General features: G+C 62.9%; 204 protein-coding genes, 1 tRNA gene and 1 pseudogene (1 of these 206 cut by a window edge). 124 read left to right on the top strand and 82 right to left on the bottom strand.

Translation table 11 applies throughout. The features are described 5' to 3' along the window. Positions 1-4: 4 nt before the first annotated feature. Both AB0N72_RS02890 and AB0N72_RS02885 read right to left on the bottom strand, forming a co-directional pair. Complete coding sequence (locus tag AB0N72_RS02890) at positions 5-793, bottom strand: cytochrome c (RefSeq protein ID WP_144658878.1); 789 nt, start codon at positions 791-793, stop codon at positions 5-7. Between the two features lie 87 nt (positions 794-880). Further along, on the bottom strand, positions 881-1,519 hold the full coding sequence (locus AB0N72_RS02885) for a heme-copper oxidase subunit III (RefSeq protein ID WP_144658877.1): 639 nt from the start codon (positions 1,517-1,519) through the stop codon (positions 881-883). A 148-nt stretch (positions 1,520-1,667) separates the two neighbouring features. Between AB0N72_RS02885 and trpD the strand changes: the two genes are divergently transcribed. After that, positions 1,668-2,726: an anthranilate phosphoribosyltransferase gene (gene trpD, locus AB0N72_RS02880; protein WP_363931877.1), complete on the top strand. Its 1,059-nt coding sequence runs from the start codon at positions 1,668-1,670 to the stop codon at positions 2,724-2,726. Positions 2,727-2,757: 31 nt separating this feature from the next. Here the strand turns inward: trpD and AB0N72_RS02875 are convergent, their stop codons facing one another. Further along, on the bottom strand, positions 2,758-3,036 hold the full coding sequence (locus AB0N72_RS02875; protein WP_363931878.1) for an Lrp/AsnC ligand binding domain-containing protein: 279 nt from the start codon (positions 3,034-3,036) through the stop codon (positions 2,758-2,760). Positions 3,037-3,145: 109 nt separating this feature from the next. Next, positions 3,146-3,532: a DUF3054 domain-containing protein gene (locus AB0N72_RS02870; RefSeq protein ID WP_363931879.1), complete on the bottom strand. Its 387-nt coding sequence runs from the start codon at positions 3,530-3,532 to the stop codon at positions 3,146-3,148. Positions 3,533-3,710: 178 nt separating this feature from the next. Here AB0N72_RS02870 and AB0N72_RS02865 point away from each other — a divergent pair, with 178 nt between their 5' ends. After that, complete coding sequence (locus AB0N72_RS02865) at positions 3,711-4,166, top strand: VOC family protein (RefSeq protein ID WP_363931881.1); 456 nt, start codon at positions 3,711-3,713, stop codon at positions 4,164-4,166. 90 nt (positions 4,167-4,256) lie between these two features. Continuing rightward, positions 4,257-4,685: a VOC family protein gene (locus tag AB0N72_RS02860; protein WP_363931882.1), complete on the top strand. Its 429-nt coding sequence runs from the start codon at positions 4,257-4,259 to the stop codon at positions 4,683-4,685. Between the two features lie 64 nt (positions 4,686-4,749). Here the strand turns inward: AB0N72_RS02860 and AB0N72_RS02855 are convergent, their stop codons facing one another. Then, the gene (locus tag AB0N72_RS02855; protein ID WP_363931884.1) at positions 4,750-5,415 is read right to left on the bottom strand and encodes an alpha/beta family hydrolase; all 666 of its coding nucleotides are present in this window, start codon (positions 5,413-5,415) and stop codon (positions 4,750-4,752) included. Between the two features lie 109 nt (positions 5,416-5,524). Here AB0N72_RS02855 and ligD (AB0N72_RS02850) point away from each other — a divergent pair, with 109 nt between their 5' ends. After that, positions 5,525-6,550 (top strand): non-homologous end-joining DNA ligase, encoded by a 1,026-nt coding sequence (gene ligD, locus AB0N72_RS02850; protein ID WP_363931886.1) that lies wholly within the window; start codon positions 5,525-5,527, stop codon positions 6,548-6,550. Between the two features lie 23 nt (positions 6,551-6,573). Here the strand turns inward: ligD (AB0N72_RS02850) and AB0N72_RS02845 are convergent, their stop codons facing one another. The 5 genes from AB0N72_RS02845 to AB0N72_RS02825 form a co-directional block, all read right to left on the bottom strand. Further along, positions 6,574-7,194: an L-threonylcarbamoyladenylate synthase gene (locus AB0N72_RS02845; protein ID WP_363931887.1), complete on the bottom strand. Its 621-nt coding sequence runs from the start codon at positions 7,192-7,194 to the stop codon at positions 6,574-6,576. A gap of 20 nt (positions 7,195-7,214) precedes the next feature. Beyond that, positions 7,215-8,081: an ABC transporter permease gene (locus AB0N72_RS02840; protein ID WP_363931888.1), complete on the bottom strand. Its 867-nt coding sequence runs from the start codon at positions 8,079-8,081 to the stop codon at positions 7,215-7,217. Next, entirely contained in the window at positions 8,071-9,111 is a 1,041-nt protein-coding gene (locus AB0N72_RS02835) for an ABC transporter ATP-binding protein (protein ID WP_363931889.1), read from the bottom strand. The genes AB0N72_RS02840 and AB0N72_RS02835 overlap by 11 nt, the downstream gene beginning before the upstream one ends. Further along, positions 9,108-10,214 carry a DUF2092 domain-containing protein gene (locus tag AB0N72_RS02830; protein ID WP_363931890.1) on the bottom strand — a complete coding sequence of 369 codons (1,107 nt, stop codon included), beginning with the start codon at positions 10,212-10,214 and terminating at the stop codon, positions 9,108-9,110. Before AB0N72_RS02830 ends, AB0N72_RS02835 begins: the two co-directional genes overlap by 4 nt. A gap of 98 nt (positions 10,215-10,312) precedes the next feature. Beyond that, positions 10,313-11,260: a BadF/BadG/BcrA/BcrD ATPase family protein gene (locus AB0N72_RS02825; protein WP_363931891.1), complete on the bottom strand. Its 948-nt coding sequence runs from the start codon at positions 11,258-11,260 to the stop codon at positions 10,313-10,315. A gap of 78 nt (positions 11,261-11,338) precedes the next feature. Between AB0N72_RS02825 and AB0N72_RS02820 the strand changes: the two genes are divergently transcribed. Then, the gene (locus AB0N72_RS02820; protein WP_363932094.1) at positions 11,339-12,061 is read left to right on the top strand and encodes a GntR family transcriptional regulator; all 723 of its coding nucleotides are present in this window, start codon (positions 11,339-11,341) and stop codon (positions 12,059-12,061) included. Between the two features lie 34 nt (positions 12,062-12,095). Here AB0N72_RS02820 and AB0N72_RS02815 read toward each other — a convergent pair whose 3' ends face one another. The 3 genes from AB0N72_RS02815 to kynA are packed head-to-tail and all read right to left on the bottom strand — an operon-like array spanning position 12,096 to position 15,122. After that, complete coding sequence (locus tag AB0N72_RS02815; protein ID WP_363931892.1) at positions 12,096-12,974, bottom strand: PaaX family transcriptional regulator C-terminal domain-containing protein; 879 nt, start codon at positions 12,972-12,974, stop codon at positions 12,096-12,098. Positions 12,975-12,981: 7 nt separating this feature from the next. Continuing rightward, entirely contained in the window at positions 12,982-14,220 is a 1,239-nt protein-coding gene (locus AB0N72_RS02810) for an aminotransferase class V-fold PLP-dependent enzyme (RefSeq protein WP_363931893.1), read from the bottom strand. 32 nt (positions 14,221-14,252) lie between these two features. After that, positions 14,253-15,122: a tryptophan 2,3-dioxygenase gene (gene kynA, locus AB0N72_RS02805; protein WP_363931894.1), complete on the bottom strand. Its 870-nt coding sequence runs from the start codon at positions 15,120-15,122 to the stop codon at positions 14,253-14,255. A gap of 116 nt (positions 15,123-15,238) precedes the next feature. On the opposite strand from kynA, the gene AB0N72_RS02800 reads away from it, so the two are divergent. The 6 genes from AB0N72_RS02800 to AB0N72_RS02775 all read left to right on the top strand — a co-directional run bounded on the left by AB0N72_RS02800 (position 15,239) and on the right by AB0N72_RS02775 (position 19,881). Beyond that, complete coding sequence (locus AB0N72_RS02800) at positions 15,239-15,757, top strand: HAD domain-containing protein (RefSeq protein WP_363931896.1); 519 nt, start codon at positions 15,239-15,241, stop codon at positions 15,755-15,757. Between the two features lie 177 nt (positions 15,758-15,934). Then, the gene (locus AB0N72_RS02795) at positions 15,935-17,140 is read left to right on the top strand and encodes an inorganic phosphate transporter (RefSeq protein WP_363931898.1); all 1,206 of its coding nucleotides are present in this window, start codon (positions 15,935-15,937) and stop codon (positions 17,138-17,140) included. Next, the gene (locus AB0N72_RS02790) at positions 17,137-17,358 is read left to right on the top strand and encodes a hypothetical protein (protein ID WP_363931899.1); all 222 of its coding nucleotides are present in this window, start codon (positions 17,137-17,139) and stop codon (positions 17,356-17,358) included. Before AB0N72_RS02795 ends, AB0N72_RS02790 begins: the two co-directional genes overlap by 4 nt. Before the next feature lie 96 nt (positions 17,359-17,454). Continuing rightward, positions 17,455-18,435 (top strand): hypothetical protein, encoded by a 981-nt coding sequence (locus tag AB0N72_RS02785; RefSeq protein ID WP_363931901.1) that lies wholly within the window; start codon positions 17,455-17,457, stop codon positions 18,433-18,435. After that, the gene (locus AB0N72_RS02780; RefSeq protein ID WP_363931903.1) at positions 18,432-19,316 is read left to right on the top strand and encodes a hypothetical protein; all 885 of its coding nucleotides are present in this window, start codon (positions 18,432-18,434) and stop codon (positions 19,314-19,316) included. The genes AB0N72_RS02785 and AB0N72_RS02780 overlap by 4 nt, the downstream gene beginning before the upstream one ends. A gap of 13 nt (positions 19,317-19,329) precedes the next feature. Further along, positions 19,330-19,881, top strand: coding sequence for a dihydrofolate reductase family protein (locus AB0N72_RS02775; protein WP_363931904.1), 552 nt, complete (start codon positions 19,330-19,332; stop codon positions 19,879-19,881). A 25-nt stretch (positions 19,882-19,906) separates the two neighbouring features. On the opposite strand, the gene AB0N72_RS02770 is transcribed toward AB0N72_RS02775, so the two are convergent. Next, positions 19,907-20,371 (bottom strand): hotdog fold thioesterase, encoded by a 465-nt coding sequence (locus AB0N72_RS02770; RefSeq protein ID WP_363931905.1) that lies wholly within the window; start codon positions 20,369-20,371, stop codon positions 19,907-19,909. 160 nt (positions 20,372-20,531) lie between these two features. Here AB0N72_RS02770 and polA point away from each other — a divergent pair, with 160 nt between their 5' ends. The 4 genes from polA (at position 20,532) to rpsA (ending at position 27,237) form a co-directional block, all read left to right on the top strand. After that, entirely contained in the window at positions 20,532-23,174 is a 2,643-nt protein-coding gene (polA, locus tag AB0N72_RS02765; RefSeq protein ID WP_363932095.1) for a DNA polymerase I, read from the top strand. A gap of 83 nt (positions 23,175-23,257) precedes the next feature. After that, positions 23,258-24,574: a GNAT family N-acetyltransferase gene (locus AB0N72_RS02760; protein WP_363931906.1), complete on the top strand. Its 1,317-nt coding sequence runs from the start codon at positions 23,258-23,260 to the stop codon at positions 24,572-24,574. Between the two features lie 49 nt (positions 24,575-24,623). Then, positions 24,624-25,577, top strand: coding sequence for a polysaccharide deacetylase family protein (locus AB0N72_RS02755; RefSeq protein WP_363931907.1), 954 nt, complete (start codon positions 24,624-24,626; stop codon positions 25,575-25,577). A gap of 184 nt (positions 25,578-25,761) precedes the next feature. Further along, positions 25,762-27,237: a 30S ribosomal protein S1 gene (gene rpsA / locus AB0N72_RS02750; protein ID WP_011774756.1), complete on the top strand. Its 1,476-nt coding sequence runs from the start codon at positions 25,762-25,764 to the stop codon at positions 27,235-27,237. A 97-nt stretch (positions 27,238-27,334) separates the two neighbouring features. Here rpsA and AB0N72_RS02745 read toward each other — a convergent pair whose 3' ends face one another. Further along, positions 27,335-27,841: a GNAT family N-acetyltransferase gene (locus AB0N72_RS02745; protein WP_363931908.1), complete on the bottom strand. Its 507-nt coding sequence runs from the start codon at positions 27,839-27,841 to the stop codon at positions 27,335-27,337. Continuing rightward, entirely contained in the window at positions 27,831-28,517 is a 687-nt protein-coding gene (locus AB0N72_RS02740) for a YigZ family protein (protein ID WP_363931909.1), read from the bottom strand. The genes AB0N72_RS02745 and AB0N72_RS02740 overlap by 11 nt, the downstream gene beginning before the upstream one ends. A gap of 22 nt (positions 28,518-28,539) precedes the next feature. Here AB0N72_RS02740 and coaE point away from each other — a divergent pair, with 22 nt between their 5' ends. From coaE to AB0N72_RS02720, 4 genes are all read left to right on the top strand, one after another. Beyond that, the gene (gene coaE / locus AB0N72_RS02735) at positions 28,540-29,778 is read left to right on the top strand and encodes a dephospho-CoA kinase (protein ID WP_363931911.1); all 1,239 of its coding nucleotides are present in this window, start codon (positions 28,540-28,542) and stop codon (positions 29,776-29,778) included. A gap of 29 nt (positions 29,779-29,807) precedes the next feature. After that, on the top strand, positions 29,808-31,907 hold the full coding sequence (uvrB, locus tag AB0N72_RS02730; protein ID WP_363931912.1) for an excinuclease ABC subunit UvrB: 2,100 nt from the start codon (positions 29,808-29,810) through the stop codon (positions 31,905-31,907). A gap of 166 nt (positions 31,908-32,073) precedes the next feature. Further along, positions 32,074-33,102 (top strand): TerC family protein, encoded by a 1,029-nt coding sequence (locus tag AB0N72_RS02725; protein WP_363931914.1) that lies wholly within the window; start codon positions 32,074-32,076, stop codon positions 33,100-33,102. Positions 33,103-33,129: 27 nt separating this feature from the next. Further along, positions 33,130-34,458, top strand: a complete 1,329-nt coding sequence (locus AB0N72_RS02720; protein ID WP_363931916.1) for an MFS transporter — start codon at positions 33,130-33,132, stop codon at positions 34,456-34,458. A gap of 14 nt (positions 34,459-34,472) precedes the next feature. Here AB0N72_RS02720 and AB0N72_RS02715 read toward each other — a convergent pair whose 3' ends face one another. The 4 genes from AB0N72_RS02715 to AB0N72_RS02700 form a co-directional block, all read right to left on the bottom strand. Then, positions 34,473-35,783, bottom strand: a complete 1,311-nt coding sequence (locus AB0N72_RS02715; RefSeq protein ID WP_363932096.1) for an alpha/beta fold hydrolase — start codon at positions 35,781-35,783, stop codon at positions 34,473-34,475. 19 nt (positions 35,784-35,802) lie between these two features. Further along, a complete protein-coding gene (locus tag AB0N72_RS02710; RefSeq protein ID WP_363931918.1) occupies positions 35,803-36,315 on the bottom strand; it encodes a GNAT family N-acetyltransferase in 513 nt (170 codons plus the stop codon). A 106-nt stretch (positions 36,316-36,421) separates the two neighbouring features. Then, positions 36,422-37,720, bottom strand: coding sequence for a CoA transferase (locus AB0N72_RS02705; RefSeq protein ID WP_363931920.1), 1,299 nt, complete (start codon positions 37,718-37,720; stop codon positions 36,422-36,424). Positions 37,721-37,731: 11 nt separating this feature from the next. Beyond that, positions 37,732-40,266, bottom strand: coding sequence for a DUF3516 domain-containing protein (locus tag AB0N72_RS02700; RefSeq protein ID WP_363931922.1), 2,535 nt, complete (start codon positions 40,264-40,266; stop codon positions 37,732-37,734). A 69-nt stretch (positions 40,267-40,335) separates the two neighbouring features. Between AB0N72_RS02700 and AB0N72_RS02695 the strand changes: the two genes are divergently transcribed. The 15 genes from AB0N72_RS02695 (at position 40,336) to AB0N72_RS02625 (ending at position 56,246) form a co-directional block, all read left to right on the top strand. Further along, complete coding sequence (locus AB0N72_RS02695; protein WP_363931924.1) at positions 40,336-41,115, top strand: trans-aconitate 2-methyltransferase; 780 nt, start codon at positions 40,336-40,338, stop codon at positions 41,113-41,115. Positions 41,116-41,263: 148 nt separating this feature from the next. Continuing rightward, positions 41,264-41,644 (top strand): GntR family transcriptional regulator, encoded by a 381-nt coding sequence (locus tag AB0N72_RS02690; RefSeq protein WP_363931925.1) that lies wholly within the window; start codon positions 41,264-41,266, stop codon positions 41,642-41,644. Between the two features lie 65 nt (positions 41,645-41,709). Then, entirely contained in the window at positions 41,710-44,637 is a 2,928-nt protein-coding gene (gene uvrA / locus AB0N72_RS02685; RefSeq protein WP_363931926.1) for an excinuclease ABC subunit UvrA, read from the top strand. Between the two features lie 69 nt (positions 44,638-44,706). Beyond that, complete coding sequence (locus tag AB0N72_RS02680; protein ID WP_363931927.1) at positions 44,707-45,423, top strand: HAD hydrolase-like protein; 717 nt, start codon at positions 44,707-44,709, stop codon at positions 45,421-45,423. Continuing rightward, complete coding sequence (locus tag AB0N72_RS02675; RefSeq protein ID WP_363931928.1) at positions 45,410-46,078, top strand: lysophospholipid acyltransferase family protein; 669 nt, start codon at positions 45,410-45,412, stop codon at positions 46,076-46,078. The genes AB0N72_RS02680 and AB0N72_RS02675 overlap by 14 nt, the downstream gene beginning before the upstream one ends. A gap of 57 nt (positions 46,079-46,135) precedes the next feature. Next, entirely contained in the window at positions 46,136-48,148 is a 2,013-nt protein-coding gene (gene uvrC / locus AB0N72_RS02670; protein WP_363931929.1) for an excinuclease ABC subunit UvrC, read from the top strand. A gap of 116 nt (positions 48,149-48,264) precedes the next feature. After that, the gene (gene rapZ / locus AB0N72_RS02665; protein ID WP_363931930.1) at positions 48,265-49,188 is read left to right on the top strand and encodes an RNase adapter RapZ; all 924 of its coding nucleotides are present in this window, start codon (positions 48,265-48,267) and stop codon (positions 49,186-49,188) included. Then, complete coding sequence (gene yvcK / locus AB0N72_RS02660; RefSeq protein WP_363931931.1) at positions 49,188-50,204, top strand: uridine diphosphate-N-acetylglucosamine-binding protein YvcK; 1,017 nt, start codon at positions 49,188-49,190, stop codon at positions 50,202-50,204. Before rapZ ends, yvcK begins: the two co-directional genes overlap by 1 nt. Positions 50,205-50,213: 9 nt before the next feature. After that, on the top strand, positions 50,214-51,194 hold the full coding sequence (gene whiA / locus AB0N72_RS02655) for a DNA-binding protein WhiA (RefSeq protein ID WP_018777554.1): 981 nt from the start codon (positions 50,214-50,216) through the stop codon (positions 51,192-51,194). Positions 51,195-51,368: 174 nt separating this feature from the next. Further along, positions 51,369-51,992, top strand: coding sequence for a superoxide dismutase (locus AB0N72_RS02650; RefSeq protein ID WP_363931932.1), 624 nt, complete (start codon positions 51,369-51,371; stop codon positions 51,990-51,992). Between the two features lie 271 nt (positions 51,993-52,263). After that, positions 52,264-53,274: a type I glyceraldehyde-3-phosphate dehydrogenase gene (gene gap, locus AB0N72_RS02645; RefSeq protein ID WP_024821016.1), complete on the top strand. Its 1,011-nt coding sequence runs from the start codon at positions 52,264-52,266 to the stop codon at positions 53,272-53,274. A 9-nt stretch (positions 53,275-53,283) separates the two neighbouring features. Then, positions 53,284-54,510, top strand: a complete 1,227-nt coding sequence (locus AB0N72_RS02640) for a phosphoglycerate kinase (RefSeq protein ID WP_363931934.1) — start codon at positions 53,284-53,286, stop codon at positions 54,508-54,510. 76 nt (positions 54,511-54,586) lie between these two features. Continuing rightward, on the top strand, positions 54,587-55,402 hold the full coding sequence (gene tpiA / locus AB0N72_RS02635) for a triose-phosphate isomerase (protein WP_363931935.1): 816 nt from the start codon (positions 54,587-54,589) through the stop codon (positions 55,400-55,402). Between the two features lie 36 nt (positions 55,403-55,438). Continuing rightward, a complete protein-coding gene (gene secG, locus AB0N72_RS02630; protein WP_018777559.1) occupies positions 55,439-55,696 on the top strand; it encodes a preprotein translocase subunit SecG in 258 nt (85 codons plus the stop codon). Positions 55,697-56,060: 364 nt separating this feature from the next. Then, entirely contained in the window at positions 56,061-56,246 is a 186-nt protein-coding gene (locus AB0N72_RS02625) for an RNA polymerase-binding protein RbpA (RefSeq protein ID WP_363931937.1), read from the top strand. On the opposite strand, the gene pgl is transcribed toward AB0N72_RS02625, so the two are convergent. Genes pgl through tkt form a run of 6 tightly spaced genes read right to left on the bottom strand, consistent with a single transcriptional unit; the run spans position 56,199 to position 64,431 of the window. Next, a complete protein-coding gene (gene pgl, locus AB0N72_RS02620; protein WP_363931938.1) occupies positions 56,199-57,017 on the bottom strand; it encodes a 6-phosphogluconolactonase in 819 nt (272 codons plus the stop codon). The two genes, AB0N72_RS02625 and pgl, sit on opposite strands and share 48 nt — an antisense overlap. Next, positions 57,007-57,948 carry a glucose-6-phosphate dehydrogenase assembly protein OpcA gene (locus AB0N72_RS02615; RefSeq protein ID WP_281450066.1) on the bottom strand — a complete coding sequence of 314 codons (942 nt, stop codon included), beginning with the start codon at positions 57,946-57,948 and terminating at the stop codon, positions 57,007-57,009. The genes pgl and AB0N72_RS02615 overlap by 11 nt, the downstream gene beginning before the upstream one ends. Beyond that, positions 57,945-59,501, bottom strand: a complete 1,557-nt coding sequence (zwf, locus tag AB0N72_RS02610; RefSeq protein WP_363931939.1) for a glucose-6-phosphate dehydrogenase — start codon at positions 59,499-59,501, stop codon at positions 57,945-57,947. Before zwf ends, AB0N72_RS02615 begins: the two co-directional genes overlap by 4 nt. 15 nt (positions 59,502-59,516) lie before the next feature. After that, positions 59,517-61,148 (bottom strand): glucose-6-phosphate isomerase, encoded by a 1,632-nt coding sequence (locus tag AB0N72_RS02605; protein ID WP_363931940.1) that lies wholly within the window; start codon positions 61,146-61,148, stop codon positions 59,517-59,519. A 6-nt stretch (positions 61,149-61,154) separates the two neighbouring features. Further along, positions 61,155-62,273 carry a transaldolase gene (tal, locus tag AB0N72_RS02600; protein ID WP_363931941.1) on the bottom strand — a complete coding sequence of 373 codons (1,119 nt, stop codon included), beginning with the start codon at positions 62,271-62,273 and terminating at the stop codon, positions 61,155-61,157. Between the two features lie 31 nt (positions 62,274-62,304). Further along, positions 62,305-64,431: a transketolase gene (gene tkt, locus AB0N72_RS02595; RefSeq protein WP_363931942.1), complete on the bottom strand. Its 2,127-nt coding sequence runs from the start codon at positions 64,429-64,431 to the stop codon at positions 62,305-62,307. A 428-nt stretch (positions 64,432-64,859) separates the two neighbouring features. Between tkt and AB0N72_RS02590 the strand changes: the two genes are divergently transcribed. The 5 genes from AB0N72_RS02590 to AB0N72_RS02570 all read left to right on the top strand — a co-directional run bounded on the left by AB0N72_RS02590 (position 64,860) and on the right by AB0N72_RS02570 (position 70,616). Further along, a complete protein-coding gene (locus AB0N72_RS02590; RefSeq protein ID WP_363931943.1) occupies positions 64,860-65,822 on the top strand; it encodes a heme o synthase in 963 nt (320 codons plus the stop codon). Between the two features lie 373 nt (positions 65,823-66,195). After that, positions 66,196-66,576, top strand: a complete 381-nt coding sequence (locus AB0N72_RS02585) for a peptidase inhibitor family I36 protein (protein WP_363931944.1) — start codon at positions 66,196-66,198, stop codon at positions 66,574-66,576. A 2-nt stretch (positions 66,577-66,578) separates the two neighbouring features. Further along, positions 66,579-67,475: a hypothetical protein gene (locus tag AB0N72_RS02580; RefSeq protein WP_363931946.1), complete on the top strand. Its 897-nt coding sequence runs from the start codon at positions 66,579-66,581 to the stop codon at positions 67,473-67,475. Between the two features lie 34 nt (positions 67,476-67,509). After that, a complete protein-coding gene (locus tag AB0N72_RS02575) occupies positions 67,510-68,625 on the top strand; it encodes a hypothetical protein (protein ID WP_363931947.1) in 1,116 nt (371 codons plus the stop codon). Then, positions 68,622-70,616, top strand: coding sequence for an ATP-binding cassette domain-containing protein (locus AB0N72_RS02570; protein ID WP_363931948.1), 1,995 nt, complete (start codon positions 68,622-68,624; stop codon positions 70,614-70,616). Before AB0N72_RS02575 ends, AB0N72_RS02570 begins: the two co-directional genes overlap by 4 nt. Positions 70,617-70,650: 34 nt before the next feature. On the opposite strand, the gene AB0N72_RS02565 is transcribed toward AB0N72_RS02570, so the two are convergent. The 3 genes from AB0N72_RS02565 to AB0N72_RS02555 are packed head-to-tail and all read right to left on the bottom strand — an operon-like array spanning position 70,651 to position 73,374. Next, positions 70,651-71,613, bottom strand: a complete 963-nt coding sequence (locus AB0N72_RS02565) for a COX15/CtaA family protein (RefSeq protein ID WP_363931950.1) — start codon at positions 71,611-71,613, stop codon at positions 70,651-70,653. 34 nt (positions 71,614-71,647) lie between these two features. After that, positions 71,648-72,412 carry an ABC transporter permease gene (locus AB0N72_RS02560; protein WP_363931951.1) on the bottom strand — a complete coding sequence of 255 codons (765 nt, stop codon included), beginning with the start codon at positions 72,410-72,412 and terminating at the stop codon, positions 71,648-71,650. Beyond that, entirely contained in the window at positions 72,409-73,374 is a 966-nt protein-coding gene (locus AB0N72_RS02555) for an ABC transporter ATP-binding protein (RefSeq protein ID WP_363931953.1), read from the bottom strand. Before AB0N72_RS02555 ends, AB0N72_RS02560 begins: the two co-directional genes overlap by 4 nt. Positions 73,375-73,483: 109 nt before the next feature. On the opposite strand from AB0N72_RS02555, the gene AB0N72_RS02550 reads away from it, so the two are divergent. From AB0N72_RS02550 to AB0N72_RS02525, 6 genes are read left to right on the top strand one after another with little or no spacing between them, the layout of a single operon-like run. Beyond that, positions 73,484-74,305, top strand: coding sequence for a helix-turn-helix domain-containing protein (locus AB0N72_RS02550; protein ID WP_363931955.1), 822 nt, complete (start codon positions 73,484-73,486; stop codon positions 74,303-74,305). Next, positions 74,305-75,768 (top strand): Fe-S cluster assembly protein SufB, encoded by a 1,464-nt coding sequence (gene sufB / locus AB0N72_RS02545; protein WP_363931957.1) that lies wholly within the window; start codon positions 74,305-74,307, stop codon positions 75,766-75,768. Before AB0N72_RS02550 ends, sufB begins: the two co-directional genes overlap by 1 nt. A gap of 2 nt (positions 75,769-75,770) precedes the next feature. Next, positions 75,771-77,075 (top strand): Fe-S cluster assembly protein SufD, encoded by a 1,305-nt coding sequence (gene sufD / locus AB0N72_RS02540; RefSeq protein WP_363931959.1) that lies wholly within the window; start codon positions 75,771-75,773, stop codon positions 77,073-77,075. 37 nt (positions 77,076-77,112) lie between these two features. Beyond that, complete coding sequence (locus AB0N72_RS02535; RefSeq protein WP_363931960.1) at positions 77,113-77,469, top strand: non-heme iron oxygenase ferredoxin subunit; 357 nt, start codon at positions 77,113-77,115, stop codon at positions 77,467-77,469. A gap of 43 nt (positions 77,470-77,512) precedes the next feature. Continuing rightward, positions 77,513-78,298, top strand: a complete 786-nt coding sequence (sufC, locus tag AB0N72_RS02530; protein ID WP_363931961.1) for a Fe-S cluster assembly ATPase SufC — start codon at positions 77,513-77,515, stop codon at positions 78,296-78,298. A gap of 13 nt (positions 78,299-78,311) precedes the next feature. Beyond that, entirely contained in the window at positions 78,312-78,644 is a 333-nt protein-coding gene (locus AB0N72_RS02525) for a metal-sulfur cluster assembly factor (protein ID WP_018777579.1), read from the top strand. An 83-nt stretch (positions 78,645-78,727) separates the two neighbouring features. On the opposite strand, the gene AB0N72_RS02520 is transcribed toward AB0N72_RS02525, so the two are convergent. Continuing rightward, on the bottom strand, positions 78,728-79,630 hold the full coding sequence (locus AB0N72_RS02520; protein ID WP_363931962.1) for a neutral zinc metallopeptidase: 903 nt from the start codon (positions 79,628-79,630) through the stop codon (positions 78,728-78,730). Positions 79,631-79,691: 61 nt separating this feature from the next. On the opposite strand from AB0N72_RS02520, the gene AB0N72_RS02515 reads away from it, so the two are divergent. Together AB0N72_RS02515 and AB0N72_RS02510 are read left to right on the top strand one after the other, a co-directional pair. Beyond that, positions 79,692-81,083 (top strand): AMP-binding protein, encoded by a 1,392-nt coding sequence (locus AB0N72_RS02515; protein ID WP_363931964.1) that lies wholly within the window; start codon positions 79,692-79,694, stop codon positions 81,081-81,083. Then, positions 81,055-82,287, top strand: a complete 1,233-nt coding sequence (locus AB0N72_RS02510; RefSeq protein WP_363931965.1) for a thiolase family protein — start codon at positions 81,055-81,057, stop codon at positions 82,285-82,287. The genes AB0N72_RS02515 and AB0N72_RS02510 overlap by 29 nt, the downstream gene beginning before the upstream one ends. Before the next feature lie 12 nt (positions 82,288-82,299). On the opposite strand, the gene AB0N72_RS02505 is transcribed toward AB0N72_RS02510, so the two are convergent. Genes AB0N72_RS02505 through AB0N72_RS02495 form a run of 3 tightly spaced genes read right to left on the bottom strand, consistent with a single transcriptional unit; the run spans position 82,300 to position 84,337 of the window. Next, entirely contained in the window at positions 82,300-82,938 is a 639-nt protein-coding gene (locus tag AB0N72_RS02505) for an energy-coupling factor transporter transmembrane protein EcfT (protein WP_363931966.1), read from the bottom strand. Continuing rightward, entirely contained in the window at positions 82,935-83,672 is a 738-nt protein-coding gene (locus AB0N72_RS02500; RefSeq protein ID WP_363931968.1) for an ABC transporter ATP-binding protein, read from the bottom strand. Before AB0N72_RS02500 ends, AB0N72_RS02505 begins: the two co-directional genes overlap by 4 nt. 5 nt (positions 83,673-83,677) lie before the next feature. Beyond that, positions 83,678-84,337, bottom strand: a complete 660-nt coding sequence (locus tag AB0N72_RS02495; protein WP_363931969.1) for a biotin transporter BioY — start codon at positions 84,335-84,337, stop codon at positions 83,678-83,680. 274 nt (positions 84,338-84,611) lie between these two features. Between AB0N72_RS02495 and AB0N72_RS02490 the strand changes: the two genes are divergently transcribed. Continuing rightward, a complete protein-coding gene (locus tag AB0N72_RS02490; protein WP_363931970.1) occupies positions 84,612-86,210 on the top strand; it encodes an ABC-F family ATP-binding cassette domain-containing protein in 1,599 nt (532 codons plus the stop codon). Here AB0N72_RS02490 and AB0N72_RS02485 read toward each other — a convergent pair. From AB0N72_RS02485 to AB0N72_RS02470, 4 genes are read right to left on the bottom strand one after another with little or no spacing between them, the layout of a single operon-like run. Then, a complete protein-coding gene (locus AB0N72_RS02485; protein ID WP_363931972.1) occupies positions 86,207-86,692 on the bottom strand; it encodes a YbaK/EbsC family protein in 486 nt (161 codons plus the stop codon). The two genes, AB0N72_RS02490 and AB0N72_RS02485, sit on opposite strands and share 4 nt — an antisense overlap. Further along, positions 86,676-87,542 carry an SURF1 family protein gene (locus AB0N72_RS02480; protein WP_363931973.1) on the bottom strand — a complete coding sequence of 289 codons (867 nt, stop codon included), beginning with the start codon at positions 87,540-87,542 and terminating at the stop codon, positions 86,676-86,678. Before AB0N72_RS02480 ends, AB0N72_RS02485 begins: the two co-directional genes overlap by 17 nt. Next, positions 87,543-87,815 (bottom strand): hypothetical protein, encoded by a 273-nt coding sequence (locus AB0N72_RS02475; protein WP_363931975.1) that lies wholly within the window; start codon positions 87,813-87,815, stop codon positions 87,543-87,545. It lies immediately after the preceding gene. Continuing rightward, on the bottom strand, positions 87,812-88,327 hold the full coding sequence (locus tag AB0N72_RS02470) for a DUF3099 domain-containing protein (RefSeq protein WP_363931976.1): 516 nt from the start codon (positions 88,325-88,327) through the stop codon (positions 87,812-87,814). The genes AB0N72_RS02475 and AB0N72_RS02470 overlap by 4 nt, the downstream gene beginning before the upstream one ends. Positions 88,328-88,478: 151 nt before the next feature. Here AB0N72_RS02470 and AB0N72_RS02465 point away from each other — a divergent pair, with 151 nt between their 5' ends. From AB0N72_RS02465 to AB0N72_RS02455, 3 genes are all read left to right on the top strand, one after another. Then, positions 88,479-89,204 (top strand): beta-ketoacyl-ACP reductase, encoded by a 726-nt coding sequence (locus AB0N72_RS02465; protein ID WP_363931978.1) that lies wholly within the window; start codon positions 88,479-88,481, stop codon positions 89,202-89,204. Between the two features lie 116 nt (positions 89,205-89,320). Continuing rightward, positions 89,321-90,073 carry an SDR family oxidoreductase gene (locus tag AB0N72_RS02460; RefSeq protein ID WP_363931980.1) on the top strand — a complete coding sequence of 251 codons (753 nt, stop codon included), beginning with the start codon at positions 89,321-89,323 and terminating at the stop codon, positions 90,071-90,073. Positions 90,074-90,336: 263 nt separating this feature from the next. Continuing rightward, complete coding sequence (locus AB0N72_RS02455; protein ID WP_363931982.1) at positions 90,337-91,833, top strand: sugar ABC transporter ATP-binding protein; 1,497 nt, start codon at positions 90,337-90,339, stop codon at positions 91,831-91,833. Positions 91,834-91,915: 82 nt separating this feature from the next. Here the strand turns inward: AB0N72_RS02455 and AB0N72_RS02450 are convergent, their stop codons facing one another. Beyond that, entirely contained in the window at positions 91,916-92,455 is a 540-nt protein-coding gene (locus AB0N72_RS02450; protein ID WP_363931984.1) for a hypothetical protein, read from the bottom strand. Between the two features lie 560 nt (positions 92,456-93,015). Then, positions 93,016-93,909 (bottom strand): phosphoserine phosphatase SerB, encoded by an 894-nt coding sequence (gene serB, locus AB0N72_RS02445; RefSeq protein ID WP_363931985.1) that lies wholly within the window; start codon positions 93,907-93,909, stop codon positions 93,016-93,018. A gap of 110 nt (positions 93,910-94,019) precedes the next feature. Here serB and AB0N72_RS02440 point away from each other — a divergent pair, with 110 nt between their 5' ends. The 5 genes from AB0N72_RS02440 (at position 94,020) to AB0N72_RS02420 (ending at position 98,008) form a co-directional block, all read left to right on the top strand. Beyond that, positions 94,020-94,805 (top strand): ABC transporter ATP-binding protein, encoded by a 786-nt coding sequence (locus AB0N72_RS02440; protein WP_363931987.1) that lies wholly within the window; start codon positions 94,020-94,022, stop codon positions 94,803-94,805. A 17-nt stretch (positions 94,806-94,822) separates the two neighbouring features. Continuing rightward, the gene (locus tag AB0N72_RS02435) at positions 94,823-95,608 is read left to right on the top strand and encodes a sulfite exporter TauE/SafE family protein (protein WP_363931988.1); all 786 of its coding nucleotides are present in this window, start codon (positions 94,823-94,825) and stop codon (positions 95,606-95,608) included. Between the two features lie 7 nt (positions 95,609-95,615). Beyond that, positions 95,616-96,425 carry an RNA methyltransferase gene (locus AB0N72_RS02430; protein WP_363931989.1) on the top strand — a complete coding sequence of 270 codons (810 nt, stop codon included), beginning with the start codon at positions 95,616-95,618 and terminating at the stop codon, positions 96,423-96,425. A 141-nt stretch (positions 96,426-96,566) separates the two neighbouring features. Beyond that, positions 96,567-96,824, top strand: a complete 258-nt coding sequence (locus tag AB0N72_RS02425; protein ID WP_017200906.1) for a type B 50S ribosomal protein L31 — start codon at positions 96,567-96,569, stop codon at positions 96,822-96,824. 86 nt (positions 96,825-96,910) lie between these two features. Beyond that, on the top strand, positions 96,911-98,008 hold the full coding sequence (locus tag AB0N72_RS02420; protein WP_363931990.1) for a biotin/lipoate A/B protein ligase family protein: 1,098 nt from the start codon (positions 96,911-96,913) through the stop codon (positions 98,006-98,008). Here the strand turns inward: AB0N72_RS02420 and pepN are convergent. Then, positions 98,005-100,671, bottom strand: coding sequence for an aminopeptidase N (gene pepN, locus AB0N72_RS02415; RefSeq protein ID WP_363931991.1), 2,667 nt, complete (start codon positions 100,669-100,671; stop codon positions 98,005-98,007). The genes AB0N72_RS02420 and pepN overlap by 4 nt on opposite strands. 4 nt (positions 100,672-100,675) lie before the next feature. Then, positions 100,676-101,722, bottom strand: coding sequence for a putative sulfate exporter family transporter (locus tag AB0N72_RS02410; RefSeq protein WP_363931992.1), 1,047 nt, complete (start codon positions 101,720-101,722; stop codon positions 100,676-100,678). Between the two features lie 111 nt (positions 101,723-101,833). Between AB0N72_RS02410 and AB0N72_RS02405 the strand changes: the two genes are divergently transcribed. Genes AB0N72_RS02405 through AB0N72_RS02395 form a run of 3 tightly spaced genes read left to right on the top strand, consistent with a single transcriptional unit; the run spans position 101,834 to position 105,223 of the window. Then, positions 101,834-103,390 (top strand): circularly permuted type 2 ATP-grasp protein, encoded by a 1,557-nt coding sequence (locus AB0N72_RS02405; protein WP_363931993.1) that lies wholly within the window; start codon positions 101,834-101,836, stop codon positions 103,388-103,390. Positions 103,391-103,448: 58 nt separating this feature from the next. Then, positions 103,449-104,375 carry an alpha-E domain-containing protein gene (locus tag AB0N72_RS02400; RefSeq protein WP_018777606.1) on the top strand — a complete coding sequence of 309 codons (927 nt, stop codon included), beginning with the start codon at positions 103,449-103,451 and terminating at the stop codon, positions 104,373-104,375. Beyond that, positions 104,372-105,223 carry a transglutaminase family protein gene (locus AB0N72_RS02395; RefSeq protein ID WP_363931994.1) on the top strand — a complete coding sequence of 284 codons (852 nt, stop codon included), beginning with the start codon at positions 104,372-104,374 and terminating at the stop codon, positions 105,221-105,223. The genes AB0N72_RS02400 and AB0N72_RS02395 overlap by 4 nt, the downstream gene beginning before the upstream one ends. A 76-nt stretch (positions 105,224-105,299) precedes the next feature. On the opposite strand, the gene AB0N72_RS02390 is transcribed toward AB0N72_RS02395, so the two are convergent. Both AB0N72_RS02390 and glgC read right to left on the bottom strand, forming a co-directional pair. Further along, positions 105,300-106,751: an SDR family NAD(P)-dependent oxidoreductase gene (locus AB0N72_RS02390; RefSeq protein WP_363931995.1), complete on the bottom strand. Its 1,452-nt coding sequence runs from the start codon at positions 106,749-106,751 to the stop codon at positions 105,300-105,302. Between the two features lie 73 nt (positions 106,752-106,824). After that, positions 106,825-108,237: a glucose-1-phosphate adenylyltransferase gene (gene glgC, locus AB0N72_RS02385; RefSeq protein WP_363931997.1), complete on the bottom strand. Its 1,413-nt coding sequence runs from the start codon at positions 108,235-108,237 to the stop codon at positions 106,825-106,827. Between the two features lie 93 nt (positions 108,238-108,330). On the opposite strand from glgC, the gene glgA reads away from it, so the two are divergent. Next, a complete protein-coding gene (gene glgA / locus AB0N72_RS02380) occupies positions 108,331-109,527 on the top strand; it encodes a glycogen synthase (protein ID WP_363931999.1) in 1,197 nt (398 codons plus the stop codon). Positions 109,528-109,696: 169 nt separating this feature from the next. Here glgA and AB0N72_RS02375 read toward each other — a convergent pair whose 3' ends face one another. Together AB0N72_RS02375 and AB0N72_RS02370 are read right to left on the bottom strand one after the other, a co-directional pair. Further along, the gene (locus AB0N72_RS02375; protein WP_363932000.1) at positions 109,697-111,793 is read right to left on the bottom strand and encodes an acyl-CoA dehydrogenase; all 2,097 of its coding nucleotides are present in this window, start codon (positions 111,791-111,793) and stop codon (positions 109,697-109,699) included. A 50-nt stretch (positions 111,794-111,843) separates the two neighbouring features. Continuing rightward, a pseudogene (locus tag AB0N72_RS02370) lies at positions 111,844-112,605 on the bottom strand (TetR/AcrR family transcriptional regulator); the annotation flags it as partial. Between AB0N72_RS02370 and AB0N72_RS02365 the strand changes: the two are divergent. The 3 genes from AB0N72_RS02365 to AB0N72_RS02355 are packed head-to-tail and all read left to right on the top strand — an operon-like array spanning position 112,604 to position 116,230. Next, positions 112,604-113,956, top strand: coding sequence for an acetyl-CoA C-acetyltransferase (locus AB0N72_RS02365; protein ID WP_363932002.1), 1,353 nt, complete (start codon positions 112,604-112,606; stop codon positions 113,954-113,956). The pseudogene AB0N72_RS02370 and the gene AB0N72_RS02365 sit on opposite strands and share 2 nt — an antisense overlap. 10 nt (positions 113,957-113,966) lie before the next feature. Further along, positions 113,967-115,307, top strand: a complete 1,341-nt coding sequence (locus tag AB0N72_RS02360) for a 3-oxoacyl-ACP reductase (RefSeq protein WP_363932004.1) — start codon at positions 113,967-113,969, stop codon at positions 115,305-115,307. Beyond that, positions 115,304-116,230, top strand: a complete 927-nt coding sequence (locus AB0N72_RS02355; protein WP_363932005.1) for a MaoC/PaaZ C-terminal domain-containing protein — start codon at positions 115,304-115,306, stop codon at positions 116,228-116,230. Before AB0N72_RS02360 ends, AB0N72_RS02355 begins: the two co-directional genes overlap by 4 nt. 103 nt (positions 116,231-116,333) lie before the next feature. Here the strand turns inward: AB0N72_RS02355 and AB0N72_RS02350 are convergent. Continuing rightward, positions 116,334-116,416: transfer RNA gene (locus AB0N72_RS02350), tRNA-Leu, on the bottom strand. 262 nt (positions 116,417-116,678) lie between these two features. On the opposite strand from AB0N72_RS02350, the gene AB0N72_RS02345 reads away from it, so the two are divergent. Both AB0N72_RS02345 and AB0N72_RS02340 read left to right on the top strand, forming a co-directional pair. Further along, complete coding sequence (locus AB0N72_RS02345; protein WP_363932006.1) at positions 116,679-117,983, top strand: M20/M25/M40 family metallo-hydrolase; 1,305 nt, start codon at positions 116,679-116,681, stop codon at positions 117,981-117,983. 29 nt (positions 117,984-118,012) lie between these two features. Beyond that, positions 118,013-119,173, top strand: a complete 1,161-nt coding sequence (locus AB0N72_RS02340; RefSeq protein WP_363932007.1) for an acyl-CoA dehydrogenase family protein — start codon at positions 118,013-118,015, stop codon at positions 119,171-119,173. 18 nt (positions 119,174-119,191) lie between these two features. Here the strand turns inward: AB0N72_RS02340 and AB0N72_RS02335 are convergent, their stop codons facing one another. Further along, positions 119,192-119,425 (bottom strand): DUF5703 family protein, encoded by a 234-nt coding sequence (locus tag AB0N72_RS02335; RefSeq protein WP_011774832.1) that lies wholly within the window; start codon positions 119,423-119,425, stop codon positions 119,192-119,194. Positions 119,426-119,464: 39 nt separating this feature from the next. On the opposite strand from AB0N72_RS02335, the gene AB0N72_RS02330 reads away from it, so the two are divergent. The 13 genes from AB0N72_RS02330 (at position 119,465) to AB0N72_RS02270 (ending at position 133,439) form a co-directional block, all read left to right on the top strand. Next, the gene (locus tag AB0N72_RS02330; protein ID WP_363932008.1) at positions 119,465-119,713 is read left to right on the top strand and encodes a hypothetical protein; all 249 of its coding nucleotides are present in this window, start codon (positions 119,465-119,467) and stop codon (positions 119,711-119,713) included. Positions 119,714-119,983: 270 nt separating this feature from the next. Further along, positions 119,984-121,660 (top strand): sugar transferase, encoded by a 1,677-nt coding sequence (locus tag AB0N72_RS02325; protein ID WP_363932009.1) that lies wholly within the window; start codon positions 119,984-119,986, stop codon positions 121,658-121,660. A gap of 60 nt (positions 121,661-121,720) precedes the next feature. Continuing rightward, on the top strand, positions 121,721-122,830 hold the full coding sequence (locus tag AB0N72_RS02320; protein WP_363932010.1) for a Gfo/Idh/MocA family oxidoreductase: 1,110 nt from the start codon (positions 121,721-121,723) through the stop codon (positions 122,828-122,830). Further along, positions 122,827-123,846, top strand: a complete 1,020-nt coding sequence (locus tag AB0N72_RS02315; protein ID WP_363932011.1) for an NAD-dependent epimerase/dehydratase family protein — start codon at positions 122,827-122,829, stop codon at positions 123,844-123,846. The genes AB0N72_RS02320 and AB0N72_RS02315 overlap by 4 nt, the downstream gene beginning before the upstream one ends. Continuing rightward, complete coding sequence (locus AB0N72_RS02310; RefSeq protein ID WP_363932012.1) at positions 123,843-125,009, top strand: DegT/DnrJ/EryC1/StrS family aminotransferase; 1,167 nt, start codon at positions 123,843-123,845, stop codon at positions 125,007-125,009. Before AB0N72_RS02315 ends, AB0N72_RS02310 begins: the two co-directional genes overlap by 4 nt. Further along, positions 125,006-125,668, top strand: a complete 663-nt coding sequence (locus AB0N72_RS02305; RefSeq protein WP_363932013.1) for an acetyltransferase — start codon at positions 125,006-125,008, stop codon at positions 125,666-125,668. Before AB0N72_RS02310 ends, AB0N72_RS02305 begins: the two co-directional genes overlap by 4 nt. After that, entirely contained in the window at positions 125,665-127,131 is a 1,467-nt protein-coding gene (locus tag AB0N72_RS02300; RefSeq protein ID WP_363932014.1) for an oligosaccharide flippase family protein, read from the top strand. The genes AB0N72_RS02305 and AB0N72_RS02300 overlap by 4 nt, the downstream gene beginning before the upstream one ends. Continuing rightward, the gene (locus tag AB0N72_RS02295; protein WP_363932015.1) at positions 127,128-128,402 is read left to right on the top strand and encodes a glycosyltransferase family 4 protein; all 1,275 of its coding nucleotides are present in this window, start codon (positions 127,128-127,130) and stop codon (positions 128,400-128,402) included. Before AB0N72_RS02300 ends, AB0N72_RS02295 begins: the two co-directional genes overlap by 4 nt. Then, positions 128,402-129,562 carry a glycosyltransferase gene (locus tag AB0N72_RS02290; RefSeq protein WP_363932016.1) on the top strand — a complete coding sequence of 387 codons (1,161 nt, stop codon included), beginning with the start codon at positions 128,402-128,404 and terminating at the stop codon, positions 129,560-129,562. Before AB0N72_RS02295 ends, AB0N72_RS02290 begins: the two co-directional genes overlap by 1 nt. Then, positions 129,559-130,461, top strand: a complete 903-nt coding sequence (locus AB0N72_RS02285) for a glycosyltransferase (protein WP_363932017.1) — start codon at positions 129,559-129,561, stop codon at positions 130,459-130,461. Before AB0N72_RS02290 ends, AB0N72_RS02285 begins: the two co-directional genes overlap by 4 nt. Positions 130,462-130,514: 53 nt before the next feature. Then, entirely contained in the window at positions 130,515-131,372 is an 858-nt protein-coding gene (locus AB0N72_RS02280; RefSeq protein WP_363932018.1) for a hypothetical protein, read from the top strand. A gap of 62 nt (positions 131,373-131,434) precedes the next feature. Continuing rightward, positions 131,435-132,076, top strand: a complete 642-nt coding sequence (locus tag AB0N72_RS02275; RefSeq protein ID WP_363932019.1) for a hypothetical protein — start codon at positions 131,435-131,437, stop codon at positions 132,074-132,076. Beyond that, the gene (locus AB0N72_RS02270; RefSeq protein WP_363932020.1) at positions 132,063-133,439 is read left to right on the top strand and encodes an O-antigen ligase family protein; all 1,377 of its coding nucleotides are present in this window, start codon (positions 132,063-132,065) and stop codon (positions 133,437-133,439) included. Before AB0N72_RS02275 ends, AB0N72_RS02270 begins: the two co-directional genes overlap by 14 nt. Here AB0N72_RS02270 and AB0N72_RS02265 read toward each other — a convergent pair. The 5 genes from AB0N72_RS02265 to rfbB form a co-directional block, all read right to left on the bottom strand. Then, positions 133,436-134,272 carry a glycosyltransferase gene (locus AB0N72_RS02265; protein ID WP_363932021.1) on the bottom strand — a complete coding sequence of 279 codons (837 nt, stop codon included), beginning with the start codon at positions 134,270-134,272 and terminating at the stop codon, positions 133,436-133,438. The two genes, AB0N72_RS02270 and AB0N72_RS02265, sit on opposite strands and share 4 nt — an antisense overlap. Beyond that, complete coding sequence (locus AB0N72_RS02260) at positions 134,272-136,215, bottom strand: WecB/TagA/CpsF family glycosyltransferase (protein ID WP_363932022.1); 1,944 nt, start codon at positions 136,213-136,215, stop codon at positions 134,272-134,274. Before AB0N72_RS02260 ends, AB0N72_RS02265 begins: the two co-directional genes overlap by 1 nt. A 229-nt stretch (positions 136,216-136,444) precedes the next feature. Next, positions 136,445-137,773: a hypothetical protein gene (locus AB0N72_RS02255; RefSeq protein WP_363932023.1), complete on the bottom strand. Its 1,329-nt coding sequence runs from the start codon at positions 137,771-137,773 to the stop codon at positions 136,445-136,447. A gap of 102 nt (positions 137,774-137,875) precedes the next feature. Next, positions 137,876-139,294, bottom strand: coding sequence for a sugar nucleotide-binding protein (locus tag AB0N72_RS02250; RefSeq protein WP_363932024.1), 1,419 nt, complete (start codon positions 139,292-139,294; stop codon positions 137,876-137,878). Between the two features lie 3 nt (positions 139,295-139,297). Beyond that, positions 139,298-140,296 carry a dTDP-glucose 4,6-dehydratase gene (gene rfbB / locus AB0N72_RS02245; RefSeq protein WP_363932025.1) on the bottom strand — a complete coding sequence of 333 codons (999 nt, stop codon included), beginning with the start codon at positions 140,294-140,296 and terminating at the stop codon, positions 139,298-139,300. Positions 140,297-140,349: 53 nt separating this feature from the next. Between rfbB and rfbA the strand changes: the two genes are divergently transcribed. Further along, positions 140,350-141,216: a glucose-1-phosphate thymidylyltransferase RfbA gene (gene rfbA, locus AB0N72_RS02240; RefSeq protein WP_363932026.1), complete on the top strand. Its 867-nt coding sequence runs from the start codon at positions 140,350-140,352 to the stop codon at positions 141,214-141,216. A gap of 3 nt (positions 141,217-141,219) precedes the next feature. On the opposite strand, the gene AB0N72_RS02235 is transcribed toward rfbA, so the two are convergent. After that, a complete protein-coding gene (locus AB0N72_RS02235; RefSeq protein ID WP_363932027.1) occupies positions 141,220-142,152 on the bottom strand; it encodes an aldo/keto reductase in 933 nt (310 codons plus the stop codon). Positions 142,153-142,204: 52 nt separating this feature from the next. On the opposite strand from AB0N72_RS02235, the gene AB0N72_RS02230 reads away from it, so the two are divergent. Then, positions 142,205-143,038: an undecaprenyl-diphosphate phosphatase gene (locus AB0N72_RS02230; protein WP_363932028.1), complete on the top strand. Its 834-nt coding sequence runs from the start codon at positions 142,205-142,207 to the stop codon at positions 143,036-143,038. 15 nt (positions 143,039-143,053) lie between these two features. Continuing rightward, entirely contained in the window at positions 143,054-144,331 is a 1,278-nt protein-coding gene (gene mshC / locus AB0N72_RS02225; RefSeq protein ID WP_363932029.1) for a cysteine--1-D-myo-inosityl 2-amino-2-deoxy-alpha-D-glucopyranoside ligase, read from the top strand. Positions 144,332-144,416: 85 nt separating this feature from the next. On the opposite strand, the gene AB0N72_RS02220 is transcribed toward mshC, so the two are convergent. Beyond that, complete coding sequence (locus tag AB0N72_RS02220; RefSeq protein WP_363932030.1) at positions 144,417-145,322, bottom strand: PAC2 family protein; 906 nt, start codon at positions 145,320-145,322, stop codon at positions 144,417-144,419. Between the two features lie 30 nt (positions 145,323-145,352). Between AB0N72_RS02220 and AB0N72_RS02215 the strand changes: the two genes are divergently transcribed. The 18 genes from AB0N72_RS02215 to AB0N72_RS02130 all read left to right on the top strand — a co-directional run bounded on the left by AB0N72_RS02215 (position 145,353) and on the right by AB0N72_RS02130 (position 166,180). Beyond that, the gene (locus AB0N72_RS02215; RefSeq protein WP_363932031.1) at positions 145,353-146,165 is read left to right on the top strand and encodes an HAD family phosphatase; all 813 of its coding nucleotides are present in this window, start codon (positions 145,353-145,355) and stop codon (positions 146,163-146,165) included. Next, the gene (locus AB0N72_RS02210) at positions 146,166-147,329 is read left to right on the top strand and encodes a site-2 protease family protein (RefSeq protein WP_363932032.1); all 1,164 of its coding nucleotides are present in this window, start codon (positions 146,166-146,168) and stop codon (positions 147,327-147,329) included. It begins immediately after the preceding gene. A 114-nt stretch (positions 147,330-147,443) separates the two neighbouring features. After that, entirely contained in the window at positions 147,444-148,508 is a 1,065-nt protein-coding gene (locus tag AB0N72_RS02205) for a tRNA (adenine-N1)-methyltransferase (RefSeq protein WP_363932033.1), read from the top strand. Between the two features lie 96 nt (positions 148,509-148,604). Then, complete coding sequence (gene arc, locus AB0N72_RS02200) at positions 148,605-150,413, top strand: proteasome ATPase (RefSeq protein ID WP_363932034.1); 1,809 nt, start codon at positions 148,605-148,607, stop codon at positions 150,411-150,413. A gap of 50 nt (positions 150,414-150,463) precedes the next feature. Continuing rightward, a complete protein-coding gene (gene dop, locus AB0N72_RS02195) occupies positions 150,464-152,083 on the top strand; it encodes a depupylase/deamidase Dop (RefSeq protein ID WP_363932036.1) in 1,620 nt (539 codons plus the stop codon). 120 nt (positions 152,084-152,203) lie between these two features. Next, a complete protein-coding gene (locus AB0N72_RS02190; protein WP_018777646.1) occupies positions 152,204-152,407 on the top strand; it encodes a ubiquitin-like protein Pup in 204 nt (67 codons plus the stop codon). A 78-nt stretch (positions 152,408-152,485) separates the two neighbouring features. Then, positions 152,486-153,295 carry a proteasome subunit beta gene (prcB, locus tag AB0N72_RS02185; protein WP_363932037.1) on the top strand — a complete coding sequence of 270 codons (810 nt, stop codon included), beginning with the start codon at positions 152,486-152,488 and terminating at the stop codon, positions 153,293-153,295. 1 nt (position 153,296) lies between these two features. Then, complete coding sequence (prcA, locus tag AB0N72_RS02180) at positions 153,297-154,004, top strand: proteasome subunit alpha (RefSeq protein WP_363932038.1); 708 nt, start codon at positions 153,297-153,299, stop codon at positions 154,002-154,004. Between the two features lies 1 nt (position 154,005). Next, positions 154,006-155,370 carry a Pup--protein ligase gene (pafA, locus tag AB0N72_RS02175; RefSeq protein ID WP_363932039.1) on the top strand — a complete coding sequence of 455 codons (1,365 nt, stop codon included), beginning with the start codon at positions 154,006-154,008 and terminating at the stop codon, positions 155,368-155,370. Between the two features lie 146 nt (positions 155,371-155,516). Beyond that, complete coding sequence (locus tag AB0N72_RS02170; RefSeq protein WP_363932040.1) at positions 155,517-156,440, top strand: FKBP-type peptidyl-prolyl cis-trans isomerase; 924 nt, start codon at positions 155,517-155,519, stop codon at positions 156,438-156,440. A gap of 73 nt (positions 156,441-156,513) precedes the next feature. Beyond that, positions 156,514-156,909, top strand: coding sequence for an FKBP-type peptidyl-prolyl cis-trans isomerase (locus tag AB0N72_RS02165; RefSeq protein WP_363932042.1), 396 nt, complete (start codon positions 156,514-156,516; stop codon positions 156,907-156,909). Positions 156,910-157,005: 96 nt separating this feature from the next. Beyond that, positions 157,006-159,024, top strand: coding sequence for a WYL domain-containing protein (locus tag AB0N72_RS02160; protein ID WP_363932043.1), 2,019 nt, complete (start codon positions 157,006-157,008; stop codon positions 159,022-159,024). Positions 159,025-159,033: 9 nt separating this feature from the next. Further along, positions 159,034-159,384: a hypothetical protein gene (locus AB0N72_RS02155; RefSeq protein ID WP_363932044.1), complete on the top strand. Its 351-nt coding sequence runs from the start codon at positions 159,034-159,036 to the stop codon at positions 159,382-159,384. A 36-nt stretch (positions 159,385-159,420) separates the two neighbouring features. Further along, positions 159,421-159,705: a Sec-independent protein translocase subunit TatA gene (gene tatA, locus AB0N72_RS02150; protein ID WP_363932045.1), complete on the top strand. Its 285-nt coding sequence runs from the start codon at positions 159,421-159,423 to the stop codon at positions 159,703-159,705. Positions 159,706-159,711: 6 nt separating this feature from the next. Then, positions 159,712-160,548 carry a twin-arginine translocase subunit TatC gene (gene tatC, locus AB0N72_RS02145; RefSeq protein ID WP_363932047.1) on the top strand — a complete coding sequence of 279 codons (837 nt, stop codon included), beginning with the start codon at positions 159,712-159,714 and terminating at the stop codon, positions 160,546-160,548. Positions 160,549-160,572: 24 nt separating this feature from the next. Further along, the gene (locus tag AB0N72_RS02140) at positions 160,573-163,542 is read left to right on the top strand and encodes a DEAD/DEAH box helicase (protein WP_363932048.1); all 2,970 of its coding nucleotides are present in this window, start codon (positions 160,573-160,575) and stop codon (positions 163,540-163,542) included. Positions 163,543-163,623: 81 nt separating this feature from the next. Beyond that, positions 163,624-165,282, top strand: coding sequence for an amidohydrolase family protein (locus tag AB0N72_RS02135; protein WP_363932049.1), 1,659 nt, complete (start codon positions 163,624-163,626; stop codon positions 165,280-165,282). Positions 165,283-165,436: 154 nt separating this feature from the next. Beyond that, entirely contained in the window at positions 165,437-166,180 is a 744-nt protein-coding gene (locus tag AB0N72_RS02130; protein ID WP_363932050.1) for a polyprenol monophosphomannose synthase, read from the top strand. A 74-nt stretch (positions 166,181-166,254) separates the two neighbouring features. Here the strand turns inward: AB0N72_RS02130 and AB0N72_RS02125 are convergent, their stop codons facing one another. From AB0N72_RS02125 to AB0N72_RS02110, 4 genes are all read right to left on the bottom strand, one after another. Continuing rightward, positions 166,255-166,602, bottom strand: coding sequence for an RNA polymerase-binding protein RbpA (locus tag AB0N72_RS02125; RefSeq protein WP_011774875.1), 348 nt, complete (start codon positions 166,600-166,602; stop codon positions 166,255-166,257). Between the two features lie 260 nt (positions 166,603-166,862). After that, a complete protein-coding gene (locus AB0N72_RS02120) occupies positions 166,863-167,837 on the bottom strand; it encodes an SPFH domain-containing protein (RefSeq protein ID WP_363932052.1) in 975 nt (324 codons plus the stop codon). Between the two features lie 97 nt (positions 167,838-167,934). Next, positions 167,935-168,396 (bottom strand): NfeD family protein, encoded by a 462-nt coding sequence (locus tag AB0N72_RS02115; protein WP_363932054.1) that lies wholly within the window; start codon positions 168,394-168,396, stop codon positions 167,935-167,937. A gap of 79 nt (positions 168,397-168,475) precedes the next feature. Beyond that, positions 168,476-169,318, bottom strand: coding sequence for a methyltransferase domain-containing protein (locus tag AB0N72_RS02110; protein ID WP_363932055.1), 843 nt, complete (start codon positions 169,316-169,318; stop codon positions 168,476-168,478). A gap of 69 nt (positions 169,319-169,387) precedes the next feature. Here AB0N72_RS02110 and AB0N72_RS02105 point away from each other — a divergent pair, with 69 nt between their 5' ends. After that, the gene (locus AB0N72_RS02105; RefSeq protein ID WP_363932056.1) at positions 169,388-171,403 is read left to right on the top strand and encodes a S9 family peptidase; all 2,016 of its coding nucleotides are present in this window, start codon (positions 169,388-169,390) and stop codon (positions 171,401-171,403) included. Positions 171,404-171,428: 25 nt separating this feature from the next. On the opposite strand, the gene AB0N72_RS02100 is transcribed toward AB0N72_RS02105, so the two are convergent. Further along, positions 171,429-172,103: a peptide deformylase gene (locus AB0N72_RS02100; RefSeq protein ID WP_363932058.1), complete on the bottom strand. Its 675-nt coding sequence runs from the start codon at positions 172,101-172,103 to the stop codon at positions 171,429-171,431. Positions 172,104-172,154: 51 nt separating this feature from the next. On the opposite strand from AB0N72_RS02100, the gene AB0N72_RS02095 reads away from it, so the two are divergent. After that, positions 172,155-172,562 carry a nuclear transport factor 2 family protein gene (locus AB0N72_RS02095; protein WP_363932059.1) on the top strand — a complete coding sequence of 136 codons (408 nt, stop codon included), beginning with the start codon at positions 172,155-172,157 and terminating at the stop codon, positions 172,560-172,562. Here the strand turns inward: AB0N72_RS02095 and AB0N72_RS02090 are convergent, their stop codons facing one another. The 3 genes from AB0N72_RS02090 to AB0N72_RS02080 are packed head-to-tail and all read right to left on the bottom strand — an operon-like array spanning position 172,563 to position 175,544. Continuing rightward, complete coding sequence (locus AB0N72_RS02090; protein ID WP_363932061.1) at positions 172,563-173,693, bottom strand: NAD(P)/FAD-dependent oxidoreductase; 1,131 nt, start codon at positions 173,691-173,693, stop codon at positions 172,563-172,565. After that, a complete protein-coding gene (locus tag AB0N72_RS02085; RefSeq protein WP_363932062.1) occupies positions 173,686-174,411 on the bottom strand; it encodes a class I SAM-dependent methyltransferase in 726 nt (241 codons plus the stop codon). Before AB0N72_RS02085 ends, AB0N72_RS02090 begins: the two co-directional genes overlap by 8 nt. Further along, positions 174,408-175,544 carry a type III polyketide synthase gene (locus AB0N72_RS02080; protein WP_363932064.1) on the bottom strand — a complete coding sequence of 379 codons (1,137 nt, stop codon included), beginning with the start codon at positions 175,542-175,544 and terminating at the stop codon, positions 174,408-174,410. Before AB0N72_RS02080 ends, AB0N72_RS02085 begins: the two co-directional genes overlap by 4 nt. Before the next feature lie 130 nt (positions 175,545-175,674). Between AB0N72_RS02080 and AB0N72_RS02075 the strand changes: the two genes are divergently transcribed. The 3 genes from AB0N72_RS02075 (at position 175,675) to AB0N72_RS02065 (ending at position 180,552) form a co-directional block, all read left to right on the top strand. Continuing rightward, on the top strand, positions 175,675-178,068 hold the full coding sequence (locus AB0N72_RS02075) for an excinuclease ABC subunit UvrA (RefSeq protein WP_363932065.1): 2,394 nt from the start codon (positions 175,675-175,677) through the stop codon (positions 178,066-178,068). A gap of 76 nt (positions 178,069-178,144) precedes the next feature. Further along, positions 178,145-178,744 (top strand): TetR/AcrR family transcriptional regulator, encoded by a 600-nt coding sequence (locus AB0N72_RS02070; protein ID WP_363932066.1) that lies wholly within the window; start codon positions 178,145-178,147, stop codon positions 178,742-178,744. Further along, positions 178,741-180,552 (top strand): alpha/beta fold hydrolase, encoded by a 1,812-nt coding sequence (locus AB0N72_RS02065; protein ID WP_363932067.1) that lies wholly within the window; start codon positions 178,741-178,743, stop codon positions 180,550-180,552. Before AB0N72_RS02070 ends, AB0N72_RS02065 begins: the two co-directional genes overlap by 4 nt. A gap of 326 nt (positions 180,553-180,878) precedes the next feature. Here AB0N72_RS02065 and AB0N72_RS02060 read toward each other — a convergent pair whose 3' ends face one another. The 3 genes from AB0N72_RS02060 to AB0N72_RS02050 form a co-directional block, all read right to left on the bottom strand. Next, a complete protein-coding gene (locus AB0N72_RS02060; protein ID WP_363932069.1) occupies positions 180,879-181,265 on the bottom strand; it encodes a GNAT family N-acetyltransferase in 387 nt (128 codons plus the stop codon). 302 nt (positions 181,266-181,567) lie between these two features. Then, positions 181,568-182,158 carry an immunoglobulin domain-containing protein gene (locus AB0N72_RS02055; RefSeq protein WP_363932070.1) on the bottom strand — a complete coding sequence of 197 codons (591 nt, stop codon included), beginning with the start codon at positions 182,156-182,158 and terminating at the stop codon, positions 181,568-181,570. Between the two features lie 258 nt (positions 182,159-182,416). After that, positions 182,417-183,112, bottom strand: coding sequence for a sigma-70 family RNA polymerase sigma factor (locus tag AB0N72_RS02050; RefSeq protein WP_364081178.1), 696 nt, complete (start codon positions 183,110-183,112; stop codon positions 182,417-182,419). A 246-nt stretch (positions 183,113-183,358) separates the two neighbouring features. Between AB0N72_RS02050 and AB0N72_RS02045 the strand changes: the two genes are divergently transcribed. Continuing rightward, complete coding sequence (locus AB0N72_RS02045; protein ID WP_363932072.1) at positions 183,359-184,339, top strand: Lrp/AsnC family transcriptional regulator; 981 nt, start codon at positions 183,359-183,361, stop codon at positions 184,337-184,339. A gap of 11 nt (positions 184,340-184,350) precedes the next feature. On the opposite strand, the gene AB0N72_RS02040 is transcribed toward AB0N72_RS02045, so the two are convergent. The 3 genes from AB0N72_RS02040 to AB0N72_RS02030 form a co-directional block, all read right to left on the bottom strand. Continuing rightward, complete coding sequence (locus AB0N72_RS02040; RefSeq protein WP_363932074.1) at positions 184,351-186,453, bottom strand: elongation factor G-like protein EF-G2; 2,103 nt, start codon at positions 186,451-186,453, stop codon at positions 184,351-184,353. A gap of 189 nt (positions 186,454-186,642) precedes the next feature. Continuing rightward, positions 186,643-187,377, bottom strand: a complete 735-nt coding sequence (locus AB0N72_RS02035) for a M50 family metallopeptidase (RefSeq protein WP_363932075.1) — start codon at positions 187,375-187,377, stop codon at positions 186,643-186,645. Next, positions 187,374-187,991 carry a TetR/AcrR family transcriptional regulator C-terminal domain-containing protein gene (locus tag AB0N72_RS02030; RefSeq protein ID WP_363932077.1) on the bottom strand — a complete coding sequence of 206 codons (618 nt, stop codon included), beginning with the start codon at positions 187,989-187,991 and terminating at the stop codon, positions 187,374-187,376. Before AB0N72_RS02030 ends, AB0N72_RS02035 begins: the two co-directional genes overlap by 4 nt. A gap of 157 nt (positions 187,992-188,148) precedes the next feature. On the opposite strand from AB0N72_RS02030, the gene AB0N72_RS02025 reads away from it, so the two are divergent. Together AB0N72_RS02025 and AB0N72_RS02020 are read left to right on the top strand one after the other, a co-directional pair. Further along, on the top strand, positions 188,149-189,606 hold the full coding sequence (locus tag AB0N72_RS02025) for an APC family permease (protein ID WP_363932078.1): 1,458 nt from the start codon (positions 188,149-188,151) through the stop codon (positions 189,604-189,606). Further along, positions 189,596-191,230: an amidohydrolase gene (locus tag AB0N72_RS02020; protein WP_363932080.1), complete on the top strand. Its 1,635-nt coding sequence runs from the start codon at positions 189,596-189,598 to the stop codon at positions 191,228-191,230. The genes AB0N72_RS02025 and AB0N72_RS02020 overlap by 11 nt, the downstream gene beginning before the upstream one ends. Before the next feature lie 10 nt (positions 191,231-191,240). On the opposite strand, the gene hrpB is transcribed toward AB0N72_RS02020, so the two are convergent. Then, on the bottom strand, positions 191,241-193,847 hold the full coding sequence (gene hrpB, locus AB0N72_RS02015; protein ID WP_363932081.1) for an ATP-dependent helicase HrpB: 2,607 nt from the start codon (positions 193,845-193,847) through the stop codon (positions 191,241-191,243). Between the two features lie 86 nt (positions 193,848-193,933). Next, positions 193,934-194,977: an NAD(P)-dependent alcohol dehydrogenase gene (locus AB0N72_RS02010; protein WP_363932083.1), complete on the bottom strand. Its 1,044-nt coding sequence runs from the start codon at positions 194,975-194,977 to the stop codon at positions 193,934-193,936. Positions 194,978-195,371: 394 nt separating this feature from the next. Between AB0N72_RS02010 and AB0N72_RS02005 the strand changes: the two genes are divergently transcribed. Next, positions 195,372-197,246, top strand: coding sequence for a DUF222 domain-containing protein (locus AB0N72_RS02005; protein WP_364081161.1), 1,875 nt, complete (start codon positions 195,372-195,374; stop codon positions 197,244-197,246). 214 nt (positions 197,247-197,460) lie between these two features. Here the strand turns inward: AB0N72_RS02005 and AB0N72_RS02000 are convergent, their stop codons facing one another. Beyond that, positions 197,461-198,021 (bottom strand): hypothetical protein, encoded by a 561-nt coding sequence (locus AB0N72_RS02000; RefSeq protein WP_363931639.1) that lies wholly within the window; start codon positions 198,019-198,021, stop codon positions 197,461-197,463. Between the two features lie 154 nt (positions 198,022-198,175). Then, positions 198,176-199,111 carry a 5'-3' exonuclease gene (locus AB0N72_RS01995; protein WP_363931637.1) on the bottom strand — a complete coding sequence of 312 codons (936 nt, stop codon included), beginning with the start codon at positions 199,109-199,111 and terminating at the stop codon, positions 198,176-198,178. A gap of 182 nt (positions 199,112-199,293) precedes the next feature. Here AB0N72_RS01995 and AB0N72_RS01990 point away from each other — a divergent pair, with 182 nt between their 5' ends. The 8 genes from AB0N72_RS01990 to AB0N72_RS01955 all read left to right on the top strand — a co-directional run bounded on the left by AB0N72_RS01990 (position 199,294) and on the right by AB0N72_RS01955 (position 210,330). Next, a complete protein-coding gene (locus AB0N72_RS01990; RefSeq protein WP_363931635.1) occupies positions 199,294-201,225 on the top strand; it encodes an FAD-binding monooxygenase in 1,932 nt (643 codons plus the stop codon). Positions 201,226-201,325: 100 nt separating this feature from the next. Next, a complete protein-coding gene (locus AB0N72_RS01985) occupies positions 201,326-202,624 on the top strand; it encodes an SWIM zinc finger family protein (protein ID WP_363931634.1) in 1,299 nt (432 codons plus the stop codon). Continuing rightward, positions 202,621-204,054 (top strand): DUF5691 domain-containing protein, encoded by a 1,434-nt coding sequence (locus AB0N72_RS01980; protein WP_363931633.1) that lies wholly within the window; start codon positions 202,621-202,623, stop codon positions 204,052-204,054. The genes AB0N72_RS01985 and AB0N72_RS01980 overlap by 4 nt, the downstream gene beginning before the upstream one ends. Then, positions 204,051-205,157 (top strand): AAA family ATPase, encoded by a 1,107-nt coding sequence (locus AB0N72_RS01975; protein ID WP_363931631.1) that lies wholly within the window; start codon positions 204,051-204,053, stop codon positions 205,155-205,157. The genes AB0N72_RS01980 and AB0N72_RS01975 overlap by 4 nt, the downstream gene beginning before the upstream one ends. Before the next feature lie 3 nt (positions 205,158-205,160). Then, on the top strand, positions 205,161-207,491 hold the full coding sequence (locus AB0N72_RS01970; RefSeq protein ID WP_363931630.1) for a DUF5682 family protein: 2,331 nt from the start codon (positions 205,161-205,163) through the stop codon (positions 207,489-207,491). Then, on the top strand, positions 207,488-208,681 hold the full coding sequence (locus AB0N72_RS01965) for a VWA domain-containing protein (RefSeq protein ID WP_363931629.1): 1,194 nt from the start codon (positions 207,488-207,490) through the stop codon (positions 208,679-208,681). Before AB0N72_RS01970 ends, AB0N72_RS01965 begins: the two co-directional genes overlap by 4 nt. A 98-nt stretch (positions 208,682-208,779) precedes the next feature. Then, entirely contained in the window at positions 208,780-210,039 is a 1,260-nt protein-coding gene (locus tag AB0N72_RS01960) for an MFS transporter (RefSeq protein ID WP_363931664.1), read from the top strand. 15 nt (positions 210,040-210,054) lie between these two features. After that, positions 210,055-210,330 carry a hypothetical protein gene (locus tag AB0N72_RS01955; protein ID WP_363931627.1) on the top strand — a complete coding sequence of 92 codons (276 nt, stop codon included), beginning with the start codon at positions 210,055-210,057 and terminating at the stop codon, positions 210,328-210,330. On the opposite strand, the gene AB0N72_RS01950 is transcribed toward AB0N72_RS01955, so the two are convergent. After that, complete coding sequence (locus tag AB0N72_RS01950; protein ID WP_363931626.1) at positions 210,316-210,669, bottom strand: TraR/DksA C4-type zinc finger protein; 354 nt, start codon at positions 210,667-210,669, stop codon at positions 210,316-210,318. The two genes, AB0N72_RS01955 and AB0N72_RS01950, sit on opposite strands and share 15 nt — an antisense overlap. A gap of 6 nt (positions 210,670-210,675) precedes the next feature. Further along, the gene (locus tag AB0N72_RS01945; RefSeq protein WP_363931625.1) at positions 210,676-211,158 is read right to left on the bottom strand and encodes a pyridoxamine 5'-phosphate oxidase family protein; all 483 of its coding nucleotides are present in this window, start codon (positions 211,156-211,158) and stop codon (positions 210,676-210,678) included. Between the two features lie 228 nt (positions 211,159-211,386). On the opposite strand from AB0N72_RS01945, the gene AB0N72_RS01940 reads away from it, so the two are divergent. Then, positions 211,387-211,848, top strand: coding sequence for a hypothetical protein (locus AB0N72_RS01940; protein WP_363931624.1), 462 nt, complete (start codon positions 211,387-211,389; stop codon positions 211,846-211,848). A gap of 42 nt (positions 211,849-211,890) precedes the next feature. On the opposite strand, the gene AB0N72_RS01935 is transcribed toward AB0N72_RS01940, so the two are convergent. Next, positions 211,891-212,505: a dihydrofolate reductase family protein gene (locus AB0N72_RS01935; RefSeq protein ID WP_363931623.1), complete on the bottom strand. Its 615-nt coding sequence runs from the start codon at positions 212,503-212,505 to the stop codon at positions 211,891-211,893. A 68-nt stretch (positions 212,506-212,573) separates the two neighbouring features. Then, positions 212,574-212,981 (bottom strand): hypothetical protein, encoded by a 408-nt coding sequence (locus AB0N72_RS01930; protein ID WP_363931622.1) that lies wholly within the window; start codon positions 212,979-212,981, stop codon positions 212,574-212,576. A gap of 84 nt (positions 212,982-213,065) precedes the next feature. Between AB0N72_RS01930 and arfB the strand changes: the two genes are divergently transcribed. Then, entirely contained in the window at positions 213,066-213,485 is a 420-nt protein-coding gene (gene arfB / locus AB0N72_RS01925; protein WP_363931621.1) for an alternative ribosome rescue aminoacyl-tRNA hydrolase ArfB, read from the top strand. Between the two features lie 56 nt (positions 213,486-213,541). Here arfB and AB0N72_RS01920 read toward each other — a convergent pair whose 3' ends face one another. Next, on the bottom strand, positions 213,542-215,080 hold the full coding sequence (locus tag AB0N72_RS01920) for a hypothetical protein (RefSeq protein ID WP_363931620.1): 1,539 nt from the start codon (positions 215,078-215,080) through the stop codon (positions 213,542-213,544). 158 nt (positions 215,081-215,238) lie between these two features. Between AB0N72_RS01920 and AB0N72_RS01915 the strand changes: the two genes are divergently transcribed. Then, positions 215,239-217,854 carry an excinuclease ABC subunit UvrA gene (locus AB0N72_RS01915; protein WP_363931663.1) on the top strand — a complete coding sequence of 872 codons (2,616 nt, stop codon included), beginning with the start codon at positions 215,239-215,241 and terminating at the stop codon, positions 217,852-217,854. Position 217,855: 1 nt separating this feature from the next. Here the strand turns inward: AB0N72_RS01915 and AB0N72_RS01910 are convergent, their stop codons facing one another. Further along, the gene (locus AB0N72_RS01910; protein ID WP_363931619.1) at positions 217,856-219,604 is read right to left on the bottom strand and encodes a pyruvate dehydrogenase; all 1,749 of its coding nucleotides are present in this window, start codon (positions 219,602-219,604) and stop codon (positions 217,856-217,858) included. Between the two features lie 239 nt (positions 219,605-219,843). Between AB0N72_RS01910 and ligD (AB0N72_RS01905) the strand changes: the two genes are divergently transcribed. Continuing rightward, a complete protein-coding gene (gene ligD / locus AB0N72_RS01905) occupies positions 219,844-221,082 on the top strand; it encodes a non-homologous end-joining DNA ligase (protein WP_363931618.1) in 1,239 nt (412 codons plus the stop codon). 45 nt (positions 221,083-221,127) lie between these two features. Further along, positions 221,128-222,306, top strand: a complete 1,179-nt coding sequence (locus AB0N72_RS01900; RefSeq protein WP_363931617.1) for a cation:proton antiporter — start codon at positions 221,128-221,130, stop codon at positions 222,304-222,306. Here the strand turns inward: AB0N72_RS01900 and AB0N72_RS01895 are convergent. From AB0N72_RS01895 to AB0N72_RS01880, 4 genes are read right to left on the bottom strand one after another with little or no spacing between them, the layout of a single operon-like run. Next, positions 222,290-222,496, bottom strand: a complete 207-nt coding sequence (locus AB0N72_RS01895; RefSeq protein WP_363931616.1) for a DUF2945 domain-containing protein — start codon at positions 222,494-222,496, stop codon at positions 222,290-222,292. The genes AB0N72_RS01900 and AB0N72_RS01895 overlap by 17 nt on opposite strands. Positions 222,497-222,516: 20 nt before the next feature. Continuing rightward, positions 222,517-223,536, bottom strand: a complete 1,020-nt coding sequence (locus AB0N72_RS01890) for an NAD-dependent epimerase/dehydratase family protein (RefSeq protein ID WP_363931615.1) — start codon at positions 223,534-223,536, stop codon at positions 222,517-222,519. Further along, on the bottom strand, positions 223,533-226,181 hold the full coding sequence (locus tag AB0N72_RS01885; RefSeq protein ID WP_363931613.1) for an alpha/beta fold hydrolase: 2,649 nt from the start codon (positions 226,179-226,181) through the stop codon (positions 223,533-223,535). Before AB0N72_RS01885 ends, AB0N72_RS01890 begins: the two co-directional genes overlap by 4 nt. After that, positions 226,175-227,197 (bottom strand): 3-oxoacyl-ACP synthase III, encoded by a 1,023-nt coding sequence (locus AB0N72_RS01880; RefSeq protein WP_363931662.1) that lies wholly within the window; start codon positions 227,195-227,197, stop codon positions 226,175-226,177. Before AB0N72_RS01880 ends, AB0N72_RS01885 begins: the two co-directional genes overlap by 7 nt. 199 nt (positions 227,198-227,396) lie before the next feature. On the opposite strand from AB0N72_RS01880, the gene AB0N72_RS01875 reads away from it, so the two are divergent. The 3 genes from AB0N72_RS01875 to AB0N72_RS01865 form a co-directional block, all read left to right on the top strand. After that, the gene (locus AB0N72_RS01875; protein WP_363931612.1) at positions 227,397-228,209 is read left to right on the top strand and encodes a hydrolase; all 813 of its coding nucleotides are present in this window, start codon (positions 227,397-227,399) and stop codon (positions 228,207-228,209) included. A 202-nt stretch (positions 228,210-228,411) separates the two neighbouring features. After that, on the top strand, positions 228,412-229,434 hold the full coding sequence (locus tag AB0N72_RS01870) for a LacI family DNA-binding transcriptional regulator (RefSeq protein ID WP_363931611.1): 1,023 nt from the start codon (positions 228,412-228,414) through the stop codon (positions 229,432-229,434). A 114-nt stretch (positions 229,435-229,548) separates the two neighbouring features. Continuing rightward, a protein-coding gene (locus AB0N72_RS01865) for an ABC transporter substrate-binding protein (protein ID WP_363931610.1) crosses the window boundary here: on the top strand, positions 229,549-230,686 show its 5' portion. The gene runs 98 nt beyond the window's last position; 1,138 of the gene's 1,236 nt are visible here — the first part of the coding sequence; its start codon is at positions 229,549-229,551; its stop codon lies off the right edge, out of view.

The following is a 230,686-nucleotide window of genomic DNA, read 5'->3' as shown; positions in this document are numbered from 1 at the left end:
CCGATCAGGACGTACGTGACGTCAGCCAGATCGTGAATGCGATGATGACACCCAAACCGGCAACCCAGACGAACAGGCCTTCAGAGACCGGGCCGAGGGATCCAAGGTCCGCACCACCCGGTGAACCATTGGCTTCAATGGTCTTCAGGAAGGTGATGATGTCGCGCTTGTCTTCGGGAGTGACGTTCGAGTCATTGAAGACCGGCATGTTCTGGGGGCCGGTGGCCATTGCCTCGTAGATGTGCTGCGAGGTGACGTCAGCGAGAGCCGGAGCGAACTTACCCCGTGTCAGTGCACCGCCGGCTGCAGCTGCGTTGTGGCACATGGCGCAGTTGACGCGGAAGAGTTCTCCACCCTTGGCAGCGTCGCCCTTGCCGTCGAGGAGGTGCTCCTCGGGAATGGCCGGGCCTGCACCCAGGGATGCTACATAGGCCGAGAGCTGCTTGGTCTGCTCTTCATTGAACTGGACGGGCTTCTTCTGGGCCTGCGGGCCGTTCATCTGCATGGGCATACGACCGGTACCAACCTGGAAGTCAACCGCAGCAGCACCCACGCCGACCAGCGAGGGGCCGTCCTGGGTTCCGCTAGCCCCCATGCCATGGCAGGTTGCGCAGTTGGCGGCGAAAAGCTTGCCGCCCTGTTCTACGTCACTTGCGCTGTAGCTGGTGGTGTCGGCCTTGGCCTGGTTGACGGATGTGGCAACGGCGTACAGCCCACCAGTGAGGAGGAGGCCCATCAGCAGCAGCGCAATGGCTGCCAGTGGGTGACGTCGCTTCTGCGAGAGTGCCTTCACGTGGTGGTTCCTTTATTCGATCCTGCGTCGGCTCCGTGAGCCGCTTGTTGAAATTCTGCCTCTTGTAGAAAAAGAGTCAAGCCGGGCTTACTTGAGGACATAGATGACCAGGAAGAGGCCAATCCAAACAACGTCGACGAAGTGCCAGTAGTACGAGGTGACGATTGCCGACGTCGCTTCAAAGTGTCCGAACTTCTTGGCCGCGAAGGCGCGGCCGATGATGAAGAGGAAAGCGATCAGGCCGCCGATGACGTGAAGGCCGTGGAAGCCGGTAGTCATGTAGAACGCGGAGCCATAGGCGTTGGACGACAGTGATACGTGCTCGGAAACAAGCATGGCGTATTCGGTGGTCTGCCCGGCTACGAAGAAGGCACCCATGATGAACGTGAGGGTAAACCATTCGGTCATGCCCCAGCGGGTGAACTGGAAGAGCCCACCGGTGCGGCGGGGTTCGAGCCGCTCGGCGGCAAAGACACCCATCTGGCAAGTAAACGAACTTGCCACAAGGACGATCGTATTGACGAGCGCAAACGGGAAGTTGAGCTTGGCCGTCTCCTCGGCCCACATCAGTCCTGATGTGGAGCGCAGGGTGAAGTACATGGCAAAAAGGCCGGCGAAGAACATCAACTCACTGGACAGCCAAACAACGGTTCCAACAGAAACCAGGTTGGGGCGGTTCAGCGTCGGGTGCGCCGGGGTACTGGGGGCATGGGTCGCAGATGTCACAAGGACATTATGTCTGTAAAAGTCCAGAGTTCCCAATGCAAACCACCGATTCGGGAGACTTTTTCTACAAAGACGCGAAATCGCGCGGAAAAGTTCCCGGCGAGGTTCACATTGGTCATCGGCGTTGCTGGCTCGATAGCATCAGGGAGTGACTTCTCCGGCATCGGCACCTGCAGCCAGCAATACCTGGCCAGGGCTCATCTCAGCACTGATCAACGGCGACGACCTTGCAGTGGGCAACACAGAGTGGGCCATGAACACGATCATGTCCGGCGAAGCCACCCCGTCGCAGATCGCCGGTTTCCTCGTGGCATTGCGTGCCAAGGGCGAGACGGTGGAGGAGTTGGCCGGCCTGGTTGAGGCAATGGTCCACCATGCCAATCCGATTTCGATCTCTGGCGAAAAGCTGGACATCGTCGGTACCGGCGGGGATCGCCTCAATACCGTGAACATCTCCACGATGGCGGCTTTGGTCGCTGCGGGCGCCGGAGCCAAGGTGGTCAAGCATGGGAACAGGGCCGCTTCGTCAACCTCGGGATCGGCGGATGTGCTGGAGGCGCTGGGCGTCCGCCTGGATCTCTCCATCGAACAGGTGGCCCGGAACGCGGAAGAAGCCGGAATCACGTTCTGCTTCGCCCAGGTGTTCCACCCTTCGTTCAGGCACACCGCGGTCCCTCGGCGGGAGTTGGCCGTTCCCACGGCGTTCAATTTCCTGGGTCCCATGACCAACCCGGCACATGTGCAGGCCTCTGCTGTAGGTGTCGCCAACGCGCGGATGGCACCCCTGGTAGCGGGTGTCCTTGCCCGCCGCGGCAGCCGTGGCCTGGTCTTCCGGGGCGACGACGGCCTGGACGAGTTGACGCCGACGGGGCCCTCGACTGTGTGGGAGATCAGGGATGGTTCCGTGACGGAACAGGTTTTCACGCCTTCGGAGCTCGGTATAAAACCGTCCACGGTAGCGGACCTCCGTGGCGGGGACGCGCAGGTAAATGCGGGCGTCGTCCGTGAAGTGCTGGACGGCAAAGGTGGCCCGGTCAGGGACGCTGTGCTCCTCAATGCAGCCGCAGGCTTGGTGGCATTCGATCTCCACGCAGAAGGCAGCCTGTTGGAGCGCATGCGCTCGGCCCTGGGCAGGGCAGCTGAGTCAATTGATTCAGGGCAGGCGGCCGAAGTACTGGCCAAATGGATTTCCCTCAGCCAAAGCTGATTGGGGCGGCCTTAGCGCCCGCGCAGGAGCTCTATTCGAATCCGAGCGCGAAAGCAGCATCGAGGTCATGCTGGGAGTAGGCGCGGAAGGCAATGTGCGTGGTGGTGTGGACTACCGAGGGCACCTTTGACAGCCGATCGGCAATGACGTCTGCCAGATCCTCATGCTGGGACACCCGGGCCACTGCAATGAGATCCCACTCACCCGTTACGGAGTAGACCTCGCTGATGCCCTGGATGGCCGAAATCTGTTCTGCCGTCTCCGGTATCCGTGAGGCATCGGTCTTGATCAGGACGAAAGCGGTGATCACTGGGGACCTTTCCTAAAAAGCATCATTGCGGACTGAATCCAGCCTAGTGCATCGGCAATTGCCCGGCCGGTCATCAGCGCCGGTCAGCAACGCCGGTCATCAACGCCGATCAACGGTGTCGGCGCCTCTGCACGGTCCGGACCGAGAGTCCCACGATGAAGCGGTACCCCACCAGGAAAACTCCAAGGCTTATCAGAGCCACCAGCACGAACGGCAGGACCACGGTCTGGCCAGTCACAGCCCTGAGCAGCATGCCCACCGCGACCGCACTGATCCAAATTGCCACAGCGGATGGCCACACGCCATAGGGTGCGCGCCAGGCGCGGATTCCTGCCCAGCCGATCGCGGCGCCCACAAGGAAAGGCCAAGCGGTAATGAACGCCCCGGAGATAATGTCCCCGCGGGCGTGGGCATCCCGTCCAATAGCGGCAAATGCAAGTATGAGGACGAGATCCGCGCCAGCTGCGGGAATCCAGGACGTCGAGGGTGAAGACATACGTTTGACCCTATCCATGGCGCCCGATTTCCGCGAAATGGGTGGCCCAAGGCGGGTGGTGAGGGGGCCGTCGTCGTACCTTCCGGAAAGGCCGCCGCCGGCCATTGTGTGCGCGAACCCACGGTACTAGCCTCAGTCGGGGGACAAGCTGTTCCCGTCGTCCTCGGAGGAGTGGTTGATGCAGAAAATTTCTACCTGTTTGTGGTTTGACGGCCAAGCAGCCGATGCAGCGGAGTTCTACACCTCGATATTCGATAACTCTTCCTTGGGACGGAGCATGCCTGGGCCTGACGGCACAGCCCTTACGGTCGAGTTTGAAATTGAAGGCAGGCAGTTCATGGGTCTCAACGGGGGACCGATGTTCCGGTTCAATGAGGCTGTCTCCTTGGTGGTGAACTGTGAATCCCAGGAGGAAGTTGACCGATACTGGGAGGCGCTGCTCGTTGGGGGAGAGGAAAGCCAGTGCGGATGGCTCAAGGATAAGTTCGGGCTTTCGTGGCAGATCGTACCCACGGCCATGCCAGGGCTCTTGAATGGCCCGGACCGCGCGGGCTCGCAGCGCGCCATGGAGGCGATGTTGAAAATGCGGAAACTCGATCTCGCCGTCCTTCAAAAAGCCTACGACGGCGAGTGAAACTGTGGGGGACGCCCACCTTTGGGGACTGTTAGCATTGCCGCACGGTGACGCGTGTGCGCACCAATTAGTTGTGAGGAGAATCGACCAATGACATCCCGCCTCAATCCATATATCTCGTTCCGGGACAACGCCCGTGATGCCATCACTTTCTACGAATCGGTGTTCGGCGGCGAGCTGAACATCAGTACATTCGGGGACTACCAGGCCAGCCAGGATCCTGCCGAAGCTGACAAGGTCATGCATGCCATGCTCGTCTCACCAAGCGGGCTGACGCTTATGGCCGCAGACACTCCAAACGGCATGGAGTACAACCCAGGGAACAATATTTCGGTTTCGCTCAGCGGCGAAGCGTCCGACGAAGCTGAGCTTCGCGGCTACTGGGACAAACTTGCCGACGGCGGCACGGTCACCATGCCGCTCGAAAGCGCACCCTGGGGCGACGTCTTTGGGATGTGTGTTGATAAATTCGGTATCGCTTGGCTGGTCAACATCGCGGGGGATCAGCCGCAAAGCTGAGCCCCACCCGCAACCTGCCTGACCCATGTGCCCCGCTGGATGACTTCGGCGGGGCATCCTGGCTTCAGGCGCCGGCCTTCAGGAAAGCGGCCACCTCCGGAGCCAAGGATGCTCCTACCTCGGCCGCGGTGCGCTTCAGGCCCTTGACCGCGAACGAATGGTCACCGCCCTCACACCACTGGAGCTTCGCCGTCGGGCCGATCCTGTCCACCACCCGCTCCAGAATCCCAGGGGTGGCAAACGTATCCCGCGTGCCCTGGAGGAAGAGCATCGGAACGGTTACTCCGTAAAGGTGTTCATCGCGCAGCCTCTCGGGCTTGCCCGGGGCATGCAGCGGGTAGCCAAGATATACCAGCCCCTGCGCGGTCATGCCTTTCGCAACTGCCATGGACGCCATGCGGCCGCCAAAGGATTTGCCCGCAGCCCATAGCGGCGCAGTGTCCGGAAGCTCCGCTGCTGCCGCCATCACGGCCCGCCACGTGGCGATGGCTAGCGGAGGACGGTCCGGGAAACGACGCCCGGCTTCCCGGTAGGGAAAGTTGAAGCGCAGCGTGGCCACACCCTCCTCAGCCATGGCCGACGCGAATCCCTGCAGGAACGGGTGTTCCATTCCCGCCCCCGCTCCGTGGGCAACCACCAGGGTGGCAAAACTGTGCTTCGGCCGAAGGTAAAGGGCGGAAACTGTGGTGTCGGCGACGGCGACGGTCAGAGACGTTTCAACGGTGGGCATATATCCATCATTACCTACCCCGGCCCCGGGCAAGGAGGCCACCAGGAAACACCCACCGAATGTGGCCTCGTTGCTGACGCGCCACGCCTTTACGGGGTAGCTTGTGCCCATGGCGAGTGAAGCAACCACTGTTACCGTGCCCGGTCCCAACGGCCCACGTGAGGTCAGGATTTCCAGCCCCAGCCGGGTCATGTGGCCTGAGGCGGGGTTGACCAAGCTCGATCTCGCGAACTACCTCATCGATGTCGGCGAGGCATTCGTCGCTGCCAACGGCAACCGGCCCGTCAGCCTCCAGAGGTATTCGGGAAACATTGACGGGGAAATGTTCTTCTCAAAGAATCCGCCCAAAGGGGCCCCTGACTATGTTCGCGCCGTCACTGTGACCTACCCCAGTGCGCGCGCCCATCCACAGCTGGTCATTGATGAGCCCGCAGCGGCTGTGTGGGCCGCGCAGATGAACACGGTGGTGTTCCACCCCTGGGCCTCCCGCGCCGACGATCCCGACAATCCAGACCAATTAAGGATCGACCTGGACCCCCAGCCGGGAACGGACTTCGATGACGCCATACCTGCTGCGTTGGAACTTCGGGCCGTCCTGCAAGAGGCGGGGTTGTCGGCGTTCATCAAGACATCGGGCAATAGGGGATTGCACGTTTACGCCCCCATCCATCCCAACCATGAGTTCCTTGAGGTCCGCCATGCCGTGATCGCCGCCGGGCGCGAACTCGAGCGCCGCATGCCGGATAAGGTCACCACGGCCTGGTGGAAGGAGGAACGCGGAAAGAGGATCTTCGTGGACTTCAACCAGGCCAACCGGGACCGGACCATCGCCGGCGCTTACAGCCCGCGTGCTGTCCCCACGGCGCAGGTGTCCTGTCCCTTGGCGTGGGAGGAGTTGGAGAACGCGGACCCCGGGAAATATACGATCAGCACCGTCCCCGACCGTTTGAAGAAGACAGGCGACCCCTGGGCTTCCATGCATGATCATCCAGGTGACATCGATATCCTGCTCACGTGGTGGGCCCGGGATGTCGAGAACGGCCAGGGTGAGATGCCCTTCCCACCGGAGTTCCCCAAGATGCCCGGCGAGCCGATGCGGGTTCAGCCGAGCAGGGCCCGCAAACAGGAAGAGTAAGCCGAAAACTTCTGGCTGAGTGCCTACTCGAAGCGTGAAGGGTCGCCCGTCCCGCGCCGCACCACTTCGGCCACCCCGCTGGAGAAATCAATCACGGTGGTGGGTTCGGAGCCAGTGTCTCCGGCATCGATCACGCCGTCCACCTGGTTGTCCAGGCGCTCCTTGATCTCCCAACCCTGGGTCAGGGGTTCTTCCTCGTCCGGCAGCAGGAGGGTGCTGGAGAGCAGGGGCTCTCCCAGTTCTGCCAGAAGCGCCTGCACTACCTTGTGGTCCGGGATGCGGACACCTACGGTTTTCTTCTTGGGATGCAGGAGCCGCTTGGGAACCTCCTTGGTGGCCGGAAGGATGAAGGTATAGCTGCCGGGAGTGACAGCTTTGATGCTCCTGAAGATGTCGTTGTCCAGCATGACGAACTGCCCCATCTGGGCAAAGTCCTTGCATACGAGGGTGAAGTGGTGCTTATCGTCCAAGTGCCGGATGGTTCGGATGCGGTCCAGTGCTTCCCTGTTTCCGACCTGGGCGCCCAAGGCATAGCAGGAATCGGTGGGGTAGGCGATCAGCCCGCCATCGCGCAGCATATTGACCACTTGGCCGATGGCGCGTGGTTGGGGGTCTTCCGGGTGCACATCAAAGAATCTGGCCATGGGAAGAGCCTACGACAAAGCTACGACAAGACATCCTTGTTGGAGAATTTTGCATAGGCCACTGCGCCGCACACCGCTATGTACCCCATCTGGAGCAACGCGTTATCCCAGAACGACGTCCAGGCGATCGGTTGCCTGAGCAGGTCAACGAATCCCAGCCAATGATGGCTGAAGAGCCACGGGTGCAGCCACTCCAGTTGCGGAAGGTTGTCCAGCACCTGCGACACGACGGAGAGGACAACCGTGGCCGCCATGGCGCCCACCGGCACGTCGGTAAAGGTGGAAAGCATGAGCCCGATGGCGGCAAGCCCCAGCAGGGACACTGTGATGTAAGCCGCGATCAGGAGCGTCCTCAGGACCGATTCGCCCACACTGATGGTGTCACCCGACAACAGCGTCACAGGCCCCACGGGAAAGAGGACGACGCCGGCCAGGGCACCTGCCGCTGCCACGGCGATCGTGGCAGCGAAACAGAAGGCGACTGTTCCGGCGTATTTCACCAACAGCAGGCGAAGTCGTCCGGCGGGTGCCAGCAGCAGGTACCTCAACGTGCCAAGGTTCGCTTCCCCCGCGATGGTGTCTCCGCCAACCACTCCGATCGTGAGGGGCAGGAACAACGGCACACAGACCACCAGCGCAGTGACTGCGACGAAGAGGCCGTTCTGCGTGATCCTGTCCAGGAACAGTGGGCCACGACCGGGAGTTGCGGGCCGGGACGACAACTTCACAGCTACCGCGACCAGGATAGGCACGGCGGCCAAGGCCATCAGCATGGCCCACGTACGGAGCCTTCGAAAAAGGACCGACAGCTCCGAGGCAAGGAGTGCCCACCCTGCCGCTGGTCGGACAGGGACGGCCGGAGAAGCACGCGTTGTTTCAGCCGGCAACGTCGAACCCCTCTCCAGTCAAGGACACAAAGCGATCTTCAAGGCTCGCGTTCTCCACAGTGAAACCCCGCACACGGACGCCTTCGGCAACCAAGGCGGCGACGATTGTCTCCGGGGCCACGCCGTTAAGTCTTGCGCTTATCGGCTTCGCACCTGCCGGAGTCGTGGCTGCCGGAGTCCGGCTTTCCAGCGATACGGCCTCCCGCGGCTCCTCCCCGCCGTTCGTGTCGCCGGGGACAAGGCCCAGGCGCGACAAGACGCCGGCCGCCTTGCCGCCGTCGGGGGTTTGAATGAGCACATGTGACTCTCCGGCGGAACGCAGCTCGTCCAGCGGGCCCTGCGCCACCAGCCTGCCGGCGCTCATGATCCCTGCGTGCGTGCACATCTGCTCGACCTCGGCCAACAGGTGGCTTGAGACGAAGACCGTCGTGCCCCCGGCGGCAAGGGAACGAACCAGGCCCCGGACTTCGCGTGTGCCTTGGGGATCGAGCCCGTTGGTCGGTTCGTCCAGGACAAGAAGCTCACGCGGCCGCAGCAGCGCGTTGGCCAGGCCGAGGCGCTGCTTCATCCCCAGCGAGTAGGCACGGACCTTCTTTCCCGCTGCGTGGCCCAATCCCACGCGGTCCAGGGCGTCATGGACACGCTGCCGCCTGGTCGACGACGGTGCATGGCGGTCAGCCGAGTCCAGGCGCACCAGGTTGCCTGCGCCAGTGAGGAAGGGGTAGAAACCCGGGCCCTCCACCAGAGCGCCAACGTCAGGCAAAACAGAGGCCAGAAACTGCGGCATCTGCCTGCCCATGACAGTGATGTCCCCGCTGTTCGCCGTGGCAAGGCCCAGCAGCAGCCGGATGGTGGTGGTCTTGCCTGAACCGTTCGGCCCGAGGAAGCCAAAAACCGACCCGCGCGGTACTGCCAGATCGATTCCGTCAACAGCGGCCCTGTGGCCGAAGCGCTTCACGAGGGAACGCGTTTCGATGGCAAAGCCGTTCCCGGTGCCCGGCGGGGCTTCCTGGCGGGCGGGCTCCGTCACTGGGCGGGGGCTGTTGGCTGAAGGGGAACGGCCGCCTGAAGAGCGGCTGACTGGAGGCGGTCCACCGGCACCATGCCCGCATAGACGCGGCCGTCGTCGAGAATCAGAACGCTCAGCACGGAAGTCGTCAAAGCGTGGCCGCCGGGCACGGACTGAAGCACTTGCGAAAGTTGTGGGTTGGCCGTGAGTCCGGCAGGAGCGGTCCCCCGGGGCAGGGAGAGAACGGCGTCCCATCCTTCGCCCATGACCGATACGCCATGTTGTGGGTGGGTTGCCTGGGCAGAGGGGGCGGGTAGTTGCTTGGTCGGAGCCGGAGCTGCGGGAATCGCCTTTTCGGTGATCGTTGCCCCTGCTGGCGGAGCGAACTCAAACAGAGAGGCGTCCGGTGCCTTCAGTTCCAGCTGCGTATAGGCCAAAGAGTAGGCAGGTTCGGATTGTCCTTTGGCCCGAACTTGGACGCCCAGCGGCAGGCCGGTTTCGGAATCGACGTCGATGGCCACCGAGTCCACCAAGGTACCGGAGCTGCGGGGGTTCAGGATGAGGCGATAGGCGCTGCGGCCGGCCACCGTAGAGGAATCGGCCACAGAGACCTGGGTACTGGAATCAATGGCTGCGAGGAAGCACGTCGCCATGACCGCAGGAGTAGGAAGGTCCGGGCGCGGAGTGGGGGACGGCCGGGACTCGCTGGGACCCGTCGTCGATGACGCCGGGGCGCTCAGGTGCGTTGCGCTGTTGTCTGCTGAGTTGTAGAACCACGCATCGCGGCCGTTCAGAACGAGGTCCCGCTCAGCCATCCGGTCCAGGATCTGCAGGCGTGCTTTTGAGGGGCCCTGGACGTAGATCCGTGCGGTGTGCGTGCCTGTCAGGAACTCCAGGGCGGATACCGCGCCTGGGGCGAGGCCCGGGCCGGCAGCGGGTACTTCGGGAAGGCCGAGCTCTGCGTTTTGTTCCAGTGTGCCGGAGAGCTCCCGGACCTGGGTGCCTGCAATCATTGCCAGGATTTCGTCAGCAGTTTTCGGTGGCGGGGAACTGGTTGCGCCTGCTTGAACCGCACTGAACAACACCGCCAGGCCCATGGCAAGGCAGATCAGAAGCGCTGGCAACCACCGCTGCCTGGCCCTGCTCATTCTTACCGGCCGCCGCACATCAAAGGCATGAATTCAGACTACTCCCGTTACCTGTCTGGATCACCGGGTGTGCATCATTGCTGGATCAATTGCCGGGCGAGCTTGACAGCTCCGAAGACAGGGGCTTGGGGCAGGATCTGGACCAGTGAAGGATCCTCGAGGGACATCTTCCGGGCCACGGCCGCCGCCAGCTGGCCCTGGTTGACCAGCAACGCCCCAGCCATGACCAGGGGCAGGTCCAAACCGAGTTCGCCCAGCACCTGCCGGGCCAGGGACGCCAGGGAGTGTGCTGCCTCAGCCTGGATCCGCATCGCCGCCGGGTCTCCGTCGTTGGCCATGTCGAGGACGAGCGGGGCCAGCCCGGCCCAATGGTCGGGCTCCGGCTTGGCATAAAAGAAGTCCATGAGCTGCAGGGCGTCCACGCTGGCCGTGGCCGCCATCAGCGATCGGACCAGCGGTCCGGGTTCAAGGCCGGCATAGTACTCGCGCAGGGCCTCGCGAACGGCATCGCGAACCACCGAATATCCGCCGCCTTCGTCACCAAGGAGGTAGCCGTATCCGCCACTGCGGGCTTCCCTTCCTTCGCGGTTCCTGCCCCAGGCAACAGAACCGGTTCCCGCCACCAGGACCACGCCTGCTTCGAGGCCGGCGGCAGCGAGGATAATGCGGGTGTCGTGGACGACTTCGATTTTGGCACCTGGGAAATGTTCAGCGAGGAGGGCCGATAAAACGGCGCGGCTCGCGGGCGTATCCGCACCAGCAGCTCCGGCGCAAACCGCTTCGACGCCGCCACCCACACGTGCCGCGATCCTGCGAAGCACGGCATCGGCACCCTGGTGCCCCACGGAAGCCAGGTTGGCGCGTGCTTCGGTGATCTCCACGCGGGCATCGCTGTCCACCCCGGGCAGTTCGGCGTGGTCCGAGAGGACGGCATGGGTTTTGGAACCACCGATGTGGAGCCCAAGAACCACGGGGGCGCCAGTAGCGCCGTCTTTGAATCCGGACTGCTGTGTATCCTCCAACTGACATCCCTTCGTCTCGGATTACCTGATCAAGATTGGCATAGACCAATTGCCTTGTCTACAGGTACCTTGTCCCTTATGTCCTCTGACGCCACACCTGGTACGCCCAAGTATTACCTCGTCAAGAGAGAAATACTTGGGCTCCTTAAGGACCTTCAGCCGGGTACGCTCATTCCCACCGAGCGGACCCTCGCGCAGACTTATGCCACATCCCGTACCACCGTCCGCCTGGCCATCAGCGAGCTTGTCGCAGAGGGAAAGCTGGGCAGGATCCAAGGCCACGGCACATTCGTGGCGCCCCCCAAGGTGACGCACGTCCGGCAATTGACGTCATTTTCGGAGGACGCCCGGATGCAGGGGCTGACGCCGGGTTCCACACTGGTGGCTCTCGACGTCGTCAAGGCCGTGCAGGAAGTTGCTGACCGCCTCGGCCTGGCGACCGGCGATCCCGTAACCAGGCTGGAACGTATCCGGTTGATCGAAGGGGCGCCCCTGGCCCATGAGGTCGCCTGGCTTCCGGGGAAGCTTCCGAGGTTCAAGGCCGGCTTGGAGAGGACCGGCTCGCTGTATGTCGTGCTCAAGGATGTTTACGGGATAAGCGTCGCCGAGGTCGAAGACACAGTGGAAACGGCGCTGGCCGGCCCCGATGACGTTCGGGTGCTCGGGATTGAGATGGGCGCACCGCTGTTGGTGGTGCATCGCCTGGCGCGGAACGATGACGGCGTACCGGTTGAATGGACACACAGCACCTTCCGGGGGGACAGGTTTCGATTCGTGTCCCGGGTGAAGGCCGGAAACTGAGGCAAGCAACTCCCGCGATGACAAGAGGCGGCCCTCAGGAAGGCGCGGGGGCCCCAACGCGCTGTGCGTTGTCGGACATCCGCACGGTGCTGCGCACGAACTCAGCGCTGGGCTGTCCGTAGGCGGCAACAATCCTGCCGAACAACGCCGCGCCCTCCGCCCCGGGCCAGTCCGCAGGGAGAAACGTCGAGGGGAGCCCCGGGTCCAGGTACGGAATGATCCGCCACCGGTCTATGCACTGGACGTAGGCGGCGAATGCGGCGGCACTGGGTTCCACGTGAAGTCCGGCATCAGGGACTGCCGCGCCGTGCTCGCGGATGAAGTCCGTGTGGAGTTCGGCCACGGCCTCCAGGTCCCACCACCTGGAGGCGGCGTCCTGCAGGCTGCCGCCTACCAAAGGTGTGCCGGTCACGAAAACGGTGGCCATCTCACGCAATTCAAGGTCGGCCAGTATCTCCTCCACCTCCACGCGGAGGGTGTCCGGGCATATCCACAGTCCGGCCGCAACCGTCCCACAGCCGATCCAATGGAGCCTGCGCCGCAACTGATGGCGCTTCTCCCGCTCAGTCTCCGGGATGGAAAAGGAAATCAGGCACCACGGGTCCGAGGGGGACATGCTTCTTGGGTTGTATATCCGGCGGTCGCCGCGGGACAGCATGGTGGCAGCGCCCTCAGTGAGGGTGAACCCCGGAATTCCGTCGCGGTTCTCCTGCAGCAGGACATCCTTCTTCCGCAAGCGGCCCAAGGCAGTCCGCGTGACGGTTCCCGACGTGCCCAGGGCGTCCATGAGCAGGACGATGTCCTTGGTGGACATCCATCCGCCGGCATCCCGGAGGTACAGGCCGATGACGGTACGCAGCAACGAGGTTGTACTCCCCGGCCGGGAGTCCATGTCATCGAGGACGGCGCTCACTTCCGCCTCACAGCAGTTCGGCGAGGACGTCGCGGATGGCGGTAATTCCCAGTTCAACCTCGGCGTAGCTTGTGCTCAGCGGGGACAGGCCAATCCGCAGGCCATGCGGAGGCCGGAAATCCGGAATGACGCCCTTCTCCCAGAGCCTGGCCGTGACATCGGCGAAGAGCGGGTGGTCCACGGTGATATGCGAGCCACGCACCGCAGGGTCCCGTGGGCTCACGATCTCAGCACCGAGTGGCCCCAGCAGTTCTTCGGAGAGTGCAATGGCGTACTCCGTGAGCTTGATCGACTTTTCGCGGACAGCGTCCATCCCCACGGAGGCGATCAATTCCACCATGTCCTTCATGGGCTGCATTGCCAACACCGGCGGCGTGCCAGTGATGAACCGGCGGATGCCTTGCGCCGGACGGTACGAGTCCGTCATGCCAAAGGGGTTGTCCGCTCCCATCCAGCCCCAGATGGGCTGCTGCAGCCGCTCCTGTTGTGATGCATTGACGTACGCGAATGCGGGGGAGCCGGGGCCGCCGTTGAGGTACTTGTAGGTGCAGCCAACAGCCAGGTCCACCCCCCAGGCATCAAGTTCCATGGGCACGGAACCAACTGAGTGGCAGAGGTCCCAGAGCATCAGGGCTCCGGCTTGGTGAACCTTTGCGGTGATTCCCTTCGCGTCCGCCAGGAACCCTGAGCGGTAGGCAACGTGGCTGAGGACCACGACGGCGGTGCGCTCACCCAGCAGGCCCTCAAGATCGGCGGCCTGGACTCCGCTGGTGGGGTTGGCCGCAATCCACTTGATCGTGGCCCCGCGCTCCTTGGCGATTCCTTCGATGATGAAGCGGTCCGTGGGGAAATTGTCACGGTCGATAATGATTTCGTCCCGGCCGGGCTGTGCGTCCACGGCTGCACGGATCATCTTGTAGAGCATCACGGAGGTGGAGTCACCTACTGTGACCTGTCCCGGAGCGGCTCCGAGCGTCACTTCCCCGATGCGGTCGCCAACCACGGTGGGCTCGTCCATCCACTGCTCGTCCCACCCGCGGATGAGGCGGCTGCCCCAGGCGTCATGTACAAATGACGCGAGGTTCTCCGCCGTTGCCTTGAGCGGGCGCCCCAGCGAGTTGCCGTCCAGGTACGAGGCGAGCTGATCGGCGTCGGGCGTGTAGAAAGCGTCACGCTGGGCGGCGAGGGGATCGACGGCGTCCAGTTCTGCCGACGTCGGCCATTGGGTCTGCTGCTGGGTGGTCATGGTTTCTCCTGCGAAAAGTATGGGGATTGCTGCTAGTTGCCGATCTCGGTCCGGACGGCGTAGAGCTCGGGGAAGAACGTCAGGTCCAGGGCGCGTTTGAGGAAGTCGACTCCCGACGAGCCGCCCGTGCCTGTTTTGAAGCCAATCGTCCGCTGAACGGTCCTGAGGTGGCGGAAGCGCCAGGCCTGGAAGTTGTCCTCGATGTCCACCAGGTCTTCGCAGGCCTCGTAGAAGCCCCACGGAGTGTCGTCGGATTCGTAGATTTTCTGGAAGATGGGCACGAGGTCCTCGTGGAACGTCCAGGGTTCACTGGTGTCCCTTTCAAGGATGCTTGCGGGGATGTCGTAGCCTGCCCGTGCCAGCACGGCCAGGAAGGCGTCATACAGGGTGGGTTCTTCCAGGAGCGAGCTGAGGAGCGCGTGTGCCTCGGGTTCACTTTCGAAGACCCGCAGCATTCCACGGTTCTTGTTGCCCAGAAGGAACTCGACTGCGCGGTATTGGTAGGACTGGAAGCCTGATGAGCTTCCCAGGAACCCGCGGAACTGGGCGTATTCGCGCGGAGTCAGGGTGCCGAGGACGGACCATTGCTCGGTCATGGTGCGTTGGATGGCCTTGACGCGGGCGATGCATTTGAGGGCCTTGCCCAGGTTGTCGGCGTCGAAAAGCATGCGGGCCTCGAGCAGCTCGTGGAGCACCAGTTTCAGCCAGAGTTCACTGGTCTGGTGCTGAATGATGAAGAGCAATTCATCATGGTGCTCCGGCTTGCTCAAGGGGTGCTGGGCCGTGAGCAAACGGTCGAGGTCCAGGTATCCGCCATAGGACATGGCGTGCCGGAAATCGGTACGGACGGTGTTCTCGATGTCGCGGACGCTGTGTGCGGAATGGACTGTGGGCTTCTCCATGCAACGAGAATATCATTTCCATGACGCACGTCAAGAGATTGATTTGGGCCCTCGATCACCCGCGTAGGGAGCATTCCCATAGGCTGGCCTTAAGCTGCTGGCGAAGGGGGAGGATCGTGGGTTCCATGGAGGATGCAGTGATGCCGGTGTCCATCTATCTGGACGTCGACGGCGTGGTGAACCCCTTCAGCCCGATGGGAACCACGGACTGGGGTGGCGAATGGAGCATCGCCGACGCCGGCATCCTGGAGGTGGCCTTTGCGCCGGAGGTTGTGGCCGGACTCAACAGCCTCGCTGAACACCCTGCCGCCCGCTTCGTGTGGTTGACCACCTGGGAGCGCCTCGCGCCGGAATTCCTGTGCCCGGCCATCGGTTTGAACGGCCAGGACTGGCCGGTATTGTCCAGCCAGGGCTGGGATGAAGGGCCTGAATGGTGGAAGCTGGTGGCCCTGCAAAAAGACCTGGCCGCCACGGGTAGCCAACGTATTGTCTGGTTGGACGATCAGCTCAGCCAGGAGTCGGACGCCCGCTCCTGGGCGGAGTATCAGCAGGACCGTGTGCTTTGCATCTCACCCGATCCCCGCAAGGGGCTCAGTCGTGGCGAGCTCGCGGCCGTGCGCACATATCTGGGCTGATCCCGGACCCCATTCGTTTGGCCCCTCAGGGTATGGCACGTAGGATTCTTAAGGTTTCAAGCCCGCCAGAGTGAATCCCGCAAGCAGGGTCAGCTGAACACTTGCTGAACTATGCTGTGGATGGCAGGTATGGGGAAGTGAAACTGCTGAACGTCGACTCTGCAGATTGGGCAACAGGTGGATATCACCTTCATGGTCGCGCTTGTAATAGCGTTGGCCCTATTCTTTGACTTCACGAACGGGTTTCACGACACAGCCAATGCGATGGCCACGCCTATCGCTACGGGGGCGATCAAGCCCAAAACGGCCGTTGCCCTGGCCGCAGTGCTCAACCTGGTAGGCGCCTTCCTCTCCACCGAAGTGGCCAAGACCATTTCCGGCGGGCTGATCCGGGAAGGCTCGGACGGAATCCACATCACCCCGGACATCATCTTCGCCGGCCTGATGGGGGCTGTCCTCTGGAACATGGTCACCTGGCTCAAGGGCCTGCCGTCCAGTTCCTCCCACGCACTTTTTGGTGGCCTCATCGGCGCCGCTGTGGTGGGCATAGGCTTCCACTCCATCAACTTCGAGACCGTCCTGCAGAAGGTCATCCTTCCCGCGGTCTTTGCTCCGCTCATTGCCGGCGGGGTGGCGTATATCTGCACCAGGCTCGCCTACGCGCTCACCTCCAGGCATGATCCCGAAACGGGCGACAAGCTCACCCAGAAGCGCGGAGGGTTCCGCACGGGGCAAATTTTCACCTCCAGCCTGGTGGCCCTCGCGCACGGAACCAATGATGCGCAGAAGACCATGGGCATCATCACCTTGGTCCTCATCGCAGGCGGTACCCAGGCGCCCGGAAGCGGCCCGCAGTTCTGGGTCATCGCCGCATGTGCCCTCGCCATTGCCATTGGCACCTACGCCGGTGGCTGGCGCATTATCCGTACCATGGGTTCGGGCCTGACTGAGGTCAAACCCGCCCAAGGCTTCTCGGCAGAAACCAGTACCGCCTCCGCGATCCTCGCGTCCTCGCACCTGGGCTTCGCCCTGTCCACTACCCAGGTTGCTTCGGGCTCCGTGATCGGCTCGGGACTTGGCCGCAAGGGTACGTCCGTCCGCTGGGGAACAGCCGGAAAGATTGCCTTGGGATGGTTGTTTACGCTCCCGGCATCGGCGGTCGTCGGTGCGCTGACGGCGCTGCTGGTGGGGGTCGGCGTCGTGGGCGTCATCATCGCCGCCGTCGTCGGCATGGCCGCAATCATCTTCATGTTCGTTGTCTCACGCAAGTCGCATGTGGGTCACCACAACGCCGTCGAGGTTGAAGAAGCCGGCCACGCCGTGCGGTTCCGCAAGAAGAAGAAGTCCCGAAAGACCACCCCGAGCAAGGACGTGCAGCGATGAAATGGTTGGAATTGCTGCAGGTGGCCGGCGTTACCCTTCTCGCCGCCGTGACGCTGGTGGTCCTCTACTCCCTGGGCGTTCGGCTCACGGCGATCGCCGGTGACGCCCAACAGAAGTCTCCCGTCCTGGTGCGGTCCCTGGCCTATGTCTGCTTCGGTTTCTGCGGGGCTGCCGTGCTGTTCGGGATTTACCTGATCGTTCCGTACTTCGGAAAGTAGAAGCCTCTCTGGCAGCCACGTCCATTCGGGAGAATAATCAGCTGTGTAGCCATGCATGTGGCTGCGTGGTTGTGACCCGGCAGATATGGGGCTGTCATGAAGTGCCCATCCCGAAGCCGCCTCGTCGGACTGGCGTTGGTGCCGGTCCTGATGCTGGCCCTTTCAGCTTGCTTGCCGCCCTCCTCTGAAGGACTTTCCCCACAGCCTGGCTCCGGGTCACAAACGCCCGGCTCAGGACAGGCCCAACCCACCCGGGGCGGCACCGCGGTTCAGCCTGCAGGTCCCGCCGGCCCGGCAGCACCCCAGGAAAACGCGCCCGCTGTTCCGTGGCTTCCACTGGGACCGATAGGGCCCAACGATCCCACATCAGGTCAGCGTTACCTCCTGCTCCAGCAATTCCAGTGCGATTCGCTGGCCCGCAGCCTCGAAGGGGCTGCGGACGAGGCTGTTTGGCTGGCAGGGGCAGCTGTCTGCCGCGCTGTGCAAAGCGGAAGCAAAGAGGACTGGGAAAAGGCGTCCAACGCTGTTTCAGCGACCCCGCGGATTCCGCAGAACCAGTGCCTGGAGTTCAGGGTCGCGGCAATGGCGGCCTCGTTGGTGGCCCAGCACCGCAGCAACCCGGATGCGGCGATCACAGTGGTACCCGGCCAGGGTGAAGCATGCCCCCGCCAGTTGGTTGGTTTAACCGTGGTGGACGAACAGCTCAGGCCGGTGCCGGGAACGCCCCGCGCCTCGGGTCCAAGTTCAGGGGGCACCATTGTGCGTCTTGACGGCTATTACGTCCGCGTTGGTGATGTGCTCTTTGACGGCGTTCCGGCAGACGTCGAATTCGTGGGAGCGAGGGAAGACTACGGGACGCTCTACCTGCGGATGCCACCGGCGCAGGGACGGAAGTCGGTTCGGATCTCGGTGACTGACACCGTGGACATTGCCGGGGCGGTCACCTTTTTCTATGACGACGCCGGGGCCACTTCGGGCGCGGCAGGAACCGGAACACCAACCGATGGGAGTCCGCGCACCAGCAGCCAGCCGCCGTCGCCACCATCGGTGGAAGCATCTCCCACGGCCGCGTCGTGAGCGACACCCCGCAGGCCCCGGACCCAAGCAATACGCGGTGGCGGCGCGGCCTGGAGGTGCTCTCCGTGGTCGGTCCGCCGTTGACGGTGGTCACGGCCCTGCTGGTGTATTTCGGCTGGGCCCGCACCGACGCGCAAGCCAAAGCGATGGGGTTGGACGTCAGCCTGTTTGGCTACACGGTCCAGGATTTCATTTTGAGGAGCATCCAGTCACTGTTCCAGCCCCTGGCCTGGCTGGCAGTGATCGGCTTGCTGTGGCTCATGCTGGACAGGGCAGTGGCCCGCGTCCTGGAGATCCCGCGGCACCGGAAACGGGTCCAGCTGACCGCGACCGTGGTTCTCCTCCTGGGCTTCGCCTACGCGGCAGTGATGTGGATAGCAGTGACTGCGCGCCCCGGACAAGCCGTTCTGTACGCGCCCTTCCTTATCGCTGCCGGACTGGTTGTGGGCGCGTGGGGCCTCAGCGTGCGGCGCCGGGCAGCCGGGCCTTCGGTGCAGGCCCAGCGCGCCGCTCCGCGCGGCATCGAGGGGTGGCTGGTCTTTATCCTGGTCACGCTGCTCCTTTTTTGGGGAACGTCCGATTACGCGCAGGCCCTGGGACGGGGAGCGGCGATCGACTACCAGGAGCGGTCGCACCTGCTGCCCACCGCTGTCGTGTACAGCAAGGAGCGGCTTGCCCTCACCGTGCCCAACGTCCAGGAAGCGTCGGTGGGTTCGGAGGCTGCGCCGCTCTACCGTTACACCGGCCTGCGCTTGCTGGTGGTCAGCGGTGGACGGATCTTCCTGCTGAACGACGACTGGTCGCTCCAGCATGGCCGGGTTGTGGTCCTGCCTGACAATGGGAGCGTCCGCGTGGAGTATGGGAACCCTGCTTCCGACTGACTAGTCTGGGCCCATGTCGACCTTCCAGTACTACGTAGCTTCAACCATCGACGGCTTTATCGCCTCGCCGGACGACGACCTTGGCTGGCTCCTGCAGTTCGAAAACGTTGACGGCGTGAACCAGGGCATCGAGTCGTTCATGGCCGGCGTCGGTTCCATCGCGATGGGCGGTGACACCTACAGATGGCTCATGGAGCACGCACCCGGCGACTGGCCGTACCCCACCATTCCTTGTTGGGTCTTCACCCACCACGAGTACTCAGCACCTGCCAGCTCGGACGTCACCTTCGTTCGGGGCGACGTCACGGAGTTCGCCCCGGACCTGCTGAAGGACGCCGGCGAAAAGAACGTGTGGTTGTTGGGCGGAGGGGACCTCGTGGCGCAATTCGCCAACGCCGGACTGCTTGACGAAATCATCGTCACCATCGTGCCCGTGGTGTTGGGCGCGGGAAAGCCGCTCTTGCCGCTCAAGGGCCCGACGCCGCCACTCGAGTTGGTCTCCTCAAGGATCCTTGGCGGGGCCGCGGCCGAGTTGCACTACCGGCTTCCGCAACGCCCACGGTAGTCGCCGCTTCCGTCCCGCCGGAGGTTCAGTGCCGGTTGTCCCGAATCATGTTGGTGATGCGGGCTGTTGAAAGCCGGCGGCCCTTCTCGTCAGTGATGACAATCTCATGGGTGGCCAAAGTCCCACCAAGGTGGATTGCCGTACAGGTGCCTGTCACGGTGCCCGTCGCCACGGAGCGGTGATGGGTGGCGCCCACCTCGATGCCCACGGCGTGGCGTCCCCTTCCGGCGTGCAGTGAAGCCGCGAAAGAGCCGAGGGTTTCGGCCAGCACAACGTGGGCCCCGCCATGGAGGATGCCCGCCACCTGCGTGTTTCCCTCGACGGGCATGGTGGCCACCATGCGTTCGGCACTCATTTCGGTGAAGCGGATTCTCATTTTCACCACGAGGGTTCCCACTCCGTGCGCGGAAAGCCAATCGTGGAATTCTTCCGGCACCCCCGCCTCGTTGAGTTGGTCCACAAAGTTGTTCGGCGTGAAATTGTCCATCATGCCAACTAGGCTGGCACCTGTGAGTGAAACAACCAAACCGGACCAGGTTCCAACGGCCCAAGCTGCTGCCATTGCCACAGCACCCGCCCCCACTGCCACGACATCCAGCAGCATCGCGGGGGAGGGCCGGCCCAGGTTGCTGGTCCTGGACGGCCACTCCATGGCTTTCCGGGCGTTCTATGCCCTGCCCGCCGAAAATTTCTCCACGGCACGGGGCCAGTACACCAACGCCGTGCACGGTTTCACGTCCATGCTGATCAACCTGATCAAGGACCAGAAGCCAACCCACGTCGCCGTCGCCTTTGACGTCTCCGACGACACTACGTTCCGGAAGGCTGAATACAGCGAGTACAAGGGCGGCCGCAATGCCACCCCGGCGGAGTTCGCCGGCCAGATCGGCCTCATTGCCCGGGTGATGGAGGCGTGGGGAATCAAGACCATCGCCATGCCCGGCTACGAAGCTGACGACGTCCTGGCCACACTGGCTTCCCAGGCTGATGCCGCCGGTTTCGAAGTGCTGCTCGTCTCCGGCGACCGCGACGCCTTCCAGCTCATCAACGACAACGTCTTTGTGCTGTACCCCAAGCAGGGCGTGAGCAACATTCCCAAGATGGACGCAGCTGCCATTGAAGAAAAGTACTTCGTCAAGCCAGGCTTGTACTCCGACCTCGCCGCCCTGGTGGGGGAATCGGCGGACAACCTCCCCGGCGTTCCGGGCGTTGGCCCCAAGACCGCGGCCAAGTGGATCAACCTTTACGGTGGCTTGGAGGGAATCCTGGAGAACCTCGACTCCATTGGCGGCAAGGTGGGTGGAGCGCTCAAGGAGAACCTCGAAAACGTCAAGCGCAACCGCAGGCTTAACCAGCTGCTGACCGACTTGGACCTGCCCATCACTTTGGAGGATCTGCACGAACCACGTCCGGACCGGCAGGCGATTGAAGAGCTCTTTGAAGAGCTTGAATTCAGGACCCTCCGTACGCGTCTATTCGACCTCTACGGAGATGACACTGCGGGCGCTGCGCCAGAGACCATTGACGCTCCCGAGTTCGCAACCCTGACGGATGCTCCAGGACTGGAAGCGTTTTTCAAAGCAGGCTCCGGGGTCCGGTCCGCACTGGCGGTCCAGCTTGTTCCGGGCCGTATCGGCGACGACGCCAGCGCGCTGGCAGTCGTCCGCGCCAACGGGGCCGCCTTCATTGAGTTGACCGGCCTGGACGCCGCAGCCGAAGAAGTCCTGGCCCGCTGGCTGCGTGACCCCGAAGAAGCCAAGGTCCTTCACGAGTTCAAACCGGCGCTCAAAGCCCTGCACAACCGCGGCCTGGGCCTCGAAGGGGTAGTGGACGACACCTCGATCTCCGGCTACCTGATCCAACCGGACCGCCGCAGCTACGATCTCGCGGAACTGGCACAGGTTCACCTCAAGATCTCCCTGGCCGCAGCCGTCGCCCCGTCCGGCCAACTGGAACTGGATCTCTCCGGTGATACGGACCAAGCTGCCGCCGCAGCGCTGGTGCAGCATGCCGCCGTCGTACATGCGCTCAGCAAGCATTTCGAAAAGGAGCTCGCGGACCGCAAGGCCGATGCCCTCCTGACCACCCTGGAGCTTCCTGTGGCGCGGGTCCTGGCCCAGATGGAACTGACGGGCATCTATGTCTCAACGGACCGCATGGATGAGCAACTGGCTGACCTCACCAAGGTGATCGAGTCTGCCCAGGAGCAGGCGTTTGCCGCGATCGGCCATGAAGTGAACCTGGGTTCGCCCAAGCAACTGCAAACCGTCCTCTTTGAGGAACTGGGACTTCCCAAAACCAAGAAGATCAAGTCCGGCTACACCACTGACGCCGCGTCCCTCAAAGGCCTCCTGGAAAAGACGGGCCACGAATTCCTGGTGCAGCTCATGGCGCACCGTGAGTCCTCCAAACTGGCCCAGATGGTGGAAACGCTGAAGAAGTCGGTGGCCGAGGACGGGCGGATCCACACCACCTACGCGCAGAACATCGCGGCCACCGGCCGCATCTCCTCGAACAACCCCAACCTGCAGAACATCCCGGTCCGCAGCGAAGAGGGCCGCCGCGTTCGCGGCATCTTCGTGGTGAGCGAGGGCTACGAGTGCTTGCTTTCCGCCGACTATTCCCAGATTGAAATGCGCATCATGGCCCACCTCTCGGGCGATGAAGCGCTGATCCAGGCGTACCGCGACGGCGAAGACCTGCACCGTTTCGTGGGATCGCGGATCTTCAATGTTGCCCCCGCAGAAGTCACCAGCGCCATGCGATCCAAGGTCAAGGCGATGTCCTACGGTCTTGCCTATGGCCTCACCTCCTTTGGATTGTCCAAGCAGCTGGAGATCTCCGTGGATGAAGCCCGGACCTTGATGAAGGACTACTTTGACCGCTTCGGCGGAGTCCGGGACTACCTGAGGGGCGTGGTCGATCAGGCCAGGACTGATGGCTACACCGCCACCATCGAAGGCCGCCGCCGTTACCTCCCGGACCTGACCAGCACCAACCGGCAGGCACGCGAGGCAGCCGAGCGCATCGCCCTGAACTCGCCCATCCAGGGTTCAGCAGCGGACCTCATCAAGCGGGCCATGCTGGGTGTCTCGGCCGAGCTGGCCAGCCAAGGCCTGAAGTCCCGGATGCTGCTGCAGGTCCACGACGAACTTGTCCTTGAAGTTGCTCCCGGCGAACGCGAAGCCGTGGAAAAACTCGTCATAGAACAAATGGGTTCCGCGGCGGACCTCTCCGTTCCGCTCGACGTCCAGATCGGCGTCGGCTCGAGCTGGTACGAGGCCGGGCACTAGTCCAGGGAAGTTCGCAAGCCCACGCTGGGGGCGCGCCGCCGTGATGGTGGCGCGCCCCCAAGCCTCTGGCTAGGCTCGAAGGCGTGGCTGATCCCAAGGAACAAAACACCGAAAAATATTCCGTCCAAAGATTCCCCGTCGTGGCCGACCGCAACGACGCAGCGTACAGCCGCTGCACCAGCTGGGTGCAGGCTGTCTCCCACGGATTCCACCAGGATCGGCGGGACGAGGAATACCTCGCCAAAACCCTGGCGGCCTACCAGACTGACAAGCGTGAGCTGACCGGCGTTTACATCACAGGCGAGGCGCCCGGGCATTCCCTTCCCGCCGATGTCCCTGTGGCAACGTACGCCACCATGCGCAAATCCCTGAACATCGGCTTCGGCCGGCAGCTGGAGTCGAACCTGATCACCGCCGTGACTGTCCGCGGAACGCACCGGCGCAACGGCATCCTGCGGGGAATGATTACCGCGGACCTGGAAGGCGCCAAGGACGACGGCCTCGCAATGGCGGCGCTCACTGCCTCCGAAGGTTCCATCTACGGACGCTTCGGTTTCGGCGTCGCCACTTTTGAACGTAGCATCACCGTGGATACGGGTCCTCGCTTCCGCCTTGGAGGCGAGCCCTGGGGCACCGTTGAGGTCGCCGACCCGTCCGTCCTCCTGGGCGTGGCGCCGGAGGTTTTCGCACGTGTTCAGTGGCTCACCCCAGGGTCTGTTGACCGGCAGGAGTATTACCGGCTCCTGGCCTCAGGTTCCATCGGTCACGACGGAAAACCTGACATGTCCGTCCGTTCGGCGCTGCACTACGACACGTCCGGAACATTGGATGGCTACGTTTCCTACCGTTTCAAGGGCTGGGACCATAAGCCGTACACCATGGAAATCGTGGACCTTGTTGCAGCAAGCAACGTGGCCTACCTCGACTTATGGCGCTTCCTTGGCAGCATCGACCTCATTGACCAGGTGACCTGGGCCGAGGCTCCTGTGGACGATCCTTTGGCGTGGGCGCTGGAAGACCCACGATGCATCGAGGCTTCGGAAGTCCAGGACATGCTGTGGCTCAGGATTCTGGATACAAAGGCCGCGTTGGAGGCCAGGAGCTATCCCGCGCCCGGCCGGTTGGTTCTTGAAGTAAGGGACCGTTTAGGGCTGGCGGAGGGCACCTGGGTTCTGGAGTCCGACGGCGGTGCTGCCGCCGCCGTCGTCGATAGTGACGCCGGATTGGCGCCCGACCTGAGCCTTGACGCCGCTGATCTCGCGTCCATTTACCTCGGTGCCGTCTCGCCCGTGACGCTCGCCGCAGCCGGCCGTATCCACGAGAACACTCCCGGCGCCGCTTTCGAGGCCCAGCAGATGTTCGCGGTGGAACGTTCCGCCCACTGTCTGACACACTTCTAGTCGATACCGTTCACACAATCACATAGTCACAACGTCAGTAAGGACATCCATGGGGGATTCCAAGCGGCGGTCTTTGACCGGCCGTCGATCAGTGCTGCTTGGAATGGCAGGTTTAGCGGCTGCTGTCCTGGCCGGATGTTCGGACGGGACCGGCTCCCGGCCAGCCGCTCCTGAACCGGGCATGGCCACCGGACAGCCGAGGACCTCCGGTCCGGCCACGCCACCTCCGTCCATCGCCACCAAGTCAAGCGAGCAGGCGGCCGCCGCCCGTGCGCAGCCGGGCTCCAAGCCCCCCATCGTGCCGGACAAACGGAGCATCCTTGCTGAGTTCGCGGGCAAGTTGCCCAAGGAATGGGGGCTGCACGTCACAGGCGTTGTCAACGACGCCCCCTCCAAACAGGCGGCGCTGACCTTCGATGCCTGCGGCGGACCAGGCGGTTCAGAATATGACCGTGAACTGCTGCAAACGCTTCGCCGGCTAAAGGTCCCCGCAACGCTGTTCGTCAACAGCCGGTGGATCCATGCCAATCCCGGGCTCTCGGCAGAACTTGCAGCGGATCCCCTGTTCGAACTCGCCAACCACGGCACCTCACACCTTCCTTTGTCGGTCAGCGGCAAATCCGCCTACGGAATCACCGGAACGGCGAACGCAGCCGCTGCCTACGACGAACTCGCAGGCAACCAGGCTGTCATGCAGGATACTTTCGGGAAGTCCCCGCGGTTCTTCCGCCCGGGGACTGCCTTTTACGACGACGTCGCGGCAGCGATGACGCGAAGACTCGGCATGCTGCCGGTGAACTTCACGATCAATGGCGACGGCGGCGCGACCTTCCCGGCAGCCACGGTCGCCAACGAGGTGGGGCGGGTTGGACCCGGGGACATCGTGATTTCGCACTTCAACAAACCGGCAGGCGCGACGGCGAAAGGCTATGCGACGGTCCTTCCGAAGTTGCTGGACAAGGGTGTTTCGTTCGGGCGGCTTGGGGATGTCCTCTTGCCGTGACGCTGCTTTTGACCCTGCTTTGCCCTTGCGACTAGAATAAACGGGCGTGTACTACGTGCATGCATCCATTTTGTACTAATCCACAAATCAGGATGACCCGGCGTTTTGCCGTGTTCTGCCGTCCGGACCCGGGCGGCAGCGGTTTGCCTGACCGACTAACTATCCACAACGGAGCCCCTACTACATGACCATCACCTCCACCGAGAAGCCCGGTACCCCCGTAGTCGCCATTAACGACATCGGTACCGCTGAGGACTTCCTCGCAGCTGTCGACGCCACCATCAAGTACTTCAACGACGGAGACCTCGTCGAAGGTACCGTCGTCAAGGTCGACCGCGACGAAGTTCTGCTCGACATCGGTTACAAGACCGAAGGTGTCATCCCTTCCCGCGAGCTTTCCATCAAGCACGATGTTGATCCCGGTGACGTCGTCGCCGTTGGCGATCAGGTCGAAGCTTTGGTTCTCACCAAGGAAGACAAAGAAGGCCGTCTGATCCTCTCCAAGAAGCGTGCTCAGTACGAGCGCGCCTGGGGCGACATCGAGAAGGTCAAGGAAGAAGACGGTGTCGTTACCGGTACCGTCATCGAGGTTGTCAAGGGTGGCCTCATCCTGGACATCGGCCTGCGCGGCTTCCTGCCCGCATCCCTCGTCGAGATGCGTCGTGTTCGCGACCTCGCTCCGTACATCGGTCAGCAGATCGAAGCCAAGATCATCGAGCTGGACAAGAATCGCAACAACGTTGTCCTGTCCCGCCGTGCATGGCTCGAGCAGACCCAGTCCGAGGTTCGCTCCACGTTCCTCAACAAGCTGGAAAAGGGCCAGGTTCGTCCCGGCGTTGTCTCCTCCATCGTCAACTTCGGTGCATTCGTGGACCTGGGCGGCGTAGACGGCCTCGTTCACGTTTCCGAGCTGTCCTGGAAGCACATCGACCACCCGTCCGAGGTTGTCGAAGTTGGCCAGGAAGTCACCGTCGAGGTCCTCGAAGTGGATCTGGACCGCGAGCGTGTCTCCCTGTCCCTCAAGGCTACGCAGGAAGACCCGTGGCAGACCTTCGCCCGCACCCACGCCCTGGGCCAGGTTGTTCCGGGTAAGGTCACCAAGCTGGTTCCGTTCGGTGCGTTCGTTCGCGTCGAAGACGGCATCGAAGGCCTCGTCCACATCTCCGAGCTGGCTGTGCGCCACGTTGAGCTCGCCGAGCAGGTTGTCTCCGTTGGCGACGAACTGTTCGTCAAGGTCATCGACATCGACCTCGAGCGTCGCCGCATCTCCCTCTCCCTCAAGCAGGCAAACGAGGGCGTTGACGCTGACAGCACCGAGTTCGACCCCGCTCTGTACGGCATGGCCGCTGAGTACGACGAAGAGGGCAACTACAAGTACCCCGAGGGCTTCGACCCCGAGTCGAACGAATGGCTCGAGGGCTACGAGACCCAGCGCGCCGCTTGGGAGCAGCAGTACGCTGACGCCCAGACCCGTTGGGAAGCCCACAAGAAGCAGGTTGCCCAGCACGCTGCCGACGACGCTGCAGCTGCAACGTCCGGCGAGAGCGATTCCGGCACCACCAGCTACTCCTCGGAGCCGGCTGCTGCTGAGTCCAACGCTGGTACCCTGGCATCCGACGAAGCACTCGCCGCACTGCGCGAGAAGCTGACCGGCAACTAATTCCGCCTCCCTCACGGGATGTGCTGAATAGCCAAAGAAGGACCCCTGCCTCCGGGCAGGGGTCCTTCTGGTTTAATCATGTGGAACGAAGCCCCGGCTAACGGAGCAGCAGCTGTGCCTTAACCAAAGTCCCTTCGAATATGAGTTCGGCACCGAGGGAAGACAGCAGGGCTTGTGCAGCCTTGTTTCCTGGCGCGGTGCAGGCTTCAAGGACGGCGAAGCCACGAGCACGCGCTTCGTCTGCCACGAGTTGGAGGGCCAACCGCCCCACCCCCTGGCTGCGGAAGCGAGTGGCCAGCCAGATGCCGGTTTCTGCGGCGTCAGACCCGAACGACTTCAACCGCACGGAGCCCATCACCGTTCCGCCCGCAACCACTGCCCAGGTCTTCTCACGCGCCGGCCCGTCAAGTCCGGCTGCAGCCGCGCGGTGATAGGCGCGGAACCAGGCGATTCGCTCAGGGTTCCAGGACGGCGTCGAGCCCAGGGGCGGAGTGACCTCATCGGCGCTGGCCTGCACCAAGGCCACGGCAAGCAATTCTTCGAGAACGCTTTCGTCAACGTCGGCCAGTGCCACAAAGAGTTCCCCGGTTGCTTCAGGGCACATCGATCCACTCCGTTCCCTGGGGAATCAGCTTGCCGGTGCCTGAAGTGAGGGCAGCTACGCGGGCTTGGGCGTCCGCGATGGCGTGGCTGTTGTCCGGCAGCGCTATCCGAAGGACCGTGTGCTTGGCTTCATAGCTGGTGTTCGACATAACAAAGCCGGAGCCACGCAGCTCGTTCTCCAACCGCCCGGCGTCCGCGTGCGGCACGTCGAAATCACAAAGCCGCAGCCGACGGCGCTGCACCAGTGGCGCCAGCTCCAAAGCTGCTGATACCGATTCGGAGTAGGCGCGGACCAGCCCGCCCGCGCCCAGGAGGATTCCGCCGAAATATCGCACGACGACGACGCTTACGTCGCTAAGGTCCGTCACCCCGGGTGCGGTCTCACGCTTGAGGAGTGCCTCCATCATGGGGATACCCGCCGTGCCCGACGGTTCGCCGTCGTCACTGGAACGTTGAATCATCCTGTCCGGACCCACAAGGAAAGCCGAACAGTGGTGCCGTGCATCATGGAACTCGCGTCGCAACGCGGCCACCAGGGAGCGTGCAGTGTCTTCGTCCGGCGAGCGGCGGAGGACAGTGATGAAACGTGACCGGCGGATTTCGAGTTCGTGGCGGAAATCCGGACCTGCCGCAAGCGTCGTGTAGTGGGTCGCACGGCTTTCTTCCTCAACTTCCACCGCTTCAGTCTAGTGTTGAGGAGTGCTGAAAATTGGGCTGACGGGCGGCATCGCCTCAGGTAAATCACTGGTGTCATCACGGTTGCAGGAACTGGGCGCCCTCCTCATCGACGCAGACCTCATCGCGCGCCAGGTGGTGGAACCGGGAACGCCTGGCCTGGAACAGGTTGTTGAAGCATTCGGCCCTGGCATCCTTGACCCCGACGGCAGGCTGGACCGCCCCAAGCTGGGCTCAATCGTGTTTCGCGACCCGGGGCAGCGCGAAGTCCTGAACGGCATCGTGCACCCCCTCGTCCGCCGAGCTGCGGCGGCCATCATGGAAAGCGCCGGCCCAGGCGACATCGTGGTTCAGGACATCCCGCTCCTGGTGGAAACAGGGCAGGGCAGCAACTTTCACCTGGTATTGGTGGTGGATGCCCCCGATGACCTTCGCCTCCAACGGATGGTCGGGCTTCGGGGAATGACGCCGGAGGACGCGCGTTCGCGCATGGCAGCCCAGGCTGCCAGGGCAGAACGAAACGCCGCCGCCGACATCATCCTGGATAACTCAGGTAGCCGGCAGGATCTGCTTTCCGCTGTTGATGTGTTGTGGGAGCAGCGACTGGTGCCTTTCGCGGACAACCTGAAGCGAGGCGTCCGGGCCGCGCGGACCGACGCTCCCGCCATGGCGGGGCCCAATGGCGATTGGGTCCGCCAAGCTGCCCGGCTGGCAGCCCGCATCACAGTGGCCGCTCCGGACTTGATCCTGGCGGTGGACCACATCGGATCCACATCCGTGCCGGGCCTGGCAGCGAAAGACGTGCTGGACCTCCAGCTTGCCGTGGCCGACCTGGAAACGGCCGACCGAATCTCGCCGCTGCTCGGCGCGGCTGGCTTTCCCGCCGTGCCACACGTCCGGGGCGACACCTCCAAGCCGTCCCACCCGGATCCGGAGGACTGGCAGAAGCGTTTCCATGCCAACGCCGACCCCGGACGGGCCGTGAACCTGCACGTCCGGGTGGCAGGATCACCTGGCTGGTACTACGCGCTGTTATTCCGCGACTGGCTCAGGGCAGAACCCTCCGCCCGGGCTCTGTACGAGGCCCATAAGCGTCACTTGGCAGCTTTGCATGCCGCCGACAAGGGCGCCGCGGCGTACGCGGAGGCCAAGGAGCCCTGGTTCACCGAGGTAGCGTGGCCGATGATGGAGGAGTGGGCCGAGCGCGCTGGCTGGACGCCGCCGTCGTACTCATCTTCCGCTGAACGCAAACGCGGACAGTAGCTGTCCGGGGGCGGGGGTAGATTTGATGTATGAGCCTTGCCCAGGAAATCAACCGTGTCGTTGCGCCCTTTGAAGTTGTCAGTGACTACAAGCCTGCCGGCGACCAGCCGACCGCCATTGCCGAACTGACAGAACGCATCAATAACGGTGAGAAGGACGTAGTCCTCCTCGGCGCCACAGGTACGGGCAAAAGCGCTACCACGGCCTGGCTTATCGAACAGGTCCAGCGGCCCACGCTGGTGATGGTCCAGAACAAGACGCTCGCCGCGCAGCTGGCCAACGAATTCCGCGAGCTCCTGCCGAACAACGCCGTGGAGTATTTCGTTTCGTACTACGACTACTACCAGCCCGAGGCCTACGTTGCGCAAACGGACACCTTCATCGAGAAGGACTCGTCCATCAACGAGGAAGTCGAGCGCCTGCGCCACTCCGCCACCAACGCCTTGCTGACCCGTCGCGATGTCATCGTGGTGGCGACCGTGTCCTGCATTTACGGCCTGGGCACCCCGGAAGAATACATTGCCGGCATGGTAACCCTCCGCAAGGGTGCGGAAATGAACCGTGACCATCTGCTGCGGAAGTTTGTCTCCATGCAGTACGCCCGCAACGACATGGACTTCCACCGCGGAACGTTCCGTGTCCGGGGCGACACCGTGGAGATCATCCCCATGTACGAGGAACTCGCCATCAGGATCGAGTTCTTCGGTGATGAGATCGAGAACATCCAAACCCTCCATCCGCTGACGGGCGAGGTCATCCGGGACGAGGAAGAGATGTATGTCTTCCCGGCGTCGCACTATGTGGCCGGACCCGAACGCATGGCCCGGGCCATCAAGCGGATCGAAGATGAGCTCGCAGACCGCTTGAAGGTCCTTGAAGCGCAAAACAAGCTGGTGGAAGCCCAGCGGCTCCGCATGCGCACCACGTATGACCTCGAAATGATGCAGCAGATGGGATTCTGCAACGGCATCGAGAACTACTCCGTGCACATCGACGGCCGTGATCCCGGCACCGCACCGCACTGCCTTCTTGATTACTTCCCGGACGATTTCCTGCTGGTGGTCGATGAATCGCATGTCACGATTCCGCAGATTGGCGCCATGTACGAAGGGGACATGTCGCGCAAGCGGAACCTGGTGGACTTCGGCTTCCGCCTGCCTTCCGCCATGGACAACCGGCCGCTGAAATGGGACGAATTCCTGGAGCGCATCGGCCAGACGGTCTACCTTTCTGCCACGCCCGGAAAGTACGAGCTCGGCAAAGCCGATGGCTACGTCCAGCAGATCATCCGTCCCACGGGCCTCATCGATCCCGAGGTCGTGGTCAAGCCCACCAAGGGCCAGATCGATGACCTCCTGGGGGAGATCAGGATCCGGACGGAGAAGAACGAGCGCGTTCTTGTGACCACGCTGACCAAGCGTATGGCCGAAGACCTCACGGATTACCTGGTGGGCCACGGGATCAAGGTTGAATACCTGCACTCGGACGTTGACACCTTGAGGCGGGTGGAGCTCCTCAGGGAGCTCCGCATGGGTGTCTTCGATGTCCTGGTCGGAATCAACCTGCTTAGGGAAGGCCTGGACCTGCCTGAGGTCTCCTTGGTGAGCATCCTCGACGCAGACAAAGAAGGCTTCCTGCGTTCTTCCACGTCGCTGATCCAAACCATCGGCCGTGCCGCTCGTAACGTTTCGGGCCAGGTCCACATGTATGCCGACCGCATCACCGACTCCATGGCGCACGCCATCGATGAGACCAACCGTCGCCGCGCCATCCAGGTCAAGTACAACACCGAGCACGGCATCGATCCGCAGCCCTTGCGCAAGAAGATCGCCGATATCACCGACCAATTGGCCAAGGAAGATGCCGATACCCAGGAGCTGCTCAACAACAACAGGCTGGCCAAGGGCGGCAAGCGCGGCAAGGCGTCCGCGAAGGGCGCTGCGACCGTCAGGCAGGATGGCCTGGCCGCCGCTCCGGCAGAGGACCTGGTGGGCCTGATTGAACAGCTCACCGAACAGATGCATGGAGCTGCTGCCGAACTGCAGTTCGAGGTTGCAGCCAGGATCCGTGACGAAGTCAAGGAGTTGAAGCGGGAATTACGCCAGATGCAGACCGCCGGTCACGCCTAGGGTATGGTTTAAGGCACGTAGGGGAGTATCCCAAGCGCTAGGTTCGTCAGCACGCAAGGCATGGTTGCCTCGCCGGGCCTAGCGGGTCGCCATGTCAGAGCATCAAACGCTCCAGGCGGCCGGAGAGACTTACACCGTTTTCCCGTACCCTGCGAAAGGCCCTTTAATGGAGCTCCCTGTCTGGTTCGAGGTCGGCTCGTTCGTCGTCCTTGGAATTATCCTGGCTATCGACCTGCTGTTGGTCGTCAAGCGCCCCCACGAACCTTCAATGAAGGAAGCCGGCCTGTGGGTCGCCTTCTACGTGGCCTTGGCCATGGTGTTCGCCGGAGCCATGTTCTACTTCACCGGCCCGGAGTACGGCAGCCAATTCATTGCCGGCTGGGTCACTGAATACAGCCTCAGCATCGACAACCTGTTTGTCTTCATCATCATCATGGCCCGCTTCGCTGTACCCCGTAAGTACCAGCAGGAAGTGCTGATGGTAGGCATCATCATCGCCTTGGTGCTCCGCGGCATTTTCATTGCCCTCGGCGCCGTGGTGATCGAGCAGTTCAGTTGGGTGTTCTACATCTTCGGCGCCTTCCTCCTGTGGACCGCATGGAAGCAAGCCAAGGACTCCGGTGAGGATGAAGAAGAAGGGGCCGAGAACCCCTTGATTGCCCGCCTCCGCAAAGTGCTTCCGATGTCGGAAAAGTTCGACGGCGGCAAGTTGCGGACCACTGTTGGCGGCAAGAAGGTCTTTACCCCCATGCTGATCGTCTTCGTGACCATCGGCCTGACCGACCTCCTCTTCGCTGTGGACTCCATTCCCGCGATCTTCGGCCTGACCCAGAGTGCCTTCATTGTGTTCACGGCCAACATCTTCGCCCTGATGGGTCTTCGCCAGCTCTACTTCCTGTTGGGTGGACTCATGACCCGCCTGGTGTACCTGAAGCACGCATTGTCCGTTATTTTGGCGTTCATCGGGGTCAAGCTTGTCCTGCATGCAATGCACGTCAACGAACTGCCCTTCATCAACGGTGGCCACCACATCGAGTGGGCCCCGGAGATCCCCACCTATGTCTCACTTGCGGTGATCGTCGGAACCATCATCGTGGCGGTCGTGGCCAGCCTTCTCAGCCCGGCAGCCCGCCAGGCCAAGCTCGATGCCCGGCTCGAGGAAGACGCGCGAAAGAGCCTCAGCGAGGCAGAGTAACTTCATCGAAAGTTGTAGTCTCATGAAGTGACTACCTCCCCAACCACGGCGCTGGACCCACAACGGGTTCAGCGCCGTAGTGTTTTCCTGCTCAGTGCGTCCCAGCTCCTCAGCGGTGTCGGGAATGGCGCGACGCTTTCCATTGGCTCCCTGCTGGCTGTTGAACTGTCCGGCTCCGAGGCATGGGCAGGTTCCATCACAACGGTGTTGACGTTGGCGGCCGCCATTGCCGCCCTTCCCTTGGCACGGTTGGCCGAAGCCCGTGGCCGCAGGGTGGGTCTCGTCACTGGTTTGGTGGCCGCCATGATCGGAGCACTGCTGTTCATCGTCGCCGTGATGGCCCGCTCATTTCCTATCCTGATACTGGGGGCAGCGTTCCTGGGCCTGGGCACGGCGGCGAACCTCCAGGCGCGGTTCGCGGCCGTGGACCTCGCCGAGCCTGAACATCGTGGCCGGTCCCTGTCCACCGTGGTCTGGGCCATCACGATTGGCGCGGTTGCCGGGCCGAACCTCATACAGCCCGGTGCGCTGGTGGGCCAGGCACTGGGACTGCCGCCTATTGCCGGTCCCTTTGTCTTTTCCGCGGCCGGACTTCTCTTGGCCTCCGTCCTCCTGTTCCTGGGCTTGAGGCCGGATCCCTTGCTGCTTGCACGCCACCTGGCGTCCACGGCGAACGCTTCCGATGCCGCCGGGAGACCCCCGATCAGGGGAACGGTACTGTCCGGCCTGCGTGCCGTTCGTTCGTCCCCGCAGGCGTTTCTGGCACTCGCCGCAGTAGTTGCCGCCCACGGAGTCATGGTCGCCATCATGTCCATGACGCCGCTTCACCTCCAGCAACTGGTGGGTGGATCCCATGGGGGACATCATGGGGGCACCACGGACAGTACGGATGCTCTGGTGATCATTGGACTCACCATTTCGCTTCACATTGCCGGCATGTTCGCGTTGTCCCCGTTGTGGGGGTGGCTGACGGACAAGGCGGGGCGGCTGCAGACCATTGCCATCGGGCACGGCCTCTTGCTGCTGGCCGTGTTCATCGCAGGCTTCGGGCAGAATGAACCCACCCTGGTCACCGCCGGATTGATCCTCCTGGGGCTCGGCTGGTCAGCCGCGACCATCGCCGGTTCGACGATGCTGGCAGAGAGCGTCAGCCCGGATGAACGGGTGACCGTGCAGGGGGTCTCCGACACCTTGATGGGTGCCGCTGGAGCACTCGGCGGCGCGACATCCGGTCTGCTGCTTGCGTGGATCGGCTACCAGGGCCTCAACATGGCGTCGGGCTTTGTGGCCGCGGCGGTGCTTGCCATGACACTCGTCATGGCTTTCCGGCGCCGGGCCAGCGTAGGCAGCAGCTGAAGCGAACCCGGTGGCTAATGGGCGCCGCGGACCATGCCGAAGAGCCGTTTGAAGATACCTTCACCATCTTCTGCAATTCCGTCGTGGTGGAAATCCGACGTGACCCACGCTTGGAGACCGCGGACTGCAGCGGCGGTTTCGAGCGACAGGCCGTGGTCCACGTAGATATCGTCTTTGTAGACAGCTGCAGCAACGGGAACGGTATTCGCGGCCAGAACAGCGGTGTCGTACAGCGGTTTCCAGTCTTTTCGGGCAGCCAGAAGTTCGGCAACGTCGCGAAGGGGTGCCAGTGAGGGATCCTGTTCGAAGTACCAGGGGTACACCATCTCCCCGGTGAGCAAGGGCTCGTCAGCGGCAGGCTCGAATTCCGGGTAGTCCTCAAGCACACGCCATGCAGCCCAGTTGGTTGCTTCACCTTGGCCATAGATTGATTCGTGCAGCACGGCGTAGAGCGGATTGGCGGCGCGGCTGACGAGCCCGCGAACTTGCTCAAGGAATGCTTCGGAGAGCCGCTCCCCGTCAAGGGTGTCAATGAAAGCATCTTCCAGGAGGTAATGGAGCGAATCCACTCGGGTGTTGCCGCCCAGGAAAGAACCCACCATTTGGAACCGTTCCGGGGACAACCGCTCGCCACTGGGAAGGAATTCTGGAGTCTTCTCCAAGTGCCGGACGATCTTTGTGACCCTTTCCCGGTCTTCCGGGTACCACCTGAAGTATTCCGCATTGCGGGCCGCTACGCGCTTGAAGGTAGCTTGGTAAACCCGGTCGGCCGGGCCTTCAAGGGGCGCCAAGCCACCGGTGATGAGGACCTCGCGCAGGCCTTCGGGCGCGAAGGACAAGTAAGTCAACGCGCAGAACCCACCGAAGCTTTGGCCCATCACGCTCCACGGCTCCGACCCCAGGAGTCCCCTGATCAATTCGGCATCGGCAACAATGGAATCGGCACGGAAGTGCGTCAGGTACTCAGCCTGCGCAACTGCATCCCCACGAAGCTCCAGCGACTGCCGTTCAACGGGGGTGGAAAGACCCGTGCCTCGTTGGTCGAGCATCAGGATACGGAAATCCCGTGCCGCTGCCTTCATCCATCCGGCCAGGGACGTTACCCGGTTTCCCCTGCCACCAGGGCCGCCCTGCAGGAACAACAACCAGGGGAGCCTTGACGCTTCCTCTGCTGTGTGCGCCGTGGATGAGTATTCCCTGGCAAAGACGGTGATGGTTTCGTCCGTGGCCGCGGTGTCTCCAGGCGAATGCACCAAGGGCACCGTGAAGTAGTGCTCAGCCGTGCGGACCCCGCGGAATTCGTGGCGGGCGTGGATGGTGTGCATTGGCGTGGAGGAGGGCGTCTCAGCCACGGGCAAACGATTCCTGTGCCGTGCCGGCCTTTGTGCCGAACTCTTCCAGGGCCTCTCCGGTAAGGCGGAAGGTGGACCATTCCTCCATGGGAAACGCGCCAAGGTTCTTGTAGAAGTTGATGGAAGGCTCGTTCCAGTTCAGGACGCTCCACTCCACGCGAGCGTAGCCACGTTCGACGGCGGTGGCGGCCAAGTACTGCAGGAGTGCCTTCCCGTGGCCCTCGCCGCGGGCGTCAGGTTCGACGTACAAGTCCTCGAGGTAAATGCCGTGGACGCCTTCCCAGGTGGAGTAGTTCAGGAACCACAGCGCGAATCCCTGCACCTTTCCGGCAGCATTTTCCGCGATCGTGGCGTATACCCGCGGGTTTTCCCCGAAAAGTACTTCAGTGAGCTTCTCCGGGGTGTTTTTGACGGCTTCCGGTTCCTTTTCGTAGATCGCAAGATCGTGGATCATACGCAGGATCGAGGGGACATCGTCAACAGTGGCGTGGCGGATTACACTCATGCAGTCGAGCTTACTAGGCGGAGGGCAGCTTGCTAGCGCCACGTCAAGGTTGACGATCCGTACCGCACCGGCGGGTGTCGATACCTCAGTTGAACACCGTCCACCATCAACGGAGGCCCCACGAAACGGAGCTTGCCGAATGGGCTTGCTGACTCCAGGTAGTCGGGCTGGGGAAGAGCCTGGTTGCTTGCAGAAGCCTGCGGTACCGGCAACCTGAACAGTTCCTCAGCAGTACGCAGCAGGGAGAGCCGGGCCATCCCTCCGGCTCCCGTCCTCCTCTTCTCTGCCAGCAGCCCCAGGATCCCGGCAGCGAGCCCGTAGCCTGTGGCGTGGTCAAGTCCTGGACCGGCAACGCCCCAGGCGTCCACCCGCCGTCGTCCTCCCGCCCGTATTCTTCGGCGATGCCGCAGGCCGCCTGAACCAGGCTGTCGAAACCGCGACGCTGCTTCCACGGCCCGGCGTTTCCCCACGCCGACAACGTTGCCACCACCAGCCCGGGCCTGTCAGCCAACAGAGCCTCACCGCCCAATCCGAATCGCTCCAGACTGCCGGCGCGGTAACCGGTCACAACGACGTCGGCTGTCGAGATCAAGCCCCGCACAACCGCCGATTCATCAGCATTTCGCACATCGGCTACGGCCGAGCGTTTATCGAAGCCGCCATCGACGAATGCCTCCTCCAACTCCGGGAGATGCGGCGGGTCTATCCGTAGAACGTCCGCCCCGAGGGCCCCTAGAAGGCGGGTCGCGGTGGGGCCGGCGATGACGCGGGTCAGGTCCAGGACCCTCAGGCCTGTGAGGGGCCGGCACGGGTCCCGGGACGGGTTCCACCGTGGGGCCAGATCGGGGATATCCTGGGCGGCTGTGGACTGAAAGCTGATCCAGGGCTCATTTCCAAGACCGCTTTGCATGGGGGACGCGACCCAATCAATGCGGCTTCGAACTGCTGTTGCCACCCCGTGGTGGTCGTTGATGGCCTCTTCGGCTTCCAGCGACGTCATCACCAGAAGCGCGCGAGCCACTTCTTCCGGCCCCTTGGCATCCAATGCTTGCATCAGCCGCGCCGCGTGATGTGGGTAATTCGCGTGCAGGCGGATCCAGCCGTCGGAGGTTCGCCGGAAGCCCGAGGCCGGAGCAAAACCCTGGGGTTTGGCGCCATCAATCCTCAGGTGCCCCAGCGAGTCGAACGAGGCAGCGACCGGCCCGGATGACACTGAATATCGGCCCGGGAATCCCGTCAGTGCTTCAAGGGCCGTAGCTGCCGCCTGGACCGAGCCCAAGGCCAGGCCCTCAACATCCAGCGCACCATTCCACCATCTTCGCAATCCCGTTGACGTCGCAGGGGTCGACGCCTTGAGCGCCTCCAGGCTGCACAGGCTGCTGGTCAGGTCAGGGACGGTGTCCATGGCTTCTGCGGCTAGAGCCTGTTGACGTCAGTCACGCGGACTACGGCTGTCCCGCTGTCATCGGATGCTGCCAGGTCCACTTCGGCTGAAATGCCCCAGTCGTGGTTGCCGGCGGGGTCGTCGAAGATCTGCCGGACCTTCCACAAACCCGGCTCCTCCGTAATGATCAGCAAGCCAGGTCCACGCGCGTCCGGCCCGGTTCCGATGTCGTCGTGTTCATCGAAGTAGTCGTCCAGGACTTCTTCCCACCGCTCTGCGCCCCAGCCGGCATCGGCATCGAGTTCACCCAAGGCGGCAGAGTCCTCGTCGGCGAAAAGTTCAACCCTGCGGAACATCTCGTTGCGGACCATCACCCGGAAAGCCCGGATGTTGGAGGTCAATAGTGGTGGCGGGGGAGGAGGGGCGTCATGCGGGGTGGGAGCCAACCCGGCGGTCAGCTCTTCCCACTCGTCCAGCAGGCTGGAGTCCACCTGCCGGACCAGTTCTCCCAGCCACGCGATGAGGTCTTCAAGGTCCTCGCGCAGCATGTCCTGGGGGACCGTCTGCCGGAGCGCACGAAAACCGTCCGCGAGGTACCGCAGGACGATGCCTTCCGAACGTGCCAGGCCATAGAACTGAACAAACTCGCCAAAGTTCATGGCGCGCTCGTACATGTCACGGATGATTGATTTGGGTGCCAGTTCGAAGTCGCCGACCCAGGGGGCCGCCTTTCGGTAGACCTCGAAGGCCTCACCGAGAATCCCTGCCAGCGGCATAGGATAAGTGACTTCATCCAGCATGGCCATTCGCTGCTCATACTCGATGCCGTCAGCTTTCATGGCGGCAACAGCTTCCCCGCGGGCTTTCTTTTGCTGGGCGGAAAGAATCTGTCGCGGCTTTTCCAACGTCGACTCAATGACGGAAACAACGTCAAGGGCGTAGGAAGGAGAGTCCGGATCCAGCAGTTCCAAAGCCGCAAGTGCGAAAGGGGACAGTGGTTGGTTGAGGGCAAAGTTTGCTTGGAGGTGGACCGTCAGCCGGACCGACCGTCCCTCTGCTTCCTGTTCTTCCTCGGGAATGCGTTCAACCACCCCGGCAGCAAGCAGCTCCCGATAGATCCCAAGGGCCTTCTTCATCAACCGGAGTTGGGCGGGCCGGCTCTCGTGGTTCTCACTGAGTAATCGTCGCGTGGCCTGGAAAGGGTCTCCGGGTCGCTCCATGAGGTTGAGCAACATCGCATGGGTCACGGTGAAACTCGATGTCAGCGGCTCCGGAATCGACTCGACGAGCTTCTTGAAGGTCGGTTCGCCCCAGGAGACGAATCCTTCAGGCGGCTTCTTTTTGACTACTTGGCGGAGTTTCTTCTGGTCGTCACCAAACTTGGCTGTTGCCTTCGCCATGGCCTTGGTGTTCTCCACCACGTGATCGGGTGCCTGCACCACCACAGTTCCGGCGGTGTCATATCCCGCGCGTCCGGCACGGCCGGCAATCTGGTGGAACTCACGCGAGTTAAGAGACCTGGTGCGTACGCCGTCGTATTTGCTCAAGGCTGTCAGGAGGACCGTGCGGATGGGAACGTTGATCCCAACACCCAAGGTGTCCGTGCCGCAGATGACTTTGAGCAGCCCGGCCTGGGCGAGCTGCTCAACCAGTCGCCGGTATTTCGGGAGCATGCCGGCGTGGTGGACACCTATGCCGTGACGGACCAGCCGGTTGAGGGTTTTTCCGAAGCCGGCGGCGAACCGGAAGCCGGCAATAAGTTCGGCGATGCGGTCCTTTTCGTCCCTGCTGCACATGTTGATGCTCATGAGGTTCTGGGCGCGCTCGATGGCTTCAGCCTGGCTGAAGTGCACCACGTACACCGGAACCTGTTTGGTGGCGAGCAACTCTTCCAAGCTCTCGTGGACCGGAGTCAGGTGGTAGTAGTAGTGAAGCGGGATCGGCCGCTCCGCGGAACTGACCGTCGTAGTGGCCCGGCCGGTCAGCTCCGTGAGGCCGGTTTCGAAACGGGAGACGTCGCCCAACGTCGCCGACATCAAGAGGAATTGGGCTTGGGGAAGTTCCAGGAGCGGCACCTGCCACGCCCAGCCACGCTGGGGGTCGGAGTAAAAGTGGAACTCGTCCATGACCACGGAGCCGAGTTCGGCCGTGGAGCCTTCGCGGAGGGCAATGTTGGCCAGGATCTCCGCGGTGCAGCAAATAATGGAGGCATCCTGGTTGACGCCGGAGTCGCCGGTGATCATGCCCACGTTCTCCGCGCCGAAGATCTCGCACAGGGCAAAGAACTTCTCGGACACCAAGGCCTTGATGGGGGCGGTGTAGTAGCTGCGTTGTCCACGGGCCATGGCCTCGAAGTGCGCTGCAATGGCAACCAGCGACTTGCCGGAACCCGTGGGAGTGGCAAGGATGACGTTCCCGCCGGACGCAAGCTCCATGATCGCTTCGTCCTGGGCCGGGTACAGCTGTAATCCGCGGCTCTCGGTCCACTCCACAAAACGGGTATAGATTTCGTCCGGGTCCAAGGGACCGGTGGCGGTGGAACCGGGCAGCTGCTCAAGAAGTTTCATTGGTTTCCAGCTTAGTGCCCCCAAGGTTTAGGCTCAGCCCAGCAGTGTGCCCGGCTCGAGGAGACTTATATGAAGTGGAATCCGTCCAAATATGCCGAGTTCGGCAACCATCGGGACCGCCCGTTCCACGATCTCGTCGCCAGGGTCCAGGCCTCGGAGCCCGATCACGTTGTGGATCTTGGTTGCGGACCGGGAAATCTGACGGCAACTTTGGCGGAGCGGTGGCCTGCGGCCCATGTCCAAGGCATCGATTCATCCGCCGAGATGCTCGCCAAGGCCGCCCCCTTTTCGCAGCAGTTCAGCGGACTTGAGTTCAAAGCCGGTGACATCGCCGGGTGGCGGCCTGACAAAAACATCGACGTTGTGGTCACGAATGCCGCCCTCCAGTGGGTTCCCGGGCACCAGGAGATGCTGGGCAACTGGCTCACGGACCTGAAGCCGGGGGCCTGGTTCGCGATGCAGGTCCCGGGCAATTTCTCTTCGCCTTCCCATGCGCTGATGCGCGAACTCGCTGCCTCCCCCCAATGGCGGGGCAAATTGGACGGGGTGCTGCGCCATGAAGGCGCGGTGGGCGAACCAGCTGACTACTTGGGCATCATGCTCGACGCCGGATGTTCGGCTGATGCGTGGGAGACCACCTACCAGCAGGTACTTCTGGGAGAAAACGCGGTTCTGGAGTGGGTACGTGGCACGGGACTTCGACCGGTGCTTGATGCCCTGTCCGAAGCAGATGCCGCTGCCTTTGAAGAGGAATATGCAGCGATGCTCCGTGAAGCCTACCCGGCCACGAACCATGGAACGGTGTATCCGTTCCGACGGATCTTCGCCGTGGCGAGGAAGAACGCGTGAGCGGGGTGCCCATTCCCGTTCAGATGACTTTCCTGCGCCCGGATGCCTTGTTCAGCGAGGGCCGCGCTGGTCTAATTCTCGGCATGGACCAAGGACGCAATCCAGATCGGCCGCCAAGGGTGGCACACGCGCCGGCCAGGAGCTCATCGTGACACCCGCAGGGGAGTTTCCAGGCAGCTGGCGGCCCAATGCAGGCAGTGCCGTCGCGCTTTTCGAACAACTACGGCTGCGCATCATTGAACTCGCAGATTCGGGCGCCTTGGCGGTGGGTTCGAAACTCCCACCAGTCCGGAACCTGGCAGGCGTACTGGATGTGGCACCGCACACGGTCGCCCGTGCTTATAAGGAACTCGAAGCCGCCGGAGTCGTCGCAACGCACGGCCGCAACGGAACTGTGGTCTGTGCCCGGGACGACCGGTGGGGGGCACTAGCGGAAGTGGCCGCCCAATACGCTGCGGCAGCCAAGGCCCAAGGTGCCTCATTTGCCGAAGCGGTCCAGCTTTTCGCCGCTGCTTACGACGCCGATTGATACCGATCGGTAGCATGTGAGGCACGACATGGAAATTCGAAGAAGTTTTCGATTAGCATTGGTGGGTGCCCAAAGCCTTAGCTGAAGATACAGCCATCGAATCCCTGAACAGCGCTTCCGTCGTTCCTGACAACAAGCCAGCCAAGCCGGACCTGTCCCGCTTGGTGGTCAAGGGAGCCCGGGAACACAATCTGCGCAACGTGGACCTCGACCTCCCGCGCGACGCCATGATCGTCTTTACCGGCCTCTCCGGGTCCGGTAAGTCCTCCCTGGCATTCGACACCATCTTTGCCGAGGGCCAGCGCAGGTACGTCGAATCGCTGTCCGCCTATGCCCGCCAATTCCTTGGCCAAGTGGACAAGCCCGATGTTGACTTCATCGAAGGCCTGTCACCGGCGGTGTCCATCGACCAGAAGTCCACCAGCAAGAACCCGCGCTCCACCGTGGGCACCATTACTGAAATCTATGACTACATGCGGTTGCTGTGGGCCCGCGTAGGCCGCCCACACTGCCCTGTATGCGGCGAGCCCATCACGCGGCAGACGCCCCAGCAGATTGTCGACCAGTTGCTTGAGCTTGAAGCCGGTACCCGGTTCCAGGTCCTCGCGCCAGTAGTCCGCGGCCGGAAGGGTGAGTTCGTTGACCTGTTCAAGGAACTGACCGCCAAGGGCTACTCCCGCGCCCGGGTGGACGGCGAGCTGGTCCAGCTAAGCGATCCCCCGAAGTTGGGCAAGCAGTTCAAGCACACCATCGAGGTCGTCGTCGACCGTTTGGTTGTGAAGGACGAGATCAGCCAGCGGCTCACCGATTCCGTCGAGACGGCCCTGGGACTCGCTGAGGGCCGGGTCCTGGTGGAGTTCGTTGATCTCGACGCCGAGGACCCCGCCCGGATCCGGGCCTTCTCGGAAAACCTGGCATGCCCGAACGAACACCCGCTGGCCATTGATGAAATCGAGCCGCGTTCCTTCTCGTTCAACAACCCCTTCGGTGCCTGCTCAGCCTGCAGCGGCATCGGAACAAAGCTCGAAGTGGATGAGGAACTTATCGTTCCCAACCCCGAGTTGTCGCTGGGCGAAGGAGCGATCGCGCCCTGGTCCCTGGGAACAGCCACCACCGAGTACTGGACCCGCCTCCTTGAGGGCCTCGCGCACGAACTTGGCTTCTCCATGAAGACACCGTGGGAGAAACTTCCCAAGGACGTCCGGAACACGGTGCTGCACGGCAAGGACCACAAGGTTGTTGTCCAGTACAAGAACCGCTTTGGACGTGAGCGCAAGTACAGCACAGGCTTTGAGGGTGCCATCCAGTACGTGCACCGAAAGCATGGAGAGACGGACTCGGATTGGGCCCGTGACCGGTACGAAGAATACATGCGCCAGATCCCGTGCCCGGAGTGCAACGGCGCGCGCTTGAATCCGGCGTCGCTGTCCGTGCTGATCAATGGAAAGTCGATCGCCGAAGTAGCGGCGCTCCCGATGCGGGAGTGCGCGGAGTTCCTGGGAAGCCTGACGCTGACCAACAGGGAAGCCCAGATCGCCAACCAGGTGTTGAAGGAGATCCAGGCGCGCCTGACGTTCCTGCTGGACGTCGGCTTGGAGTACCTCAACCTCGAGCGTCCTTCCGGAACTCTCTCCGGCGGCGAGGCCCAGCGCATCCGTCTCGCAACGCAGATCGGATCCGGTCTGGTGGGAGTCCTCTACGTCCTCGATGAGCCCTCCATTGGGCTGCACCAGCGCGATAACCGGCGCCTCATTGAGACGCTCACCCGGCTTCGGGACCTGGGCAACACGCTCATTGTGGTCGAGCACGACGAAGACACCATCCACGAGGCCGACTGGGTTGTAGACATCGGACCCGGCGCCGGTGAGCACGGCGGCCAGGTGGTGCACTCGGGCACCTACAAGGAGCTCCTCGAAAACACGCAGTCCCTTACCGGGGACTACCTGGCAGGTCGCAGGAAGATCGATATTCCTGCCAAGCGCCGCAAGTACGACAAAAAGCGGGAGCTCAAGGTTGTCGGCGCCAGGGAGAACAACCTCAACAACGTGGACGCCACTTTCCCGCTGGGGCTCTTCACGGCCGTGACGGGTGTCAGCGGCTCGGGCAAGTCCACCCTGGTCAACGAAATCCTGTACAAGGTCCTCGCCAACAAGCTCAATGGCGCCAAGCAGGTAGCGGGACGCCACCGCTCCGTGGCTGGCCTTGAGCACTTGGACAAAGTGGTGCACGTCGATCAAAGCCCCATCGGTCGTACGCCCCGCTCCAACCCCGCAACGTACACGGGGGTGTTCGACAACATCCGGAAGCTGTTCGCTGAGACCACCGAGGCCAAGGTCCGTGGCTACCAGCCCGGCCGGTTCTCGTTCAACGTCAAGGGCGGCCGCTGCGAAGCGTGCTCGGGCGATGGCACGTTGAAGATCGAAATGAACTTCCTGCCTGATGTCTACGTCCCTTGCGAGGTCTGCCATGGCGCGCGCTACAACCGCGAGACCCTGGAGGTCCACTACAAGGGCAAGACCATCGCGGATGTCCTCAACATGCCCATCGAAGAGGGTGCGGAGTTCTTTGCAGCCTTCACCCCGATCGCACGGCATTTGAATACCCTGGTGGATGTTGGTCTTGGCTATGTCCGGCTGGGCCAGCCTGCCACCACCCTTTCCGGTGGTGAGGCGCAACGCGTGAAGCTGGCCGCAGAACTCCAGAAGCGCTCCAATGGACGCAGCATCTATGTTTTGGACGAGCCCACTACAGGCTTGCACTTCGAGGACATCAGGAAATTGCTCATGGTCCTCCAAGGACTGGTGGACAAAGGCAACACTGTCATCACCATCGAGCACAACCTGGACGTCATCAAGTCAGCCGACTGGATCGTTGACCTTGGTCCGAATGGTGGCTCCGGCGGTGGAAGGATCGTGGCAACAGGAACGCCCGAGCAAGTGGCGAAATCCACCGAGAGCCACACTGCGACGTTCCTCGCGGAAATTCTGGGTTAGGGAACTAGAAGTATTCCGGTAGCGGCATGCGAGTTTCAGGCATGCCGCTACTCGTGAGAAACTAACCCGGTGACTCATACAAAGGTGCCCGTAATATTCGATCTGGACGGCACCCTTGTCGATCCTGCCGGCGGTATCACTGGAGGCATTTCCGCAGCCCTCCGGGAAATGGGCCTTCCCGTTCCGGAGCAAGCTGTCCTCAATTCCATGGTGGGTCCCAAGCTCAGCGATTCCTTGCTGCATTTGGCAGGTGTCCCTGGGGAATTGGTGGACGAAACCATCGATCGCTATCGGCGTCACTACAAGGAAACCGGAATTGCACAAAGCAAGCTGTATCCGGGAATCTTCGATCTCCTGGAGTACTTTGCCGAAAGCGGCAGGCCGGTGGCGGTTGCAACGCAAAAGCCCCAATCGATCGCCCGCCTCGTCCTGAACCACCACAGAATCGCAGACTTCTTTGTCTCGATCCGCGGTGCTGCCGATGACGAATCGGTGCAGGCGAACACTGCGCCGGGCAAGGTCGAAATAGTGGGTGCGGCGCTGGCTGACCTTCATTCCCAGCCGGCGGTCATGGTAGGGGACAGGCACCAGGATGTAGCCGGTGCGATGGCCAACGGGCTGGACTGCATCGGCGTCAGCTGGGGCTTCGCGCCCGATGGTGAACTGGAAGAAGCCGGCGCAGTAACGGTGGTAGGCACTGCCCTTGAACTGCGTACGCGAATTGAAGAACTTGACGCTGTCCGTGCGGCGGCCCTTAGCGAGGTACAAAACGATGGCAGTCTTTGATGCGATCCGGTGGACAACCCGCGGACTGATTTCGTCTACGTGCCGGCCAACGGTCATCGGGCTGGAGAATGTTCCCAAGGACGGGCCATTCATTGTTGCTCCCAATCATTTGTCTTTTCTTGACAGCGTGATTGTCCAGGCCCTGATGCCGCGTCCGGTTGCATTCTTCGCCAAAGCCGAGTACTTCACTACCAAGGGCGTCAAAGGTGCCGTGATGAAGTCCTTCTTTGAAGCCGTTGGTTCCATTCCCGTGGAGCGCGGTGAGCAAGCTGCCAGCGTGCAGGCGCTCAAGACCCTCCTGGACATCCTCGAGTCGGGGAAAGGCATCGGAATCTACCCTGAGGGCACGAGGTCCCGGGACGGGATCCTTTACCGTGGCCGGACAGGCGTCGGTTGGCTGGCATTGACCACGGGAGCGCCGGTAATTCCGGTTGGCCTCATCGGCACCGAAAAACTGCAGCCTGCGGACAAGAACGCCGTACGTCCCCAGCACTTCACCATGAAGGTGGGAGAACCGTTGTATTTCGACAAGACGGGACCGGACCATTCTTTGCCGGCGCGCCGGGAGGTCACCGACAAGATCATGGACGCCATTGCGTTGCTCAGCGGGCAGGAACGCTCCTCGAGCTACAACCAGAGCAAGTCGGTGGATTAGGCCGGACCGCACCCTGCCCTGGCGCTGGCGGCCGGTCCGGTTCACTAGACTGGACATGTGGCAGATCCATCAAGTTACCGGCCCCGGACGGGTGAAATTCCCACCACCCCGGGCGTCTATCGTTTCCGTGACCCCCATGGCCGGGTCATTTACGTAGGCAAGGCAAAGAACCTCCGTTCCAGGCTTAACTCCTACTTCGCCAACCCTGCAGGGCTGCTTCCGAAGACCCATGCCATGGTCCATGCCGCCAGCAGCGTCGAATGGACCGTAGTGGGCAGCGAGCTGGAATCACTCCAGCTCGAATACACGTGGATCAAGGAATTCAAGCCGCGCTTCAACGTGGTGTTCCGTGACGATAAAACGTATCCCTACCTTGCGGTGACCATGGGGGAGAAGTACCCCCGCGTTCAGGTCATGCGTGGCGAACGCAAGAAAGGCACCCGGTACTTCGGTCCGTACACCGCTGGTGCCATCCGGGAAACCATGGACACCCTCCTGAGGGTCTTCCCGGTGCGCAGCTGCAGCGCGGGCGTGTTCAAACGTGCCCAGGCCAGTGGCCGGCCCTGTCTGCTGGGCTATATCGACAAATGCTCCGCACCCTGCGTGGGCCGGGTTACTCCGGACGAGCATCGGGTCCTGGCTGAGGATTTTTGTTCCTTCATGGGTGGAGAGGCCAAACGCTTCATCAGCCGCTTGGAAAAGGACATGGCGGCCGCCGTCGCAGAACTGGATTACGAACGGGCAGCCGGACTCCGTGATGACATCATCGCGTTGCGCAAGGTATTTGAGCGCAACGCCGTTGTCCTGGCAGAGGACACCGACGCCGATGTCTTCGCACTCCATGATGACGAGTTGGAAGCCTCTGTCCAGGTCTTCCACGTCCGCGGAGGCCGGGTGCGTGGTCAGCGTGGCTGGGTAGTCGAGAAGGTCGAAGACGCTACCACTGGCGAACTGATCGAACACCTGCTGCAACAGGTTTACGGTGAAGACAGCGAAGTCCAGGGGAGGATCCCCAGGGAGGTCCTGGTTCCGGAGAACCCCAGCAACCACGAAGAACTCACCGAATGGCTGGGTGGCCTGCGGGGCGCCAAGGTGGACATCCGGGTACCCCAGCGCGGTGACAAGGCAGCTCTCATGTCCACAGTGCGTGAAAATGCCGAACAAGCACTTAAGCTCCACAAGACACGGCGCGCTGGCGACATCACTGTCCGTTCCCTGGCGCTCCAGGAGCTGCAGGAGGCCCTTGATATTCCGGTTCCCCTGCTGCGCATTGAGTGTTTCGATATTTCCCACGTCCAGGGCACGAACGTTGTGGCCTCCATGGTGGTGGTCGAAGACGGGCTGCCCAAAAAGGCTGACTATCGAAAGTTCTCCATCACGGGTGCGGCTGCCGCGGATGACACCGCGGCCATGCACGACGTCCTGACTCGACGCTTCAGGCACTACCTCACGGACAAGGCCGCCCAGGTCCCCGTTGTCTCCGGCGAGATCGTCAATCCCACCCGGTCCGCGTCCAGCGGCGCAACGGAAGTACCGCCGTCGGACGGCATAACACCGGCACCCAAGGCCAAGTTCGCATATCCGCCCAACCTGGTGGTGGTGGACGGCGGCCAGCCCCAGGTCAACGCCGCTGCGCGGGCCCTCGCGGAACTGGGCATCGAGGACGTCTACGTTGTTGGACTTGCCAAGCGCCTGGAAGAAGTGTGGCTTCCGGACAGCGACTTCCCGGTGATCCTGCCCCGCACTTCGCAGGGGCTGTACCTCCTGCAGCGCATCCGCGATGAAGCCCACCGGTTCGCCATCACTTTCCACCGCCAGAAACGCGGCAAGGCCATGACCGTATCGGTACTGGACGGCGTCCCTGGGCTGGGCGAGGCCAAGCGGAAGGCGCTTGTGGCGCACTTTGGGTCGCTCAAGAAGATCAAGGCGGCCTCAGTGGAGGAACTGACGTCCGCGAAGGGGATCGGTCCTGCCTTGGCCGCTGCCGTGGTCCAGCACCTCGGTTCAACTGCCGAGGGCGAAACCGCTCCAGCGGTGAACATGACCACCGGCGAAATCATCGAATCTTAGCTAGGGTAAGAACCTGGCTCGCTGCCCGGACCACGGTGCAGCGGGCCAAGCGTGCTCCGCCGTGACCGGCGGCGGCACGTGCAGCGATGACACTTCCGAGGAAACGGGGACAACTGATGGATGAGGCAACGGCTGGGTCCGGCACCGAGCAGGACGGCCTGACGCCCGTCAAGCCACCGGAGGCGGAGCTTTTGGTCGTCACCGGCATGTCGGGTGCGGGGCGGAGCACTGCTTCCGACGCCCTGGAAGACCATGGCTGGTACGTGGTGGACAACCTTCCTCCGCAGATGCTGGGCACTTTGGCCGAGATCGTCTCCCATGCCCCCAAGTCCATCCCCAAACTGGCCGTGGTGGTGGATGTCCGAAGCAAGGACCTGTTCACGGACATCCAGACGGCGTTGGGCGCATTGAGTGCCAGCGGAATCACTTTCCGCGTGCTGTTCCTGGATGCCAATGATGACGTTCTGGTTCGGCGGTTCGAGCAAGGACGCCGGCCGCATCCGCTGCAGGGTGGCGGCCGCATCCTGGATGGCATCGGAATCGAGCGTGAGGTCCTGCGGGAACTGCGCGAGCACGCCGACGTCGTGCTGGATACCTCCGAGTTCAACGTCCACGGCCTTGCCACCGCCATCACCGAACTCTTCAGCGACACGGGTCCAGTGACCCTCCGCCTCAATGTCATGAGCTTCGGTTTCAAATACGGCCTCCCCGTCGACGCCAACTTCGTGGCGGATGCCCGCTTCATTCCCAATCCCCATTGGGTTCCCCAGCTCCGTCCGCACACCGGCCTTGACGAGGACGTCAGCGACTACGTTCTGGGTGCGGAGGGAGTGCAGGAATTCGTGGACCGCTATGTACGGGCCCTTGAACCCGTCCTTGATGGATACAGGCAGGAGAACAAGCACTACGCGACCCTTGCCGTGGGCTGCACCGGTGGCAAGCACCGCTCCGTCGCTGTCGCCGTCGAGCTTTCCAAGCGCCTGGCCCAATTCCCGCGCGTCACGGTCACTACAGCCCACCGCGACCTGGGACGCGAGTAGTGGGGGTCCTGACGGGTCCGCTGCCGCTCATACCGCCCAAGGGCGTCCCGGGCAGCCAGCAGAAGAAGAGCCCCTCCGTGGTTGCCCTGGGTGGCGGGCATGGCCTCGCGGCTTCGTTGTCTGCCTTGCGGCTGCTCACCTCGGAGCTGACGGCAATCGTCACGGTAGCTGACGACGGCGGATCATCCGGGCGTCTCCGCGAGGAGTACGGCGTCCTCCCGCCCGGTGACCTGCGCATGGCGCTGAGCGCCCTCTGCGACGATACCGACTGGGGCCGCACCTGGCGCGACGTCATGCAGCACCGTTTCGACGCCGGCTCGGCCAAGGGCGGATCCCTGGACAACCATGCGATGGGCAACCTGCTCATCGTCACCCTGTGGGAACTCCTTGGGGACACCGTCGCCGGGCTGAAGTGGGCCGGCGCACTCCTGGGTGCCCGCGGCCAGGTGCTTCCCATGTCCAGCATTCCTTTGACCATCGAGGGCAAGGCCCGCGTGGAGCTCCCGGACGGCGGGCATGAGTTGCAGACTGTGCGCGGGCAAGCCAAGTGCGCCGTGGCGGGCAAATTGGAAGAGGTCAAGCTGTTTCCCGAGGATGCCCCGGCCTGTACGGAAGCGCTGACGGCGATTGAACTCGCCGACTGGGTCATCCTGGGCCCTGGCTCCTGGTACACCTCCGTGTTGCCCCACGTGCTGCTTCCCGAGCTGCGCCAGGCACTCGGTGATACGGCAGCCAAGCGCTGCCTGACCATGAACCTGGACGTGGAGACCAAAGAGACCTCCGGTATGACCGCGGCCGACCACCTTGACGTGCTGCGGCGCTACGCTCCGGAGTTCAGCGTGGACGTGGTGCTTGCCGATCCCGCCGCGATCCAGGACCTCAAGGCGTTCGAAAAGGCTGCCGGGATGATCGGCGCCGAAGTGGTGTTGGGTAGAGTAGGGGCGTCGAGGCGCCGCCCAGTCCATGACCCATTGCTGCTGGCAGCGGCTTACCACGATATTTTCGGGAACAGTTAGGAATACGCGATGGCACTTACTGCGTCGGTCAAGGACGAACTGTCCCGGCTGGACATCAAAAAATCTTCGGTCCGCAAGGCAGAGGTCTCTGCAATGCTCCGCTTTGCCGGCGGCCTGCACATCATCTCCGGCCGGATCGTCATCGAGGCCGAGGTGGACCTCGCTTCCACGGCGCGCCGCCTTCGTGCTGCGATCGCCGAGGTCTACGGGCATCAAAGCGAAATTATCGTCGTGTCGGGAGGCGGCCTGCGCCGCGGAAGCCGCTATGTGGTCCGGGTAGTGCGCGACGGAGAGGCGCTGGCACGTCAAACGGGCCTGCTGGACGGCCGGGGACGGCCGGTCCGTGGACTTCCGTCAGTGGTGGTCAACGGCTCTGCCGCCGACGCCGAGGCCGTGTGGCGTGGCGCCTTCCTGGCCCATGGCTCCCTCACGGAACCCGGACGCTCCTCGTCCCTTGAGGTGACCTGTCCGGGACCGGAGTCCGCCTTGGCGCTGGTGGGTGCCGCCCGCCGTCTGGGCATCCAGGCCAAGGCGCGCGAAGTCCGCGGCGTTGACCGTGTGGTGATCCGGGACGGAGACACCATTGCGGCCTTGCTGACGAGGATGGGCGCCCACGACGCCCTCATGGTGTGGGAAGAACGGCGCATGCGCAAGGAAGTCAGGGCCACCGCCAACAGGCTGGCCAACTTCGACGACGCCAACCTGCGCCGCTCAGCCCAGGCCGCCGTCGCAGCCGGCGCCAGGGTGGACCGCGCGTTGGAGATCCTGGGCGACGACGTCCCGGACCACCTCAAATACGCAGGGGAGCTTCGCGTGGCCCACAAGCAGGCGAGCCTGGATGAACTGGGCCGGCTTGCCGATCCGCCCATGACCAAGGACGCCATCGCAGGCCGGATCCGCCGCCTCCTGGCCATGGCTGACAAGCGTGCCCTGGACCTCGGAATCCCAGGGACTGAGGCAAATGTGACTCCCGAAATGATGGACGAGTAGTAAGCACCCATAGAATCGGGAAAGTGAGAAGGAAATACTGCGAGGCAACTGCTGGTTGACCCCGGTGGAGGCAGGAGCAGTCTTCTTCCCAAGGATTTCCGGCTGGTCCGCCGGCCGGATGAACATAACGAGAGTTACCAAACCGGACGCTAGTCCATTACATTGGAGGATTTCGTGACAGAGTACGTTCTGCCCGAGCTCGGCTACGACTACGCAGCACTCGAGCCGCACATTTCGGCGAAGATCATGGAGCTGCACCACAGCAAGCACCACGCTGCCTACGTTGCAGGCGCCAACAACGCCCTCGCCCAGCTCGCCGAAGCCCGCGACAAGGGTGACTTCGCCAACATCAACCGCCTCTCCAAGGACCTCGCGTTCCACACCGGCGGCCACATCAACCACTCCGTGTTCTGGAACAACATTTCCCCGGACGGCGGCGACAAGCCCGAGGGCGAGCTCGCTGCTGCCATCGACGACGCTTTTGGCTCGTTCGATGCTTTCCGCGCACAGTTCACTGCTGCGGCACTGGGTCTCCAGGGCTCAGGCTGGGCCTTCCTGGCCTACGAGCCCATCGGTGGCAACCTGGTCATCGAGCAGCTCTACGATCAGCAGGGCAACGTTGCTGTGGGCACCACCCCGCTGCTGATGCTGGACATGTGGGAGCACGCCTTCTACCTGGACTACGTCAACGTCAAGGCCGACTACGTCAAGGCCTTCTGGAACATCGCCAACTGGGCCGACGTCGCCAAGCGCTTCGAAGCCGCCCGCGCCAACGCTACGGGCCTCATCGTCCTGTAGTTGGTGAGTTCCGGTTCACGCCGATGTAACAAAAGTCACTTTTGGCGTGAATTGGTGCGAAATGCTGAAAAGCCTGCCTCCGCAGTTGCGGGGGCAGGCTTAGTTAAACGTAAGATGGATCACGGAAGGCGGTTAGCCTTCAGCAACGTGGCTGGTCGCCCTCCGATCTGATAATCACCTCTGCCCAACGACGTGCGGGGTCTGTTAGTTGGAAATATTTGATCCGACTCACTAGGCGTGCTTGCAAGAGCACCAAGGAGATTGACACATAGTGACCACCCGTATTGGTATCAACGGCTTCGGCCGCATCGGCCGCAACTACTTCCGCGCAGCACTGGCCCAGGGCGCAGACCTTGAGATCGTTGCAGTCAACGACCTCACCAGCCCTGAGACCCTCGCCCACCTCCTGAAGTACGACTCCGTCGGTGGACGCCTCGCACAGACCGTGGAAGTTGTCGATGGAAACCTGGTAGTCGACGGCAAGTCGATCAAGGTCCTCGCCGAGCGTGATCCCGCAAACCTCCCCTGGGGAGAGCTTGGCGTGGACATCGTGATCGAGTCCACCGGCTTCTTCACCAAGGCCGCAGCCGCACAGAAGCACATTGACGCCGGAGCCAAGAAGGTCCTCATCTCCGCTCCTGCCAGCGACGAAGACATCACCATCGTCATGGGCGTGAACCACGAGCTCTACGATCCCGCAGCGCACAACATCATCTCCAACGCCTCCTGCACCACCAACTGCCTCGGCCCGCTGGCCAAGGTTGTCAATGACGCCTTCGGCATCGAGCGTGGCCTCATGACCACTGTCCACGCCTACACGGCTGACCAGAACCTCCAGGACGGCCCGCACGGCGATCTCCGCCGCGCCCGCGCTGCAGCCATCAACATGGTCCCCACCTCCACCGGTGCAGCCAAGGCCATCGGCCTGGTCCTGCCGGAGCTCAAGGGCAAGCTGGACGGCTACGCCATCCGCGTTCCCGTCCCCACGGGTTCGGCAACGGACCTCACGGTCACCGTTTCCCGCGAAGTCACGGTTGAGGAAGTCAACGCAGCAGTCAAGGCCGCAGCAGAGTCCGAACAGTGGGCCGGCATCCTGTCCTACACGGACGCCCCGATCGTCTCCTCGGACATCGTTGGCGACCCCGCTTCCTCCATCTTCGATTCCGGCCTGACCAAGGTCATCGGCAACCAGGTCAAGGTTGTTTCCTGGTATGACAACGAGTGGGGCTACTCAAACCGCCTCGTAGACCTCACGGAGCTCGTCGCATCCAAGCTGGGCTAGGGTAGACACATGACATCTCACACCCTCAACGAACTCATCGCTGAAGGTGTCCGCGGGCGGTACATTCTCGTCAGAAGTGACCTGAATGTGCCGCTCGACGGCTCTACAGTGACCGATGACGGCCGCATCAAGGCCTCCCTTCCGGTCCTCAAGAAGCTCTCGGACGCCGGTGCCCGTGTGCTCGTGACAGCCCACCTCGGCCGCCCCAAGGGCGCGCCTGAAGACAAGTACTCCTTGAAGCCCGCCGTGGACCGCCTTGCGGAACTCGCGGACTTCACGGTCCAGCGTGCCACTGATACCGTCGGCGACTCCGCCAAGGAACACGCCGCTGCGCTGCAGGACGGGGAAATCCTGGTCCTGGAGAACGTCCGCTTCGACGCCCGCGAAACCAGCAAGGACGACGCCGAGCGCGGCGCCTTTGCCGATGAGCTGGTTGCCCTCACGGGAAGCAATGGAGCGTTCGTGGACGACGCCTTTGGCGCAGTGCACCGCAAGCACGCCAGTGTCTACGACGTCGCCACGCGGCTGCCGTCCTACCTCGGGGACCTTGTCCATACCGAGGTGGAAGTCCTGCGGAAACTCACCACGGACACCCAGCGGCCCTACGTGGTCGTCCTGGGCGGCTCCAAGGTCTCCGACAAGCTGGCTGTGATCGACAACCTGCTTGGCAAGGCGGACACCATTCTTGTAGGCGGCGGCATGCTCTTTACCTTCCTTGCAGCCGCAGGGCACAAGGTAGCGGGCAGCCTCCTCGAGGAAGACCAGATCCCCGTCGTTCAGGATTACCTCAAGCGGGCAGCGGATGCCGGCACGTCCTTCGTGATTCCCACAGACGTCGTTGTCGCCAGCCGCTTTGCTGCCGATGCCGAGCACGAAGTGGTCAAGGCGGATGCCATCGAGGACAGCGCTTTCGGCGCTTCCGGCATCGGCCTGGACATCGGCCCTGAGTCGGCGTCCGCTTTCGCCGCCCAGATCGAAGGTGCCAAGACCGTCTTCTGGAACGGCCCCATGGGCGTGTTCGAATTTGAAGCGTTCGCCAACGGCACCCGGGCCATCGCACAGGCATTGACCGATACTGTGGCCTTCACCGTGGTAGGTGGCGGCGACTCCGCCGCAGCCGTGCGCACCCTCGGGTTCGAGGACTCGCAATTCGGCCACATCTCGACCGGCGGCGGCGCCAGCCTGGAATACCTTGAAGGCAAGGAACTTCCCGGCCTGAGCGTCCTGGACCGCTAGAACAACCAACCGGCCGGCAGGGCGCCACTGCGTCCTGCCGGCCGTTCCACATCCCAACGCATTCTTTGGAGTACATGTGACTACCTCCGCCAACGGCAACTTTGTCCGGAAGCCTTTCATCGCCGGAAACTGGAAGATGAACATGGACCACGTGCAAGGCATCACCTTGCTGCAGAAGCTCGCCTGGACCCTGTCCGACGCGAAGCACGACTACAGCCGGGTGGAGGTCGCAGTGTTCCCGCCGTTCACCGACCTGCGCGGTGTCCAGACGCTTGTCCAGGGTGATGAGCTCGACGTCGTTTATGGCGGCCAGGACCTGTCGCAGTTCGACTCCGGAGCCTACACGGGCGACATCTCCGGCCAGTTCCTGAACAAGCTGGGATGTTCCTACGTGTTGGTGGGACACAGCGAGCGTCGGACCATCCACAACGAATCCGACGAAGTCCTGAACGCCAAGGTCAAGGCGGCATTCCGCCACGACGTCACTCCCGTCCTCTGCGTGGGCGAGGGCCTCGAAATCCGCCAGGCAGGCACCCACGTGGAACACACGCTTGCCCAGCTGCGTGCCGGCGTTGATGGACTGACCGCCGAACAGGCCGCGGAACTCGTCGTGGCCTACGAGCCCGTCTGGGCCATTGGTACCGGTGAGGTAGCCGGCCCGGAAGATGCCCAGGAAATGTGCGCCGCCATCCGGGCGGAACTCGCCGTGCTGTTCGATGACGCTGTCGCAGCCAAGACACGCCTGCTTTATGGAGGATCCGTCAAGGCCAACAACGCCGCTGCCATCATGGCTGAAAGCGACGTCGACGGTCTCCTTGTGGGTGGCGCCAGCCTGGACCCTGCCGAATTTGCTAACATTGTCAGGTTCGAGAGCCACCTCGTCACGGACTAGTCCGGCTCCCGTTTTCCGCTTCTTCGAAAGGCCGTCGTGGACGTTCTTCAAGTCATCCTGCAGATCCTGCTGGCTATCACCAGCCTTCTGCTGACGCTGCTCATTCTCCTGCACAAGGGACGGGGCGGCGGTTTGTCCGACATGTTCGGTGGCGGAATGAGTTCGGGGTTGAGTTCCTCCGGCGTTGCCGAGCGCAACCTGAACCGCTTCACCATCATTCTTGGTGTGACGTGGGGCGTAGTCATCATCGGGCTCGGGCTCATCATGCGCTTTACGTCCGGCGGCGACTCCTAGCTGTCACCGGGTGGGGAGGTTCCTTGACGGAGCCTCCCCATTTTTGTGTGCGGATCCGCGCCCTCCACTAGTGCCGCCGTCGGCCCTGCCGGATTACACTGGCCCTGTTGGCTGTAAAGCCTGCAGGGCCGTCACCGAGTCGCTAGGGGTTCGAAAATGGTTCATGGCACGCCAGGTTATAGGGGCACCAGGGTAGGTGTGGCCCAAGGGTCCGAACCCAGAAATCACAGTGATCATGCCCAAGGCGAGCAACTGCCGCGTATTCGTGTTCCTTATTGGTGTGCAAAGGGACACGAGACGCGGCTTTTTTCTTAAGCTTCCTGACGAACAGATTCCCCGGACGTGGGACTGCCCCAAATGCGGTATGACCGCTTCGCGTGACCCCGGCGGCACGCCCGCAGGACCACCCGACGACGAGATCTTCAAGTCGCATCTGGACTACGTTAAAGAGCGACGCTCCAGCCAGGACGCCGAAGTTGTCCTGGCCGGAGCGTTGGAGCGGTTACGCGCCCGCGGGATCCTTTCGGACCAACTGTTGGGGGACACGTGAGGCCGCATTCTCATCAATGAGCCACAGGGTCCTGGAGCGACCCGCCGGGCCGGCTGCAGGAACCTGGACGGGATTGGCGCCGGCCAAAGCCAGGCCAACTGCACCGGCCTTGTCTTCACCGGCCACCACCATCCAGATCTCTTGGGCAGTGTTGATGGCCGGCAGCGTCAAGGAAATGCGCGACGGCGGGGGCTTGGGCGAGTTTTCGACACCAACCACGGTGCGGCTCTTCTCGCGGATGCCGGCCTGATCGGGGAAGAGTGAGGCGATGTGCGCATCCGGGCCCACACCAAGCAGAAGGACGTCGAACCGCGGCAGCTTTCCAGGTTGTTCGGGCCTGTCGTCCGACATGTCTGCGGCGTGTTCGGCCTCTGCTGCAGCCTTGAGCTCTTCCTCATACGCTGCTGCAGCTTCGGCCGCGGTGGTGAACTGATCCGTTGAGCCTGGCTCGTGGACCCGGGCCGGGTCCACTTGCAAGTGGGACAGCAATGCCTGGTGGGCCTGGCGCGTGTTCCTGTCATCGCTGTCAGCGGCGACGAACCGTTCGTCACCCCACCAGAAATTGACCCTCGACCAGTCGACGGCCGGGGCCGCGGCTGAGTCCGCCACGGCCTTCAGTGTGCCAATGCCCACCGTCCCGCCTGTGAGGACCACAGTGGCCTCGCCGTGCTTGTCCTGGACATCCACTAGTTTGGTGATGAGTCGGGCCGCGATCGCGGCCATCAACACCTTTGAGTCTGGGTGGATGCTTACTCTTGGCTCAGCGTGCACTGGTTTGGACTCTCCTCTGGCTGGTAAGTGGCAGTCCCATCGTAATCACTTCTCCGAAAACTTCATCCGGATCCAGCCGACGGAGTTCCTCCGCAAGGCAATCCTTGAGGCTTCGGCGGGGAAGGGTGATACGCTGCGCCGGCTGTCCGGGCTGGGTCAGCTCCGCCACGGACAAGCCCGGACGGAACAGCTGCACATCGCCGCTGGCGCGGGTCAGCCGTACCCGGCGGATGCCAGTACCTGCAGGGTCCGCCACGATGGTAACCGGCGCCTGCAGCGCCAGGCTCAGCCAGGCGGCCAGCAACAAGGTACTGGGGGAGTCGGAGGCGCCCTCCACTGCCACAGCGGATACTGGATCACCATCCACCTGGTCAAAGACTGCGGCCAGCTGCATGCGCCAGTTGGTCAGGCGGGTCCACGCAAGGTCGGTATCGCCGGCCTTGTACGTGGCCCGGATATTCTCCAGGGCCAGGCGAGGATCCGGCTCATTGGCGGAGTCGGTGATCCGGCGGTGGGCAATGCGGCCAATCGAAGTTTCGCAAGCACTCTCCGGGGCCCCGTGCGGCCACCAGGCCACGATCGGCGCGTCCGGGAGCAGGAGTGCAGCAACCAGGGATTCGCTTTCGTGGGCCATGTGTCCGTGGCCGCGAAGCACGATGACCTCTGAAGCTCCGGCGTCGCCGCCGACGCGGATTTGGGCGTCGAGGCGGTCCGGACCTTCAGCACCGGCATCGGCGAGGACAATGATGCGGCAGGGGTGTTCCCGGCTGGCCTCATTGGCTGCTTCGATGGCTTCTTCTTCCTGGCCGGACTTGGTGACCACTACCAGCGTCAGCACCCGACCCAAGGCAATCACGCCGCCTTGTTCGCGCAGCGACATGATCTTCTTGGAGATCTTGGAAGTGGTGGTGTCGGGAAGATCTACGATCATGGCCTTCTCCAGGTTCGTCCGTCACGGGCCAGCAGGGCATCGGCAGAAGCCGGTCCCCAGCTGCCCGGGGCATAAGGTTGCGGTTGCTCATCAAGTCCGGCCCAGTAGTCCTCGAACGGGTCCAGGATCTTCCAGGAGAGTTCCACTTCCTGGTGGCGCGGGAACAAGGGTGGCTCACCAAGGAGCACGTCCAGGATGAGTCGTTCGTAGGCCTCGGGACTGGACTCGGTGAATGAGTGCCCGTACCCGAAGTCCATGGTGACATCGCGGACTTCCATCTGCGTGCCCGGGACCTTGGAACCGAAACGGATCGTTGCGCCTTCATCTGGCTGGACGCGGATCACTACGGCGTTCTGGCCGAAGTCGTCTTCGCCGTGGTCCCTGAAGAGCAGGTTGGGAGCGCGCTTGAACACCACCGCGATCTCTGTGACGCGACGACCCAGGCGCTTGCCGGCACGCAGGTAGAACGGCACGCCGTTCCATCGGCGCGTGTTGATGTCCACCCGGATCGCAGCGTAGGTTTCAGTCTTGGAATCGGCCGGGATACCGTCCTCGTCCAGGTAGCCCAGGACTTCCTCGCCGCCCTGCCAACCGCCCGTGAACTGGCCGCGTGCGGAATGCGTGGAGAGGTCCTCAGGCAACTTGACCGCCGCGAGGACCTTTTCCTTCTCGGCCCGCAGATCGTCCGCGTTGAAGGAGATCGGCTCCTCCATCGCGGTCAGGGCCAGAAGTTGCAGCAGGTGGTTCTGGATGACGTCGCGGGCCGCACCCACGCCGTCGTAATATCCGGCCCGGCCACCGGTTCCGATGTCCTCGGCCATCGTGATCTGGACGTGGTCCACATAGTTGGCGTTCCAGAGGGGCTCGAACAACTGGTTCGCAAAACGAAGCGCCAGGATGTTCTGGACCGTCTCTTTACCCAGGTAGTGGTCAATCCTGAACACGGCGTCCGGCGGGAACACGGACTCCACGATGTCGTTGAGTTGGCGTGCCGACTCGAGGTCGTGCCCGAAGGGCTTCTCGATCACCACGCGTCGCCACTGTCCCGGTTGGGCCTGCGCCAAGCCATGCTTGGACAACTGCCGGCATACCTGCTCAAAGGCCTTCGGCGGGATGGACAGGTAGAAACCGTGGTTCCCCCGGGTACCTCGCGTCTGGTCGAGCTCGTCAAGGACGTCGCCGAGGCGCTCGAAGGCGTCGTCGTCGTCGAATTCGCCTTGGACGAACCGGATACCGGAAGCGAGCTGCTCCCAGACGCCTTCATCAAACTTCGTGCGCGCGTGCGCCTTGACGTTTTCCTTTACCTCGGCCGCAAAGTCGGCGTTGTCCCAATCGCGGCGTCCGAAGCCAACCAGGGCAAAGCTCGGCGGCAGTAGACCACGGTTGGCCAGGTCATAGACCGCCGGCATGAGTTTCTTACGGGCGAGGTCGCCGGTGACTCCGAAGAATACCAACGACGACGGCCCGGCAATGCGGTTCAGGCGGCGGTCCCGCGGATCCCTCAAGGGGTTCCGCAGGGCGCCGTTCTTCCTGCCGTTTTCAGTTTCTGGCATGTTTGTCTGTGTGCCTTAGCTTTCGAGTGTGCTGGCCTCGCCGGCCAACGCAGCGACGACTTCCTGAAGCTGAGCGACGCCGGCAGCGCGCTCGGTGAGGTGCAGGCGCAGCACGGGGCGGCCATGGCCTTCGAGGACCTGGGCGTCACCGGATGCCTGGGCAGCGATAAGCTGCCCGAAGGTGAACGGACGTTCAGGAATCTCAAGGTCAGTGAACGATGCGGCAGTGATCTGCAGGAACACGCCAATGGCCGGTCCACCCTTGTGGAACTGTCCGGTGGAGTGCAGGAACCGTGGGCCCCAGCCGAACGTCACGGGACGCCCACTGACAGCTGCAAGTTCGTCGCGGATCCCTTCGAGCGGGGCGTGCGAAATGCGGTCAAGGTATGCCTGGACGCTGAGGTAGCCGTCCGGACCGAGCTGGCCCAACAGAGCCTCCACCGCTTCGCTGACCGAGCCTGCGGTGCCGAGCCAGTCGCCGCCACGGACTTCGACTGCACCGTCGGTGAACGCTGCGGGGGTGGGTTCCGGACGGGCATCCAGCAAGCCGCGGGCCGCTACCTTGGCAGCCTCGACGTCGGGCTGGTCGAACGGGTTGATGCCCAGCAGGCGTCCTGCCACAGCGGTGGCAAATTCCCAGGCAAACATCTGCGTGGCAAGCCCACCGGCAATCGCCACTTCGTTTTCGCGAAGTTCGACGTCGGCATCGGCTGCCACGAGCCGGACCACCAGGACGTCGTCGGCCCCGCCAAGGGCTTCGGGGGAATCCGGGCCAGCGACAACAGGCAGGATACCGGTGCCAAGCTTGCCCGTGGACTCCGCGATGAGCTGCTCAGCCCAGTCGGCAAAGCCAACAATCCCGGAACCATCCTCCGCGATGACGACCTTGTTGCGGAGGGGAGTGGTACCGCCAAGGGCGATGCCCAAAGCAAGGCCGATGTTGTCTGTGGAATCTTCGTTCAGGATCTCGGCGGCTTCTTCCGCTTCATCCAGGAAGGCCTGGATGTCCACGCCGGCCAGGCCGCAGGGGACGAGCCCGAAAGCGGTCAGTGCCGAGAAACGGCCACCGACATTGGGATCCGCGTTGAAAACCGCACGGTAACCGGCCTCGCGGGAGGCCTTGTCCAACGGCGAACCAGGATCGGTGACGATGATGATGCGGCTCTTGGCATCGATGCCGGCGTCGTTGAACGCCTTCTCGAAGACGCGGCGCTGAGAGTCGGTCTCCACAGTGGAACCGGACTTGGAAGAGACCACGATGGCAGTCTCCGCCAACCGGTCCGCCAGTGCAGCGCTGACCTGTTCGGGGTCGGTGCTGTCCAGCACAGTCAGCTCGACGCCGGCGGTGCCGGCAATGACCTCAGGAGCCAGGGAAGACCCACCCATGCCGCAAAGGACAATGCGTGAGACGCCTTCGGCGCGGAGGGCATCACGAAGTTCCAGGATGTCCCCAACCAATGCTTGGGAGACCGTGGCGGCTTCTACCCAACCGAGGCGGATGGCCGACTCGGACTCCGCTTCAGGACCCCACAGTGTGTGGTCCTTGGCGAAAATCCGCGTGGCGATCCTGTCCTCGACCAGGCCGTCAATGTGCTTGGCGATGGCCTGCTGCGCAGCACCGCTGGCGTCGTAACTGAGTGTGCTCATGGTGGGTTAGGAAGCCTTCCGTGCGGTGGCCAGTGCGCCTTCGACGTCGGCGAGGAGTTCCTTCCAGGAGCCAACGAACTTCTCAAGGCCTTCGGTCTCAAGGAGCTTGACGACGTCGTTGTAGGAGACGCCGAGTGCCTCGAGGGCGTTGAGGGTCTCGTTCGCTTCGTCGTAAGTGCCGGAGATGGTGTCACCGGTCACGACGCCGTGGTCGAAGGTAGCGTCGAGTGTCTTCTCAGGCATGGTGTTGACAACGCCGGCCGCTACGAGCTCCGTGACGTAGAGAGTGTCCGGGTACGCCGGGTCCTTGACGCCGGTGGAGGCCCACAGCGGACGCTGGGGGAGGGCGCCTGCTTCAGCCAGCACTGCCCAGCGCTCCGTGGAGAAGAGCTCTTCGTATACCTGGTAAGCAAGACGTGCGTTTGCAACGCCGGCCTTGCCCTTGAGTGCCTTGGCTTCGTCGGTTCCAATGGCATCCAGGCGCTTGTCGATCTCGGTGTCCACGCGGGAGACGAAGAACGAAGCTACGGAGTGGATCTTGGAGAGGTCATGGCCGTTTTCCTTGGCCTGCTCCAGGCCGGACTGGAAGGCGTTGATGACTGCCCGGTAGCGCTCCAAGGAGAAGATCAGCGTGACGTTGACGCTGATGCCCTCGGCCAGGGTAGCCGTAATGGCTTCCAGGCCCTCCAAAGTAGCCGGGATCTTGATGTGGACGTTGTCCTTGTTGACCTTGGCGTAGAGGTTCTTGGCCTCGGCGATGGTGCCCTCGGTGTCCCAGGCGAGGCGGGGGTCCACCTCGATGGAAACGCGGCCGTCCACACCGTTGGTGGCTGCAGCAACCGGTGCGAAGAGGTCGCAGGCGTCGGCAACGTCCGTGGTGGTGATCTCGAAGATGGTCTCTTCGACGGTGGCGCCGGCTTCGGCCTTGGCTGCGATGGTGGCGTCGTAGTCCGTGCCGGCAGTGATGGCGGCGTGGAAGATGGACGGGTTGGTGGTGACACCAACGACGTTCTTCTCATCGATGAGCTTCTGCAGGGTGCCCGTTTCCAGACGCGTGCGGGAGAGGTCGTCGAGCCAGATCGAAACGCCGGCGTCGGAGAGTTGCTGCGTGGGAGTTGTAGACATGTGATTTCTCCTGTTGTGAGGTATCAGGCTGTTACGCGGAAGCGTCTGCGAGGGAGTCCTTGGCGGCAGCCGCAACGGCTTCGGCGGTGATGCCGAATTCGTTGAAGAGGCGCTTGTAGTCAGCCGAGGCGCCGAAGTGTTCCAGGGAGATGGAACGGCCGGCGTCGCCGACGAATTCACGCCATCCGAGTGCCAGGCCGGCTTCCACGGAGACGCGGGCCTTCACTGCTGCGGGCAGGACGGATTCGCGGTAAGCCTCGTCCTGCTTCTTGAACCATTCAACGCACGGCATGGAGACGACGCGGGCAGCGATGCCTTCGGCCTGCAGGGCTTCGCGGGCTGCAACTGCGAGCTGGACTTCCGAGCCGGTGCCGATCAGGATGACCTGCGCGTCAACGGTTTCGCCGTCCTTGGAGGCTTCGGCCAGGACGTATCCGCCCTTTGCCACACCTGCGGTGGATGCGAAGGTGTCGCCGGTTGCGTCGCCTTCACCGCGGGCGTAGGTGGGAATGTTCTGCCGGGTCAGCACGATGCCGGCGGGGTTCTCGTGGTTCTCCAGCATGGTCTTCCATGCTGCGGCGACCTCGTTGGCGTCGCCGGGACGGACGACGTCCAGGCCCGGAATGGCGCGCAAGGAAGCGAGCTGCTCCACGGGCTGGTGGGTGGGTCCGTCTTCACCAAGGCCGATGGAATCGTGCGTCCAGACGTACAGGGACGGGACACCCATCAGTGCGCCGAGGCGGATGGCCGGGCGCTGGTAGTCGCTGAAGATCAGGAACGTGCCGGAGAACGCACGGGTGCGGCCGTGCAGGGAGATTCCGTTGACGATCGACGCTGCTGCGTGCTCTCGGATACCGAAGTGCAGGACGCGGCCGTAGGGGTTGCCCTTCCAGGCGTCCGTGGAACGTGACGTCGGAATGAACGACGGCGAGTCCTCGATGGTGGTGTTGTTGGACTCGGCGAGGTCGGCCGAGCCGCCCCAGAGTTCGGGAAGGACCGGGCCAATGGCGTTCAGGACCTTGCCCGATGCTGCACGGGTGGAGACGTCCTTGCCTGCCTCGAAGACAGGAAGCGCGGCGTCAAGCTCGGCCGGCAGCTTCTTCGCTTCAACGCGCTCCAGCAGCGCAGCAGCCTCCGGGTTGGCGGACTGCCATGCCTCGAAGGACTCCTGCCACGCTGCGCGTGACTCGGCTCCGCGGTCCAGGACCTTGCGGGCATGGGCCAGAACTTCTTCGTCCACGTCGAAGGACTTGGAGGGGTCGAAGCCGAGCACCGTCTTCAGTGCGGCAACTTCCTCGGCACCCAGCGCGGAACCGTGGATCTTGCCGGTGTTCTGCTTCTTCGGGGCCGGGTATCCGATGATGGTGCGCAGCGAAATGATGGACGGCTTGTTGGTCTCAGCCTTGGCTGCGAGCAAGGCCGAGTACAGTTCCTGGACGTCTTCGACGTAGTCGCCGGTCTTGGTCCAGTCAACGCGCTGTGTGTGCCAGCCGTAAGCCTCGTACCGCTTCAGGACGTCCTCGGTGAACGCGATGTCGGTGTCGTCTTCGATGGAGATGTGGTTCTCGTCGTAGATCACCACGAGGTTGCCCAGTTCCTGGTGGCCGGCCAGGGAGGACGCCTCGGACGTGACGCCTTCCTGCAGGTCGCCGTCGGAAGCGATGACCCAGATGGTGTGGTCGAATGGCGATTCGCCGGCGGGAGCATCGGCGTCGAACAGGCCACGCTGGCGACGCTGCGAGTAAGCAAAACCAACTGCGGAAGCAAGGCCCTGGCCCAGCGGGCCGGTGGTGATTTCCACGCCTGCGGTGTGCTTGTACTCGGGGTGGCCCGGGGTCAGCGAACCCCAGGTGCGCAGCGCCTCAAGGTCCTTCAGCTCCAGGCCGTAGCCGGAGAGGAACAGCTGGATGTAAAGGGTCAGCGAGGTGTGGCCGGGGGACAGCACGAACCTGTCGCGGCCAAGCCAGTTCGGGTTCTTCGGATCGTGGCGCATCAGCTTCTGGAACAGCAAGTATGCTGCCGGAGCCAAGCTCATCGCTGTACCGGGGTGGCCGTTTCCGACCTTCTCCACGGCGTCAGCGGCCAACACGCGAACGGTGTCAACAGCCTTCTTGTCCAGATCGGTCCATGACAGTTCTTGCTCTTCCAAATGTGGCACGAAAACCGAGCCCCTCTCTGTGCTGACGGCAGGCTTACGGACACGGCACGCAGGAAGCACAGGATGGCGCCCGCTGCAATGTGTCTACCAGCCGTTCACCATTGAAACGTTGATCTCTCATCCAGACGCACGGATATCCGAGAATACGGTTTCCCGGATGATCAACGTGTGCTGTTCTGCTCAACAGCTTAGCCCCAAACGTGTCATGGAACTCAGGAAATCCCACTAACTGGACAGAAATTCCCTTATATGAATCACCGCGGGGCCCGGCACGAGTGAAGATTCCGAAACATTGACGTATTTTGCGGACATCGGGCCACTTCCGCCCACGGTATGATATTTGGAGGCCACCAGCGGTTCATGCGCCCGCGTTTGCTTTCGAAAACCGGGACGGCAGCCGTTGCGAGAACCCCAGAGCATAGAACAGAGTGACTGCCGCCGTGAGCACAACTGATACGCCCGTCAACGCTTCCCCGGCCCGGGGAAGCATCGGAACTTCCCGGAAATTAAAGGCGTATCTGGCACTGACCAAACCCCGCGTGATCGAACTGCTCTTGGTCAGCACCCTCCCCACCATGATTTTCGCCCAGCGCGGGTTCCCCTCGATCGGCCTCATCCTCGCCACTCTTGTCGGCGGTGCCTTCGCGGCCGGCAGTGCCGGAGTCTTCAACTGCTATATCGACCGCGACATCGACAAACTGATGCACCGCACCGAAAAGCGGCCCCTGGTGACCGGCGAAGTGACCCCGCGTGAAGCATTGATCTTTGCCTGGGTGCTTGGCGCCGCGTCCATCGCCATCCTCTGGTTCGGCGCCAACCCGCTCTCCGCGTGGCTTGGCCTGGGCGCGATCGTCTTCTACGTGGTCATCTACACCATGATCCTCAAGCGCCGCACCGCGCAGAATATCGTCTGGGGCGGCGCTGCAGGCTGCTTCCCGGTCCTCATCGCGTGGGCAGCTGTGACCAACACCGTGGAATGGCCCGCAATTGTCCTGTTCATGGTGATCTTCCTGTGGACGCCGCCCCACTACTGGCCGCTGTCCATGAGGTACGGCGAGGATTACCGCAACGCCAACGTGCCCATGCTCGGTGCCATCGCCGGGGCCAAGGTGGTTTCGGTGCAGGTGGTCCTTTACGCCTGGGCCATGGTCGCCTGCTCCCTGCTGATGATTCCCGTCGGCGGGGCCGGCTGGGTCTACACCGTCATCGCCGTCGCAGCCGGAGCATGGTTCCTCTATGAAAGCCATGCCCTCTACAAGCGCGCACAGGGCGGAGACGTCTCCAACAAGGGCGCCATGAAGGTCTTCCACGGCTCCATCAGCTACCTGACGCTGCTTTTCATCGCACTGGCTGTGGATCCGTTCATCGGCTCGCCGATCATCGGCGGCTGACCAGGGGTTCATAACCGCAGCAATATCCTCGACGACGTCGGCACTCACCTGGGTGCCGACGTCGTTGCGTTCCCCCCAACGCTCGCTCACATCCCCGGCGCTTCCCCGAGACGCTAGCTCACATCCCCGGCGCTTCCCCGAGACGCTAGCTCACATCCCCGGGCCTTCGCCGAGACGCTAGCTCACATCCCCGATAAAGGACGAGCGTCCCAGATACCTAGACGGGCATCAGGCACCACCTATTTTGACGACTTAGACCACCTAAATTCGGTGAAAACAGCACCTAGTTGAGGAGTTTTGCGTCTAGGTGGCGCTTCCGGCACCTAGCGTTCGTAGTGGAACAAAGCCGTTCCACAAGAGCATTGGGGAGATCATGAAAACATTCCTTCGCACGGCCGCCGTGCTGGCAGTAACCACAGGATCCGTGGTGGCAGGCATTTCGGCTGCCCAAGCAGCACCAGCCTGTTCCACGGCCCGCGTTTGCCTCTACGACGACTATTGGTTCACTGGAACCCTGCGCTCGTTCAACTGGGTCACTTCCTATGTCAGCGATTCCGCAAATGACAAAGCAAGTTCCATCGTGGTTGGCGCGCCCGCGGACCCTTCGTCGCCTTACGTCTACTTCTACAACGATCTCAACTACGGCGGCTACAAGCTCATCTACCGGGGAGGCAATTCGAACAACGACCTGAGGTCGGAAACCATGTACACCGGCCGCAACTGGGATGATGAGATCTCCAGCGTCTGGGGCTAGCCATGCGGCCCCAGAACCGGCGGCGTCCACGCAGCGCCTTGTTCCTGGCGTTGATGATCGGCGTCATCTCTGTCGCGTGCTCCGGGCCCAAGGCAACACCACCACCTCCACCCACTGAAACTCTTCCGGTAGTCGACAGAAGCGTCGCTGCTGGTGTCAGGGCTTCGTTGAACGAGCTCACGGGTGAGGTCGTACTGCCTATGGACAACTACTGGTACTCGGACAGGGAAAACGTGTTGGTGAACTCAGCCGTTGCCTACCTCATAGATGACTGCGTACGCGCGGCTGGCCGCACTATGGTTGCCTGGGGCGGAAACGGCAGGGCCCTTCAGGATTTTCGTTACGGACAATGGTCGCGGCCCCTTGCTGCACGAAACGGCAACGTCCCAGAGACAAGGGTTATCCCAGGCATTCGCGAGAAGGAGGCCATCGAAGTCACTCCGGCCGATCAGCAAATGTATGAGAAATGCACAAGCTCCGTTGGCCGTGCCGGGTTTCCGGAACTCCTTGCAGGGCTGGCCGGTGACACGTCCCTCCAGAACCGCATGGTGCAGACTGCTGCTGCGCTCACGGAACGCGATCCCGAGTATCTGGAGTACCGGAAAGCGTGGGAGTCCTGCATCACCACCAAGGGCCTGAAGCTTGCTGCGGAAGGGTCGTGGGCCGTGAAGACAACAGGTTCCAAGGAGGACGAGATCCGAACAGTCTTGCTTGACCTGGGATGCAAAGACGCCAGCGGAGGGGCCCGGGTACCGTATGACATCTTCGCCCAGTATGAGGCCGCGCAAATGAAAGACCATCAGGCTGAACTCAACGAACTCGCCAGCCAGAAGGCGGCAGCAGTCGATCGGGCCAAGCAAGTGCTCAGGGATCACGGCGTGGCCGATGCGAGGCTCTGAATCGACGACCCCCGAGACCCAGCTCACTTCCGCCATGAGGCGCATTCCACGGTGGTGGCTCATTCCAGGCGTGTTGGTGCTTGTCATTGCCGGACTCGCCGCCGCTTACTGGGCCGGCATTTCCGCTGCGGAGGGCGCCGGGGCACCGCGGGCGACCCAGCAAACGGTGCCTGTATCCGCCACAGTGGAAAGGCGCGCCGTCGTACAACAGGTCATCTTGTCGGGCAAGGTGGTCGCTGGCGCGCAGTCAGCCATCAAGGCAACCGCCGCCGGCGGTATTGCCCGCCTGGTGGTGACATCGACTGCCATGTCCCCTGGCGATGACCTCGCCCCGGGGCAGCTCGTGGCCGTCGTCTCCGGCCGCCCACTCCTCGTCCTGCCCTCCGCCGTCCCGCTCTACAGGGACATATCCGCAGGTCAGTCCGGGCCCGACGTCAAAGGACTTCAAGAGGCGCTCACCAACCTCGGATTCCCTGCGGCAGGCACCGGTACTTTCGACGCCGGAACGCAGCTGGCACTGTCCAACTGGTACAAGGCGGCCGGCTCAAAAGCGCCGCAAGCGACGTCCGCCGACAATCAAGGCACCGATGCCAAAGCATCGGATGTCATCTTTCGCTGGCAGGAGTTTGTTCAGATTCCCGGCGATGCCGGAAAGATCGCAAATATTGCCCAACCGGGAACTGTCCTCGGCGAGGACGGCATCGTTGCCAACGTGACCATTGCCCCGGATACGATCGTCGCGCGTGCCGACGTGCTGCAGGCGGAGTCGTTCCCCATGGGAGCTCCTGTGACAGTCCGGGCCGGATCGGCAACCCTGGACACCAAGGTTTCTGGAATAAGTGCCTTCATCGCGGGCGGTACAGACAGCAGCGACATCCCAGGGAAGGACATAACGCTGCCACTGACAGCCGGGACTGTGGGGTTTACGGCCGGACAGACCCTGACAGTCACTGCCACCAGCGCTGCTCCTGAATCCCTCGCCGTCCCGCTGATCGCCATCCGCCAGGAGCGAGGCAGCGCGTTCGTTGAGGTTGAGGCCGGCTCCGATGTCCGGCGCGTGGATGTCACGGTCACGGGCCAAGCCGACGGTTGGGCTGCCCTCGCTGACATCGCGTCCATTGCCCCCGGCGATCACGTTCGCCTCCCATGACGGTGGAGGAATCACTACGGGGCGGGCCGGAATCCCTAAACGACGGGCTGGAATCCCTAAATATCGGGCCGAACCGTCTGCCAGCCCTCCTTAGCCTGCGTGGCATCTCCCGTTCCTTCTCGGGAACGGAGGCACTCAGAAGCATCGAACTGGATATCCATGCCGGGGAATTCGTGGCGATCGTGGGACTATCAGGCTCCGGCAAGTCGACGCTGCTGAACATCCTCGGTCTGTTGGATACGGCGACGAACGGCACCTACCAGCTTCGCGGCGCTGATACCGCAGGCTTTACTGAGGGCCAACGCGCCGAAAGCCGGGCCCGCACCTTTGGCTTTGTCTTTCAGGACTCCCATGTGGTGGGACGCGACTCCACAGCACGCAACGCCGCCCTGGGTCTCCGAGCCCGGGGGATCCAGCCGGCGCTTCAGAAATCGCTGGTGTGGCCGCAACTCCAACGGTTTGGCCTCAGCCACCGGGTGGGCACTCCGGCGGCGATGCTCTCCGGGGGCGAACGGCAAAGGCTCGCCATAGCCCGCGCCGTCGTCGGCGCCCCGGACGTTATCCTCGCTGACGAACCTACCGGAAGCCTCGACACAGCCAATGGCGCCATCGTGCTGCAGCACCTACGCGAGCTCCACGACGGAGGAACCACAGTTGTCATGGTCACCCATGACCCTGGGATTGCCGCCTCCGCAGACAGAATCATCACCATGCGTGACGGCCAGGTGATCAGCGACACGGGCGCAGCGATCCATCGAGCAGTGAGCGTGGAGGCGGCGGAACCCCCACCCGTCCCCGCCCTAAAACGCCAGCGCAAAAGTGAGTTCACCGACCTCGTTGCCGAGGCACTCGCCGCACTTACCGGACGACCCGGGAAGGCACTCCTGTTGATACTGGCGTTTCTCATTGGCAGCGGTGGCTTGGTGGCGGCCATTGGCCTTAGTGAGAGTGCCGCCGTTAAAGTTGCGGACCGCATCGACGACGCCGCGAGCGATGAAGTCAGGGCAAACCGCGACGGCGGATACCCCTCCTGGGACGCGGTCCGGTCCGACCTCAAACGAGCAGAGCAGCTCAAGGGAGTCCAAGGGGGCGGTATTGTCGCCGACCTCTCGGCTTCGGTTGTACTCCCGTCGACCTTCCGCCCGGGCACTTTTTCCGACCAACCCGTCTTTGGTGGGGCAGTCAGAGTGGCAGACTCCGGGTATCTGGCCGTTCAAGGCGCCAAGGTTTCGTTCGGCGACCCGGCCCTGCTCGATCAATCCTTTGGTGGTCCCGTGGCCTTCGTAGGTCGGGGAGCAGCGCAGGACCTGGGCATCGGGACACCAGGCCCCGGCGCCGTCGTCTGGCTTTTTGGGCAACCCGTCCCGGTGGTGGGCCTCATAACGGACCCGGGTCGCGATCCTATCCTGGCAGAAGCCGTGGTGGTAGGCGTGGGGTCCTATTCCGTCACTGACAGGATGGCAGCCAGCCTGGTTTTGCGGACGGATCCCGGAATGCCCGCAGCAGTCGCAGAGGCTCTCCCCAAGGCGCTGAACCCCGTCCAAACGGGCACTATCAAGGTTCAGACCGTGGCGGACCTGCGCGAACTAAAGCAAGGTATCGACTCGGATCTCGGGCGTCTGGTCGCCGTCGTCTCTGTGGTCCTGCTGGCCATCGCATGCCTCAGCGCCGGCACCACGATGTACCTGGGAGTAACCGCACGCTTCAATGAGATCGCCTTGCGGCGGGCACTGGGCATGCGGCGCTGGCCCCTGGGCTGCATGTTTCTTTTGGAAGGGGCCATCGTCGGGGCCGTCGGGGGAGCAGCGGGAGGCTCTATCGGCATGGGAGCGGTCCTTGCCTACGCAGCGGGTGAGGGATGGGTTCCCGCCATTCCCTGGTTTGCCGCACTCTGGGGAATCTGCGCGGGCACCCTGAGCGGCACGATCGCTGCCGCTTACCCTGCCATCGTTGCCTCCAAGGCCGACCCGGCCCAGTTGATTCGCGGCTAGCCCACCTGCCAGCATGCGGCGAACCGGACTGTGCCTACTCGACCGGACTGTGCTTACCCGACGGACTGTGCCTGGCGACATCCGCCGCATTGGTGGCTGCGCTCATGAGCAGCGCTGCGCCCAACATATGCGCGCCCACCAGAAGCGCCGGAATACCGTTGTAGTACTGGGTGAAGCCGATCGCTGCCTGGAGCAAGGTCACGCCAAGCAGGAGGAAGGCGGCGGTACGGAATGGACCGGCGATCCTGCGGCGGACCACCAGGAACACGGCGAGCAGGGTTCCCGCAGTAATGAGGTAGGCGGGGACTGCATGAATGTGGGAAAAGAGATCCCAATCGAGGTCGTTCCTCGGAGCATCGGCATCCCCGGCATGCGGTCCGGCGCCCGTAACTACGACTCCGAGCATTACCGAGAGCGCTGAGAACACGGCAACTGCCATCATCACCGGACGCGTCATCGAAGGAAGGGCCGGCAAAACCCTGTTCATGAAACGCCCGCTCCGCCCATAGGCCCTGTTGACAAGAAGGGTCGCAAGGACCACCAATGCCATGGACACCAGGAAATGCAGGCCAACAACCCAGGGGTTGAGGTTGGACAGGACCGTGATTCCGCCAATAATTGCCTGGGCCGGGATGCTGGCAAGAAGACCGAGTGCCAGCAGGAAGAGGTCACGGCGCTGTTTGCGGAGGTTCCACAAATAGACCAACATCAACGCGGCGACGGCCGCGAGGGCGAACGTCAGAAGGCGGTTGCCGAATTCGATGAAGCCGTGGATACCCATTTCAGGAGTATTGACCAACGAATCGCTGGTGCAGCGTGGCCAGGTAGGGCAGCCCAGGCCTGACGCCGTGAGCCGCACAGCCCCGCCTGTGACCACCAGGATGGTCTGCCCGATCAGGGACAGCAACGCCAGGCGGCGCACGGCAGCGTTGACTTCGGTGGGCATTTTGGACGTCCATTGCTGGATGGTTTTCGGAAGGCGCGATGCCGTGCTCACAGTTTTCTCACTTCTTGGTTCTGCTCGGTTTTGCTTAGTTCCACTTGAACCAGCGGATGGCTGCGGCGCCGGCCAGTACGGTCCACAGCAGGAGAATCAGGACGGCAGGCAGGGGAGCCGCGCCGAGGAGGAAGGTATCCCGCAAACCCTGCCCCAGCGCCCCGGAAGGCAGGAAGTGCACGATGCCCTGGAGCGCCGCCGGCAACCGGTCCGCCGGTACAACGATGCCACCCATCGCACCCAGGAGGATCCAGAGCAGGTTGGTGATTGCAAGGGTTGCCTCGGGCCGCACAGTGCCGGCAACCAACAAGCCAAGTGCGGTGAAGGCCGCGGCGCCCAGGATCAACAGGCCAAGCCCTGGAAGCCAGGCTTCCGGCCGTGGTTGCCATCCGAGGAAGCCTGCCACGGCTCCCACCACCAGGACCTGCAGGAACAGCACCACCAGCACGGCAAGGTTTTTCCCGGCAATGAGCCCTCCCCGGCCCAGCGGGGTGGTGGACAGGAAACGCAGGACGCCGTAGCGGCGATCGAATCCCGTGGCGATGCCCTGTCCCGTAAAAGCCGTGGACATGGCGCAAAGAGCCAGGATGCCGGGTGTCGCCGTATCAACACGCGAGGACCCCAGGCCATCCAGCAGGGGAGTGACAACCAGGCCCACCAGCGCCATCAGCGGCAGGACGATGGCAAGTATGAGTTGTTCGCCATTGCGCAGCATCGTGATGGTTTCGTACCGACCCTGCTGCAGGATACGGCGGGGCAGGGAGGACGGCCCTGCGTTGGGAGTGAGAAGACCGCTCATCGGAGGTCCCTTCCGGAGATATCGAGGAACACGTCTTCCAGGCTGCGCGCTTCCAATCGCAATGAGGCCGGCATGATGTTCCGTTCTGCCCACCAGGTAGTGAGTTTGGCCAGGTCCGTCGGCGTGATTGCGCCGGTAATGGCGTAGCTCCCGGAGCGGGACTCGGTGACGTGGAGTCCAGCACCCACGACGCCCGTGAAATCAAGTCCGGCAGGTGCATCAAAGTAAAGTGTCCGGTCCGAGGCTGTGGCGTCCGCGGAATGATCATGGCTAAGGAGCTCGGCCACGGTCCCTTCCGCCACGTTGTGACCGCCGTCGATGATGTAGACGTAGTCTGCCAGCCGCTCGGCGTCATCCATCAGGTGGGTGGTGAGTACGATCCCCATTCCCGCGTCCCTGAGCTCAGCGATGAGTTCGAACACCATTTGACGCGACTGGGGATCGAGTCCGGCGCTGGGTTCGTCCAGGAACAGGATCTCCGGGTTTCCAACCAAAGCCGCCGCCAACGCCAACCGCTGCTTCTGGCCTCCTGAAAGACGGCGCACTCCGGTCCTGCTGAACTGGTCGATCCCCAGTCGCTCCACCAGGGAGTCGACGTCCATGGGGTTCTTGTACATGCCGGCTACGTGCCGCAGCAGCGGGATGGGACGGGCCGACGGCGGCAGGCCGCCGTCCTGGAGCATCACACCTACCCGGGAACGCAAGTCCGCCCCTGCAGTATCCGGATCCGCTCCCAACAGGGAGATTGTGCCGCCCGTGCGCTTCTGCAGGCCCTGGGCGCATTCCAGGGTAGTGGTCTTGCCGGCGCCGTTGGCACCCAGGAGGGCGGTAACCTGCCCACGCTCAGCCACCAGGGACAGTCCGCTGACCACCCGTAGCATTTTGCCGTCGAGGGAGGCCAGGGGGCCTACATCCTTGATGAGTCTGTCTATGGTGAGGACAGGAGATTCGGGTGATCGCACCAGAGTATTCTACGTGAAGTAGTACGGTCACACTTGGCGGGGAACAAAGGTCAGTCTTGCCTTACTGGATGCATGAAACAAATTACGACATGATTGTGTTGTGTATTCCATGAGCAGTCCAGTATCCATGCCACCTAAACGGCATGCTGCAGCGGCAGAGGCCCTTGTGGCCTCGCCCGCGCTGCCGGACGCCGATGACCGCACCCGCGACCGTGTCTTGAGCGCCGTACTTGAAAATGGTCCGGTCAGCGCCGCGGAACTGGGTGATCTCCTCGGATTTACCCCTGCCGCCGTCCGCCGGCACCTGGACCATCTGGAACGCAGTGGCATCATCGAGGTCAAACGGGTCGCCAAGGCCGGTTCCGGCGCAGGTCGTCCTGCACGCCGCTACGTCCTCAGTTCCCAGGGGCAGTCCAAGCTTGGCGACGATTACCTGAATATTGCCAGTTCCGCCTTGAGGCGACTTCAGGAACTGGCAGGTGAAGACGCCGTTCGTGAGTACGCGGAAGAGCGTTTTGCGGATATGGAACGCCGCTACGCACCGGAAGTCCAGGCTGCAGGGGACGACATCACTGCCAGGGCCATGGCTCTGTCGAAGGCCCTGAGCCGGGATGGCTTTGTTGCCTCAGCCCATTCAATCGAGGCCAAGGCACCGCTTCCTGCAGCGCTATCCAGTGTGCAACTGTGCCAGGGGCACTGCCCGATTCAACGCCTCGCTGCGGAATTCCCCGTTTTCTGCGATACCGAAACCAAGGTCTTCTCGCGATTGGTGGGCGTTGACGTCCGGCGTCTGTCCACTCTCGCGCAGGGCGGACATGTTTGCACCACCCATATACCTACCGGGCGTTTGGCTGCCACGGTGCCCCCAGGCGCCGAAGTGCAGTCCGAAAGCCCGTATCAGGAATCAACCAATCATCAAGAAAGGCCGTGATGACGGACCAAATAGCAGAGAAAGCGGTAGCCGACGGCACTGTGATCTCGGAGATTCTGGAGAAGAATCCCGAACTGCACGGTATCGGAAACTACGAGTACGGCTGGGCCGACAAGAACGACGTAGGCGCCAACGCCCGTCGTGGCCTCAACGAGGAGGTCGTCCGCGACATCTCCTCGAAGAAGAACGAGCCCGAATGGATGCTCGATCTGCGCCTGAAAGGCCTGAAGTACTTCGACCGTAAGCCCATGCCTACGTGGGGTGCGGACCTCTCGGGCATTGACTTCGACAACATCAAGTACTTCGTGCGTTCCACCGAAAAGCAGGCGGCAACCTGGGAAGACCTCCCCGAGGACATCCGCAACACCTACGAAAAACTGGGTATTCCGGAAGCTGAGCGCAGCCGCCTCGTCTCGGGCGTCGCTGCCCAGTATGAGTCCGAGGTTGTCTACCACCAGATCCGCGAGGACCTGGAAGCCCAGGGCGTCATCTTCCTTGACACCGACACCGCCCTGCGGGAGCACCCGGAGATTTTCCAGGAGTACTTCGGCACCATCATCCCCGTGGGCGACAACAAGTTCGCGTCGCTGAACACGGCTGTCTGGTCCGGCGGATCGTTCGTGTATGTGCCCAAGGGTGTGCACGTGGATATCCCGCTGCAGGCCTACTTCCGTATCAACACGGAGAACATGGGCCAGTTTGAGCGCACGCTGATCATCGCCGATGAGGACTCCTACGTCCACTACATCGAAGGCTGCACGGCTCCGATCTACACCTCGGACTCCTTGCACTCCGCCGTCGTGGAGATCGTGGTGAAGAAGGGCGCCCGCGTCCGCTACACCACCATCCAGAACTGGTCCAACAACGTGTACAACCTGGTCACCAAGCGCGCCATCTGCGAAGAAGGCGCCACCATGGAATGGGTCGATGGCAACATCGGTTCCAAGGTGACCATGAAGTACCCGGCTGTCTACCTCGTAGGCGAGCACGCCAAGGGCGAGACCCTGTCGATCGCCTTCGCAGGAGAGGGCCAGCACCAGGACACCGGCTCCAAGATGGTCCACATCGCACCGAACACCAAGAGTTCGATCATTTCCAAGTCCGTCGCCCGCGGTGGCGGCCGCGCTGCCTACCGCGGCTTGGTCCAGGTCCGCGAAGGTGCCAAGCACTCGGCCAACACGGTCCGCTGTGACGCGCTGCTGGTGGACACCATTTCCCGCTCGGATACGTACCCGTACATCGACATCCGCGAGGACGACGTCGTGCTGGGCCACGAGGCAACCGTCTCCCGTGTCAGCGAGGAACAGCTCTTCTACCTGATGTCCCGCGGCATGCCGGAGGACGAGGCCATGGCCATGATCGTGCGCGGCTTTATTGAGCCGATCGCCCGGGAACTGCCCATGGAATACGCCCTTGAGCTGAACCGCTTGATTGAACTTCAGATGGAAGGATCCGTCGGTTAATAATGACTGATATCACTACTGAAAAGGCCCGCATCGGCGCGCCTTCAGCACAGCCCTTTATCGACGGCTTCACGGAGGAAGGCGAGAACCTCTCGCCCATCAACGCTGACGGCTCGACGGCGGCACAGCCTTCTGCGGGCCCGCTTGCCGGCGCTTCGGCCAAGAGCCACTCCCACGGTGGCGGGGTCGGTGTCCCGGACAGCTCCCGCGCGGGCCGCCTGACCTCCTACACGCTTGAGGATTTCAAGGCGCTGACCGGACTCGAAGAAGACTGGCGGTTCACACCGCTTCGTCGCCTCCGTGGCCTCCACTCCGAAGCCCTCACCGGCGCGGCACCGGCTGTCACGGTTTCGGCACCGGCTGGGGTCTCTGTAGAGACCGTTGGTCGTGACGACCACCGCATCGGTTCCGCCGGCATTCCGGAGGACCGTGTCTCGGCGAACGCGTGGGCCAACTTCAAGGAAGCCACGGTCATCACGCTTCCGTCGGAGGTTTCGCTCGAGTCGGAAATCACCGTCACGCTCACGGGCGCCGGGAGCGACGCCGCCGCGCAGCACATCGTTGTCGTGGCGGAGAAGTTCTCCAAGGGTGTCCTGGTTCTCGGTCACGAAGGTTCCGCCGTTGTATCCGAGAATGTGGAAATCATTCTTGAGGACGGCGCGGAGCTGACAGTCGTGTCCTTGCAGGAGTGGAACGACGACTCCGTCCACGCTTCTTCCCAGCAGGCGAAGATCGGCCGCGACGCCAAGTTCAAGCACATCGTGGTCAGCCTGGGAGGCGACCTCGTCCGGGTCACGCCGACTGCACGCTTTGCTGCTCCCGGCGGCGAAGTTGAACTCTTCGGCCTGTACTTCGCCGACGCCGGCCAGCACCTCGAGCACCGCACGTTCGTTGACCACGGTCAGCCGAACTGCGTTTCCAACGTGCTGTACAAGGGTGCCTTGCAGGGCAAAGGCGCACACACCGTATGGGTGGGCGACGTCCTTATCCAGAAGAACGCCGAAGGAACCGACAGCTACGAGAAGAACCAGAACCTGGTGCTTACCGATGGCTGCCGTGCCGACTCGGTACCGAACCTGGAAATCGAGACGGGCCTCATTGCCGGGGCCGGCCACGCCAGCGCCACCGGCCGTTTCGATGACGAGCACCTGTTCTACCTCATGGCACGCGGTATTCCGGAAGATGTTGCCCGCAGGCTCGTTGTCCGTGGCTTCCTCAACGAGATCATCCAGAAGATCAACGTACCGGCCATCGAAGACCGCCTGACGGACGCAGTTGAGCACGAGCTCGCCGCAACCGACAACTAACGTCGACCACCAACCAAGACAGGCAGTCCGGACAATCATGAGTGAACAAACCAAGGGCGAACTGGTGTGCAACGCCAATGACATCCAGGTCAAGCAGGCCCTGCGGGTCCTCATCGATGACTACCCCGTAGCGATCGTCAGGGATTCCATGGGCGAGATCCACGCCATCGGTGATACCTGCTCGCACGCGGACATTTCATTGTCCGAAGGCGAAGTTGAAGGCTGCGCGATCGAATGCTGGGGCCACGGTTCCCAGTTCGATCTCCGCAGCGGTCAACCCCTCCAGCTGCCCGCCTACGATCCCGTACCTGTTTTTGCCGTCACCATCGATGGCGACGACGTGTACGTGGACGTGACCAATGTTGTGAACGGTGCTTCGGTAGAGAACTACTGAACGCCCAGTACCGCCAGACTTACGAACGAAAAGAAAGAAGAGCATGTCTACTCTTGAGATCAAGGACCTGCACGTCAGCATTGAGACGGAGCAGGGCACCAAGGAGATCCTGAAGGGCGTCAGCCTTACCATCAAGACCGGTGAAACCCACGCCATCATGGGCCCCAACGGCTCGGGCAAGTCCACCCTTGCCTCCACGATCGCCGGTCACCCGCGTTACACCGTCACCAGCGGCAGCATCACCCTGGACGGCGAAAACGTCCTGGACATGAGCGTTGACGAGCGTGCCCGCGCCGGCCTCTTCCTGGCCATGCAGTACCCGGTGGAGGTCCCCGGTGTCACCATGACCAACTTCCTTCGCACCGCAAAGACCGCGATCGACGGCGAAGCACCTGCACTGCGTACCTGGACCAAGGACGTCAAGGCTGCCATGCAGCAGCTGCGCATTGACGCCGACTTCGCCCAGCGCAACGTCAACGAAGGCTTCTCCGGCGGCGAGAAGAAGCGTGTCGAGATCCTCCAGCTGGAACTCTTCAAGCCCAAGTTCGCCATCCTCGACGAGACCGACTCTGGCCTTGACGTAGATGCACTGAAGGTGGTCTCCGAGGGCGTGAACCGCGCGCAGGACGCCGGCAACCTGGGAACACTGCTCATCACGCACTACACCCGCATCCTGCGCTACATCAAGCCGGAATTCGTCCACGTGTTCGTGGACGGAAAGGTTGTTGAAGAGGGCGGCCCTGAGCTGGCCGACCGCCTTGAAGAAGAGGGCTACGACCGCTACGCCCCAGGCGCCGGCGTTGCCGTTGCTCCTGCTGTGCAGGCCTAGTTAGGATCATTCCATGACCGAAATCAACGCCGCGCGCACCAGCCTCGAGGACGTCGAGGAAGCGCTCAAGGACGTCATTGACCCGGAGCTCGGAGTCAACGTGGTGGACCTTGGCCTCCTTTACGGCCTCAAGTACTCGGACGAGGACGGCGCCCTACTGATCGACATGACACTGACGACGGCGGCCTGCCCGCTGACTGACGTGCTCGAGGAGCAGGTGGGCAAGTCCCTCGACGGAGTGGTAGACGATTGGCGCCTGAACTGGGTATGGATGCCGCCGTGGGGTCCGGAGCGGATCACCGACGACGGCAAGGACCAGATGCGGGCTCTCGGCTTCAACATCTGATCAAGTATTAAGCCCGCGGTTTGCGGGCATGAAGAAGGGTTCCGGGCATATACCCGGAACCCTTCTTTCGTTTGAAGCAGACGTTACGGGGTGGCCACCCCGAAGGTATCGCACTTGTTGATGTCGCCGGTGGTGTACCCCTGGTAGAACCACTTTTGCCGCTGTTGGCTCGAACCGTGCGTCCAGGACTCGGGGGACACACGTCCCGTGGCGGCTTTCTGAATACGGTCATCGCCGACGGCGGACGCAGCCGAAAGTGCGTCCTGCAGGTCCTGCTCGGTCAGGGGATCGAGGAACGGCTTGCCACTGCTGTCGGTTTGCGTCGTGGCGTGGCGTACCCACAACCCCGCGTAGCAATCAGCTTGCAGTTCTACCCGCACCCCGCCCGACTGGGGTCCTTGTGGATCCTGCTGGGCTCGGTCGAGGTTGCCCAGGATGTTTTGGATGTGGTGGCCGAATTCATGGGCCACCACGTACTCCTGGGCGAGTGGGCCACCCGATGAGCCAAACCGTGTCACCAGTTCATCGAAGAATCCGGGGTCGAAGTAGGCTTTGACGTCGGCCGGGCAGTAGAACGGACCCACCGCCGTTGTGGCCGGGCCACAACCGGTGTTGGTGCCCTGTTCGAAGATGACGGTCCCTGGACGGGAGTACTTCACGTTGTACTGGGCGAGGTAGTCGGGCCAAAAGGCATTGAGGCTGTTGACCGTGCCGGTGATGCGGCAATCGAGGCGTTTGTCCGCGTCGGCGCCGGTTTGGCACTCCTGCACACCTCCAGCGCCGCTTCCACTGTCCACGGCGGGCGGAGCACCGCCACCGCCGCTCAGGTCGCCGAGAATGTTGGGGTTGATACCGAAGAGGGCGAGCAGCAGCACCACAATGCCACCTCCGATGCCACCACCGATCTTGGTACCCCTGCCCATACCACTGCCACGTCGGTCCTCTACTTGGGACGGGTCAAGCTGTGCGCCATCGTTGAAACTCATACAGTCAGAATAGACGTCACTTTTGCCGTCGGAGGCCGGACACTGCCGTAAAATAGGCTGGATGCCTTTCCTGGACAAACTTCACATCTGGGCTGATGAGCGCCCTCACGACACCGCCGTCGTCGTGGGCAGCAGCCGGATCACCTGGGCGGGACTCCGTGACGCCGCGGCAGGGCTGGTGCGTGCTTCTGGTCCAACCACGGTGCTGGCCGAGCCCAACTCTGTCGGCTTCGTCGAGCGTTACGCCGCCGCCGTGGCGGGAGAACGTCGCTGCGCTGTCCTTGACCCGTTATGGCCCGGTCCAATGATTGAGGAAGTTGCATCACGGATTGTCGAGTCCAAGGCGGCCGTTGACGGCACTCTCGTGGACGGGGATCCTTCGAGTACTTTCCTGGTGGGCCTGACCTCGGGCACCACGTCTGTTCCCAAGGCCTTCACGCGCTCCCGGCGTTCCTGGCAGGTGTCTTTCGAGGCTTCCATCGAGTTCTTCGGACTGACGCAGGAGGACCACACCTTGGCCCCGGGGCCTCTTTCCGCCAGCCTTAACCTCTATGCCCTCTCAGAGTGCCTTTATGCCGGTGCTGCGTTCCACACTCTTGAATCGTTCGACGTGGGCGACGCTCACGCGGCCATCAGCCATGACGGCATCACCCGTCTGGTCCTGGCACCGACCATGCTGCGGTTGCTGAGCGAACGGGGCCTCGCCGGCGATGTCGATGCCTCAGGCATCCGCAGCATCATCTGCGCAGGATCAAAGCTGGACGCCCGGACCTTGGAAGCAGCCCGGCGGTGGGCGCCGCATGCGGCTATTTATGAGTACTACGGCGCCTCGGAGCTGAGTTTCGTCTCAGGGACCCGACTCGCCGCAGGCGAGCCCCTCGATGCCGGTGGCACAGGCATCGGAAGCCCGTTCCCCGGGGTCGAGCTGAGTATTCTCGACGACTCAGGCAAGCCGTTGCCCGAAGGCGTTCACGGCAATATCAGCGTGCGCAGCGGAATGGTCAGCAACGGTTATCTGTGGGGCGACGACGGACAGGCATTGCGTTGCCTCAATGGTTGGTACACCGTAGGGGACCAGGGCTACTTGCATGGGGGAGTCCTCCACATCCTGGGCCGGCGTTCGGACATGATCGTCACCTCAGGGAAGAACGTCTACCCCCACGAGGTGGAACTGGCCATGGCTTCGGTTCCAGGCATCGAAGTTGCGGTCGCCGCCGGCGCGCCTGACGATATCCGTGGCCAAAAGGTGATTGCCGGCGTCGTGCCTGCCTATGGTGCCGTAACGGCCACGCAACTGCGCACGGGGCTGGACGGCCTGCTGGCCCGGGACAAGTGGCCGCTGCAGTTCTACCTGCTGTCCGAACTGCCGATGACGGACCGTGGCAAGGTCAGCCGGAAGGTGCTGCTGGATTGGATCAAGAATCATGATCACAGGGCTCAGCTCCTTGGTTAGCACCAAGCCCTCGGCTGGATCCCAGCAGGAAATTGATCCATCCCGGCAAGCGGTCATCATCGCGGCCCTTCGGTCTCCCATATGCCGTGCCAAGGGACAACTCAAGCACCTGCGCGCCACGGATCTCCTGGCGCCAGTGCTCGGCTCCTTGCTCGAGTCCACTGGAGTGCAGCCCGCTGAGGTGGACGATGTCATCATCGGCAACGCCGTGGGCGGCGGCGGGAACCTCGCCAGATATGCCGCCCTCCAGGCCGGCCTGCCCGTCACGGTGCCGGGACTCACCGTGGACCGCCAGTGCGGCTCAGGCCTGGACGCCATTGCCCTCGCCGCGAGGTTGGTGGCTGCAGGCGGTGATCCCCTGTTCCTGGCAGGCGGCGTCGAAAGCATCAGTACCGCGCCTGCCAGGGCCAACAGGAACCTCGACGGCGGCCTGGACTTCTACACCCGGGCCACCTTCGTGCCGCCGCAGTTCGGAGACCCGGACATGGGTGTCGCAGCGGAGAGTGTCGCCGCGAAGTTCGGAGTGACCCGGGAACGGCAGGATCAGTATGCCCTCCGCAGCCACCGCCGTGCCGTGGCTGCCGCAGCTGGGGGCAAATACGCCGATGAGATCGTCCCGCTGATGGGCTCCGAGGAGCTTGTTGTTGCCGACGACGGCCCCAAACCCTCGCTGGGTCCCTCCCTGATGGCCCGGTTCCCGGCTGCGTTCGTACCCGGCGGAACAGTCACCGCTGCCAACTCGTGCTTCGACGCTGACGCCGCATCCGCCGTCATTGTCACGTCGCTGCAGCGGGCCCGCAGCATCGGTGCGCCCGATGGCTTGTTGGTGCTGGGCAGCGACACCGCCGGCGTTGATCCGGAGCTCTTGGGAATCGGTGCTGCCCACGCCGCGAAACGGTTGCTTGCCCGGAACGGCGTGAATCCAGGCTCCCTTGACCTCATCGAATTCAATGAGGCCTTCGCATCCCAAACTGTCGCCTGCCTGGAGTACCTCGGTATTGACCCGGCCCGGGCCAACCTGGAGGGAGGTGCGCTGGCGTTGGGGCACGGTTACGGTGCCTCGGGCGCGGTCCTGGTGACCCGGTTGCTGGCCCAAGCAAGGAACCGGTATGCCGGGACGGGATCTGCCGCACTGGGCCTGGCGATGATCAGTATCGCCGGAGGAATGGGGACCGCAAGCCTGCTGCGGTATTCAAGGCTCTAGTTCTTTGACGCCCTAGTTCTTCGAGGCTGGTTCGTCTGCTTCGCCAAGTCCCCGTGCGGCCAAGGCGTCACCGGTTTGCCGGGCGTAGGCCACGGTGGTGATGAAGACCGGCAGGACCAAGGCCCTCGGGTTCCGCTCAAGGCCCCGGGCACGCGCGGCATCCCGCACGTCCGCGAAGGCGCCGGCAATGAACGGGATGCTCCTGAGCATCACCGCGATGGTGAGCGCGAAGCGCTCGGGATCGGCACCGAACCTGCGGAAGGGTCGTGAAACGGACACCACACCATCCAACAGTTCCTGCACCGGCGTTGTGGCCGTCAGCACCGAGGCAGCCACGACGCAGACCAGCACATTGAGCACGATGCGGGCCGCGGTGGGCCCACCAAGCTGCCACCACTGGAACAAGCCGATGACCAGCAGGATCGGGGCCACCATCCGGATGGAACCGGCGAGCCGCCTGAACCCGGCGCCGCTGAGCAGGAAAAGCCCCGACACGACAACCAGGACGAGCACGGAAACCGCCCAGTCCACTATGAGGAAGGAGGCCGTTCCGCAGGCAGCCACCACCAGGAATTTCAGCCACAGGGGAGTGCGGTGGATCAGGGAGTTGCCCGGAACGTAATTGGCGATCAGGAAGCCGTGCCCCCTCACTTGGGCGCCCCTTCCAGCGGCAGTCCGCCCAGGGCCGCCGCGCACAGCGCGCGGTAATGGGCGACGCCCTCGGCCGCACCGCCGTCGAACACTATGCGACCCGCCTCCACCACCAGGACCCGGTCCATCTCCAGGACCAGGTCGAGGTCATGTGTGGACATGATGACTTGTTGGTCCAGGCCGGCAATCGTCCGGCGCAAGAGTTCGCGGTTGCGCAGATCAAGCAGGGTTGACGGTTCGTCGAGGACCAGGACACCAGGATTGACGGCCAGCACCGCGGCCAAAGCCAGCAATTGGCGCTCTCCGCCGGATAGCTCATAGATGCTCTGGTCAGCGAGGTGGAGGAGGCCAAAGCGGTCAAGGACCGCCTCAGCACGGGCGGCACGCTCCTTGGGGTCCCTGACCGATCGGCGCAGCGATAGCTCAACGTCCTCCCGCCCCGTCGGCATGACCAGTTGGGACAGGGGATCGGTGAAGACGAAGCCCACGTTCGCCCGGACACGGCGGACATCCGAATCTGTGCTGTGGCCATGCACCACCACGCTTCCATCAGTGGGAGCCACCAGGCCGTTCAGCAGCCGGAGGAAAGTGGACTTACCGGAACCGTTGGCACCGATCACGCCGATCCGCCGCTCCGTGAGCTCCAGTGAGAGGTCCTGCAGGAGTGTTTTGTATGTGTCGCTGGCGTCCACGGCTACGCGCACCGAGACTCCGCTGAAAGTGATGGTGTTCATGCTTTTTACTTGACCCGACGTACCAGGACATCCGGGAAAGCCTTGTGAATGGCCAAGGCAATGATCACCGCCAGGACATTCTTCAGCGTATCGCCGGGAAGGAACGGAAGATCAGCGAGGAGCGCCTTGCCGAAGTCCAGTTTGGCGTTGGCCATCATGCCGAGGATGCCCAGGCCATGGACAATCACGATGCTGCTGACCATGGTGGCGGCAAAGAGCCAGAGCCCCCGGTGCTTCACGGTCCTGCGGATCACCAAACCGGCCAGGAAGCCGGTGGCTGCCGCCGCAAGGGGGAAAGCGATGATGTACCCGGCGGAAGGGCTTGCGAGGATACCCAGGCCGCTGCGGCCTCCACTGAAGATGGGCAGGCCTGCCAGTCCCAGGAGGACATACAGTCCGACGGCGGCAAAGCCGCGGCCCGCGCCAAGAACCAGTCCGCTGAGCATCACCGTCAGGGTCACCAGGGTGATAGGCACGCCCAAGGCCCCTACAGGTATGCCGGGAACGATCGAGGACGCCGCCACCAGGGCCGCGAAAACGGCGATGAGGCCAAGGTCGGTCGCGTTCCAGCGCTTGCGTGAGGTGGTGGGCCGCTGCACAGCGGCATTCGCATTGGCAGAGGCAGTGGCATTGGCAGCGGCAGCAGCAGAGTCGGTCTTGCTCATGACAGGTCCTAACGGAGTCAGACGGGTGCGATGAAAGTGCTTGTTCCCCCTGGTTTCGAGAATACGGTTACGGAGCCAGGTGGATTTTGGAGCCTCCCTACAAGGGGGCCCTGAATTCTTTGAGCGTAGGCACAGTTTCCGTTGCTGGAGGAGGATGTCGCCGGGCGCCCGGGGTGCCGGTAGACTTGAACAGGCTGTTCTCACGGCCAGCTCCCGCCGCATCTATTCGACCACCGGTCCCGCAGGCGTTCCCCATTGAAAGGCATCACCCGAATTGATTACCGTCCAGGACCTTGAACTCCGCGCCGGCGCCCGCCTGCTCATGGACCAGGTTAACTTCCGGGTGGACAAAGGGGACAAGATCGGGCTCGTCGGACGCAACGGTGCCGGCAAGACAACCCTCACCCGTGTCCTCGCCGGCGAAGGCCTTCCTGCCGGCGGCAAAGTGACCCGCAGCGGCGAGATCGGTTACCTGCCGCAGGATCCGCGGACCCCGGACATGGAGCAACTGGCGCGCGACCGAATCCTCTCGGCACGCGGGCTGGACGTTGTTGTGGGGAAGCTCAAGAAGGCGCACGAGGACATGGCCAGTGATGACCCGGCCGTCCAGCGCAAGGCCATGGGACGGTATGACCGGCTCGAAGCTGAGTTCCTGGCAGGTGGCGGCTATGCTGCCGAGGCCGAGGCCGCTGCGATCTCCTCCAACCTGGCCCTGCCTGACCGCCTGCTGAACCAACCTCTGAAGACCCTCTCCGGTGGCCAGCGCCGCCGCGTGGAGTTGGCCCGTATCCTCTACTCGGACGCTGAGACGCTGCTCCTTGACGAACCCACCAACCACCTTGATGCCGACTCCATCACTTGGTTGCGGGACTTCCTGAAGAACCACCAGGGTGGCCTGATCGTGATCAGCCACGACACGGAGCTGCTCGAAGCCACGGTCAACAAGGTGTATCTGCTCGATGCCAACCGTGCCCAGATCGACTACTACAACATGGATTGGAAGCGCTACCTGCTCCAGCGGGAAACGGACGAGCGCGCCCGCAAGCGCGAACGTGCCAACGCTGAGAAGAAGGCCCAGGTCCTGATCGACCAGGCCAACAAGATGCGCGCCAAAGCTACCAAGGCCGTGGCCGCCCAGAACATGGCCAAGCGTGCAGAACGATTGCTGAGCGGTCTGGAAGCTGTCCGTGAGAATGATCGCGTGGCAGCATTGCGCTTCCCCGATCCCTCGCCCTGCGGCAAGACGCCCCTCACTGCGGAAGGCCTCAGCAAGTCCTACGGCTCGCTGGAAATCTTCACCGATGTGGACCTCGCCATCGACCGCGGCTCCAAAGTGGTCATCCTGGGCCTCAACGGTGCCGGCAAGACCACCCTGCTGCGCATGCTGGCCGGAGTGGACAAGCCTGACACGGGGGACATCATCCCGGGTCACGGCCTCAAAGTGGGCTACTACGCCCAGGAACACGAAACCCTGGACCACGACCGTACCGTGCTGGAAAACATGAGGTCCTCGGCACCGGACATGAAGGACGCCGAAGTCCGGGGCATCCTGGGCTCATTCCTGTTTTCCGGTGACGACGTCGACAAGCCCGCGGGCGTGCTTTCCGGTGGTGAGAAAACCCGTCTGGCACTTGCCACGATCGTGGCATCCAGCGCCAACGTGCTGCTCCTTGACGAGCCCACCAACAACCTCGACCCCGCCAGCCGCGCGGAAATCCTCGGTGCGCTCAAGAACTACACCGGCGCCGTCGTCATGGTCAGCCACGATGAAGGTGCCGTCTCAGCCCTGAACCCGGAACGTGTTGTACTGCTTCCGGACGGTGTCGAGGACCACTGGAACGAGGACTACCTGGACCTCATCACCCTGGCCTAGCGGACCTTCAACGGTTCCGCTCCTGTAATGCGTGCCAATTCGTTGTAGGTGATGGAGAACATTGAGTTGTGGTCCCCGGCCCCTGCCCAGAGGAGCTCATGTTCTTTGAGCGTGGCGTCCAGGATGGTCCTGATGGGCTTGGGATGGCCCAGCGGTGCGACGCCTCCCACTTCCTGACCGGTGTGTTCCAGGACGAATTCAGGCTTGGCGCGGCGGATCTTTCCGGTCCCCAATAATTTGGCCACCAGTGTTGTATCTACTCGCGCGGCTCCGCTGGCAAGGATCAGCAGCGGGCCGCCGTCGAGCTCGAAGATGAGGCTGTTAGTGATCGCGGCGACGTCGCATCCCAATACAGAAGCGGCGGCTGCCGCTGTGGGCACTTTCGTCTCGAATACCCGAACGGTGTCTTCGGCTCCTGAAGCGGTCAGGGCGGACTTTACGTTCAGGACGGCATCCGGAATGGTCTCAGTAGCCTTGGGCATCCAGGATCGCGTCTTCCTCTTCTTCCGACGTCGGACGTTTGTTCTTGCGGGGAGCCGGTGCACGGCGTTTCGTGCTCCCACCGGCAGCCATGATGATCTCATCGTCATCGTCTTCGGCATCGATGGCCGCATTCCGAGCCTGCTGGCGTGCCGCGTAGCCGAACCCGATGAACATCAGGACCCCAAAAGCGAACCACTGCAGGGAATACGAGAGGTGCGTACCCTCTTCAGTGGCCGGTTTGGGAAAGGGCGTGGGCATGGGCTGGACTGCGGGATCCTCGCTGGCCAACTGCCCGTAGGCGCCCGTGGCTATGGGGTAGGGAAGTTCAGTGGCAAAGCTGGCCAGATCGATGGAGGCAAGCTGTCCATCCACTGCCCCGCGGTCCAACTTTGGCTCGGCCGGCTTCAGGCGGGCAATAACGGTGACCTCGCCTGTGGGAGGTGCCGGGACGACGTCGGGACGGCCCGGTGTGTTGTTTCCGATCGGGAGCCAGCCGCGGTCAATCACCACCGCTTGGCCGGTAGTCAGGCGGAAAGGCACCACGACGTCGTAACCTGGCTGGCCGTTCAGCGGACGGTTGCGGACGACGCGCTGCCCGTTGATGTCGTACGTACCCCGCAGCTGGACCTGCGTCCATTCCCGTTCAGGATCCAAGGCGTCGAATTGGTCCTTGATCTCAGCGAACGGAACAGGGGTGGCCGAGTAGTTGGTGACCACGCGGTTGATCTCGGCAAGCGTCTCTGCCCTCCGGTCCATTTGCCAACGGCCGAGGAACACGCAGGCAGTAGCGAAGATCACGGCCAAAACAAAGTACCCCAGCCATTTGCTGGAGAAGAGGAACCGGTACATTCAGTGAGCCTCGTTCGCTGTTGAATCGCCCGCGAAAGGCACAGTCTCTTTCCAGAGTCCGCGGGTCTGCAAGTATTCTTCAAGCCATTCCCGGTGGTCGCTGCAGGAAAGCCATACCTTGCGCCGCTCCGGCGTGTGGATGCGCGGGTTGTTCCACAACAGCTGCCACTGGGCATCCAGGCGGCAGCCCTTTCGGGAGCACATGGCCGCGCCGGTGGCACGGTCCGACTCCCGGCCGGCCAGTCCTGCGCCGCCAAGGTTAAAGATATTCATGAAGCCGCCCGTTCGTCGCCGGAGTTTCCGGCCTCTGGTGCATGGTCCGTTGTGGGTCCCGCTTCTGCGCCGGCCGGGGAGTCGTCCACCAGCTCGCCCTGAAGCACCGTGGGAGCGTCACTGTTCTGGTCGTCAACGTCCTGGTCATTACCAGGCACGTCGGAACGTCCAATCTCCTGGACTGCGACGTAGTCCAGAAGCGATTCGCTGTGGTCCTCGGCTTTGTCGTTGCCGTTGGCGATGACAACGGCGATCCATGGAAGGAAGACCGCGCCTGCAATGGCGATGATCTTGAACCATCCGTCAACGACGAAAATCAGGATGATGCACACCATGCGGATGCCCATGGCAACGGCGTACTTGATCATCCGTTCGCGCATGTCCTCGGAGTGCGCAGCAGCGGCGTCGGTGATGCTGTGGACTTCGGGGTCGCTGGAGACCGCGTCCGGTTCCCCGGGCACTTGCTGCAGGGGACTGTTCTCTCGTGTCACAGCTGAATCATCACGCTCCAAAGGCCTCTTTCAATTCTCTCACCAAGGCCGTACCCGCCCAAACCGCACAGCTCGCGGTTTAGCCACGGTTGCTGCAGGCGGCGGATAAGATCGAGACAGGAAAATCCCTCTTCACAGCGGCATTCGATGACCGCAGAACCTGGAGCAAAGTATGTCTGAAGCAGTATCCACCGGTCGCAGCGTCCTGATCACTGGCGGCAACCGCGGCATCGGCCTGGCCATCGCGGAATCATTTCTTGCCAACGGCGACAAGGTGGCTGTTACCTACCGCAGTGAAACAGAGCTGCCTGAGGGAATCCTGGGCGTGAAGGCCGATGTCACGGATGAGGCGTCGATCGACGCCGCGTTCAAGGTTGTTGAAGAGGCCCACGGACCCGTGGAGGTACTGGTGGCCAACGCAGGCATCACCAAGGACACTCTCCTGTTGCGGATGAGCGAAGACGACTTCACCTCGGTGCTCGATACCAACCTGACGGGAGCCTTCCGGGTCATCAAGCGCGCCTCCAAGGGCATGATCCGGCTCCGCAAGGGCCGTGTGGTCCTTATCTCCTCCGTATCCGGCCTTTACGGTGCGCCCGGCCAGATCAACTACTCCGCCTCCAAGGCCGGGATGGTTGGCATCGCACGATCCTTGACCCGCGAGCTGGGGAGCCGCGGCATCACCGCCAACGTGGTGGCGCCCGGTTTCATCAACACGGATATGACCGCCGAGCTGCCGGAAGAAACGCAGAAGTCCTATCTTGCCAACGTCCCTGCCGGCCGGTTCGCGGAGGCATCGGAAGTGGCCGACGTGGTGCGCTGGGTAGCCAGCGATGAGGCCGCCTACATCTCGGGCGCAGTGATTCCCGTCGATGGCGGCCTCGGAATGGGCCACTGACCCACTAGCCTCAACGGTAGTTTTTGTCCGGGGCCGACAAGGGATTTCGTGGTTGCCGCTGGCATGATGGAATCCGAGCCCACGGAATTTGGATGAACTGAACAAAAGGAGCACGTATGGGAACGCTGGATAACAAGACCGCCATCGTCACGGGGTCTTCCCGCGGCATCGGCGCTGAAGTTGCCAAGATCCTTGCTGGCGAGGGTGCCGCCGTCGTCGTCAATTACCGCCAGAAGGCGCCACGCGCCAATAAGGTGGTGGCCGAAATCCAGGCCGCCGGCGGGCGCGCTGCAGCGGTTGGCGCTGACCTCACCACCGACGAAGGCGTGCACGCCCTGGCCAGCACTGCCATGGAGCAGTTCGGTTCCCTTGATGTCCTGGTGCTTAATGCCTCAGGCGGCATGGAATCCGGCATGGAGGAGGGCTACGCGCTGAAGCTGAACCGCGATGCCCAGATCAACATGCTCAATGCCGCAGTCCCGCTCATGCCGGAGGGTTCACGGGTTGTATTTGTGACAAGCCACCAGGCACACTTCGTGGAGACCGTTCCCACCATGCCTGAGTACGAGCCCGTGGCCAAGAGCAAGCGCGCAGGGGAAGATGCCCTTCGTGCGCTGCTGCCCAGCCTTGCAGAAAAGGGAATCTCGCTGGTGGTCGTTTCCGGCGACATGATCGAGGGAACCGTCACTGCAACCCTTCTTGACCGGTCCAACCCCGGTGCGATCGAGGCCCGCCGCGCTGAAGCAGGCAAGTTGTACTCTGTCGAAGAATTCGCGGCCGAGGTTGCCAGGATGGTTACCGCTGACGTTGAATCAGGCCACACGGAGTACGTCGGTGGCGCCGATTACTTCAGCAAGAGCGCCGAGTAGGGCGCTGTGTCATTTGCTGTGGCCCGGGACTTTGTCCCGGGCCACAGCTGTTTAACCCCCACATGATGACAATTTGATAAATAATCCAAATTTTCGCGTCACGATTTCCCAGTTGTTGTTTTAGCCGCCACTTTTGCCTTTTAGCATTCCATCTGATTAACTCGGCACAGTATCCAGATCCCTCATTGCACGGCAATGTATTCGGATGCCTTGCGCTTTGGCCTTTGTAGTGGTCAACGCATGAATGTGAACTAGGAGCTTCTTTGGACCTGCTATTGCGTGCCGATGGTATTCACGCGTCATATGATCAGCGCCGCATCCTCAAAGGCGTTGACATCTCATTGCACCGCGGCGAGATTCTTGGACTGATCGGCACCAACGGTGCGGGGAAGAGCACCCTGATGGATGTTCTATCCGGCTCCCTCAGGCACGATTCCGGATTGATTACCTTGGCCGGCGAGAAATACGGACCGGAGTCCCGCGATGAAGCCCAGGCCTGCGGTGTGGGAATCATTCCGCAGAACTTCCGGCTCGATCCCGCGATGACCGTCGCTGAGGCCATCTACCGGGGCACGTTTCAGGCCGGCAGGCCCCATGGGCATCTGCGTGGACCCGCCCAAAAACTCATCAACGACGTCGCAATGGACCTTGACCCGGACGCCACGGTCGGCACACTGATCCGTGCCGAGCAAACACTGGTGGAAGTGTTGAGGATGGTCGCTGAGGAAGCGCAGCTGGTGATCATGGACGAGGTAGCAGCGTCCCTTCCCGATCACGACGTCGCGGCCCTGCACAAGGTCCTGAGGATGCTGGTGAACCAGGGGAGGGCGATCATCTACATCACCCACCGTCTCGATGAAGTCCGCTCCATCGCCCATCGCATCGCCGTGTTGCGAGACGGCCAAGTCCACAGGATCCTGGAAGCCAGCCAGACGGACGCGGAAGAATTGGCCTTCATGCTTCTGCAGCAACAGCCGGCAGCCAGCAGCAGGCCCGCAGAGCCAGCAGACAATGACGAGGCACTGCGGGTGGTAAACCTCACCGTGGACGAATCTGTTCGGGACGTGACTTTCAGCGTGGCCAGGGGTGAGATTTTTGGCCTCCTTGGAACCCATCAATCAGGCGTCTACCACTTGCTTGAATCACTCGTGGGAATCAGGCCCAAGACTTCGGGACAGGTGTTCCTGCACGGGCGCCCGGTCCACATCCAAGGGCCGGAGGATGCCCTGCGGTTGAAGATCGGCTACCTCTCGGACGACGTCGGGACCGTGGATGCAGCATCCAGCATTGCGAAGGGCTTGGGCGAGAATCCGGTCGGCGCGGACCTGCAGGATGAAGTCACCGGGCTCCGTGGCGTGATCGATCTGGTGCGTCGCATGCGCATCAACACCACGAACATCCACGGCACCCTCACAACGCTGTCCGGCGGGGACCGCCAGAAGGTCTCCCTCGCCAAGTGGATGACCACAGGGTGCGACGTATTGATCCTGAGCCATCCCAGCCGGGGTATCGACATCGGCGCGAAAGATGTCGTCTACCAGATGCTCAACGAGCTCAGGCAAAGCGGCGTCGCGATCATCCTGATGTCCTCGGATCTGACTGAACTGGTCAACTGGTGCCATCGGATAGGAGTGGTTCGCGACGGCGAACTCGTCACCATCGAGGCCAACGCCAACACCAACGAGGACGTATTGGTCTACCACATGCTGGGCGGGACTACTCCACCCGGGAACAGCGCCGCCCGAAGGGTGAAGAGCTGAAACGGTCAAGGAGTAGGAGGACTTCGGCAAACAAAAAGAGACGGCCCCTGGCGAGGGGCCGTCTTTTTTGTTGCCGGAGGAATCAGATGGTAATTCCCTTTGCGATGTTGCTGAGTTTGTGGCGGGCCAACGCAAGGTTGGCATAGGTGCGGTCAAGCACCAGGTACACGAACAGGCCCTTCGAATCACCCGAGTTGAGGACGTTGATCAGGTGGTACTGCCCACCCAAGGTAATGAGGATGTCCTCGATATCACCGTCCAGACCGAGGTCTGCCATGGTTCGCAGCTTTGCGCTCACTACGTTTGAGTTTCCCGCAGCGGCAACGCCAAGGTCGAAGCCAGGGCTTCCCCCTTGTGCCAGGGCCATGCCGCTGGAATAGTCGACGACGGCCGCACCCGTGGCGCCTTCAATGGCGAGCAGTTGCTTTATGGCTTCATTAAGCGTGATCATGTTGCGTTCTTCCTGTTCAGTGATGTCATCCATGGAATACGGGGAATGGGCGCCGGAAAAGAGTTCAGGAAAGGTATTGAGGCCCTCATCCTTTGAATACCCGGGCGAATCCCCGGGATCATTTGGTTCGCGCGACTTCCACCATTTCCATGTGCGTTGCGAACGGTTCACTTGCAGCCCCTGCGCTTCCCTTATCCTTGGCCACCGCCCACCTCGCGGTACCTCCAACAGAATATGCGCATCAGGTAATTAAAAACCAAGATGTTTCGGAATTTTCTGGTTTATTCCGAACAGGAGCAATAGCTGGTAACGATTAAATAAATTGACCAAATTTCTGCGTCACGAAATCGCATCAGCTGTCTCTTACGGAGCTGGCATGTCGCGGGCCAACACTCGACAGGGGGACAGGACCCTCGGTTTCCTCAGGAGCGACTGAAGGCCGTGTCCGTTTTGCGTGACGCTTCCTCACCACCACTGCCGCAAGCGGAACGACAACGAGGACAGTGAAGGAGCCGAACAGGGCCAGTATCGCCGCGCCGAAAACGAGCACAGCCATGAAGCCTATTTGCACCGTTGCGGAGTCAAGGCCGGCCATGCCCACGGCTGTTCCTATATGTGATTGCTCAAATACCATCTTTCGCTCCTGGGGATAGTGTTACTGCGAGTCACTGGTAAGTGGCACAGGAACACTGATCGTGTCGCGAAAGTGCGAAGTTCTTGGAGCAGGCGGATCACACGTTGGCGATATTCCTCACAGCGTCGAGGTAAGGGATGTTGATGGCGGCGTCGGCCACTGCACGAACTGCAGGCTTTGCGTTGAACGCCACACCGATCCCGGCGGCCCCGAGCATGTCGAGATCGTTTGCGCCGTCACCGACTGCGATGGTGTGCGCGAGGTCAATTCCTTCGGCCGCGGACCACTGGCGCAAGTACTTTTCCTTGGCAGCCCGATCGATGACGTCTCCGAGGACTTTGCCCGTGAGTGCTCCGTCAACGATTTCAAGCTCATTGGCGATCCAGTAATCAAGGCCCAGCTGCTCGGCAATGGGCCCAAGAATCTGGTTGAAGCCACCGGAGACAACCGCCACCACGTGGCCGGCTGCCTTGAATGCGGCCACAAGCTCTGCCGCACCCAGGCTGAGGCGCACTTCCTCCCGTACGGAATTCACGACGTCGGCCGGCAAGCCCGCCAGTACGGCGACCCGGGCATGCAGGCTTTGGGCGAAGTCGAGCTCGCCGCGCATGGCTGCTTCCGTCACCGCAGCGACCTCTTCACGCTTGCCTGCGTAAGCGGCCAGCAACTCGATGACTTCCTGCTGGATGAGGGTGGAGTCGACGTCCATGATCAGCAGCTTGCGTTCTGCTTGCCGAAGGTCCGTGGGCACCAAGGCAGTATCGGCCCCGGCCGCTGCTGCCTCGGCCACCCGCCGTCGAAGAGCGGAAAGGTCGGCGGGTGAACCAAGCTGCACCTGCAGGTCAGCGGTGTAAACGCTGAACCGATCGTCGCCTGACTGTGATTCCCCTGACACTTCCGCGCCGGCGTCGGCCAGTACCTTACGTACGCCCTCCAGCGATTCGGGGGACAAATTCACGCCGTAGCTGACCGCAGCCAAGTTCGAAGTCATGGCCTCAATCCTACTGAGGACGCCTCGTCCACCCGAATTCGTTTCACGCCCGAAACAAGCGAATTCACCAGTTATCAGTCATGTGCCTTTTTGTCCTAGTGTCTACTGCTATGAGTGATGTTCTGGAATTGGCTTCCGTCAGCGTTGTCCGCGGCAAGAAGACCCTGCTGGACAAGGTTGACTGGCAGGTCAATGAAGGCGAACGATGGGTCATCCTGGGCCCGAACGGCGCAGGCAAGACCACGCTTCTCCAGATCGCGGCTGCACGCCTGCACCCCAGCAGTGGCAAGGCCGGGATCCTCGACGAAACGTTGGGCCGCGTCGACGTCTTTGAACTCCGGCCCCGCATCGGCCTGTCCTCGGCGGCATTGGCGACCCAGATCCCCGAACACGAGAATGTCCTGAACGTAGTGGTCACTGCGGCGTACGGTGTCACCGGCCGCTGGCGGGAAGGGTACGAGCGCGACGACGAGCGCCGCGCCTTTGGCCTCCTGAACGACTGGGGGATGGGCCCCTTGCTCAACCGGACCTTCGCAACCCTTTCAGAGGGTGAGCGCAAGCGGGTCCAGATCGCCCGGGCCCTGATGACCGATCCCGAACTGCTCCTGCTGGATGAGCCGGCCGCCGGGCTGGACCTTGGCGGGCGGGAAGAACTGGTCCATAAACTGGGCGAGCTGGCAAGCGACCCGGCAGCTCCGGCCATGGTTCTGGTGACCCACCACCTGGAAGAAGTACCCCCTGGATTCACCCACGCGATGCTGCTCCGGGAAGGCGGCGTTGTTGCCGCAGGACCCATCAAGGAAGTCCTCACCGACGAACACCTTGGCAACACCTTTGGCCTGGCCCTGGACGTTTCGGAGAACGCCGGGCGCTACACAGCTACTGCCCGCCGCTAGGACGGTTCCAGGACAATATGGAGATTCTTAGCAGCATTCTGGTCTTTTTTGCTGGCTTGTGGGCCGGTACCATCAACGCGGTCGTCGGCTCCGGCACCCTCGTGACTTTTCCTGTGCTGATCGCACTGGGAGTAGCCCCGGTGGTCGCATCCATGAGCAACGCCATGGGGCTCGTGGCCGGAACGGCCGCAGGCGCGTGGGGCTACCGACGCGAACTGGCAGGCCGCGGCAGGCAATTGCTCAAACTGATGCCGGCCTCGCTCCTGGGCGGCATTACCGGGGCGTGGCTGTTGCTGCACTTGCCCGAAAAAGTCTTCGGCTACGTGGCACCGGTCCTACTTGTGGCCGCCCTTTTGATGGTCCTCTTCCAGCCCAAGCTCCAGGCCTGGATCCGCAACCGCGAGCAGAACCCCGAGCACGCCATCAAGGACAAGAGCCACGGCATCCTCCTGGTGGTCCTGATCTACCTTGCCGGGGTCTACGGGGGGTACTTCGTGGCCGCGCAAGGAATCCTCCTTGTGGGAATCCTTGGTGTCTTCCTGTCCGGCACCATGCAAAATGCAAACGCCATGAAGAACATCCTCACCCTGACGGTGAACATGGTGGCAGCAGTCTCATACCTCATTTTCGCTTTCGACAGGATCAACTGGCTGGTTGTCCTGCTCATCGCGATCAGCTCCACGATCGGAGGGCTGCTGGGTTCCAAAGTTGGCCGCAAGTTGTCTCCCAAAGTGCTGCGCATGGTGATCTTCACGCTCGGCATCGTCGCCCTTGGCTTCATGATCGCCAACCTCCTGAAATAATCTCCCGGTGACATTCCACTACCTCAAGTCCGCTGATGACCCACGCGTGAGCGACTACACGACGCTCACCGACGTGCATCTGCGCAAGCTCCGGGAACCGCAGGAGGGCATGTACATCGCGGAGTCCTCCCGGGTCCTGCGCAGGGCGTTGGCTGCAGGCCACCAACCCCGTTCTTTCTTCCTTGCCGAGAAATGGCTGGATGACCTCGCCGATGTCTTCCAGGCTTATCCGGACGTCCCGGTCTTCATTGGCAAAGCGCCGCTGCTGGAGGAGATTACGGGCTTCCACCTACACCGTGGTGCCATGGCCGCAATGCATCGCCCGGCTCCTGTCCCGCTCGAAGAGCTTCTGGCCGACGCGCAGCGCGTCGCGGTGCTTGAGGACATCGTGGACCACACCAATGTAGGGGCCATCTACCGTTCCGCTGCTGCGCTCGGAGTGGACGCCGTGCTGGTGTCGCCACGGTGCGGTGACCCCCTGTACCGGCGGAGCGTGCGCGTGAGCATGGGCACCGTCTTCCAGGTCCCGTGGGCACGCCTGGAATCCTGGCCCGCGGACCTGACGCGCCTGAAGGAACAAGGCTTCACCGTGGCCGCCATGGAATTGACCGATGACGCGCTGGACCTGGACGAACTCGCGGCCAGGCAGCTTCCAAAACTGGCCTTGGTACTCGGAACCGAAGGCGCCGGCATGAGCGCGGAGACGCTGGCCGCCGTCGACCTTGCCGTCAAAATCCCCATGCGGGCCGGCGTCGATTCCCTCAACGTGGCAGCTGCTTCTGCGGTGGCCTTTTGGGAACTCCGCCCACGAAGCTGACCCGGTTCGTGAGGCGTGTCCGTTTCGGCTATGATTGGGTGTTGGCCCGGAAGCTGGAATGTTTGCATTACAGCCAAAGGACCACCTCCATTCATACCTGGCAGCTGGCAAAATCCAGTTGCGTGAACAAAAGGTCCCATTATGAAGTCTGATATCCACCCGAAGTACGAAGCTGTTGTTTTCAACGACCTGGCTTCCGGTACGCAGTTCCTGACCAAGTCCACCGTGTCTTCCTCGAAGACCATCGAGTGGGAAGACGGAAACACCTACCCGGTTATCGACGTCGAAATCTCCTCGGAGTCCCACCCGTTCTACACGGGCAAGCAGCGCATCATGGACTCCGCTGGCCGCGTCGAGCGCTTCAACGCCCGCTTCAAGGGCTTCGGCGGCAAGAAGTAACCACTTCACCCCCAAGGCTTTCAAGGCCCGCATTGCTGGATTCTCCGGCAATGCGGGCTTTTGCGTTTTCCGGCAAGATGGACAGCATGACTTCCCAGCCAACATCCCCAGCGAACAACGACGACGACGCCCGCCTTCACGGCGAATACAAAGTTCCCGGCGGCAAACTGGTGGTGGTCGACCTGGAGGTGGCGGATGGACGGTTCACGAACGTCTCCTTGAGCGGGGACTTCTTCCTGGAACCGGACGAGGCCTTGCAGGGCATCAATAATGCCCTGACCGGCCTTCCGGAGGCATCCACGGCATCAGAGATCGCAGCGGCTGTCGGCAGCGGATTGCCCGAAGGCGCGACGCTGTTTGGTTTCTCCGCTGAGGCAGTGGCCATCACCGTCCGACGCGCGTTGTCCAAAGCCACCAGCTGGGCCGATCACCAGTGGGAAGTAATTCCGCCTTCCGTTCTCCCGACGCAGGTAAACGTTGCCCTGGACGAAGTCCTGACCGAAGAAGTTGGGGCGGGATTGCGCAACCCCACGCTGCGTTTCTGGGACTGGGAAGAGCCGTCCGTCGTGATCGGCAGTTTCCAGTCGGTGAAGAACGAAGTGGATCCGGAGGGCGTCTCCCGCCATGGCATCACGGTGGTTCGCCGGATCAGCGGCGGCGGCGCAATGTTCATGGAGGCCGGCAACTGCATCACGTATTCCCTGTATTTGCCCCAGACGCTCGTGGACGGCATCAGCTTCGCCGATTCATACGCATTCCTGGACGCTTGGGTCATGGCAGCCCTGGAGAAACTTGGAATCACCGCTTTCTACGTGCCCCTCAATGACATCGCCACCGAACAGGGGAAGATCGGCGGGGCTGCACAGAAGCGGCTTGCCAACGGCGGCATGCTCCATCACGTCACCATGAGCTACGACATCGACGCCGACAAGATGGTGGAGGTGCTGCGGATTGGCAAGGAGAAGCTCTCCGACAAAGGTACCCGCAGTGCCAAGAAACGGGTGGACCCGCTCCGCCGCCAGACAGGCATGGCCCGGGCTGCGATCCTCCAGGCCATGCAGGAGGTCTTCAGCGAACGCTACGGGGCCGTGGAATCACGGCTCACCGAAGCCGAACTCGAAGAGGCCAGGAAACGCGTGGACTCGAAGTTCGGCACTGAAGAATGGCTTCACCGGGTTCCCTAGCTGTTGGACACCTGCTCCGGGGCCGCCTCCACAGGGTTAGCCTGCGCTGGGTTAGCTTGCTCTGGGGCGCCCTGCGCTGTGAGTGCCCGCAGGAGATGGCTGCGCTGTTCGATGAGGATCCGTCGCAGGGCGCGCGGCGCGTCGGCATGCCTCCGCAGCCAGTGATCAGTACGGACAAGCACTGGATGATCCGAGGGGACCATTGAATCCGCAAGGTCCTGCGCGGCCGGGAAGAGTCCCCGGACGATCCTGCCGGCGATTTCTATGCTGCGCGTAGCCCAAACGCGTTCGAGGCACTCGAAGTAAGGCTCCACGTACGGTGCCGTCAGGTGTCCAGGAGCCGTCGCGAAGCCCGCGATCGTCGCACTCAGGATTTCATTGGACAGGCCACTGCTGTTGACAGCAGCGTCCCAGGCGGCAGCTTTGACCGACGGGTCGGGGCGGGCTGCCGATGCCAGAGCGTGGCCTTCCTTACCGGAGGCCGTCTTGTCAGCTTCGAGTTCGCGGTCCAACTCCGCCTGTGTGGCTTGTCCGTGTGCTGCCAACGCCTGCCAGATGCTCCATCGCAGCTCGGCATCAACGGCCAAGCCCTTCACAATCGTGGTGCTGTCAAGGATGTGCCGCAGCAAGGAGAGCTCGCTGTCGCCGTGACGGGAGACCTCCGCCAGCGTTCTTGCCCAGGCCAGTTGGTAGTCGGAGCCGGCTGTCGAAGCCTGCAACTGATGGGCCGCGACAGCCAGGAAGTCCCTGCGAACGCCGTCGCGGATAGCTGGGGGCACGAAGCGTTCAATAGCGCTGGAGGCATTTCCAAGCACATTGAGAAGGACGCCTATGCCCGTCTCCGCAGGCGCGAACTGTTCGACGGCGCTCACGTAGCGTGCCGCTGGCGTGACGGCATCCCGGGCCGAGTCCCACAGGGCCGTCCAACACAGTGCCCTGGCCATGGGGTCCTGGATCTTGTCCAGGGATTTCCTGACAGTGCGTTCGGAGACGGCATCGAGCCGCACCTTGGCGTAGCTCAAATCGTCATCATTAACCAGCAACAGTGCCGGCCGCTTCCTTCCAGCCAGTTCGGCTATCAGCGTGCTGGGACCTGCGACGTCCACTTCCACGCTTTCAGACCTCACCAGGGCGCCGGATGGATCCGGATCGTACAGTCCAAGCCGCATACGGTGTGGCCGGAGTTCCTGGTGGCCGGTGATGGGGTCAATTGCGTCTTGCTGCAGCATGACCGCACCCATGACTCGATCGTCATCCACGATCTCCGCCGAGATCGTGGAAATTCCTGATGTCTGCAACCATTGCCGCGCCCAGTCACCGAGATCCCGTCCGGAGGCGGCGCTGAGGGCTTTCAAGAGGTCCTGCAATGATGTGTTCCCGAACGCGTGCTCCCGGAAGTACTGGCGTGAACCGGCGATGAAGGCGTCAAAACCGACGTAGGCCACCAGCTGCTTGAGTACTGAGGCGCCCTTGGCATAGGTGATCCCGTCGAAGTTCTGCTTTGCCGCTTCCAGGTCCTGGATATCCGCCACGATCGGGTGGGTCGTGGGCAGTTGGTCCTGGACGTAGGCCCAGGCCTTGCGCTTGCTGGCGAAATTGACCCAGGCCGTGTCCCAGTCGGTGGCGCGGTCCACACCCAATGTGCCCATGAAATCGGCGAAGGACTCCTTGAGCCACAGGTCATCCCACCACGTCATGGTCACAAGGTCGCCGAACCACATGTGGGCCATCTCGTGCATGAGGGTGTTGGCGCGGGCCTGGTACTGCGCATCGGTAGCCCGGGAGGCATAAACGTACTTTTCGGTGAACGTGACCAGCCCGGGATTTTCCATGGCTCCCAAGTTGTATTCGGGCACGAAAGCTTGATCGTACTTGCCCCACGGGTACGGGTAGTCGAAAAGGTTGTTGAAGAATTCCAGGCCGCTCTTGGTGAGCCGGAACAGCTCCCCGGCATCGAAAGACGGAGCCAACGACGCGCGGCAGTAAAGTGCCAGCGGAACGTCCAGCCGGGTACCGTCGTCGAGCGTTGCGCCCCAGTGGTCTGTCGCCTTGAAGTAGGGTCCGGCGAGCACGGTGGTGATGTACGTGGACATCCTTTGCGTGGTGGCAAAGTCCCACTGCGCCTCGGCCTCGGCGCCCGGAATCGCTGAACGCGCACTTTCGGACCCGTTGGAGGCAACTTCCCAGCCGGCCGGGGCAATGACGTGGAAGGTGAATTCCGCTTTGAGATCCGGCTGTTCGAAGTTGGCGAAGACCCGGCGGCAGTCGGCAGGCTCATACTGGGTGTACAGGTAGCACTTGCCATCGGCTGGGTCCACGAAACGGTGCATCCCCTCACCGGAGCGGCTGTAAAGGGCCGTTCCCGTGACGGTGACAGTGTTGTCGGCGGCCAGGCCTTCGAGCAGGATCCGGTCCCGGTCCACCACCGTCCCGACGTCCAGGCTGCGGCCGTTCAGCACCACGGAATGCACGCCCCCGCTGATGAAATCGAGGAAAGTGGAGGAACCCGCTTGGGCTGAAAAGGTGATGGTGCTGGTGCTCGGGTATCCGGCGACTGCGGGATCTGCCGCGTCCCGGACATCAAGGGTGACGTCGTAGCTGTGGGTGGTGATCAGGGCTGAACGGGTAGCGGCTTCATCGCGCGACAAATTGTGATTCGACACACAGCTATCTAATCATGATCCAGGCAGCCCCCAGTCCCAGGGAAGCGATGATCAGCCAGGACCCCAGCGCCGCCAGGGCAGCCCGTCCACCCGTATGGATCAGCGTCCTGACACGCACGGCAGATCCCAAGCCAAACAACGCCGACGCCAGCAAAATGTCCTGTGCAACTGCAGCTGCTTCGAGGAATTCCGCAGGCGCCCATCCGAGGGAACGGAGCGCCACCATGACGATGAAGCCGACCACGAACAGCGGCACTATGGGCGGGAACTTGCTGTCGACCTCGCCGGCGTTTGCCGCGCCGATGGCGCGCCGCCGCACGTGCTGGACCCGCTGGTGCAGGCCCGCCGCGGCCACGATGGGAGCCAGGAGGACCACCCGGGTCAATTTGACGACGACGGCGATGGCCAGCGCCGCCGCCCCGGCGGTTTGCGCCGTGGCCACCACCTGGCCGACGTCGTGCACCGATGCACCCGTCCAGGCGCCGAACTGCTCCGGATTGAGGTTCAGCGGATGCATGAGGAGCGGCAACACCCCGATGGCCAAGGTTCCGCACAAGGTGACCAGCGCGACCGGGAGCACGGTGTCCTGGTGCTTGATGCGCCGCACTGCTGCCATGGCCCCAATGGCGGAGGCCCCGCAGATGGAGAAGCCCGTGGCGATCAACAAGGCTGCATCCCCTGGCAGGCGCAGCAATCGCGCCAGGCCGTACGTGCCGGCAAAGCTCACCAGCACCACGCCGGCAATGAGCAGCAGGGACAACCAGCCCAGGCCCAGGACGTCCCATACACTCACTTTGAGGCCCAGCAATACGATGCCCGCGCGCATCAGGTGCTTTCCCGCGAAGTCCAGGCCAGGCCGGGCGCGCCCCGCAACCAGGACGGCTGTGCCCGGTATATTTGCTGAGAGCAAGCCCAAAGCAACAGCGAGCGTCATGGCCGGAACCGCAGGCAACACTGCGTGGATGGTGAAGGCAAGGCCGGTAGCGGCGACGCTCAGGACCAACCCTGGTCCCAGCCGTGGCAGCTGGGACGTAAGACTGTTGAAGGGCATGCCTCAACCCTGCCGGATGGGGGCACGGAAGGCGAAACCGGGAGCACCCGGAAACCGCGACACAATCAGTGCGTAATGCGCTCGACTCAAAAAGGTGATTGTCTGATTCCCATGTCTGACCTATTCCAGGATTACTCCGAGGCCGCTGCCCGCAGTGGAGCCTACGACGAGATGTTTGCCCCCGGCCACGTTGCCAGAAAATCCTACGGACAGGTCTCCGGTGCGCTCCGCGAGCTTTCCCTGGCAGATGTCACCGCCCGTGCCGACTCCATGGCACGGACCTTCCTGGACCGTGGCGTTACGTTTGACTATGCAGGGGAGGAGCGCCCATTCCCACTGGACATCGTGCCGCGGGTCATACCGGCAGATGAGTGGGACGTGCTGGAGCGCGGAGTTGCCCAGCGCGTCAAAGCACTCGAAGCGTTCCTCAATGACGTCTACGGACGGATGGCCGTCGTGACCGACGGTGTCATTCCGCGGCAGTTGGTCACCACGAGTGCACACTTCCACCGGGCCGTCCACGGCTTCGAACCTTCAGGTGGCGTCCGCGTGCATGTCTCCGGCATCGACGTCGTCCGCGACGCTGCCGGGACGTTCCGGGTGCTCGAGGACAACGTCCGTGTCCCGTCCGGTGTCAGCTACGTCCTGGAAAACCGCCGGGCCATGGCGAAGGGGCTTCCGGAAGCTTTCGGGCAACAACACATCCGGCCGGTCGAGGAGTACCCCCGGCGGCTTCTTTCGGCCCTGCGCAAGACCGCACCGGCCGGCGTCGACGATCCAACAGTGGTGGTCCTGACTCCCGGCGTGTTCAACAGCGCGTACTTCGAGCACACGCTCCTGGCGGGTCTCATGGGCGTGGAGCTGGTGGAAGGCAGGGACCTGATTTGCCGTGGAAACCGTGTCTACATGCGGACCACAGCCGGTGAACAGCGCGTCGATGTCATCTACAAACGCATCGATGACGATTTCCTGGATCCCCTGCAGTTCCGCTCGGATTCCATGCTCGGCTGCCCCGGACTGGTCAATGCTGCCCGCGCCGGGGGAGTGACCATCGCGAACGCGGTGGGCAACGGGGTGGCCGATGACAAGCTCGTGTACAGTTACGTGCCTGACTTGATCCGGTACTACCTCCACGAAGAGCCAATCATCGCCAACGTCGACACTTTCCGGCTTGAGGAAAAGGAAGCCCGGGAGCACGTCCTGGACCGGCTCGAGGAACTTGTGGTCAAGCCGGTTGACGGTTCGGGTGGAAAGGGGCTGGTCATCGGCCCCGACGCCTCCAAGGAAGAGCTGGACGCCTTGCGCAAGCGCGTCATCGCAGATCCCCGCGGCTGGATCGCCCAGCCGGTCCTGCAGCTTTCCACCGTACCGACGCTCTCTGGAGACAGGTTTGGGCCCCGCCACGTGGACCTGCGGCCTTTCGCAGTAAACGACGGCGACGACGTCTGGGTCCTTCCCGGCGGCCTCACCCGGGTCGCCCTCAAGGAAGGCTCGTTGATCGTGAACTCCAGCCAGGGCGGCGGCTCGAAAGACACCTGGGTCCTCGCGAACTCGCCGCAAATGCCGGCTGAGGTCATCCCGCGCCAGTCCGTCACCCTGCGCGAACAAGTTTCCGTGTGGCCCGTTGAAAGCAACTGGCGCGACCGCCAAACGGAGCAACAGCAGTGAACCCGCTCCAACCACCACTTGAACTTCGACATGCACCACGCGAAGGAGGCACAGCCGCATGCTGAGCCGTATTGCTGAGTCACTCTTTTGGATTGGCCGCTACGTAGAGCGGGCAGACGGTACGGCCCGGATCCTGGATGTGCACCTGGAACGCCTGAACCACCTGCCCCTGGAGGAGCAGCGCAGTGTAGCCAGGGAGCTCCTCGCCGTCATGGGCGCCAAGCCCCAGAGCGATGATTTCGGCCTGCCGGAGCTACTTCATGCCCTGGCCTATGACAAACAGAGCGCTTCATCCATCGCTGGGTCCCTTGGGGCAGCCCGTGAGAATGCGCGCCGTGCCAGGGAAACGGTGTCACAGTCCCTTTGGGAGAGCCTGAACACCACGTATTACGGCTTGAACCAGCACCGTAAGGACGTAGTGGGCACTTACCGTTTCTGCAACTGGGTGCTGGAGCGAACCGCCATGGTGCGTGGCCTTGCCGACACCACCGTCAGCCACGACGAAAGCTGGCTGTTCATGGTGCTGGGCCGGTCATTGGAGCGCGCCGATATGACAGCCCGCATGCTCTCTACGCGGGACGTCCAATCCGCCGGGATGTCCTGGGTGAACATGCTGCGTTGCGCCGGCGCCTACGAGTCCTTCATCCGGACCCGAAGGGCAGCATTCGGTGACCAGCACGCGGCCGAGTTCCTGCTCTTGGACCGCCTGTTCCCACGCTCCATCGTGTATGCCCTGCGCGATGCCGATGAGTGCCTTGCCAAACTGGACCCGTCGGCGCAGCGTGTGGGCTTCATCAACGATGCCCGCCGAATCGTGGGACAGGCCCGTACGTTCCTGGAGTTCCACCGCACCGATGACCTGATGTCCGAACTGCCCGAGCACATGGAACGTGTGCAGAAGGCAGTGACCCAGGCTTCGGACGCGATTTCCCGTAAGTACTTCAATCAGGCTGATGAGCACGCCTGGGTGGGAGAAGTTTCATGACCCGGCTGAGCATCGTCCACAAGACGGCCTACAAGTACAACCGCCGCGTGACTTTGTCCTATAACGAGGCCCGGATGACGCCGCTGACCGACGGCCAACAAGTGGTGCTGGAATCCTCACTCAAGGTTTCGCCGAACCAGGCCTCGGTCAGCACGTACCGCGACTATTGGGGAACCCGGGTCACGGCCTTCGACATGCAGATGCCCCACGAGAGCCTGGAGGTCCTGGCCACAGCCACCGTGGAGGTGCACCGGACGGAGCGGGTGGCCGTAGAGGACGACATCGTTGGCTGGGATGTCATGGCTTCCGACAAGGTCAAGGACGAATTCAGTGATTGGCTTCCGCAGTCACGTCTCAGCGGACCTGGGGAAGAGGTCCTTGGAATCGTCCCCGGGATCGTCGAAGGCAAGAACCCCCATGAGGCCGCTTTGGCGGTATTTGCCTGGATGGCGGGTGAGATGACCTACATGAAGGGCTCCACCGGCGTGACCACCAACGCTGAGCAGGCATGGTCCCAGCGGCAGGGTGTGTGCCAGGACCTCGCGCATCTGGCCATTGGCGCCCTGCGCTGCAGCGGCATTCCCGCCCGCTATGTTTCCGGGTACATCCACCCGCGGTCCTCGGCAGATATCGGCGAAACCGTGGCCGGACAATCCCATGCCTGGCTGGAATGGTGGGACGGGGAATGGCGCAGTTGGGACCCCACCAACCACAAGCCTGCCGGTGACTTCCATGTGACAGTTGCCCGAGGACGCGACTACAGGGACGTTCCTCCGCTGAAGGGCATCCTCTCCGGCGGCGGCGGCTCGGGGCTCTCCGTATCCGTGGAGATCACCCGTCTGGCCTAGGGAGTTTTCGTACAGATAAGGCCCTTAAGAGTCGCTCTTAAGGGCCTTATCTGTACATAAACTCCGGGGGCGGGTCTTACCAGGGCGATGGCTTGTAGTCCTTGAGGAAGACGCCGTACTGGTCTTCGCCCTTTTCACCCATCACGATGGGGTCGTACACGCGGGCTGCGCCATCCACCAGATCCAAGGGCGCGTGGAAGCCTTCTTCCATAAGGCGCACCTTGGTGTAGTGAGGGCGCTCATCGGTGATCCAGCCGGTATCCACCGCGGTCATGAGGATTCCATCCGAATCCAGCATCTCCTGCGCGCTGGTCCGGGTCATCATGTTCAAGGCGGCCTTGGCCATGTTGGTGTGCGGGTGACCCGGCCCTTTGTACGCGCGGGAGAACTGTCCCTCCATGGCCGAGACGTTCACGATGTACTTCCGGTGCGCCGTGGAACGCTTCATCGCCTCGCGCAGCCGGCTGACGAGCAGGAATGGTGCGGTGACATTGCAGAGCTGGACTTCGAGCATCTCCAACGGGTCAACTTCGTCAACCACTTGGGTCCAGCTGTTGATGGACGCGAGATCGGGGACCAGGCCACCGGCGTCGATGGCAGTCCCTGATTCAATCCGTTCCAAGGACGCCGAGCCGGTGGACAGCGCCAATGAGGTAATGGCATCGCCTGCGAGGACCGGGTGCTCGGTGACGCTGCTGGCCAAGGCCAAGGGGTGTTTGTCATGCGCATGACCGAACGTCACCAGCTCCGGGCCGCCATTGGCAGCCTCCAACGCGGCGGGCAATGGCTCATCTTCGGCATCGACCAAGGGCTTGTAGGCATTTCCTGAACGGCGCACGGTTTGGGCGGCGTTGTTGATGATGATGTCCAGCGGCCCGGCCTCGTTGAGGGAGTCCGTCAACGCCATGACCTGCGCAGGATCGCGAAGGTCGATGCCAACGATCCTGAGACGGTGCAGCCAATCGCCGCTGTCTTCCATGGCAGCGAACCGGCGGGCGGCATCCTTGGGGAACCGCGTGGTGATGGTGGTATGCGCCCCATCCCTGAGTAGGCGCAGGGCGATGTACATGCCGATTTTGGCACGGCCACCGGTCAGCAACGCCCGTCGACCCGTGAGGTCAGTGCGTGCGTCCCGCTTGCTGTGGCTGAAGGCTGCGCATTCGGGGCAGAGCTGGTGGTAGAAGGCGTCCACCTGGGTGTAGTGCTTCTTGCAGATGTAGCAGGGCCGCGAGCGAATGAGGTGCCCGGCGATTTCACCGGTGGCGGAGGGGGCCAGCTTGTTGCCGCGGGTCTCGTCGTCGATCCTGTCCGGCGCAGCGGTGGCCGTCAGCGCAATGACTGCCCGGTCGGCCTCGGCTATGGAATCGCGTTTGGTGACGCGGCGGTGGCGCTTGACGGCTTTGAACATCTTGCCGGTGGCACGACGGACGGCGATGTAGTCCGGGTGCTCCTCGTCATAGACGTGGATCGTGGTCAGAACCTTGAGGCAGGCCTGGATCTCTTCAGGCGTCAGATCGGTGGAGCTCATTGACCTGATTTTACAGCCTTGGGAGCCTGTGGCCTGCCTCGGGTTCTGTCCGGGTCAGCTGGAGGCCGGCAGCCTAGCGTGCCGCGCCTTGCGAAGCCGGACCCGCAACGCGGGACTGGATCCCCGCGGCCACCTTCTCTGCGGAGTCGCGGATGTCGGGGTCGTGGTGGGTGGCAGCTTTGACGGCCTCCGGCAGCGCACCGCGGTGCTGGGCAGACAACTCGAGCTCGGCTTCACCGGGTTCGGGAACAACCTGGCCCTTGGCAAGGACTGTGATGCCCGATTCCGTGACCTTGTACCCACGGGCTTTATCCAAGGCGGGGTCAAGCCCGATCGCGGCACCTGCGGGAACCTTGACGTTCTTGTCCAGGATGGCCCGCTTGATGACGGCCCCTTCACCGACATAAACCTTGTCCATCAGGACGGAGTCCTGCACACGGCTGCCTGCTGCAACGTAGGCGTCGTTGGACAGCACGGAGCCTTCAACGATGCCCCCCGAAATCACGACGCCACTGGCCACGATGGAATCCAGGGCCGTGCCCACGGTGTTGTTTCCGCCACGGACGAACTTGGCGGGCGGGGAAATGCTCTGGCGGGTGTAAATCGGCCACTCGGAGTTGTACAGGTTGAATACCGGCACAGGGGAGATGAGGTCCATGTGGGCGTCATAGAACGAATCGATGGTACCGACGTCACGCCAGTAAGTGCGGTCACGGTCGGTGGCGCCGGGGATGTCGTTCAGCGTGAAGTCGTATACGCCTGCTTCGCCTTGGTCCACGAAGTAGGGAATGATGTCCCCACCCATGTCATGTTTGGTATCGAGGCGTTCGGCATCCACATGCAGCGCCTCAACCAAGGCGTCAGCGTTAAAGACATAGTTGCCCATGGAAGCAAGGAATTGCGAGGGATCCGCTGCGAGTCCGGGGGTGCTGGCAGGTTTCTCCACGAAGGCGGCGATCTTTTGGGGATCGTTCTGGTCCACTTCGATGACGCCGAACTGGTTGGCCATGTTCAATGGTTGGCGTACCGCGGCAACGGTCGCCTTTGCACCGCTTGCAATGTGCTGCTCCACCATCTGGGAGAAGTCCATGCGGTAAACGTGGTCCGCGCCGACCACTACCACGATGTCCGGGGCGTCATCGTGGATGAGGTTCAGCGATTGGTAAATGGCATTGGCACTACCCAGGAACCAGCTCTTGCCCACGCGCTGCTGCGCTGGAACGGAGGCCACGTAGCGGCCCAGCTGCGTGGACATGCGCCACGTTTCCGAGATGTGCCGGTCGAGACTGTGTGATTTGTACTGCGTCAGTACCACGATTTTCAAATAACCCGAATTAACGAGATTGGACAGCGCAAAGTCAATTAACCTGTAGCCGCCAGCAAACGGAACGGCCGGTTTGGCCCTGTCCGCCGTCAGCGGCATGAGTCGGTTGCCTTCGCCGCCTGCCAATACGATTGCCAAAACTTTCTTCAACGCCATGGTCACAGCTCCCCGTACGTCTTCGTATCCCCCAAAAGTCCGATTTTCCGGACCCTTTCACACTAGAACACATACGCCGGAACGACTACGTTGGTTAGCGTGCGAATAGACATTGTGACTAAAGAATTCCCTCCGGAAATTTATGGCGGTGCCGGTGTCCACGTTGCCGAGCTCAGCCGGGTGCTGGCAAAGCACGTCGACCTTCATGTCAGGGCGTTCGGCGCGCCCCGTGATGCCGACTACCACGGGGCCACCGTGGACTCCTATGCCACCCCCGAAGGCCTCGGCGACGCCAACGCGGCCGTCCAGACGCTCGGCGTCGATCTCAGGATCGTTCCGGACATTGCGGGAGCGGACCTCGTCCACTCGCACACCTGGTACGCCAACATGGCCGGGCACCTGGCGTCCCTTCTTCATGGCATTCCCCATGTGCTCAGTGCCCACAGCCTCGAACCCCTGCGTCCGTGGAAAGCGGAGCAGCTCGGCGGCGGTTACGCCCTGTCTTCCTGGGTGGAGAAAACGGCCTACGAGGCCGCTGCCGCCATCATCGCGGTCTCGGACGGCATGCGCCAGGACATCCTCCGGAGCTATCCCAATGTTGATCCGGACAAGGTCCGCGTGGTCCACAACGGCATCGATGTCTCCCTGTGGGAGCGCGATGAAGAAGACGACGCGATCCGGGCGCTGGGCATCGATCCGGCCAAGCCGAGCGTGGTGTTCGTTGGCCGCAACACCCGGCAAAAGGGCGTTCCCTACCTGCTTCGCGCGGCATCGAGCCTTCCCGACGACGTCCAGTTGATCCTTTGCCTTGGCGCTGCCGACACACCTGAGTTGGCTGCCGAGACAGCGCGGCTCATCGAAGAATTGCAGACCAAGCGGGAGGGCGTGGTCCTGATCGAGCGGATGCTCCCACGCAGGGAGCTCATCCAGGTCCTGAGCCATGCCACGGCTTTTGCCTGCCCCTCCATCTACGAACCCCTTGGCATCGTGAACCTCGAGGCGATGGCATGCGGCGCGGCCGTGGTGGCAAGTGCCACCGGCGGTATCCCGGAGGCGGTCCTGCATGGCGAAACGGGCCTGTTGGTTCCCTTGGAACAGGTCACCGACGGCACCGGCACTCCGCTGGATCCGGAGAAGTTCGTCAGCGATTTCGCTGCCGCCCTGAACCAGGTGGTTTCGGATCCCGCCCGCGCGCGGGAGATGGGCATTGCCGGCAGGCGCCGGGCCGAGGACCACTTCTCCTGGGAATCCATCACGGAGACCACCCTCGAGGTGTACCGCTCAGTTCTGCGCTGATCAGTTCTGCGCTGATCAGTTCTGCGCTGGGCCAGGGCAGTCCGGGTACGTCCCGACAGCAGCCCAAACCTCGACGGCGCCGCCCCCCTTTGGTGGGGACGGCGCCGTCGTGATTAATGCCGTCGTGTTTTAGAGCGTGTGACTCCCACCGAACGGTGGAGCAGCCGAACTAACGCGACTTTGCCGCTTTCAGTGCCAGCAGGGCCTTCTCGTCTGCCGGAGCGCTTCCGCTGGCACGCTGCTCACGGAAGTGCTGGCGTGCCTCGTCCTGGCGCTGTGCTTCGGCGCCGGTGGCGATCCGCGCCCGGAGATGTTCAGGACCGTAGCCGAAGGCGTCAACCAGGTCCACGGCATGCGGGCGGATCTTGACCAGGAGGCGGTTGATGTAGGTACCCACGGTCCGGCCACGCTGCATGGACAGTCGGCCGTTCATGAGGTACCAGGAGAGATGCTTCTCGATGAGGGACAGGCCGAAGAGGTCGCGCAGCCACGTGAGAACCCGCTTGGTTCCTTCATCCGGGGTTTGGGCGAGGGCCTCGGTGAAAGCCTCCCACTGCAGGAGTTCGGCGTGGGCCTGCGCCGCTTCAATGAGTTCGTGCTGGTGCTGGTTGAAGAGCGCGGCAGCCTGGTGCTGGGGGAGCTTGTTGGCTCCCTTCAAGGCAGCGCCGACCTCGGCAACCATGGACTGGACGCGGTCCGCAAGCAACGTCCGCTGCCCTTCCTCGTCGCGCAAGGCCAAGGCAGCTTTTTGAACGGATCCGTTGTCGGCCACGAACTGGGCCACCTGCCGCAAGCCGGTCCTGTGCAGTGCCACGCCCGCGGCCTGGTCCACGACGTAGCGGGCCAGTACGCCAAAGTCGGCGCTCCGGAATTCCTTGGCGTAGTCGGCCAGGAGACGTTTGGCTACCAGCTGCAGCAGTACCGTGTTGTCGCCTTCGAACGTCACGTAGACGTCGAGGTCCGCCCGCAGGGCGGCGAAGCGGTTCTCGATCAGGAAGCCGGCGCCGCCACATGCTTCACGGCATTCCTGCAAGGTGTCCAGCGCATGCCAGGTGCTGAGCGGCTTGAGTGCTGCGGCGAGGGTTTCCAGGTCTTGGCGGTCGGCGTCGGTGTCGTGCGCGCCGGAGAACACGTCATCGAACTTCTGCAGCAGCTGCTCGTGCGCGAAACTGGCCGCGTAGGTGGTGGCCAACCGGGTGAAGAGGCGGCGCTGGTGCCGCTGGTAGTCGAGCAGGACTTCTTCATCCGTGGTGGAGGATGCATTGAACTGGCGGCGCTCAGTGGCGTACTGGATGGCCGTCTTGAGCGCTACCTTGCTTGCGGCCACAGCGGCGCCGTCCAGGGATACGCGTCCTTGGACCAGGGTTCCCAGCATGGTGAAGAAGCGGCGGCCCGGGCTGGCAATGGGCGAGGTGTACGTGCCGTCCACGGCGACATCGCCGTAGCGGTTCAGGAGGTTGGTACGCGGGATCCGGACGTCGGTGAAGTGGAGGCGGCCGTTGTCGATGCCGTTCAATCCGCCCTTGATGCCGTCGTCTTCGCCGCCGATGCCCGGCAGGAACTCCTTGGTGGCCGGATCGCGGAGTTCCACGTAGAAGGCGTGGACGCCATGGTTGACGTTTTGGGTGATCAGTTGGGCGAACACCACCGCTGCGAGGCCGTCATTGGCAGCGTTGCCGATGTAGTCCTTCCAGGCTGCGCGGAAGGGGGTGTTAATGACGAATTCCTGGGTGTCGGCGTCGTAGGTTGCCGTGGTGGCGATGCTGGCGACATCGGAACCGTGGCCGGTTTCGGTCATGGCGAAGCAGCCGGGGATTTCCAGGCTCATGATGCCGGGAAGCCAAGCGTCGTGGTGCCCGGCAGTCCCCAGGTGCATGACGGCGGAGCCGAAGAGACCCCACTGCACACCGGCTTTGATCTGCAGCGACGGATCGGCAGTGACCAGTTCTTCGAACCCGGCGATGTTTCCGCCGTGGTCGTCCGAACCACCGAGCCGTTTCGGGAAGGCGCGGTGGACGGCATTGTTCTCAACCAGGAACTTCAATTGATCGAACACGCGGGCGCGGTGTTCGGTGTGGTGCATACCCTCGATCTTTTGCACCACCGGGTTGCCCGCCACCTCGCGTGCTTGGTGCCGGATGTGCGCCCATTTGCCCAAGAGTTGCTCGCCAAGGGCAGCGACGTCGACTACGGGTTCGGCGGCAGTGGCGTCGTCGCGGCCTGCCGGCTTGGTGGCCGTTGAGGCCCTGTCCACTACTTCAGTCATGTTGTTTCCTTCTTTGGTTCCGACAACTGATGAGTCATTTGCTGGTGTCATGTGGTGGTCTTGAGTTGCGGGGCGATGCCGAGGCACAGCCAGTCGGTAATCTGTCCTGCCATGGCCGCCTGGTCAGGCTTGCCGGCGTCGGCGGTGCTTCCCAGCCACATCTCACCTGCGTTCCTTACCAGTCCGATGGCTGCCGTCGGCCAATACCCGATCACCGCTTCCTTGTCCGCGCCGAGGTGCTCACGCATGGGCGTGGCGATCATCTCCGTGATCTGCTCAAAGAAATTGCCCAAAGCGCCCGATGCCGCAATGGCGTCCTGTGCCGAGGCTTCGCCGGGCGTAAGGCGCGTGATGAAGGCGTAGACATTGGGGCTGGACTCGGCCATCTGCAGGTAAGCGGACACCATGGCATACAGGCCTTCGCGGGGCGTCTGGGCCAATTGTGCAGCTTCCTTCATCCTGCGCTGCATTTGCCCCAGGACAACTTCGCCCATGGCTTGCTGCAGGCCTGCTTTGTCGCCGAAGTAGCGGTAGAACACCGACTTTGAGGTGCCGGCGGCTCCCGCAATGTCCTCCATCGAGGCATCGCTTCCCAGCCTGTGGACCGCTTTGCGTGCCGCTTTGATGAGTTCCCGACGCCGTTCCTCCCGGTGCGATTGCCATCGCGAGGCCCTGCCGTCCACGGCTGAGGCGGCCTCGCCTGGGAGGACTTCGGCGGCAGTGGGGGATTCCTGGTGCGGGATGTTCACGATACCCAGCGTATCAGGTACGCTGGGTATCAGTAACTGGCGTTGATCGAAGGAGACAAGCATGGCTGCAGCAGACGTGACGACCGGCGCGAACCCGGAGCGCACAACCACACCCCAAGCACCACGCCGCGCCTACATTGTGGGCGGCAACCGCATCCCCTTCGCCCGAACCGGCGGAGCCTACGTGAAGTCCTCCAACCAGGACATGCTCACGGCGGCCCTGGACGGGCTGATCGCCAGGTTCGGACTGCAGGACGAGCGCATCGGCGAGGTGGCAGCCGGGGCAGTCCTCAAGCATTCACGGGACTTCAACCTCACCCGGGAGGCCGTGCTGGGCTCTGCACTGTCACCGGAAACCCCCGCCTACGATCTCCAACAAGCCTGCGCCACAGGCTTGGAGACCGTGCTGGGTTTGTCGAACAAAATCAAGCTGGGCCAGATTGAGTCCGCCATCGCCGGCGGCGTGGATTCGGCATCAGACGCCCCGATCGCCGTCAGCGAGGGCCTCAGGGAAATCCTGCTCGACCTCAACCGCGCCAAGACTCCCGTGCAGAAGTTGAAGATCATCGGCCGCATACGCCCCAAGGACCTGGCGCCCGACGCACCGAACACCGGCGAGCCCCGCACGGGCCTGTCGATGGGTGAGCACCAGGCGCTCACCACGGCCCAGTGGAACATCAGCCGCGAAGCGCAGGACGAGCTTGCCTTCAACAGCCACCGCAACCTTGCCGCAGCTTACGAGCGGGGCTTCTTCGACGACCTCATCACCCCGTACCGTGGGCTCAGCCGCGACTCCAACCTTCGCCCGGACACCACCTTGGAAAAGCTCTCCACGCTGAAGCCGGTGTTTGGCAAGAACCTCGGATCCGAGGCCACGATGACCGCGGGCAACTCCACGCCCCTGACCGATGGTGCATCAACCGTCCTGCTGGCCACAGAAGATTGGGCCGACGACCACAAGCTGCCCAAGCTCGCCACCGTGCTGGACGGCGAAGCGGCGGCCGTCGATTTCGTCCACGGCAAGGACGGGCTCCTCATGGCTCCCGTGTTCGCTGTTCCCCGCCTGTTGGCCCGCCACGGCCTGACATTTGAAGATATTGACTTCTTCGAGATCCATGAGGCCTTCGCCGGAACGGTCCTAAGCACCCTGGCTGCCTGGGAGGACGAGGAATTCGGCCGGAACCGCCTGGGATTTGACGGTGCCCTGGGCAAAGTCGATCGCGCCAAGCTCAACGTCAATGGCTCCTCGCTGGCCGCGGGACATCCGTTCGCTGCCACCGGCGGACGAATCGTCGCCACACTTGCCAAGATGCTGCATGAAAAGGGGACGGTTAACGGGCGTCCGGCACGAGGCCTGATCTCGGTCTGTGCAGCCGGAGGCCAGGGTGTCGTAGCGATTCTGGAAGCAGCTTAGGGGGAACTCAATGACAGACAAGTACACACAGATCGTGAGCCAAGGAATTGGCAGGAACGTCGCCAGGAAGCTGGGACTCCCACAGCCCGTGGAGCTTCGCCGGTACCAGCCCGGGGCACCGCTGATGACCGGTCCCGTCCTGGTCAGTGGTGACAGCGCCGGCAGTGACGACATTGCCACTACCCTCCTTGGCTGGGGGCTGGACGTTCGAAGGAATGCGCTCCCCAAGGAAAAACTGGGAGCCATTGTCCTTGTCCTGGATGCCGTCCAGCACCCCGAGGACCTCGGCAAGACTGTTCTCACGGCTGCGGCGTCCCTGCGGGACCTGGCACCAAATGCCCGGGTGGTCACCATTTCCCGGACTCCGCAGTCCGCCCAGTCACCGGCATCTGCGGCGGCCCGCCAGGGCATTGACGGACTCCTGCGCTCATTGGCCAAGGAGCTGCGGGCCGGTGCGACAGCCAATGGGATACTCCTCGACGACGACCTCGCGACAACCAGCCCGTCCGCGCTCGGCGCCTTGCGGTTCTTCTTGTCGGGCCGCTCCGCGTACGTCGATGGACAATTCCTCACCGTTTCATCGGCGTCGGGCGTGCTTCCCACGGACTCTGACAAACCGCTTGCCGGCAAGGTCGCCGTTGTTACCGGAGCTGCGCGGGGGATCGGGGCTGCAATTGCACGCACCATGCACCGGGACGGCGCAACAGTGGTCGTGGTGGATATCCCGGCCGCCGGGGACCACCTGGCAGCTGTTGCCAATGAAGTCATGGGCACGGCGCTCCAGCTCGACATCAGCCGTGACGACGCAGGGCACCGGATCATCGAACATGCAGTGGATCGCCACGGCCGGCTCGATATCGTAGTGCACAACGCGGGCATTACCCGCGACAGGCTCCTGGCCAACATGGACGAAGGTAGGTGGCAGTCCGTAATTGCCGTCAACATCGCCGCGCAACTGAGAATCAACGAGGCCTTGTTGGCCTCGGAACACTTCAGGAATTCACCCCGGATCGTCTCGGTGGCCTCCACCAGCGGGATCGCGGGCAACAGGGGCCAAACCAATTACGGGGCCTCCAAGGGCGGCGTGATCGGCATGGTCAGGTCCACGGCGGCGCTGCTGGAGCCGTACGGGGGTACCATCAACGCGGTTGCCCCAGGCTTCATTGAAACCGAGATGACGGCGAAGATGCCCTTCGCCATCCGCGAGGCTGCCCGGAGGCTGAACTCGCTGAAGCAGGGAGGCCAGCCACAGGACGTGGCTGAAGCAATCGCCTTCCTCGCCAGTGATGCCGCCGGCGGCATCTCCGGAGGGGTTCTCCGCGTCTGCGGGCAACAGCTGGTGGGAGCATGAACACTCCACAGCCGGTGGTTCTTGGGGAGCTTCCATCGCTGTCGCGGCTCTACGTCAATGCAGCAACGACGGCGGCGCGCCGCCGCGTCCTGGGGGCACAGGCCGGCGGAACGAGGTTGCCCGCAGTCAGCCACGAAGTACGGGACGTGAAGGCCGACGTCGATAACCTGACTGCGTTCCAGCACCTGGTGGGGGAGACGGCCAGCGATGTCCTCCCGGCCGGATACGTCCATGCGCTGGCTTTCCCGGTGTCCATGAGCGTGATGAACCGCGATGACTTCCCCTTGCCACTCCTTGGCATGATCCATCTCAGGAATCACGTGGAGCAGCGCACGCCCATCCACTTCAGCGAGGCGTTGGACATCACGTCCTGGGCAGAGAACATGACCGGCCACCGTGCGGGTACCCAGCTGGACATCGTGGCCGAAGTCCGCTCCAACTCCAGCGGCGACCTTCTCTGGCGTGGAGTGTCCACCTACCTTGCCAAGGGTGTTTTCCTCCCTGGCATCGATAAGGCGGGCAATTCCAATGGAGCTTCCAGCCCAGTGGATTTTTCGGCGCCGGATCCCACCGCTTTGTGGCAGCTCGGCCTGGACATCGGGCGGTCTTATGCAGCTGTCTCGGGTGACTTCAATCCGATCCATCTCAGCGTGCTCTCTGCCAAGGCACTGGGGATGCGGGGATCAATCGCCCATGGCATGTATCTGGCGTCCAGGGCCCTGGCAGACGTAGGTTCCGTGAAATCGGATGCCTTTACCTGGGATGTTAGTTTCGAGGCGCCCGTCTTTCTTCCGGCACGGGTAGCCCTGGACATCGCGACGGTCCAGTCCGCTTCAGGAGCATGGGAGAGATCGGAGTACGTCGCTTGGAATCCACGCGGCGGCCGGCGCCATTTCCAGGGGGCCGTTGCAGCATTATCGTAAGGCAGAACCGCCATGCGGCGCCCGCCTCCGGAAGGGCGCCGCATGGCGGGCACCTGCAAACAAACAAGGCCTGGAATCCAGTGGATTCCAGGCCTTGGTCTTGTGCGCGGAGGGGGACTTGAACCCCCACCCCCTTTCGAGGACTAGCACCTCAAGCTAGCGCGTCTGCCATTCCGCCACCCGCGCAGGTGGTGTTCAGCAGGACCATTCAGCACCTTGCGGCGCTTCATATTCCTCCGAAGCAGCGAGAAAAACTCTAACACGGTTTCAGGTGCCTGAAAAATCGACGACGACGGGCAGTCACCGGAGGACCCATGGGACCGGTCCTGCGTCCGGTTCCTGACTCCGGGCCCTGCTGGTGAGTAGGCTGAAGGGACACGGGACGGCTTGCGAATGAAGCAGTGCACGTCGCCGGAACCTGCAGCCCAGCCACGCAAGGAGAGTTTCCATGTCTGCCATCCGCCCCGAAGACGAAGTCGTCAGGATCTGCCAGGAGCTCATCCGGATTGATTCTTCCAACTTTGGCGATGACTCCGGCCCCGGCGAACGTGCAGCTGCCGAATACACGGCCGGACTGATCACTGAAGTGGGCCTGGAAGCAGAGATCTTCGAATCAGCCCCGGGCCGGGCCAACGTGGTGACCCGATTGGCTGGCGAAGATCCGGGCGCTGACGCCCTGGTGGTGCACGGCCACTTGGACGTCGTTCCCGCACTTAAGGACCAGTGGAGCGTGGACCCCTTCAGCGGCGAACTGAAGGATGGCTTGGTGTGGGGCCGTGGGGCCGTGGACATGAAGGACATGGACGCGATGATCCTCTCCGTCATGCGCGACTTCGCCAGGACGGGCCGCAAGCCCAAGCGGGACATCATTTTCGCCTTCTTTGCCGACGAAGAAGCCGGTGGCACCTACGGGGCGAGGTATGCCGTGGAACACCGCCGCGAACTGTTCGACGGCGCCACCGAAGCCATTTCCGAAGTGGGTGGATTCTCCGCCACGATCGGCGGCCAGCGGACCTATCTGCTCCAGACTGCCGAGAAGGGCCTGTCCTGGCTGCGGCTGGTAGCCCACGGCCGGGCCGGTCACGGCTCGCAAATCAATACCGACAACGCTGTCACCAGGCTGGCGGGTGCGGTGACCCGCATCGGCGAATACCAGTGGCCCGTTGAGCTGACGCCCACCACGCGGCAGTTCCTGGACGGCGTGACTGAACTGACCGGCGTCGAATTCGACGCAGACAACCCGGACATCCTGCTCAAGGAGCTGGGCACGGTGGCCCGCTTTGTGGGTGCAACCTTGCAGAACACGTCCAACCCCACGCTGCTGCGTTCGGGCTACAAGCACAACGTCATCCCTGAGTCCGCGGAAGCCTTCGTCGATTGCCGCACTTTGCCGGGCCAGCAGGAAATGGTGTTCGAGACCATCAAGGCGCTTGCCGGAGAAGGCATCGACATCAGCTACGTCAACAAGGACGTGTCGCTGGAGGTGCCCTTCGCCGGAAACCTGGTGGATGCCATGATCGATGCCCTGCACTCCGAGGATCCCGGCGCCAAAGTCCTTCCCTATACGCTCTCAGGCGGCACCGACAACAAGTCCCTGAGCAAGATCGGCATCACGGGATACGGCTTTGCCCCCCTCATGCTGCCGGACGATCTTGACTTCACCGGCATGTTCCATGGTGTTGATGAACGGGTACCTGCCGAATCATTGCAGTTCGGCGCCCGTGTCCTGAACACGCTGCTGACCAATTACTGAAGCGGCAACCGCTCCAAGGAGGCCCTGCCATGACTCCCGAAGAAATCCTGCCCGAGGCCCTGCTGGAACGCTTGCGCGGCCGTGCCGCCGGCTACGACCAGAACAACCAGTTCTTTCACGAGGATTTGGATGAACTCGCCGCTGCCGGGTACCTCAAGCTGTTCGTGCCTGAGCACGACGGCGGGTTGGGACTCGGTCTCGAAGCGGTAGCTGCGCTGCAGCAACGGCTCGCCACGGCTGCCCCGGCCACAGCGCTGGCGGTGAACATGCACCTGGTATGGACCGGCGTCGCGCGCGTCATGGCGGCCAGGGGCGACGATTCCCTGGACTTCGTCCTCAAGGAAGCAGGCAAGGGCGAGATTTTCGCTTTCGGCATTTCCGAAGCCGGCAATGATTCCATGTTGTTCGATTCGGGCACGGTCGCCGAACCGTTGCCCGACGGTGGCTACCGCTTCACGGGCCGGAAGATCTTCACCAGCCTCTCGCGCGGCTGGACCCGGCTCGGGACTTTCGGCAAGGACCCGGACGCCAGGGACGGCGAGGGCGAGCTGGTCTTCGGCTTCCTCCGCCGTGACGAACCCGGACATGAAACCCTGAGCGACTGGGACACCCTGGGGATGCGCGCCAGTGCCTCGAACACCACCTTGCTGCATGGAGCCGTCATCCCGGCGGAGCGCATCTTCCGGAGGCTTCCTGTAGGCCCCAACAAGGATCTGCTGATTTTCTCGATCTTCGCCTGCTTCGAGACGTTGCTGGCCGCTGTCTATACCGGTGTTGCCGAGAGGGCCTTCACCCTCGCGGTGGAGAATGTGAAGCGCCGCGCTTCGGCGAAGTACGGGGGCCGCAGCTACGCGCAGGACCCGGACATCCGGTGGAAGGTGGCTGATGCCGCTTTGGCGATGGATGGGATCCGGCCGCAGATATCTTCCGTTGCACGCGACGTGGACAACCTGGTGGACCACGGTGCCCAGTGGTTCCCCAAACTTGTGGGAATCAAATCCAGGGCCACCGAAAACGCCCGCTACGTAGTGGATTTGGCCATCCGGGTCACCGGGGGCTCCAGCTACTTCCGCGGATCGGAGATGGAGCGACTGTACCGTGACGTCCTGGCGGGAATTTTCCATCCGTCCAACGACGAATCAGCCCACAACACTGTTGCCAGTGCCTGGCTGGGACCCCTTGAGGGGTAGCCCAGGGGGCTTCAGGACCTAGACGGTACGCTGCACGGAGTAGACCTTGCGGCGCAACCAGAACCGACGTCCGCCGCCAAGGTAGAGCACGCTGCGTTCGAGTTCCCACTTGCCGTACTCCGAGTGTTCGGCGAGGCGCCGCCTGGCATCGGGCAGTGAATCGTCAGGTCCCACCGTCAGTACGAGGTATTCGTACTGACGAGCGTAGTCTCGTTGGCGCTCCACGGAGCTGCCCGGAAATTGTTCTCTCATCCCTCTCCATTTTCGTCTTTTTCCGGCTAACGTGAAGTCATGAGCATCGATCCGCGTGTCGCGCTTCAGTCATTGACCGCCGCCCTGGAAGAACATCTGGCCGCCGCATCGGCACGACGTGGTGAGGGTGATCCTACCGTCGAAGCCGCGTTCTTCGCCGTCGCTGACGCCTTCGAAGTTTACGAAGACGCCCTCTACGAGTCCTTTTCCGAGGTCACGCCCCTCCAGGTGTTCGACGACGAGGAAGAAGACGACGACGACGAAGCGCTGGAAAGCGTAGAGGACTAATCCGCCCTTGAACCGGCCGCCACCAGGCGGCCGGTTTTTTGTGCCCTTTTTGGACCGATTTTGTCGCGGCCCAGGTGCGTATTCCCGGGCTTTTTCCTGTCTGTCAAGCGCCTCCGAACACGTAGTGCCACCACCGCCAGCTAGGTACTCGCACGTAGGAGGCATGGGTAAGGCTGCGCAAACTTGAGTACCGACTACTGGTGCGCCCACCTGCGGCCAAAGCTTCACTGATATGTAGGCATTGGAAGGTCTGCGAAGAAGGCTGACAAGGTGAAAGTTCCCGTCCTCCGTTTGGGCAAGGCAGCGGCACCCAAGGGTGCAGGCCATGCCGCCATGGGACCCACCTTCCCAACGGACCAACTCATTGCCCACGTCAATCCGCCGGCGTCTCCCTGGATTGACAAGTCCGTTGCTGCACAACGGACTGAAAAGGCGGGACTGGCGGCGCCCAGGCCGGATGTCACCCTGGACCTCGTGCCGCCAGTCACCCACCGCCGCTCCCGCGTCAAGCCCCCGCACAGCAACCGCCTGGGCTGGACACACTTTTTGACCAACTGCCTGCGGGTCTCCGATACCATCCTGGTTTCGGCCGCAGTGTCAGCCGGCTACGCACTCAATACCGGGGTACCGCCTTTCATCGATGCAGGACCCGGCTCCACCCGTCAACTGACGCTGTTGCTGATCCTGGGAATGATGTGGCTCGCCGCACTGGAGGTGTACCGCACCAGGGATCCGAAAGTGCTCGGCGTTGGTCCGGAGGAATACAAACGGGTCCTCTCGGCCAGCATTCGTGTCTTCGGATTCCTGGCGATCGTCGCAGTCGTTTTCCGTGTTGAGTCAGTGAGCACCTACGTCCTGTTTTCCCTGCCCGTGGGCATCGTAGCCCTCACAGGGAGCCGATGGGGCTTCCGCAAGTGGCTGACCCGTGAAAAGTCGCGCGGGCGCTGCCTCACCCGCGCCATCGTGGTGGGAGAACCGCAGGATGTCCGGTATGTGATCAAGCAGATCAACCGCAAGTCCGGCGCCCCCTACGACATCCTGGGCGCATGCCTCCCGGGCGCCAGGCGAGGCGCGGTGCTGGTGGTGGACCAGGTCCGCGTTCCCGTTCTGTCCTCCATCTACGGGATACCACACACCGTCCGGCAGACGGGGGCGAACGCAGTAATCGTGGCCGGACCCGTACCCGGCGGCAACCAGTTCATCCAGGAACTCGGGTGGCGGCTGGAAGAAGATGCCGCAGAACTGGTCCTGGCTGCCACCCTCACCAATGTGGCCGGCCCGCGGATCCATTGGCGCCCCGTGGAAGGCCTGCCGCTGATGCACGTGGACATTCCGCACTACTCCGGAGGCAAGCACACCCTCAAGCGATTGATGGACATCGCCGTTTCCTTCCTGGCACTGATTGTCCTTTCACCCGTCTTGTTGCTCCTGGCACTGATTGTCAGCGCAGACAGTCCCGGTCCGGTCCTCTTCCGCCAGGAACGCATCGGCAAACAGGGCAGCACATTCCAGATGCTGAAATTCCGCTCCATGGTTGTTGACGCCGAAAACCGGCTGGAAGAGCTCGGCAACCAGGACGAAGGAGCAGGCGTCCTTTTCAAGATCCGCGGCGATCCGCGCGTCACCACATGTGGCCGCTGGATGCGCAAGTACTCCCTGGACGAACTGCCACAGTTCTGGAACGTCCTGGTGGGAAACATGAGTTTGGTGGGTCCACGCCCGCCTCTGGCGCGGGAGGTGCACGGCTACGAACGCCATACGCACCGCCGGCTCCTGATCAAGCCCGGCATCACCGGGCTCTGGCAGATCAATGGACGGTCCGACCTTCCGTGGGATGAAGCGGTCCGGCTCGATCTCTACTACGTGGAGAACTGGTCCATCGCGGGGGACGTGATGATCATGTGGCGCACCTTCAGGGCCATGATCCGGCCATCGGGAGCCTACTAGTCACGGCATTTTCTGCCAGGCAACAAGAACCATGCCACCAACACAGAATCCGAGTGGGAAATGAGCATACGAACCGTTCCAGCAGGACACCTCAACGGCAACGGCCTGCGGCCCAAGCTGCGCATCGCGGTGGTAGGGGCAGGCTATTGGGGACCAAACCTCGCCCGCAACCTCAAGGCCAGTCCGGACTGGGACCTCGTGGCCATCTGCGACCTCGATGTCGAGCGCGGAATGAAACTCGCCGACAGCGTCGGCGGGGTGGCCGTCGTCGAGTCCTTGGACGAACTGCTGGACACCTGCAATCTGGACGCCGTGGCCGTCGCGACTCCGGCTCATACCCATCACGGCGTGGTGATGACGGCGCTGCGTGCCGGCAAACACGTGCTGGTGGAGAAGCCGCTGGCCGACAGCCGGGCCAAGGGACTGGAGATGGTGGACGAAGCCAATGCCAGGGGACTGGTGCTCATGGCCGACCACACCTATTGCTTCACCCCTGCGGTACTCAAGATCCAGGAACTGGTGTCCAGCGGCGCGCTCGGGGACATCCTTTATGTCGACTCCGTCCGCATCAACCTCGGGCTCGTCCAACCGGATGTCAACGTGTTTTGGGACCTGGCGCCCCATGACCTCTCCATCCTCGACTTTGTCCTGCCAGGCGGACTGCATCCAACCGAGATTTCGGCCCACGGGGCGGACCCGCTGGGTACCGGCCGCGACTGCGTGGGGCATTTGACGTTCGGCCTGCCCAACGACGCAATGGTCCACATCCACGTGAACTGGCTCAGCCCCACCAAGATCCGGCAAATGATCATCGGAGGCTCAAAGAGGACCCTCGTCTGGGACGACCTGAATCCGCAGCAACGGCTCAGCGTCTACGACCGCGGAGTCAGCCTGGAACACCAACCCCGATCGGCCGCCGACAAGAAAGCTTCAGCCATCTCGTACCGGCTTGGCGACACCTGGTCTCCGGCCCTGCAGGAAAGCGAACCCCTTGGACAAGTAGTGGCCGAACTTGCAAGCTCCATCCGCAACCACACCAGGCCCCGCACCAGCGGGGAGTCCGGGCTGAGGGTGCTTTCGGTCCTGGAGGCCGTGACACAAAGCCTCGGCACGGACGGCCGCTCCACCATCGTGGCCGGCAACGACACCAATCTCCAGGTTGCGCGGTGAAAGAGCTCCTTGGCGCAAACGTGCTGGTGACCGGAGGCGCCGGAACCATAGGCTCCACCCTGGTGGACCAACTGCTCGACGCCGGTGTGGCCCACGTGGACGTGCTGGACAACCTCGTGCGGGGCAGGCGCGCCAATCTGAACCAGGCCCTCGCCAGCGAACGCGTCCGGCTCGTCGAAGGCGACCTGCGGGACCGGGACCTTGTCCACGACCTCACCGTCGGCAAAGACCTGGTATTCCACCAGGCCGCCATCCGCATCACCCAGTGCGCGGAAGAACCCCGGCTGGCCCTGGAAGTACTGGTGGACGGCACCTTCAACGTGTACGAAGCCGCCGTGGAGCACAAAGTGGGCAAGCTCATCTCAGCCTCCAGTGCCTCTGTCTACGGCATGGCCGAGCACTTTCCCACCAAGGAAAACCACCACCACCACAACAACGACACGTTCTACGGCGCTGCAAAATCCTTCAACGAAGGGATGGCACGGAGTTTCCGCGCCATGTCAGGCCTGGACTACGTCCTGTTGCGCTACTTCAACGTCTACGGACCCCGCATGGACGTGCACGGGCTCTACACCGAAGTCTTGGTGCGCTGGATGGAAAGGATCGACGACGGCCAGCCGCCCATGATTTTCGGCGACGGCCGGCAAACCATGGACTTCGTCCACACACAGGACGTGGCCAGGGCCAACGTCCTGGCAGCCGTCAGCGATGTGCGGGAGGGCGTCTACAACGTGGCCAGCGGTACCGAAACGAGCCTGGCCAAGCTGGCACAGACCCTGCTGACGGTCATGGGGTCTTCCCTGCACCTCGAACACGGCCCGGAACGTGCCGTCAACGGCGTGGCCCGGCGGCTGGCGGACATCACGGCAGCACGCGAAGACCTCGGCTTCGAAGCAGCCATTGGACTGGAAGATGGTCTCCGCTCACTGGTCGCCTGGTGGCGGCCCCTCCGTGCGGAAATAGCAGCATCGCGCATGGTTGCCCGCCCCGGTGTTCCGGCAGCAGGTGCACGATGACCATCTCCGAGGCGCGGACGGGCCGCATCGATGTCATGAAACCCTGGCTGGGCGAAGAAGAAGCCCAGGCTGTGGCCGAAGTGATCGCCTCCGGCTGGGTGGCCCAAGGGCCCAAGGTCCGGCAGTTCGAGGAAGCATTCGCCGCGGAACAATCGGCCGGGTATGCCGTGGCCACGTCCAGTTGCACCTCGGCCTTGCACCTGGCGCTCGCCGTAGCGGGCATCGAAGACGGCGACGACGTGGTGGTCCCGTCTTTTTCCTTCATTGCCACCGCCAACGCCGCTACGTACATGGGCGCCCGCCCCGTCTTTGCCGACGTCGACCTCCAGACCGGGTGCCTGACGGCAGAGACCGTTGAAGAGGCACTGACGCCGCGCACGAAGGCAGTCATCGCCGTGGACCAGGGCGGAGTGCCCGTTGACCTGGACCCCATCAGGGCCCTCTGCGAACCCCGAGGCATCATCGTGGTGGAGGACGCTGCCTGCGCCATCGGCTCACGCTACCGTGGCCGTCCGGCAGGTGCCGGTGCGGAGCTGGCCGCCTGGTCCTTCCATCCCCGCAAGATCCTCACCACAGGGGAGGGCGGAATGCTCTCCACCCCACGGCAGGACTTTGCGGACAGGGCTCGGCGCCTCCGGGAGCATGCAATGAGCGTTTCCGCCGCGGACAGACACGCCAGCATCCTTGCCCCGGCGGAAGAGTACCTCGAAGTCGGGTTCAACTACCGCATGACCGACCTTCAGGCCGCCGTCGGCCTCGTCCAACTCGGGCGCCTCCGCGAAGCCGTCCAACGGCGTCGTGAACTGGCCGCCAACTACGCCAATGCCTTCGCCGGCGTCGAAGGGCTCCGGCTGGTCAGCGACCCCGACTACGGCACCGGGAACTTCCAGTCGTGCTGGCTGGAAACCGGGGCCGCGTTCCCCCTGGGACGGGACGGTCTGATGACCCACCTGGCGCACGATGGCATCTCGGCACGGCGGGGCATCATGGCAGCCCATCGCCAGCCCGCCTACGCCGGGAAGGACACCGGGAGCGCCTCCCTCGAGGCCACCAACTGGTTGACGGACCACACGCTGATCCTGCCCTTGTTCCACCAACTCACCCTGCACGACCAAGTCCGCGTCATCGACTCGGTCCTTCGGGCAGCGGAGGAATCACCATGAGTGAACTTCTCCTCATCGCTGCCAGTGGCCTTGCGCGGGAGGTGCTGGCCATGGTCCGCAGCAGCGGGCCGTTCGATGTCATCGGAATCCTCGATGACGACGAGGAGAAACTCGGCCGCGTAGTGGACGGTGCGCACGTGCTTGGTCCTGTCCGCGACGCCCTGAAATTCCCCCACGCCCTGCTCCTGGTGTGCATCGGCAGCGGAAGCGGCAGGGAGGGCGTTGTCATGCGGCTCCGCAGCCTCGGACTGGACGACGCCCGCTATGCCACAGCCATCGATCCCTCCGTCAACGTTCCGGAAGGGTGCATGATCGGCCGGGGGAGTATCATCCTGGCCCACGTCAGCATGACCACGTCAGTGACCATCGGCAACCACGTCGTCGCCATGCCCGGAGTCACTTTCACCCACGACGACGTCATCGGCGACTTCGCAACGTTCGCCTCAGGAGTGTCTCTGGGCGGGAACGTCCGCATCGGCCGGGCGGCGTACATCGGGATGAACGCCAGCGTCCGCGAGCGCCGGTCCATCGGGGCGAAAGCGACCATTGGCATGGGAGCGGCCGTCCTGAACGATGTTCCGGACGACGAGACGTGGGCCGGTGTGCCGGCACGGGTGATCAGGCGGGGCAACACGCCCGCGCTGGAGGGGGCCCAGTGACGCTTCGCAGCTCGGTTGCCCCACGACGGCGGCCAACCCCCACCAGGGCGTTCATGATCAGCGTCGCCAATGCCTTCATTACCAAGCTGGGGACCATCGGCATCGGAATCGCCTTGGCGCGCCTGCTCGGGCCCGAGGAGTTCGGAACCTATGCGGTGGCATTCATCGCCTTGGTGGCCGTGCTGAGCTTCAACGAGTTGGGCGTCAGCCTCGCAATTGTGCGGTGGCCAGGGGACCCGAAGGACATAGCAGCAACCGTCACCACCATTTCCGTTGTCTGCAGTGTCCTGCTGTTTGGCCTCTCTTACGCAGTTGCGCCCATCTTCACAGCAGCGATGGGAAACGAAGCAGCAACAGATGTGGTGAGGGCTTTGGCCTTCTGCATCGTGCTCAACGGCCTGGTGGCTACTCCGGCTGCCCTGCTGCAGCGGAACTTCCGCCAGGGCCAACGGATGGTCATCGACCAGGTCAATGTTTGGCTCGGCGCAGGCGTGTCCTTGATCCTGGTGATCGGCGGGATGGGGGCCATGAGCCTGGCCGTGGGCAGGGTGCTTGCAAGCCTTGTGGCGGCCGTCCTGTTCCTTGTGTACTCACCCCTGCCGTACAGGTTCGGGTACTCGCGTCACGCAGCCAAGCAGCTGCTGGTTTTCGGTTTACCCTTGGCCGGGGCGAGCGCTGTGGTCTTTGCCGTGGGCTACATCGACCAACTCATCGCTGGACGGATGTTCGGCCCGGTGATCCTTGGCTTCTACGTTATGGCGTTCAATATGGCGGGGTGGCCTTCCAGCTTGCTCTCCCAGCCCCTCCGCAGCGTGGCACCGGCGATGTTTGCCCGGCTCCAGGATCGTCCCGATGACATGCGAGAGGCATTGCTGGCCATGATCGGAGCAGTCTCCACAGTGGTACTGCCAGTCTCCGCTGTCATGGTGGGGTGTGCCATGCCACTGGTGGCTGTTGTGTACGGGGAAGCGTGGGCGCCGGCCGGGTCGGCGCTGATGTGGCTGGCGCCCCTCACAGTGTTCCGCATCTTCCATGAGCTTCTTTACGACTACCTCGTTGTCCTTGGCTCTTCTTTGTCCATCCTGAACGTGCAGGTCATCGCGCTGTTGGCGCTGGTTCCTGCGCTGATAGCAGGCGGTGCGCTCGCAGGGATGCCCGGACTTGCTGCGGCGCCGGTGCTAGTTGCCCTGCTGGTGACGTCGCCGTTGTATCTCCGGGCGCTGATGGTGGCGAAGGTCCCGCTCACCGGTGTGGCGAAGCGTCTTGGCGTTCCTGCTGCCTTGGCCGTGCTGACAGCAGTTGCTTGCTTCGCCGTCAGCCAGTCGGTTGGTTCCCCGTTGGTAGCCGTCCTTGCCTCTACGGGGGTGGGCGTCCTTTCGATGGCGATAACGATGACCCTGCGTCGGCACGATCTGCGGGACGTGAGGGTCTGGGGCCGCGGACGGGAAGTGGCTGCGTCATGAGGATCCTCGTCTACCCGCACGACCTCCGGATGGGCGGCAGCCAACTGAACGCCATCGAACTGGGCGCGGCAGTAAAGCAGCTGGGCCATGAAGTGGTCCTGTTTGGCCAGCCAGGGCCGCTCGTCGGGAAGGCAGAGGAACTGGGTATGGAGTTCATTGCGGCTCCTGCGCCACGGAAGCGTCCTTCGCCGTCCGTTGTCCGCGCCTTGGTCCAGACGATCCGCGAGCGCCGGCTGGACATCGTCCATGGTTACGAGTGGCCCCCGGCGTTGGAGTGCCTGGCGGCGGCGAGGCTGGCCAGTGGCACCACCGCTACGGCAACTGTGATGTCCATGGCTGTGGCTCCCTTCATTCCCGCGTCGATGCCGTTGATGGTGGGAACGGAGCAAATCCGGCATGCCGAGTCGGCGTCGGGCCGCTCGGACGTGTACTTGATAGAACCGCCCGTGGACGTTCCCGCGAACAGCGCGGCAGCGGATGTGGACATGGAGGGCTTCCGGGCCCGTTGGGGACTCCACCGGGACCATTTCACGGTCGCCTGCGTATCACGGCTGGCGAAGGAGCTCAAACTGGAGGGCATCCTGTCAGCGATGGACGCCGTCGGCCAACTCGCCAAGGAGTACCCGGTGCGGTTGGTGGTCACCGGGGCCGGTCCGGCGGAAGCCACGGTTGCGGCCCACGCTAAAGGGGTCAACGAAGCGACCGGGGAAGGCACTGTCATACTCACCGGAGAACTTGCCGACCCCAGGCCGGCCTACGCCGTGGCAGACGCCGTCCTGGGCATGGGCGGTTCCGCCCTCCGCGGTCTTTCGTTCGGAAAGCCTCTGATTGTCCAAGGCGAGAGGGGCTTTTGGGAACTTCTCACGCCTGATTCCCTGCACGTCTTTCTGTGGCAGGGGTGGTACGGATCGGGACCCGGTTCAGCAGGATCAGGCACCGCTGGCCTGGTGACCTTTCTGACGAGGCTCCTCAAGGACGCCGCACTGCGTGACGCGCTGGGTCATTTCGGGCGATCTGTCGTGGAAGACAGGTTTTCCCTCACGGCCGCGGCGCAGCGGCAAACCGACTTGTACCAGCACTTCATGTCCAACAGCCCCGGGTTGGGGTCCCGTCTTCGGGCCGAAGCCTCCACCGTCTGGCAGTACTCGTCGTACGTAGTTCACCGGCGCTACCAGCGGCTGCGCGGCCAGCAACCCGCGGAGGACTTCAATGCCCGCCCTGTGGCGGTCCAGGCAGCGGCGCCTGGGCACTACGTTCCAGAGGGGGCGTAATGGATCCGATCATGTATATTTCCGGCGGACGCTGGGATGGCCTGCCCGGAACTGATCGCCTATTGGCGGAATCATTGGCAGTCACCGGTCCTGTGGTGTGGGTCGACCAGCCTGCGCCTTTTCTCCGCTTCGGGGATGTTCGCAGCCATATGGTGAGAAGCCTTCGGGGGGTTCCGGAGGTCCTGACGCCACATCTGGCCCGCCTGCGGGTTCCGGCGCCGCCGCTGTTCAGCAGCCGTGTTGGCCGTCCGCTCACAGAAGCCATTGCACGGCACTGCATGGAACAGGCGGTGCGTGCGTCGGGCCGACCCCCGGCGGCAGTGGTGAATGCATCGCCCGTGCTTGGCTTCCCTGCCGTGGGCGCCGGTGTGCGGTTGCTCCACCTGACCGACGACTGGTTGGCCGCGGCTGACTTGATCGGATTTCCTTCGGACTATCTTCGGAACTCTCTCCAGCGCAATATCGACGCCGCCGATGTGATCACCGCCGTGTCGTCCGGGCTGGCGTCGAAGATGTCAAGGTTCTCCGGTAGAGCTGTGGAAACTTTGCCCAACGGGTGCAGGCCGCCGTCCAGCCCGGCCCCGGCCGAGTTGCGGATGCCCGTCGCGGCGCTGGTGGGGCAACTCAATGAGCGATTGGACATGGATGTCCTGGATTCGCTGGCCGACGCCGGAGTGGACATCCTGGTGATCGGACCACGCACCGACTCGAACCCTGTCACCGGGCAACGGCTGGAGGCCTTTTTGGGCCGGGAAAATGTGGATTGGCGCGGCCCGACAACTCCGGCAAACCTCGCCCAGCTGCTTCGTCTGGCATCCGTAGGCATCACCCCCTACGCCGACACCGAGTTCAACAGGTCCAGTTTCCCGCTCAAGACGCTCGAGTACCTGTCGGCAGGGCTACCCGTCGTAGCAACTGACTTGCCCTCCTTGCGGTCGCTTGAGTGCAGCGGGCTGGCCATTGCCGGTAGCGCCATGGAATTTGTGGACCTGGTCCAGGCAGCTTTGCAGTCACCGCCGGACTCGCGGCAACGGGCAGAGATGCGGCGGATCGCGGAGGCCAACTCCTGGGAGGTGCGGGCGGCCAGTCTCAGGGATCTGTGCAAACAACCGACCGAAGGACGGGATGCTCACCAGCTCCGTTCAAGGAGGACGACATGAACGACCGGAATCCGGGGAGGCGCCCTCCTTCGGTGGACCACGTGCTCCTCACCCGCTTCAACCTTCCTTCACGTGGCTTCGAGAGCCTGGTGCGGGCGAAAGAGGGCTGGCTGAGGGAACGGATAGTCCTGTTCGAGCGGTACTGCCTGCCCTCCGTCAAAGCGCAGACCAACCAGGACTTCCGCTGGATTATCTACTTCGACCCGGAAAGCCCGGCATGGTTGCTGGACCGCATGGAGGAGCTGAACAGGGACAAAACGTTCGTGGCGCTGTTAAGGACCGAGGTCAGCACCTCCGAACTTCTCCAGGACATCAGGAGTGTGTCCGGCGGGAAGCGTCCCACGCTCCTGACCACCAATGTGGACAACGACGACGGACTTGCTGTCGATTTCGTCGAAAGGGTCCAACGAGCTGCCGGAGTGCCGGGAAGCTCAGCCATCTACCTGGCTTCCGGCCTGGTGAAGGGGAGCGGGGCCGTTTACCTCAGGTACGACCCCCACAACGCCTTTTGCTCCGTCACCTCGCCCTGGTCCGCCCCTGTTACGTGTTGGGCAGCGTGGCACAACCGGCTTGGGCAGTCCATGGATGTCAGGACGCTCCTTGGTTCTCCCGCGTGGTTGCAGGTGGTCCACGCACATAACGTGAGCAACAGAATCCGTGGCCGGCAGGTTGCCCCAGGGCCCTACACGGAACTTTTCCCTGGCCTTTTGGACGACGTCCCCACCCCAAGCAGCAGAACCATCCTCGCAGACCGGCTCTACGGCTCGCCCATCAGGACACTGCGGGAGGTTGCCCGCACCGCTGCAAAGGCCGCCACGGTGGCAGTTTTGGGGCATCAAGGCATTGACCGCATCAAGACGCTAGCCGCCAGCAGGAAACGGGCCGTTCCCAGGACCTGAACCCAGGTACAGGGCCCAAGCCGAAGTCACTCAACGAAAGGCAAGAGCAGGACATGCAGGTACACAAAATAGTAAAAAGCCTGATTCGCCGATGGTTCATCGTCGTGCTGGGGCTTGCCCTGACCGCAGGTGCCTGTTTCTTCCTCCAGCAGAGCGCTCCTGACAACTACAAAGCCCAGGCGAGCCTGGTTCTTCTGCCTTCGACGAAGAGTGTCGGGGAAGCCGGTAATCCTTATCTTGGACTTGGCGGCATGAGCGAGGCCCTGGATATCCTCACCCGCAAGATGTCCTCGGAGGAGTTCAAGGAGAGCGTCCGCGAAAAGAGCGGAGCATCCACCTTCACAGCCGAGGCCGATAAGGGAACCAGCGGTGCAATCCTGCTCATCACGGCCTCTTCGCACGACGAAGACCAGGCACTCAAAATCCTTGACACCGTAATGAACCAGGCTCCCGTTGCCCTCACCGATTTGCAGGATGTCCTCAACGTGCCAACAACATCCCGGATCACCACGATGAAGTTGCTGGAGGACAGCAAAGCCGTTCCCGAAGTCAAAGCGCGCACGCAGCTTCTCCTCGTCACCGCCGCCGGCGGGACAGTGTTCACCATCATGCTCACTGTCCTGATCGATGGTCTCCTGCTATCGAGGAAACGCCGGAAGACCACGGAACCATCGGCAAGCACCCCTGGAGCGAAACACCCTGCCCCGCCGTCGGCCCGAAGGCTGAAGACGTCGTCCCTGCCTGGTGCCCACCTGACAGCCGAACAACCAGGAAGCACCGACAGGGACACGCCGTCCGGCATAACTTCGCCCCTGGGCCGGGCGCCAAACAGCCGGCACATGGCGGACGAGCCGGCCTACCTTGCCGGTGAAACGCGTAGTGTGGTGCCAAGCTCGCACAGGCCGGGATAACCATGACGGCCGCGATTCTTCTACACATTCTCGCGAGGCGTTGGTACATAATTGCCGTAGGAATGGCCATCGGGCTCGCGTCGCTGGGCGCTGTCCGTTCATCAGAGCCCGTGTACTGGACAAAGGCCGAAGTCACCTTCGTGGCGCCGGACCGCGAACCTGCTTACTGGATACCAGGTGACGACTACGCCTCGCTCGTGGACTTCGCCGCCATGGTGGAACGTCGCGTCAACTACGGTTCGGAGTCTGTGGGCTTGTCCCTGTCCAGCGGCACCCTCTACGGCGCAGGCGTACGGCACGGATATTCAGTGACCCTGCTCAACAGCGGCGGTCAATGGGCGAAAAGCTTCCGCTGGCCGGTCCTGTCGGTACAGGTAGTCGATTCCAGTGCAGAGAAAGTAAAAGAGGTCCTCCAACACGTGGTCGAGGACATCAATAACGCATCCGAAGTCCTGCAACAGGAAGCTGGAGTGCAGCAGGCCCTGATAACCACCCTCACGTCCCCGTCGAGTCCGGAGATTGTCTTCGGCGGCGGCACCCAAATCAACCGCGTCAAAGGAGCCATTTTCTGGGTTGGCATTGCCGTCACACTCTCCGTGCTGGCGTCAGTTTTCATCGATGACCGTGCACCTCGACGGAAGAAGCCCACACAAGCGCCCCCAAGCGTTCAGCGCAAGAAGGTGACATCACATGTACCGGGATAACGGGCTGCTTCACCGCAACGGCATCGAAGCAGCCACGAGGAAGTCCGATGCACCCCTCTTCCTCACGGTGTATCTGGTACTCACCTGCGCCCTCCCCTCAAACCTGGTAGTGGCCTCCTTGGGCTCCATTGGCCGGCCCAACACGCTCTTCGCCCTCCTCGGCCTGGCATGGTGGGTCCTGCACCAACTGCTCCGCACCACGCCATCGACCCGACGGTTCCATCCACTGCGGGCAGCACTGGCAGCCTTCCTCATCGTCGCAGTCTCCAGTTACGCCTACGCCATGGTCAGGGGGCTTCCGGAGAGCGAAGCCAGCCCCGCAGATGCTGGCCTCCTGCGGCTGGCCGGCTGGGCCGGGGTCCTGCTCATCGCATCAGATGGCCTGACCACGCGTGACGGCGTCAGGACGCTGCTCCGCAGGATCGCCATGGCCGGAGGCCTGACGGCAGCCCTGGGCCTGCTCCAGTTCGCCACAGGCTCGTCCCTCATCGAATGGATCAGGATACCGGGCATGAGCGTCAGTTCTGAGCTGGCGAACATCGATTCACGTGGAGGCTTCGTCCGGGCGGCAGGCATGTCCCTGCATCCCCTCGAATACGGAGTAGTGCTCTCCACCTCCCTTCCGATCGCCATCACCCTCGCCTTGAACGACACGGCAAAACGCCGGCTCCTATGGTGGATCCCTGTGGGCTTGATTGCCGTGGCTGCCATGCTGTCGGTCTCCCGGGCCGCGCTCATCTGCATGGCCTTGGCCTTCCTCATCCTCTTGCCTGTGTGGCCGAAGCAACTTCGACGGCGGGCCGTCATGGTTTCGGCCCTGCTGGTGGCAGTGATCTATGTGGTGACGCCCGGGATGATCGGGACGCTCTTCGGGCTCTTCACCATCGGTACCGACGACCCCAGCATCAGTTCACGAACCAATGGCTACTCCACGGCATTCGGAATGGCCAGCCAGCAGTTGCTATTGGGCCGCGGATTCGGCACCTTCCTCCCCGCCTATGTCATCGTCGACAACCAGTACCTTGGACTCCTGGTAGAACTCGGCATTGCCGGCCTGGCCGCCTTCTTGCTGTTGGTCCTTGCCGGGATAGCCTGCGCTTGGCAGGCCCGCAGGTCGGCATCCGACAACGAACTGCGTCAAATGAGCCAGTCGGTCCTTGCAAGCGTCGCCGCCGCAGCACTGGCGTTCGGATTCTTCGACGCCTTCGCGTTCCCCATGGCTGCCAGCCTCCTGTTCCTCATGCTTGGTATATCTGGGGCGTTGTGGAGGATCTCTCGTCGCGAAATCACAGAGGCCCGGATCAAGGAAAAGGCCCCAACGCAGGAGAGCCCTGGCAAGGACGCCGTCAACGGCAGCAACTAGCGGCGGCTCTCGTCCCGTTCCCACGCCGGAGAAGGGTTCTTGGACGCCCGGGCACGGCGCCTGCCCGCCACCGCGAACACCGCATAGACCCCGGCATCGAAGGCCGTCCGGGGGCCTCGTACCGAGCCAAGCAACTGCCGCACCGTCCGTGGCAGGGACGCCCCGCCGGCCACAAGGTCCTGCTCGGCGTTTCCCCGATACGTGCGCCGCAGCACAGCAAGCAAGGCAGCGGAGGTCCGGGGAGTCCTGACAATCACCGGCTCCGTAGGAAGGACCGCTTTCTCCCGCTCGTCAAAAAGTCTGTCCACAAAATAGTCATCACCCGTCAGGGCAGGAAAGACCCCCATCCGGCTATGCCCTGCGCGACTCAAAGCATAGGCACCGGCGCCCCACAGACCCTGCGCGTTGCCCGGTATCCTGCCGCGTGCACGGTAGTACGCCCGCACGGGGACCGAAGCGCCATGGGTGTCATAGCAAAACGCGGGGCGGGCGGCCAGCAGCCTGTCATCCTGCAACGCGGCGAATACCTCAGCGAGCGCATTGGCACTGACCTCAATGTCCGCATCCAGATAGAGGCGCGGCCACAAACCGGTGCACTGGTCCCCGGCATTGAGCGCCGCAGTCTTGGACGCCTCCGGAACATGGAGAACGGAAACACCCTGCCAGCGTGAGGCAATCGCTTCCGTCCCGTCGGTACACCCATTGCAGGCAACCACGACATCAACCGTGCCCCACCCGATAACCTCCCGCAGCGAGGCCAGGGTCCGCCCGATCACCGCGGCCTCGTTATGCGCGGGAATGATGACAGCGCCCGAAGGAGAAGCTCCATCCATCAGGGCTTCCCTCCGTCCTGCACCGCATGTGGCAGGCGGTCCCACCGCCGCCTGCTGGCCAAGGCCCACACGGCGTCCCGGTGGCCAGGCTTGCCCAGGCGGGCTAGCTCTGCGGCGAGGACGACGCCACGAAACGCGACCACCCGCCCCGGCCGGAGATACTTCTCCGCATAGCGGACCCGGTTCACTGACATCAACGCACCCAGTTGCGCAGATGCCCCGGACCCGCCACGGGTGTGCCACATCCTCGCCGCAGGTTCAAACCAGATGGAATACCCCGCCTCCCGCATACGGTGGCAATAGTCAGTCTCTTCCGAATACAGGAAAAACCGTTCGTCCCAAACGCCCACCATCTTCGCCGCAGCGGCGTCGATCAACAACGCAGCACCCGTAGCCCAGTCCACCTGATGCCCATGCAGGTAGCTCTCGTCGTCAAAGTCCATCTCGGACAACCAGCCTGGTCGTGCCCGCAGATGGCTTCCAAGCGCTGCATCGCCCAGCGCTCGCAGGATTCCCGGCTCGCGCCGCAGCGAGGGGTAGACCGTGCCGTCATCGTCCAGCAGGACGGGCACCACCATGCCTGCGCCGGATTGGACCAAGCGCCTTCGCATCGCGGCAATGGCGCCCGCCTCAATGCGAAGATCCGGATTGAGGATGAGGTAGGCCCCTGCTTCTCCCGCAGCTGACATTGCGGCGTTGATGCCGCCGGCGTATCCAAGGTTTCCTCCAGTTTTGATGGCGGTGATGTCGGGGTACTTTGCCAGTTCCATGAGCGTGTGGTCGTTGGGAGAGTTATCGGCCACGACCACTTTGATCGACTGGCCCAGCGCTTCCTTCCGCAAGCCTTCGACCAAGGGTCCGATGTCGCCTTCGTTGTTGTAAGTGACCACGACGACGGCGAGGTCAGCGGCGTCGCTGGTGGGGGAGAATGACCCCGGAGCGCGGCTGGGCGCACGCTCCGGGACATCCCTGGCAGCGGCAGGGGCCTTCAGGTCGGCGTCGGGGTTGCGACCCCGGGAGATGTTGCCGGAGGGGAGGGACAATGCACTGTCCCTTCGCAGCCTCACATAGGCCTCGGGTCCGTCCACGAGATATCTGCGGGCCAGCCTGCGTGGTTCCAAGGCAAGCCGCCACGCCCATTCAAGGCTGTTGGAACTGACCCATGATGGTGCCCGCCGGATGTGCCCCGCCAGGAAGTCCACTACCGCCCCGAAAGCCAGCAGCACCTTGGCCCCCGTCATGGCGCCGTACTCCGTGATCCAGAGTTCCTGCCGTGGCTTTCCCAGGCCGACGACCAGAATGTCCGGGGCCGAGTCGGAGATCATTCCGGCAAGCAGACGGGACGCTTCGTCGTCGGCAAGGGTGGTCCGCGTCGGCGACCACCATCCAACCACTGCAAGATTGGGCCGCTCAACCTTGAATTTTTCCCGTATCAGTTGCTGCGTCTCAGTCGATCCGCCCAGGAAGGCAACGGTGAGGCCCCTGCGCTCTGCCTCATCCAGCAAAGGTCCCACGAGGTCGCTGCCCGCCAGCCTGGGCCAGGTCCTGGACGTAAGGCGTCGCGCCTCAGTGGCCAACGGTGCGCCGTCGATGAGCGTCAACCACTCCACGGAGGCCCGCTGGTCCAGGGTGCCGGCCCAACGGCCTCCGGAACCGAAATGACGGATGTGGTCCAGGTTGGCAGAGCAAACCCCCAGGGGTGGGGCACCGGGGTCGCCGGCCCTGTTCAGGATCTCCTGGATTGCCGGCGCGAACTCCATGAGCTTTACCGGAACGCCGCCCAGGCTCACCCAACGCTGTTCAGTGGCAACCGCGGACGTCCCGGCGTCGTCCATTGGGCGATGGAACAAAAGGCTCCGGCCATTGAGATCGCCGGTCAGGGTTCGGCGGGGAACCGCACCATGGAGGGCATTCCGGGTGGGCAGGACTTTGGGTAGCAGCATTCTTGGCTCCAGGCTCGGGTCAAGCTCAAGGCATAACCATGCGGCCCACGATCCTTGGCTGCTGCACTGCCAGGATCGTGGGTGGCGGACAAACGCCGCCACATCGACATGTTTACTTGAGTTGTCTCCCGGCCTCCTGCCAGAGGCTGCCGTACGGCTACTTTAGGCCGATTTGGCGGTGGCCGCCAGAGGGTCGACCCGACCTGTACGAGGACCTTGAACCTGATGCCTATAGCGCAATGCGGTACACGTGATGCGTGTACTCGTTCGGGAAAGCGTCCGCGAATTTCCCGCCGTTCACCGGGATCGTCCGGTTTTCATCCAGCACCTCCACAGAGGATCCGGTTATTCCGGCAGGCAGCGTGAAAGTTCTGCTCCCAGTCAGTCCGTCGTCGGTCATGGCGAAAATGTAGGCCTGTCCGTCCAAGGCCTTAAGCATGGTGTCGGTGCCCTCCCCGAAATCCCAGACGTAGGACTGGGTGTTGATCACCGGTGCCAGGGCACGGATCGCGTGGTTCACCACTCCCGCGGCAGCGACCTGGTCTTTCAAGCAGGCGGCGTTGTGCAGCCGGGCATCCTGGAACGCATCACCGCTGATGCAATCGTTGACGTTTTGTTGATCCGGGGACTGGCTGAACCACACAATGCCGCGCGCCTCATGGATCACCGACGCCCACACCTGGGCCTGTACCTGCTCGGGGCCCAACTGCTTGTAGCCCCCTGTGGAACCGCCGGTGCTGATCACGGTGGGAAGGGCCCAGAGTGGCGCGTGGACCGACCGTGCTGCATTGATTTCCTGCTGCAGCGACATGACCTTCCCGTAACTGGAGGCAGTGCGGCAACTAGCCGGCGTGATGGGATTTTGTCCTTCCGGAGTCCGCCACCTCAACGTTCCGTCGCCCCAATCACACTGGGGCACGGCGTAGAAGTACTGGTCCACCGAGTTCACGTTTGCAGTGCTGTAGTAATCCATCGACAGCTGCAGAGGCACGTCATACGTCAGTATCCCCGAGGTCCAGTTCGCATAGGTGAACATGCCCGTCCGTGCGGGGTCGTGCAGGGTTGCAAGTTCGCGCATGTGCGCAAGGCCCGTGATGGGGTCGTAACGGCCGTCCACCTCGTCGTCCAGCACGTTTCCCACTTGGCGGTCCCACCCGGAGGGGGCGTCCTTCGGGGCGAAAAGTGTAAACATGCCCTGCGCGGAAATAGCTGCGCTGGATGCGTCGGGATTGCCCTGCACGTAAGTGTTGATGCCCAGCGATTTGTCGTACTTCAGCTGGGCATCGCTGCCGGGAGATCCGTACCAGATGGCGATGGGAAAGAATGAGGGGTCGCTCCAGCCAGCCGCAGCGGCCTTGGGGAATTGCCGCCAGTACGACGACCCGCCCTCCCACGCAATCCTGGGGAGCTCATGGAGGGCTGCGACAGGTTCCACGGCAGTGGCAGATGGCTCAGGCAGGGGAGGCGCAGCCGTTCGTGGGACAGTGCCGGGAATTGTGCTCGCCCAGAACAGCATGCCAAGCGTCAAAGCCATCGTCGTGAAGTAGCGAACCCGCATGGCGTCATCTTCTTCCGCATCCCATTGATGAGTACCTCAAAGGATGGCACCAGCACCGCGAATCCGTAAGCCGCCGTCGTAAATTCCGTCAGTTGGCCCGGTTCAGGAGGGCAGCTGCACAGCCGCATGCTTGAGGTAGTCAGCCAACCGCTGCGAAGCGTCAGGGGGAGCGAAGCCTGCGGCCGTGATTTTGGACAGGTCCAGGACGCTGTGCACCGGCCGGGGAGCCATGCCCGGTTTTGCGTACTCGGCGGTGCCCACGGGACGGACAAGTCCAGGATCCGCTCCGCATAGCCGGAAAACGTCCATGGCAACACCCGCCCAGCTCTGCTGCCCACCGCTGTTGCTGATGTTGTAGGTGCCATAGGGTGCCTGGGACTCCAGAAGGTGCCTGATGCCCGCAGCAAGGTCCACCGCGAAGCTCAAGCGGCCGAATTGGTCGTCGACCACGCCCGGCGATGCGCCCTTGGCGGCAAGGCCGGCCATGGTCCGCACAAAGTTCCTTCCGTCACCCACCACCCAACTGGTCCGCACGATGTAATGCCTCGGCACGGTGGCCACGGCGATGTCCCCGGCGGCCTTGCTCTGCCCGTACACGCCCAGGGGCGTGAAGGCTTCGTCCTCCCGGTGCAACTCCGCGGAGCCGTCAAAGACGTAGTCGCTGGACACGTGGACCAGCGTCAGTGAATGCTCGACGGCGGTGCTCGCCAAGCGGGATACGGCCGCTGCGTTGACTCTCCAGGCAGCTGCGCGGCCTTCAGGGGTTTCTGCGGCATCCACCGCCGTGAACGCGGCGGCATTGATGACCGTGGAGTAATGGCGCCAGTTCACGGAGCGGTACGAGCCATCATCGGTGATGTCAAAGAGGCCGCGCCCCGCGAAGTCCACTGTCGCATCGCCGTCGAACGCCTGCCGGAGCGCAGATCCCAGCTGGCCGTCGGCACCCAGTACGAGGGTCCGGCGTTTCTGCATTGGAGCGACCTCCGCCAAACGGGGATGATTCCTGTCCTGTTCGGAAACAATCGCCTGGCTGAGGGGAATCGGCCATGGGACGGCGACATGTTCATCGGCAAGGTTCAGGAAGGTGTACTCCTTCCCGGCATCAGCGCTCCAATGGTCGTTGACGAGATAGGTGTACGCGGTCCCGGCCTCCAAGGTTTGAAAGGCGTTGCCCACCCCGCGCGGAACGTAGACGGCTTTGTCTGGGGTCAACTCTGCCGTGAACAGGGCGCCGAAAGTCGGGCCAACCCGGAGATCCACCCACGCCCCGAAGATACGGCCGGAGGCCACCGAGACGAACTTGTCCCAGGGCTCGGCATGGATACCGCGGGTGGTGCCGGTCTCGGTATTGAAGGAGATGTTGTTCTGGACGGGCCCGAAGTCCGGCAGTCCGGCAGCCACCATCTTGCCGCGATGCCAATTTTCCTTGAACCAGCCGCGGCTGTCCGCGTGGACAGGAAGATCAAAAAGGAGCAACCCTGGAATCGTGGTTGGTGTGGAGGTCGGTTCCCGCGCGTTCACGGCTCAGTGTCCCTGGCCCGCATATTTGGACTCTGTGGCCGCTTTCTGCGGACGCCACCAGTCTTCGTTGGACCTGTACCACTCCACTGTCTCCGCCAGTCCGGACTCAAAATCGGAGAACCGCGGCCTCCAGCCAAGTTCCCGGCGAATCTTGGCGGAGTCGATGGCGTAGCGCAGATCGTGTCCCGGCCGGTCTTGGACCAGGTCATAGGCATCAGACCGTTCTCCGTTGAGGGAAAGGAGCATCTCCACCACCTCGCGGTTCGAGCGCTCACCGTTGGCTCCGATCAGGTAGGTTTCACCCAAGCGGCCACGTTCCAGGATCATCAGAACTGCCGAGGAATGGTCTTCAACGTGGATCCAGTCCCTGACATTCAACCCCTGGCCATACAGCCGCGGGCGTACTCCGTCCAGGATGTTGGTGATTTGCCGTGGAATGAACTTCTCAACGTGCTGGTACGGGCCGTAGTTGTTGGAGCAATTGCTGATGGTCGCTTTGAGGCCGAACGAACGTACCCATGCCCGCACCAACATGTCCGAACCCGCCTTGGTGGCGGAGTAGGGGCTTGTGGGCCGGTATACCGAGTCTTCCGTGAATTTGCGGGGCTCATCCAAAGCCAGGTCCCCGTACACCTCATCGGTGGAGATGTGGTGGAAGCGTGTTCCATGCTTGCGGGCCGCCTCAATGAGCGTGAACGTTCCCATCAGGTTGGTGTCCAAGAACGGGCGGGGATCGTCCAGGGAGTTGTCATTGTGTGATTCCGCCGCAAAGTGGACCACAGCGTCCACTGAGGAAGTCAACGCGTCCACAAGGCCGGCATCGCAAATGTCGCCCTTATGGAAATCGAACCGGTTTGACGGCAGTCCGGCGAGCGATTCCTTGTTTCCGGCGTAGGTCAGTTTGTCCAGGACCGTGACATGGAGGCCGGTGTGCTCCATGATGAAGTGAACAAAATTGCATCCGATGAATCCGGCCCCGCCGGTGACAAGGATTCTCTGCATGGCCATAGCGTAACCGTCCGGGACGGTGATGTGCAGCGGGAGAGGACAGGTAGATGCGAGGAATTATTCTTGCCGGTGGAACCGGATCCAGGCTCCATCCGATTACGCTCGCAATCAGTAAACAATTGGTCCCGGTGTTCGACAAACCAATGATTTACTATCCACTGTGCACCTTGATGCTGGCGGGAATCCGGGACATCCTGGTCATCACAACGCCCGCGGATGGCCCCCAATTCGAGAATTTACTGGGGGATGGATCGCAATTCGGCGTGAATCTCAGCTACTCCCGCCAGCCCACGCCTGATGGTCTTGCCCAAGCATTCATTCTGGGGGAGCAGCACATCGGAAGCGGCAAAGTGGCGCTCATTCTGGGTGACAACATCTTCAACGGCCCTGGCATGGGCAACCAGCTCCGCCATTACGCGGACGTCGACGGCGGCGCGATCTTCGGTTATTGGGTCAAGGATCCTTCGGCTTACGGCGTGGTGGAATTCGATGATGACGGACTCGCCATTTCCATCGAGGAGAAACCAACTATTCCCAAGAGCAACTATGCGGTTCCCGGCCTCTACTTTTATGACAACAATGTAGTTGCCATGGCAAAAGACCTGCGGCCCTCGCCCCGCGGTGAGTTGGAAATTACCGACATCAACCGAAGGTATATGGAACTGGGGAAGTTGCATGTGCAGAAGTTCCCCCGTGGAACGGCCTGGTTGGACACCGGAACCTTCAGCGACCTCAACGATGCTTCGAACTACGTCCGGACTACGGAGAACCGGCAGGGCTTGAAGATCGGCGCCCCGGAAGAGGTGGCGTGGCGCATGGGCTACCTGACCGACGACGAGTTGCGCCGGCAGGCAGCCAAGCTGGCCAAGAGCGGCTACGGCAGCTACTTGCTGGATATCCTGGATCGCCGGTAAAGCTCAGACTGCAGAGACATCCTCCAGGGCCCGTGCAATCTCCGCGGGGAGCGCAGACAACTGCGCATCCAGCAGCTCCTTGAGCTGGACAGCGTTCCGGGGCCCCACCACGGCAGTGGAAACCCCTGGCCGGGACAGCAGCCAGCTCAACGAAACGTCAAGGGGTGAGCGGCCCAGTCCGCGTGCAGCCATTGCCACCGCTTCCACTACACGGGAGGCCCGTGGCTCAAGATATGGCTCCACATAGCTGGCGAGCCTGTCCTGGGCTGCCCGGGAATCAGCAGGAATCTGGCCTCGGTATTTTCCGCTGAGCACACCGCGCCCCAGCGGGGCCCAGGCCATCAGGCCGAGGCCGGCGTCCTCCACGGCAGGGATAAGTTCTTCTTCGGGCTTGCGATGTACCAGTGAATATTCGGACTGGTTGGCTACCAGCGTGAATCCAGCCACAGCCGAAGCCTTGGCCGTCTGCCAGCCGTTGTAGTTTGAAATGCCCACGTAGCGGGCCCGTCCGCTCCGCTGGGCCAACTCCAATGCCGAGAGTGTTTCGTCCAAGGGCACGTTCGGATCCCACTCCTGGGCGAACCAGATATCTATATAGTCCGTTCCAAGCCGGGCAAGGCTCGCATCCAGCGCGGACAGCAGGGCGCCCCGGGAAGCGTTGACGCTGCGGCGGGTTTCCGACGACGACACGCCCGCTTTCGTGGAAATCACCACCTCGGACCGGGCAACAACGTCGCCCAGCATGGATCCCAGCATTGCCTCTGCCCGGCCCTGCGCGTAGGATGCGGCGGTGTCCACAACCGTCCCACCGGCGGCAACGAACGCGTGGAGCAGTTCGGCAGCGTCCTGTTCATCCGTCTCCTGCGCCCAGGACATGGTTCCAAGGGACAAGGAGGACACGCGGAACCCACTGTTCCCGACATAACGCTGCTGCATAGCTGCTAGCTTACGGGCAGTTACCAGTGTTCATGACGTAGGGTCTATTCACGTGAACTGGATAGAAGCAGCCTTGCTGGGCCTCGTGCAAGGCCTCACCGAATTCCTCCCGATTTCCTCGAGCGCGCACCTGCGGATCGTCGGCTCATTCCTGCCGGATGCAGCCGATCCGGGTGCGGCCTTTACAGCCATCACGCAGCTGGGAACCGAGACCGCCGTCATCGTGTACTTTTGGCGTGACATCGTCCGTATTGTGCGGGCCTGGTTCGGTTCCCTGACGGGCAAGGTGGAACGCAACGACCCCGATGCCCGCATGGGCTGGCTGGTTATCCTGGGCAGCCTGCCCATCATCATTCTTGGGCTGTTGTTCCAGGACCAGATCGAGTCAGTCCTTCGCAGCATGTGGATTGTGGCCACAATGCTCATTGTGTTTGGCATGATCCTGGCGGTCGCCGATGCCATTGGGCGGCAGGAACGCGACCTGACGCAACTGACTTACAAGCACGGCATCCTCTACGGTTTCGCCCAGGCAATGGCCTTGATCCCCGGCGTGTCGCGCTCAGGCGGCACCATCACCGCCGGCCTGCTCATGGGCTACACCCGTGAAGCAGCAGCGCGCTACTCATTCCTGCTTGCCATCCCCGCAGTGTTCGGCAGCGGGTTGTACCAGCTCTACAAGACGGTCACGAAAGAGGGCCTGGCAGGGCCCTACGGCCTGCCGGAAACAGCTCTGGCCACAGTCATTGCCTTTGTTGTCGGTTATGTCATCATCGGCTGGTTCCTCAAATTTGTGTCCACGCGCAGTTACCGGCTCTTCGTTTGGTACCGGATCTTCCTGGGGTTGGCTTTATATGTCCTGCTCGGTTTCGGTGTGATCAGCGCCTAGCACTAAGGTTGAGTCGTGAAATCGTGGACCTCCCGCCCTGTACCTGAGCTGCCCGGCAGCATGCCGCCCATACGGCTGTACGACACCGCCGCCGGTCGTGTCGTGGAGGTGGAGCGGCAAGCGGAGCAATCGATGTACGTCTGCGGCATCACGCCGTACGACGCAACGCATATGGGCCACGCGGCAAGTTACGTGGCGTTCGATCTTCTGAACCGTGCGTGGCGTGACGCGGGCGTCAGGGTGTCCTACGTGCAGAACGTTACGGACGTTGACGACCCCCTGTTGGAACGGGCCACCGCAACAGGCGTGGACTGGCGCGAACTGGCACAAAGCCAGATCGACCTTTTCCAAACCGACATGGACGCCCTGAATGTCCTGGCACCGAACCATTACATCGGTGCTGTCGAGGCCATCCCCGATATCGTGCCGGCCATCGAACAACTCATTGCCGATGGTGTCGCTTACCGCGTCCAGGGCAGCGACGAGGAACCCGACGGCGATGTCTACTACGACGTCGAAGCCGCCGGCAAGCGCTCGGACGCCACAGACGCTTGGACGCTGGGCGGTATTTCCGGCCTTGGTGAAGCCGAGATGCTCACCCTGTTCGCCGAGCGCGGGGGAGACCCCACGAGGCCGGGCAAGCGGAACGCCCTGGACCCCCTCCTGTGGAGGGTCGCCCGTGAGGGTGAGCCCCATTGGCCGGGTGCAAGCCTCGGGGCCGGCCGGCCTGGGTGGCACATCGAATGTACGGTGATCGCGCAGAAGTACCTTCCCGCGCCGTTCACTGTCCAAGGGGGCGGCTCTGACCTGATCTTCCCGCACCACGAAATGGGAGCAGGCCACGCCTATTCACTGGCCGGCGTCCCGCTGGCCCGTCACTATTCCCACGCCGGCATGGTGGGCCTGGACGGGGAAAAGATGAGCAAGTCCAAGGGAAACCTGGTACTCGTCTCCAAACTCCGCGCAGCCGGTGAAGAACCCGCCGCCATCCGCCTGGCAATCCTTGCCAACCACTACCGCTCCGACTGGTCCTGGACCGATCAAGCCTTCGCAGAAGCCAAGGAAAGGCTTGCACTCTGGCGGGAAGCCCTGGAACTGGCCCCGGCCGGTTCGGCTGCCGGCCTCGTCACGTCAATGCGCCAGCAGCTGGCCGAGGACCTCGACGCTCCGGGTGCGATTGCCGCCGTCGATCTGTGGGCCCGGGAAGCAGTACGCAACAGCGCAGACAAGTCCGTCCAGGACGCTGCCTTGGTCTCCGATGCCATTGACGCCTTGCTTGGGGTTGAGCTCTAAGGCCGGGCATTCCCCAACAACTGCCAACGGCCCCGACAAATGTCGGGGCCGTTGCGCGTTTTCGAGTCGGGTTCCAGTCGGCTTCCTACGGGCGCTCTTTGCCCCGACGCTTGAGGTAGCGCTCAAATTCCCGGGCTATGGATTCGCCCGACGCTTCCGGGAGGTCGGCGGTGTCCTTCGCTTCCTCCAGCTGACGCACGTAAGCGGCAATTTCCGGGTCCTCGGTCGCGAGTTCATCCACACCGCGTTCCCAGGCTTCCGATTCCTCGGCGAGTGCATGGCTGTCCAGGGGAACCTGGAGCAGATCTTCAATCCTGTGCAGGATCGCGAGTTGGGCTTTGGGGGAGGGCGGCTGGGCCACGTAATGGGGAACCGCCGCCCACAGCGAAACGGTGGGCAGGCCCGCCAGCATCGCGAATTCGCCCAAAACGCCGACGATTCCCACAGGGCCCTCGTACTGGGAGGCTTCAAGGTTCAGTCGTTCCCGCAGGGAATTGTCCTCGGTGGTGGTGCTGACCGGGATGGGGCGGCTGTGTGGAACATCGGCGAGCAGGGCACCGACGAGGATGACGGAGTCCACCTTCAGCGCCTCAGCGTGTACCAGCAATTCGGTGGTGTACGCGCGCCAGCGGTAGGAAGGTTCGGTTCCGAGAACAAAGACCACGTCCACATTGCTGTCCGGAACCGAGGCTTTGTAGATCCGCGTTGATGGCCACTTGACTTTCCGGGCGCCTGAGGAAGTCCGCCGTACGGTGGGCCGCGTGAACTGGAAGTCGTAATACTCCTCCGCGTCCACGGTGGCAACCTTCTTGCCGTCCCACAGCTTGTTCAAGTAGTGCAGCGCATCACTGGCGGCCTCACCGGCGTCGTTCCAGCCTTCAAAGGCAGCGATCATTACGGTGACGCGCTGGCCTTCCGCTGGTTCCTTGAGGAAACGCTCGGGCTCCGCGGTGATGTCCTGCCCTTCGGGTGTCCCGTCCACACTGTTCATCCACTCACCCTACGTCCAAGTCCCCGCTGGATGCATGGCATTTCGCGTGGACGCGTGTCCCGGATTCGCCCACAGCGCAATGCCGGGACGGTCGGCCCCCAGGTTCCACGTAGACTGGAAACCATGCATTCAACACCCAGCCAGCCCCTCCTCAAAGCCGTGCTCTGGGACATGGATGGCACACTCGTGGACACCGAACCCTATTGGATCGCGGCCGAGCGTGCACTGGTGGAGGCCCATGGCGGCACCTGGTCACACCAGCAGGCAATGCAACTGGTCGGTCAGTCCCTCTTCCACGGTGCTGCCGTTCTGCAGGCCGCCGGAGTACAGCTGGAAGCCCGTGAGATCGTAAATACCTTGAGCGCCCAGGTCATGGCGCAGGTACGGAACGAAGTCCCTTGGCGGCCCGGCGCGCGCGAACTGCTCGATGATCTGCACCAGGCCGGCGTCCGCTGCGCCCTGGTAACCATGTCCGAGCATCCGCTGGCCAGCGTGGTGGTGGAGAGCCTGCCCAAGCCATACTTCGAGTTCATGGTCACCGGCGATACCGTGACCAACGGGAAGCCGCACCCGGAGGCCTACCTTACGGCTGTCGAGCGCCTGAAGCTGGACGACCCTTCGGTCACGGTTGACCATTGCGTCGCCCTGGAGGACTCCATTCCGGGTGCTACGGCCGCCATCGCTTCGGGTGTGGTCACTGTGGGAATTCCCCACCAGGTACCCCTGCCGGAGGATCACCGCATGGTCATGTGGGACACCCTTGTTGGCCGGACAACATCGGATGTGCAGCAACTGCTCCTGGACCGCTTCCCTGCGCTCGACCTCGTTGAAGGGACCAACTAGGTGAGCGGTTCTTCCACACCCCATCACGTCGCGACAAAGAGGGAAGGCATCCCGCTCGGGAGAATCGCGGGCGTTCCGGTCTACCTGGCATACTCATGGTTCGTCATCGCGGCCATTACCGTGCTCTTTTACGGCCCGTTCTTCATGAACTACATTCCGCACCTCGGCAATTGGGCCTACCTCGTGGGGTTTGCCATTGCCGTGCTGCTTGCCGCCTCCGTCCTCATCCATGAGCTCGCGCACGCGCTCAGCGCCAAGGCCTTCAAGTGGCCCACCGAAAAGATCGTGCTGAATCTCTGGGGTGGCCACACACAGTTCGAAAACTTCACCGCGTCACCAGGAAAGTCTGTGGTCGTCGCCTTGGCCGGACCGGCGTCAAACTTCGTCATTGCCGGGATCATGTGGGGTGTTACCTCAACCGAAATGCTCACCGGCGTTCCGGCTTTGCTGGCAGAAATCCTGAAACTCGCCAATCTGGTCATCGGAATCTTCAACGTCCTCCCAGGCATGCCGCTGGACGGAGGACGCCTGGTCGAGTCCGCTGTATGGAAGGCCACCGGCAGCCAGGACAAAGGCACCATCGCTGCCGGATGGTCCGGGCGGATCATTGTGGTGGCCCTGGTCCTCTGGTTCATAGTCTTGCCGTTCCTTAGGGGCCAACTTCCCGATCTCGCGAACACTGTGGTCACCGTACTGGTCTGCGGCTTCCTCTGGATGAGTGCGTCAAGCACCATCCACCACGCCAAGCTGCGCAGCCGGCTGTACCTGGTTACGGCCGCCGGCCTGGCAGAGCGCGCCGTAGGCGTGCCGAACACCTCCACCGTGGCAGATGTCCTGGCGGTCGCTCCCGCCGGAAGTCCCGCCGTCGTGATCTGCGGTCCTGACGGCAAGCCCCAAGGAGTGGTGGACAACGCCGCGATCGCCGGCGTCCCGCCCGAGGTCACGACGACGACGCCCGTCACCGCGGTTGCCCACGCCCTGGCAGCGGGCGCGTACGTCCCTGAATGGTCCAAAGGGCAGGAGCTGATCCAGTACCTGGCGCGGCTGGAAGGGGGCGAATACGCTGTGGTGGACCACAACGGGATCGTCACCGGCCTGCTGAGACAAGAGGCCGTAGTGACGGCCATAACAGGCAAGGAAGCCCGCAGGAGCGGTCGCCCCTGACCCTACGACCGGTAGAGTTACATGCCGGCCGCCTAAGCAACGAACCATATCGACTGGCGCCCACCCAGCCAGCATCACGTCGCGGCCCAGCCGTACAAGAGCGAGGAACACCACATGAGCAGCGAAACCGCCGCCCCCGAGGCCAGCGCAGGCCCTGACGAGGCAGGTACGGGTTCCGCCGTGCAGCCCACAGGCGCTGCACGACGTCGCGGCCCCTTCCGCGTAGGCGAGCGGGTTCAGCTCACTGACGAACGCGGACGGATGAACACCATCACGTTGGAGGTCGGCGGGGCATTCCACACCCACCGCGGTTTCCTCAACCATGATGAAATCATCGGTAAGGTAGACGGTTCCGTGGTCAGCAACAACGTCGGCCAGCAGTACCAGACGTTGCGCCCGCTGTTGTCCGACTTCGTGTTGTCCATGCCCCGAGGCGCCGCTGTTGTCTACCCCAAGGACGCGGCCCAGATCGTCACCATGGCGGACATCTTCCCTGGTGCGCGTGTCGTCGAAGCCGGCGTTGGTTCGGGCGCACTGTCAATCTCCCTGCTTCGTGCGGTGGGCGACGGCGGTTACCTGCACTCGTTTGAACGCCGCGAAGAATTCGCCGACATCGCGCGCGGCAACGTGGAAACCATTTTCGGCGGACCGCACCCGGCATGGCAGATCTCCCTTGGCGACTTTCAGGAGGAAGTGGTCAAGGCCGAGGCCCCTGGCTCCGTGGACCGGGTAGTCCTGGATATGCTCGCGCCTTGGGAGTGCTTGGACGCTGTTGCCACGGTACTTGCGCCCGGCGGCGTATGGATCAACTACGTAGCTACAGTTACCCAGTTGTCGCGTACCGCCGAGGCCATCAGGGCTGACGGACGCTTCACTGAACCGGATGCCTGGGAATCCATGGTGCGCGGCTGGCACCTGGAAGGCCTCGCCGTACGGCCCGATCACAGGATGGTGGCCCACACCGGCTTCCTCCTGGTGACCCGCCGCCTTGCCGATGGTGTGACCGGCATTTCCGTGAAGCGTCGTCCTTCCAAGACCGAATTCAGCGAAGAGGACCTGAACGCCTGGACCCCCGCCGCCGTCGGTGAGCGTTCAGTATCCGACAAAAAGCTCCGCCGCGCGGCCCGTGATGCCATCGCCGGAACCAACGTCCAGGACGATCCCCCGGTCACAAACTGAAAAGGTCACAATAGGGTCCGCATTCCGGATGTCACCAAGCACCCTGCGCTTTTCGGGACTAAGGTCTTGTTAAGCGCAGGAAGGGGCTGATGATTCGTGGATACGCCAAACAACGACCTTGGACGGCCGACGCCGGAGGATGCAAACACCGCGGCAGGGGAGAGGGCGGATCGGGGTCCCGTCCCGGTTCAACCGCCGGAACCATCGACTGAGCTCACTGTTGCCGAACGGCAGATCAACATCCTGCGGGACAAGCTGCGTCACATCGACCGCCAACTGGCTGCTGCCACCCAGAACAACGGCAAGCTCGTCAGCATGCTCGAAACCGCCCGTGGCGAAATACTTCGCTTGAAGGGGGCCTTGGAGCAGGAAGGGCAGCCGCCCTACAGCTTTGGTACGGTGCTCCAGATCAACCCGCGAAAGCAGCCTGCCCCCGGCAGCTCCGGACAGGCGGCCACCGAGGAATCGGTGGACATCTTCAATGCCGGCCGGAAGATGCGCGTGGGAGTCAGCCCGCTGGTCAACGTCAACCAGCTCGCAGTGGGGCAGGAAGTACTCCTCAACGAGGCATTGCTCATCGTGGCGGGCCTCGGCTACGAACGGGCCGGCGAGCTGGTCACGTTGAAGGAAATGCTGGGCAAGGACCGTGCCCTGGTGGTCGGCCGCGCCGACGAGGAACGGGTGGTCCGGCTGTCCGGCGCCCTCCAGGAGCTTCACTTGAAGGTCGGTGACGCCTTGTCCTTGGATTCCCGGACAGGCTACGTCCTGGAGAAGGTGCCGCGCGCAGAAGTGGAAAACCTCGTCCTTGAGGAAGTTCCCGACATCACCTACCAGGACATCGGCGGCCTCGGTCCCCAGATCGAACAGATCCGCGACGCCGTGGAGTTGCCGTTCCTCCATCCGGACCTCTACCGGGAACACGGGCTGAAGGCCCCCAAAGGCATACTGCTCTACGGCCCTCCGGGCTGCGGCAAGACACTCATCGCCAAGGCAGTGGCCAACTCCCTCGCGGCCCGCGCCGCTGAACGGGCCGGCAACACGGACCTCAAGAGCTACTTCCTCAACATCAAAGGCCCGGAGCTTTTGGACAAGTACGTTGGGGAGACCGAACGCCACATCCGGCTGATCTTCGCCCGGGCGCGCGAAAAGGCCTCGGACGGCAGCCCCGTCGTTGTCTTCTTCGATGAGATGGACTCACTGTTCCGCACCCGCGGCACCGGAGTGTCATCCGACGTCGAAACCACCATTGTGCCGCAGTTGCTCAGCGAAATTGACGGTGTGGAGCGGCTGGACAACGTCATCGTGATCGGTGCTTCCAACCGCGAAGACATGATCGATCCCGCCATCCTGCGGCCGGGACGCCTGGACGTGAAGGTCAAGATCCAACGGCCCGACGCAGAGGCCGCCGCCGACATTTTCGGAAAGTACATCACCACCGACCTGCCGTTCCATGCCCAGGACCTGGCCGAATATGGCGGAGACGTCCAGGCAACGGTGGACGCCATGGTCCAGCGCACCGTGGAGGCCATGTACTCGACGGAAAAGTCCAACGAATACCTCGAGGTCACTTACGCCAACGGTGACACCGAAATGCTGTACTTCAAGGACTTCAACTCCGGTGCCGTGGTGCAGAACGTGGTGGACAGGGCCAAGAAGTACGCCATCAAGGATCTCCTGACCAACCACCAGAAGGGCCTGAGGATCGAGCACCTTCTCCGGGCGGTAGTGGATGAATTCCGCGAGCACGAGGACATGCCGAACACCACAAACCCTGATGACTGGGCACGGATTTCGGGCAAGAAGGGCGAACGCATCACGTACATCCGCACCATTGTGCAGGGCAAGGCCGGGCAGGAACCGGGCAAGTCCATCGAAACCACCGCCAACACGGGCCAGTACCTGTGACAGCAAGACCCGAAGGTACACCTGCAGAAAAGTTGCCCGCTGGCGGTGCGATGCGCGTCATGGGATCCGAGACGGAATACGGAATCCACGCGCCCTCGGCTCCGGGGGCCAACGCCACCATGATGTCCGCCAGGATCATCCAGGCGTACGCCACCGTCACGCGCCAGCGCGCGGCGGGCGGTGCCGAAACGCGGTGGGACTACACCGATGAAGAGCCACTGCACGACGCCCGCGGCTGGACGCTTGACCGGTCGGCAGCGGACCCGAGCCAGCTCACCGACCAGCCGCCAGTGCTCGACGCCGAGGCCGTCGCCTTGGCGTATGGTCGCCAGGAACTGGAACTTGATGGCGCGGATGAGTCCGGTTCCCTGCTCATGAACATGGTGCTGGGAAACGGTGCCCGCCTCTACGTGGACCATGCGCATCCGGAGTATTCCAGCCCGGAGGTCACCAACCCCCGGGATGCAGTAGCCTGGGACGCCGCGGGCGATGTCGTTGCCCTTGCCACCGTGCGGAAGGTTGCCGCGGACACCAGCCTGCCCGCCATCAATCTCTACAAGAACAACACGGACAACAAATCGGTATCGTATGGTTCGCACGAGAACTACCTGATGCCGCGCTCGGTGCCCTTTGGCGACATCATCCGGGGCCTGACCCCGTTCTTCGTCTCCCGGCAGGTAACTTGCGGTGCCGGCCGCGTGGGACTGGGACAGGACAGTTCAACTCCCGGTTACCAGATCAGCCAGCGCGCGGATTTCTTCGAAGCTGAGGTGGGCCTGGAGACAACAATCCGGCGTCCCATCATCAACACGCGGGACGAACCACATGCAACGGCGGACAAGTACCGCCGCCTGCATGTCATCATCGGGGACGCCAATCTCAGCCAGGTTTCCAACTACCTCAAATTTGGAACCACGGCCATGGTCCTGAGCCTCATCGAGGCCGGACAAGCTCCCAAAATCGAGGTCCATGAACCAGTCCAGGCGCTCCAGGCCATCAGCCATGACACAACGCTGACCGCGACAGTCCGGCTCCTTGATGGACGAAGGGTGACGGCCCTCGATCTCCAGTGGATGTACTACGAGGCCGCGGCCAAGCTTGCCCAGGAAAGCGGTGTAGCAGACTCCGTGACCGGTGACGGCCATACCCACGACGTCCTGTTGCGGTGGGAATCCACTCTGACAGCACTCGGCTCCGATGTGCGGGCCGCGGCTTCATCCGTCGAATGGGTTGCCAAGAAATCGATCCTCGAAGGCTATCGAAACAGGGACGGACTGGGCTGGGACGATGCCCGGCTTGGTTTGGTGGACCTGCAGTGGTCCGACATCCGTCCCGAAAAGGGCCTCTACTACAGGCTTCTGTCCAACAACCGCATGATGCGGGTGGTGGACGACGCCGACATCGCCCGGGCGGTGACGGAACCGCCGTCGGATACGCGCGCGTATTTCCGCGGCAGGTGCGTTTCGAGGTTTGGCAAGGATGTTGTAGGCGCGAGCTGGGACTCGGTGATCTTCGATGTCCCGGGGTTGGGAAAGCTCCAGCGCGTGCCAACCCGCGAACCTTTGCGGGGTACCCGGGCGCTGACCGGTGCACTCTTTGATCGCCACCAGGAAGCGGGCCCGTTCCTTGCTGAATTGCTGGGCCAGAATCCGCCCACGGCAAAGGCCTGAGACGGTGTCCGCCACAGGAACATTCGTACCTGTCCAAAGCCGTACGCAGCAGCCCGCAGCGTGGCAATATGGCAGTAGGAAGTCTCCAGCACCAGGGGACTGACAGTAGGGAGAAAGAAAATGGCAGCTCAGGAGCAGCAACAACCGCAGTCACGGGAAACCGAAGCTGAAGTGGACGTCCCGGAGGCTCCGCCTGCAGCGCCCGAAGCCCAGGCATCCGAGGCAACGCAGGGCGTGGATGATCTCCTCGACGAAATTGACGGCGTGCTCGAATCAAATGCCGAAGAGTTCGTCAGGGCTTTCGTCCAAAAAGGCGGCCAGTAACCGGCCCCACCCAAGGATGTACACCCGGCCGGCGTGAGGTCGCCGGGCAACGGAACGCAGAGTCGAAGGAGTGCAGCAATGCAGGACCCATCAAACGGCCCCCTGGCCACCCAGGCAACGTCTTCCTTTACGGAGCATCTCCAACGCTCGCGTCCTGAACTCCTTCCGTTCAACCAGGCCCTGCCCGCCGGAACCGTACCGTCATCGCCGCACGCCACCACGATCGTGGCACTTACCTATGCCGGTGGCGTGCTGATGGCGGGGGACCGGCGCGCCACCATGGGCAACGTGATCGCGAGCCGGCACATCGAAAAGGTGTTTCCTGCCGATGAATATTCAGTGCTGGGAATCGCCGGCACTGCGGGTCTGGCCATCGATATCACCCGTCTTTTCCAGGTGGAACTGGAGCATTACGAGAAGATCGAGGGAACGCTCCTGAGCCTGGTGGGTAAGGCCAACCGGCTGGGAGCCATGATCCGCGGAAACCTTCCCATGGCAATGCAGGGGATGGCCGTCATTCCGCTCTTTGCCGGGTTCGACCACGGCACCGGCGTTGGGCGTTTGTTCTCCTACGACGTCACGGGAGGCCGCTATGAGGAACAGGAACACCACTCGGTGGGTTCGGGTTCGGTCTTTGCAAGGGGTGCCCTCAAAAAGCTGTGGAAGCCCAATCTCTCGGAGGAGGACGCAATCGCGGTTGCGGTAGAGGCACTCTATGACGCCGCGGATGATGATTCTGCCACCGGCGGTCCGGACCCCGTGCGCCAGCTCTGGCCCGTGGTTTACACAGTGAACCGTGCCGGCAACCGCCGGGTTCCCGAACGTGACCTGGCCGCCATTTCCGGTGCGATCGTTGAGTCACGGGCCATCGCCGGACGGGAGGCCTGAGATGACGCAGCAGTTCTACGTTTCTCCTGAACAACTGATGAAGGACCGTGCGGACTTTGCCCGGAAGGGCATCGCACGGGGCCGGTCAGTAGTGGTGATCAGCTGCGCGGACGGCATCGCCCTGATCGCGGAGAACCCGTCACCGTCCCTGCACAAAATAGGGGAAATCTACGACAAGATTGCCTTCGCCGCAGTGGGCAAATACAACGAGTTCGAGAGCCTGCGGCAAGCCGGTGTCCGCTACGCCGACGTCCGTGGGTACTCCTATGACCGCGAAGACGTCACGGCCCGCGGGCTTGCCAGCGTGTACGCGCAAAGCCTGGGAGCCGTGTTTACCGCTGAGCAAAAGCCCTTCGAGGTGGAACTGGCCGTGGCCGAAGTCGGCGCCGCGCAGGAGCAGGACCACCTCTACCGCCTGACCTTCGACGGCTCCATCGCGGACGAGAACGGCTTTGTGGTCATGGGCGGTTTGGCGGACCAGATTTCCGACGTCGTCAGCCGCGCCTGGGAGCCCGAGCTCAGTTTGGCCGGGGCCATGCGTTTGGCCTTGCGGGCCCTGGCCGCGGACAAGGACGTTGAAGCCCTCCCGGCTACCGCCGTCGAAGCCGCTGTTCTCTACCGCGCATCGGAGAGCCACCGCGGATCGCGCCGCGCATTCCGGCGGCTGCTGCCCGAGGACATGACGCTGTTGCTCACAGAGGAGGCCTGAGATGGACAAACGGATATTCGGCATCGAAACAGAGTTTGGAATTTCATATTCCAGCCCGGATTCGCGTCCCTTGGCACCGGAGGAGGTAGCGCGCTACCTCTTCAGGAAGGTGGTGAGCTGGGGGAGGTCCTCCAATGTCTTCCTGACCAATGGCTCACGGCTGTACCTGGACGTGGGCTCCCACCCGGAGTACGCCACAGCGGAGTGCGATGACCTTGCCCAGCTCATCGCCCACGACAGGGCGGGCGAACTCATTCTTGACGACCTCGTGGACGAAGCCCAAAGCAGGCTTGCCGCAGAGGGCTTCAACGGCACCGTCTACCTTTTCAAGAACAACACCGACTCGGCCGGCAACTCCTACGGAAGCCACGAGAACTACCTGATTCCCCGCCGCGGAGAGTTCTCCCGTTTGGCGGAAATCCTGATTCCCTTCCTGGTCACCCGCCAGTTGATCGCAGGGGCCGGCAAAGTGCTGAAGACCCCGCACGGCGCCACGTTCGCTTTCTCACAGCGGGCCGATCACATCTGGGAGGGTGTTTCCTCGGCAACCACGCGTTCCCGGCCCATCATCAACACTCGCGACGAGCCACACGCGGACGCTGAGTTCTACCGCCGGCTCCACGTAATCGTGGGGGACTCGAACATGTCCGAGACGTCGGCGCTGCTCAAGGTCGGCACTGTGGACCTGATCCTTCGCATGATTGAGTCGGGTGTCATCATGCGGGACATGCGCATGGAGAACCCGATCCGCAGTATCCGCGAGATTTCGCACGACCTCACCGGCCGCGCATTGGTCCGTCTTGCCAACGGCCGGCAGCTCACGGCCCTGGATATCCAACGCGAGTACCTCACCAAAGTCACCGATTTTGTTGCCAGCAACGGGGCGCACAATGCCCACGTTCCTTTGATCCTGGACCTGTGGAAGCGCACGCTGGATGCCATCGAGAGCGGCGACACCAGCACCATTGACACCGAGGTCGACTGGGCGATCAAGAAGAAGCTCATGGACGGCTACATGCGCCGGCACGGGCTCAGCCTCGATTCGCCGCGGATCGCCCAACTGGACCTGACGTACCACGACATCTCAAGGCAGCGGGGCCTGTTCTTCCTGCTGCAGTCCCGGGGCGCAGCCCGCCGGCTGGTCACGGAGACAGACGTGAAGGACGCCGTGGACGCACCGCCCCAGACTACGCGCGCCAAGTTGCGGGGCGACTTCGTGCGCCGGGCACAGGAACTCGGGAGGGACTACACCGTCGACTGGGTCCACCTGAAACTGAACGACCGGGCACACCAGACCATTCTCTGCAAGGATCCTTTCCGCAGCGAAGATGACCGGGTGGATGCGCTTCTGGATTCGATGGGCTGAACGCATTCGATGGGCCGAACGGCGCTTTAAGCTGGCTCTCAGCTTCGCGGGCTATTCTGGATAATGGTCTCTTTCCGAGAGACAACCTGCTTGGAGGCGTCATTCGCTGTTCCGAGTGTCCTTTGCCCCGACGAAAGTGTCTTTTTGTGCGCCGACTCCTAGCAATTCTCCTTCCTGCCCTGCTGCTCGTCACCGCGTGCGGCGGAAGCCAACCGGCCGCCGAGCCCACCAGCCAGTCCGCCGGTGACATCTCCAAGCTCGACTCCTTGAAAGTGACCGACAACGGGAACGACAAAGCACCCGGAGTTGAATTCTCCAAACCGCTCAGCGTGAGCGAGCCCACCGCCAAGGTAGTCATTGACGGTGAAGGGGAGCGGATCAAGGCCGGCCAGACCGCAGAGCTTGTGTACGTTGCCGTTGATGGCACCGATGGCAAGACCGTGGAGGACACCTACGCCAACGGCCCCCAGCCGATCGAGTTGACCGATGAATTGAAGACCGGCAACGCCCAGGTCTACAACGCAATCGTCGGCGCCAAGATCGGCTCACAGATCGCCTTTGCCGCTCCCGGCAACGCCTCGGCATCTCCTGCTGCCTCAACCCAGTTGGTTGTCTTCAAGCTGATTTCCGCCAAGGACCCTGCCCCGGTGCTGGACAAGCCCGAAGGCGACACCGTAACCCCTCCCGCCGGTCTGCCCACGGTGAAGGAAGATGACAAGGGTATTCCGCAGATCTCCGTAGACGGTGTTGCTGCCCCCAAGGAACTCATTGCCCAGGACCTCATCAAGGGCAAGGGTGCGGCCGTCAAGGCAACCGACACGCTGACCGTAAACTACGTGGGCGTCAACCTCGTGGGCGGCACCAAGTTCGATTCCAGCTTCGACCGCGGAAAGCCCGCCAGCTTCCCGCTCAGCGGCGTGATCAAGGGCTGGACCCAGGGCCTGGCGGGCAAGACCGTTGGTTCCCGCGTCCTTCTGGTCATCCCGCAGGACCTCGCCTATGGCGCGGCAGGCCAGGGCGAAGCCAAGGGCGATCTCGTCTTCGTCGTGGACATCCTGGGCGTCAAGTAACCCCACATGAAAAGGCGGGCTCTGGCTTAGGCTGGTTCCTGACACCATTCATCCCTCACACCAAGGAGTACCCATGTCATTTGGCCAGCGTGAATTCGACCGCACCAAGCCGGAGATCGACTTTCCCGAAGGCGACGTTCCCACGGACCTCGTCATCACGGACCTGATCGAGGGTACCGGCCGCGAAGCACAGGCCGGGGACACCGTCTCCACCCACTACGTCGGCGTTGCCTGGTCCACAGGCGAAGAGTTCGACGCTTCCTGGGGCCGCGGAGCTCCCCTTGACTTCCGCGTAGGCGTTGGCCAGGTCATCCAGGGCTGGGACCAGGGGCTTCTGGGCATGAAGGTTGGCGGCCGTCGCCGCCTTGAGATCCCGTCGGAGCTGGCTTACGGCTCCCGCGGTGCCGGTGGAGCCATCAAGCCGAACGAAGCCCTGATCTTCGTGGTTGACCTTGTAGCTGTCCGCTAAAGGAACCAGCTCTCCTGCAGGGCGCGTTACCCTCCGGTTCGCCGGGTGGTGACGCGCCTTGCTGTTTTCCCGCTGGACTTTAGTAACGTAGCAACCGTGTCCGCATCCCGCACTGAACGACTCCTGAACCTTCTCCTTGCTTTGCTTAACACCAAGGTAGGGCTTTCGCGCTCCGTCCTGCGCGAAAAGGTCTACCACGACACCGCCGGAAACGACGTCGCCTTTGGGCGTATGTTCGAACGCGACAAAGCCGACCTCAAGCAGTTCGGCTTCGAGGTGGAAACCTTAATGGACCCCAGCAGTTTTGGTGCCGATGACCCCGCCTCGGCCCGCTACAGGATCGGCAAGGACTCCAACAGGCTTCCCGAAGTGAACCTGACGCCTGCAGAGTCCACTGTCCTGCTGCTGGCCGCTCAACTCTGGGAACGCGCGGCCCTGGGAAACGCCGCCGCCAATGCGGTGCGCAAGTTGCAGGCCAGCGGCGGCTTCACCGACGTCGACCTTCCCGCCGGCGTCCAGCCGCGCATCAAGCCGGCCGGTCAGGCTTTCGACGACGTCGTGGCGGCGATGCATGGCAGGCACCCCGTCCGTTTCGGCTACCTCGCGGTCAGCACCGGACGCGAAGAAACCCGCGAGGTGGAGCCTTGGGGGCTCGGCAGCCGCTTTGGCCAGTGGTATCTGGTGGGCCTTGACAGGGGCAGGGGAGCCAAGAGAATCTTCAGGCTTTCCCGGATGACTACCGCGCTGACCATAGTGACTGGAAGCAGCTTTGAACCTCCGGAAGGCTTCAACGCCCGGGCCGAGCTCGCTTCGCTCAACGAGCTCCCGTTGCAAAGGGCAGTCCTGGAGGTGGACAAGGACCGCTTGCTGGCTCTTCGTAAAAGGGCCATCGCCGCCGAACCCTCCGGCGACGCCCCGGCCCGGGACAGGATCATCGTTGACTTCCGCGACCGTGAACAACTCGCCGAGGAACTGGCGTCGTACGGTCCGCACGTAAAGGTGGCGGAACCAGCTGACTTGCGGGCCGCCGTCGTCCGCCGCCTGAAGGGTGCCGTGGACTTCGATGCCGCGCCGGCTGTGGACGTGAAGTTCCCCGAGGCCGACCGCGCACCGCGCGCCCGGAAGCGTACCTCCGAAGACCAACTGTCCAGGATGCTGCAGTTGGTGCCGTTCCTGGTCCACCACCAGGGCCTGCACATCCAGGAGGTCGCGGACAGGTTCGGCATCTCCCGCAAAGACCTGATCGATGACCTCAAGATCCTCATCTGTTCCGGGCTCCCGGAAGGCTACCCGGATGACCTCCTGGACATCCAATGGGAAAACGATCATGTGTATATCTCGGAGCATCTGGACCTGAACCGTCCCGTGCGATTCAGCGAGGACGAAGCCGCTGCCCTGCTGACAGGCCTGGCAATGCTGGGGGATTTGCCCGCAATGGCCGGCATGGCCGACGACGAGTCCGGGAGCGCCTTGGAATCGGTCACCATCAAGCTCACCGGCGCTGCAGGGCAGGCTGGCCGTTTGGCCGGTTCAGTGGCCGGCCAGTCGGTGGCCCCTGAGCAGTCCGAGGCCTTTGCCACCATCACGCAGGCAATCAGGGACGGCCGGCAACTGCGGCTGCGGTACTTGTCGCTGCAACGCGACGAGGTAACGGAACGGGACGTCGACCCCCTGCGGCTCTACTCGATGGACAACACCTGGTATTTCGAGGCTTACTGCCACAGCAAGGCCGGAACCAGGAACTTCCGGCTGGACAGGGTGGAGGCGTTGGAACCCAACGGCCGTGCCGTGGCAGGCCCGGCATCGGCGGACCAGGACTTTCCCGCACGGCTGTTCACGCCAAGCGACGACGACGTCCTGGTGGTACTGCAGTTGACCCGCCAGGGCGCTGGACTGGCAGATGACTACTACGCCGAACGCACCGCCCAACTACCCGACGGCGGTCGGCTCGCCGAAGTGCGGTTCGGCAACGCAGGGTGGTTGCCCATGTTCGTATCCCAGCACGGCGGAACCGTGCGGATTCTGCAGCCCGGATCCTTGCGGGACGAGGCCCTTGCCTGGTTAAAGGCGGCCTTGGCACAGTACGACTCTGCTTCCGGCGTCCAGGCTGGCTAGACTACTCAGATGCCTTGGTGGTTTTGGATCCTGTTGTGGATCGCACTCGTAGCTCTTGCCCTGCTCCTGCACCTGACCCTGGGGTATCGCTTGTTCAGGAAATTCATGGCAACTGTTCATGAACTGGGCGATGCCGGGAAACGTTTCAGCAACCTTCCTCCTGCCGCTGAAACCTCCGATGTGGAAGTGGACGACGGGCGTCCCTCACCGGGATCCGCAATTTTTGCCTCCCCGGATCAGATGCGTCATGATTACCTGACGGCCAAAGCCTTCCGGCAGGAAGTCCGCCGGAAAAAGCGCGTCCAGCGCAAGGCGGAGCGGGGTCAGCCGCAATCCCTGCACGACATTGAATTCAGATAGACGTAGGATGTATCCAAAAGGAAAGGACCTCCACTTATGAGGCTCGAAGGCTGGCATCTCATCATCATCATCGTCCTGGCTCTGGTGCTTTTCGCAGCGCCGAAGCTGCCGTCCATGGCGCGCAGCATTGGGCAGTCGATGCGTATTTTCAAGTCTGAGGTCCGGGAAATGAAGAAGGACGGTTCTTCCGAAACGAAGGACTCCCAGGACGGTTCTGACCCCGTAGAGGGCAAGGTCGTGGGTCACCCGGACACGAACACCACGAACATGAAGGCCCGGAACAGCGGTGAAACTGACGTTCCGCCCTCCAACCGCGTCTAAAGAGAAGTGGTAGAGACGAAGGGGCGCAAGGCCAACCCCGAAGCCCGGATGGCGCTTCTTGACCACCTCAAGGAGCTGAAGAACCGGCTCTTCAAGGCTGCAATCGGCGTCATCCTCGGTACCGTGGTGGGCTTCATTGTCTACCAGCCGCTCCTGGAGGCCTTGATCAAGCCGATCAAGGACCTCAATGAAAAAGAGGGTCGCGCAGCCACGCTCAACTTCGACGGCGTGGCCAGCTCGTTCGACCTCATGGTCCAGGTCTCGGTTTTCCTCGGCGTACTCCTTTCAAGTCCCGTGTGGATTTACCAGCTCTGGGCCTTCATCGTGCCGGGACTGCATAAGAAGGAGCGCCGCTTGGCGTTGTCCTTCGTGGGCGCTGCCGTGCCCCTGTTTATCGGCGGCGTCCTTCTTGCCTGGCTTGTCCTGCCCAATGCCGTCCGGGTCCTGACGGATTTCACCCCTGTGGGTGGCTCCAACTTCATCAGCGCTGAAATCTACCTTGCGTTTGTCCTGCGGCTTCTGCTCGCGTTCGGCATCGCTTTCCTGGTTCCCGTGGTGCTTGTTGGCCTCAACCTGGCAGGGATCATCAAGGGCAAGCAACTCCTCAAGAGCTGGCGTATCACGATCTTCCTGGTGTGCCTGTTCGCAGCGATGGCCGCTCCCGGCGCTGACGCCATGAGCATGTTCTACCTCGCAGCGCCCATGCTGCTGCTCTTTTTCGCGGCTATTGGAGTATGCCTGCTCAACGATCGTCGTCGTGAGCGCAGGGCCATCAAGCGCGCGGCGGAGACCGAAGCCACTGCCGATATCGCCACCCCGGCCTCGGATCTGGAGAATCTCTAGACCTTGGGCCACTAGGCTTGATGCATGTCTTCGTTTTCCGGGTCTCCTTCTCCATCAGAGCGTTACCAGGCGGCAGCCCAGAGGTCCGCTGAGGCAAAAACCTACCTGGGCGCCTTCGCAGGTTCACTCGACTTTGAGCTGGATGATTTCCAACGGGAAGCGTGCAAGTCGCTGCAGGAGGGCCGGGGCGTGCTCGTGGCAGCCCCTACGGGTGCCGGTAAGACGATCGTGGGGGAGTTCGCCATTTTCCTGGCGCTCCAGCGGGGACTCAAAGCCTTCTACACCACTCCGATCAAGGCCCTGAGCAACCAGAAGTTTTCCGAGTTGGCAGCCAAGTACGGTGCAGCCAATGTGGGCTTGTTGACCGGCGACACCACTATCAACGGTGATGCCCCGGTAGTGGTGATGACCACTGAGGTCCTGCGGAACATGCTGTACGCAGACTCGGAGACGCTCAGCGACCTCGGCTTCGTGGTGATGGACGAAGTTCACTACCTGGCAGACCGCTTCCGCGGCGCAGTCTGGGAAGAAGTCATCATCCACCTGCCCAGCGAGGTGCAGGTGGCGTCACTGAGCGCCACTGTTTCCAATGCCGAAGAGTTCGGCGCCTGGTTGGACACCGTCCGCGGCGATACTGATGTCATCGTCTCGGAGCACCGCCCGGTGCCCCTATGGCAGCACGTCATGGTAGGCAGGGAGATCGTGGATCTCTTCGCCGGTGACACCACGTTTGACGAGATCGCCCCCTTGGCCCCTGGTGAGCAGGAGACCGACACGCCGGACCTCTCGGAGGCCTCGGAGGTAGCCAAGGAACCGGTCAGCAGCCGCCGCGTCACAGCCAAGGCATCAACAACGGCAAAAGTGCGCCAGGCCGTGACCGGTCCTGAATTCGAGGTCAATCCGGATCTGCTGGCCATGGCACGTTCCGAAAGCCGCATGAACATGAACGGACGGTTCGGCCACGGCGGAAGAAGCCGGCGTCGGCAAGACCGTTACCGTGACGAGCGCCAACAGTCCGAGCAGCGCAGCCCGGTCCGCAAAGCCAGCCGCCCACAGGTGATCGAGAGCCTCAGGCGCCAGGATCTCCTCCCCGCAATCACCTTCATCTTCTCCAGGGCCGGTTGTGACGCTGCGGTGGCACAGTGCGCAGCCTCGGGTTTGTGGCTCACCACGGAGCGTGAGCAGCAGATCATTGCCCAGAGGGTGGACGAAGCCAGTCACGAAATTCCTGCCGACGACCTCGACGTCCTCGGTTTCTGGGGTTGGCGTGATGGGTTGGTCAGGGGCTTCGCCGCCCACCATGCCGGCATGCTTCCCACCTTCAAGGAGGTGGTCGAAAAGCTCTTCGCAGACGGCCTGGTCAAGGCAGTCTTCGCTACGGAAACGCTGGCGTTGGGCGTCAACATGCCAGCCCGCTGCGTGGTCCTGGAAAAGCTGGAAAAATTCAATGGCGAGGCGCATGTCAACATCACGGCGGGGGAGTACACCCAGCTGACCGGCCGCGCCGGGCGGCGGGGGATCGACGTCGAAGGACACGCGGTTGTCCTGTGGCAACCGGGAACGGATCCTGCGGCAGTGGCGGGCCTTGCCTCGAGGCGTACCTACCCCCTGAACTCGAGCTTCAGGCCCACCTACAACATGAGCATCAACCTCATTGCCCAGTTCGGCCGGGTGCGGGCCCGCGAAATCCTGGAGTCCTCCTTCGCGCAGTTCCAAGCGGACCGTTCCGTCGTCGGGCTGGCCCGGCAGGTACGAGGCCGCGAAGAGTCACTGGCGGGCTACGCCAAGTCCATGCAATGCCACCTCGGGGATTTCACCGAGTACGCCAAACTGCGGCGGGAACTCAGTGACGCCGAGAATTACGCGGCCCGTGACCACCAGCGCGCTCGTAAGTCCCGTGTTGCCGATTCCCTCGCACGGCTGATCCCCGGCGATGTCATCAGCATCTACAGTGGCCGGCTCGCGGGGCACGCGGTGGTTCTTGACGTGGACCCCCACGCCCGCGAACCACGGCCCTCGGTGCTGACCCAGGACAACCAACTGCGCCGTATTGGCGTCCATGACCTCGACGGCCCGGTGTCGCCTGTAACCCGGATCCGGATACCCAAATCCTTTAACGCCAAGGTCCCCAAGGCGCGCCGCGATCTTGCCTCGTCCATGCGCCACGCCATCAGCGAGGACGCTCCCCAACGCCACCGGAACAGCAGGCACGAAGACTTTGGCCTGGGGGCACGGCTTCCGGACCAGGAGAAGAAGATCGCGGACCTCCGGCGCGCATTGCGGGCGCATCCGTGCCATGGCTGCAGTGAACGGGAGGACCATGTGCGGTGGTCCGAGCGCTGGTGGAAACTCCGCAAAGAGACTGACGGTTTGGTCCGACAGATCCAAGGACGCACGAACACCATTGCAAAGACGTTCGACCGCGTGTGCGACGTCCTCTCCGTTTATGGCTACCTGGAGACGAACGACGCCGGATTGGTCACCATCAGTGCCGACGGGCAGCGCCTCCGCCGGATCTACGGCGAAAAGGACCTGCTCATTTCACAGTCCATCCGGCAGGGTGCCATCAATGATCTCGATGCTGCCGAGCTGGCTTCCTTCGCCAGCGCGCTGGTGTATCAGGCCAAACGGGAGGACCGCGGGCTGCGTCCGAAGATGCCTGCCGTTTCGCTGGAAACAGCGGTCGACGTTGTGGTCCGGGAATGGTCCCGCCTGGAAGACACCGAGGAGCAACACCGGCTTCCGCTGACGGGCGAACCGGAGCTCGGCCTGATGTGGCCCATGTACAAGTGGGCCAAGGGCCGCCATCTCCAGGAAGTGCTCAGCGGAACGGACCTTGCGGCAGGAGACTTTGTCCGCTGGGCCAAGCAGGTGGTAGACCTTCTCGACCAGCTGGCCAAAATCCCGCAGCTTGACCCCAGGTTGGCCCGTATTTGCCGGGAGGCGATCGATTTGGTCCGCAGGGGCGTCGTGGCCTACTCCACAGTGGCCTGAACGTGCAGTCCGCCTGAATGACCGGTCCATGATTGACCGGTCCCGTGATTTGTTTGTCCCAACGCTCAAGGAGCCCAACGCATGAACCAGCCAGGCGCCGCCGCCGGCCCACACTCCGACGGATCCAGCCGGAAGGTCACCCTGTACCGCAACGGTTCGATCTACACCGCGGCTGATCCCTTCGCGACGGCCATGGTGGTGGATGGCGACACCGTCGCATGGGTGGGATCTGAACAAGCGGCAACCTCCATTGCGGATTCGTCCATGGAGATCATCGACCTCCATGGCGCACTCCTGGCTCCCGGGTTCGTGGACTCCCACGCGCACTTGACGGAAACCGGGCTCGCCCTGGCCGGCCTGCAGCTCAGCTCGATTCGTTCCGCGACTGAACTGCTCGACGCCGTTGCCACCGTGGGTGGTGAGGGCACCATCCTTGGCCATGGTTGGGATGAAACAACGTGGAACGATCCCACACTGCCCACCCTTGAAGAAATCAGCCGGGCGGCAGGTGACCGGCCGGTCTATCTGTCCCGTGTCGACGTCCACTCGGCCCTGGTCTCGGCGTCGCTTGTGAAGGCTGCCGGCCTGGAGAGTTTTGACGGCTTTTCCGGCAGCGCACGTGTGGTTAGGGCAGCACACACGGCTGCCCGCCTGGCTGCGCGCACGTTCCCTGAACATGAACGGCGCGGATACCAGAAAAGGGCGCTGCAGGAAGCTGCGTCGCAAGGCTACGTAGCATTGGCCGAAATGTCCGCACCGCACATTTGCGAGCCCGGCGACCTGAGGATGGCTACGTCATGGAATGCCCTGGGGGACCGTCCGGAGGTTCTCCCGTACTGGGGCGAGTTGGCTTCCTCGCAGGAGCACGCAAAGGCCATCCTGGACGGTTTGGGCACCGACGTCCTTGGGCTCGCCGGGGACCTCAACATGGACGGCTCCATCGGTTCGCGGACAGCCGCCCTGTTGGATGACTACTCCGACGCAGCCGGTCATCGCGGCAGTCTCTACCTTTCGGTGGACGAGGCCAACAAACATTTGGCGGCCACCTCGGCACTGGGGGTTCAAGCGGGATTCCACGTCATAGGCGACGCCGGCCTTGAAGCAGTGTTGGACGCCTTGGATGCCGCAGCAGCAGAGGTAGGGGAGCAGCGCATCCGGGCAGCTGGCCATCGGCTGGAGCACGTGGAGATGGCAGACCAGTCCGCCATCGAGCGCCTGGCCAAGTACTCAGTGACCGTCAGCGTCCAGCCCGGCTTCGACGCCGCGTGGGGCTCACCAGGGGAGTTGTACGAACAAAGGCTCGGCGGCCGAAGCCGCAGCATGAACCCGTTCGCCTCGTTCTACTCCGGTGGCGTGCCGATTGCTTTTGGCAGCGACAGCCCCGTCACTCCTCTCCGTCCCTGGTCCAGTGTCCGCGCCTGCCTCGAGCACAGCAACCCTGATCAACGCATCTCAGCGCGTGCGGCATTCCTGGGACACACCCGCGCCGGATGGCGGGCCACCAAACACAGGAACCCCCTCATGGGACAGCTGGTTCCCGGCGCACCAGCGAGTTTCGCTGTGTGGGAAGTCGAAGAGCTCATGGTCCAGGTAGCTGACAGCCGGGTCCAGTCGTGGAGCACGGATCCACGCGCACGGACACCCCTGCTCCCTGCACTCGATACCGGCACCGACCCCCGTTGCCTGCAGACCGTCCGCGAGGGCCGTGAACTGTTCGCCCACGAAACCCTGCGCCTCTGATCCAGGATTGCCGAGGGCCCGCCGCAACGCTGTGGCAGGCGCCACAGGCGCAAAACCCACAGCCGTCGTCGTCCTATAATGGAGAGTTGCGCCAGAACCCCAGCCCAAAAGCTGCTCAGGCGCTCTGACCGCTCCATCAAGGAAAGGCCTCTTCTTGCGTGTCCTGACGATCATTCCCACCTACAACGAGCTGGAATCGCTCCCTGTGACGCTGGGACGGCTGCGCGCAGCAGTACCGGACTCGGACGTCCTGGTGGTTGACGACAACAGCCCTGACGGCACGGGAAAGCTTGCCGACGACTTCGCCGCCAAGGACAGCCAGGTGCACGTCCTGCACCGCAAGGGAAAGGAAGGCCTGGGGGCCGCCTACATCGCCGGCTTCAAGTGGGGCCTGGCCGCTGGTTACGACGTCCTCGTCGAAATGGATGCGGATGGTTCGCATAAACCCGAACAACTGCCGCTTCTTCTGGACGCAGTCAGGGACGGGGCGGATCTGGCCATGGGCTCCCGCTGGGTTCCCGGCGGCAGCGTCGTGAACTGGCCTCTCTACCGCCAGGCCATCTCGCGCATCGGCAGCACCTACGCCCGCATCATGCTGGGCGTCAAGATCAAGGACGTTACCGGCGGCTACCGGGCATTCCGACGCAGCACGCTGGAAGCCCTGAACCTGGACGAGGTTGAGTCGGTAGGATACGGCTTCCAGGTTGACCTTGCCTGGCGGGTGGCCAAGCTTGGACTGCGCATCGAGGAACGTCCCATCACGTTCGTGGAGCGTGAGCTCGGGGCATCGAAGATGAGCGGCAACATCGTGGTCGAAGCCATGATCAACGTCACCAAGTGGGGACTGGCAGCACGGTGGGCCAAGCTCACCCGGAAGTCACCTCAGACCACGAAGTAGGCCTTCTTACGGAAAAGGCCGGGTCCGGTTCCCTCAGGAACCGGACCCGGCCTTTCTTTTATGTCTTCGCCGGACTATGCCGAACGGCGTTCTCCGCGGCGCTCACGCAGGATGTTCAGGCGATCCTCAAGGATCTGCTCAAGTTCGGGAAGGCTGCGGCGTTCCAACAGCATGTCCCAGTGAGTGCGGACGGCTTTCTCGTTGGCATCCACGGGACGCTCGCCGTCAACCAGGAGAGCTTCCTTACCCGTCTTGGAAACCCAAACGGGAGGGATCTCCGCTTCGGAGGAGAAGGTTACGAAGACCTGTTCGCCATCCTCGCAACGGTACTCGACCCGCTGACGCGGTGCCGGTTCAACGCCGGATTCAGTTTCCATGCTTTGGGCGCCAAGACGCATACCCCGCAGGCTGCGATCGCTCATGATTACTCCCTCTGTCTGTTCGCGGAGCAGGAACTCCGCGCTAGCCGTAAGCCGTTTACACGATCCCTACGGACTACTTCTGCACACCTTGCATCACTAATTGCAACGCCTGGCCAAGCTTTTATGTTCCGTCCACGCTGAACCAGCCGGACAAATATCCTATTATACGCTGATCCTCACCGACTACTCAAAAGCTTGGGGATGCAGCGAGCGGCCAGCCGGAATGGCTGACCGCTCGCGTTGTCCCTACGGCGCCGGGATTACTCGGAGGGCCGTGATGGTTCCACTGTTCCTACAGGCTCCGGTGCGGTGGAGCCGCCGTCGAAAAGCCCGGCAACGGGAGAGTCCCCATTGTTGCCTCCAAGTGCACCGCCGATGCCCTTGAGGGCCTCGCCAACTTCGCTTGGAATGATCCAGAGCTTGTTGGAGCTGCCCTCTGCGATCTTCGGAAGTGTCTGCAAGTACTGGTAGGCGAGCAGCTTCTGGTCCGGGTTGCCCTTGTGGATGGCATCGAAGACCTTCTGAATTGCCTGCGCTTCGCCGTCTGCACGCAGAATGGCGGCCTTCGCGTCACCTTCGGCGGCAAGGATGGCAGCCTGGCGCTGTCCCTCCGCCGTGAGGATCTGCGACTGCTTGGTACCTTCTGCGGTCAGGATGGCAGCACGGCGGTCACGCTCGGCACGCATCTGCTTTTCCATCGAGTCCTGGATGGAGTGGGGTGGATCGATCGCCTTCAGTTCCACCCTTGAGACCCTGATTCCCCAGCGTCCTGTGGCCTCGTCCAGCACACCACGCAGTTGACCGTTGATCTGGTCACGGGACGTCAGGGCTTCTTCCAGGTTGAGTCCACCCACCACGTTACGAAGCGTAGTGGTTGTCAGCTGTTCAACAGCCTGGATGTAGTTGGCGATCTCGTACGTTGCCGCCCTGGGATCGGTGACCTGGAAGTAGACCACGGTGTCAATCGAGACAACGAGGTTGTCTTCGGTAATGACTGGCTGTGGCGGGAAGGACACCACCTGTTCGCGCAGGTCGAGCAACGGCAGGAGCCTGTCGACGAACGGAATCAGGATGGTCAGTCCCGGGTTAAGCGTGCGCTGGTACTTGCCCAGCCGTTCTACGACGCCGGCACGTGCCTGCGGGATGATCCTTACCGAGCGGACCAACACGATGATGACAAAAATGACGAGAACAATCAGCACAATCGCAGCTGCTGTTCCTCCTAAGCCGTCCATACATCTCCTTCATTCCCCAATTGCGTGGCTTGATACGGCTGTGCGCGGGCAGGCTGCCCGTCCGGCAACGGCCTGAAAACTTGAGTACGCCGAAGCGTCACAGAGCGCTGTTGTCGGCGGCCGAGGCGACCACCGCCGTCGCTCCGTCAATTTTGGTGACCTGAACGGTGGAGCCGGCGTCGATGACCCCACCTGCGCTGCGCGCGCTCCAGACGTCGCCGCCGATCTTTACCAGCCCGCTGGTGCTGCTCACCGCTTCAATGACGAGGGCAGGCTGGCCGATGAGGCGGTCTATGTTGGAGAGCTGCTCCGCTGGTCCCTTGCGGAGGTGGTTCAAGGCGACCGGCCGCACGAAGACGATCATGAGGAGGGAGACCACGCTGAAAATGACGATCTGGAGCCAGAAGTCCGCGCCTGCGAAGTCCGCGACCAACCCCGCAAGAGCTCCGCCGCCCAGCATGATGAAGAAGAGGTCGAGAGTCAGCATCTCCACCACTGCGAACGCGAGGAAGACGGTGAGCCAGAGAGCCCACCAATTCTCGCCGAGCCATTCAAACATCGTTCCCCCTTGGTCCCGGACCCCGCGAGCGGGGTCACAGTCGCTGTTCCTCCATCCTAGCCCGACGTCCGGTCAAGCGTCAGGACGCAGTGAACACGCTGATCCGGAACTTTGCCGTGGCGGACACCGGCTCCTCCAAGGCTGCCAAATCGGACAATTTTTCCTGCTTTAGATGATGGCCGGCGGGGCCCATATAGGCGAGATCGGCAAGCTCGGTCCCGTCCAGTACCAGCGGCAGGTCCAAGGAGTGAGTGGTGCCCTGATCGAAGTAGCCGCTCATGGACTCCGCAAGCCGCTCTTCCTTGCCTTCCTCAATGCCGAGCATCCCCGTCCGCCCGGCCACCTCCCCAAGGTGTCCTGCTCCGGGGGTCACCACCAGGAGCCGCCCACCGGGCCGAAGCACTCGGGCGAACTCCGCGGGGTTCCTTGGTGCAAACACAACTGTCACCACGTCCGCCGAGTTGTCGGCCATAGGCAGCGGACGCCAGATGTCCCACACAAGGTTGGCGGCCTCTGGATTGAGCCGGGCCGCGCGACGAAGGGCGAATTTGGAGATGTCCATACCCACCGCTGCTGCGCCTGTCGCATCAATGACCGTGCGCAGATAATGGCCGGTGCCCGTTCCGGCGTCGAGAACCAGTGCGCCAGGACGGCGGAGTGCATCTGCTGCCATCTCTGCCAATGCCGAGGCCAGTCCCGCGTAGTGTCCACCTGCCAGGAACCTGAAGCGGGCAGCCACCATGTCAGCCGTGTCGGCTTCGAAGACGGTGCCTCTTCCCGTCAGGAAGTTGAAATAGCCCTGCTTGGCAGCGTCGAATAAATGTCCGCTCCCGCAAGCAAGCCTTGCTGGCCTGCCTTCCCGTAACTCGAAAGCTCCGTTGCAAACAGGGCAGCGGAGGGCGGCAAGGGCATCAGGCAACATGGCTTCAATCCTACGGTGGGACGGAGTGTCTGGTGCCGCTGGGCGGGCCACCGGGCTAGGCTCACCAACGTGAAACCCGCGCAGCTGCCCCTGTTGAACGCCGTGTCCGCCCCAGCCATCCACCCTGACGGCACCAAGGCCGTGGTATCTGTCACGAGGCCGGATTTCGACGCCGACCGTTACGTTGGCCAGCTGTGGTCGGTCCCTTTGGACACCAGCAAATACCCGCGCCGCATCACCCGGGGCTTCAGGGACACCTCTCCGGCTTTCTCACCGGATGGACTGGTCTTGGCGTTCCTTCGCACTGATCCCGGCGGTAAGCCCCAATTGTTCGTGGTGGAATCGGCCGGAGGTGAACCACAGCGGATCACGAACCAGCACGCGGGTGTGGACGGCTTCGTCTGGGCACCGGATTCGCACAGGATCGCTTTCCAGGCCCGGGTCCCCGGGAAGGGCCGCTACGGAACTGTTGACGACGTGCCTCCTGGCGCCGAAGACCCGCGCCTCATCACGGCCAATCAATACATGATGAACGGCGTTGGTTACACCGCTGACCAGCGCCAGCAACTGTTCGTCGTTGAAGTCCCGGAATTGGGCGGTGAGCCGGCAGTGGTTCCGCGGGGCAGGGCCGCCCACGACCAGCCGAAGCCCGAAGACGTGGGCTTCCCGCTGGCCCGGCAACTTACCTTCGGGGACTCTGACCACATTTCGCCCAGCTTTTCCGCTGACGGTGCACGGCTTTATTTCGTGGCCGCCCTCCATGAAGGACACGACGACGACCTCGTCACCTCGGTGTATCAGGTGGAGGCAGCGGGGGGTCAGCCGACCGCCGTCGAACCCGAAAACCGGACGCCTCAGACCATAACGGACGTGAGGCCATCGATGGACGGCAAGTGGCTCTTCTACATCGGCCAGGAACTCGGGGAAACAGGCAGGGACTTCGTGGCGCGCAACTCATCGCTGCATGTGATGCCGATCGGTGGGGGAGAGGCTGTACGACTCACCGACGTCGAACACCTGGACGTTTCCGGTCCTCTGGAACCCAGCGGACCAGACAGTGTCCTCGTCCTGAACACCGCGCTGGGAACTGTTGAGCTCCTCGATGTCAGCGCTGACGGCGCCATCACGCCCCTGGTTCACGGTGCACGCGTGGTCATCGGGGCCTCCGTCGCGGCCAACGGGGAAACAGCGGTAAGCGTGTCCGATGCTTCAACAGTGGGAGACGTCGTGTCATTGGAACGCGGTGAGCTCCGCCTTCTGACGGACTTCTCAGGAGCCCTCCGTAACAACTCCACGGTCATTGAACCCCTGGACTTTGAGGCGGCATCCAGCGACGGACATCCCGTCCACGGCTGGGTGGTGTTGCCGGAGGGTCCTGGACCCCATCCTGTCCTCCTGACCATCCATGGCGGCCCCTTCTCCCAATACACGGGAGCCTTCTTTGACGAAGCCCAGGTTTATGCAGCGGCCGGCTATGCGGTGGTGATGTGCAATCCGCGTGGATCCTCAGGCTATGGCCAAGAGCACGGGCGAGCCATCAAGGGGCGCATGGGCAGCCTTGACATGCAGGATGTGCTCGCCTTCCTTGATGCGGCGTTGGCTTCCCACGCGTCGTTGAACCCGGAGCAGGTGGGCATCATGGGCGGCTCCTATGGCGGTTACCTGACTGCGTGGATCATCGCCCACGAGCACCGTTTCAAGGGTGCGATCGTGGAGCGCGGCTTCCTGGATCCCGTGAGCTTCCAGGGATCCTCGGACATTGGCTGGTTCTTCGGCGGCGAATACGCAGGAGAAACCCGTGAGCAGTTGGACGCCCAGAGCCCGATGGCCGTGATCGACAATGTCCGGACACCCACTCTGGTCATCCACAGCGAGAATGACCTTCGCTGTCCCATTGAACAAGGGCAGCGCTACTACGCCCATCTGAAGGCACGTGGCGTGGAGACGGCCCTGCTGGTTTTCCCGGGGGAGGACCATGAGTTGTCCCGCTCCGGAACCCCGCATCACCGGCGTCAGCGCTTCGAACACATTCTGCGCTGGTGGGCTACGTACCTTCCGACGGCGGGCAACAAGCCAACGGCGTAGGGGTCAGGGCCGCGCCCGGACCCGCTTAGCCAAGGAAGCCGAGGGACCTGCGGGCATCATCGATTTCAGGGGAAGCCCATCGGACGGCGTGCTCGGCGTTGCTGGCCAGGGACCGGATCTCCGCCCGGTCCAGGTAAAGAACGCCGTGGAGGTGGTCGGTTTCGTGCTGCACGATGCGGGCCTGCCACCCCGAAAACCATTCCTCAACGGCTTCGCCCGTCGCAGTGAAGTAGGACAACTCAACATTCCTGTGCCGTGCCACTACGGCCTGATACCCCTGGACAGAAAGGCAGCCCTCGTAGAAGGCGGCCGTCTCCGGGCCCAGGGGACGGTACGCAGGATTGACGATAGTGAGGAATTCCAACGGTTCCCTGTGCCGCACGGTTGCGGATACCGGATCAATCTCGTACTTGTCCTCCAGGACAGCCAGCTGCAGTGGAATGCCAAGCTGCGGAGCGGCCAGACCAACTCCGGGTGCGGCATGCATGGCGCCGCGCATCCGGTCGATCAGCGCTGTCAATTCGACGTCATCAAGCTGGCCGTCAAATGGTGCGGCCACCTGGCGCAGGACCGGGTGACCGGCCTGGACGATGGCGGGGAGTTCCTCCGAGTCCAGCAACCTGCGGACGGCGTCCCGGATCTGGGTGGGGTTGAAGTCCGTGGCGGGGCTTGGGGCTCCGGAGTGAGCTTGATGCGTCATGGAACGAGCCTATCGCCATGGGTGTCCCACACGGTGGGCTAGGCTCGAAGAATGACCGATCCCACTCCTCTTGACCACGTGCTCGGGTTCGTCCGAACGGTTGAGGCCGGCGGCGGATCCGCAGAATTGAAGCCCTGCCTGGCTGAGGACTTCAAGCTCACGGAATGGCCGCATGCGTTGTCCAAGACAGGCTCCACCAGAAATCTTGCCGAGACCCTTTCCGGAGCCGACCACAGCAAGGAAATCGTTGCGGACCAGCGATTCGAGGTTGTCCGCAGCACCAGCCAGGGGGACCGTGTGGTTCTGGAGATGAATTGGTCGGCCACGCTGCTCCTTGACCTTCCGCATTGGGACCGCGGCGATACCATCCGCGCCAGGAGTACAGCAGTCTTCGAATTGAGGGATGGTCTCATCATCAGCCAAGACACCTACGACTGCTATTACACGGCGCCGGAATAGCTATCTCATGGTGAAGCGCCGCTCCACCATCTGTGCAACTCCTGGCATCCCCAACAGGCCAGTGAAGACCCGGTTCCGTGCTGCCATGGCGGCTGGAGGCAGCGGCCTCCCGAGGGCCATATTGAGCCCCGCCTGCCGCGAAGAGCGGACGGCGGCTTTTCTTCGCGACTTTTCGAAATTCCGGAGCAATGACCCGACATCGGCCCCTTTAAGGGAAGCTCCGACGATGGGAGCCAGCGCTGCTGCGTCCAACCACCCGAGGTTCATGCCCTGCCCGCCGATCGGACTGATCTCGTGGGCAGCATCTCCGAGCAGGACCACGCGTCCGTGCACCATCCGTTGCACCAAACGCGACTGCACCTCGAAGGCGCTGAGCATCGTGTTGCCGCCCGGCTCCAGCACCTCGCCTGTTCGGCTCCTGACCAGCTCAGCCAGCCCGGCCGCCGTCGGGCCCTTGGCTGGCGAACCGAGCCGCACAACCCATCTGCGGACGCCTTCGGGCAGGGGAAATGACTCCACGATTCCGCCCGGCTCCAAATACAGCACTGCCTCAGCACCGTGACCCGTGGAGTCCGGGAAGTCGCCCATGATGTAACAGTCCGGGTAAGTCCGCGGCCGCACGTCAGGAACGAGCAGACGCCGAATGGAGGAATGTGCACCGTCCGCAGCAATCACCAAGCGGGCACTGAATTCCTGGTTCCCACGTGCTGAGTCCGCCATGACGCGGACGGAAGTGCCGTCGTCGCATATTGCCTGGACATCCATGCCACGGATGATGGCTTCGGCATCCAAGCCGAGGACTGCTTCCTCCAACACTCTCTCGGTGATCGTCTGGGGAACCGCGAGGATGAAGGGAAATGCGGGATCGCCACTGAAGGGCAGTTCCGCTACCAGGCGGCGCTGGCTGTAGGCAACGCCCCGCGTGATGTGGACGCCCGCGGACACCAGTTCCTGGGCAATTCCGGCGCGCTCCAACTCTGCCAGGGCCGGCGGGTGGATCCCGATGGCACGTGAACGAGCACTTCTGCTGGATCGGCGCTCCAGAATACGGACCTTATGGCCGCCCTGGAGGAGCAGCACGCCCATGAACAGACCGACTGGGCCTGCTCCAACAATCACCACGTCAAGCACGTCCCTGGGTCCCCGATCCCCGATGCTCGTGGACCAGCATGTTGTGCCACGGGCCGTTTCTTTCAGCCGTCCATTCAGGGGAAGCGGCGGACCTCAGCTCGGCCAGGGTGTAGCTGCGCCTGATGGACACCAATCCATCCTTCACGATGTACGAGCCCCATCCGAGCGGCCAGAAGCCGGCCATGAACAGGACGTAGGCCACGTTGCTTCGAGAGAGGTCGTTGTGAAGTGCCACTCTCCGGGTGAGACGTTCCGAATCGTCCAGAACTGCAGCGAATTGCTGCGCGTCAAGGTGGTGAAGGATGTGGTTGGAAATCACGACGTCGAAAGCAAGGCCTTCCGCCACAAGCTCGGAGCTGTGGGCTCGTCGGTATGCCACTGACTCCACAGGGGGTGCGTGAATCGCGAAGTCGTAGGCGCGTTCATCGGGGTCGATGGCCAGTACGTCCAGCACGAAGCCGTCCTGCCGTGCCCATCGGGCAAGGCTTCGGGCCACGTCGCCACTGCCACTGCCGATATCCAGCAAAGTGGCGTGGCCGGTCTCCGACAGCAGGGGACGAATGCGGCGCTTGTAGGTTCGTCGCCACCCCGAAAGAAGCCCGTTGACCACAGGAAACCGGGCGTAGGTTCTGCTGAGCCGCAGGGGATCACAGTCCGGCCTGTCCATGTCCTCAATGCTGTACAGGTCCCTCTCCCGGAGGGACCCCCACGGCGTCACAGCCCGGGGGAGACCAGTGTGAAGAGGCCGGTCTCCACCGTAAGGCCCGGTCCGAATGCCATGGAGCAGATCCGCTCCTCACGGTGGCTGGCCGCCTGCCCGAGCATGTATTTCAGGACGAACAGCACCGTTGCACTGCTCATATTGCCGAATTCCCGGAGCGTCTCCCTGGCTGGAACCAACTGCGCCTGGGTCAATTCCAGTTTCGACTCGACTTTATCCAGAATGCTGCGTCCTCCAGGGTGGATGGCCCAATGGGTGATATCCCGGTACGGTACGCCGGCCAGCTCCGGTTCCTTGGCCAGCAGAGGCTCCAAGGCCCCTGTGATGTGTTCTTCGATGATGTGCGGCACGTAGGAGCCCAGGACCATTTCAAATCCTTCGTCTCCGATGTTCCATGCCATCGCTTCCTCGCCCACCGGCGTCAGGACCGTCTCGAAGTGATCCAGCCGGATGACCGGCTCGTCCCCCTCAGGTTCCCTTGCGGTGATGACCGCAGCCGCCGCGCCATCACCGAAGATTGCCGAACCCATGATGGTGTCCGGGTCGTTGGATGTCCTGACATGGAGCGAGCAAAGCTCAACGCAGATCACCAGGACGACCGCCTCCGGATCGGCCATGCAGAACTGCTTTGCGGCTTTCATGGCGGGGAAAGCGGCATAACAGCCCATGAAGCCAAGGTGGTACCGCTGGACTGCCGGGTTCAGGCCCAACGCCCGCACCACCTTGTAGTCCGGGCCGGGATTGAAGAACCCCGTGCAGGACACCGTGATCACGTGGGTGATGTCATCAAGATCGATCCCTCGCGCCTGTGCCACCGCTGTTTTGCCGGCTTCGATGAACAATTTGGTGGCTTCGGTGGCGAAAATGTCGTTGCGGACCTTGGTGCTGGGGCTCAGTACCATGTTGGTTTCCGGGTCAAAGAACTTTGGATTCTCCGGATGCGCGTCCAGGCTGAGTTCTTCAACAGCCGTAAAGCGGGTGTCGATGGCTGCCGAATCGAAACAGGTAGTGACAAGGCGTGTTCCCAGCCGGGTCAGTCCTGGTTGTGAGGCGAAAACCTCGCGGGCCTGGTGCTGGACAAGGATGGTGGGCGGAACTGCGGTTTCGAGGGACCTCATGTATACCGGCATGCTTCATTCTTAGTGAGTAAAGCCGGGAAGACAATGGCAGAATCAATCGTATTGACCGAGGGTGGTCAAGGAGAGCCAGGCCACGCCAACGGGGGACTGTTGGGCAGCGCCGCCAACGGATGGAGAAACCATGACTATTGCTGCCGGTTCCGACACGCAGTCTCCTGTGATGCACGTTGCCGATACCCACGACCTCATCCGGGTGCAGGGTGCGCGCGAAAACAACCTCAAAGACATCAGCATCGAGATCCCCAAGCGGCGGCTTACCGTGTTTACCGGAGTCTCGGGGTCGGGCAAGAGTTCATTGGTTTTCGCCACCATTGCCGCAGAGTCCCAGCGAATGATCAACGAGACCTACAGCGCCTTCGTCCAAGGCTTCATGCCGTCCCTGGCACGTCCGGATGTGGACGTCCTGGAAGGTTTGACGACGGCGATCATCGTCGACCAGGAGCGGATGGGATCCAATCCGCGGTCCACCGTAGGAACTGCCACGGACGCCAACGCCATGTTGCGTATCCTGTTCAGCCGGCTCGGCCACCCCCACATTGGCTCGCCGAATGCCTTTTCGTTCAACGTACCCACAGTGAAGGCAAGCGGAGCCATCACCGTGGACCGTGGTGAGGGCAAGACCAAAACCGAGAAGGCCACCTTCAACCGACTCGGCGGCATGTGTTCGCGCTGCGAAGGAATGGGCTCGGTCAACGACTTCGACCTCACGGCCCTGTACGACGACACAAAGTCCCTCCGTGAAGGCGCCCTGACCGTCCCGGGCTACAGCATGGATGGCTGGTATGGACGCATCTTCAGTGGAACCGGCTACTTCAACATGGACAAGCCGATCGCCAAATTCACCAAGAAGGAACTCCACGACCTCCTCTACCGGGAACCTACCAAGGTCAAAGTAGAGGGCATCAACCTCACGTACGAAGGCATCATCCCCAAAATCCAGAAGTCCATGCTCTCAAAGGACGTCGATGCCCTGCAGCCTCACGTCCGTGCCTTCGTGGAGCGTGCCATCACCTTCACCACCTGCCCGGAATGCGAGGGCACGCGCCTCAGCCCGGAAGCCCGCTCATCGAAGATCGCGGGCAAGAGCATTGCCGATGTGTGCTCCATGCAGATCAGCGACCTTGCCGACTGGATCCGCGGGCTGGACGAACCGTCCGTTGCCCCCCTGTTGAAGGGGCTCCAGCACCTCCTGGATTCCTTTGCCAACATCGGGCTCGGCTACCTCTCCCTGGACCGCCCTGCAGGTACTTTGTCCGGTGGAGAGGCGCAGCGGACCAAGATGATCCGCCACTTGGGTTCATCGCTGACGGATATCACATACGTCTTCGATGAGCCCACCATCGGGCTTCACCCCCACGACATTGAGCGCATGAACCAACTCCTGCTACAGCTCCGGGACAAGGGCAACACGGTGCTCGTGGTTGAGCACAAGCCGGAAACCATTGCGATCGCGGACCATGTGGTGGACCTTGGCCCGGGAGCCGGGGCCGGCGGTGGCACGGTGTGCTTTGAGGGCGACCTTGAGGGGTTGCGGGGGAGCAGCACCATCACCGGCCGCCACCTCGATGACCGCGCGGCGATCAAGGACACCGTCCGTCCGGCGTCGGGCCAGCTGGAAGTCCGCGGGGCTTCGACCAACAACCTCAAGAACGTCGACGTCGATATCCCGCTCGGTGTGCTGTGTGTCCTCACCGGGGTGGCCGGATCGGGAAAGAGCTCGCTCATCCACGGTTCGGTTGCCAAACGCGATGGCGTTCTTGTGATCGACCAGGGCGCTATCCGTGGATCGCGAAGGAGCAACCCGGCAACCTATACAGGTCTCCTGGAGCCGATCCGCAAGGCTTTCGCCAAGGCAAACGGCGTGAAGCCGGCCCTCTTCAGTTCCAATTCCGAGGGTGCCTGCCCAACATGCAACGGAGCGGGAGTCATCTATACGGACTTGGGCGTCATGGCCACCGTTGAATCCACGTGCGAAGAGTGCGAAGGAAAGCGCTTTCAGGCAGCTGTGCTGGAATACAAGCTGGGGGAGCGCAATATTGCAGAAGTGCTTGCAATGTCTGTTGACGACGCCGTGAGGTTCTTCAGCGAGGGAGAGGCCCGCACCCCCGCGGCCCACAAGATCCTGGACAGGCTTTCCGATGTGGGGCTTGGCTACCTGACACTCGGACAGCCCTTGACGACCCTTTCCGGCGGCGAACGGCAGCGCCTTAAACTGGCCACTCAAATGTCCGAGAAGGGCGACATCTACATCCTGGACGAGCCCACCACCGGCTTGCACTTAGCCGATGTCCAGAACCTGCTGGGCATGTTGGATCGCTTGGTCGAGTCCGGGAAATCCGTCATCGTTATCGAACACCACCAAGCAGTCATGGCTCACGCAGACTGGATCATCGACCTCGGGCCAGGAGCAGGTCACGACGGCGGCAGTATCGTTTTCGCCGGGACGCCAGCCGAGCTTGTGGCCGGGAAGGCGACGCTGACCGCCAAGCACCTTGCCGCGTACGTAGGCCCCTGACGGGGCCTGCCGATACCGCTGGGCCAGGAAAATCCTGCTTGTTTGAAAAATATGTAGACCAGTCTATTATGGATGCATGGCAACAAAAGGAAACCTGACAAAGGCACGGCTCGCAGAGTCCATGCTCCAGCTCATTCAGACGAGCGGCTACAGCGGCACGGGCCTGAATGCTGTAATCGATCACGCTGCCGCCCCAAAAGGGTCGATCTACTTCCACTTTCCCGATGGGAAGGAGGGCCTCGGAGTCGCAGCAGTAGAACTTGCCGCGAAGCAGTTTGAGACGCTGATTCTGGAGACCGCAGAGGCAGCGAGCAGTGCGGCAGAGGCAGCCCGCGCAGCGATTGAGGCCTTGGCCACCATCGTCAGCGAGAGCGACTTCCAGCTCGGTTGCCCGGTCTCTGTCGTCACCCTGGAGATGGGCGCGGAGAACGAACGACTCCGGAACGCGTGTGCCACAGCCTTTGAGTCCTGGATCGCCCCGACGGCTGCGCTCCTCGAAGCAAACGGAATTGACGCGAAGGAGGCCCGGTCCCTGGCAACAGTTGTCGTGTCGACGATCGAGGGCGCGGTCATCGTCTCTCGTGCCATGCGAAGCACGCAACCCCTCGCCGCGGCCGCCGACGTCGTGTCAGAGCTCATCAAACAGCGCTGCCAGAGCATCGAGGGTACCCGATGACCCCGCGCGGAGACTCCCGTCACGCCCTTGTCTTCGGGGCCTCCGGACTGGTCGGCCGGCACCTCGTCCTGACCCTTGCCGAGGCTGGTGCGAACGTCACAGCGGCAGTGCGCACCGCTGAATCCGGAGCGCGCGTCGAGCGATGGGCGAGGGAGCATGGCCTGGCCGGGAACATCGCCACAGCGATCGTGGACTTCGATGCTCCCGGGATTCTCGACGGCGGTCCGTCGGCCTTCGCGGACATCACCGAAATTCACAACTGCGCCGGGTCCTACCGATTCGGAATGAGCGCCCACGAAGCACGCAGCACGAACGTTGGCATCGTCGAGAAGCTGATGGACTTCGCCGCGGACCTCCCAAAGCTTCAGCGCGTCGTCCACGTGTCGGGCTACCGCGTCGGCGGGCAGGATCCAAACTCAGTGCCGTGGACAGAGGAATACCGCACCAAGGCCTACAAGGAACTTGGTGCGTACGAAGCGTCCAAGGTGGAATCCGACGCCATTTTCCAAGCCCGGGCCCTTGAACGCGGAATCCCTTGGACTATCGTCAATCCATCGAGTGTGATTGGCGACAGCGTAACGGGGGAGTCCGACCAGCACATCGGGTTGGTTACCACCATCGAACAGATCTGGGACGGCACTGCAACCGCACTGCCCGGAAATGAAGCAACCTTTCTTCCGGTCGTCACAGTCGACTACCTGGCGGCGTTCATGGCGGCAGCGGCGGTCGATCCGGTAGCTGCAGGCAGGGCCTACTGGGTTCTCGACGACGCCACCCCGCCGCTGGCAGACTTGCTCACCCACGTCGGCCGGCATCTAGGTGCGAAAGTCCCGCGCCTTAGGATGCCGACCAGCGTCATCAAGCGACTCCCACAGCGGATTACCAAGGCGGATCCCGAGACGCTCACCTTCCTGTCGGAGGACCGATACCCGACAGAGTCCGCCGTCGAGTTTGCCGAAAAGCACGGAATCCGGATGCCCGACGTTCTGCTTTCCCTTGAGAGGTGGACCGATCACCTGGCCGCTCATCGGTTTGGGGCCTCCACGGCTGAAGGCCGCCGATTCGTGGACGTTGGCGGCCTGCGGACCTTCGAGCTCGGCACGTCAGGTTCGAGCCGGGTCATCCTGCCCGGATTGCCAGTCAACGCAGACACGTGGGCCACAGTAGCCTCAGGCATAGACGGGAGGGTCGTGGACCTGCCCGGACTCGGCCTCAGCAGTGGAACAGGCGTTACGGACTGGGAACAGTGGCTGCCCGCGTTGTTGAGCGGGAAACGGGTAGACCTCATAGGTCATTCCATCGGTGCGGCGGCGGCAGTAGTCGCAGCTGACCGGATGCCGTCACAGGTCAACTCGCTCACGCTGATCGCACCGTTCTTCCTGCAAGCCCCGACGGGAGCAGCGGCAAGACTTCGGCCGCTCGTATCCATGTACTTGCGACACATCGACTCGACACGGCTATCACACCAACTAACAGGTTCCGATGCCAGCGCGGCTGCTCTTGAGTCAAGCGTGAGTGACCTCAAGAGAAGCAAAGGCAAGAGGGTGGCCGAACATCTTGCCCTCGCGGGATCAACGGAGTGGCGCGCCGAACTCCGGGCTGCCCTTGGACGGTTCAACGGCCCGGTCCGCATCATCACAGGAAGCGAGGACCCAGTCGCCGCAGGTGCGGTCGAGCAACTCGGCTCGCTGCCTAATGTTGAGCTCATTTCGGTTCCGGGCGCGGGTCACCATCCTCAACTGACCCATAGCGATGGACTCGTCGCTCATCTCAGAGAATCCGGAGCTTTCCTCAGCAAGGCGCGCTGAGTCAGCCAGAAAACTGCATGGGGTGCCAGTTGGTTTGCCGTCCGCGGTAGCCGCCGACTGGCGCCCCGTGCTAATCGGACCGTCTCAGGTCCGAACCGCGCGCAAGCGTCCCTTTGAATCCACTTCCGGTCGCGCTATAAGAACGCCGATAATCTACATTATGTAAAGTAAAGCTCTGAAGGGGGTCCCCTAACCGCCCACAACCCAGTCCGTGCCGACTTCTCGTTACCAAGGCAAGCCTCGAAGATCCACGACTCCTTCGGACCAGGCCTCGACTGGGCTTGTTCCCGCGCAGATCAAGGCGGGACCGTCGCTTTCCATGACACTCATGGCATCGAGCGGCGAAACATCTCGAATGCGTGAATCGATAAGTTTGAAGCGGCATGACTGATAAAACGGGACGACTTCCGGACGGCACCCCAGCAAACCGAAATCGGCCGGCGCCGAACCACGCCTTCCTGCAGCGCATAGATAACTTTGCGCCCGATACCCCGGCCACGGGACGCTGCACTCGTCAGAACTCCCCCAACGCCCGCGACGACAAGATCCTTCACGCCCACTCCTACAAAGCGACGGGCCGACGCGGCATACCCAATGAGTTTGCTTCCCTCACGGGTGAAACAGTGCAACTCTCCCCGTGGAAAGCCGCAGCCGGCCTTCGCATTCCAGGGACCCCAATCCGCCTCATATTCAGCATCGAAGAGCGCGGACATGTCGGCGTAGTCAGCGGCGGAGAGCTCTGTTGTCCAGCGAAGATCGCAACCCTCTAGCGATCCTTAGCTTCGCACACCCGGATACGTTTACGACATGAGTTCAATATCAACCAGTAAAGTCAATTTACGTCCGTTTTGCAAAAACCCTAAATATCAAATTGATGTGTGGAATAGATGAAAGCCAAAACTTGCCGCGCCCCGCCCGCTGGCGTCACAGTCTGCTGTCCAGCCGAGCGGCGTTAAACGCAAGCAGGGTGGCTATTCCCGCGAGGAAATAGCCACCCTGCCTTTGAAAGGCAGGCCTACTCGGACGCGCTGATACTGGCGCGTCGGCGTGCGACAACCACAGATACGGTACCTGCGGCGAGGACACCGGCACCGACCAGCCCCCACGCAATCAGGCCCGGGTCGCCGGGGACATTGGCCGGGCCTGCTGCTGAACCAGCGTCGGTAACATTGGATACCGCCACAAAACCGGCGCCGCTGCTTCCCTTGCCTTTGCCGTTGTTTCCCTGCCCATGGTTGCCGTTGTTGACAGCGACGCGGGCGGAGCGTGCTATTCCGGATTTTGCGCCCACCGCTGTGATCGTATAGACGCCGGCATCTTCGAAGGTGATGCTCGTGGAGACACTGCCGTTACCGTCTGCGACAGTGCTGAAGTTTGCTGGAGGGTTCCCCCGCGGACCGCCCTTCTTATCAAAAGAGATGACGACACTTTCGCCTGGGATGTAACCGCTGGCGGAGAAGGTGATGGTTTCGCCTCGATCAATGGTGCCGTCCGAAACGTTTCCTTGCTCATTGTCTGGCGCTGGGTAGGTGCTGGCCATGGCGGGGGTAATACCAGCGAACATGACTGTCCCTGCAAGCATCAGTGTTGCAATGGATTTTTTCATTTGTTTTCCTCGCGATGAATTAGAAAACTCGAGTGAATTGACTTCCTAATAAATAAGTTGCCTAAACCCCCATGTCCGGCCAGCCAAACGCTACCACTCTCGGTTCGCAGTCAGCAAGACAGATTCGCAACGGTTACAAAGGGTTAACCAGCCATTTACTTGACAGGCTGATCTCACTTTACCTACGCAGGAAGTATATTTATGACACAAATCAACACTGCCGTGACAAGTCCGTGGGCCTCTGGCAGGTCTCCAAGCTCAGCCGGGTCTCTTGTTCCCAATCATTGCCTCACGCATCCCGCCCAAGGCAGCCAAGGAAACGGTGCAATTCGGGCAACCATTGACGTGGCGTCGGATCGCTTCGCGGCCGGGCATGCTGCCCGAGCTAAGAACAAACCTGCCCAGTTTCTGCATCACCGCTTCGCAGGAATTGTCCATCGCCGGGATCACATGGCTTTGAATATACGCAATTCGCAAGCCTTCCCGTGCCCGCAACAGCAGCGCCGATACAGCGTTTGCCGTCAGTCCCATGACCTTCGAAATCTCCGCCGGTTTCATGTCGTCCACCTCGGTGTACCAGAGCACTGCCTGCCACCGGGACGGCAGCGATCTCAAAGCAGTGATCAAAACTGCAGCCTCCTCGGTACCAAGGCCGGCGCTGTTTTTCGCGGCTTCTTCAATGGGGTGCACATAATGACTCGGCGGGGCCCCGCGGCGGGCCTGCAGGTTGCGACGATGTGCCATCCTCCTGACAGTTGTCAATAGGTAGGCTCCGAACGACTGCTTCGGTCCCCCGCCGTTTCCCAGGGCCTGGAAGATGACCGCGAACGCGTCGCTCACAATGTCCTCTGCATCAGAAGAATTGTCAGCCTCTTTTTGGGCAACGCGGAGGGCGAGAGAACTGTGTCTCGTGTAAAGGACGCCGTACGCGGCCGCGTGTCCGCTTCGCACCATAGATACCAGGTCGTCGTCCGAAGGATCATGTGGTTGCGGACCCCGCCCACTCCCCCGCGGTGCATCACGCTTCTTGGTAGGCAGGGCTCCCGAGGGGTCTTTTGCGGCATACGGCTGGAAGTACGGCAGTGCAGGAGCAGACATCGCTTCTCTTCCGGTCCGGGTGATCAAGGCGGACCTAGAATTTAGGCAGCCATCACCGGACTTCACCGAAAATGCAGGGATTTGAAGAGAATCGAGCGTCCAATGCAGGAATTCGACCTCAGTGGCCGCGACCTGAGGCTTTTGCATGCCCTTCAGGTTCGTCCGCGGGCGCCATGGGCGACCCTCGCACCTGTAGTCGGGGCCGACGCCGTCACTCTTGCCCGGCGGTGGAATGTACTCCAGGAAACCGGCCTGGCATGGATCGCGGCCTATCAGGGACAGGGGGCAAAGTATGCAACGGCAATCATGGAGATTGAATGCACGCCGGCCAGCATCCGCGGCGTCATCGAGGAACTCGCCAGCGGAGAGGAGGTGGCTTCCATTGATCAAACTGCCGGAGGCCGTGACCTCATGGTCACGCTGTTTTGCCGCACCGAAGCGGAACTGGCCAACTTCGTTGTGGACAAGCTCCCGTTAGTTCCCGGAATCACCCGATCACGCACGCATCGTGTGACCGGACTGCTGACAGACGCGCAACGCTGGAGGCTGCGGTCTCTGCAGGAGAAGGAGACTCGCCAGCTGGAAGCCCAAGTCCCCCAACCCACGGCCGCACGCGGGGTCTCTGCAGAGATGGAAGCGGGTGTTTCTGTAGTCCTTCGCGCCAATCCCCGCGCGCCCTTGACTGAGATCTCTGGGATGTTGGGCGTCAACGCGGCCCGCGCCAAGAGCGCATTGGCCTCTATCCTGGCGGAGAAACGTCTGGTCCTCCGGTTGGAACTTGCGCGCCCCTATACCCCTTGGCCTGTGGCAGTTTGGTACTTCCTGCGAGTTCCAGCGACCAAAGTGGAAGCCGTTGGCGGAAAGCTGGTGGGCTTGGAGGAGGTCCGGTTGGTAGTCACTACGGGAGGCCTGTACTCCATACTCATGGTTGTGTGGTTGCGTCGAGTGGAAGATATGACGCTATTGGAGCGGCAATTGGGCGAGCGGCTACCCTTCGCCGACATTGTGGATCGCTGCATTGTGCTGCGCACGCCCAAGCACATGGGCAAGATGCTCCGCCCTGATGGGCGAAGAATCGTATAGTTTCCCCACAGCTACTTCGGCAGCGGTTGGTGGCGAAGGTACGACCTCCGGAACTGTCCGGTGCCAGCCGTTAGGGCCCGCAGTTCGACGGCGTACCGCAGCAGCTCCTGGTCCGGCACCTCGGCGTAGATCTCAGTCCCCACGCCTTCGACGGCATTCGTGCCGTTCACCCGCCCCCTCCGTCCGGAGAGGTCGCTCATGACGGCGCCCACGTATTCGTCGGGGACGCTGATCACCACGGAGGAGACCGGCTCAAGGAGCTGGATTTGAGCAGCGGCGGCAGCTTCCCGAAGTGCCAGGGCTCCCGCTGCCTGGAAAGCGGCATCCGATGAGTCCACGCTGTGGGTCTTACCGCCCACCAAGGTTACTTTAATGTCCACCACTGGGAACCCCGCAGATACGCCCTTGAGCATTTGGGCACGGACTCCCTTTTCCACGGACGTGACAAACGTTGCCGGAATTGCGCCGCCAACAATCCTGTCCGTGAACACGAACCCTTCTCCGCGTGCCAGCGGCTCCACCTCGATGTCACAGATGGCGAACTGGCCGTGGCCACCAGACTGTTTGACGTGGCGCCCGTGTCCTGTGGCCTTACCGGCAAAGGTCTCCCTCAGGGGAGTGACGATGTCCACCGTCTGAAGCTTGACGCCCTGGTTTCGCAGCCGGTCCATGATCACTTCGGCATGCGCCTCCCCCATGCACCACAGGATGAGCTGATGCGTGTCGGGGTTGCGTTCCAGCCTGAGCGTCGGATCAGCAGCCGCCACCTTTCCAATACTCTTGGCCAGCGCGTCTTCGTCACTGCGTGAGGCACCCTCGACGGCGATCGGCATCAGGGGTTCGGGCATGTTCCAGGTTTCGATCAGGAGGGGGGCCTCGCGGTCGGAGACGGTATCGCCAGTCTCGGCGCTGGCGAGCTTGCTGATGGCGCAAATGTCACCAGCGATGCATTGCGGTATGGCCTTGAGGCTGGAGCCCACCGGGGAATAGAGATGGGTCACGCGTTCGTCGGCGTCATGGTCCTCGTGTCCCCTGTCAGCCAGTCCCCTGCCACCGATGTGGATGGACGAATCTTCGCGCAGGGTTCCTGAGAAGACCCTGACCAAGCACACCCGGCCAAGGAAGGGATCCACGGTGGTCCGCACGACTTCGCCTGCAAGAGGACCCGCTGGGTCGCAGTGCAAAGGCTTCAGGGATGAGCCATCGAGGGCCATCGCCGCTGGTGCCGTCCGCTCAAGGGGTGAGGGCAGGGCATCAGTCAGCAGCGCCATCAGTTCGGGCAGGCCCAGGCCTGTTTCGGACGATGTTGGCATGACAGGAAAGAAACTGCCACGCGCCACTGCTGTTTCCAGGTCCTTGACGAGATCGACCAGAGGCAGCTCTTCGCCACCCAGATACCGGTCCATGAGCGTTTCATCTTCGCTTTCGGCGATGATTCCCTCCACCAAAGGCTCCCTTGCCGCTGCAACGTCGGCGTCCGCCGTCATGCCCTCCACTCCGCCGTGGAGGACACCGATGAGTCCAGCATTGCCCAACGCTGGAAGATACAGCGGGAGGACGGATTCGCCGAAGGCCTGCCGGCAGCGCCCGACGGCGGCGCTGAAGTCGGCGCGGGGATGGTCCAGTTTGTTGACGACGACGGCGCGGGGCAGCCGGATCTTTTCGCACTCGCCCCATAGTGCCACCGTGGCACCATCAATCCCCTCCACTGCGGACACAACGAAAAGGGCCGCGTCGGCGGCCCTCAAACCAGCTCGCAATTCGCCGGTGAAGTCGGTGTAGCCCGGGGTGTCGATCAGGTTGACCTTGATGTCACCAACAAGTATCGGGGCCACTGACAGGGTGACCGACCTCTGTTGATGGATGGCCGAGGGATCAGAGTCGCTGACGGTGTTGCCCTCGCTGATGGAACCCATCCTGCTGATGGCTCCTGTCGCTGCGAGCAGTGACTCCACGAGCATCGATTTGCCGGAACCTGAATGCCCGACCAAAGCCACGTTGCGGATTTTGGCGGGGTCGTGGGCCATCAAAGCCACACCGTTGTCGCTGCGTCTGGTCTCGTAGGCGGTGGGACCCGCCCCTTTTGCCGCTTCGCGCGTGGCCTTTGCAGACATGGACGCCTCCTGGTGTCTCCCGGCACGGAGTCCGAACGCTCGTGGGTTCAAACCCGCAAATCCGAATCTTAAAGAGGATTGGACACCCTGAGGTGACCACAGGGCAAGTGCCTGCAGGCACCAAACCCAAGCCCGCGCCGTCGTACGTCCTCAAAGCCTTTAGGCCCCAGGGCTGAGGGCCGGCCAGGACTAGACGGAGAGCATGCCCCACAGCAGCCAGGCTGATGCCACTGCGCAGGCGGCAATGACCACCGTGAATCCCGAGAGCCACACGAACGCCGGCACACCGGTGGTCCGGCCAAGGATAAAAGCGTCGGATGCCGCGAGCCGTTCACGGCGCTTTGCATGGACGCCTGCGAGCTTGAGGAGGTCGCGCACCCCGCCCACTGACAGGGCGACCCCAAGGGCCAGCACCACGTAACTGACGGTTGTGGGAGTGGCGAAAAGGATCAGGACCTGTGCCACTACCGCACTTGCCGCAGCCACCAGTATTCCCGTGAGGTTCCTCAGGAAAGCCAGGGAGACCAGCAGGATCAAGGCCCCCACCGACATGGCAGCACCGGAACGCCCGGTACTGACTGCCGCGATCAGGCACAATCCCACCACTGCCGGGGCGGGATAACCCCAGAATCCTGACCACGCGGCACCGAAGGCACTCCTGCCGCTGCTGACGAGCCGCCCGGAATGGTCAAGGCCGATCCTGAGACCGTGGACGAACCTGCCCGTCATCAGTGCTGCATAGGCGTGGCCCAGCTCGTGGACGAACGTCACGTACAGGCCGAACCAACGCCAGGTGGCCCGGGGGATGCTAAGGATTACGGCACAGGCGAGGATGCCAAGCAGGACCGGCAGCGGCACCGCCGTGGTGTGGCTCTCGGTGAAGCCGCGGACAACGGCATCCCACCACGTTTGCAGAAGGCTCACAGAACTGTGGTCCGAAGCCGGGCGTGGAGGCCCGCGATGAGGATTTCCAGGCCGAATTCGAAGGCCGCTTCACCGCGCTCGTCAGCAGGTCCCCCATGCGCCAAGGCACTGGTGAGGGCGGGAAAGCCATGCGACGGCGGGGCCCAGACAACGTCCGGGGCTGCCAGGTCCAGGGCGAAGCCCAAGGCAAAGCTGTCGATGGTCGAAATCGCGGACAGCACATCCCGGCCCCGGAAGCCGGCGGCTTCCAGTGCCACAGCCAGGTTCTCGTAGAGGGCGAGGACCTGGTGGTCCTGCACGGTCTGGAGTACCAGGAGGGGCGCGAGCCGGGGGTGGCGGGCAAAGGCGTCCCTGTAGCTGCGCACAAGCGTCCGAAGTGCCGCCTCCCAATCCTGGTGGTCGCCTAGTTCGTACGGGCTCTCTGAGATGATGCGGCCCCGCATGAGTTCGAGGATCTCTTCGCGTCCACTGACGTGGTTATAGATGGAAGATTGGCTGACGCCGATCCGTTTGGCCAGTTTGGGCAGGCTGAAGTCCCCTGCTTCGTCCACCAATTCCAGGGCGGCGGTGACGAGTGCGTCGATGGATATCAGCGGGACCAGCGGGCGTGCCATGTAAATTGCTCCATTCAAGGTTGATGTTACGACTCTAGCCAGAAGTTACGGGTCAGGTATTGTGCCGCGGGTCACAAGGCTTTACGATAAACGAAAGCCTTTCGCTTATCTCGCACCTCCCCCAAACCAAATCCCCCCACACTCCCATAGGATCCCCATGTCTGACCTAGAAACCCGGCCTCCAACAGCAGAGGCCGGAAACGGGCTTAAACGGAACGCCATCGGCACCGGCGGCATCGCCTTCCTCGTGATTTCCGCAGCAGCCCCCCTCACCGTCATGGCCGGCGTAGCCCCGGTAGCCATAGGAATCGGGGGCATAGGCGCCCCCATGGGCTACGTCATCGCGGGCGCAGTGCTTCTGGTATTTGCTATCGCCTTCATGGCCATGACCAAGCACGTCAAAGCCGCTGGCGGCTTTTACACCTACATCACACTGGCCATGGGCAAGACGGTGGGGCTTGCCTCGGCCATCCTGGCGGTCGTGTCATACAACTGCCTGCAAATCGGCGTCTATGGGCTCTTCGCGGTGCAGACACAAGCCATGCTGAGGACCCTCTTCGGCCTGGACGTTTCCTGGCCGGTTGTCGCCTTGGTCGCCATCGCAGCCGTCTGGTTCCTCGGATACCGCGGCATCGACGTCGGTGCCAAGGTCCTGGGCGTCCTGCTGATCGCGGAAACAGCAATCCTCGCCATCATGGGCGTCGGAATCCTGGCCCACGGCGGCGCCGAGGGCATCAGCTTCGACTCCTTCTCCCCGGAGCACGCCTTCACGCCAGGCGTCCTGGCCATCCTCGCCATTTGCTTCGCGGCCTTCATGGGCTTCGAATCAACAGTCCTTTACCGGCGTGAAGCCAGGGACCCGGACAAGTCGGTCCCCCGGGCTACGTACATTGCCGTTGGATTCATGTCCGTGTTCTACGCCTTCATTGTGTGGACCGTCATCCAGGCCTTCGGCAACGGAAACGTGGTGGCCGCCGCCGGCGAGCTTGCCGACGGGATGTTCTTCGCCACCATCAACCAGTACGTCGGCCCTTGGGCCGAGGTAGTCATGTACCTGCTGATCGTCACCAGCGTTTATGCCTCGCAACTGGCCTTCCATAACGCCATCAACCGGTACGTCTACATGCTTGCCAAAGACGGCATCCTTCCAGCCTTCCTGGGCAAGACGCACCCCAAGTACAAGTCGCCGCACCGCGCCGGGCAGATCCAGACCGTCCTGGCCGCCGTCGTCATCCTGATATGCGCCATTGCCAATGCTGATCCGTACAAACACCTGCTGATCTGGGTCAACACGCCAGGCATTGTCGGAATCGTGGCCTTGCAGGGCCTCGTTTCGGTGGCTGCGTTCATGTACCTCCGACGGAATGCCGCCGCCGTGACGAACCGGCTGCTCGTTCCGTTGAGCGTCGCCTCTGCCGTCCTGTTGTTCGGCGTGGTGGCCCTGATCGCCATCAACATTGAACTCCTCACCTTCGCCGATGCCCTCACCAACACCATCCTCCTTGCCGTTACGCCCATCGTTTTCCTTGCAGGCCTGCTGATCGCCCGCCGCCTGCGGACCGCCCGCCCCGACATCTTCGCCCGGATTGGAAGCTTCGAAACCCATGACTCCTGAACTCATCGTCCTCGCCGACACCATCCACACAATGGACGGGTACCGGCACCACGAGCCCGTCCAGGCGATCGCCGTCAGCGGCGGCACGGTGTCCGCCGTCGGAAGCCGCGCGGACGCTGCGGGCTGGCGCCAGGCGGGCACCCATGTGGTGGACCTCGGCAACGCGACGCTGACGCCGGGCTTGGTCGACTGCCACATCCATCCCGTCTTTGGCCTGGACCTCACCATTGGCGTGGACCTTTCCGGCGCGGCCACGCTGGACGAAGTCCGGTCGCTCCTCAGCGCGCAGGCAGCCCGCGACGACGACTGGTTGCGTGGCTGGGGCCTGAATCCGAACGCCTTTGGCACAGTACCGTTGCACCGCAGCATCCTGGACGAGGTCAGCGGCGGCAAACCGGCGCTGGTCCGGTTGTTCGACGGACACTCCGCAGTGGCCAACAGCCGCGCATTGGACCTCGCCGGCGTCCGCGGCAGGTATGACTTCGAGCAAGCCTCGGAAGTTGTGTGTGACGCCGACGGAGTTCCTACAGGGCTGTTGCTTGAAGCCGCAGCCATGGAACTGGTTCAACGCCATATTCCCCAGGAGTCGTTCGAGCGACGGAAGGAAAGGTTGGCTGGGCTCCTCCGGGATTTCGCGAGATCAGGACTCACCGGTGGCCACATCATGGATCACAGCGAAGAATCCTCAGCGCTCTTCCACGCGCTGGAGGCCGACGGCGACTTGCCACTGAGGCTGCGTGCCGCGCCATGGTGCATGCCCGGCACCGGAGAAGATGACTGGAAAGAACTTGCCCGGAGCATGGGCACGGGAGGACGCCGCTGGTCCGTCGAAGCCATCAAGCTTTTTGTGGACGGCACGGTGGACAACGGAACGGCCTGGCTTTACGAACCTGACCTGTACGGGGAATCCACGGCACCCTTTTGGCCTCGGCCCGAGGAATACTCAACTGCCGTCCGCTACTTTGCATCCCGGGGAATACCGACGGCCACCCACGCCATTGGCGACGCCGGAGTGAGCCATGTACTGGAAGCCTTGGAGTGGCTGCGCACTGTCGTACCAGCCGACGTCCTTCACCGGACGGTCCACAGGATTGAGCATATTGAGACAGTGCCGGACGACCTCGTAGCGCGCTTCAAGGATGCGGGCGTTGTGGCGAGCATGCAACCGACCCATTGCACGCACTACTCGCTGGCGGACCACAGCGACAACTGGTCCACCAGGCTGGGTTCGGAGCGGGCCGACAGGGCGTGGCGATGCCGGGATCTTCGTGAAGCCGGGGTTGTCCTGGGAATTGGATCTGATTGGCCGATCGCACCGTTCCAGCCCTTGCCGATCATGGCAGATGCGCGGTTGCGGCGACGTTCGGGCCACCCCGAACAGGAACCGATCGCCCCCGGGCAAGCCCTCACGGCCCTTCAAGCGTTGGAAGGCTACACCTCACATGCGGCCAAAGCTGCGGGGCTCTGGGATGTTTCGGGGTCGATCTCCGTGGGCAAGCGGGCTGACTTCACGGCCTTCGAACTCGACCCGCTCACGGCCGCACCGGATGAATTCGCTGCCAGCTGCGTTTTGGGCACGTTCGTGGACGGGGAGATGCAATTCATGTTGGACCGGCTGTCCTAGCCGCACCGGCCTACAGCCGGTTCTTGGTCCTGGCAGTCGCCGGCGCTGTCCACGGGTCTTCGGGCCAGGGATGCTTGGGGTAACGGCCCCGCATCTCTGCCCGGACCTGGGCGTAGGGCCCGGACCAAAAAGAGGTGAGGTCGTCGGTGACAGCCAGGGGCCGCCCTGCTGGGGACAACAAGTGGAAGAGCACCGGAACCTTGCCGTCCACAAGTCTGGGCGTGCTCTCCAGGCCAAAGCATTCCTGCAGCTTGACCGCCACAACGGGACGGCCGCCGTCGTCATCGACGCCTGGATAGTCCAGGCGAATCGACGAACCGCTGGGAACCTTCAGGCGGTCCGGAACGAGGACATCCAAACGGCTGGCCTCTGGCCAGGGAAGCAGCCGGCGCAAGGGTTCGCCGAGGTCAATCGCGGAGGCCGTTGCGCCAGTGGCCATGGCCTCCATCTCCGGCGCCAGCCACTCTTCCAGCCTTGCCAGCAAGCCGGCCTCCGTGACGTCGGGCCACGGCGAGCCGAGCTCGCGGTGCAGCAACGCCAGCCGCCGACGCAAAGAATCGGCGGCAGTTGACCAGGTGAGCACGGACAAGCCGTTTTTCGCCAGGGCAGCGGCCACCGCTTGGCGTCCGGACTCGATGCTGGCCCGAACCGGAGTGGAGGAAAGCAGAATCGCACCCAGCCTCCGCTCCAGCCGGGCAGTCACGCGACCTTGATTGAACGTTGCGTGCACCTTCCGGGTCAGCAGGTGGGGAGCCGCAGCTTCCGCCAGTTCTGCCGAGAGCGGCGCAGCCGAGCGAATGACCGCTCCCGTGCCGGCAGCGTCGCGGCCTTGCGCGCGCGACACCTCAGCAACCGCCAGCCAGTCATGGCCGGACAGTGGACTTCCCGCTGGCAGCCCCGCCCGCGTACCCGAGGTGAGCAAATAGCTTGCCGGGCCATCGCCCGGAACCCGTCTGGCCATTCTGTCCGGGAACGCCAGCGCCACTACGAACCCAGGCGCCTCGCCCGGCGCGAGCCGATGAGCGTTCGGGACAGGCTCGACGGCGGACGCCTCGTTCCGGGCGATGGAGTCCATCCGCTTCACGTCCTCAGCGAAACGCCGGGCCGCGGGATCCGATCCGGAACGCAAATAAGCCAGCAGTTTGGTGAGGTCCGCCCCGGGTGCCCGCTGGTCGCCAGCTACGAGCGCCACCGTCTCAGCTGCGGCGCGGCGGCCAACAACTGCTGAGCCGTCCAGCAGGGCCCGGGCCAAGCGCGGATCGGAGGGAATGCGTGCCAAGGTCTTACCCAGGGCTGTGGCTGTTCCGTCCTCTGAGACAGCACCGAGTTCCTTCAGAACCTCCATGGCATCGTTCATTGCCGCCAGGGGCGGGGCATCCGGCAGGGCCAGCCCCCGGCCACCGGGCGCGCCCCAACAGGCAAGAAGCAAAGCAGCACCGGTCAGGTCCGTGGCGAGGATCTCCGGGGTTTGGTGGGCCGGTGCCGCGGCAAGTGCGCGTTGGTCGTAACACCGGACCACGGTTCCCGGGCCCTGCCGCGCCGCACGGCCGGCACGCTGTTCGGCGGAGGCACGGGAACACGAAACGGTGACCAGTCCGGACATGCCGCGGGCCGCATCGCGACGCGGTTCCCGGGACAGTCCAGAGTCTATGACCAACCGTACTCCCGGAACGGTGAGTGACGATTCGGCCAAGGATGTGGACACGATGATGCGTGGCGCGCCTCCCGGCCCGCGCCCGGAGATTGCCCGATCCTGGGCTTCGGGAGGAACCTGGCCGTGCAACTCAAGAACTTCGATATTTCCTGGCAACTCCGCCCGGAGGCGGGAGGCGACGTCGGACACCTCGCGGACGCCCGGAAGGAAGACCAAAGCATCCGCTTCAGGGGTCGTGGCCAGGACTTTAGCGTGGGCGGCCGCTGCGGTCCGGGCAACGTGGTCCAGGAAGCTGCGGGCCACTCCCCGCTCATCCAGGCGGCTTTGCCCGCCTGGACGCCACAGGACCTCCAAGGGGTGCAGGGCGGAAGGACAGTCGACGACGGGAGCCGGGCCGCCGTCGTCGTGCGCATCTCCCAGCAGCGCAGCGAAACGTTGCGCATCGACAGTGGCCGACATGGCCACGATGGTGAGGTCCCCGCGGAGCTCACGGACCTCGGCGAGCATGCCCAGCAAAAGATCGGATTCGAGGCCACGCTCATGGACCTCGTCCAGGACAACGGCGTGGATGCCCTCAAGGCCTGGATCGGTGAGGAGCCGCCTCACGAGGATCCCAGGCGTGACGAACTCCACCGTTGTACCTTCGCTGGTTCTGCTTTCGCCCCGGACGGTAAAGCCGACCCTGCCGCCCAAGCGGGTTCCGTCCAAGGAACCGAGCCGGCGTGCAGCCGAGCGGGCAGCGACACGCCGCGGTTGCGTCACGACGACACGTGGTTGGGCGGATTGCCGCTGTTCGACCAGATTCGCCAGCAGCGGGGGCACCAAAGTGGTCTTCCCGGTACCGGGCGGTGCCTGGACGACTACCGCGCCGCCGTCGCCCTGCTGTGTCAACGACTCGGCGAGGTTCCCGATGGAGTCGGCGAAGACCAGTCCCTTGCCGATAGTGTCCAGTCTGAAAGTCACCAACCCATTGTCGCTGTTTTTTGGCAGCGTTCCGGCAGCCGAAAGGCCGCGCCCCCTGGAGGGCGCGGCCCCTGCACTGGCTGGTCCTAACCGATGGTGGAGGCGTCGATGACGAATCGGTAGCGGACGTCCGAGGCGAGAACGCGCTCATAAGCGTCATTGATCTTGCTTGCCGGAATGAGCTCGATCTCCGCACCAAGGCCGTGCTCGGCACAGAAGTCCAGCATTTCCTGCGTTTCGCGGATACCACCAATTGCGGAACCGGCGAAGCGGCGACGGCCGCCTATGAGGGCGAAGGCGTTCACCGGCAGTGGCTCGGCCGGTGCGCCGACGTTGACGAGCGTTCCGTCCAGTGCCAGCAACTGAAGGTAGGCGCTGATGTCGATGGATGCACTGACCGTGTTGATGATCAGGTCAAATGTGCCGGCAAGCTGTTCAAAGGTGGCGGGGTCGCTGGTCGCGAAGTAGTGGTCCGCGCCGAGCTTAAGGCCGTCCTCCATCTTTTTCAGGGACTGCGACAGGACCGTCACTTCGGCGCCCATGGCGTGGGCGATCTTGACGCCCATGTGGCCCAGGCCGCCCAAGCCTATGATGGCGACCTTCTTGCCCGGACCCGCACCCCAGTGATGCAGCGGGGAAAACGTCGTGATGCCGGCGCAAAGCAGCGGAGCAGCAACGTCCAGGTCCAATCCTTCCGGGATGGTCACCACGAAGTCTTCGTTCACGACCACATTGCTTGAGTAGCCGCCCTGGGTGATGGTGCCGTCGCGGTCAACCGAGCCGTAGGTACCCACGTTGCCATTGAGGCAGTACTGTTCCTCCCCGGCAAGGCAGTTCCTGCATTCCTTGCAGGAGTTCACCATGCAGCCAACACCGACACGATCGCCGACCTTGTGCTTGGTGACTTCGGAGCCAACCTCCGTGACGATGCCGGCGATTTCGTGGCCCGGTACCAGGGGATACTGTTGGGGGCCCCAGTCGCCGCGAACGGTATGGATATCCGAGTGGCAGATGCCCGCGAACTTGATATCGATATGGACGTCGTTCGGCCCAACCTCACGGCGTTCAATGGTGGTCAGGGTCAGGTCGCCCGTGGCCGAAGGTGAAGCAAATGCGGAAGCGGTAGGCATGTTTCTCCTGCGTATCTGTCTTTAGTGGATGTTTCCATCTAACACTCTTTGGCTGAACGTAAGGAGTCACTGCTGTTAGGGGTAATGACAGACCCTCCCTTGGGGCGTGTATACCTGTCAGGTGGTTTTCGGTTTGGGTGCTGGCGCTTGCGGGCAACGCGCTACAGGCCGAGGCGGCGGGCCGGGGCTTTGCCGGCGACGGCCCGGATGCGGGCGACGGCCCGGATGCGGGCGACGGCGGCGGGTCGGGGGTTTTGCGGCGTGGTTCTTTGTGGCCCGGTTGTTTAGGGCCTCCACGGCTCCAGTCAGGAGGCGCTGAGCTGGTTTCGATGAGTTTTCCACATAGCTCGATGTGGGGCTAACGGGTGTGGGTTGGTGGTGACAGGCTTTTTGTATGGAAATGAAGGGGCAGGTACTCACGCGGCAGGCTGGTTTCTCTGACGCGTCCGCCCGGTCTGAACCTCCGGCAGGCCAGTTCCGGCCCGCTGGACCACCTGCCACTGTGTCCTTGCCCGGGCATGACAGCCAAGCCCTCCATAACGAGGGCAGCGGGTCCGGGTCTGATTCCGGTGGTGCTGTCCTGGGACTGAGGCAAGCACTCAGTGAAGGTTCCGTCTTCGAGGCGGGTTCCGTAACTGAGGTGGGTGCCGTCTTTGAGGTGGGCACCGTATCTGAGGTGGGTTCCTTTCTTGATGATGCTTTTGAAGCCTTGACCGGGTTGCGGGATTCGGCCGCGGGGGATGCCCGGTTGTTCGGGTTCGCGGAGGCCGCGGATTTCGCCGGCAGGGTCGAGGAGATTTCCCGGTGCGTGGAATACATCCAGATCGTCGCGGCCCAAGCTGTGGAACGGACCCGGAGTGAGGCGCAGGCGCGACAATCCAGGCCGTCCAGACCGTCCAGTGCCCAGGAATGGCGAACAGGATGGACCGAACCCGCAGCACAGGGAGCCGGCCCTACCCCGGACACTCGAACTGCTGCAGGTGAAGGAGGCAGCGCCGGTGCCGGTGACGGTGGCAGCGTGTTGGATGATGGGTACCGGAACGCGGCGGAGTTCCTTCGGGCCCGGTTGCGGATCGGTATCGGTGAAGCCCGGCGCCGGCTCGCTCTCGCCCCCGTCCTGCTCACCAGCACTGGAACCACCGGGCAGGACATCCCCGCACGACGCGAAGAACTCGCCACCGCAGTCCACACCGGGCAAGTCTCGTCCCGCTCCGCGACGATCATCAGCACTGCCCTGGACAAAGCCCAACACTTCACCGACCAGGACACCCTCGCCGGCATGGAACACGCCCTGACCACCACCGCCGCGCAGTCCGACCCCGACTTCCTCGCCACCATGGCCCGACGCTGGACCGACTACATCGACCACGACGGCCCCGAACCCACCGAAGAAGCCCTCCGCCACGTCCAAGGCGCGTTCCTCCGCCGCCGACGCCGCCACGGACTGCACCACCTGGAAATCTTCGCCACCACCGAACAATACGAAATCCTCGCCACCGCCATGAACGTCGCCACCAACCCCCGCCTCACCACCACCCCAGGCACCAGCACCGCCGACACCAACAGCACCCCGGGGCCGGAGCTGGACCGACGCTGCCGGGCCCAGAAACTCCTCGACGGCCTCGTCGGCGCCTGCACCCTGGCCATGACCACCGGGAAACTACCCACCAACGGCGGACTCCGACCCCAACTCACCATCACCATCGCCCACCACGAACTCTTCCAACAACTCACCCGTACCAGCGCCACAGAACCCAACACCACGAACCAGCCAAGCCCCCGCAAGACCCCCAGCACCAGCACCGGCGCGGGTACCAGCACCGGCACCGGCGCGGGTACCAGCACCGGGACAGCGACGTTCACCGGCCCCATGCACCCGAACACCATCCGGAAAATAGCCTGCGACGCCGAGATCCTGCCCGTCCTGCTCGGCACCGATTCCCAAATACTCGACATCGGCCGCAGCACCCGGATCTTCCCACCCCACATCCGCAAAGCCCTCACCGCCCGCGACGGCGGCTGCGCCTTCCCCGACTGCACCATGCCCGCACCCTGGTGCGAAGCCCACCACATCACCTACTGGACACACGGCGGCACCACAGGCACAGAGAACGGCGTCCTGCTCTGCTCACACCACCACCACCTCATCCACAAAGAACAATGGAAAATCCGCGTCCAAACCGGCGCCCCCTGGTTCACACCCCCACCCCACATCGACCCCCACCAAACACCACGCCGCAACCACCACCACACACCACTCAGAACATAGAAAAAGCCATGCCGGACCAAAGATGGCACCGCGACGACAGCTCATCCAGCTTTTGGCACCACGCCAAATGGCCGATTCCTGTGCGGGGTGCAAGCCCAGCCCTAGCAAACCCATCCCAAGCTGCCCCACAGCGCATCTGAAGGCAAAGAAATAGGATCCCCTGGATGGTTCCAGGGGATCCTTGGCGCCGAGAGTGGCGGCTGGGCAGTGGGCTTTATCGGCCCCCTCCTCCAATAACCCCTGCTTCAACGGCCTTGGTCACGGCATCGGCTTCTGCCTGAGTGAGTTTTCCGTCCGTGACGGCCTTGTCCAGCCGGGTCTTCAGGGCGGCGGCGCGCTCTGCTTTACCTTCGGAACGGATCTCTTCCAAAGCGGTGGTGACCTTGGCCTCGTCAACGCCGAGTGAAGACGCGAGAGACTTGGCCAATGCGGCCTCGCGCTCGGCCGGGTCGGGCTTGCTTCCCTGCGTTCCTTCAGCCGGCGGCGTGGTCGGCTTGTTGGCCTGGCGGAAAGCCTTCAGGGCGTCCGCGACCTTGGTCTCGTCTACCCCCAGCTTCGTGGCCAGTTCCTGCGCGATTTTTCCACCGTCCCGCTCGTGGCCATGCCCCCCAGGCTTTCCAGCATGGTCCGAGGGGGTGGTGGTCGCATCAGCGGAGGATGTCGTGCTAGGTGTTGGCGTGGTAGCTGCTGTTGCAATGCTGGTCACACCCAGTCCGGCGCCCAGGGCCAGCGCTCCGGCTGCGACCCCGAGGGTAATTCTCTTTGTTCTCGACATGTACCTCTCCTCAAATCCGTTGATACGGCTGTTGTCTGAGGGACGGTCCAATGGCCGTCCTCTTAACACGATGAGGCCCCAACCCCAGACCATCCTGTCCGAAACCTATGACCTGGCTGTGAATGCAGCTTTGGACGGCAAGCAGGGAGCGATGTCAGCCCACCCGGTCCAAGGCGTCCAGAAGCCTTTTGACGGAACCGCCCAGGTTCCATTCGGTGGCGAGCTGCTCCAACCCGGAACGGGCATCGCCGCGAACGGGAACAAGTTCCGCGCCCGCTTCCTCCAAGGTGGGCACCTTCAGGTCCCGGACAACATTGACGACGGCGGGGGCGACCTTGAGATAGTCCGCCGCACCTGACAGTTTGGCGCGGATTGAAGCCGACAATCCGCCGTCGGGGTCCTCTGCCGCTTCAAGCAAACCCTCCAGCGATCCATGCTCGCCCAACAGGCCGGCAGCGGTTTTTTCGCCGATTCCCGCCACCCCGGGCAGGCCGTCGGAAGCGTCGCCGCGGAGGGTGGCGAAGTCGGCGTACTGCTGCGGCAGAACCCTGTATTTGCCGACCACTACTGCCTCGGTGACCGTTTCCAGGTTCTTCATTCCGCGGGCCGTGTAGATAACCCTGATGGCACGCTGGTCGTCGACCAACTGGAAGAGGTCCCGGTCGCCGGTCACGACATCCGTTGGGTACGGGGCCAGGCTGGCGTACGTACCCACCACGTCGTCCGCTTCATACCCGTCTACGCCCACCACCGCTATCCCGGCGAGATCCAGCACTTTGCGGATCAGGGGTATCTGCGCCTCGAGCGTGTCCGGTACTTCTTCGACGTCGGGAGCGTCAGGAATGATTTCCGCTACGCGGTGCGCTTTGTAGCTCGGGATCAGGTCGACGCGCCATTGCGGACGCCAGTCGTTGTCCCAGCAGGCGACCACGTGCGTGGCCTCGTAATCGGTGACGAGACGGGCGATCATGTCCATCAGGCCCCGTACTGCGTTGACCGGGGTTCCGTCCGAACGCCGGATGGAATCCGGGACACCGTAGAAGGCGCGGAAGTAAAGGGAGGCTGTATCCAGGAGCATCAGTCGAGGCATACCTGATCCTGACATGTCCGGGGTGAAATCCACAGGAAGCACGGTGGGTTCAGGCGCGGCAGGGCCGATGACTTGAACCCCAGTGTGAGCCGCATTACGATGTAACGAGCGATAATAGAACAGCGTGTTCTATTATCGAACAAATAAGTCTCAAGCAGCCCACAAAGAAGTGAGGAAAGCCCGTGCAGTTCCACCACCACGGTTATGTATCAGGTGACCCGCGGGTCGAGCCGGCCGCCGGCGTCGGAATCAACCGGCCGGCAGCGCTTCCGGACGAAGTCGATGTCCTCATCGTGGGCACTGGTCCTGCCGGGATGTTGACGGCGGCCCAGCTCGCGCAGTTCCCCGGAGTCACCACGCGCATCATCGAGCGTCGTCCAGGCCGCCTGGCCATTGGCCAAGCCGATGGCATCCAGGCCCGCAGCGTCGAGACATTCCAGGCATTTGGCTTCGCGGAACGGATCACTGCCGAGGCCTATCGCATCACCGAAATGGCGTTTTGGAAACCGGATCCGGCAGATCATTCCCGCATCGTCCGGTCTGCACGTGCCGTGGACGATCCCGCGGGTATCAGCGAATTTCCGCACTTGATCGTGAACCAAGCCCGCGTACTCGACTACTTTGCCGAGTTCATGGCCAACTCCCCCACCCGCATGGTCCCGGACTACGGATACGAGTTCCACAGCCTGAAGGTCACCGGCGAGGGCGACTACCCCGTTGAGGTAACCCTCGGTCACACCACTGGCCCCAACGAGGGCCAGGAACGCGTCATCCGCGCCAAGTACGTCGTGGGTGCCGACGGCGCCCGGAGCAAGGTCCGCGAGTCCATCGGCTGCCATTTGGCAGGAGACCAAGCGAACCACGCATGGGGCGTCATGGACGTCCTCGCCGTCACAGATTTTCCGGACATCCGCACCAAGTGCGCCATCCAGTCCGGCTCCGGCGGCAGCATCCTGCTGATCCCGCGCGAGGGCGGGCACCTGTTCCGCATGTACGTGGATCTCGGCGAGGTCGCCGCAGATGACCACGGCGCGGTGCGGAAAACCACCATCGAGCAAATCATTGCCAAAGCCAATGACATCCTGCACCCGTACACGCTGGATGTTCGAAACGTCGCCTGGCACAGTGTCTACGAAGTCGGCCACCGCCTCACAGACAGGTTCGACGACGTTCTGCCGGAGGAACGCGGCACCCGCACACCACGTGTGTTCATCACCGGCGACGCGTGCCACACCCACTCCGCCAAGGCCGGACAGGGAATGAACGTCAGCATGCAGGACGGGTTCAACATTGGCTGGAAACTTGGACACGTCCTTGAGGGCCGCAGCCCCGAGTCCCTGCTGGACACCTACTCCGCGGAACGTCAGGTTGTGGCCAAGAACCTCATCGACTTCGACAAGCAATGGTCCACGCTCATGGCCAAGAAGCCCGAAGAGTTCGAGGACCCGGCGGAGTTGGAAACCTTCTACACGAGTACTGCAGAATTCCCCGCCGGCTTCATGACCCAGTACGCGCCTTCGGTGCTGGTCGCCGAGCCGCGCCACCAGGAACTCGCAGCGGGTTTTCCGATCGGCAAACGCTTCAAATCCGCCCCGGTCCAACGGGTCTGCGACACCAATCCCATGCACCTGGGCCACCACGCCAAGGCAGACGGGCGGTGGCGGATCTATGTCTTCGCCGACGCTGCCGAAGCAGGCGCGCCTGGCCCTGTGGCGGACTTCGCCGAGTGGATCGCGAACTCGCCGGATTCACCGCTGGCCGCGACGCCGTCGGGCCTTGACCGTGACGCCTGGTTCGACGTCAAGGTGATTTACCAACAAGACCACACCCAGGTGGACATCAACTCCGTCCCCGCAGCGTTCAAACCGACAGTGGGACCGTTCAAGCTCACCTACCTCGAGAAGGTCTTCGGTACCGACCCGGCCAACGACATTTTCGAGTTGCGCGGCCTCAGCCGTGACGGCGTCGTGGTGGTTGTCCGCCCGGACCAATATGTCGCCAACGTTCTGCCCTTGACCGCGACGGCGGAACTCGCCGGCTTCTTCGCGCCGCTGCATTCGACGCAACGGTCCGCGAAGAACGTTGCGGAGGGTTTGGTGGGCCACCCAGCCTAAGGCTGCCTGAAGAGCCCGGGAGAGCACGTCCACTCCCGGGCGGCCTGTCCACAGGTGTCGGAGCCCAAAAGTGTCGGAGCGGTCAGGCAGAATAAATGTCATGGGGCGTTGGAGTGAAGAGAGAGTCATCAGCGCCGCCCCCGATTCCTCGTCCCTCGCCGCAGCCCGCAAACTGGCTCACCCGGGGCCGTGGTCAGATTCGGGGAGCAACGATGTCCTGGTGTGGGGCAAGTGCCAAGGCAGCGGAAAGACGCCTTATCAGGTGAGCGTGGACGTCGTTGCTCCTGCCTACAGATGCTCGTGCCCCAGCCGGAAGTTTCCCTGCAAGCATGCTTTGGCCTTGCTGCTTCTCTGGGCCCGGGGCGAAGCAGCAGAGGCGGGGACTGAAACAGCTGACTTTGCTCAGGAATGGGCAGCCCAACGCGCCGATCGCGCCACGGCCAAGGAACAGCGGCAATCCAGTCAAGCGGTGGACCCGGAAGCGCAAGCCAAGCGACTTGCCGCGCGGCTTGCCCTGATGGACGTCGGAATTTCCGATTTCGCCCGCTGGCTGACTGACGTAGTCCGGACCGGGCTGGCTGCGGCGCGGAAACAACCCTATCCCTGGTGGGACGCCGTGGCGGCGCGCCTGGTGGACGCCCAGCTCCCTGGGCTGGCCGAACAAGTGCGCCAGATGGCGTCGGATATCCATGGGAGGACGGACTGGGCTGACCACCTGCTCGTCAACATTGGCCGCTGGTGGGCCATGACCAAGGCTTGGTCGCAGAAAGACGGCCTTACCCCTGCGGAATTCGCTGACCTCAAAGCTGCTGTTGGTTGGGCCACTCCGTCTTCGGAGGTCCAGGACACAGAGGCGCTGGCCGGCCCCTGGCTCGTTTTGGGCGCCCACCGCAGTGATGACGGCAGGCTTCAGCAACAGAGGACCTGGCTTCGTTCACCCGACGGAATTGTCGTCGTCGTCCTTGACTTCGCCAGCCAGGGCCAGAGCCTCGCTACACCGCAACTCTCGGGCGCCGTACTGGAGGCAACCATAGCCCGTTATCCGGGCTCGGCCCCACAGCGGGCCATGTTCACCAGTCCCATCGCCCCGCAGGGCGTGGTGACAACACTTGGCGACGGCGGCAACGTCGAGCAGGCGCTCCAGCATGAGGCGGCCGCGGTGGCAGCCTCCCCGTGGAGGGTCCGGCATCCTGTGCTGTTGAGCGACGTGACGATCACCCCTGAGGGCAACGGCTGGATCCTCGACTCCGATGGCCGGGCGCTTCCCTTGGCCGACGCGCCCTTGGATTCGCTGCTGGCCATCACTGGCGGCCACCCGGTTGACGTCTTCGGCGAGCTAGAAGACGGCCACTTCCGTCCGTTGACTGTGGTCATCGAAGGCGAGGTCATGACGCCATGACATGGTTCGAGGAACTGCGCATCAGTTCGCTGGTGGGCACCGGAAGGCAGGATGCTCCATCGCCGCCTCCTGAATTGGGTGTTCGTGTCCCCGCTGGATTGTCCCGTGAAGAGTCGCTTCTGGACCAGGCCGCACTCGCCGACGTCGTGAGCCGCGCTTCCCGGGCAGTCTCCCTGCCGGGAACGGCCCGTCGCGTAACGCCGGCGCCAGTGGACCCAGCTCCAGCGGCCAGTGGCGAGGCAGCCCGCCTCCTTGAACTTCTCCTCAACCAGCCCCCTGTTGCTTTGGATCTTAGGAACCAGCTCGTAGCGGATTGGTTGCTGTTGGCCTCGGAGTCGCAGCGGCGGGTTCCGCGCCGCCTGCTCCCGGCGCTGTTCACGTTGGCTGCAAGGAGTTCGGAGGTCTACGGGGTGTTGGAACCGGCCATCGGAACCAGAGGCCGCTGGCTCCAGGATGTCAGCCCGGCGTGGTCGCCCGAGCCGGCGCCGATGCATACAGTTGCCACTGCTGATGCCGGCGATGCATCCGAATCCAAAGAACCCGTTGTAACGGCCCGCGCCCGGCTGGCCTCCGAGTGGAACTCCCTGAGTGCCAGGACGCGCGTCAGCCTCCTGAAAAGTGTTGGGGCCGAGCTCAGCGACGATGACGAAGAGCTGCTGGAACGGGGTCTGGACGACAAAGCCAAGGGAGTGCGGGAACTGGCCGCCGAGCTTCTGGACCGGCTTCCGGAGAGCGCGCGGGCGGGCCGTATGGCTGCCCGACTCACGCCCCTTCTCCAGGTAAGGGGCTTGTTGAACAAGCGCTTCGAGATCGATCTTCCATCGGAACCTGACGCCGCTGCACTGCGGGACGGGATCGCACCTGACCCCCGCAGTGGCGAGCCAAACCGGCTGGCCCGCTTGGACACCATTGTTCTTGGGGCCCCCTTGGAGGTGTGGACCGCAGTGTCCGGGAAAGGTCCCGAGGCAACAGTGGCCCTCCTCAAGGACGAGCCCCGGATTTTGGACCTGCTCACTGCCGTCGCTTCAAACAGGAACAACCTTGAATGGGCGCGGGCGCTGCTCACGGTCCGGACCGACGCCAGGCTCCTGCATTGCCTGCCGGTTGCTGAGCGCGAGCGTTGGTTGGAACGTCACATCCGACAGGGCGTTGACGAGCCATTGTCCTTGGCTTCTTTGCTGCGCGACGTTCCAGTGCCCTGGAGCAACAGCTTGGCTGAGGCCGTACTGAAGGTCGTTTCCGACAAAGACGGTGGTCGTCTGGCGTCCATGCTTTTCGATGTCCTTCCCACAGCCCTCCCACCGGAGTCCGCTGACTCGTGCCGGCGCTTGCTGGAGCGGAGCGATGACGACGCCGCCCGGCGTCGGGTTCTCCGCGACGCCGTCCAATATCAATCATTCAAACAATCCCTGACGGAGGCCTTCCGATGACCGCTGAACAAAACGGAGCTGAGGTTCTTCGCGCCCATGCCGAGGACGCGTACGCTGACGAACTCAACGCATTGGCCGCTGTTGACGATCGTCCGCGCCCTCCCAGCTGGCAGCTCTCGCCGTGGGCCGTCACCACCTATATCCTGGGTGGCACGCTGGCCAACGGGGTGCAGATCACCCCGAAGTACCTCGGCTCAGGGCGCCTGGTGGAAATCGCCGTGGCATCGCTGGCCACCGACAGGGCGCTCCTGCTGCTTGGGGTACCAGGAACGGCCAAGACCTGGCTCGGGGAACATCTGGCTGCCGCTGTTTCCGGCTCCTCAACGCTGGTTGTTCAGGGAACTGCCGGCACCCCGGAGGAGGCGATGCGTTACGGCTGGAACTACGCACGACTGCTGGCCGAGGGACCGTCCCGGACCGCCATGGTGCCAGGGCCCGTCATGCGTGCCATGGAAGCCGGAAGCCTGGTCCGGGTTGAGGAGTTGACCCGTATTCCTTCCGACGTGCAGGACTCCCTCATCACCATCCTGAGCGAAAAGACCCTGCCCATCCCCGAACTCAATGAAGAGGTTCAGGCCCGGAAGGGATTCAACGTCATCGCCACAGCCAACAACCGGGACAAAGGCGTCAACGACTTGTCCTCAGCACTCCGGCGGCGATTCAACACCGTGGTCCTGCCCCTCCCGGACAGCATCGACCAGGAAGTGGAGATCGTCACCACGCGCGTCCGCAGCCTGGGTGAGGCCCTGGAGCTCCCAGCAGATCTTGCCGCCCTGTCCGAGATCCGGCGGGTGGTGACCGTGATGCGTGAGCTTCGTTCCGGCGTGACGCAGGACCAGCGGACCACCATCAAGTCACCATCTGCCACGCTGTCCACTGCGGAAGCGATTTCCGTGATGACCAACGGACTGTCACTTGCAGCTCACTTCGGTGATGGAACCGTCAGGGCGGACGACGTTGCGGCGAGTTTGGTGGGCGCGGTGATCAAGGATCCGGTGCAGGATCGTGTCATCTGGCAGGAATACCTGGAAACGGTGGTCCGGAACCGGCCCGAATGGAAGGACCTGTACCGGGCCTGCCGCGATCTCGAATCCTCGAAATAGGCCATGACGGACGTCCATATTCTGGGAATCCGGCATCACGGACCCGGATCGGCGCACTCGGTGGCTGAGGCTCTGACGACGCTGCGGCCGAGCCTGGTCCTGGTGGAAGGACCGCCCGAACTCGACCAGGTCATGTCTCTGGTTGCGGATCCCGACATGGTCCCTCCCGTCGCCGGCCTGATCTACGCCGTCGACGAACCGCGGCTGGCTTCCTTCTATCCCATGGCCACTTTTTCGCCCGAGTGGGTTGCCATCCGGTGGGCGCTGTCCACCGGAACGCCGGTTCGCGCCATGGACCTCCCGGCTACCCATTCCCTTGCCCTCAACGCTGTATCCGGCCCGGCCCGGCCGGAGGGAGCTACGGATCCGGAAGAGGGACTGTCCGGCGAGCCTGAAAACGGCGACGACGACTCCACCGACGGCGGTATGCCCGCCACTCCCCCGCACCAGGCCTACCGCCCCGACGCTATCGGCCTCCTGGCAAAAGCGGCCGGCTACAGTGACGCCGAGCGCTGGTGGGAAGACGCGGTGGAGCACCGCGGTTCAGACCCTTCAGAACGGTTCGAGGCTCTCATCGATGCGATCAGGGAAATCCGGGCAACCGACGACCGCCCCGCTGACCATCCGGACGTCGTGGAAAACAACCGCAGGGAAGCGGCCATGAGACGTATCCTGCGGGCCGCCATGCGGGAAGGTCATGACAGGATCGTGGTCGTGTGCGGCGCCTACCATGCGCCTGCATTGGTCCCCGCCGGCTTTCCACCGGCTTCTGCTGATAACAAAGTCCTCTCAGGCCTTCCCAAGGTCAAGGTAGCGGTGACGTGGGTTCCATGGACTTCAGACCGCCTCAGCCTGCACAGCGGATACGGAGCCGGTGTCACAGCCCCGGGCTGGTACCAGCACCTCTTTGAGCACTGGATGGCGCGGGATACAGACAAAGACGTGGCCACAACATGGCTGGTACGTGTAGCCCATGCTTTGCGCAGGCAGAATCTGGACTCATCCACGGCCTCGGTGGTGGAAGCCAGCCGCATGGCCACCGCTTTGGCCGCTGTCCGCGGCCGGCCAAGTCCGGGACTCCCCGAGCTCGACGACGCCGCCCAGGCCGTCATGTGTGATGGGTCCGCACTTCCTTTGGAACTGGTGTATTCGGAACTGACTGTTGGCAAGGATCTTGGCATCGTTCCGGACACCGTGCCGACGCTGCCGTTGTTCGCGGACCTGGCTGCCAATCAACGGAAACTGCGCATGAAACCCGGTGCGATGGAAGAGGTCATGATCCTCGACCTGCGAAAACCGAACCAGTTGGCACGCTCGGTCCTGCTCCACCGGCTGGCGCTTTTAGGCGTGGACTGGGGCATGCCCACGGACACCGGCCGGACCACGGGCACATTCAAAGAGGCCTGGACCCTTCGATGGAGGCCCGAGCTGGCAGTGGGCTTGGTGGAGGCCAGCCGTTACGGCACCACGGTCGCTTCTGCCGCGGCAGCCTACGTCTCGGAACAAGCCCAGGCTGCGGAAGGGTTGCCCACCCTGGGAGCCCTGTTGGAAAGTTGCCTCCTGGCCGACCTTCCCGAGGGCATAGCCGGCGTCGTGTCCGCTTTGGCCGCCCGCACGGCGCTCCAGCAGGACGTGCCTCCACTGTTGGAGACCATCGCGCCACTGGCCCGTACCTGCAGGTATGGCAACGTTCGCAGTGTGGACATCAACGAGGTCCGGAAAATACTGGAAGCCACCGTGGTCCGGGCATGCGTAGGCCTGCCGACTGCCTGCGCCGGGCTGGATGACGACGCGGCAACTGCCATGCGCCGGGCCATCGACGCGGCGCAGGATGGCATGACGTTGCTGCCCGGACTGCCCATGGATGATTGGCACGCCGCTTTGGGCACCGTAGCGGCATCGGACAAGATCCATGGCTCGGTCGCAGGCCGGGCGACCAGGCTGCTCCTGGATGCCGGATTGCTGAACCCCGGCGAAGTGGCGGCCAGTCTGAGCCGGCGGCTGTCGGTCGCGACGCCCGCCCCCGAGGCCGCTGCATGGCTGGACGGTTTCCTGTCAGGCGACGCAACCTTGTTGATCCATGACGAGCGTCTGTTGAGACTTGTCGATGAATGGGTTGATGGTGTTCGCGACGATGTTTTTGAGGACGTCCTGCCTCTGCTTCGCAGGACTTTTTCTGCTTTCAGCCGTCCTGAACGGCGCGGGATTGGTGAGCAACTCAGTCGCACCGTCAACGCCGCCGATGCCACCGCTACACTGCATCTGGACATGGCGGCAGCAGGCCCGGCGATCAGTACGATGGCGCGGATTCTTGGTTGGGAGGCCATGGCGTGACCGAGATTCCTGAGAGAGGCGTTGAGTCCCGCGACCGTTTGGTCCGCTGGCGTTTGGTGCTGGGCGGGGATGATGCGGACGGAATTTCCGCCGACGGCGCCCCGGTGCAGTTGTCCGGGGATGACGCACGCCGCGACCAAGCACTTGAGGCACTCTACGGCGATGGTTCGTCGCGCCGAAGTGGCCTTGGATCCTCCAGCCCCCGGGTAGCCCGGTGGCTGGGTGACATCCGGGGCTACTTCCCGTCCTCCGTCGTCCAGGTCATGCAGGCCGATGCCATGGACCGGCTCGGCCTCCGGCAATTGCTCCTGGAACCCGAGATGCTGCGCACGGTGCAGCCGGACATCAATCTGGTCAGCACATTGGTGGGACTTGGCCGGGTGATTCCCGAAGCTTCCCGGGAAACTGCCCGCTCGGTGGTACGCCAGGTAACCAAGGAACTGGAGGACAGGCTCCGCGCCAAAACCATACAAGCCGTCTCCGGGGCCCTGAACCGCTCAGCCCGGACCCGCAGGCCCAAGCACCGGGACATTGACTGGGACAGGACAATCGCGGCCAATCTCAAGCACTACCAACCCGATTACCGGACGGTGGTTCCTGAACGGCTCATTGGCCATGCCAGGCGCAGTTCCGAGATCCAGCGCGAGATCATCCTGTGCATCGATCAGTCAGGATCCATGGCTGCGTCGGTGGTGTATTCGAGCGTTTTCGGTGCCGTGCTCAGTTCCCTGCCCTCCGTCAATACCCGCTTGGTGGTCTTCGATACAGAAGTTGTGGACCTGACCGATGAACTGGATGATCCCGTGGACGTCCTCTTCGGGGTGCAACTGGGAGGCGGTACGGACATCAACCGTGCCCTCGCCTATTGCCAGGATCAGATCACCAAGCCCGCCGAGACCATCCTGGTATTGATCAGCGATCTTTACGAGGGCGGGATAGCCGAGGAAATGTTGCGGCGGGCAGCGTCCATTGTCGGGGGCGGAACCACCATGATCGCGTTGCTGGCGCTGAGCGACAGTGGCCACCCCTCTTTCGACTCACAGCACGCTGCAGCGCTGGCCGGTATCGGGGTACCGGCGTTCGCCTGCACCCCGGACCTCTTTCCGGAGATGATGGCTGCAGCCATCGAACGCAGGGATGTCGGAGAGTGGGCGGCCTCCCAGGACATACCAACAACCCATGAACCCTAGGCTGCCCGCACGGAATCCGGTGGGATCTGGCGGAGGATGCCAAAGGGCGCGAGAATGGGCAGGTGGTCACTCCACGTGCCAGCGGGACCGGCGACACCATGAACCAGGCGGCCCGCAAAATACAACGCGTCTACCTCACTTTGACGCTGGGTAATACGGTTGCGGCGTCCTTCATCTGGGGCATCAACACACTGTTCCTGTTGGACGCCGGCCTCAGCAACCTTGAGGCTTTTGCAGCCAATGCGTTCTTCACCGCCGGCATGGTCCTTTTCGAAATACCCACCGGCGTGGTGGCCGACGGCTGGGGACGGCGAGCCTCGTTCCTCCTTGGCACCGTGACACTGGCCGGTTCCACCTACCTGTACTACCTGCTGTGGCAGGTCTCGGCGCCCTTCTGGATGTGGGCGGTCGCGTCGGTCCTCCTTGGCCTTGGATTCACGTTCTTCTCCGGGGCCGTGGAAGCGTGGCTTGTTGATGCCCTTCGCTTCTCAGGGTACGAGGGCGGACTTGAATCCGTACTCGGCCGCGGCCAGATGGTCCAAGGCGTCGCCATGCTTCTGGGTTCCGTGGCCGGCGGAGTCATAGCTCAAGCAACCAACCTTGGCGTGCCGTTCCTCTTGCGCGTCCTGGTGTTGCTCGCCATGTTCGCTGTCGCCTTTGGGCTCATGCACGACGTCGGGTTCGAACCTGAGCGCTCCACGCACCCACTGCGCGCCACCCGGGCGGTTCTCACGGCCTCGATCGAGAACGGCTTGAAGAACCCACCCGTCCGGTTCGTGATGCTGGCCGCTCCCTTCAGTGCCGGCGTCGGGATCTATGTGTTTTACGCATTGCAGCCTTACCTGTTGGATCTCTTTGGCGACCCGCACGCGTATTCGATCGCCGGCCTCGCAGCAGCAATTGTTGCCGGCTCGCAGGTCCTGGGCGGTTGGCTTGCCCCGCATGCCCGGCGGCTTTTCCATAAGCGCACTTCTGTGTTGATCCTGGGCGGACTGGCTGGCTTCGTGGTCCTGTTGGTCCTTGGATTCATCCACAGTTTTTGGATTGCCTTGCTACTGTTGGCGCTATGGGGCGTGATGGGCTCGGCGGTCACCCCAGTCCGCCAGGCGTACGTCAATGACATGATCCCGTCCAAGCAGCGCGCCACTGTCCTCAGCTTTGACTCCTTGATGGGCTCAAGTGGAGGTGTGGTGATCCAGCCGCTCCTGGGCCGTGGCGCCGATCTGTTTGGATACCCGGCCTCCCTGGCCATGGCCGGGGTCATTGAGCTCCTTGCCGTGCCGTTCCTGCTGGCAAGCCGCAAGCAGGGTGCAGCGGCCGACCACGCCAGCACGGCCGAAACCAACCAGAACTACTGAAAGCGTTGTCGACACGTGATCTCATTGCAGCAGGACTCCGAAGGATTCATCCGGATGAAGAGGCATTTTCCTTCGAGCGTATCGGTGGCAATCGACTTCGCCGATGGAACCCGTGAAGTCGTTGCCGGCAGCCGGCTCAACGCGATCTACGATGAAGCGTTGGCTGCCTACAGGGCGGGAAACCACCTCGATGCCAAGGGCTTCAACCGGGGTCCTGCCAAGAAAGTCCAGCAGTCCATTGAGTTTGTCCAGGTCTCCAAGGGAATGGGCCAGCCGCTACCTTCGCCCTGAGGCATGATCCACGCAGAACGGCGTCCACGGTCTGGCTTCGAGCCGGCCTTCCGGAATCTCAACCCCGCAGACCTCGCAACTGCCATAGTGTCCTGCCGCGATCCGCTCCAGCGCGGCGTCGATTTGCTCCAACCCCTGCCTGCTTTGGTCAAGCAGGGCTGATGCCTGGGACAGCTCGAAGGCTATGGTGCTGCCCTCTGGATCATGTTCGTCGTCCACGTTGGAATCCTGCCGTGCCATGCTGACCGACGTGATGTCGCTTCGAAGGGCCGCGAGGAGAGTGAGCCGGCGTTCGCGCTCCTGCAGCAGGAGCAGCCGGAACCGCCCTGCATCAACCACGGCTGCTCATAGGTCTACAGTGCCGCTTTCACCAACACTGAACCGCGAATTGGTGACCTTGGACTTGACCCATTGAAGGACGGTAGCTGCAGTGCCTCCGGGACTGGTCCAATATTCCGCGGAATCCGAGTCCACGCGGAGGAGGCATACCTCGGGAGTGTCGGGGCCGTCAGGGAACCACGCCTCAACTACCTGGTTCCACATGTGATGGATTGTGGCCCGGTCGGTGACAACCTCGGCCTTGCCCGCGACCGAGACCCATTCGGTGTTTTTTCCGAAAGACACATTGACCCGGGGATCCTGCCGGACATGGGAAACCTGGGAGGTTTCCAGTCCCGTAAAGAACCACATGTCGCCGTCGTCCTGGACTTCCTGCACGGCCAGGGGCCGGCTGACCAAGGCGCCGTCTTCATTGATGGTGGTCAGCATCCCGATTTTGGAAGCGTTGATGATGTCCGTGACTTTGCTGATGCCCTGCTCTTCCGTCATGTTCGGCTCCACTTCCCATTGGCAGGGGACTCTCCCCCGCCAACAGCCTATTAGTAAGTTTGCTTATTTACTAGGCGGGCAAGGGATGAACCGCCCGAAGCGGGGTGATCCGGCTGAGCCGGGAATCATGACGGTGTCCCATCCGTTCTCTTCATAAGCGAACTGCCGTCGGCAGACGCGCGTGCCCGGGCACGGGCAGGCATAGCACTAGGAAGTTTGGGGACTGCCATGATGTTGAACGAAACTGTTGCCCACCTCCGGGCCGCCCATTTGATGGTCCGGGACGCCAAAGAGTGGGATGCGTTGTCCCTGGCTCTCACGGATGCATACATCGCCAAAGACGAGGACCTCGTGGAACAGCTGCTGCCACCGTTCCTGCAATCCTGGCGGACCGTCACCCGCTATGTCCTCCGTGACACTTTCGACAACGCCGGCATCTCCGTAGCCGACCCCAATGACCCGTGGGGAATTGCGGTCCTGAGCACGCGCGGAATCACGGCCGAGCCCCTCCTGTGCGTCGCAACAGCACCCAGTGGGTTCCAGGAAAGTACCGCCGGCCTCCCCGGCATCGGTACGGTGAACCTGGATGGCCTGCGCCTGATGACTTTCCCGGAAACCATGGACAGCTATGCCGAAGCATTGGCGCCCTTGTTCAGCGAGCAGGCTGACCGGGTTCAGCGAGCAGGTTGACCGGATTCAGCGAGCAGGTTGACCGGCACGACGGCCAGGCCCTCAACCCCTTCCCAGTGGGGCGTCAATGACACGGGGAACGTACTCGAGCAACTGCAGCCGGCCGTCGAAGGTGCGGCTCTCCACCATGTCCAAGGCGACATCTGGGTACCCGTCATAGATCCGTTCCCTACCCGTTTTCCCGGTAATTACGGGGAAGACCACCAAGCGGTATCTGTCCACCAGCCCGGCTGACAGAAGTGAACGGCAAAGGCTCAGGCTCCCAAGGGTGCTCAGCGTGCCGGTCCTTGTCCGCTTCATTTCCCGTACCGCGTCCACCGCATCACCGGAGACGAGCTCGGAGTTGGGCCAGGCCAGCGGCTCTTTGAGGGTCGAGGAGAAGATCACCTTGGGCATGGCGGCCAAGCCCATGAGTGTTTCGCCCTCCTCCTTGGAAAACTCCGACCCCGTCTCTGTTGCTTGCCCGGACATGCCGGACATCACCCGGTAGGTGTTTGCCCCCATGAGCAAGGTGAAGTCCTTCTTGGATTCTTCGTCGAGCCATGCCAGGTATTCGGGCCCTTCAAGCCCCCACCAGCCCGGCCACCCCTCGGCTGATGCGTAGCCATCCAGGGAGATAATGAGATCCACCATCAGGGTTGCAGCTTCGTTGCTCATAACAGTCCTCCGGCATGCCCGTCCTTGTTAGCCCGCGCGCAAATCGTAGCCCCGGTGGAATCAGGCGTTCAAGAGCTCTGCTGAATGACCACGAGTACCAGCCCTCCGATGGTGCTGACGAGCCCGACCCCTGTGAGGATCCAACCAAGGATCAACACCGTGTGGTCGTACCGGGGAGGCTCAAGGGAGCACCGTGACGGATGGCAGGCATCGTAGTGGACCACCACGGGTTTGGATCCGGTGCTGCCTTCGTTGGCGGCAACATCCAGCAGGACCTTCCGCTCCTCCTGGTCCTGGTCCACCCAGTGAAGTCCAAGGAAGCCGCCGGCGGCGAACTGCTCGCCGTCCGCAGTCACCCATTGGCACCTTCGGCTGGCGATGATCCACGCCCATACCAGCAGGGGCACACCCGGGACGAACCCCACCCAGGTCATCATTTCCAGGATGGGGCCAAGGAAATCCAAGGATCCGGCCATGACTCGATCCTAAACGGGCCGGCGATCATCGGACACCCGGCGTCCTGGAAGGTGACCGGCCGAACTACGTGCGAGGCTTGTTCCATGGACTTGCACATCCCTCCTTCCCTGACGGTTCCTGCGTCGGAGCTGAGTTGGAGATTCTCCCGCTCCTCGGGGCCGGGCGGACAACACGTCAATACCACCGACAGCCGGGCGGAGCTGACCTGGGATATCGCCGCTTCGACCACCTTGACCGACGAACAACGGCAACTGCTGCTCAAGCGCTTGGGACGGCGGCTCGTAGCGGGCGCGATTACGGTGACAGCGTCTGAGGAGCGGTCGCAGTTGAGGAACCGGGAGCTTGCCCTGGCCAAGCTCGCCGGACTCGTCGCTGCCGGACTTGTACCGGAAACCGTTCGTCGAGCTTCCAAGCCCACCCGCAGTTCAGCCCGCCGCCACCGGGTCGCCAAAGAACATCGATCAGCCACCAAACAGCAACGACGGCGGCCTGCCGCCGAATAGCGCGGCATCTCTTCCGGCGCCGGCGGCAATAAGCCAGCCCAATCTTGCCTTCTCAGTTAGCCACCTTTGACGGTGACCTTGCCGCTGGCTCCAAACCACGCAATGCTGCCGCCTTGGAAATCTTGAACAACAGCGCCGCCGGAAGCGTACTCGTCCGAGGTTGGGTAGCCGAGCGGGCCCTTCTCGTACCCGTGCTGGCCCCACAGGGAACGGATGGCTCCCATGCTGATATGGGTGCCACTGGCCGGCGAGGAGTAGATGGAGCCATTTTCATACGCCTGGCCAACGCCGCCGTTGACCATGCCCGGGATTTCATCCGACACCGGATATCCCAAAACGCCCGTTTCGTAACCGAGGGAGCCCCACTTGATGCGGATCAAGCCTGTGCTGGGGTGGGCTCCCGTTGTGGGAGTGAAGTAGATGGAACCGCCTTCATATGCCTGGCCAATCCCGCCTTTGGCCATGGCCGGGATCTCGTCCGTGGTCGGATAACCGAGGAAGCCCTTCTCGTATCCTGAAGAACCCCAAGCAGCACGTATGGCACCCATGCTGATATGCGCGCCCGTACTTCCACCCCAGTAGATGGATCCGTTCTGGTAGGCCTGGCCCAGGGCTCCCCGGGTCATTGGAACCTCATCGGATGCCGGGTATCCAAGCATTCCATTCTCAAATCCCGTCGATCCCCACTTCCCACGAATAACCCCCGTGCTGAAGAAGGTCCCGGACACCGGCAAGTGATAGATGGAGCCATATTGGAAGGCCTGACCTGCACCGCCGTTTTTGAGGCCATACATTTCGCTGCTGACGGGATCACCGGCGTAGGCCGGCCCGCCGATGGCGGCGTACTTATTCGTAATCGCTCCGAACGGCGAGCTGCTGTAGGGAGTGAAGATGTCATCCACTGCACCCATGATGATGCGGTCACCGGGCCGGTTGGTCTTCAGCAGCCGAACTACGGTGTCCAGGTTCGTGGAGATGCACCCGGCACTGGGGACGTTGCCTGCGTGGAAGAAAATGGCATAGGACGCACCTTGGACCGTGGGCATGTCCGGGTAGCGGTTCCAGTTGATGACGGCGGCTTGCTCGTAGAAGCCTTGGTTCATATATGTCCAGAGGTTCTCGTCCGATTCACCGCCTGCACCCTCGAAGTACTGGTTGTACGTTGGACCGTGTTCGCCTCCCCAGCGGGAAGACGGGTTCACGGTGTAGTACTTCAAGGCGGTTCCCGGATTTGACCTGCCCAAGGCCTCCGTGAAACTGAAACTTCCCGTCGGCGACTTCCACGTGTCTTCCCAGGCCTTGTTCTGCTCAGAAAACCCTTTGGACCCGGCAAATCCTGTGGTCTGCCATTCCTGCGCGTACCCCGAGCCGGACCTGACACAACCCGTGATGACCACTTCGGTCCGGGATCGATCCGTCGCCGTCGCAAAGGTGACCCTGTTGGCCGCGTACGAGGGGTATTTCACCTGCCCGGCGCTGAGGCGCTGGCACGGGCCATAGACCTGCGGAGCCGCTTCCGCAGCCATCGGGAGCACCAGGGAAGCCCCCGCCAACCCCATTGCGAGCACTGCCGCGGACACTATTCTCTTGATCACGAGCATTCCCCCACGAGGTACATCAGGAAGGGTCCATTCGGTCCCCTCTGCAGGTTATGGGACCAGCGGGGAAGTTCCCGGCAGCGCCGTGCCGAAACGGGCCGGGGCGGACGGCAGATAGAGTCATAGCAATGGACAGTGACCTGACAATCGCCGAAATGACAATCCCCGACCAGACTGGAGCCACGCAGCCTACCCAGCAATCCGCAGACCTCGACGACGGCCTGGTCAAAGTTCGGGGCGCCCGGGAGAACAACCTCCGGAACGTGGACGTGGACGTTCCACGCGACGCCATCGTTGCTTTCACGGGTGTCTCCGGCTCCGGAAAGTCCTCGCTGGCTTTCGGCACCATCTTCGCCGAAGCGCAACGGCGCTACTTCGAATCCGTCGCTCCGTATGCCCGCCGCCTCATCCAACAAGGCCACAACCCCAAAGTGGAGTCCATTACGGGGCTGCCACCCGCCGTCGCGCTCCAACAACGCAGGGGAACCGCCACCGCGCGGTCCACAGTGGGCACCCTCACAACTTTGTCCAACTCGCTGCGGATGCTCTTTTCGCGGGCGGGCAAATATCCGGAAGGGGCCCGGCAACTCGACTCCGATGCGTTCTCGCCGAACACCGCTGCCGGCGCCTGCCCGGAATGCCACGGACTCGGCGTGGCCCATACAGTGACCGAAGGGTCCCTGGTTCCCGATCCGTCCTTGACCATCCGCGAGGGTGCCATCGCGGCGTGGCCGGGCGCCTGGCAGGGCAAGAATCTCCGGGACATCCTCACCCATCTGGGCTACGACGTCGACACCGCATGGAGGAAGCTCCCCAAAAAGGACCGTGACTGGATTCTTTTCACCGACGAGCAACCAGTGGTGGAGGTGACCCCGCAACGGGACCGGGTGGCCAAACCCTACAAAGGCAGGTTCTGGAGTGCAAAGAGCTACGTCCTCCACACCCTGGCAGATTCCAAGAGCAGCACCATGCGTGATCGTGTGCTGCGCTTCATGGAAACCGGGCAATGCCCGGTCTGTGGAGGAAGCGGCCTTAGGCCCGAGGCGTTGGCGGTCACTTTTGCAGGGAAAACCATCGCCGAGCTCAATGCAATGCCCATGACCGACCTGGCTGAGTTGATCACTCCCACTACGCGGCTGAAAGCCGCCAGCACTGCCTCAAGAACGCAGACCTCCGGGGAAATCAACGAAGTAGCAGTCGCCATCACCCGGGACCTGTTGAGCCGCATCACGGTACTGCTGGATCTCGGGCTGGGCTACCTCGCCCTCGGCCGGCCAACACCCACCCTCTCTCCCGGCGAAATGCAGCGCCTCCGGATTGCCACGCAATTGCGGTCCGGACTCTTCGGCGTCGTTTACGTGCTCGATGAGCCTTCAGCCGGCCTTCATCCGGCCGACGCCGAACCACTCCTCGCCGTGCTGGATAGCCTGAAGAGTTCCGGCAACTCTGTGTTCGTGGTGGAGCACAACATGGACTTCGTTCGTGCCTCGGACTGGCTGGTGGACGTTGGACCACATGCCGGCGAGGGCGGCGGCCAGGTGCTTTATAGCGGCCCCGTACAGGGGTTGGCGGCTGTGGAGGATTCGGTGACACGGCCGTTCCTTTTCCCTGACACCCACAACAACAACGGCACCGCTGCTGAAAGGCCCGACGACGACCACCTCGCCACCGGGACCGGGACGGAACCAGCCCCTGCTGGGCCGCGGGAAGCCAAAGGCTGGCTGAACCTTCGACATGTTTCCCGGCACAACCTGCGCGATCTCCACGTCGATTTCCCGCTGGGGGTCTTCACTGCGGTAACCGGCGTTTCCGGATCCGGAAAGTCCACCTTGGTCAGCCGGGTCCTCGCCGATGTGGTGGGCGGCGGACTGCACCCGGAACCCGGTAAGGGCAACGGCGACAGCGCCATTGCCGGTGGTCCTGACGGGGCTCCTGACGGCCAGGACGCTGGGAAAGGCTCCGCCCTTGTATCCGGGCTCCACGAAATCGACAGGCTCGTGCAGGTTGACCAGAAGCCGATCGGCCGCACCCCACGATCGAACCTGGCCACCTACACCGGGCTTTTCGACGGAGTGCGGAAGGAGTTCGCCGCCACTGATGAGGCCCGCTCCCGCGGATTCGGAGCAGGACGGTTTTCCTTCAACGTGGCCGGAGGACGATGCGAAACGTGCCAGGGAGAAGGGTTCGTGGCGGTGGAACTGTTGTTCCTGCCCGGGAGCTATGGCCCCTGCCCCGAATGCCACGGTTCACGCTTCAACCCGGAAACCCTGGAAGTGACCTACCGTGGACAGACCATCGCCGACGTCCTGGGCATGACCGTCAATGCGGCGTCCCGTTTCCTGGCGGATCTGCCATCAGTTTCCCGCAGCCTCCAAACCCTGAAAGAGGTTGGTCTGGGCTACCTCCGACTTGGGCAACCGGCAACGGAGTTGTCCGGCGGAGAAGCACAACGCATCAAGCTGGCCACGGAACTGCAGCGCATCCAACGTGGACACACCCTGTACTTGTTGGACGAACCCACCACCGGCTTGCATCCTGCGGACGTCCAACTCCTGATGGCACAACTCCACCGGCTGGTCGATGCGGGCAACACGGTGGTGGTGGTCGAACACGACATGGACGTGGTTGCGGCAGCGGACTGGGTGATCGACCTCGGCCCCGGAGGCGGCGACGCCGGCGGTGAGGTGCTGGCCGCAGGGCCGCCGGCCGTCGTCGCGCGTTCCATGGCAAGCCGGACGGCACCCTATCTGGGCGCCGCCCTGGCGCGGTAGCTTAGCGCCGGGGAATGTTCCGCAGGTTGCTGCGTGCCATGCTGACTGCTTCTCCAGCACCCCGGTTGAGGACCACTTTGGACATGGCGGTTGCGAAACCGATGACCTGCGATCCCGAGATTTTCGGTGGGATGGACAGCGCGTTGGGGTCGGTGATGAGTTCAACCAAGGATGGGCCTGGATGGGCGAAGGCCTCCCGGTAGGCGCTTTCGATGTCGGCGGGGTCAGTGACCCGGACCGCGTGGAAGCCCAGGGCTTTGGCAACCTCGGCGTATTTGGCGTCGGGCACGTCCACGCCAAAGTCAGGCAGTCCGTCCACCAGCATTTCAAGCTTCACCATGCCCAAGGTGGAGTTGTTGAAGACCACCACGTTCACCGGCAACTGGTGCGCGGCCACCGTGATGAGTTCACCCAGCAGCATGGACAGGCCGCCGTCGCCCGAAACAGACACCACTTGTCGTCCCGGATAGGCCACCTGGGCGCCGATTGCGTGCGGCAGGGCGTTGGCCATGGACCCATGAAGGTAGGAACCGATCAGGCGCCGGGTCCCCAGGGGGTTGATATAGCGGGCAGTCCAGACGTTGCACATGCCGGTGTCGGCTGTGAAGATGGCGTCCTCGGCTGCGACCTGGTCCAGCAGGGAAGCTGCATATTCAGGATGGATGGGCTGCTTCTTCTCCACCTTGCGGGTATAGGCCCCCACTGCCTTGTTCATCAGCCGATCGTGCTTCTTCAGCATCTGGTCCAGGAAACGGCGACTCTTCTTGGGCCGTACCAGCGGCAGCAGGGCGGTCAAGGTGGGCAGCACGTCACCATGGACGGCAATATCGACGTCGGTGCGACGCCCCAACCGCTGGGCGGCCCGATCCACTTGGGCTGTGCGGGTATCTGGAAGGAACTGATCATAGGGGAAGTCGGTGCCAAGGAGGATCAGCAGGTCCGCGTCCTCTATCCCCTCCGCTGCAGCACCGTAGCCGAGCAATCCCGTCATACCGATATCGAACGGATTGTCGTACTGGACAAAGTCCTTGCCCCGCAAGGAGTGGCCAATTGGTGCGTTGATCAACTCGGCCAGTGAGATCAGTTCGTCGTGCGCGCCGGCGACTCCCGCGCCCGCAAATATGGCGACCTTGCCGGCGTCGTTAATGGCGTCCGCAAGTTCGCGGACGCTTGCGTGGTCCGGCGCCAGACTCGCGCGTCGGAAGGTGGCCGGCAGCGGCGTGGGTGCGGTTGCTTCAAGATCGGCAATGTCGCCGGGAAGCGTGATAACGGCCACTCCCCCAAGGCCTATGGCGTGCTGGATGGCGCTGTGCATCACCCGCGGCGCCTGCTCGGCGGTGCTGATGAGTTCCGAGTAGACGGAGCATTCGTTGAACAGCCGGTCAGGATGGGTCTCCTGGAAGAAGCCGCTGCCGATCTGCCTGCTGGGGATATGTGAAGCGATGGCCAGCACCGGAGCACCCGTCCGGTTGGCGTCGTACAAGCCGTTGATCAAGTGCAGGTTGCCCGGGCCGCACGAGCCCGCACAGACAGCCAGCTTTCCCGTCAGTTGGGCTTCAGCGGCTGCAGCAAATGCGGCGGCCTCTTCATGGCGGACGTGGATCCAGTCGATACCCCCGTTCTTCGAGCCGCCGGTCTGGCGGACGGCGTCAACTATCGGGTTGAGGCTGTCGCCAACGATCCCGTAGATCCGCTGAACGCCGGCAGCCTGGAGTTGTTCGATGAGTTGGGTGGCAAGTTCCTTGGCCATTCTGTGCAGGCTCCCTCAATTGTGGTGGTGGGCTGACATGGCCAATATAGTCGGACGATCTCTCCGATACCTGGGAACCGGGCGCCGCCGACGATGCCGGCCTGGTGTCGAACAGCAGTGAAGAAAATGACTTTTGCATTTAGGCAGTTCAGAAATTGCCCTGCCCGGGATCCCTCCGTCGTCGGTCTTTTCCATCGCGTCCTCTGGTTGGAAAGGACGTTCATTGCTAGCGTGACCGCATGAGTCCCTCCAAGACACCGGCGGAGATCCTGGACATAGATGGCGCCGAAGTTCGCATCTCCAATCCGGACAAGGTGATTTTTCCTGAGCCAGGGCTAAGCAAGCTCGATCTGGTCAACTATTATCTGGCCGTCGCAGAAGGCGCGCTCCGTGGGGCCGGCGGCAGGCCGATGGTGCTCAAGCGATTCCCCAAGGGCATTGACGCCGAGCCCTTCTTCCAGAAGCGCGTGCCGGAGAACCACCCGGACTTCATCCACACAGCAACTCTGCATTATTCGTCCGGAACCTCCGCGGAGGAGACGGTCATCCGCGACGCAGCGGGCTTGGCCTGGGTGGTCAACCTAGGATGCCTGGACCTCAATCCGCACCCAGTAAGGGCCGAAGACCTGGACCATCCGGACGAACTGCGCGTGGACCTTGACCCTATGCCCGGCGTCGACTGGTCACAGATCGTAGACACTGCCTACGTGGCGCGGGAGGTGCTGGGCGATGTCGGCCTGGCAGGTTGGCCGAAAACCAGCGGCTCCCGGGGCCTCCACATCCTGGTGCGGATCGCCCCCCAATGGTCCTACCGCGATGTCCGGCTGGCGGCCGAGACCCTGGCCCGGGAAGTTGAGAACCGGGCGCCCGGCCTCGCCACTGCCCGTTGGTGGAAGGAAGAACGGGGCGAGAGCGTGTTCGTCGACTTCAACCAAAACGCCAAGGACCGCACTGTGGCTTCGGCGTACTCCGTCCGTTCGCGGCCCGATGCCCGCGTCTCCACGCCTCTCACGTGGGATGAGGTCCGCTCTGCCCGGCCGGAGCAGTTCACCGTTCGTACCGTGCCCGAGCGGTTCGCTGCCATTGGCGATCCCCATTCGGGCATTGATGACACAGCAGGATCGCTGGAAGGGCTTCTGGCTTTGGCCGCAGAACTCGGTCCGGCCGAGAAAGCGCCGCGTTCCGGTGACGGCTCCGGTAGGCGGACCTCAACGATGCCGCTCATCGAGGTGGCCCGTACCAAGACCAAGTCCGAGGCACTGGCGGCCTTGGAGGAATGGAAACAACTGCACGCAGGCGTGGTTTCGACACTGCATCCAGCTGACGTCCTGGTCGACGGCATGCGGGGATCAAGCTCGTTGTGGTATCGCGTAAGGGTGAACTTGCAGCACGTTCCTGAGGCGGACCGGCCTTCGCAGGAGGAACTCATTGCCGACTATGATCCTTGGGCCGGGCGGGAGTGGCCCGGGCGTCCCTGACAAGCGGCCTGCCTGGAAGCGACCCGGATACCGGAGGGACCTGTGATGGAGAGCTTGTCTGTGACGCTGGTTCTCATAGCGGTCATGGCTGTCGTTGCTCCGCTGGCAGCACGCTTCCTGGAGCGGATAGTCAAGATACCCATCGTCGTGTTCGAGATTGTTCTTGGAATGCTGCTCGGACCCAGCGTCCTGGGTTGGGTCCAATCAACGCAATTTACGGATACGTTGGCAGATTTTGGGCTCGCGATGCTGTTCTTTGTAGCAGGCAACGAGATCGACTTTACGTCCACCCGCGGCCGGCCCATCATCCGGGCCTCAGCCGGTTGGGTCGTATCACTGGCTGCCGGCATAGCCGCCGCTTTCGCGCTGGTGTCCGCGCCGGAAGCGGCGGTGATCATCGGCGTCGCGCTCTCTTCCACTGCGCTTGGCACCCTGTTGCCCATCCTTCGGGACGCAGGCGAAGCAAAAACGCCGATCGGGATCGGCGTCACTGCCCTGGGGGCGGTCGGCGAGTTCGGTCCGCTTATCGCCATCTCGCTCTTCTTCAGCGGCCGCGAATTGGGAACAGCCTCCGGAGTACTTCTTGGTTTCGTCCTGCTGACGGCAGTAGCAATATTGCTCGCATCGCGCTCAAGGCACACCCTGTTTCATTCCCAGGTCACCCGTACCCTCCACACCAGCGGGCAATTCGCTGTCCGCTCCATCATGCTGGTCCTCAGCCTCCTCGTCGTCCTCAGCATGCTGCTGGGTTTGGACATGCTGCTGGGAGCCTTCGCCGCCGGGGTCCTGTGGAAAGTCGCCATCGCCAGGGCGCCTGAAGCGGACAGGATCGTCATCGAGAGGAAGATCGACGCCATCGCCTTTGGCTTCCTGGTCCCCGTCTTCTTTATCGATACCGGTATCGATTTCGAGCTGGCCGCTTTGACGTCCAGTCCCCTGGCCTTGGCCATGGTTCCCTTGTTCCTGGTCCTGCTCCTCGTCATCCGCGGCGTGCCGTCACTGCTGGCAGCGCCAGCGGGATCCCCCGCAGCCGGCAAGCGGGCCATCGTTCTTTTTGGCGCTACCGGTTTGCCCATCATCGTGGCTGTCACGGCCATCGGCCGGGATCACGATCTGATCTCCAGCGGTATCGCCTCCGCCTTGGTCGGCGCTGGCATGCTCTCTGTCCTGCTGTTTCCGTTGCTGGCACTTCGCCAACTCCAAGGCATTACTTCTTCACGGTGAGCGCCGAGGCTTTGTGGGCCGCGCGGGCGCCGGTTTTGTCCGATTCCACCACATACTGCGGTTCGTCCTCGCTGGCCCGATGGATTTTGCCGTCCAGCTCGAAGTCGCTTGTTTGCTTTTCAATGACCTTGCCGTGGGTTGTGCCTTGTGGCGTGTTCCATTCGACGTGTGTTCCCGGTTTCAGTGTCATCTCAGCCCTTCAGTGGGAGGTTATTGCTTCAGATCAACATGCGGCGTGTCCGCCGCAGGTCCACTGCCCGTTCGTGGACGGTAATACCGGGCCAGGCGCGCCAATCCCTCATCGAGGGAGACCGCCGGTGCCCAGTCCAGAAGCCGCCGGGTCTCACGTTGGTCAAACCAGTGCGCAGTGGAGAGCTGTTCGGCGAGGAAACGTGTCATGGGCGGCTCCTCACTGCGACCTGACCACGTCCAGAGTTTTTCAACGATAACTCCGGCTGCCCTGGCCGCTACACCCGGCACAGTCCACGACGGAGCCTTGACTCCCCCTGCGGTGCAAATGTCGGCCAGCAGCTCGCCGATGGGGCGCGGTTCACCGTTGGTCACTACCAAGGCACGGCCATGGATATGATCCATCCGGTGCAGCGCGGCAACGATGGCCGACGCTGCATTGTCCACATAGGTAGTGTCGATGAGCGCCGCACCGGCATCCAGAAGCGGCAGGCGGTTCCGGCCGGCCCGGGCCAGGACCCGTTCCACCAGTTGCGTGTCGCCGGGACCCCAGACGATGTGTGGCCGGACCGCAGCAACCCGGAATTCCGGCGCGTCGAAGCCCAGCGCCAGCCGTTCGGCTTCCGCCTTCGTCTGCGAGTAATTGCCATGCGCCTGCTGCGGGTCTGCCGGTTCGGCGCCGAGGCCGGCGATGGCTTGCCCCGAGTTGGCAACCGAAGGGGACGAAACAAACACCGTGTTCCGCACCCCCGCAGCGCGGGCAGCTTCAAGCAGGCGACGGGTCCCTTCAACGTTGACCGCGTGGAAGTCCTCGGCACGGCCTGCGAAGGATACCTTCGCCGCCAAGTGGATGACGCCTTCCGCTCCGTCCACGGCACGCTGCACGGCAGCGTCATCGGTTACGGATCCGCAGACGTCAACTGCCCCGTCAACACCTGAGGACCGGCGCTGGAAGGTGGTCACATCGTGGCCCTGGTCCAACAGGATGCGGGCCACTTCGGTCCCGAGCAACCCGCTCGCGCCTGTCACAAGTACTCTCATGGCTTTCCCGGACGGCCACCGGCCAGCACCCGCGCAGCCCAGCGGGCCAGGCGGGTCCGGTCGATCTTTGCGTTGTGCCTGATGTCGGTCGGTTGCGCCGGGACCGCCAGGACAGCCGAAACATGGACGCCCGCTTCAAGCGCGGCGCGCCGGACACTGCCGGCGAGGTGCGGCGTTGCAGGGCCCGCTTTGCGTACCGGCGGTACAGTCTCGACGACGGCGGCAACGGCCTGAGTGCCGGCCGGACCCACCCCTACAACGGCGGCAAGCCGGACGTTGTCCAGTCGTTCGATGGCCTGCTCAGCGCCTACGGGCGTCACGACTTCCTCCGGCGCGGTGACGACATGGACAAGTCGGCCCTCCACCCAAAGCCGGCCGGCGGCATCGAAATGCCCTACGTCACCGGTGCGGTGCCATCCCGCAGGGCTGACGCTCTCCTGCTGGGTTATCCACAGCCTGTCGTAGGACTGCTTGACGTGCGGCGCGCTGACCAGGATTTCGCCGGTCACGGCAACCTCAGTCACGGGGCTGGACCCCGATGCCTTGCCGTCCTCGTCCAATGGAATGACGGCCAGGCGGGCTCCTTGCACGGGCGTCCCCACGCACACGCCATTCCCGGCGCCAAGGACGGTACCGGCTGCCGCCTCAACTTCCGCTGCCTGGATCTGTTCAAGGCTGATGTCGGTGACCGGCAGCGCCTCGGTCATCCCATAGGGCGTATGCAGCGAGGCCTGGGGCAACAGTTTCTGAACGCGGGCAAGCAGTGATTCCGGGACCGGCGCACCAGCAGATAACAGCAAACTGACATTGTTCAGGGTCCCACGGCCCTGATCGTCCAAGGCATCAGCGGTGGCCACGACATTGCGCAACGCCGCTGGGGCGGCGAAAACCACGGTGGCGTCGATGGCAGCCACGGCGTCGGCCAAAGCCTCAGCAGTCAAAGTTCCTGGCGCTGTGACGTCCATGTCCGGTGTCACCGAAACTGCACCAAGCGCAGGCCCAAGCAAAGCGAACGGCGCAAAGCCTGCAACAAGCCTGGAACCGGCCCGGATGCCGAAGGTTCCGGCTACGGTGTCCCGCATCGCCGTCAGCTGCCGGTGGGTATAGAGGACCCCCTTCGCGGGGCCGGTGGAGCCTGAAGTGAACAGAACGGCGGCAGGCGCATCGGGGTCCGAAGCATCCACGGCCCGTCGCGTCTGGTTTGCTGCGCCCTGCCTCGCCAGGGCGTCCAGCGAAGCCTCAACACGCAGCATTCGACGGCGGCCGGCGGGGAGGTCGCGCACGCTGATCCGCCGTCCGGGCCACGCCAGCAACGACGCCGCCACCAGGGCCTTGTCGATTCCGATGATGTAATCGGCGGTTGCGCCTTTGACTGCCCGGCTCAAACCTTTCGTTCCCAGTCCGGCATCGGCCACCACCACTACTGCCCCCAGCCGCAGGCACGCGTAGAGCGTCACGGTGAGATCCACGCCGGGAGGAACCATGAGGCTGACCCGGGTACCACTGCCGACACCGGCCTCCCGTAGTCCTTCCTGGAGATCCAGGATGTTCCGGTGCAGCTGCCGCCAGCTCAGTGACCGGCCGACCTTTCCATCAGGGCCCATTTCGGCGACGGCGGTGTCCCCGCCGGTCTTCCCCGATGCCAGTACCTCAACAGAGTCCCAGAACGGCCGGAAGTCGTCGTGCCCGCGCCCGTCCGACACAGCGCTGACAGCTTCATTACGGCGGGCGAGCCATTGAAAGAGGGGCGTTGCTATGTCCCGGTCCTCGGCCACCAGGTGTCCGGCACCTTCGAAGCGGTGGACGTCCGAATGCGGAAGCCTTTCCGCAAGGTCCTTGAGGTACCTGTCGGAGAAGATAGGATCCCTGGGACCCCACAGCATCAGGGTGGGGACCTTAAGGCCGCGCAGGCCCTCGGCAATGTTGTCCAGTGCGGAAAAACTGGGGTGGTTTTCATCCACGGGAATATCCGCGACGAAGTTTCCCACTCCGGCGCGACGCAGCGGGTCCCCGTAAGGGCTCATATAGGCCTGCCGGACATCGGCGGGCAGCGGCGGATGGGCCAGGGAATGTGTCACCCGGAGAAAAGCGTCAGAGGTAGTCGTGCCCCAGCTGTGCACCGCGGGATGCAAGGCGAGCCGAAGGGCCGGCGGGAGGGCGGAACCCGAGGGCTGGTGTACGGCCGTGTTGGTCAGGACCACCCCGGCGAGCAATTTCGGGTGCGCCAGGGCCCATCCGAGGCTGATCACTCCACCCCAGTCGTGGCCGACGGTCGTTACGGGCCCCTCCAGGCCCAAGGCATCGGTCAGGTCGCTCAGGTCATTCACCCGGTCCTGCAAGCGCCGGAAAGCGCCGGTGCGCTCCGAAAATCCCATGTCCAGCTGGTCTACGGCGACAACGCGCCAAGGATGGTCGGGGTCCGACCCAGCGGCCAGCAGCGTCCGCCAGAGATAGGACCATGTCGGGTTTCCGTGTACGCAGAGCAGCGTGCCCGCGGGAGCCAGGCCGCGGCGGGCAAGTTGGGCTCCGTTATCCAGGATGTGCCAGCGGTGCGATGTGCCGGGCGCGTCGACTGCCGACGTCGACTTGACCCTTATTGTCCGGGACCATTCAGGATCGACGCCCGGCCAGCTTGAGGCTACCAAACGATCTCCACCATCCCCGCGTTCAAACCGGAACCCACGCCCATACAAAGGATCCGGTCCCCCGAACTCAGCGACTGTGCCTCTGCAGCGAGCGTCATGGGCAGCGAGGCAGGACCCACATTCCCCCAGTGCGGGAAGGTGATAGGCACCTTGTCCGGGTCAAGGTTGATGGCATTGATGATCGCCTGGGTATAGGCGTTGCTGACCTGATGTGTGACGTAGCGGTCCATGGCAGACCAGTCCCACTCCGGCTGGGCCTCGTGCCAGGCGTCCACCACCAGCTGGAGGCCTCCGTCCAGCAGTCCCTTGGTATCGGTGTTCATACCGTCGATGCCACCCACACACAATTCGTGGTGTTCGGTTCCCGCCCGCATCACGCCGCCGACCAGCCGATGCGCCCCGGGGTGCTCGTCCGCGGGTCCCAGAACGGCCGCGGCAGCGCCTGATCCCAGCGTGAGGGTGGCGAATTCCCGATTGAAATCTTCACGGGTGGTCTCCGGACGCTGCAGGCGCTCCAGGGTGGCTTCCTGGGTACTTTGGGCGTCCTCGCCATTAACGATCACGGCATACTTGATTTGACCGGAGTCGATCATGTTGGCAGCCAAAATCAAGCCGTTGACAAAGCCGAGGCAGGCGTTGGCCAGATCGAAATTCATCGCTGATGACGGCAAGCCGAGTTCGTGGTGGATTTTGACCGCCACGGAGGGTTCCAGGTTTCGCCTTGTCACCGACGTATTGATCAGGAGTCCGATTTCAGACGGTTCGACGCCGGCCTCCGCCAGGGCCTTGGCTCCGGCGTCCACAGCCGCGTCGTCGAAAGACGTCCCAGCAGCCCACCATCTACGGTGGGTGATGCCGGCCACGCGCTCCAGCAGGCGTGGCGGGAACTTCAACCGCTTCAGGGTGGCGGCCAACCTGTGGTCAAAGTCCGTAGAGCTCACGATTCTCGGAGCTTCCACGCTGCTCACCGAAAGCAATGCGGTGTTGCTGTGCCGGAAGGTTGCATTCCCTGCCAAAGTCGAGCCCCTGTTCATTTCCGTCCTGCATCCTTGTGGTCTCTGTACCCATCAATGCAAGCCCAAGACATTAACTATGCAGGTGAAAACGCCGACATGCATATTTGGGCACGAAGACCCCGGGCCGGGAGGCCGGGAATTCGCTTCCGGAGAGACATTCTTTTGCCATAGTCTGGGCAGATACCCAGGGGGACCAACAATGATGATCTGCGCAGCGTGCGCCGTAGAACGCGACGAACCAGTACCCGACCTCTGCCCGATCTGCACCGACGAACGCCAGTACGTTCCAGGGGACGGTCAACGGTGGCTCACCCTGGCCGAGCTGGCACATTCAGGCCAGCGGGCATCGTTGACGGAGAACGAGCCGGGGCTCTTCGGAATCGGAACAACACCGAAGGTAGGGATCGGGCAGACCGCACAGCTCGTCGTGACCCCCAAGGGCTCGCTTCTTTGGGATCCGATTGGCTACGTGGACGACACCCTGGTGGAGCTCGTGCTGCAGCACGGTCCGGTTCTGGCCATCGCCTCAAGCCATCCACATATGTTTGGCGTGCAGGTTGAATGGTCGCATCGGCTCGGGGGCGTTCCAGTGCTCGTAGCGGAGGCCGACCGCAACTGGTTGGGCCGTGACGACCCGAAGATCGTTTACTGGGCCGGGAGCACGACAGTCACGGAAGGATTAGTCCTGCACCAGACCGGTGGACATTTCCCGGGCAGCGCCGTGGCCCACTGGGCAGCAGGAGCCGATGGGCGGGGCGTCCTGCTGACCGGCGACACCGTATTTCCCAATCCTGACCGTGGCTCCATTGCGTTCATGCGCAGCTATCCGAATCACCTGCCGCTCTCTGGTGCCGTGGCTTTGCGGATCGCAGCCCAGCTGGGTGGGCTTGCTTTTGACCGGATCTATGGCAACTTCAACAACGCCATCCTGTCAGGTGCACGCACGGTGTTGCGTGAATCAGCCGAACGGCACGAGGCCTGGGCGCGCGGCGATTACGACCACCTGACCTGAACATCCCGGACCGGGGTATTGCGCGACTGTTGTGGCGCATGTCATACTCTTCTCGATGCGCATCGACGATACGTATCGACAACAAGCAAGTCACGAGGTAGCCTGCCACGCGGGGCAGCCTGAAAGCCGGTCATGTCCAGGCAGTTCGGCATGTGATGGTCCAGCCCGATACCGTTGACAGAAAGCACGAGGAGGCCAGTCCATGCCCACCAGCAAAGACGTCGCGGTGGCCGCCGGCGTTGCTCAGAGCACGGTTTCCTACGTCCTCAGCGGCAAGCGTCCCATTTCCGAAAAGACCCGGAAAAAGGTTGAGGACGCCATCGCACAGCTGACATACCAGCCGAATGCCGGAGCGCGGGCGCTGGCCAGCCGAAAGACGAGGGTGATCGGCTTGGTCATCCCCTTCATTCCAGAGCTTCATATGGCATCGATCATGGAGTTCGTTTCCGTCATTGCCAACACTGCGCGGTTATACGATCACGACATCCTGCTGGTGACGGAGGACGAAGGGGCCCCGGGCCTGCAAAGAGTGGTTGGCCAGCAGATCTGTGACGGGCTGATCCTCATGCAGGTCGAAGGTGAGGACGAACGGCTCCCCGTGGTCCGGAGCCTCAACGTGCCCGTAGTACTGATTGGTATTCCCCACGACCCTTCGGGGCTGGTGTGTATCGACGCCGACTTCGAAATGGCCGGAGAACACTGCGTCAGGGATCTCGCCGCCGCAGGTCACGAAGTCATTTCAGTCCTTGGCTGGCAGCCCGAAGTAGTAGACCGTCACGTGAACTACGTCGAGCGCTTCGTATCGGGAACAGACAAGGCCGCCGCCGCGCTTGGAGTGAAGGTATTGCACTTGCCGGGTGGGACCGATATCCGTGTCATTGCGGATTCCGTGGAAACCGCCTTGGCGGCCACCACGGGAGTTCCTGCCTTCATCGCTCCTGACGGAACAGTCCAGGACGTTCTGCGCCGCGCACTGACCAGCCGCGGGTTGACCCCGGGCAAGGACGTCTCGGTGATCGGCAGCGCCTCACCTACGCTGGCTGAACTTCAGCCGGTACCTCTGTCCACCATCGACTTGCGCCCGGCCGAAGTCTCACGCCGGGCCGTGAAGATTATCTGCGACCTCCTCGAAGCCGACACCCACGGACCAACCGAATCCCTGGAGTTGGTACCCACGGTCATCACACACCGTGCCAGCACGCTCCGACCACCCCTCGGCAGCTAAGCTCCACCTACGTCCATCCCAATCAGCAAACAAAACGATTGTCGATACGCATCGTCGATACGCATCGACAAAGATCCGCCGCAACAGGAATCCAGTAAAACAAAGGAACAGACGATGAAGTCAGCACTCAGAAAGACCCGCCCCCTCGCCTTGGCCGTTGCTGCCCTCGTGGGCCTGCCCATGGCCATCGCCGGCTGCGGCACTTCCCCGGCAGCATCATCCACGGCCCCGGTCTCCGAAATCTCGGTGATGGACTACTACAACAATGAACCGGATAAATCCTTCATCGGCGATGCCCTGACAAAATGCGGCACGCAACTGGGTGTCACCATCAAGCGCGAAACCGTCCCCGGCAAGTCCCTGATCTCCAAGGTGCTGCAGCAGTCATCTTCCAAGACCCTGCCGGATGTCCTGATGCTGGACAATCCAGACCTCCAGCAGATCGCCGCCACCGGGGCTTTGGCTCCGTTGTCCGACTTCAAAGTCAGCACCGAGAACTTTGCTGAAGGCGTCCTTAGCGCAGGAACCTACAAGGACAAGGTCTACGGGCTGGCGCCCACCGTTAACACCATTGCCCTCTTTTACAACAAGGACATCCTGGACAAGGCCGGAATTACCCCGCCCACCACCTGGGAGGAACTGAAAACAGCGGCCGCCAAGCTGACGGCCGGCGACCAATACGGCTTGGCCTTCAATGCCAACCCCACCTACGAGGGCACCTGGCAATTCCTTCCGGTGATGTGGTCCAACGGTGGCGACGAGAAGAAGATCGACACCAAGGAGACTGAACAGGCGCTGCAATTGTGGACAGACCTGGTCAAGAGCGGTTCGGTCTCTTCCTCCGCCCTGAACTGGACCCAGGCTGATGTCAAGGACCAGTTCCTCGCGGGCAAAGCCGCCATGATGGTCAACGGACCATGGCAGATCCCGGCGCTGGACAAGCAGCCTTCGCTTAATTACGGCGTGGTGAAGATCCCTGTCCGGGAAGCCGGGCAGACTGCGGTGGCTCCCCTGGGTGGCGAAGTGTGGACTGTCCCCCAGACCGGTAACAAGGCGCGTCAGGCCAAGGCCGCTGAAGTGGTTGGCTGCCTGAACAGCGACGAGAATCAACTTGAAATGGCCACGGCCCGAAACACCATTCCGTCCAAAACGTCGCTGGCAGAGAAGTTCGCCACAGACAACCCAAAACTCGCCACGTTTACTGAGCTCATCAAGACCGCCCGCGCCCGGACAGGGCAACTTGGCGAACAGT

The sequence above is a fragment of the Paenarthrobacter sp. NPDC089307 genome (assembly GCF_040685055.1).
Classification (GTDB): domain Bacteria; phylum Actinomycetota; class Actinomycetes; order Actinomycetales; family Micrococcaceae; genus Arthrobacter.
This window is presented reverse-complemented; position numbering and strand designations above follow the sequence as displayed.

Bases quoted from the DNA above. Each gene is read 5' to 3' on its own strand.
- prcB (WP_363932037.1), top strand. From the start codon at position 152,486: ATGCAGGACCCATCAAACGGCCCCCTGGCCACCCAGGCAACGTCTTCC.
- AB0N72_RS02425 (WP_017200906.1), top strand. From the start codon at position 96,567: ATGAAGTCTGATATCCACCCGAAGTACGAAGCTGTTGTTTTCAACGAC.
- AB0N72_RS02125 (WP_011774875.1), bottom strand. From the start codon at position 166,602: ATGAGCGATCGCAGCCTGCGGGGTATGCGTCTTGGCGCCCAAAGCATG.
- AB0N72_RS02725 (WP_363931914.1), top strand. From the start codon at position 32,074: ATGGAGCTCCCTGTCTGGTTCGAGGTCGGCTCGTTCGTCGTCCTTGGA.
- AB0N72_RS01940 (WP_363931624.1), top strand. From the start codon at position 211,387: ATGATGTTGAACGAAACTGTTGCCCACCTCCGGGCCGCCCATTTGATG.
- AB0N72_RS02605 (WP_363931940.1), bottom strand. From the start codon at position 61,148: ATGAGCACACTCAGTTACGACGCCAGCGGTGCTGCGCAGCAGGCCATC.
- AB0N72_RS01915 (WP_363931663.1), top strand. From the start codon at position 215,239: ATGACAATCCCCGACCAGACTGGAGCCACGCAGCCTACCCAGCAATCC.
- AB0N72_RS02845 (WP_363931887.1), bottom strand. From the start codon at position 7,194: ATGGCCAGATTCTTTGATGTGCACCCGGAAGACCCCCAACCACGCGCC.
- AB0N72_RS02675 (WP_363931928.1), top strand. From the start codon at position 45,410: ATGGCAGTCTTTGATGCGATCCGGTGGACAACCCGCGGACTGATTTCG.
- AB0N72_RS02020 (WP_363932080.1), top strand. From the start codon at position 189,596: ATGACTCCTGAACTCATCGTCCTCGCCGACACCATCCACACAATGGAC.
- AB0N72_RS02355 (WP_363932005.1), top strand. From the start codon at position 115,304: ATGAACACTCCACAGCCGGTGGTTCTTGGGGAGCTTCCATCGCTGTCG.
- AB0N72_RS02025 (WP_363932078.1), top strand. From the start codon at position 188,149: ATGTCTGACCTAGAAACCCGGCCTCCAACAGCAGAGGCCGGAAACGGG.
- AB0N72_RS02005 (WP_364081161.1), top strand. From the start codon at position 195,372: ATGGAAATGAAGGGGCAGGTACTCACGCGGCAGGCTGGTTTCTCTGAC.
- AB0N72_RS02095 (WP_363932059.1), top strand. From the start codon at position 172,155: ATGACCGATCCCACTCCTCTTGACCACGTGCTCGGGTTCGTCCGAACG.
- AB0N72_RS01970 (WP_363931630.1), top strand. From the start codon at position 205,161: ATGACGGACGTCCATATTCTGGGAATCCGGCATCACGGACCCGGATCG.
- AB0N72_RS01960 (WP_363931664.1), top strand. From the start codon at position 208,780: ATGAACCAGGCGGCCCGCAAAATACAACGCGTCTACCTCACTTTGACG.
- AB0N72_RS01985 (WP_363931634.1), top strand. From the start codon at position 201,326: ATGGGGCGTTGGAGTGAAGAGAGAGTCATCAGCGCCGCCCCCGATTCC.
- AB0N72_RS02000 (WP_363931639.1), bottom strand. From the start codon at position 198,021: ATGTCGAGAACAAAGAGAATTACCCTCGGGGTCGCAGCCGGAGCGCTG.
- AB0N72_RS02365 (WP_363932002.1), top strand. From the start codon at position 112,604: ATGGCTGCAGCAGACGTGACGACCGGCGCGAACCCGGAGCGCACAACC.
- dop (WP_363932036.1), top strand. From the start codon at position 150,464: ATGCGCGTCATGGGATCCGAGACGGAATACGGAATCCACGCGCCCTCG.
- AB0N72_RS02615 (WP_281450066.1), bottom strand. From the start codon at position 57,948: ATGATCGTAGATCTTCCCGACACCACCACTTCCAAGATCTCCAAGAAG.
- AB0N72_RS01975 (WP_363931631.1), top strand. From the start codon at position 204,051: ATGACCGCTGAACAAAACGGAGCTGAGGTTCTTCGCGCCCATGCCGAG.
- AB0N72_RS02755 (WP_363931907.1), top strand. From the start codon at position 24,624: ATGGGGGATTCCAAGCGGCGGTCTTTGACCGGCCGTCGATCAGTGCTG.
- AB0N72_RS02440 (WP_363931987.1), top strand. From the start codon at position 94,020: ATGAGTGATGTTCTGGAATTGGCTTCCGTCAGCGTTGTCCGCGGCAAG.
- AB0N72_RS02705 (WP_363931920.1), bottom strand. From the start codon at position 37,720: ATGGACACCGTCCCTGACCTGACCAGCAGCCTGTGCAGCCTGGAGGCG.
- AB0N72_RS02040 (WP_363932074.1), bottom strand. From the start codon at position 186,453: ATGTCTGCAAAGGCCACGCGCGAAGCGGCAAAAGGGGCGGGTCCCACC.
- AB0N72_RS01875 (WP_363931612.1), top strand. From the start codon at position 227,397: ATGATGATCTGCGCAGCGTGCGCCGTAGAACGCGACGAACCAGTACCC.
- AB0N72_RS02535 (WP_363931960.1), top strand. From the start codon at position 77,113: ATGAGTGAACAAACCAAGGGCGAACTGGTGTGCAACGCCAATGACATC.
- AB0N72_RS02580 (WP_363931946.1), top strand. From the start codon at position 66,579: ATGCGGCCCCAGAACCGGCGGCGTCCACGCAGCGCCTTGTTCCTGGCG.
- arfB (WP_363931621.1), top strand. From the start codon at position 213,066: ATGGACTTGCACATCCCTCCTTCCCTGACGGTTCCTGCGTCGGAGCTG.
- AB0N72_RS02695 (WP_363931924.1), top strand. From the start codon at position 40,336: ATGAAGTGGAATCCGTCCAAATATGCCGAGTTCGGCAACCATCGGGAC.
- AB0N72_RS02700 (WP_363931922.1), bottom strand. From the start codon at position 40,266: ATGAAACTTCTTGAGCAGCTGCCCGGTTCCACCGCCACCGGTCCCTTG.
- AB0N72_RS01910 (WP_363931619.1), bottom strand. From the start codon at position 219,604: ATGGCCAAGGAACTTGCCACCCAACTCATCGAACAACTCCAGGCTGCC.
- rpsA (WP_011774756.1), top strand. From the start codon at position 25,762: ATGACCATCACCTCCACCGAGAAGCCCGGTACCCCCGTAGTCGCCATT.
- AB0N72_RS02235 (WP_363932027.1), bottom strand. From the start codon at position 142,152: ATGCAGCAGCGTTATGTCGGGAACAGTGGGTTCCGCGTGTCCTCCTTG.
- AB0N72_RS02075 (WP_363932065.1), top strand. From the start codon at position 175,675: ATGACTATTGCTGCCGGTTCCGACACGCAGTCTCCTGTGATGCACGTT.
- AB0N72_RS02115 (WP_363932054.1), bottom strand. From the start codon at position 168,396: ATGTTTGAATGGCTCGGCGAGAATTGGTGGGCTCTCTGGCTCACCGTC.
- AB0N72_RS02710 (WP_363931918.1), bottom strand. From the start codon at position 36,315: ATGAGTGTAATCCGCCACGCCACTGTTGACGATGTCCCCTCGATCCTG.
- AB0N72_RS02495 (WP_363931969.1), bottom strand. From the start codon at position 84,337: ATGAGCAAGACCGACTCTGCTGCTGCCGCTGCCAATGCCACTGCCTCT.
- kynA (WP_363931894.1), bottom strand. From the start codon at position 15,122: ATGGAGAAGCCCACAGTCCATTCCGCACACAGCGTCCGCGACATCGAG.
- AB0N72_RS02515 (WP_363931964.1), top strand. From the start codon at position 79,692: ATGCCTTTCCTGGACAAACTTCACATCTGGGCTGATGAGCGCCCTCAC.
- AB0N72_RS02410 (WP_363931992.1), bottom strand. From the start codon at position 101,722: ATGCCCTTCAACAGTCTTACGTCCCAGCTGCCACGGCTGGGACCAGGG.
- AB0N72_RS02320 (WP_363932010.1), top strand. From the start codon at position 121,721: ATGAGCATACGAACCGTTCCAGCAGGACACCTCAACGGCAACGGCCTG.
- AB0N72_RS02070 (WP_363932066.1), top strand. From the start codon at position 178,145: ATGGCAACAAAAGGAAACCTGACAAAGGCACGGCTCGCAGAGTCCATG.
- AB0N72_RS02625 (WP_363931937.1), top strand. From the start codon at position 56,061: ATGACCGCTTCGCGTGACCCCGGCGGCACGCCCGCAGGACCACCCGAC.
- AB0N72_RS02810 (WP_363931893.1), bottom strand. From the start codon at position 14,220: ATGACCACCCAGCAGCAGACCCAATGGCCGACGTCGGCAGAACTGGAC.
- AB0N72_RS02820 (WP_363932094.1), top strand. From the start codon at position 11,339: ATGTCCTCTGACGCCACACCTGGTACGCCCAAGTATTACCTCGTCAAG.
- AB0N72_RS01945 (WP_363931625.1), bottom strand. From the start codon at position 211,158: ATGACGGAAGAGCAGGGCATCAGCAAAGTCACGGACATCATCAACGCT.
- AB0N72_RS02205 (WP_363932033.1), top strand. From the start codon at position 147,444: ATGAGCAGCGAAACCGCCGCCCCCGAGGCCAGCGCAGGCCCTGACGAG.
- AB0N72_RS02775 (WP_363931904.1), top strand. From the start codon at position 19,330: ATGTCGACCTTCCAGTACTACGTAGCTTCAACCATCGACGGCTTTATC.
- sufD (WP_363931959.1), top strand. From the start codon at position 75,771: ATGACTGATATCACTACTGAAAAGGCCCGCATCGGCGCGCCTTCAGCA.
- AB0N72_RS02215 (WP_363932031.1), top strand. From the start codon at position 145,353: ATGCATGGCATTTCGCGTGGACGCGTGTCCCGGATTCGCCCACAGCGC.
- AB0N72_RS02865 (WP_363931881.1), top strand. From the start codon at position 3,711: ATGCAGAAAATTTCTACCTGTTTGTGGTTTGACGGCCAAGCAGCCGAT.
- AB0N72_RS01995 (WP_363931637.1), bottom strand. From the start codon at position 199,111: ATGCCTCGACTGATGCTCCTGGATACAGCCTCCCTTTACTTCCGCGCC.
- AB0N72_RS02405 (WP_363931993.1), top strand. From the start codon at position 101,834: ATGTCTGACCTATTCCAGGATTACTCCGAGGCCGCTGCCCGCAGTGGA.
- AB0N72_RS02120 (WP_363932052.1), bottom strand. From the start codon at position 167,837: ATGGACGGCTTAGGAGGAACAGCAGCTGCGATTGTGCTGATTGTTCTC.
- AB0N72_RS02520 (WP_363931962.1), bottom strand. From the start codon at position 79,630: ATGAGTTTCAACGATGGCGCACAGCTTGACCCGTCCCAAGTAGAGGAC.
- AB0N72_RS02265 (WP_363932021.1), bottom strand. From the start codon at position 134,272: ATGGATGGAGCTTCTCCTTCGGGCGCTGTCATCATTCCCGCGCATAAC.
- AB0N72_RS02335 (WP_011774832.1), bottom strand. From the start codon at position 119,425: ATGAGAGAACAATTTCCGGGCAGCTCCGTGGAGCGCCAACGAGACTAC.
- pafA (WP_363932039.1), top strand. From the start codon at position 154,006: ATGGACAAACGGATATTCGGCATCGAAACAGAGTTTGGAATTTCATAT.
- AB0N72_RS02065 (WP_363932067.1), top strand. From the start codon at position 178,741: ATGACCCCGCGCGGAGACTCCCGTCACGCCCTTGTCTTCGGGGCCTCC.
- AB0N72_RS02485 (WP_363931972.1), bottom strand. From the start codon at position 86,692: ATGCCCAAGGCTACTGAGACCATTCCGGATGCCGTCCTGAACGTAAAG.
- AB0N72_RS02340 (WP_363932007.1), top strand. From the start codon at position 118,013: ATGACTCCCGAAGAAATCCTGCCCGAGGCCCTGCTGGAACGCTTGCGC.
- AB0N72_RS02790 (WP_363931899.1), top strand. From the start codon at position 17,137: ATGAAATGGTTGGAATTGCTGCAGGTGGCCGGCGTTACCCTTCTCGCC.
- AB0N72_RS02360 (WP_363932004.1), top strand. From the start codon at position 113,967: ATGACAGACAAGTACACACAGATCGTGAGCCAAGGAATTGGCAGGAAC.
- AB0N72_RS02275 (WP_363932019.1), top strand. From the start codon at position 131,435: ATGGCCATCGGGCTCGCGTCGCTGGGCGCTGTCCGTTCATCAGAGCCC.
- AB0N72_RS02010 (WP_363932083.1), bottom strand. From the start codon at position 194,977: ATGCCTACCGCTTCCGCATTTGCTTCACCTTCGGCCACGGGCGACCTG.
- AB0N72_RS01980 (WP_363931633.1), top strand. From the start codon at position 202,621: ATGACATGGTTCGAGGAACTGCGCATCAGTTCGCTGGTGGGCACCGGA.
- AB0N72_RS01890 (WP_363931615.1), bottom strand. From the start codon at position 223,536: ATGAGAGTACTTGTGACAGGCGCGAGCGGGTTGCTCGGGACCGAAGTG.
- AB0N72_RS02255 (WP_363932023.1), bottom strand. From the start codon at position 137,773: ATGCGGGTTCGCTACTTCACGACGATGGCTTTGACGCTTGGCATGCTG.
- AB0N72_RS02870 (WP_363931879.1), bottom strand. From the start codon at position 3,532: ATGTCTTCACCCTCGACGTCCTGGATTCCCGCAGCTGGCGCGGATCTC.
- AB0N72_RS02785 (WP_363931901.1), top strand. From the start codon at position 17,455: ATGAAGTGCCCATCCCGAAGCCGCCTCGTCGGACTGGCGTTGGTGCCG.
- AB0N72_RS02030 (WP_363932077.1), bottom strand. From the start codon at position 187,991: ATGGCACGCCCGCTGGTCCCGCTGATATCCATCGACGCACTCGTCACC.
- AB0N72_RS02745 (WP_363931908.1), bottom strand. From the start codon at position 27,841: ATGTGCCCTGAAGCAACCGGGGAACTCTTTGTGGCACTGGCCGACGTT.
- AB0N72_RS02290 (WP_363932016.1), top strand. From the start codon at position 128,402: ATGGATCCGATCATGTATATTTCCGGCGGACGCTGGGATGGCCTGCCC.
- AB0N72_RS02395 (WP_363931994.1), top strand. From the start codon at position 104,372: ATGACCCGGCTGAGCATCGTCCACAAGACGGCCTACAAGTACAACCGC.
- AB0N72_RS02375 (WP_363932000.1), bottom strand. From the start codon at position 111,793: ATGACTGAAGTAGTGGACAGGGCCTCAACGGCCACCAAGCCGGCAGGC.
- AB0N72_RS02345 (WP_363932006.1), top strand. From the start codon at position 116,679: ATGTCTGCCATCCGCCCCGAAGACGAAGTCGTCAGGATCTGCCAGGAG.
- uvrB (WP_363931912.1), top strand. From the start codon at position 29,808: ATGAGCCTTGCCCAGGAAATCAACCGTGTCGTTGCGCCCTTTGAAGTT.
- AB0N72_RS02500 (WP_363931968.1), bottom strand. From the start codon at position 83,672: ATGAACACCATCACTTTCAGCGGAGTCTCGGTGCGCGTAGCCGTGGAC.
- AB0N72_RS02165 (WP_363932042.1), top strand. From the start codon at position 156,514: ATGTCATTTGGCCAGCGTGAATTCGACCGCACCAAGCCGGAGATCGAC.
- AB0N72_RS02640 (WP_363931934.1), top strand. From the start codon at position 53,284: ATGACATCTCACACCCTCAACGAACTCATCGCTGAAGGTGTCCGCGGG.
- sufB (WP_363931957.1), top strand. From the start codon at position 74,305: ATGACGGACCAAATAGCAGAGAAAGCGGTAGCCGACGGCACTGTGATC.
- AB0N72_RS01895 (WP_363931616.1), bottom strand. From the start codon at position 222,496: ATGACACTGAAACCGGGAACACACGTCGAATGGAACACGCCACAAGGC.
- AB0N72_RS01935 (WP_363931623.1), bottom strand. From the start codon at position 212,505: ATGAGCAACGAAGCTGCAACCCTGATGGTGGATCTCATTATCTCCCTG.
- AB0N72_RS01900 (WP_363931617.1), top strand. From the start codon at position 221,128: ATGGAGAGCTTGTCTGTGACGCTGGTTCTCATAGCGGTCATGGCTGTC.
- AB0N72_RS02310 (WP_363932012.1), top strand. From the start codon at position 123,843: ATGACCATCTCCGAGGCGCGGACGGGCCGCATCGATGTCATGAAACCC.
- AB0N72_RS02050 (WP_364081178.1), bottom strand. From the start codon at position 183,112: ATGGTGCGAAGCGGACACGCGGCCGCGTACGGCGTCCTTTACACGAGA.
- AB0N72_RS02770 (WP_363931905.1), bottom strand. From the start codon at position 20,371: ATGATGGACAATTTCACGCCGAACAACTTTGTGGACCAACTCAACGAG.
- AB0N72_RS02295 (WP_363932015.1), top strand. From the start codon at position 127,128: ATGAGGATCCTCGTCTACCCGCACGACCTCCGGATGGGCGGCAGCCAA.
- AB0N72_RS02715 (WP_363932096.1), bottom strand. From the start codon at position 35,783: ATGCACACCATCCACGCCCGCCACGAATTCCGCGGGGTCCGCACGGCT.
- ligD (WP_363931618.1), top strand. From the start codon at position 219,844: ATGAGTCCCTCCAAGACACCGGCGGAGATCCTGGACATAGATGGCGCC.
- AB0N72_RS02055 (WP_363932070.1), bottom strand. From the start codon at position 182,158: ATGAAAAAATCCATTGCAACACTGATGCTTGCAGGGACAGTCATGTTC.
- AB0N72_RS02280 (WP_363932018.1), top strand. From the start codon at position 130,515: ATGCAGGTACACAAAATAGTAAAAAGCCTGATTCGCCGATGGTTCATC.
- AB0N72_RS02155 (WP_363932044.1), top strand. From the start codon at position 159,034: ATGCCTTGGTGGTTTTGGATCCTGTTGTGGATCGCACTCGTAGCTCTT.
- AB0N72_RS02220 (WP_363932030.1), bottom strand. From the start codon at position 145,322: ATGAACAGTGTGGACGGGACACCCGAAGGGCAGGACATCACCGCGGAG.
- zwf (WP_363931939.1), bottom strand. From the start codon at position 59,501: ATGCCAGAAACTGAAAACGGCAGGAAGAACGGCGCCCTGCGGAACCCC.
- AB0N72_RS02475 (WP_363931975.1), bottom strand. From the start codon at position 87,815: ATGAATATCTTTAACCTTGGCGGCGCAGGACTGGCCGGCCGGGAGTCG.
- AB0N72_RS02330 (WP_363932008.1), top strand. From the start codon at position 119,465: ATGAGCATCGATCCGCGTGTCGCGCTTCAGTCATTGACCGCCGCCCTG.
- AB0N72_RS02270 (WP_363932020.1), top strand. From the start codon at position 132,063: ATGTACCGGGATAACGGGCTGCTTCACCGCAACGGCATCGAAGCAGCC.
- AB0N72_RS02285 (WP_363932017.1), top strand. From the start codon at position 129,559: ATGAACGACCGGAATCCGGGGAGGCGCCCTCCTTCGGTGGACCACGTG.
- AB0N72_RS02420 (WP_363931990.1), top strand. From the start codon at position 96,911: ATGACTTCCCAGCCAACATCCCCAGCGAACAACGACGACGACGCCCGC.
- AB0N72_RS02400 (WP_018777606.1), top strand. From the start codon at position 103,449: ATGCTGAGCCGTATTGCTGAGTCACTCTTTTGGATTGGCCGCTACGTA.
- AB0N72_RS02045 (WP_363932072.1), top strand. From the start codon at position 183,359: ATGCAGGAATTCGACCTCAGTGGCCGCGACCTGAGGCTTTTGCATGCC.
- AB0N72_RS02390 (WP_363931995.1), bottom strand. From the start codon at position 106,751: ATGAGCTCCACCGATCTGACGCCTGAAGAGATCCAGGCCTGCCTCAAG.
- ligD (WP_363931886.1), top strand. From the start codon at position 5,525: ATGGCGAGTGAAGCAACCACTGTTACCGTGCCCGGTCCCAACGGCCCA.
- AB0N72_RS02550 (WP_363931955.1), top strand. From the start codon at position 73,484: ATGAGCAGTCCAGTATCCATGCCACCTAAACGGCATGCTGCAGCGGCA.
- prcA (WP_363932038.1), top strand. From the start codon at position 153,297: ATGACGCAGCAGTTCTACGTTTCTCCTGAACAACTGATGAAGGACCGT.
- AB0N72_RS02465 (WP_363931978.1), top strand. From the start codon at position 88,479: ATGTCTGAAGCAGTATCCACCGGTCGCAGCGTCCTGATCACTGGCGGC.
- AB0N72_RS02855 (WP_363931884.1), bottom strand. From the start codon at position 5,415: ATGCCCACCGTTGAAACGTCTCTGACCGTCGCCGTCGCCGACACCACA.
- AB0N72_RS02135 (WP_363932049.1), top strand. From the start codon at position 163,624: ATGAACCAGCCAGGCGCCGCCGCCGGCCCACACTCCGACGGATCCAGC.
- AB0N72_RS02060 (WP_363932069.1), bottom strand. From the start codon at position 181,265: ATGTCCGCGCTCTTCGATGCTGAATATGAGGCGGATTGGGGTCCCTGG.
- AB0N72_RS02510 (WP_363931965.1), top strand. From the start codon at position 81,055: ATGATCACAGGGCTCAGCTCCTTGGTTAGCACCAAGCCCTCGGCTGGA.
- AB0N72_RS02480 (WP_363931973.1), bottom strand. From the start codon at position 87,542: ATGTACCGGTTCCTCTTCTCCAGCAAATGGCTGGGGTACTTTGTTTTG.
- AB0N72_RS02260 (WP_363932022.1), bottom strand. From the start codon at position 136,215: ATGCTGCTACCCAAAGTCCTGCCCACCCGGAATGCCCTCCATGGTGCG.
- polA (WP_363932095.1), top strand. From the start codon at position 20,532: ATGGCTTTCCGGGCGTTCTATGCCCTGCCCGCCGAAAATTTCTCCACG.
- AB0N72_RS01870 (WP_363931611.1), top strand. From the start codon at position 228,412: ATGCCCACCAGCAAAGACGTCGCGGTGGCCGCCGGCGTTGCTCAGAGC.
- sufC (WP_363931961.1), top strand. From the start codon at position 77,513: ATGTCTACTCTTGAGATCAAGGACCTGCACGTCAGCATTGAGACGGAG.
- AB0N72_RS02585 (WP_363931944.1), top strand. From the start codon at position 66,196: ATGAAAACATTCCTTCGCACGGCCGCCGTGCTGGCAGTAACCACAGGA.
- AB0N72_RS01930 (WP_363931622.1), bottom strand. From the start codon at position 212,981: ATGGCCGGATCCTTGGATTTCCTTGGCCCCATCCTGGAAATGATGACC.
- AB0N72_RS02305 (WP_363932013.1), top strand. From the start codon at position 125,006: ATGAGTGAACTTCTCCTCATCGCTGCCAGTGGCCTTGCGCGGGAGGTG.
- whiA (WP_018777554.1), top strand. From the start codon at position 50,214: ATGGCACTTACTGCGTCGGTCAAGGACGAACTGTCCCGGCTGGACATC.
- AB0N72_RS02460 (WP_363931980.1), top strand. From the start codon at position 89,321: ATGGGAACGCTGGATAACAAGACCGCCATCGTCACGGGGTCTTCCCGC.
- AB0N72_RS02860 (WP_363931882.1), top strand. From the start codon at position 4,257: ATGACATCCCGCCTCAATCCATATATCTCGTTCCGGGACAACGCCCGT.
- AB0N72_RS02100 (WP_363932058.1), bottom strand. From the start codon at position 172,103: ATGACGCATCAAGCTCACTCCGGAGCCCCAAGCCCCGCCACGGACTTC.
- AB0N72_RS02570 (WP_363931948.1), top strand. From the start codon at position 68,622: ATGACGGTGGAGGAATCACTACGGGGCGGGCCGGAATCCCTAAACGAC.
- AB0N72_RS02525 (WP_018777579.1), top strand. From the start codon at position 78,312: ATGACCGAAATCAACGCCGCGCGCACCAGCCTCGAGGACGTCGAGGAA.
- serB (WP_363931985.1), bottom strand. From the start codon at position 93,909: ATGACTTCGAACTTGGCTGCGGTCAGCTACGGCGTGAATTTGTCCCCC.
- tal (WP_363931941.1), bottom strand. From the start codon at position 62,273: ATGTCTACAACTCCCACGCAGCAACTCTCCGACGCCGGCGTTTCGATC.
- AB0N72_RS02575 (WP_363931947.1), top strand. From the start codon at position 67,510: ATGAGGCGCATTCCACGGTGGTGGCTCATTCCAGGCGTGTTGGTGCTT.
- rfbA (WP_363932026.1), top strand. From the start codon at position 140,350: ATGCGAGGAATTATTCTTGCCGGTGGAACCGGATCCAGGCTCCATCCG.
- AB0N72_RS02110 (WP_363932055.1), bottom strand. From the start codon at position 169,318: ATGTTGCCTGATGCCCTTGCCGCCCTCCGCTGCCCTGTTTGCAACGGA.
- tatA (WP_363932045.1), top strand. From the start codon at position 159,421: ATGAGGCTCGAAGGCTGGCATCTCATCATCATCATCGTCCTGGCTCTG.
- AB0N72_RS02080 (WP_363932064.1), bottom strand. From the start codon at position 175,544: ATGCCGGTATACATGAGGTCCCTCGAAACCGCAGTTCCGCCCACCATC.
- rfbB (WP_363932025.1), bottom strand. From the start codon at position 140,296: ATGCAGAGAATCCTTGTCACCGGCGGGGCCGGATTCATCGGATGCAAT.
- AB0N72_RS02435 (WP_363931988.1), top strand. From the start codon at position 94,823: ATGGAGATTCTTAGCAGCATTCTGGTCTTTTTTGCTGGCTTGTGGGCC.
- rapZ (WP_363931930.1), top strand. From the start codon at position 48,265: ATGGATGAGGCAACGGCTGGGTCCGGCACCGAGCAGGACGGCCTGACG.
- AB0N72_RS02560 (WP_363931951.1), bottom strand. From the start codon at position 72,412: ATGAGCGGTCTTCTCACTCCCAACGCAGGGCCGTCCTCCCTGCCCCGC.
- AB0N72_RS02140 (WP_363932048.1), top strand. From the start codon at position 160,573: ATGTCTTCGTTTTCCGGGTCTCCTTCTCCATCAGAGCGTTACCAGGCG.
- AB0N72_RS02190 (WP_018777646.1), top strand. From the start codon at position 152,204: ATGGCAGCTCAGGAGCAGCAACAACCGCAGTCACGGGAAACCGAAGCT.